Raw genomic sequence first — 222,910 nt, 5'->3', positions numbered from 1 at the left:
GGCGGACGGCGCACGGCTGCGCGCGGCGGCGAAGGCGGGCCGGACCGTGGAGACCACGGCGACATCCCGCACGCCCTACGTCTACGACGTGTCGGAGGGCCACAAGGGCGCGGTGCCCCGCGACCTGACGTACGAGCCGTCGAAGCGTGAACTGGCGGTCCTCGACACGAAGTTCCACGCGGTGAAGCCGGTGGCGGGAGGCGAGTTCCGCTACTCGCTGACGGACACCTTCTCCGTCGGGATCGGCTTCCAGGAGAAGATCGACTACCCGGTGGAGCGCACGGACTACGCGTCCACGGGGGCCGGGCAGCTGTGGCACGAGTCGGTGTCGTCCGGGCCGGGCGCCCTGGAGGAGCGCAGTGGTCTGGTCAGCTACCGGGGCGGTAAGCGCGGCGAGCTGAACTGGTTCAAGCCCGTCTGGCACCCGTGGCTGGGGACGGGGCTCGGCTGGGGGCAGCAGCGGTACGGGAACACGCTGGAATTCAATGTCCCCGGGTGGGGTGATTCCGGGCCCGACCACACGGGGTTCGGCGATGTGTGGAACGAAGACTCGATGACGCAGTTCAGCGAGGTCTACGCGGACGGGAAGCTGGTCGACCGCAAGCAGAGTTCGGGCGTGTACGTGTGGGACGCGAATCCGGCGCTGACGACGTACAAGGTCGTGACGGACACGACGCTGGATCCCGAGCGGTGGCGGCTCGCCACGAAGGGCCACTCGGAGTGGACCTTCAGGTCGAAGGAGACGCCGGGTGACCGGAAGGCCTTCCTGCCCCTGCTGAACCTCGGGTTCGACGTGGACACGGACCTCGCGGGCAACGTCCGGGGCGGGCGCTCCCTGGATGTCGGGATCTTCTCCGAGTACGTCAAGGGAGCGGTGGACACGGGGTCCATCGGAGGCGGCAAGCTGGAGGTGTCGTACGACGACGGGAAGAGCTGGACCGGTGTGAAGCTGGACCGTGACGGCGGCAAGGCGGTGGCCTGGGGCGGGAAGCTGAAGGTGCCTTCCGCTGCCGAGTTCGTCTCGCTGCGGGCCTCGGCTCGCGACGACCGGGGCGGGTCGGTCACGCAGGAGATCATCCGGGCGGTGGGGGTGAGGTAGCGGAGGCCCCCGCGAGGCTCGTCGGACGGCCTCGACGCGGCGACGCCGCCTCCCGTGGGACGGGGAGGCGGCGTCGCTGCGCGTACTTCCGGGTGACGTCAGACCAGCCAGCCGAGGAAGTGGGCGAGACCGGCGACGACGTCAGTGATGAGGTTCATGGTGGTGCTTCTCCTTGTGGGACTTTCTCAGGATGTTCCAACTCCCGGACTACGTATGGGACATGGGCCGGGAACGCGGCAACTACGGTCTGCAGCCCGTCGCTTGCGCAACGTAATCATCGTCAATCACAGAGGTCACATGCAATCCCTGGCGTGACGATCACCTGTTCCAGGGAACAACTGCTCCCCTGTTCGCATTTTCGAGATGCGGGGGCCCCGGAGGGTCGCGCGGCGCCTCTGCCGGAGCGCAGGTGCTACCGCGCGCCGGACACTTACTGCGCCTGATCGACTACTTTGGGTGACTCCAGCGGGCTGCGTCGGAAGCGGCCCGCACGGTGGATGGAGTCTGAAGATGATGCGACACACGATGCGAGGACGCGTGGCTGTGGCCCTGGGGGCGCTCGCGGCCGCCGCGGCACTGACGGTCGCGGTGCCGGGATCGGCGTACGCGGCGCAAGGTGTCCTGATCGTCAACGGCAACGAACACACGGACCCGAGCGGCTGCTACGCGATCGACCGGTTCCCGTCCTCGGTCACCAACCACACCGACGCCATCGCCGAGGTCCACGCGGGCCCCGACTGCTCCGGCCAGGTCGAATGGCTGGTCTACCCGGGCGAGACGTACCGCACGGAGACGGCACAGAGCGTCTTCATCCTCTGAGCCCCACCACATCCTCCGAGCTCCAGGAGGGTCCGAGGTGCCGCCGCACGGATCGTCAACTCTTCATCGCGGTCTTACGCGGCGGCCGCTAGGAAGGCCGGATGCCGACGCACCGAATGCCGCCCGTCTCCGGCCCCGAGGGCCCGATCCGCACCGTCGCCCCCGCCCCGGTGACGCCGCCCAAGGCGGTGCTCTTCGACTTCTCCGGGACGCTGTTCCAGATCCGGCCGTACGAGGACCGCATCCGCGCCGCGCTGCCCGACCCGGTGGACGGGCCCGCGATGGACGCCATCCTCACCTCCCTGGAGGCGGGCCTCGCGGACCCCGGCGTCATCGAGGCCCAGTACGCACGCGATGTGTCGTCCCGGGCCCACCGGCACGCGTTCACCACCTGGTACGCGTCGGCCCCCGCACTCGCCCCCTTCGCCGGCGTCCTCTACGAGCAACTCCGGTCCCCGGAGCACTGGTTGCCGTACGCGGACACCGAGCGCACGCTGGCCGGGCTCGACGCGCGGGGCATCGCGCTCGGGGTGGTGAGTGACGTCGGCTGGGATCTGCGGCCCACGTTCGCCCGGCACGGCCTCGACCGCTGGTTCGGCAGCTGGGTCCACTCGTACCAACACGCCACCGAGAAGCCCGACCCGCGGCTCTTCGGCCATGCGTGCGCGGAACTGGGCGTGGCCCCCGCGGACACCCTGATGGTCGGCGACCACCCCGCCAAGGACGGCGGGGCGGCGGGCGCGGGTCTGCGGTCCTACGTGTTGCCCGGTGGAGCGGTGGCCGGGGCGGTGCGGGGGCTAGGGGCGGTGCTCCGTCTTGTCGACGGGCCTTACTGACCGCGGAGCCGTACCGCCGCCCGGCCCGGTCGGGCGGTCCCGGGCGACACCGAGCCGGACGCGCGTGACCGGTGCGACTCGTGATCATCGTGTACGAGACGGGCCTTGTCGGGGACACGTCGAGAGGTTGTTAGCCTGCGGGGCGGATCATCGAACCCTGGAGGCCTCCGTGTCACCCGACCGCCCCACGATCGCCCTGGTCACCAGCAGGCCTCAGCTGGAGACCGGTCTCGACCGTGACCTCCCCGAGCTGGCACGCTCGCTCGGCGCGGCGGGCGCTGACGTCGCCACCGTGTCCTGGGACGACCCGGACCTCGACTGGGAGCGGTTCGATCTCGTCGTCATCCGGTCCGCCTGGGACTACAGCGAGCGCGTCGCCGAGTTCGTGGCCTGGGCCGGGCGCGTCGCGCGGCTCACCGTCCTGGCCAACCCGGCGTCCGTGGTGCGGTGGAACACCGACAAGCGGTACCTGGCGGAGCTCGCGGCGGCGGGGGTGCCCGTCGTGCCGACCCGCTATGTGGCGCCCGGCGACGTGCCGGAGATCCCGGACGACGGCACGTTCGTCGTCAAGCCCACGTCCGGGGCGGGGGCGCGTCTCGCGGCGCGGTACGAGAAGGGCGAGTACGAGGCCGCCGTACGGCACATCGAGCGGATGCACGGCCAAGGCCTCACCGCGATGGTGCAGCCGTACATGCCGCGCATCGACGAGACCGGCGAGCGCGCCCTCGTCTTCGTCGGCGGGCGCTTCCTGCACGCCGTACAGAAGGGCGCGGTGCTCGCGCCGGGCACGGCGTACGACGACGAGAAGATGCCGCACCCCGATCTGCGTGAATGGCAGCCGGCCGCCGCCGAACTCGCGCTCGCCGAGCGGGCGTTGGCCGCCGTGCCGGGCTCGCCCGAGCTGCTCTACGCGCGCGTGGACCTCGTCGACGACGCGGACAGCGGTGAGCCCTGCGTCATGGAGGTCGAACTCGTCGAGCCGAACCTCTTCCTCTTCCTGCACGCGGACTCGCTGCCCGCGGTGACCGAGGAGATCCTCACCGCCGCCGGGTAACGCCGGTGATCCAAGGCAATCGAGTGGACGTGGCCTCAGCGGCGTGAATAGTCTGCGGCCATGTCCAGTCCCGAGTCCGACAGACTCTAGCCACCGGCCGGCATGTCCGGTGGCCCTCACTCACGTCACCGGATCCCTCGCCGAAGCGGTTCACCGCCGCCGTGCGGACTGACATCCCTTTTCTCTTTCCCTTCCTGGCGCGACCTGTTGGCGCGACCGCCGCGTGGCCCCCCTTCGCCGGGGCGGCATCCGTGGCCGGCCGCCGCCCTGTCGATCCATGACGTAGGTGCGGAGTTCCTTCATGCCCCTTGCCCTCTACATCCTCGGACTCGCCGTCTTCGCGCAAGGCACATCCGAGTTCATGCTCTCCGGTCTCGGCCCCGGCATCGCCGCCGACCTCGATGTGTCCCTCTCCACCGCGGGCACCCTGACCTCGGCCTTCGCCGTCGGGATGATCGTGGGTGCGCCGATGATGGCCGTACTCAGCCGTCGCTGGCCGCGCAGGACCGCGCTGCTCGCCTTCCTGACCACCTTCCTGCTCGTCCACGTGGCCGGCGCGCTGACCACCAGCTTCGCCGTGCTGCTCGCGACCCGCGTCGTCGGTGCGCTCGCCAACGCCGGATTCCTCGCGGTGGCCCTGGTCGCCGCCGTCGGCATGGTCGAGCCGGACGCCAAGGGGCGGGCCACGTCCGTGCTGCTCGGCGGCGTCACCCTCGCCTGTGTCGCGGGCGTCCCCGGCGGCGCGCTGCTCGGGCAGTTCTGGGGGTGGCGGTCCGCCTTCTGGGCGGTGGCCCTCGTCTCGGTGCCCGCCGTCCTCGCGATCCTGCGGTCCGTGCCCGCCGGTGCGCCCGATGCCGCGCTGTCCGACGTGCGCGGGGAGCTGCGGTCGCTGCGCGGGCCGCGGCTCGTGGTGACGCTGCTCCTCGGGGCGCTGGTGAACGGCGCGACCTTCTGTACGTTCACCTATCTCTCGCCGGTCATCACCGATGTCACCGGCTTCTCGCAGGGGTGGGTGCCCGCGCTGCTCGCGCTCTTCGGCGCCGGATCGTTCGCCGGGGTGACGGTCGCGGGGCGGTTCGCGGACGCGCGGCCCGTTCCGTTCCTCCTCACGGGCGCGGCGGCGCTGCTCGCCGGGTGGGTGCTCTTCGCGCTGACCGCGCAGCACCCGGTGGCGGCGGTCGTCCTCGTCCTCGTCCAGGGCGCGCTGTCCTTCGGTGTCGGCTCCGCGCTGATCACCCAGGCGCTGTACGCGGCCACCGGCGCCCCCACGCTCGCGGGCGGCTTCGCCACGGCCGCGCTGAACGTGGGGGCCGCGATCGGTCCCGTGGGCGGCGGCATCGCCCTCTCCGCGGGGCTCGGCCACCGCTCGCCGCTGTGGGGCAGCGCGCTGCTCGTGGCGCTGGCCCTGGTGACCGGAATCGCGACCGTGGGGAAGCGTCAGTCGCCGTCCGGGAACGAGAGCCGCTGGAGCAGCCCCCAGGTGAACTCCGCGACGCAGCGCCGCGGCTGACCCGCCCCGTCCGGCGCGGTGAAGGCGAGCCGCCAGCGCGTGGGCGCCGTGCCCTCCATCGGGCGGGCAGGGGCGAACGCGCGGGCGGCCTCGTCGACCGTGCACGACCAGGGCGTGAGGTCGTCGAGGGTGTGGAGCGCGGGGCCCGGGGCGCCGGGCGCGCGGATCAGCCACTCGTTCCACACCGCCCCGTTCGGGGCCCGCAGCACCTCGAAGCGCAGGTCCGGCCAGAGCGGCACCGGCCACAGCAGGGCCTCGCACTCCAGGTCGCCGATCTGCCGGACCACGGTGGCCTCGGGCGCGCCGAGCACCGAGCGGTAGCGGGAGACCGCGCCTCGCGAGCGGGCGGAGCGGCTCATCGCCTGCCAGCGGCGGTTGGCCTCGCGCATGTCCGCGAGGGAGACGCCCAGCTCGTGCCGGGCCGCCTCCACCAGGTCCGGATTGTGGTCGGCCATGCGGCGCAACAGGACCAGCTGGAAGTCGAGAGGCGTGAACGGGCCCGATGACCTGGGGCCGGAGGCGGAGCTAGCGGACATGGGCTCCATGGTCGCGCACCGCGGCGGCTCCCGGGCGGCGGTCGCCGGGCAGGAACAGCACCGAGTTGACGTACCGGGGCCTGCGCGGGGTGAGCACCCTGCGCAGCAGCCCCTGCGACACGACGTACGACGTGTCGCTCTGGTGCGCCTCCAGGTCGAAGTCGGCCAGCGGCAGCCAGGTGTGCCCGGGCAGGACCCAGCCCTGGTAGCCGTGGTGCCGGGTGAGCAGCTCGATGATCGGCCCGATCGGCTGGATGCGGGACTCCAGCTCGATGAACAGGGCGGGCCGGTCACGGGTGAGGAGGTCGTGGGCGCCGTGCAGCACCGGCAGTTCGTTGCCGTCCACGTCGATCTTGATGAAGTCGACGTCGCGCAGGCCGAGCCCGTCCAGCGTGAGGCAGGGCACCTCGACCGCCGTGGCGTGGATGTCCCTGCGGATGAGCGAGGAGACCCCGCGGTCCCCGCGGTCGCCCTGCGGCAGCCAGAGCCGGGCCGTGCCGGGGCGGTCGGTGGCGGCGGCCTGGATCACCCGGACGTTGCCGGGCGTGGAGGTCTCCAGGAGCCGGGCGAGATGCGGGACGGGCTCCACGGTCACCACGCGGCGCGCACGCGAGGCGAGGCGGCGCGACCAGGGGCCGTACCAGCCGCCGACGTCCACCGCCGTGCCGCAGCCGCTCGGGCAGAGGTCGGCGAGGCGGGCCAGCTCCGGTTCGAAGCGGGGGTAGACGAGGCGGGCCAGGGAGGCGATCAGACGGGCGGGGAGGTGCGGGGCGAGCCGGGCGGCCACCGTCTTGTGGGGGCCCGTCACGGGGAGATCCGCTTCAGGAGCTGCTCGTGCTCGTCCTCCGATATCTGCTCTCCAGAGGAAGGCAGGAGCTGCGGTATGCCGTCGACGATCGGGTAACGGCGGCGCAGCCGCGGGTTGTAGAGCACCTCCTCCGGTACGAGGGGCTCCGCGGGCTCCAGGAGATGCAGCGGCCCCTTGTCCAGCGGGCATGCGAGGATCTTCAGGAGCGGATCTTCGGGATTCATCAGCTCGTCAACTCCTTGGTGGGCGGCGTTGGTTGAGGCGGTGGCGCGTCATGCTTGGGCATGGCGAGGAGCACGGACACCGCGAGCGCCGTGCCCGCGATCCGCAGGGTGAGCCGCACCGGTTCCTGCGGCAGCGGCTCACCGAACGCCAGCGTGCCGAGTACCGCGGTGAACAGCGCGGTAACCGTCGTGCACACGGGGACGATGAGCGAGGCCCGGCAGCGCTGCAGCGCCGCCTGGGACATGACCAGGCCGAACGCGCCGGTGAACAGCAGGAGATACGGGTACGGGGAGCGCAGCAGATGGAGCAGCGCCGAGCCCAGGTCCTGCGTGGTCAGATAGCTGGACACGCCCTTGATGGCGAGCGAACTGACCCCGTAGAGAAGGCCGACGGCGACCCCGTACTCGACGCCCGTCGTCGGCAGCCGGTGCCGGTGCTTCGCGCGCCGCTCGGCCGATCCGTACAGCAGGACCCCCGCCGCGAGGGACGGCAGACAGACGGTGAGGACGAGCGGGACGGGCGCGCTGTGGCTCACGGTGTCGGCCTCCTCGCTGAGCGAGAGGACGACCATGAGCAGCGCGGCGAGAATGGCCCCGACGGCGTACCGCTCGCGCCCCGACGTCTGCTCCCCGAGCAGCACCGAGGAGAGCAGCAGCAGGAGCACGAGCCCGGACACGAAGATGCCCTGCGCGGCGGCGATCGGCAGCGTCCGGTAGACGGCGAGCTGCGCGCCGAAACCGGCGGCGAGCGCGAGCGATCCGCCGATCCACAGCGGACTGGAGACGACCTGCCGCAGCAGCCGTGCCGGATTGCGCACGCTGACGGAGGGCATCGCGGTCAGGGCCCGTTTCTCCAGGACGAACCCGGTGCTGTAGAGGAGGTTCGCCAGCAGGGCCGCGGCCACACCCCACCACACGGTTACGTCCTTCGGGCGTGCAGCAGCAGGATCGACGAGGCGCTCGGCACGGCGCAGGCGAGCCGGTCGAGGCCGCGCAGCGGACGGGGCACGCCGTGGAAGGGCGCGCCGGCGACCCGCACCACGTCGAAGCCGGACGCGGCGACGAACTCCCGCAGCGCACGGGCGGTGTAGAGCCGCAGATGCCCGACGACCTCGCTCCCCGGACGGCCGTGGATGCCGCGCAGGCTGACCTCGGAGAAGACGGGCTGCACCCCCGCGAGCAGGAGCCCGCGGTTGTACCAGGCGGCGAGGTTGGGCGTGGAGAGCATCAGATGCCCTCCCGGCCTGAGCACTCTTCTCAGCTCGTCGAGCGCGCTGTCGGGGTCGACGAGATGCTCGATGACCTCGCTGAAGAGGACCGCGTCGGCGGCGCCGTCGGCGAACGGGAGCCCGCCGTCGGTGAGTTCGCCGCGCACGACGTACGGCAGATGCGCGTGGGCCCGCTTGAGGGCGTCCTGGGACCAGTCGACGCCGACGACGCGATGTCCGGCGAGGAGCGGGGCGGCGGCCGACGCGGCGGTTCCGTCGCCGCAGCCGATGTCGAGGACGACGGCCGTGTGGGCGGTGGCGGGGCCGATGGCGTCGGCGAGCATCCGGGCCTGACGGAGGCTGCGGGCGTCGCCGGACGCGACGGGGACGGAGGGGTCCTCGTAGAAGTCCCGCAGGTCGCGGGGTGCGGTGCTGGTGCTGGTGCTCGCGGTGCTGGTGCTGCTCACGGTGTCGTCCCCTCCTCCGTGTGCTCCGTGGCGTGGAGGTAGTGCTCGAAGAGGTCGCGCAGGTGGGCCCCGTCGCCGCTGCTGAGCAGGGACTTCGACCAGCGGAAGGCGACGTGCAGGCGGCCCGCGGTGGATGCCGTGGTCACGGTCAGGCCGCGGGGCAGCCGGGCGGGCGCGGAGAACCAGACGGCGTGCGCGCGTCCGGCGTCACCGAAGTCCAGGGAGTACGGGACGCGCCCGATGTTGCTGAGCAGCGTGGTGGACGTCCAGGGCGCCGCGGCTCTGCGCAGGCCGCGCGTGACGGCGGCCCTGAGGACGACGGGCAGGACGGGCGAGGTCAGGAGGGCTGCCCCGCGGCCGAGTTGGGGCCGGGAGAGCGCCTTGAGGGCGCGGGTGCGCTCCGCGGTGCGGCGCAGGAGTGCCCCGATGTCCTCCGGGCCCCACGCCTCGGAGGTCAACTCGGCGGCGCTGAAAGGCACTTCGACGAGACGGGTGCCGTTCCCGATGGGCATCTCCATGCTGCGGGGCCGGTCGTCGACGGGCATGGTGATCCGGAACGGCTTCGGCCGTGCGCCGTGCTCCCGGTTCCAGTGCGCGATCATCAGCGCGGTCGCCACCATGAGCTGGTCGTTCACGGTGAACGGCGCGCCCTTGGGCCGCCGCGGCACCGGCAGTTCGGAGACGAGCATGCCGTTGCCGGGTGAGGGCTCGGGGGTGCCGCGCGAGACGCGGGCGGGCGGAGCCCAGCCGGAGGGCGCGTCGCCGACGTCCACCGCGCTCTCGGGCGCGCCGGACGAGGCCGTACGCAGCGGGGGCGCGGCCGGGGAGTTGTCCTGCCCGCCGTACAGCTCGGCGGCGGTGGCCAGGACACGGAGGCAGGCGGGGCCGTCGAGGGCGGTGTGATTGATGGTGAGGAAGAGGACGCTGCCGCTGTCGGGGGCGTCGGGAGTACTGGCCTCGCTGCCCGAGCCGTTGTCCCCGCCGGGGGCGACCGCCTTGGCGGCGGGCTCCGAAGCGATCACCTCCAGGCGGATCGGCGGCGATACCGACAGCGGCGGGGCTTCGGAGAGGGAGCGGGTGCGGGCCTTCTTCAGGGCGTCGCGCTCCGGGGCCGGGAACGTCACCACCTCCACGTCCGGCTCCGCCGTCAGCTCCCACTCGTAGCGGCGGCGGTACCAGGGCCCCCGCGCCTCCCGCATCAGGATGCGCGGGTGGCGGCGCAGGGCCTCGGTGAACGCGGCCTTCAGGCGGGCCGGGTCCGGTGTGCCGGGCAGATGGACCTCGATGTGTACCGTCTCCGGCTCCTCCTCCTGGAGGCAGTGCCGGGAGACCTCGTCGACGACGGGGAACGGCACGCGCTCCGGAGGCCGTTCGGGTCCGTCGGCGTGACGTGCCGGGTGATCGAGTGCGGTCATCGTTCTGTGTCCTCCCCGGGGGCGGACGGAGCCGCGGCTCCCGCGAGCCCGTCCGTCGCCCTTGCCCTGCGCCGCCTGAAGCGCGTGGTCCGTGCCGTCCGCGTGCCCGGCGGTGCCGGTTCCGGCTGGGCCGACGCCGGGCCCCTCGCCGAGATGGTCGAGCTGGTGGCCTGCGCTGCGCCACCGGCGTCCAGGCCGCCGCCCGCCCCGGAGCCCGTATCCGAACCCTGTCCGCTCTCCCCGCGCTTGCGGCGCGGCAGCGGAGTCGTGCCCAGGTCCCGGTCGGGACCCGGCGGTGGCGTGGGGCCGCTCGCCGGGGGTGGCATCACCGGAGGTGCCGCGGGCGGAGGCTGGTGCGGAGGCGGCTCCCACGGAGCGAACTCTCCGCCGTTGCCACCACCGCCGGGTCCTCCGGCCGCCGTGCGAGTACCCGCGGCGTCACCCCGCACACTCACCAGCGCCGCGAACAGAGCGATGAGAGCCATGAGTTGGGCGGCATGACCGAACGCTCCCTCACCCGCCGTGGTCGGCTCACCGGCACCCATCGCCGCCGCGATCCCCGCCCCGGCCATCGCCACGAAGGCGAGCGGGACGAGCAGCGCGTGACGGCGGAAGGCGAGCAGGGCGAGCACGGGCACGAGCAGGGCGAACCAGCCCGCGATCACCGCGGCCACCAGCGTCAGCGCGACCGTGCCCAGGATCAGACCCGGCGCGGGCGGCGCCAGGTCCGGGCCGTCCGGGTTCGGCTCGCGGCGCCGGATCAGGGCGAGCGCGATCAGGGCCAGGACAGCGACACCGCCGCCGATCAGGCCGATCTCGTAGATCCGCGAGGGCTCGTAGGAGAGCTTGACCGTGCCGCCCTCGCCCTTCGGCACCAGGAATCCCTGCTGCCAGCCGTCGAGGCGTACGGACGACAGCTCCTTGCCGTTGAGCGTCGCCTTCCAGCCGTCGTTGATGTTCTCGTAGGTCGTGAGGTACGAGGCCGTGCCCGCGCCCACCGACACCTCGCGCCGGTCGCCCAGCCAGTCCTTGATGTTCATGGAACGGGACTGGCGGTCGATCGCGCCCGGCGTCCCCTGCGTCATCGAGACATCCATCAGGGCGAGCGGACCCGCGTCCCCGGCCTCGACGGTGTGCTTGCCCGCGGCGAGCGACAGGGTCGTGTTCTCCGAGCCGCGCGAGCAGAGCGTCACCTCGATGGGCCGCCGCTCGGTCAGGTCCCGTACCGAACCCTTCGCGCTCGTCGCGTGCAGCTTGCCGTCGACGGCGAGCATCGGGCCTTCCCCGCAGGCGAGTTCGAAGGTCTTGGACGCCGAAGGCTGCTTCGTGCGGTACTTGTCCAGGGCCGGGACGTAGGCCTCGGTGAGGCCCACCGGCAGCTGCATGTCCTCGTCCGCCACCGGGTTGTGGACCGTCAGCGGCGCGGTCTCGGTGACCGTGATGGTCAGCTCGTCCGTGGTGATCGGCGGGAACCGCGTGTTGCCGTTCTCGTCGACGCCGGCGATCGCCGCGCCGTCCGGCGAGCTGATCTCCACCTTCTCGGGGCGGGTCGAGAGCCCGCCCGCCGCGGGCAGGACGATCTCGCCGACCGGCTGCTTGCCCTTCCACTTCAGATGGATCACCGGGCTGTCACCGGCGATCCAGGCCGTCGTCAGATCGCCGTCCGTGAGGTTGCGCGGCGACAGGCCGCCGCCGAGCTTCGACGTGGAGTCGGCGCTCGCGACGATCTGCTCCTGCTGCTCCGGCGCCACCTTGTAGAGCAGCTCGTCCAGCTCGGACCCCGCCACGGGGAGCGCGCTGGCCTTGACCTCGTACTCGCCCTCGGCCGGGGTCGTGAAGCGCCGGTGCAGCCCCGACTCGGTGTTCACCGGCGACAGGGCGCTCGGGTCCGACGCACGGTGCATCGAGTACGTCGTCGCCTCGGCGCCCGCGGGCGCCTCCCGGTCCGAGCTGGTGGACCCGGTGTCCGTGGGCAGCCGCAGCAGCTTCGTCACGCGCACACCCGGCACGGTGATCTCCGAGAATCCGGCGCCCGTCAGGCCTTCGTGGCCGATCTCCGCGTCCAGAATGGTGATCTTCAGCCAGCTGGAGTCACCCGCCGGAGCCTTGATGCTCTGGCGCATGCCGTTGGGCTGCAGCGCACTGGTGCGGCTGCCCCGCTCCGTCTCCACCCGCACCCGGGTGGGCGCGGCCCGCACGCCCTCCTGCGGCAGCGGCGTGACCCGGATCGAGGACGGGATCGCCTCCTTGGCCCTGAACTCCGCCTTGAGCCATTCGCCCTTCGGCTTCCCGGGGCTGCCCTCGGCCCATGCCGTGGCCGGATTGCCGTCGAAGGCGTTCACGGGGTCGTACTGCGGCAGATGGAAGAGCCAGTTGCCGTAGCTCGACGCGGTCACGGACTTAGCACCACGCAGCTGGGCCGTCGTCTGGTGCTCGATCCCCGTGGTGGGCAGGATCTGGTGCGGCTTCTCGCCCGGTTCCTGGAGGGCGCCGCTCGCGTTGTACTCGCCCGGTGTGTAGGTGTACGAGGTATTGGAGCTGACCAGGCCGAAGCGCGTGTCCGCACGGCGCAGACCGTCACCGACCGCCTGCAGGCCGGGAGTTCCCACGCCGGGGTGGTTGTCGCCCGTCAGGACGGAAGGGCGGTCCCGCATCGAGGGGTCGGCGGAGAGCGGGAGCAGCGACTCGGGGCCGCCGCTCACCACGGCCGTGTTAGAGACCGGCTTGATCCCGGCCTGGCCGGGCCGCTTGGCGCCCGCCCCCGGTGCGTAGATCTCCACCGCACGCTCGCGCGGGTAGAGGCCCTCGACCTGGAGGGGCGTGTCGTTGGGGATGATCCCGCCGGTCTCCGTCGGACCGAAGCCGGTGACCCGCTCGAAGCCGGACTCCTCCAGGGTCCGCTTCACCGTCGAGGTCGGCACGTTCCCGACCTGGTCGGGGTCGAGGTCGTTGCGCACGACGACGTAGTAGAGGCCCGCGCGCGTCAAGTAGTCCTGCAGACCGGGGACTTTGCCGCCGGTCGTGAGTGCCTGCTCCACCGCGTCCATCGCGCGCCGGTTGCCGGGCGTGCCGAACGGGACGTAGTCCCGCTGCGCCCAGCGCGAATCGGCGAGCACGTCGAGGGGCTGGTCGATGGGCGAGCCCCAGGTGTAGATGCCGTGCGCGGTGGCGGGCACCACGAGCGCACGGGAGTCGGGGGAGTACTTCTTCAGCCAGTCGCCCGTCGCCTCCCAGTAGTTGGGAAGCTTCTGGAAGGAGCCCGGCTGGAGGATCGAGCCGTTCAGGTAGGGGAGGGCGAGCCCCGGCAGCACGAGCACGGCGGCGATCAGCGGGGCGAACTTGCGCCCGCGCACCGGCCGCGCCCCACGCGCCTGCGCGGCTACGCCCACGAGGTGCATCAGCCCGAATACCAGCGCGAGCGCCAGGCCCGTCTGGAACTTGTAGATGTTCCGGAAGGGGACGAGCCCGCCGTTCAGCCAGGACTGCACCGTCTCGTGGAAGGGCGCGCCGAACGCGCCGCCGTACCCGGCGAGCGTGACCAGCGCGACCGACAGCACGGTCAGGACGAGCCAGCGCCGCTCGGGCAGGTCGCGCCGCGCGAGCCCGGCCAGGCCGAGGGCGGCGGCGAGCGCCGAGCAGACCACGACGAGCACGGACGTCGCGACCGACCACCCGGCGGGCAGCCACGCCTCACCGAAGTGCAGGTACGCGACCCAGTTGCCCGCGCCGCGCAGCGTCTCCGTGGCCGACATCGTGCCGGTCGTGGTGGCCGAACTCTCCACGTACGGAAGGAAGTTCTCGCCGTAGATGCCGAGCATCAGGAGGGGTACGACCCACCAGGCGGTGGCGAGGATGACCCCGGGCACCCACCAGGTGATCAGCTTCCGCTTGCGGGGTCCGTTCGGCCGCGACAGGAGGTACAGGCCCACCGGCAGCAGGGACGCCAGCGTCGCCGCCGCGTTCACGCCGCCCATGAAGGGGATGAAGAGCGCGGACCGCAGGGCCGCCGAGCGCGCGCTGATGCGGTCGTTCGTCAGCGGGAGCAGCACCCACGGCAGCAGGGCGCCGGGCAGCGCCGCCGCCGACGTCGATCCGACCACGATGGTGAACGTCGGCCACAGGGCGTAGGCCGCCGCGCCGAGCAGCCGGCTCGCGCCGCTGCCCACCCGCAGCCTCTCGGCGAGCCGCAGCACACCCCAGAACGCGGTGGCCACGATCAGCGACATCCAGAGGCGTTCCGCGAACCACACCGGGAGCTGGACGAGCTTCGCCAGACCGTAGAACGGCAGCATCGGCCACGTGTAGCCGACGTACTGGTCCTGGATTCCGCCGAAACCGCCCCGGTCGTGCCAGAGCTGGCCCAGGTCGGAGAGGAACTGCCAGGGGTCGACGGCGACCCCCAGCTTGGTGTCGAACGTCATCCGTCCCGGCTTCACGGCCAGGAAGAGGACGAACACCACGGCCCAGAACCCGAACAGCCAGCGCCGCGAGCGCGGGCCTCTGCCGGGTTCGGGGGCGTCAGCCGTGGGCCGGACTGCCGCCGGGGGTGGGGCCTGGACCGTGGTCATGGACACCGCCTGAGGATGAGAAGGAGATTCCAGGTGGCGAACTCGCGTACACCCGGCACTTTGGTGATGCCACCGGCCAGGAACGGCCAGTAGCGGGACCGTGCGGACACGACGGACACGTCGTTCCTCGCCCGCACCTGGCGCAGGGTCGGACCGACGTGGTGAGCGAAGAGGTTCTCGCCGAGCGTGTGTTTGGCTGCTTTTCCGGTACGCCGTTCATAGCGGGCGCGCCCACGGGCGCCGCCCAGGTAGTGCCAGGGCGCCCACTCGTGGCCGCCCCACGGCGAGTACCAGTTGGTGAAGGAGACGTAGATCAGGCCGCCGGGCCTGGTCACCCGCACCATCTCGCTGAGGAACGTCTGCGGATCGTCCACGTGCTCGAGGACGTTGGAGGAGAAGGTGACGTCGGCGACGCCGTCCCCGAGCGGGAGGAGGTACCCGTCGGCGACGACGGAGCCCTCCGGCGGTTTGGCGCCCAGTTCGGCCGGATCCGGCTCGAAGAGGAAACTCTGTGCGCCGCGCCGCCGGAACTCCTCGGTGAAGTACCCGCCGCCGCCGCCGACATCGACGACGACACGGCCCTTGACCGGTCCATAGGCCTCGACCTGGTCGGCGGCGTCACGGGCGAGCAGGGTGTAACACCGCTCGGGCTCTTTCTGCTCGCGCAGAAAAGCCCGGAAGAGGGTGAGGGATCGGCGCAGGGACGGGTCCTTCACGCGGACCCCTGTGCTGCCTGGTGCGTGACGATCGCCTCGGAGGCCACCGCCTGGAACTCGCGCACGGAATTGGCCCACCGGTAGCTGGTGGCCCGTTCGCCGGCCGCCTTGCCGAAGGTCTCCCGGCGTTCGGTGCTCAGCGCCAGGGTGCACCAGGCGGCCGCGAAGGAACTCTCGCCCCGGGCGAGCAGCCCCGTCACGCCGTCCTCGATGGAGTCACGCACGCCCGGTACGTCGAAGCCGATCGCCGGCGTCGAGCGGGTCGCCGCCTCGGTGATGACCAGGCCCCAGCCCTCGACGGCGGAGGGATGGAGGAGCATCCACGCCTCGCAGAGCAGCCGGTGCTTCTCGGCCTCGGTGACATGGCCCCTGAACTCCACGCCGGGCCCGGCGAGTTGTTCGAGGCGGGCCCGCTCGGGCCCGTCGCCCACGATCACCAGACGTCCGCCGGTGACGGGCCTGACGCGCTCCCAGAGGCGAAGGAGCAGATCGATGCGCTTGTACTCGACGAGCCGTCCCATCGCCAGGAACATCGGCTCGTCCGAACGGGGGTGGAGCGGGCCCGGCTCCTCGACCCCGTTGTGGACTATGCGTATGCGCTCACGCTCGACGCCTATCGCGCGCAGCGCGGTGGCCGTCGACGGTGAGACGGCCACCAGGAGATTGCCGCGCTGGGCACCGGAGAGCGACCAGTGTTCGAGTCTTCGGCCGAGCCGGGCCGCGGGGGCGAGCGCACCCTGGAAGCGCATCCCCCACAGATCGGTGTGGACGTGGTTGACCAGGCACAGCGTGGGCCCGCGGTGCCACAGCGGCGCCAGGTACGGCATGCCGTTGCAGACCTCGACCAGCAGGTCGCAGTCGCCGACCTGCCGGGTGAAGGCGGAACGCGAGCGCAGATAGTGCCCGAGGTCACCGCCCGCCGACACGACGCGGTAGTCGCGGAAAGCGGCGGGGCCTCCGCACAGGAGGGTGACCTGATGGCCGAGTTTGCTCAGCCCGTCGGCCAGCCGGTCGACGAGCAGTTCGGATCCGCCCGCGGCCGGATTCGCCAGGTCGCGCCGGGCGAGAAAAACGATCCGGCGCGGCTGCGGGGGAGGTGCCGGTAGCCGCTGCGCGACCCGGGGGGTGGCGGCGCGCAGCGGAGAAGGCACGTGCTGGGGCATGCGTGCTCCAACTCGTCAGGGTGCGGAACCGTGAGGTCGCTATGGGGGGTTGCACCGTTCGGGGGTCGCTTGCAAAGGCGCTGTGCTCTGACTGTGCGAGGGTGGTGCGGGGGCGGTGCGGGGACTGTGTTCGGGTGGGGATGGTTAGTTTTCGCCGCTGTGTTCGGCTCGGCTACTCACCGAAGTGACAACTTTCGGGCTTTCAACAGCTGACGTCTCATCACATCGTGCTGGATTGCAGGGCGGTTGGGGACGTATCGCCATTCGGACCGCCCGGCTCCGCCGCTGAACCCGGCCCGTTCGTCCCTTGTGCCCCACTGTCGGAACGTCGTCCGCGCAGGACCAGGACGCCTCCGGCGATCGCGAGCAGCGCACCCAGCACACCCGCCCCCAGCGGCAGTGTCTCGCCGACCAGCTTCAGCCGGCTGCTGTCGTCGTCGGCGAGCTCGACCTGGGCCTTCTGCGTCTTGGGCGTGAACGCGATGCGCTCGCTGTCGAGGAGCACCGTCGCGTCCTTGTCCGAGCCGGGCGCGCGCAGCGTCTTGCGGGGGCCGATCGCCGCGTAGATGATCCGGCCCGTGCGCTTGTCGGCGACGAGTTCGACGCCGTGGTTGGCGTACCACTCCTCGGCGAGGACGTTGCTGCGCTTGGGCTGTCCCACCAGGCGGCCCGGCACCAGGCGGGTGCCGGTCTTGGCGGGCTTCACCTTGGCGGTGAAGCGGTAGCCCTCGTACCCCTGGATCTTCTTCGTGCCCCGGAAGGTCAGCGGGACGGTCGCGCCGAGGGTGTTGTCCCACCAGGTGTAGGAGCGTTTCTGCACGTCGAAGGGGAACTTGAGGTAGGCCTCGCCCTCGAAGTACGGCTTCTCGTCGCAGCAGTGCACCGGCTTGTTCGTCTCGCGGTCGGTGACCCAGCGCTCCGTCGTGAACTGCAGCGAATCGTGCGGATCGGAGGCCGGCAGGGACTTGTCCGGATCGACCGACGTGACCACGTCCCAGACCGCGTGGTCGCTGTTGCTGTCCTCCACGTCACCACGGACCTGACGGGTGATGGTGAGGTTCTTGCCGTTCACCGTCTTGATCTTCTCGGTGTCGAAATAGCTGCCTTTGCCCTTGAAAACAGTGGTGGTGTCGATGTCGACGGGTGTGCGTTTCGCGCGTGGCTCGACGTACCAGGCGAGCATCGGGGCCAGGACGAGCAGAAAGACGCCGAGTCCGAGGAGGATCAGCGAGAGGGGCGAGGCTGTGCGGCGCATCCGGCACTCCTGGGGCGGGTGAGAAGTGTTACCGAGCCGTATGGGGCCGTGACGCTAGGCGGACCCTTGACGAAGTGTCAATGCGTTGATGAGACTGTGCACTTGCCGGGCGGGGCCGGTGAAGGACTGTGCGTACGACATCCGCGTGACCCGGGTGGGTTCGACCTCCAGCAGAGAGGCTGACCCTGACATGCACCGATTGCTCGCCGCCGGTCTGACCGTCGTGGCCGCAGCGGCACTCGCCGTGGCCGCCGCGTTCGGCGTCGTCGCGCTCCTGAACGCGACACCCGACCAGCCCAACACGCCCCTCGTGCACTACGAGACTGCCCCTCGGGGACAGTGAGTGGCCGTACCCGTGACCGAGAGCCAGGGTTCGCTGTCCGTCCGCTCGGCCTGGCGCGACGTACCGCCCGTGCAGGTAAGGCAGTTCGCCGCGCTCGCGCTGGACGAAGTGCCCGCCCTCGCCCAGGACATCCTGCGGGAGATCCGCGCCGAATACCCCGGTCTGCCGGTCGTCCTGGACGACTCGGGCGAACCCATGGCGCTCATCGGCATACGGCGCGCCCTGGAGGGATTCGTCCAGCAGATCGCCGCCGCCGAGGGCGGCCGGCCCTGCTATCCCCTGGAGGTCTTCCAGGAGTTCGGCAGGGGCGAGGGCCTGCACGGCCGCAGCCTCGACTCGCTCCAGGCGATCTACCGCCTGGGCGTACGGCTCGCCTGGCGCCGCCTGGCCGAGATCGGCCAGCAGATCGAGATCCCGCCACCGGCCATGTACGAACTCGCCGAGTCGGGCTTCGAGTACCTGGACGGCCTGGTCGACCAGTCCGTCCGTGGCTATGCCGAGGCCGCGGCCCGGCAGGCCGGTGAACGGCTGCGCCTGCAACGGAAGTTGATGGAACTGCTGCTCTCGGAGCGGCGCGGGGAGGCGGGAGCCGGGACGCCGGCGGATTCCGGCCACGGCTCCGGTCCGCACAGCGCCTCCCGGCAGCCCGGCGCCCGCGGTGCCCGCAGCGCCCTTGACGAACGGGCCGCCCGCGTCGGCTGGCAACTGCCCGAGCGGGTCGCCGTCGGCGTACTGCTCCGCCCGGCGAGGGAAGCCGTGGCGCCCGCCGTCGGACAGGGCGTCCTGCTCGACATGGAGACCGAACAGCCCCGCATGGTCATCCCCGACCCCGACGCCGCGGGCCGCCCCGAACTCCTCCGGCGTGCCATGGCCGGCTGGTCCGGTGCGATCGGCCCGCCCGTACCGCTCGCCGACGCGGCGAAGTCGCTGCGCTGGGCCGAGGCCGCGGTCCGCCTGATGGAACGCGGACTGCTGCCCTCCGGCGAGGTCCTGCACTGCACGGAGCACACCGAGGCCCTGGTCCTGCTCCAGCCCGAGGAGCTCATCGAGGACCTGGCCCGCCGCTGCCTGGCGCCGCTCGCGCACTGCGGGCCCGCGCACGGCCGCCGTCTGGCCGAGACGCTGCTGGCCTGGCTGGAGACGCGGGGCGGCGCCCCGGAGGTCGCGGCCCGGCTCGGGGTGCATCCGCAGACGGTGCGCTACCGCCTGCGGCAGATCAGGGAACTGTGGGGCGACGAGGTCGACGACCCGGACCGCCGCTTCGAGCTGGAACTGGTGCTCAGGGCGCGGCGGTTGCGCGGGGAACTGGGAAGGGTGGGCTGAGCGGGGGCGTGCGGGTAGCCTGCCGCAATGGACATAGCGGTACGCGCGCAGGCAGCACTCGGCGAGGGCCCCACCTGGGATCATGCCGCCCAGCGACTGATCTGGGTCGACATCCTGAGCTCACGCGTCCACACGTACGACCCGTCGAACGGGCACCGCTCGATCCTGGCCACCGAGCAGCACGTCGGCGCCGCGAAACCGCGCGCGGGCGGCGGCCTGGTGGTCAACCTCCGGGACGGCATCGGCCTCTACGACGCCATGGCCGACGGGGGCGCCTTCCGCTGGCTGCACCGCGAGGTCGTGCCCGGCCGCCGGGGCAACGACGCGGCGGTCGCCCCCGACGGAGCGCTCTGGGCGGGCACGATGCGCTACGACGAGGGGACGGGCGGCGGCAATCTGATCCGCGTGACCGGCGACGGCACCGTGACCGAGGTCTTCGACGACGTGTCCGTCAGCAACGGCATGGGGTGGAGCCCGGACGGCCGCTCCCTGTACTACGTGGACACCGCGACCCGGCGCATCGACGTACTGGACCTGAGCGCAGGCGAACTCCGGGCGGCCAGGCGGCCGTTCGCCACCATCGAACCGGAGGCCGGATACCCCGACGGCCTCACCGTCGACGCGGACGGATGCGTCTGGGTCGCCCTGTGGGACGGCGCCGCCCTGCGCCGCTACACCCCGTCCGGCGCCCTGGACCGGGTGATCGAGCTGCCGGTGCTGCGCCCGACCGCGTGCGCGTTCGGCGGCGCGGGACTGCGCGACCTGTACATCACCTCGGCCCGTACGGGACTTGAGGCGCCGCACCCCCTGTCCGGCTCCGTGTTCGTGCTGCCGGACGCCGGGCAAGGCGTGGAACAGGCGGTGTTCGCGGGATAGGCGGTGCGTGTGCCGGAGCGGAACAGGTGGTTTGCCCCATAGGGGAAGCCGACACGGCTGGAAGATTCGATTCCGCACACAACCTTCACGGCAGCGGCTTCCTCTGTTACCCGCGGCTCACTTAGCCTCCATGCCTCATGGACTACTGCCACCCGTGCCACAGGCACCTCAACGGCGCCCTGGCCTGCCCGGGGTGCGGAACCCCGGCCGAAGCCTGCCGTGAGTACGCGGAGGCGGTCGCCGCGCAGGACGAGCCGGTGGACCCCGGGCGCGCGCAGGACGACGAGGCGCCGCGTGGCAGGAGCCGCCGCCGGGAGCGCGGGCGCCGGGCGCACCGCCGCAGGCGCCGCAAGGTCCTGTTGATCACCGCCGGGCTCGCGCTCGCGGCCGGCGGTCTGAGCCTGGCCGAGCTCGGCATCGAGGGCCCCTTCGACGAACCGACGGCGGCGTCGTCGCCGGACGGCGGAGCGGGCGGTTCCGCGTCCCGGACGCCGAAGGGCCCGGAGGGCGGCGCGACGGCGGGTGCGGTGGCCGACGCGGCCTCGTCGGCGGATCCCTCCGCATCGGAGTCGGCGTCGGCGTCCGCGAAGGACAAGGCGTCCAAGGAGGCGAAGAAGGCCAAGGACGCCAAGGACGCCAAGGACGCCAAGGACGCCAAGGACGCCGGCAAGGCGGACGAGGGCGGCGGCGATCCCGATTCGGCCACTCCCGTCACGACCTCGGCCCCCGGCAGCCCGGACGCGCCGGGCACCCCCGGGACCACGCGTCCCACGCCCCCGCCGACCACGCGGCAGCCGGATCCGACGCCCGAGCCGGAGCCGTCCCAGACGTGCGACCGCTTCCTGTGGTGGTGCAGGTAGCGCATTCCTGTGGCGGTGCGGGCAGCGAACGCGGCGGCCGTCCTCAGCCCGCGTCCTCGCCGACCATCCTCCGGAGCAGCCCGCGCAGCGAGAGCCGCTCCTCGCGGGAGAGCTCGGCCAGCGGTTCCCGCGCGAAGTCGAGGGACTCGCGCAGGCTGCGGGCGACGGTGAGGCCCTCCTCCGTCGGCGCCGCCAGCTTCACGCGGCGGTCGGCCGGGTCGGGCCGCCGCTCGACGAGACCGCGCGCCTCCAGGCGGTCGACGATCCCCGTGATGTTCGACGGCTCACACTTCAGCTTCTGCGCTATGCGGCGCATGGGCAGCGGATCGAGGGACAACAGACCCAGTACACGTGCCTGTGCGCCGGTGAGGGCGTGCTTGCCCGCCGCGGCGTCGTACTCCTCGTAGTAGCGCGCGACGACCGTGCCGATGAGCTCGACGACTTCGAGCGTCAGGGGGTCGGTGCGCGGGGTGCGGGAGCTGGTGGTGGCCATGCGCTCCAGGTTACCCCGTTACTTGACATCATGAAATATGTAGGAGCATGGTTGTTTCATAACCTGAAGCATTTCCGAGACACCAGCCTGCCGGAAGCGGCAGCCTGAGCAGGAGGAGGACGCCCCGCATGTCCGTCACCCCCGAAGCCCCCGGGTCCGAGCAGCTCCCCACCGTCAGCCGCGAATGGCACCTCGTGCGCCGCCCGCACGGCTGGCCGGTCCCTGAGGACTTCGTGCTGCGCGAGACCCCGGTGGCCGCCCCGGCGGACGGCCAGGTCCTGGTCCGCAACCTGCACTTCTCCGTGGACCCGTACATGCGGGGCCGGATGAACGACGTGAAGTCGTACACCCCGCCGTTCCAGCTCGACCAGCCCATGCAGGGCGGTGCCGTTGGCGAGGTCATCGCGTCGAACGCCGAGGGCCTGGCCGTGGGCGACCACGTCCTGCACTTCGCGGGCTGGCGCGACTACGCGACCGTCCCGGCCAAGCACGCCGTCAAGGTGGACGCGCAGGCCGCGCCGCTGTCGGCGTACCTCGGTGTGCTCGGTATGCCGGGCCTGACGGCCTACGCGGGTCTCTTCGAGGTCGCCTCCTTCAAGGAGGGCGACGCGGTGTTCGTCTCCGGCGCCGCGGGTGCCGTCGGCTCCCAGGTCGGCCAGATGGCCAAGCTCAAGGGCGCCTCGCGCGTCATCGGCTCGGCGGGCTCGGACGAGAAGGTGAAGCACCTCGTCGAGGAGCTCGGCTTCGACGCCGCGTTCAACTACAAGGACCCGCGCCCGGTCGTGGAGCAGCTGAAGGAGGCGGCCCCCGACGGTATCGACGTCTACTTCGACAACGTCGGCGGCGAGCACCTCGAAGCGGCCATCAGCCGTATGAACGTGCACGGCCGCGCCACCATCTGCGGCATGATCGCGGGCTACAACGACACCGAGCCGACGCCGGGCCCGCGCAACATGGCCATGATCATCGGTAAGCGCCTGCGCCTGCAGGGCATCCTCGTCGGGGACCACGAGGCGCTGCAGCCGCAGTTCGTCTCCGAGGTCGGCGCGTGGATCCGCTCTGGTGAGCTCAAGTACAACGAGACGTTCGTCGAGGGCGTGGAGAACGGCGTCGAGGCCTTCCTCGGCATGCTGCGCGGCGAGAACACCGGAAAGATGGTCGTTTCCCTCGCCTGAGAGTGGTGAGCGGTGACATGAGGACGGCGGGCGGCGGCCGGTGCACAGGTGGCCGCCGACCGCTGTTTTCCGTCATCCGATAAAGTGATTCCACATTCTCGCGACTGTGGGCGCGCATCGCGGAACATCTCAGGAGGAACCGGCACTTATGTCCATCCAGAAGATCGACGTCAAGTACACCGCCGTCGCCACCGCCGAGAACGGCCGTGACGGCCGCGTCGCCACCGATGACGGCAAGCTCGACGTCGTCGTCAACCCGCCGAAGGAGATGGGCGGCAGCGGCGCCGGCACCAACCCCGAGCAGCTCTTCGCGGCCGGCTACAGCGCCTGCTTCCAGGGCGCCCTCGGCGTGGTCGCCCGCAAGGAGAACGCCGACATCTCCGGCTCGACCGTGACCGCCAAGGTCGGCATAGGCCAGACCGAGGCCGGCGGCTTCGGCCTGGAGGTCGCCATCAGCGCCTCCATCCCGAACGTGGACGCGGCCACCGCGCAGTCCCTCATCGAGAAGGCGCACCAGGTGTGCCCGTACTCGAGCGCCACGCGCGACAACATCAAGGTGGAGCTCTCGGTCGCCTGATCAGGGCGACGCGTACGTGACGGAGGGCCGCACCCCTGAGCGGGGGTGCGGCCCTCCGTCATACCGTCCGGGCCCCCGCTCAGCCGGTGACGGCGGCCGTGTGGATCGCCCGCACGAGCCGGTCGTCCTCCGGGACCGACCCTGAGGGGAAGGCGAACCGGCGCCGCGTGTAGCCGTAGGCGAGCCCGCTGCGCGGATCGGCGAAGGCCTGCGAGCCGCCCACGCCCTTGTGCCCGATGGACCCCGCGCCGAGGTACGGGTACCAGGCGTCGGCGACGCTCTGGAAGCCCACCCCGAACGCCTTGTGGGCCCGCGCCACCAGGTCGTACCCGTGGGAATGGATCTGCCCGAACTCCGCCACGGTGTCCGCCTTGAGGAGCGGCTCCCGCCCGTCGAGCCCGGTGACCGCCGCCGCGTACATCCGGGCGAGGCCGCGCGCGGACGCGACACCGCCGACGGAGGCGGGCCCCTTGGCGCGCACCGTCCGGGAATTGGGGAGGGACTCCAGATCAGTGGGCTGCGCGCCGTTGCGGTTGAAGGCGATGGAGTTCAGGCTGCCCGGCTGCGGCGGCTCCGCGTCCAGGATCGCGCGCTCCGTGGGGGAGGGCATCATCGGCAGGACGGAGCGGAAGCGGGGCTCGAGGGCCTCGGGCAGCCCCAGGTAGAAGTCAAGGCCGTACGGGGCGCGGACGAGCTCCTCGTACGTCTCCTGCAGCGTCCGCCCGGTGGCCCGCAGGACGACCTCGCCGGCCATCGCGCCGATGGTCAGGGCGTGGTAGCCGAAGGCGGTGCCGGGGCGCCAGTACGGGCGCTGGGCCGCGGCCCGGGCGGCGACGGCACGGTCGTCGGCGACCTCCTCGGGAGTGAAGCCGCCGTCGGCCCCGACGACGCCCGCGCGGTGCGAGAGGAGCTCGCGCAGGGTGATGTCCGCCTTGCCCTCGGCGGCGAACTCCGGCCAGTAGTGCGCCACTTCGCGGTCCAGCTCCAGGGTGCCGTCCTGGACGAGCAGGGCCACGGTGAGATAGGCCGCGCCCTTCGTGGACGAGTAGACGCCGAAGAGTGTGTCGCCGTCGGTGTCGGGCCCCACCCACAGGTCGACGACCTGCTTCCCCCTTACGTGGGCGGAGAGCTGCGAGGCATGATCGGGCCTCTCCCCGGCGAGCAGGGCGCCGAACTCCTCCCGCACGGCTTCGTATCCGGCTGCGACGGTGCCTTGCACCTTGATCTCACGGGTCATGAGGTCAGTCTCCATCCGGACGGGCCGAACATGTCAGCCCGTCCGGCGTGTGAGGGCGGACTCGGCGGAGCCGGTGGTCGCCCGAACGTCAGCCCACGCTCAGCAACGCCCGCCCCACCTGCGGAAACACTCCCTTGGGGTGATCCCGGAACAGCGGCTCGGTGCCGAAGAGGACCACACGGGACCCCGCGGCGGACCCACTGACGACAGAAGGCCGGCCCGCGGCGTCCGAGGGGCCGCCCGCACCGTCCACCGCCCGCCAGTGCCCGGACAGCAGCGGATTCCCGGCCCCATAGGACTGATCCACCCGCACCCCGCTGCCAAGCCCCTTGAACCACATGGGCGCGTACACGAAGGAGTGCTCGATCGCGCCGCCGGTGACGGGCCCGCCCGCGTTCACGACCCGCACCACACCATTGGCGTCCCCGTTCCCGGAGACCGCCTCCACGGCCAGCAGCTTCGCGTCGGAGTTCAACGCGGCCCCCTCCGCACCACGCCCGACGAGCCCGCCCCCACCGGCGAGGAACGTGTCGAGTCCGGCCTTGGCCCCGGCGTTCAGATCGCCGTACGCGAGCCCGGCCGACACGAACAGCGCGTCCGCACCCGACTTCTTCCAGTCGAACCCGGCGTTGAGGACATCCGTCGACACCGGCACCACGTCGAAGTTCATCTCCCGCAGCGCGAACAGCTCGCCGGGAGTGACGGCCGCGGCCACCCGCGTGCGGTGGACGACGGCTCCGCCCTTCACCTTCGTCGCGTCGAAGGCGACGTCGTACTTCTTCGCCGCGGCGGCAGCCGCACCCCGCGCCGCCGACGGCACGATCACGCTGCCGTCATCGGCCCGGCGTACGGAAACGCCCTTGCCCGTAAGCCAGTTGAGGGCAGCCACCTCACGCGCGTCGTCCAGCCGCAGGCGGAGATTCCCGCGCGGCGCGACATACCCGACCCGGGAGGCCTCGTCCACGACCCGCGTCCGCACGCCGGTCAGCGAGCCGCCCTTCGCCGAGTCCACCGTCGCGCCCCACAACCGCCCGAGGCTCCACCCGGAGATGTCGTACATCGTCGACACCTTGTCGCTGATGTCGCGCCCGTCGGCGAGCATCACATTGGCGATCCCGCGCTTGGGCTGACGCATGTCGATGACATACGAACCCGCGGCGTACGACTTCCCGCCGATCCTGAAGTCCCGCGTGGCCCTGCGGACTTGGACGTCATTGGCGAGCAGATGCTCCACGAGCCGCGAGGCGGCAGCGGCCGACCGCTGCCCGCGCTCGCCCTTCACCTTCGCCTCACCCCGCGGAATCACGTACGCACGCGGGAAGTCGGTCGTGTAGACGTCCTCCGGGCCGATGCCCGGCACCCCGGGCACGGTCTCCGGCGACACCGGCACCTGCTTCGCGCCCGTGGCGCCCCGCCGGAACGTCTCGATCTGATCGGCGATCACCGAAGTGCGGTGCGCCTGCGTGTACTTGAGCGTCGCCGACATCGCGGCGCCCGCGATGTCCACGTTGATCGCGGACCGCCGCCGCAGTTCCGGCACCGGCAGCTCGTCGTACTCCTCGTTGTTGACGGTCATCGGGAACTCGATGGTGTGCGCGGCGACCGCGCCGTGGAACGGCATGTACTGCGGGGTGAAGATCGGTGGCCAGTCGTCCCAGCCCTCCTCCTGGTCACGGAAGGGGATGATCGCCGGCTCGACGCCGTCCTTCTCGGGCGTGTAGCCGAGGCCGTTGACCGCGGCCTCCATGCCCAGGGCGTTGGCGTAGGAATTCTTGAGGAAGAGGTCGTACTCGTAGTTCTCGCCGTGCGGGGGAGTCGTCGGCTCGATCAGCGTGCCGTTGACGTACCCGTGCAGGTCGATCATGACCGCGGGCTGCTTGTCGATCGCGATCTGCCGCATCGCGCGGACCTCGGGCTGCGAGGCGGTGATGAAATCGCGGTTGAGGTCGAAGCCGTTGGCGTTCTCGCGGGTGCCCGCGATGCGGCCGTCGGGGTTGGCCGTGACGTTGAAGTACAGCCGGTTGTGCGCGAGGAGATCTTTTGTCCCGCCGTCCTTGGCCTTCGCGAGCTTCTCGATGAGCCTGAGGGCGGCGTCCGTGCCCTCCCACTCGTTGCCGTGGATGTTGTTGTTGATGAAGACCGGCGTCTTGTACGAGGACTTGACCGCCGGATCCTTCGCGGCGGCGCCCGGCGCGTTCTCGATGAGCTCGCGCATTCGCTCCTGGCGGGCGGTCTCCTTCGCGGACTCGGGGGCGGTGACCGTCACCATGTACAGCTGGTGCCCGCCCGCCGAACGGCCCGCGATCTCCACGCTGACGCGGTCGCCGATGCCCTGGATGTCATTCAGCTTCGGGGCCAGGGAGTGATACGGCGCCAGACCCAGCTTTATCGACTTGTCGTCCGGATTGGCGGGAGGTGCGGTGAGCTTCTGCTCGCGCGGATAGCCACGGCTCTTGCCGGTGCCGAGGCCGGGGGAGACGGCTGCCCCCAGGGCCCGGTCGGCGGCGCTCTCCGGGCTCTTCGCGGCCCGCTCGGTGGAGCTGAGGGGCGCGCCCTCGCGGAGGATGTCGCGGCCGTGCGGGCCGGGGTCCGCGGTCGCGCTGCCCGGGGCGAGCGTGGTGAGGACAAGGGCACTCGCCGAGGCGAGGGTGGTGAGTAGAACGGGTCTGGATGGCCGGGATATCCCCATACATACCTCCTGGAAGAAGCCTGAAGAGACCTGACGAAGCCTGTAGAAGCCTGGAGAGAGAGTCAGTACGCGTGGTCTACCGTGCCAACCCCCGCGCAACAAGAGGGCCTTCGGCCCCACACGTCCCGTGGGCCGCAGCGCCCCCACCGGCGGATAGGGTGTTCCGCATGCGTGATCTGGGACGGGGCTTCGGCTACTTGATGAAGGGCCAGCGCTGGGTCGCCCAGCACGGCAAGCAGTACGGAGTCGGCCTGCTGCCCGGCCTGATCACCCTGCTTCTCTACGCGGCGGCGCTCGTCGCGCTCGCCCTCTGGGGCGCGGACTTCGTCGGCTGGGCGACGCCTTTCGCGGACGACTGGTCCGCGCCGTGGCTCGGCCTGTTCCGCGGCTTCCTCACGGCCCTCCTCTTCGCCCTCGCGCTCCTCCTCTCCGTGATCACCTTCACGGCGGTGACGCTCCTGGTGGGCCAGCCCTTCTACGAGTCGCTGTCGGAGAAGGTCGACATCTCCGTCTCCGGGTACGCCCCCGAGTCGGGGCTGCCGCTCTGGCGCGAACTGTGGATCTCCGCCCGCGACAGCCTCCGTATCGTCGTACGGGCCGTGATCTGGGGCGTCCTGCTCTTCGCCCTCGGCTTCATCCCCGTCGTCGGCCAGACCGTCGTCCCGGTGATCGGCTTCTGCGTGACGGGCTTCTTCCTGGTCGAGGAGCTGACGGCGGTGGCGCTCCAGCGCCGGGGCGTCGAACTCCGTGACCGGCTGGCGCTCCTGCGTGGCCGCAAGCAGCTGGCCTGGGGCTTCGGCACTCCGCTCGCCGTGGCCTTCCTGGTTCCGTTCGTCGCGGTGTTCCTGATGCCGGGGGCGGTCGCGGGCGCGACGCTCATGGCGCGGGAGCTGGTCGGCGAGGACAGCGGGCAGGCCGCGGACGACGACGATCCGCGGGGCGCGGCCGGTCCGGCCGGCCCCGGCGGACAGCCGTCCGCTACCGGCGGGCGTTCATAGCCGTCGTCAGGATCTGCCGTACCTGCGCGATGATGTCGAGGCGGTTGCGCACGAACTCGGGATCGGTGATCTTCCCCGTGGCCGGGTCCGTGTTGCCCGTCCCGAACTGCAGGATCGGCGTGTGCACATGGCCGCCGGGCAGGCGGTCGTGCAGCCCGAGGCGGTCGCGCAGCAGCGTCGCCCGGTAGGCGATCTCGTTCGACAGGTAGTTGCCGCCGCCGCCCTCACGGGCCGTCGACCCGTCGGTGGGCCCGTCGGGACGGACCACGGGGGTGGTCCGGCCCGCCGGGATCTCGGTCACCGAGGTGTTGTCGTACACCGGGAAGCGGCCCGTCGCGGCGCTCACGATCTCCTTGTACGGGAGGGTCGTGGACGTCCACTGCGGCTGCGTGGCCGGATGGGTGACCGGCACGGTCTGCGTGCGCGAGAGGTTCTCGTTGTCGGGGAAGCCGCCCCGCCAGGCCCCGTTGGTCCGCTCGATGTCGAAGCGTCCCGCGCGGCCCTGGCTGATGGTGGTGAAGAGGTCCACGCGGGGGAGATGGGCGCGCAGGGTGCGCTCGACCGTCCCCTCCGCGAAGTCGTCCCAGCGGACGGGGAAGACGACGGTCTCCACGCGGGCCGGGCCGTCGGCGGTCTCGATGACGGCGCCGTCGAGCGCCAGGGCGGTGGCGCCGGAGGGGTTGCTGATGCGGACGTCCCGGTCGAGCGTGAACGGGTCGAAGCCGGTGACGAGGATGCGCTTGAGACGGTGGCCGGCGCGGTCCTTCTTGGGGTAACTGACGGAGTCGTGCCCGCGCGAGGCGTCCTCAAGGGCCCGCATGAGCCGTCCCTGCCGGGCCTCGCCCAGCCCGAATCCGGCCGGTTTCCACTGCCGGAGCTCCCGCGTCATGCCGAGCCTGGCCCAGTACAACGGCCGGTCGTCGTCCCGGCTCAGCGCCTCGGCCCCGCCCGCCGCGGGCCCCCGCCCCTGTGCCCGGTCGACGGCACGCCGCCACAGCGCCTCGCCCTGCCGCTCGACTATGCGCTTGGCCTCGCCGTACGAATGGGCGCGGTCCAGGGCGCGCGCGAACTCCGGTGCCACGGCGTCGAATCCGCTGCGGCGCAGGATCTCCTGCGGGGCCGCCCGGTCCAGGCGCTGCTCCTCGGTGGTGGCGGCCGGTGCGGGGGCCGCCGACGCGGGCATCGCGGCGAGGGAGAGCAGGAGGGTGGCACCGAGCGCGGCGAGCCGCGGGGAGACGGTGGGCGTGAGTGACACGGGAGTCCTTCCGTGGCCGGTGGGGTGGTCGCAGTATCCCGGCAGGAAGGCGGCGCGGAAAGGGTCTAGTGATCCACGGTGGCGTGATCCGCGAGCACTTCGCCGATCACGTGGCTGGCGGTCCTGGTGATGGTGGCGTTCCTGGTCCGGTAGTACGGCAGCTCGATGAGCGCGATCGACAGGGCCCAGCCCCGCCCTCGCGCCCACGTCGCGTCGTCGACGCCCAGGGCGGTGCGGAACTCCTTCCGTGCCTCCGCGGTCAGCAGGCTCCACGCGGTGATCAGGTCGACGGCGGGTTCGCCGTGCCCCATGCACCCGAAGTCGATGACGGCGCCGAGCCGTCCGCCGGAGGTGAGCAGATTCCCCGGCTGCAGGTCGGCGTGGACCCAGACCGGCGGCCCGTCCCAGCGGGGCGCGCTCAGGGCGGCGTCCCAGGCGGCGGTGGCGGCATCGGTGTCGATGACGCCGTGCAGCTGCGCGATGGCCTCGCGGGTGTCGGCGTCACGGGACGCGAGAGGCCCGCTGCGGTACGCGGCAGGCGCGTCGGCGGGATCGACGCGCTGCAGGGCGAGGACGAACTCCGCCAGGTCGGCGGCGAAGAGTTCGGGTTCGGTCAGAGCGCCGATCACCGGGTTCTCGCCCTCGACCCAGCGGTACACGTACCAGGGCCAGGGGAAGCCCTCCCCGGGCTCGCCCTCGCCCAGCGGCGCGGGAATCGCGAGGGGCAGCGAGGGGGCCAGCCCAGGCAGGTACCGCATCTCGCGCCGTACGTCCTCGACGCCGCCCTCGATGCGCGGAAGCCGGACAGCCATGTCGTCGCCGAGGCGGTAGATGGCGTTGACGGTGCCGTTCGAGTCGACCGGCTCGACACTCAGGCCCGCCCAGCCGGGAAACTGCGCGGCGAGCAGCCGCCGTACGAGGTGCGTGTCGATGTCGGCTTCGTGGGCGTGCATCTTGGCGGGGGACATGCGGGCCTTCCGGGGCGGCGGGCGAGCGAGAACCGACGCCGATCGAAGCTGGCCGGGGCGTGGCGGGTCAACTGAATTGGCGCCCGGACAGCCGCTTGTCGTGGCACGCGCCCGGCCCTAGCGTCGACGCCATGGAGAAGATCGCGTTTCTTGGACTGGGGCACATGGGCGAGCCGATGGCGCGCCAACTCCTCGCGGCCGGATATCCGTTGACCGTGTGGAACCGGACCGCCGAGAAGGCGGAGCCGCTCGTGAAGGAGGGGGCCCGGCTCGCCGCCGACCCCGCGGAGGCCGTGCGGGACGCCGATGTCGTCATCACCATGCTGGCGGGCCCCGACGCGGTGCGTGCCGTCGCCGACGCCATCGTGCCGGTGCTGCGGGCAGGCACCCACTGGGTGGAGATGTCCACCGTCGGGCCCGATGTCGTACGGGAGTTGGGGGCGAGGGTGCCGGACGGTGTGACCCTCGTCGACGCGCCCGTCATGGGAAGCACGGACAAGGCCGCGTCGGGACAGCTCGGCATTCTCGCGGGGGGTGACGCGGATGGGGTCGAGCGGATCCTTGCCCGCTTCGGCCCGGTGACCCGCACGGGCCCGCTCGGTTCGGGGGCCGCGCTCAAGATCGTCGTCAACACCGCCGTCATCGGGGGCGTGGCTCTCGTGGCCGAGGCGATGAAACTGGCGGACGCGCTGGGCCTCGACGAGGAGACGGCCAAGGGGGCGCTCGCCGGAGGTCCGCTCGGGGGCGCGGTGGGCCGGGCCTTCGCCACCGATGTGCACTTCGGCAGCGACCTCGCGGTGAAGGACGTCGCGCTCGCGACAGAGGTCACCCGACTCCCGGCGATGGAAGCGGTCCTCGACCACTACAAGGCCGCCGCCGCCGACCCGGACGTCGTCCACGAGGACATCGCGCGGGCGGTCAGCCACATCCGCTCGGCCTGATCACCCACCGCTGCCGCTCACCAGGCCGTTCACTCGCCGCCGCCGTCGAGCAGGGCCAGGAAATCCCTGAACGCCCCCGCCATGTCCACCGATTCGGGGTCCAGGAGCCACTGGTACTGGAGACCGTCCATCACGGCGACGAGGAGCGGGGCCGCCGCCTCCGGGGTGAGACCTCCGGGGAGCCGCTCCCCGTACTCGACGCGCAGGACCGCCGCGAACTTCTCCCGCACCGATCCGTACCGCTCGGTGAAGTACTCCCGGGCCGGATGCCCGTCCGTGACGCTCTCGCCGAGCAGTGCGGAGAAGGTCTGGATGATGCCGGGGCGCATCGCGTTGTACTCGACGAGCGAGCCGAGCAGGTCTAGGCGGATCTCGTTCGCAGGCACCGCGTCCCACTGGTCGCGGGCCTCCAGGACGGCGACCAGCAGGGCGTCCTTCGTGGGGAAGTAGTGCAGCAGGCCCTGCTGGGTCAGCCCGACCCGCTCGGCCACCGCGCCCAGGCTCGCGCCGCGGTAGCCGCGTTCGGCGATCACCTCCAGGGCGGCCCGGAGGATCTCGGCCCGCCGCTCCTCGCTCCTGGCCCTGGTCGTGGCCTTGGGTGCCATCGTGTCCGCCCCTCGCGTTCTCGGCCGTGCTCCGGCTCGCGGAACGACCGTACGTCATGGTCGCCTCTAATATAACTTCCACATAACGAAACCTACTGGTCTACAGGTAGCCGAGGCAGGATGGAGGGGACGTACGAAACGGACTTCACCCGGACTTCAACGAGGAGGTACCGCCATGGCGGGAACCCAGGGCACGGGAGCCACGCAGGCCGACCGGGCGCGCGAGGCGGTCGTGGAGGCCGCGCTCGCCGCGCTGGACCTGGACGCGAAGACCCGGCTGCTCGGCGGCCGTGACATGTGGTCGCTGCACCCGCTGCCCGGGATCGGCCTGGCGTCCCTCGTGATGTCGGACGGCCCGATCGGCGTGCGCGGCACCCGCTGGACCGCCGACGACCCGTCCATCGCCCTGCCGTCCCCGACCGCGCTCGCCGCCACCTGGGACCAGGACCTCGCCCGCCGCGCGGGCGCACTCCTCGCCCAGGAGGCCCGCCGCAAGGGCGTCCACGTCCTCCTCGCGCCCACCGTCAACCTGCACCGCTCGCCGCTGGGCGGCCGGCACTTCGAGGCGTACAGCGAGGACCCGTATCTGACCGGCGTCATCGGCACCGGCTACGTCCAGGGCGTGCAGTCCGGCGGCGTCGGCACGACCGTCAAGCACTTCGTCGCGAACGACGCCGAGACCGACCGCTTCACCGTCGACAACGTGGTCGGCGCCCGCGCCCTGCGCGAGCTGTACCTCGCGCCCTTCGAGGCGATCGTCACCAACGCCCACCCCTGGGGCATCATGACGGCGTACAACCAGGTCAACGGCACGACGATGACCGAGCACCGCTATCTGGTCAACGAGGTCCTGCGCGGCGAATGGGGCTTCGACGGCTACAACGTCTCCGACTGGATGGCCGCCCGCTCGACCACCGGCGCCATCGAGGGCGGCCTCGACGCCGCCATGCCAGGCCCGCGGACGGTGTACGGCGATGCGCTCGCCGAGGCCGTGCGCGGCGGCCGGGTCAAGGAGTCGGCGGTCGACGACGCCGTGCGCAACGTCCTGCGGCTCGCCGCCCGCGTCGGCATCCTCGAAGGCGCAGAACCCGTGGTCACCGAGCTGCCCGCCGAGATCGACGGCGAGGCCCTCGCCCGCGAGATCGCCCGCCGCGCCTTCGTCCTCGTACGCAACGAGAACGACGCGTTGCCGCTGCGGCCCGCCGCGTCGGTGGCCCTCATCGGCGCCGCCGCGCGCGACGCCCGCGTCCTGGGCGGCGGCTCCGCCACCGTCTTCCCCGCACATGTGGTCTCCCCGCTCGACGGCCTTAACGCGGCGCTCGGCGAGGACACCCTGACGTACGCCGTCGGCGCCGACCCGAGCGACGAACTCGCCCCCGCCGACAAGGAGTTCGAGCTGCGCGCCGTCTGCCGTGACGCGGACGGCGCCGTCATCGGCGAGGGCAGCCTCCCCTCCGGCCAGGTCCAGTGGATCGGCGACGACCTGCCCGACGGCGTCACCCACGAGACGCTGGCCTCCATCGAGGTCGTCGGCTCGTTCACCCCGCGCGAGAGCGGCGAGCACTCCTTCGGCACGCGCGGCGTGGGCGCCTTCACGCTCTCCGTCGACGGCGAGATCGTCTTCGACGGGTCCGAGGTGATGGCCGCCGGGTCCGACCCCTTCGAGGCGTTCTTCGGCTCACCGGTGGAGCGGGCCAAGGTGAGCCTGACGGCGGGCGAGTCGGTCGAGGTCTCCCTGTTCCACCCGCTCGACAAGGAGTTGAAGGCTCCGCTCCCCGGTGTGGTGTTCTCCTTCGTGCACCTGGGACCGCGGCGCGACCCCGACGCGCTGATCGCCGAGGCCGTCGATGCGGCGCGCGCCGCGGACACCGCGGTCGTGGTCGTCGCCACCACCGAGCGCGTCGAGTCCGAGGGCTTCGACCGGAAGGACCTGCGGCTCCCGGGTCGCCAGGACGATCTGGTGCGCGCGGTGGCCGCGGCCAACCCCCGCACGGTCGTCGTCGTCAACTCCGGCTCCCCGGTGGAGCTTCCGTGGCGCGAGGACGTCGCGGCGGTGCTGCTCGGATGGTTCCCGGGCCAGGGGGGCGGCGCCGCACTCGCCGACGTACTGCTCGGCGCGCAGGAGCCGGGAGGGCGGCTGCCCACCACATGGGGCGGCCTCGCGGACGCGCCGGTCACCCAGGTCACCCCGACCGACGGTGAACTCGACTACACCGAGGGCTTGTTCATCGGCTACCGCGCCTGGGAGAAGGCGGGTGCCACCCCCGCGTACGCCTTCGGCCACGGCCTCGGCTACACCGACTGGACCTACGAGTCCCTGACCGTGGAGGGCACGACGGCCACGGTCCGCGTGCGCAACTCCGGCCCGCGCACCGGCCGCGAGGTCGTCCAGGTCTATCTCGCCCCCGCCCCCGCCCCCGCCGCCGACGACGGCACCCGCCCGGCCCGCTGGCTCGCCGGCTTCGCGGGCGCCGAGGCCGCGCCCGGCGAGAGCGTGGAGGTGCGCATCGAACTCCCGCGCCGCGCCTTCGAGATCTGGGACGAGTCCGCCAACTCCTGGGCGCACCAGAGTGGTTCGTACGAGATCCAGGTGGGCCGCTCCATCGCCGACCGGCGGCTGAGCGAGACGGTCGTCGTCTGACGGATCGATGCGCGGCGGGACGGGCGAGACCCTCGTCCCGCCGCGCTCGCGCCGCTGCACCGAGAACTCGCGCTAACGCACCGAGAAGCCGTACACCGTCTCCGACGCGTACATCTCACCCGGCCGCAGCACCGTGCCCGGGAAATCCGGCCGGTTGGGGGAGTCGGGGAAGTGCTGTGTCTCCAGGGCGACCCCGTCCCCGGGGCCGAACGGCAGCGTCTCCTCGAAGTGGTCCCCGGTGTACAGCTGGAGGCCCGGCTCCGTCGTCGCCACGGTCAGCACCCGCCCCGACGCCGGATCGCTCAGCTCCGCCACCTCGACGGGCCGCACGGTGACCCCCTTGTCCAGCACGTAGTTGTGGTCGATCCCGGCCCCGACCTTCCGCGCCTCCCGGAAGTCGAAGCGCGTCCCGTCGACGTCCTCGTACACCCCCGTGGGAATCTGCACGCCGTCCGTCGGAGTGAGCCGCTCCGCCGCGATCCGCAGCTCGTGCCCGCCCGCGCTGCCGCTCCCGGCCCCCGCGAGATTCCAGTACGTGTGGTTGGTGAGGTTCACGACCGTCGGGGCGTCCGTCGTCGCCTCGTACGCGATCCGCAGCGCGCCCGCCTCGTCCAGCGAGTACGTCACCGCCACCGCGAGCCGCCCGGGATAACCCTCCTCGCCGTCCGGGCTCACCCTGGAGAGGCGCACCCCGTGCTCGGTCGCCGCCGCCTCCCACACCCGCTTGTCGAAGCCCGCCGTGCCGCCGTGCAGCGCGTTGGGATCGTTGTTCCGCGCCAGGCGGTACGTCCGGCCGTCGAGCTCGAACTCGCCGCCCGCGATGCGGTTCGCGTACCGGCCCACCAGCGCCCCGAAATACGGCCCGGGATGATCGAGGTAGCCCTGGAGGTCCTCGAAGCCGAGGGCCACCAGCTCACGCCGCCCCGACCGGTCAGGAACTTCCGCCGACTGGATGATCCCGCCGTACGTCAGGACGCGTACCCGCACCCCGCCCCTTTCCAGGGTCCAGCGATGGACGGGCGTGCCGTCGGGGAGTGCCCCGAAGAGTTCACTGCGCATGATCGCGACCCTACGCCGGGCCGCCGCACCGCCGGGCTCAGGTCCCGGGATCCCGGGGATTCTTGGCCTTCACCTGGCGGTAGGCCAGCTCGGCGAGCCGCGACTGGCCGTCCTTGCTGGGGTGGAACCAGTCCCAGTGGCTCAACTGGTCGCCGTCGAAGCGGTAGTCGAAGACCGCACCGCCGTCGTACCGGCAGCGCAGATCCTTGGCGCACACATCCTTGAGCACGTCGTTGTACGCGACCACGCGGTTCTGCACGCCGGCCCGCCGCTGGGTCGCCGCCGCGTCCCGCGCATCCGGGTCCGCCAGCATCGAGGAGCAGATGCCCAGCTTCCAGATCTGCTTGCCCAGCGGATTGGTGCGCCCCTGGGACCAGAGCCGCTTCAGGTCCGGTACGGAGGTGACGTACACCTGGGTCTTGGGGAGCTCGCGCCGCAGCGTGCGCATCGCCTTCTCGAAGTCCGCGCGGAACTCGCCGACCGGCGTCATGGAAGCGGCCGAGGGACGGCACGCGTCGTTCGCCCCCGCCATCACCGTGATCAGCTCGGGCCGCTCGGCCGCGGCCTGCTCGACCTGCCCCGGGAGATCCGCCATGCGGGCGCCGGTCTTCGCGTAGTTCCAGCTGTGCTCGGCGGCCCGCTCCTTGCCCAGGAGCCGGGTGGCGAGGCTGCGCACCTCGGAGTCGGTGCCGGTCGCCCAGGACGCCTCGGGGCAGTCGGCAAGGACCGAGCAGGCGTCGAAGCCACGGGTGATGGAGTCGCCGACGGCCGCCAGGGAGTCCGGGGACGTGTCCCAGACCGGGGTGGGCTTGGGGGACGGCTTGTCCGCCGACGGTCCCTGGGGTGCGGGGGAGTCGCCGCCGGAGGCGTCGCATGCCGTGAGTGCGGTGGCGCCGAGAAGAACCGCCGTCGCGGCGGCGACGGCGGCACGCGAGCGGTGCCTTCGGTTCCGCATCCCCAGTCCCCTCTGTTGCCGTGGGCCGATCCACCGCCGTCTAGGCCGACCGCGCCGTTTCGGCGCCCCTGCGGGTGAATGGTGGGCGATTCCTGGCCCTGGGACCGACGGTACGTCACACTCCTTGTTCCGCCGCACGGTAGCCTCGCCACCCAGTGGCACCCTGCTCTTCCGGTTCCGCTAAATTACATCACGTCACATCTGTCCCGTTTTTGGGAGTTTCCGAATTCGGGGCGACAACGCTCGGCACGGGCGCGAGGCCGCTGGGGAAGGCGAACCTCGACCCACACTGGAGGTCCCGGTGACGACACGTGGAGTTCTTTACGTGCACTCCGCACCGCGCGCGCTGTGTCCGCACGTCGAATGGGCAGTCGCGGGCGTACTCGGCGCGCGCGTCAACCTCGACTGGATCAGGCAGCCCGCGGCGCCCGGCAGCTGGAGATCGGAGTTCTCCTGGCGCGGGTCGGTGGGCACCGCGTCCAAACTCGCGTCCGCCCTGCGCGGCTGGCAGCTGCTGCGCTTCGAGGTCACGTCCGAGCCGTGCCCCACGGCCGAGGGCGAGCGGTACAGCGCCACACCCGAACTCGGGATCTTCCACGCCGTCACCGGCATCCACGGCGACATCCTGATCCCCGAGGACCGCCTGCGCGCCGCCCTGGCCCGCTCCCAGCGCGGCGAGAGCGACCTGGAGGCCGAGCTCGCCAAACTGCTCGGCAAGCCCTGGGACGACGAACTGGAGCCTTTCCGCTACGCGGGCGAGGGCGCTCCCGTGCGGTGGCTGCACCAGGTCGTCTGACGTATGTCCGGCTGTATGTGACGAAGGGCCCCCACCGCTCGGTGGGGGCCCTTCGTCACATACGGGTGACTGCTCAGACGGTCCGGAACGCGAGCACCACGTTGTGGCCGCCGAAGCCGAACGAGTCGTTCAGCGCCGCGATCCTGCCCTCGGGCAGCGCGCGGGCCTCGTCGCGGATGACATCCGCGTCGACCTCGGGGTCGAGGTTCTCGATGTTGATGGTCGGCGGGGCGATGCGGTTCTTCAGCGCGAGGACCGTGGCCACGGTCTCCACGCCGCCCGCGCCACCGAGCAGGTGACCCGTCATCGACTTCGTGCTGGAGATCGCCATGTGGTCGACGTCGTCGCCGAACGCCTTGCGCAGCGCCTTGATCTCGGCGACGTCACCCTGCGGCGTCGAGGTCGCGTGCGCGTTCACGTACACGATCTCGGCGGGCTTCAGGTCCGTGCCGTCGATGAGGTTCTGCAGTGCCGCCGCGATGCCGTTGCCGGACGGCTCGGGCTGCGTGATGTGGTGGGCGTCGGCCGAGATGCCCTGGCCGACGGCCTCCGCGTAGACCTTCGCGCCGCGGGCCTTGGCGTGCTCCTCGGACTCGAGGACGATCACGCCGGCGCCCTCGCCGAGCACGAAGCCGTTGCGGTCGACGTCGTAGGGACGCGAGGCGCCCGCCGGGTCGTCGTTGTTCTTGGACATCGCCATCATGTTGCCGAACGCGACGATCGGCAGCGGGTGGATCGCCGCTTCCGTGCCACCCGCGACGACGACGTCGGCGCGGCCGGTGCGGATCATCTCGATCGCGTAGCCGATGGCCTCGGCGCCCGAGGCGCACGCCGAGACGGGGGTGTGCACACCCGCGTGGGCGCCCAGCTCGATGCCGACGTTGGCCGACGGGGAGTTGGGCATCAGCATCGGCACGGTGTGCGGGGAGACGCGGCGTACGCCCTTCTCCTTGAGCACGTCGTACTGGTCGAGCAGGGTGGTCACGCCGCCGATGCCGGAGGCGATGACCGCGCCGAGGCGGTGCGGGTCCACGGACGTGTCCTCGCCGGCCTTCGCGGTGTAGCCCGCGTCGGCCCAGGCCTCCTTGGCGGCGATCAGCGCGAACTGAGCCGAACGGTCCAGCTTGCGGGCCTGCGGACGCGGGATGACCTCGCCCGGCTCGACCGCGATCTGGCCCGCGATGCGGACCGGAAGCTCGGCCGCCCAGTCCTGTTCGAGAAGACTGACGCCGGAACGGCCCGCGAGCAGACCTTCCCAGGTCGAGGCTGCGTCGCCACCCAGCGGTGTGGTTGCGCCGATACCGGTGACGACCACGGTGCGATTGGTCGAGTTCACAGGAAATTTCTCCACGGTGTTGAGGGGATCAGCGGCGCCACCGCCGGGTGGCGACAGCAGAGCAGCCTGGTCAGGCGGCCTGGTGCTTGAGGATGTAGCTGGTCGCGTCGCCGACCGTCTTGAGGTTCTTGACGTCGTCGTCCGGGATCTTGACGTCGAAGCGCTCTTCGGCGGCGACGACGACCTCGACCATGGACAGCGAGTCGACGTCCAGGTCGTCGGTGAAGGACTTGTCCAGCTGGACGTCCTCGACCGGGATGCCGGCGATCTCGTTCACGATCTCGGCGAGACCGGCGACGATCTCTTCCTGAGTGGCGGCCATGTTGGCGCTCCTTCTATGTATCCAGAGGGTGTGGCGCCCGCCGCGGCAGCGGCAGGTTGGTTTACAGCCGTACGGATCGAATGATCCGGACGTGATGCCTAGGGGAGGGTAACGACCGTGGCGGCGTACACGAGACCCGCCCCGAAGCCGATGACGAGCGCGGTGTCGCCGCTCTTCGCCTCGCCGGTTGCCAGAAGCCGCTCCATCGCGAGCGGAATCGAGGCTGCCGACGTGTTCCCGGTGGTGCGCACATCACGGGCGACCGTGACGTGTTCCGGCAGTTTCAGAGTCTTCACCATCGAGTCGATGATCCGCTCGTTGGCCTGATGCGGGATGAAGACATCCAGGTCGTCCGCGGTGATTCCGGCCGCGTCCAGCGCCTGCTGGGCGACCTTCGCCATCTCGAACACGGCCCAGCGGAAGACCGCCTGGCCCTCCTGCGTGATCGCAGGGAACTTGATGTTGCCCTCGCTGTCGAGAGGCAGCTTCGAGACATCGCCGACGTGGAGGTCGTTCCACGCCACGGTCTGCTTGATGGTCTCGGACTTGTCGCCCTCGCTGCCCCAGACGGTGGGGCCGATCTCCGGCTCCTGGGACGGGCCGACGATCACGGCACCCGCGCCGTCACCGAACAGGAAGGCCGTCGCGCGGTCCTCCAGGTCGGTCAGGTCGCTCAGCCGCTCGACGCCGATGACCAGGACGTACTCGGCGGAACCCTCGACGATCATGCCCTTGGCGAGCGTCAGGCCGTAGCCGAATCCGGCGCAGCCCGCGGAGATGTCGAAGGCGGCGGGCTTGCCCGCGCCGATCTTGTCCGCGATCTCGGTCGCGATGGCCGGGGTCTGCTTGAAGTGCGAGACGGTCGAGACGACGACCGCGCCGATCTGCTCCGGGGTGATGCCCGCGTCGGCGATCGCCTTGCCGGAGGCCTCGATGGACATCGCGGCCACGGTCTCCTCGTCGGAGGCCCAGTGGCGGGTCGCGATGCCGGAGCGGGAGCGGATCCACTCGTCGGACGAGTCGATCGTCTCGAGGATCACCTCGTTGGGCACGACACGGGTCGGCCGGTAGCCACCGACACCCATGATGCGCGCGTACGGGGCGCCCTTACTGGGCTTGATCTTCGACATGCTCTCCTGGCTCCTTCTCAGGCACCCGCCGCGTCGGCGGCGGATGCGGTGTCGGCGATGAGCTCACGAGCGGCGTCGAGGTCGTCGGGTGTCTTGAGGGCCACCGTCCGCACCCCGGGCAGGGCACGCTTGGCGAGACCGGTCAGCGTGCCACCGGGGCACAGCTCGATCATCGCCGTGGCGCCGAGGTCCTTGAACGTCTCCATGCACAGGTCCCAGCGCACGGGGTTGGCCACCTGGCCGACCAGGCGGGACAGCACGTCCGAGCCTGTCGCCACGGCCAGGCCGTCACGGTTCGAGATGTACGTCAGCGTCGGGTCGGCCGGGTCGAGGGCCTTGGCGGCCTCCTCGAGCGCGGCGACCGCGGGAGCCATGTGGTGCGTGTGGAACGCGCCCGCCACCTTCAACGGTACGATCCGGCGGACGCCCTCGGGCTTGTCCTCGGCGAGCGCGGCGATCTGCTCCGCGGTGCCCGCGGCGACGACCTGGCCCGCGCCGTTCACGTTCGCCGGCGTCAGGCCGAGCTTCTCCAGATGCGGGATGGTGACCTCGGGGTCGCCGCCGAGCAGCGCCGCCATGCCGGTCTCCGTGACCGCCGCGGCATCGGCCATGGCCAGACCCCGCTTGCGGACGAGACCGAGCGCGGCGTCGTCCCCGAGCACACCCGCGAGGGCGGCCGCGGTGATCTCGCCGACGCTGTGTCCCGCGACCGCGCCGGGCTTGTTCACGGCGAGGACGTCACTGAGTGCCTCGGCGGACAGCAGACCGGCGGCCACCAGCAGCGGCTGGGCCACGGCGGTGTCACGGATCGCGTCGGCGTCGGCCTGGGTGCCGTAGTGGGCAAGGTCCAGCCCGATGGCGTCCGACCACGCACCGATGCGGTCGGCCGCACCGGGGAGATCGAGCCAGGGAGTCAGGAAGCCGGGCGTCTGAGCGCCTTGGCCGGGAGCGACGAGTACGAGCACTCTCACACTCTCTCTTGTGGACGGTGGTAGCCGCCCGTGGGGACAGGGACGAAGAACCGCTGGGGGAATTGTAGGGGCCCGACAAAACCGCGGGGTCAGAGATCTCCGTCGGCCAGTCGTCCCAGGATCAGCGCGATCCGCAGCGTGAATGCCGAGCGTACGTCCGATGGCGACCAGCCGGTGACGTCTGTCACACGTCGCAGCCGGTAGCGCACGGTGTTGGGGTGCACGAAGAGCATCCGGGCGGCCCCTTCGAGACTGCTGGCCTGTTCCAGATAGACGCTGAGCGTCTCCAGGAGCGCGGAGCCGGCTTCCTCCAGCGGTCTGTAGATCTCCTCCACCAACTGGTCGCGCGCGGCGGGATCGCTCGCGATCGCGCGCTCCGGCAGGAGATCGTCCGCCAGGACCGGGCGCGGGGCGTCCTGCCAGGCGGCGCAGGCCTTGAGCCCGGCGGCCGCGGCCTGCGCGGACCGGGTCGCGGCGAGCAGGTCGGGGACGATGGGTCCGGCCACGACGGGCCCGGCCGCGTACGGGCCGATCAGACCCTTGGCGACCTGCAGCGGATTGTCGTTGCCGCCCGCGATGACGACGAGACGGTCGCCGAGCACACCGGTGAGGACCTGCAGCTTGGCGTGGCGCGCGGCGCGGCGGATGGCTTCGACGGTGAGCTCGCTGTCGCCGTCGGGCGCGGTGCCGAGGACGACACAGACGTGGTCGGGGGAGTTCCAGCCGAGCGCGGCGGCGCGGGAGACGGCCCCCTCGTCGGCCTCTCCGGAGAGCACGGCGTTCACGACGAGGGATTCGAGCCGGGCGTCCCAGGCACCGCGTGCCTCGGCGGCCTGCGCGTAGACCTGGGCGGTGGCGAAGGCGATCTCGCGGGCGTACACGAGGAGCGCCTCGCGGAGGATGGATTCATCCCCCGGGGCCGCGATCTCGTCGACCGCGGACTCCATCACCTCGATCGTCGTCCGCACCATCTCCACGGTCTGGCGCAGGGTGATCGCCCTGGTCAGCTCGCGCGGGGCGGTGCCGAAGACGTCGGTGGAGATGGCCTGGGGCGCGTCGGGGTGGCGGAACCACTCGGTGAAGGCGGCGATGCCGGCCTGCGCCACCAGGCCGATCCAGGAGCGGTTCTCCGGCGGCATCGCCCGGTACCAGGACAGCGTCTCGTCCATGCGCGCGATGGCCTGCGCCGCGAGGCTGCCGGATGACTGTTCCAGGCGCTTCAGCGTGGCTGAGTGGGCGTGGGCCTTCCGGTGCGCGTCCTGCCGGGCGGCTTCCTCGTGGCGCGCGGCTTCGTCGTGGGCTGCCTGATGGGCGTCCTGGCGGGCTTCGTTCGCAGAGGGTTCGGGCACGGGGACAAGACTGCCTTATCGGGGCGGGGGCGTGCGGTGCCGGGTCTAACGTGGGGTGTGTGATTGATGTACGGCGCTCCATCGATCGGTACCGCGGCGGGGAGCCCGGCACCGGTGTCGAAACCTTCCACGCCTTCTCCTTCGGGCCGCACTACGACCCGGACAACCTCCGCTTCGGCGCGGTCCTCGCCTGCAACGAAGAGCGTCTCGCGCCCGGCGCGGGCTTCGACGAACACCCGCACAGCCACACCGAGATCGTGACCTGGGTGGTGGAGGGCGAGCTGACCCACCGCGACACGACCGGCCACGAGTCGGTCGTACGCCCCGGGGACGTCCAGCACCTGAGCGCGGCCGGCGGCGTCCGCCATGTGGAACGCAATGACGCCGGGGCCCCGTTGGTCTTCATCCAGATGTGGCTGTCACCCCTGGCCCCTGGCGGCGACCCGTCCTACGAGGTCGTCCGCGGCATCGCGGACTCCACTCCGTACGCCGTCCCCGCCGCGGGCGCGCTCCTGCACGTCCGCAGGCTCGCCCCGGGCGAGCGCACCGCGATCCCGGACGCCCCTTGCGCGTACGTCCACGTGGTGCGCGGCGAGGTCCACGTGGACGGCGAAACCCTGACCCCGGGCGACGCGGCCCGCATCATGACCGCGGAGGGCCTGGAAGCGGTGGCGGGCGGCGAGGGGGAGGCGGAGCTGCTGGTGTGGGAGATGACAGGCTGAAACGAGGGCATCCCGCACCTGCCGGCCTGCGGAAACGCTCGTTGCGGTGACCTCAGAGCTCCGCGAGCACCGCGTCGGTGAACGGAGGCCACGCCTCGACGGCCCACGGCCCGAACGCCCGGTCCGCCAGAGCGACACACGCCGCCCCCGCGTCGGGATCGACCCAGAGGAACGTCCCTGCCTGCCCGAAGTGCCCGAACGTCCGCGGCGAAGACGAACTCCCCGTCCAGTGCGGCGACTTGGAGTCCCGGATCTCGAACCCGAGCCCCCAGTCATTGGGACTCTGGTGCCCGTACCCGGGAAGCACACCCTTCAGCCCGGGATACGTCACCGACATCGCCTCGGCCACCGTCCGCGGATCAAGCAGCCGCGGGGCCTGCACCTCGGCGGCGAACTTCACCAGGTCGTCGACGGTGGACACCCCGTCCTTGGCGGGCGACGCGTCCCCCTCCAGCGTGGTGGACCCCATCCCCAGCGGCTCGAGCACCGCCTGCCGCAGATACTCCGCGAAGGGAATGTCCGTCGCCTTGGCGATGTGATCCCCGAGCACCTCGAACCCGGCGTTCGAGTACAGCCGCCGCGTCCCGGCAGGCGCCGTCACCCGGTGCTCGTCGAACGCAAGGCCACTGGTGTGCGCCAGCAGATGCCGCACGGTCGACCCCTCGGGCCCGGCGGGCTCATCGAGCTCGACGGCCCCCTCTTCGTACGCCACCAGCGCCGCATACGCCGCCAGCGGCTTGGTGACCGAAGCGAGCGCGAAACGGTGCCCGGTGGGTCCGTGCGCCCCGACGACCGTGCCGTCCGCACGAACGACGGCGGCGGCAGCGGTGGGGACCGGCCAGTTCTCGATCAACGCCAGGCTCTGCATGGACACGAGCCTAAGCGCCCTACAGGCTCAGCCGCATCGAGGGGTCGGGCTTGCGCACGAAGCCGAGCGAGGCATACAACGGCTCCGCCTCCGCCGACGCATTGAGATCGACGCTCCCCGCACCCCGCTCCCGGAACCAGTCGAGCAGCACCTCCATGCAGGCCCGCGCATACCCACGCCGCCGCTGATCCGGATCAGTGGCCACGCTGAACACCTGACCGACGACGCCCCGCGGATTACCCGCCCGCCCGATGCGGTAGTCCAACGTCCCCACCACCAGCGCCGCAAGCTTCCGGGGCTGTTCCGGCGGGCCTGGCGGGCCTGGCTGACCTGGTCGGCCTGGTCGGTCTGGTCGGTCGATGACGAAGGCGGCGAAGTTGCCCTCCCGCTCGGCGAGTCTGGCCCGGACGACGACAAGCGACTCGGCATGCCAACTGGTGTCCGACTCGATGGCGGCAGCCGAACCGTTCGCGAACATCGAGTCGATCATCACCTGCCGCAGCCTGAGCAGTTCCTCGGCATCCTCTGGCGTGGCGCGACGTACAATACTCATGATCGGCACCGTAGTCACCGCACGAAGCGACGTCCCCCGCTTTTCCGAGGGTTTGTTTCCGTCACACATTTCCTCCCGGTTCTGCTTGCCTAGAGCGCACTCCAAGGTTCTAGCGTGGAGGTCATGACGGTGATGGAGACCGAGACGACCCGCACGAAGGGCCCCGCGCAGGGCACGACCGAACCGACGCCCGGCAGCCCCGGCGCCACCGCGAGCCCCGATGCCACCGCGAGCACCGACGGCTCCGCCAGGTTCGACGATTCCGTCAGCTCCGACGGCGGCGACACCGGAGCTGACGCCTGCGCCTCGGCACCCACCACGCACCCCCGCCCGAACGGGCAGGACCACTACACGATCAGCGAGGTCGTCGCCTTCATCGGCCTGACCGCGCACACCCTGCGCTGGTACGAGCGAATCGGCCTGATGCCCCACATCGACCGCTCCCACACGGGCCAGCGCCGCTACCGCAACCGCGACCTGGACTGGCTGACCTTCGTCGGCAAGCTCCGCCTGACCGGCATGCCGGTGGCGGACATGGTCCGCTACGCCGAGCTGGTGCGCGAGGGCGACCACACCTTCACCGAGCGCCACGAGCTCCTGGAACAGACCCGCCGCGACGTCCGCACCCGCATAGCGGAGCTCCAGGACACGCTCGCCGTGCTCGACTACAAGATCCACTTTTACGCTGACGCCCGCCCGGCGTCGGAGAGGCTCTGACACTGATGACCGCAGAAACCCCCAAGACTCCCGCGACTCCCCAGTCTCCCGACCGGATCGCGAAGGTGCAGCTCGGGACAGACGGCCCCGACGTCGGAGTCCAGGGACTCGGCTGCATGGGCATGAGCTTCGCCTACGGCCCCACCGACGCCGACGAGGCCCGGGCGACCCTGGAGCGCGCCCTCGAACTGGGCGTCACCCTCTACGACACCGCCGACGCCTACGCCGCCGGTGAGAACGAGAAGTTCCTTTCCCCCTTCCTCAAGGCACACCGCGACGAGGTCGTCCTCGCCACCAAGTTCGCCCTGGCCGTCGACCCGGACGACCCGACCAAGCGGATCATCAACAACGACCCCGCCTACATCCGCGCCTGCGTCGACGCCAGCCTCCAGCGCCTCGGCGTGGACGTCATCGACCTCTACTACATGCACCGCCGCAACCCCCAGGTGCCGATCGAGGAAACCGTCGGCGTGATGGCCGAACTGGTCGCCGCGGGCAAGGTCAAGCACCTCGGCCTCAGCGAGGTCACCGGTGCGGAACTCCGCGCCGCCCACGCCGTCCATCCCATCGCCGCCCTCCAGTCGGAGTGGTCGCTCTTCAGCCGTGACATCGAGCAGGGCGTGGTCCCCGCCGCCGCCGAACTCGGCGTCGCCCTCGTCCCCTACTCCCCGCTAGGCCGCGGGTTCCTCACCGGCTCGTTCGTCAGCGCCGACAAGGAACTCGGCGAGGACGACTTCCGCCGCCAGCAGCCCCGCTTCACGGGCGACAACGCCGCTGCCAACGCGGCCCTCCTCGAACCCATCCGCACCGTCGCCGAAGCCCATGGCGCGAGCCTCGGCCAGGTCGCCCTCGCCTGGGTCCAACAGCAGGCCCAGGCCCACGGACTGGCCGTCGTCCCCATCCCCGGAACCCGCAAGCGCTCCCGCGTCGAGGAGAACACCGCGGCCACCCGCCTGGACCTCACCCCCTCCGAACTCGCCCTGCTCAACCCCATCGCCACCCAGGTCGCAGGCGACCGCTACGCCGACATGACCTTCACCTCAGCAGGCCGCGAGTAACAACGAACCCACCATCCCCCACCGCAATGCCGCCACGGCAACACCCCACCCGGCAGGGCACCTTGCACAGCAAGGGCCCACCGGGAGGAAGCTCATCGGCCGCATCGGCCGCATCGGCCGCAACGGCCGACCGGGAGGGGGCCTTTGGGCTGAGATGACCCACCAGGAGGGGGCTTCTCGTCTTCATCGGCCTGCCCGGAGGGAGCTTTCAGCTGCAAGGGCCCACGGGGGTGGGGCCCTTGAGCTGCAACGGCCCACGGGGGTGGGGTCCTTGAGCTGCAACGGCCCACCAGGGGAGGCTTCGTGCGCTGCAACAGCACGCCGGGGGCAGGGCTGCTTGCGCCGGGACGGCCCTCCGGGGTAGGGCTTCGTGCGCTGCAACGGCCCACCGGCGGCTTGCTGCGACGGACGGCAGCCCGGGCCGTGTGGGCCCCCTCCGGGCACGGCCTCGCAGTGTGATCCCCCTCCACGTATCCCTCGGGGCATGGCCCCGCAGCGTGACCCCCTCCACGTAGCCCTCCCAGCTCCCGGTCGGCCGGCCGCTATGCCAGCCCCAGGGCGAAGATCGCGAACCCGGTCGCCAGGACTCCGGCGAGTGCCCTTCGGACATGTGTGGCCCGCTTCCATGGGGCCTCGAAGCCGCGGGTGAAGCGGCCTATCAGCAGGAGGAGCATCCCGAAGACCGGAAGCCAGGCGACCCGGGCGGCTATCCAGCCCCAGGTGTCCGGACCCTCCGTCAGCCCTGGCACCGTGCCGCCGAGCAACGAACCGGGCACGGCGGTGGCGAGTAGCGCCGTCTGGTGCCAGCACAGGATCGTCATGGCCGCCAGGTTGATCACGACCACGGGTGCCCACAGAGCGGGCCTGCGCAACAACTTGCCGATGCGTTCCCGCAGCAGGATCGCCCCACCGCTCTGCGCGGCGGCCAGCGCCAGGACCAACAGCGACGGGGGATGGGAGTTCGTCCGGGCCTCACCCGGGACGCCGACCATCGACGCCGGATAGTGGAAGACCAGAAGCAGGGCCGCGAAGAGGGCTGTCCCACCGGCGAGCAGCAGCCACGCCCCGCGCCTGCCCAGCTTCTTCTCGCCCCAGCTGACGCCGAGTTGATAGGCAAACAGCCAGCCGGGCAGCAGATTCAGCAGGCTCAGCCAGGACGGCATGGCGTCCCCGAACGGGCCGTAGCGCAAGAAGTCGACGACGGCGACCGATCCGAGCAGTGGCGCCGCGGCCCAGGCACCGAGCCGCTCGGCCGCCTTGATGCACCAGGGGGTGAGCGCGGTGATCACCGCATAGATCCCGACGAACCACAGTGGCTGTATCACCAGCGTGGACCCCGTGCGCAGAGTCGTGGCCGGCACTCCCATCGCGTACAGGACCGGGATCAGCGCGGCCCAGACGGCCGTCACGCCGAGAACCGGACGGCCGAGACGCGCCACTCGCCCGCGAAGCCAGCGCTTCGTCGACTTACCACGCGCCGCCGCCCGGCGATACGACAGGGCGGAGGCATAGCCGCCCACCAGGAAGAAGATGCCGAGCATCTGCAGCACCCAGCTGAGCGGCGCGAAGAATCCGAATGACGCCAGAGGGCTGGCATTGTGCAGCGCGCCGCCCGCGTCGAGCCTGAATCCGCCGAGCAGCCAGTGCCCGGTTGGTACGGCGAGCAGGGCGAGCGCACGGAGGCCGTCTACGGCCCGGTCGCGATGTGCGGGCGTCTTGGCGTCGATCGCCGACGCGGTTTTGCGCAGGGTGGTCAGTGGAGTGAGGAGGCTCATGGACGCTCTCCGATGGGACGGGTGTCGGCGGCAGCCGCGCTTCCGGGGGTGCCGTCGTCCGGGGTGCCGGGGGCAGTGGCCTGCGCGATGGCGGCGAAGGCCTGGAGGGAGTCCGTCCCCGGGGCGAAGTAGCCGGTGTGGCCCTCGGCTCGTTCCGCGGGAACACGTCGGGCGCCGAAGCCTGGATCGGCCGGGTCCTCGCCATGGCCGAGGCCGAACAGCTCGACGTTCGGCACGTCACCGATCCAGTCGCTGTCGTCCTTGGCCGCCCACACACGGGCGGAGGTGTGCAGATCGGCCACGTTGTCCGCACGCATGCCGGGAGAGCCGAGCACCACCAGGTCGGAGGCCGGAAGGCGTGGGGCCGCCAGACCGCACACCACCGAGCCGTAGCTGTGGCAGAACACGGCGGGGCGTGGGGCACCGGACGCCGTCAGGCCCTGCACGAACCGTGCGAGCCGTGGTGCCCCGGCCTCCGCGAGCCGTCCCGTCGCGGCATCAGGGCCGAGACCGACCGGAGTCGTGTAGCCGACCCAGGCCACCACGGCCGTATCATCGCCCGCCCTGGCGCGCAGGGAGCGTGCCATTCCGGCCGGTGTGCCGTACTCGTCCGTCGAGCGGTCGAAGGTGCTCAGGTCTATGTCGGAGCCAGGAACGACAACGGATACATGTTGCGCACTCGCCAAGTTTCCGTACACCTCGGCCACTTGGCCTCTGCCACGCGGATCGAACGCGAGTATCTGCCGGCCGGGGCCCAGGAGCTCTTCGTAACGCGCGACGAGGGACCGGGCTCGCTCGTGGTCCTGCAGGGTGAGATCCGGATCGCTCTCCCGAGCCTGTTCGCGAGCGCGCTCAGCCTTGAGGGAAAGGGAGTTGGCCTCGAAACGCAGGGCAGCCGGGACGCCGTCCAGGTTGCCGACGACCGAGGGATGCCGTGCGGTCAGCCTGTGCTGCCGCGCCTCGCTCAACGAGTCGAAGAACGCGGCGACTCGGGCGGGGGCCGTGGTTGCCGGATCCGGCAGCCGAACCCCCCACGTATGGTCCGCGCGCCACGCCTGCGTACCCGGCGGTGGCCCTGTGATCGGCTGCTGCTCATTGCCGACCGCCCAGCCGGCCGTGCCGGCCACGATCGTCGTCGTGAGCGCCGCGGCGATCAGCGTCCGCTTGCTGCGTGTCCTCCAGCTCCCGCGTGTTCCGCGGGCCTTCCAAGAACGAAGGCGCATGGCCCGTCTCCCTCCCCATCTCGTGGCACGCTCTGGCGTGACGAGGGAAAAATAGGGAGACGGTGCCCCGCGGCACCTCACACTGGGGAGCCAACTCGCAGGCCATACCGGGGTATGGCGAGCTCATACCGCAGTATGAGGCGGAGGGCTCTACTGCTCTCCGGGTGTGATCAGTCCTGACTCATAGGCGAAGATCACGGCCTGTGCGCGGTCCCGCAGGTCCAACTTCGACAGCACCTTGCCGATATGGGTCTTCACGGTCTGCTCGGCGAGGACCAGGCGCTCGGCGATCTCCTGATTGGACAGGCCGCGCGCGATCAGGGCCAGTACCTCGGTCTCACGTGGCGTCAGACCGTTCAGCCGCAGCGCCTGGTCATTGCGTGGCCGTTGCTTGGCGAAGTCCGTGATCAGACGGCGGGTCACGGACGGAGCGAGCAGTGCGTCGCCGGCTGCCACTACGCGTACCGCCGAGATCAGATCGGCGGTCGGGGCGTCCTTGAGGAGGAAGCCCGAGGCTCCGGCGCGCAGCGCCTCGTACACATAGTCGTCCGCGTCGAAGGTGGTGAGCATCAGCACCTTCGGCACGTGAACCACTCCGGGTGGCGGGTCCAACAGGGCGCGGGTCGCGGTGAGTCCGTCCATCTCGGGCATCCGGACATCCATCAGGACGACATCGGGATGGGTGGTGCGGCTGACTTCGATGGCTACCTTGCCGTTCGGTGCCTCGCCCACGACGTCGATGTCGCTCTGGGCCGCGAGGAGTGCGGCGAAGCCGGACCGCACCATGTTCTGGTCATCGACGATGATCACGCGGATGGTCATGCGGTGCCGGAGTCCTTTTTGAGAAGAGGGAGTTGGGCGGCCACACGGAAACCGCCGTCGGGCAGCGGCCCGGCGTCGACCGTACCGCCGACCAACCGTACGCGTTCGCGCATGCCGACAAGGCCGTGCCCTGTGCCGCTGTGCTCCAAAGAGTCGGGTGTTCGGGTGGGCGGTCCGTTGACCACGAGGAGCAGCAGATGCTCCTCGTCCAGGGTCACGGTGATGGTGGTGCGCGCTCCCGGCGCGTGCCGCATCACGTTCGACAAGGCTTCCTGGACGATGCGATAGGCGGACAGGTCAACGGCCGGTGTGACGTCGGCCAGCTGTGTGAGCACGGCCAGTTCGGGACGTGACAGATCGATCGGTATGCCGGCGCGCACCGTCGCCTCCACCAGATGCGGCAGTCTGCTGAGCCCCGGCTGCGGGGTCCGCTCGCCCGGTGTGCCCTCGCTGCGCAGCACAGCGAGCAGTCGCCGCATCTCGGTGAGGGATTCACGGGCGCTGGCCGCGATGCTTCCGAACTCCTCGCGTGCCGCGTCCGGAAGGCCGTTGAGGCGGTAGGGCGCGGAGTCGGCCTGCACGGTGATCACCGACATGTGGTGAGCGACGACATCGTGCAACTCCCGGGCGATGCGTGCCCGTTCCTCGAGGAGGGTGCGCTGTGAGCGCTCGGCCTCGCTGATGGTCTCCTGCTCGATGAGTCTGCGCTGTGCGTCGCCCCGCTCGCGCAGCAGTGCGCCGAGCAGCAGCGTGACGCCGCTCAGCACGATCAGCAGCACGCTGCTGTCCTGGCGGCCGTCGTCGCGGAACGCACTGAGGACGAGGCTCGCGACGACGGTGACCAGCCAGATCCTGAGAAGGGTGCGACGGCTCTCGCGCAGGGACAGGAAGAGGCACACGATCACGTAACCCACGATGATCATGGCTGTCCAGGGAGCGGGGCGGTGGTCGCCCATGGACAGCGTCACGATCGCCCCGATGACATCCGCGACGATGATGATGCACCAGGCGGCCAACGGGCGGGTGATCGCCAGCAGCAGCGGTGCGGCCTGCGCGACGCCCAAGGCGCCCGCCAACCCGCCGCTCACCCCATAGTCGTTGGCCAGCACCTGGGTCGTGACAGGGATGAGTACCACCACGAAGCCAAGCGCGGTGATCAGGGGAAGCATGCGCACCCAGCGCTTGGTCGCCCGTGCCAGGGGTGGCTCCGCCCGCCCGGCGGGTGTCGAGAGGAAAGCCCACGCCTTGCCGAGTCCTTCGCGGACACCCGCGGTCACACGCTGAAGGGTGACCCGGCGTCCGTCCGGCTCGGAGGCCGGTGGGCGGGGATCCTGGTCCGGTGGTGTCGCTGCGCTGCTCATGGCCTGATCAGCGTAGGCGTGAAGCATGCCCGGCGGCGTCGTACCGCGGAGCTGACCTGCACCTCATACCCGGGTATGAAATGGGCTTTCCCTGATACTCAGGTATGACCCGTGAGCCCATGGCTCCGCCGGGTCACACCTGTCACAGCTCCGCGAGCAGCTCGGCCTTCTTCGTGGTGAATTCCTCGTCCGTGAGCAGACCGGACTGGTGCAGCTCGCCGAGGTGCCGGATGCGCTCCGCGATGTCCGCCGGGTCGCGGCGGGCCACCGGGGCGTCGGTGGGGACCGTGCCGGGCGTCAGGGCCGGTCCCGATGACCGGACCGCGGCGAGCACAGAAGCGGCGAACGGCAGCGACTCGTGCACCGGCCCGTACCCGAGGCCGAAGACGACGGCCGCGGGATCCTGGTCCGCCTGCGCGGGCTGGGCGAGCGGGGTCTCACGCCGCAGCAGCCGCAGGTGGCCCTCGAAGACCTCGGGGGAGCGCCACTCGACCCCGCTCAGGTCCGTGACCAGGAAGCTCTGGTCGCCGGCCTTCCACTTCGCGGACGAAGCGCCGGTCCAGAACCACCGGAAGGCCACCGACTTACCGTCGAAGGACGCCTTCCCGTCGTACGCCTTGAACTGCAGCGGAGTCTCCGGCGCGGCCACCAGGTAGCGGTCCGGGGGACCGCTGTCGCCGTCTGTGAGCTGGGCCCGCAGCTCGTCCGCGTAGTACTCGGCGAGCGTCTCCCGCTCGGCAGGCAGCACGAGTCGATACGGGTCGCAGCCATCCTTGAGCTGCCCCGCGGCCGCCTCCATCAGCGGATCGGCGCCCGGTCTCGGCACGGCGTGCAGGACGACCGTGCCTCGCTTGCCAGGAGTAAGTGTCACCGCCGCGATCGCCTCGTGGGGGATGCGGCGTTCGCCGAGCGCCTGAAGCAGCTTCGGCGTCCGGATCCCCCGTTCGAAGCGGATGAGCACGGAGTCGGACTCGAACTCCCAGGCGGCATGAAATCCGGCCAGTACATCACCCATGCGGCTCATCGTAGGCGGCACGCGCGCCTCCGTCCCTCCTGCGGCGTGCCGCTGTTTTGTCGATTTCTACGCGCGTCAGGCCACTGCGGCGCCGGAAAATTCCTTCCGGCACCCGTCATCCCCACTCGCACACCGCACGGAGCGGTACGAACCGGTGCCGATGTCGGCGAAGTTCCTGAGGCTCTCCGTACCCGGCTCGAAATAGCCGGTGTGGCCGATCGCGCCCCGTGCGGACAGCACGCGGGCGCCGAAGTCCCGAGAGACGGGATCGGCACCGTGACCGAGCCCGCCGACCTCCATGTTTGGCACATCCTGGATCCAGTCGTCGCCGTCCCTTGTGGCCCAGATCCGGGCACCCGTGCCCAGCTGTGCCGCCGTGTCCGCGCGCATACCGGGGCTGCCCGCGACCGCGATGTCGGAGACACGGGAGGGCAGCTGTCGCGCGGCGACCCCACACACCACCGAGCCGTAACTGTGGCAGTACAGCGCGACAGGTGCGTGCCCCGGCAGACCGCGAACCAGGGAGTTGAGCCGGATCGCCCCCTCATCCGCACGCATCGACGTGGCCGCGTCCACGCCGAGGCCGGCAGGCGCGGTGTAGTCGGCCCAGGCGATCACGGCGGTACGCGCGCGTGGGCTCGCCGTGTGCTCCGCGCCGTACAGAGCCTTGGCCATGCCGACAGGCGCCGAGTACTTGCGGTTCGTCCGCTCGAACGTCAGTACGTTTGTGTCCACTCCGGGCACCACGACCGACACCCGGGAAGCCCGGTCCAGGTCTCCGAAGACCTCGGCTATGCGACCCGTCCCCATGGGATCGAACGACAGGACCTGCCGACCCGGGTGCATCATCACGCCGAAGCGCTTCATTCTGCGCTCCGCCTCCTGCTGCCCGAGAGGGGAGAGCCGGTTGTCGTGCATGCGCCGTCGCTCGGTCTTGCGTGCCTGCTCCAGGGCGATGTGGTTCGCGCGATATCGCAGCTCTACGGGGGCACCGTTCATGTTGCCGACCGCAAGGGGATAGCGGGTGGCGAGCCGGGTGCGCTGTTGCGCGTTGAGCGACGCGAAGAAGTGGGCGAGCCTGCCGGCCGGGGCACCGGCGTCGGGCAGCGCCCGTCCGTTGATGTGCCCGTGCTCCCAGGCGGAGAGCGAGGCCGCGAGCGGCGATGCGGCGTCCTTGTGGTGGCGCACCGCGGTCCAGCCTGTGGTCGCCAGCATGACGAACACGACGGCGAGCGCGAGCAGTGCGCGCCAGGCGCTGAGTTGAGGGGAGGAGTCGAAGGAAGTCACTACGGAACACCCTAGGAGAATCGTGATGCCTACCGTGCACTGGGTGAGGCAGATCACGTTTCCTGTGGGGTAATTGAGGCATAGCGGGCGCACTCTGAGCGTATTCGTCACACTCTGTATGCGTTACGTGCGCGTAGTGCGCCGAGGTGTGCCGCTACTGACGGTGCATCAATGGTTCACTCAACGTGTTGATTTGTTCGATGGGTCGATCTTCAGCGCGACCCGACGCGGAGTGCACGCACCGTCACTCCGCGCGCCAGTCCTCGGCCAACGCGGGCCCCAGGTGGTCGAGATATGCCTCGGTGATCGCGCGGATCGACTCCACGCTCGAGTCCTCACCCGCGCCCCACAGTCGCCCGGTCACGCGCATCACTCCGCTGAAGGCGGCCACCACCACGCGCGGTCGGGGGTCCATTTCCAGGTCGAGCCCCTCACGCTCGGCGATCACCTTCGCGATCTCTTCCTCCATCTCGATGGAGCGGCGCAGGTGAGCGGCGAGCAAAGAAGGGGTGGACTCGATCATCTGGTAGGTCCGCATGTGGAGTTCGACCGGGACGACCTCCTCGATCGACCGGCCCATGGCGTCCCAGGCTCCGATGACGGCCCCGCGCAGGGCCGTGAACGGTGCTTCGTGGGCAGGGCGTTCGCGCAGCGTCTCCACGAACCGCTGCTCCACCATCTCCTGTACGGCGAAGGCGGTCTCCTGCTTGTTGGCGAAGTACCGGAAGAATGTGCGCTGGGAGACGTCGACGGCTTCGGCGATCTCGTCGACCGTCGTCTCCTCGAACCCCTTGGTCGTGAAGAGCTCGAGCGCCGCTCGCAGGAGCGCGTCACGGGTGCGCTGCTTCTTGCGCTCGCGCAGTCCGGGCCTCGAGGGTTCGACGGGGATCTCTCCCGAGGCCTCGGCCTGCGGTTTCGCGGGGTCCGCCGCTCGCTGCTCGGTCCTCACGCCATGGCCCTCTTTCCACCCGTTCTGACCGGCTCACCTTACCTGTGAGCTACGTGACAGTTACCGACTAGTGAAATGGTTTGTCAACTGTCAGTAGCTGACACTAGCCTCGAACGCATGACTAGTCAGATCACCGTCGACAAGGCGGACAAGGCGCCGGAGCCGTCGTCCGCTCCGGTCCCGGCCAAGGGGCTCCGCGGCCACCCTTGGCTGACGCTCTTCTCCGTCGCGATCGGCGTGATGATGGTCGCCCTGGACGGCACCATCGTGGCGATCGCCAACCCGGCCATCGCCAAGGACCTCGGCACCACGATGTCCGGCGTCCAGTGGATCACCAACGGCTACCTCCTGGCGCTCGCCGTCGCGCTGATCACCGCCGGAAAGCTCGGTGACCGCTTCGGCCACCGGCAGACGTTCCTGATAGGCGTGGCGGGCTTCGCCGTGGCCTCGGGCGCCATCGGGTTCTCCAGCAGCGTCGGCCTGGTCGTCGCCTTCCGGGTGCTCCAGGGCCTCTTCGGCGCCCTCCTGATGCCGGCCGCGCTCGGCCTGCTGCGCGCCACCTTCCCCGCCGAGAAGCTGAACATGGCGATCGGCATCTGGGGCATGGTCATCGGCGCCTCGACCGCGGGCGGCCCCATCGTCGGCGGCCTGCTCGTCGAGCACGTCAGCTGGCAGTCGGTGTTCTTCATCAACGTGCCGGTCGGCGTCATCGCCCTCGTTCTCGGCCTGGTGATCCTCAAGGACCACCGCGCGGAGAACGCGCCGAAGTCCTTCGACGTCCCCGGCATCGTTCTGCTGTCGGGCGGCATGTTCGCGCTGATCCTGGCCCTCATCAAGGGCTCGGAGTGGGGCTGGGGCGGACCCAGGACGCTGCTCTTCCTCGTGGGCGCGGTGGTTCTCTTCGCGCTCTTCGCCTTCTGGGAGACGAAGGTCAAGGAACCGCTCATCCCGCTGGGCATGTTCCGGTCCGTCCCGCTGTCCGCCGGCGTGGTCCTGATGGTGCTGATGGCCTTCGCCTTCATGGGCGGCCTGTTCTTCGTCACGTTCTACCTGCAGAACGTCCACGGCATGAGCCCGGTCGACAGCGGTCTGCACCTCCTGCCGCTGACCGCCATGATGATCGTGTCCTCGCCGATCGCCGGTGCGCTCATCACGAAGTTCGGCCCGCGCGTTCCGCTCGTCGGCGGCATGGTGGCCACCGCTGTCGCGATGTTCGGCATGTCCACGATGACGACGGACACCGCGACCCTGCCGATGTCGCTCTGGCTCGGCCTCCTCGGCCTCGGTCTCGCGCCCGTGATGGTGGGAGCCACCGAGGTCATCGTCGGCAACGCCCCGCTGGAGCTGTCCGGCGTGGCAGGCGGTCTCCAGCAGGCCGGCATGCAGGTAGGCGGCGCTCTCGGTACGGCGGTGCTCGGCGCGGTGATGGCCTCCCGGGTCGACAAGGACCTTCCCTCGAACTGGGCGGACGCCAAGCTTCCGCCCATGACGTCGGCCCAGCTCGACCAGGCCTCCGGCGCCATCGAGATGGGTGGAGCCCCGGTGCCGCCGAAGGCGCCGGAGCCGATCGCCGACGCGATCACCTCGGTCGCGCACGAGACGTTCGTGTCCGGCATGGGCCTGGCCTTCACCGTCGCCGGTGCCGTCGCGGTCGTCGCGGCCCTGGTCGCCACGTTGACCAAGCGAGGCGCCAACGCCGAAGCGGGAGCCGGAGTCGGACACATCTAGCCGGAGACGTTCCGGTCCCCGTCCGGAGACATTTCAGGACATCGGGTCGGCGCACGCCGAGCAAGCATCTGCCTGGCGCTCACGCATCAGGGAAAGCCCCTCAGGGTTCAACTGGGGGGCTTTCGCCTATCTGGGTGACGCACATCCGTACCCCTTCCGACGGAGCTAGCGAGTGGGTCACAGTTCTGGCAAGTGATCCAAACGACACGGGAGTTGAAGCAGATGCGTACGACCACGCCCACGACCTTCGCCGTCGCCGCACTCGCCACGGTGATCCTTGCCCCCGCACAGGCCGGTGCCGCGGCACCCGCCACACACGCCGATCTCGCGACACCCGCGAAATACGCCGGAGCCGCCGCGCCACCCACGCTCGCCGCCTGCGGGCCGGGGGAGCTCTGCCTATGGGGAAAGGTGAAGTTCAAAGGCGCCCGACGGACGTATGAGCTGTCCGAGATCGACATCGAGAGCTGTGTAGCGCTGCCGGAGGGGGGCAGCGCTCAAGCCCTCGCCAACCGCACGGGCCGGCCGGTCACCACGTATCAATCCGTGGAGTGCGCCGAGACCGGTGAGTTCGACACCTATCCAGGGGGTGGCACCTGGGTACCCGAATCGCCCTATCGCGTACGGGCGTTCAAGGTCTGGGAGAGCTGACCGGAGGCGCCTGAGGAGCATCCGCGTCCGGCGCCGGACGCGGAACCTCCCCCGATGCCGGGTGCGCAACGTCCACCGGCGCCGGCCGCTGAACGTCCACCGACGCCGACTGAGGCACCCCGGTCGACAGCGCCCTCACCTGTTCCCGCAGCGCTCGCACCTCCGTCGTCAGCGCCTCGATCGCCGCTGTCTGGCGCCGCTCCTCGACATCGTCCCGGTCGAAGCGCGCGATGAACCAGGCCGCGATATTGGCGGTGACCACACCCAGGAGCGCGATGCCCGACAGCATCAGGCCGACCGCGAGTACGCGGCCGAGCCCGGTCGTCGGCGCGTGATCGCCGTAGCCGACGGTGGTCATCGTGGTGAAGGACCACCACACCGCGTCGCCAAGAGTCTTGATATTGCCGTTCGGTGACTCCCGCTCCACCGAAAGGACGGCCAGCGAACCGAACATGAGGAGGCCCACGACAGCCCCGGCGACATACGTCGTCAGCTGAATCTGAGACGCCATCCGCGCCCGGCGCCCGACCAGCATCAGAGTCGAGACCAGCCGCAGCAACCGCAGCGGCTGCAACATCGGGAGGAGGACAGCACAGAGGTCCAGCCAGTGCGAGCGGACGAACTGCTTGCGGTGGTCGGTGAGGTAGAGACGTACGAGATAGTCGGCGGCGAACGAAGCCCAGACGATCCACTCCACCACCGTGCAACTGGTTCCGACGCCCTCGCTCGCGTCGGGCGCCACGATGGGCACGGCATAGGCGACGGCGAAGGCCACCGCGAGCACGAGGAGCGGGCCTTGGGTGCGTCGCTCCCAACGGAGCTGTGCCGGTGGGTGCTTTACGGGCGCTTCCATGCGCGCATCGTAGGAAACGCCGGAGGGCGGCGGGAGCCACCGCCCCACCGCCCTCCGGACGACCTACGTGCTATTGGCGCCGCGCATACCGCACGGCGACCGGCTGCCGCGCGGCGACCAGCGCCGCACGGCGGTTGCCACAAGGCCCAGGGACCAGGCCCAGGGACCAGGCCCTGGGCATCAGGGCCTAGGCGTCGCCCCCAGCGGCGCCCGGGTCGGCCGCCGTGACGTCCAGCAGCTGGTAGCGGTCGATGGCCTGCTTCAGTACGGAGCGGTCGAGCTTGCCCTCGCGGGCCAGCTCGGTGAGCACGCCGACCACGATCGACTGCGCGTCGATGTGGAAGAAGCGGCGAGCCGCACCGCGGGTATCCGCGAAGCCGAAGCCGTCGGCGCCTAGGGACTGGTACGTGCCGGGGACCCAGCGGGAGATCTGGTCGGGGACGCTCCGCATCCAGTCGGAGACGGCCACGAACGGGCCCTCGGCGCCGGACAGCTTCTGCGTCACGTACGGGGTGCGCTGCTCTTCCTCGGGGTGCAGGAAGTTGTGGCGCTCCACGTCGACCGCCTCGCGGCGCAGTTCGTTCCAGGAGGTCGCCGACCAGACGTCCGCCTTGACGTTCCACTCCGAAGCGAGGATCTGCTGGGCCTCGACCGCCCACGGCACCGCGACGCCGGAGGCGAGGATCTGCGCCGGGATGGCGCCCTGCTCGCCCGCCTTGTAGCGGTAGATGCCCTTGAGGATGCCCTCGACGTCCACATCGGCGGGCTCGGCCGGGTGCTGGACCGGCTCGTTGTAGACGGTGAGGTAGTAGAAGACGTCCTCGCTGTCGGGGCCGTACATCCGGCGCAGGCCGTCCTTGACGATGTGCGCGATCTCGTAACCGAAGGCGGGGTCGTAGGCGACGCAGCCCGGGTTGGTCGAGGCGAGCAGCTGCGAGTGGCCGTCCGCGTGCTGGAGGCCCTCGCCGGTCAGTGTCGTGCGGCCGGCGGTGGCGCCCAGGACGAAGCCACGGGCCAGCTGGTCGGCCATCTGCCAGAACTGGTCGCCGGTGCGCTGGAAACCGAACATCGAGTAGAAGACGTACACGGGGATCAGCGGTTCGCCGTGGGTGGCGTAGGCCGAGCCCGCGGCGATCAGCGAGGCCGTGCAGCCGGCTTCCGAGATGCCGTCGTGCAGCATCTGACCGGTCGGGGACTCCTTGTAGGCGAGGAGCAGCTCGCGGTCGACGGCCTCGTACTGCTGGCCGAGCGGGTTGTAGATCTTCGCGCTCGGGAAGAAGGCGTCCATGCCGAAGGTGCGGTACTCGTCAGGGGCGATCAGCACGAAGCGCTTGCCGATCTCCTTGTCCCGCATGAGGTCCTTCAGGATGCGGACGAACGCCATGGTGGTGGCGATCGACTGCTGACCCGAGCCCTTCTTCGCGGTCGCGTACGTCTTGTCCTCGGGGAGCTGGAGGGGCTTCGAGCGGACGACGCGGGTCGGGACGTAACCGCCGAGGCCCTGGCGGCGGTCGTGCATGTACTGGATCTCTTCCGAGTCGCGGCCCGGGTGGTAGTACGGCGGGGCGCCGCCCTCCAGCTCCTTGTCCGTGATCGGGATGTGCAGGCGGTCGCGGAAGCCCTTGAGGTCGTCGGCCGTCAGCTTCTTCATCTGGTGCGTGGCGTTGCGGCCCTCGAAGTTCGGGCCGAGCGTCCAGCCCTTGACCGTCTGCGCCAGGATGACGGTCGGCTGGCCCTTGTGGGCCTTGGCCGCCGCGTAGGCCGCGTAGACCTTCTTGTGGTCGTGACCGCCGCGGCCCAGGTGCAGGATCTGCTCGTCGGTCATGTTCTCGACCATGGCGCGCAGGCGGTGGTCGTCACCGAAGAAGTGTTCACGGATGTACGAGCCGGTCTCGGTCGCGTACGTCTGGAACTGGCCGTCGGGGGTGGTGTTGAGCCGGTTGACCAGGACGCCGTCGCGGTCCTGGGCGAGCAGCGGGTCCCAACTGCGGTCCCAGACCAGCTTGATGACGTTCCAGCCGGCGCCGCGGAACTGCGACTCGAGCTCCTGGATGATCTTGCCGTTGCCGCGCACCGGGCCGTCGAGGCGCTGGAGGTTGCAGTTGACGACGAAGGTCAGGTTGTCCAGGCCCTCGCGGGCGGCGATGGAGAGCTGGCCGAGCGACTCGGGCTCGTCCATCTCGCCGTCGCCGAGGTAGGCCCAGACGTGCGACTTGGAGGTGTCGGCGATGCCGCGCGCCTCCATGTAGCGGTTCATCCGCGCCTGGAAGATCGCACCGAGCGGGCCGAGGCCCATCGAGACGGTCGGGAACTCCCAGAAGTCCGGCATCAGACGCGGGTGCGGGTAGGACGAAAGCCCGTTCGGGGCCTTCGACTTCTCCTGGCGGAACGCGTCGAGCTGCTGCTCGGAGAGTCGGTCGAGGAGGAACGCGCGGGCGTAGATGCCGGGGGACGCGTGCCCCTGGAAGAAGATCTGGTCGCCGCCGTCGCCCTCGTCCTTGCCGCGGAAGAAGTGGTTGAAGCCCACGTCGTAGAGCGAGGCCGACGAGGCGAAGGTGGCGATGTGGCCGCCGACCCCGATGCCGGGGCGCTGGGCACGCGACACCATCACCGCGGCGTTCCAGCGGGTCGCGTTCAGGACCTTGCGTTCGATCTCCTCGTTGCCGGGGAAGAACGGCTCGTCCTTGGTGGCGATCGTGTTGACGTAGTCCGTGCTGCGCATCTCGGGCACGGCGACGCGCTTTTCGCGCGCGCGTTCGATGAGCCGGAGCATCAGGTAGCGGGCCCGCTCGCGGCCGCGTTCGTCGACCGCGGCATCGAGGGAGTCGAGCCACTCCTGGGTCTCTTCGGGATCGAAGTCCGGGACCTGACTCGGCAGGCCGCCAATGATGATCGGGTTGCGATCGGATCCGGAAGCCACGCTGTTCCTTCGCTGTTGGGGCTTTCGCCTGGGTTCTGCCTGGCTGTGAGACGTTCCCCATCGTGTACCGCGTAGGCGGAATCGTCATCTCTACTGAGAGGTAACCGAGGGGTCCGCCCGGCGGCCCTGGGGTAGGCTCGACCAAATCGCAACGATACGCCCATCCTGCCTAGCCGGTTCGTAAGGCCGTTCGGACCTCAGTTCCGAGCGGTGTCGTACGAGCGACGTGCGAGCGGAGAAGGATCTGGCAGGTGGGCCTTGAGTTGCGTCGACACGGCCGGGAACGTCACCGTTTCAGCGGTCTTGACGGCCGGGTACTTGCGCGATCCGGTCCGCCCGTGTGGACTACCGCCAATGTCCCGCGCACGCGCGTGGATGAAGGCATTCCCGAAAACATGATCAGGAGGCAAGCCGTGAGCGCGACCGCGGACCACGCGGAGGAGCGGACCAACCCTGCCGCGAGGCTGGGATTCCAGCCCGAGCAGGTGGTCCAGGAGATCGGCTACGACGACGATGTCGATCAGGAGCTCCGCGAGGCCATTGAAGGGGTGATCGGCAGCGAGCTCGTCGACGAGGACTACGACGACACTGCTGACGCCGTAGTGCTGTGGTTCCGCGAGGACGACGGCGACCTGACGGATGCGCTGGTGGACGCCACCCAGCTGATCGAAGAGGGTGGCGACCTCTGGCTGATGACGCCCAAGACAGGCCGTGACGGCTATGTCGAGCCGAGCGACATCAACGAAGCAGCCACGACGGCCGGCCTCGCTCAGACCAAGAGCATCAACGCGGGCAAGGACTGGACGGGCAGCCGTCTGGTCACGCCGAAGGCGGCAGCCAAGAAGCGGTGAAGCTGCCGCTCAGGCAGCAGGAAGTCGACTGAGCCAATCGCTGTGAGCCCCCACCGGTGCATGCCGGTGGGGGCTCACGCGTGTGCGCGGGCCGCAAGGAGCGGCAGGGGAGCGGCGAGGAAAGTGTCCGCCCTGCGGGGTGATCGGGCGAAACGCCCGTTGCGTAGGGTGGGCATCACCCGAACAGCCCCATCGAAGGGATGCGAACTCATGGCGCTCGCTGGAATCGCGACCGGCACCAAGGCCCCGGACTTCGAGCTGAAGGACAACCACGGCCGGACCGTGAAGCTGTCGGACTTCCGCGGCGAGAAGAACGTGGTGCTGCTCTTCTATCCGTTCGCGTTCACCGGTGTGTGCACGGGCGAGCTCTGTGCGCTGCGCGACGAACTGCCGAAGTTCGTGAACGACGACACCCAGCTGCTCGCGGTCTCGAACGACTCCATGCACACCCTGCGCGTCTTCGCCGAACAGGAGGGCCTGGAGTACCCGCTGCTCTCCGATTTCTGGCCGCACGGCGAGGCGTCGCGCGCGTATGGGGTCTTCGATGAGGACAAGGGCTGCGCGGTGCGTGGCACCTTCATCATCGACAAGGAGGGCGTGGTGCGCTGGACTGTCGTCAACGGCCTGCCGGACGCCCGCGACCTCAACGAGTACGTCAAGGCGCTCGGCACCCTGTGATTCCTCAGGGGTGACACCCTGTGATTCTTCAGGTGCAGAGCCTGTGGCGGCCGGGAACCGGTCACTAGGATCCACTCGTTGATCCGATGGCAAAGCACGACTGGGGCTCCCCGCCCCTGGACATCAATTGGGAGGACCTGTGGGAGTCAGCCTCAGCAAGGGCGGCAACGTATCGCTGAGCAAGGAGGCGCCCGGCCTGACCGCGGTTCTGGTCGGCCTGGGCTGGGATGTCCGTACCACCACCGGTACGGACTTCGACCTCGACGCGAGCGCCATTCTGACCAACGCCGAGGGCAAGGTCAGCAGCGACGGAAACTTCGTGTTCTTCAACAACCTGAAGAGCCCGGACGGCTCCGTCGAGCACACCGGTGACAACACCACCGGTGAGGGCGAGGGCGACGACGAGGCGATCAAGGTCGACCTGGCAGCCGTTCCGGCCGACGTGGACAAGATCGTTTTCCCGGTCTCGATCTACGACGCCGAGACCCGCCAGCAGTCGTTCGGCCAGGTCCGCAACGCGTTCATCCGCGTCGTGAACCAGGCGGGCGGCGCGGAGATCGCACGGTACGACCTCTCCGAGGACGCCTCGACGGAGACGGCGATGGTCTTCGGTGAGCTGTACCGCAACGGGGCGGAGTGGAAGTTCCGCGCCGTCGGCCAGGGCTATGCCTCGGGCCTGCGCGGCATCGCGCAGGACTTCGGCGTCAACGTCTGAGCCGAGTAACGCCCTCCGCCTTGTCGTCCGGCGCCGCACACCACGAGTGCGGCGCCGGACGTGCTCAAAACTCTTGCTCCCGGGCAGTGCTCCCGAACCATGGGGGACCGGGGAACTCTTGCTCTCGAACCACGGGGAGGACCACATCATGGGCGTCACGCTCGCCAAGGGAGGCAATGTCTCCCTCTCCAAGGCCGCACCGAACCTCACACAGGTCCTGGTCGGCCTCGGCTGGGACGCGCGCTCCACCACCGGAGCCCCCTTCGACCTCGATGCCAGTGCGCTGATGTGCAACTCGGGCCGGGTCATCGGCGATGAGTGGTTCGTCTTCTACAACAACCTCAAGAGCCCGGACGGCTCCGTCGAACACACCGGCGACAACCTCACGGGTGAGGGCGAGGGGGACGACGAGTCGCTCCTGATCGACCTCTCCAAGGTTCCCGCCAACTGCGACAAGATCGTCTTCCCTGTCTCGATCCATGACGCGGACAACCGCGGCCAGACATTCGGCCAGGTCAGCAACGCTTTCATCCGGGTGGTCAACCAAGCGGACCAGCAGGAGCTCGCTCGGTACGACCTCTCCGAGGACGCCTCCACGGAGACCGCGATGATCTTCGGTGAGGTGTACCGCTATGGCGGTGAGTGGAAGTTCCGTGCCGTTGGGCAGGGGTACGCGTCAGGACTGCGGGGCATCGCTCTAGACTTCGGGGTCAATGTTTCGTAAAGCCGGGGACCGGCGCGGGGGAGACCGCTAAACGGGAGCCCGTACACACACGATTGGGTAGCCAGTGCTTCTGAAAACCTTCGGCTGGTCGTTCGCGGTTACCGCGGTCGGCCTGGCCGCGGCGGTGTTCTACGGGGGGTGGACAGGTTTCGGGATCGTGGCGATCCTGTCGATCCTCGAGATCTCGCTGTCCTTCGACAACGCGGTGGTCAACGCCGGGATCTTGAAGAAGATGAGTGCCTTCTGGCAGAAGATCTTCCTCACCGTCGGTGTGCTGATCGCCGTCTTCGGCATGCGGCTCGTGTTCCCCGTCGCGATCGTGGCCATCAGCGCCAAGATCGGCCCGATCGAGGCTGTGCGTCTGGCGCTCGACGACAAGGACAAGTACCAGCAGCTGGTGACCGACGCTCACCCGTCGATCGCCGCGTTCGGTGGCATGTTCCTGTTGATGATCTTCCTTGACTTCATTTTCGAGGACCGTGACATCAAGTGGCTCGGCTGGCTTGAGCGCCCGCTGGCCAAGCTCGGCAAGGTCGACATGCTGTCGGTCTGCATCGCACTCGTCGTGCTCATGATCACCGCGATGACCTTCGCCACCCACGCCCACCAGCACGGTGGCGCGCATGTGGACAAGGCGCAGACCGTGCTCATCTCCGGGATCGCCGGACTCATCACGTATCTCGTGGTGGGCGGTCTCTCGGGCTTCTTCGAGAACAAACTCGAGGAAGAGGAGGAGCGCGAGCACGAGCAGGAGGAAGAGGCCAAGAAGAGCGGCAAGAAGGTTCCTGCCGTCGTCCTGGCCGGCAAGGCCGCCTTCTTCATGTTCCTGTACCTCGAGGTCCTGGACGCGTCGTTCTCCTTCGACGGCGTCATCGGTGCCTTCGCCGTCACGAACGACATCGTCCTGATGGCGCTCGGTCTGGGCATCGGCGCGATGTACGTCCGTTCGCTCACGGTCTACCTGGTCCGCCAGGGCACCCTCGACGACTACGTCTACCTCGAGCACGGCGCGCACTACGCGATCGGCGCCCTCGCCGTGATCCTGCTCGTCACGATCCAGTACGAGATCCACGAGGTGATCACCGGCTCCGCCGGCGTCATCCTGATCGCCTGGTCCTTCTTCTCCTCGGTCCGCCGCAACAAGAAACTGGCGGCAGCCGAGGGAAAGGGCTCGGGTTCGGACGAGAAGACTGAGGTCCCTTCCGGCGTCTGACCGTCTGACGTCCGCCCCAGGGGCTGACGTGATGTCCGGCCCAGGGGCTGACGTGACGTCCGGCCCAGGGTCGGACGCGTCCCCGGAGTGTGACGCGGGGAAGAGTGAGGAACGCTTCTGAACGGGGCGGCCATCGAGGACGAGTCCTCCTGGCCGCCCCGTGGCATTCGTAAGGGGCCCAAGGGGCTCCGGTACTTTTTTGGGGGCGGCGATGTCCTTCTGGGACGGTTTGTGGCGTGGGCGCTCGATGGACTACGAGTCGGGTAGCGCGGCGACCAACTCCATCGAACTCACGAAGCGGCACCCGACGGTCTCGCTCAACAAACAGGGCGCGTCCACAGGCAACCTCCGGGTCAACCTCTCCTGGCAGATGCGCACGTCCGACATCATCGGCAAGCCCAAGGGCGGCGGCCTGCTGCGGCACCCCTTCAGGATGTTCCAGCCCGACGTCGTGCAGGCGCACACCCAGGGCGTGGTCAACGTGGACCTCGACCTCGGCTGTATGTACGAGACGGTGGAAGGCGCCAAGGGTGTCGTGCAGCCGCTGGGCAGCTTCTTCGGCAGCCTGAACGCCCCGCCGTACGTGAAGCTGAGCGGCGACGACCGGTTCGGTTCGCCGTCGGGCGAGACGATCTACGTGAACCTCGACCACCGGGAGTCGATCAAGCGGCTGCTGTTCTTCGCCTACATCTACGACCAGACGCCGGCCTTCGACCGCACGCACGCCAAGGTCACGCTCTACCCCAGCAACGGCCCGCGGATCGAGATCGACCTGGACGAGCGCCAGCCGCAGGCCCGCTCCTGCGCGATATTCATGCTGGAGAACGTCAAGGGCGAGCTGATCGTGCGCCGTGAGGTGAAGTTCGTGTACGGCTTCCAGGCCGAACTCGACCGGCTGTACGGCTGGGGGCTGCAGTGGGGCCGCGGCTACAAGTCGAAGGTGGGCGGCACCTGAACCGCCCGGACGGCTCCGGGCGCCCTCCTCCTGGCCCCGACAGCCGCCTCACGCACCTCAGCCGCCCTGCACGCCACGCGCGACTCGTCCACCCCGCATGCCTCCCGCACGCCGCGAGCCCCGCGCACGCCGCGAGCCCCGCGCACCCCGCCCGACCCGCAGGCCCCGCGGACTCAGCGTGCGAGGAACTGCGGTCCCTGGGGCGGCAGCCGGAAGTTCGGGTCGGGCATCGGGGCCACGGGCTGCGGATAGCCGTACGAGGGCTGCGGCACCGGCGGCGCCTGCGCGGGCGCGTGCTGCGGGTAGCCGTAGGACGGCTGCGGGGCGGGCTGGTGGCGCGGCGGCGCGGGAGGGTAGCCGTACGAGGGCTGCGGGGCCGGGGCGGGGAAGGGCTGCGGAGCCGGAATCTGCGGAGCCGGAGCCGGAGCCGGAGCCTGAGCCTGCGTGGCCGGTGTGGGCATCGGCTGCGGCTGCGCCTGCCGCTGGGGGTACGGCTGCGGGAGCGATGCCTCGGTCGTCGGCTCGGGCACCGCCTCGGACTCGTCCACGGAGATCCCGAAGTCGCCGGCGAGACCCTCCAGGCCGTTCAGATATCCCTCTCCCAGGGCGCGGAACTTCCAGACGTCGCCGCGGCGGTAGAGCTCGCCGCAGATCAGGGCCGTCTCGGAGCCCGTCTGCGGGGTGATGTCGAAGTAGGCGAGCGGTTCGGCCTCGCCCGCTCCGGCGTCGTACAGCAGGATGCGCAGAGCGGTTACGTGCTTGAAGGCGACGTTGTCCGCGGAGGCGACGAGGAGGACTCGGCTGACCGCGGGGTCCAGGCCTGCCATGTCCGTCTGGATCGTGTCGGTCGAGCCCTCGGAGAGGCCCTGGGCGACGCGCTTCTTGCCCAGCCGCCAGACCTTGCCCGACGGATGGCGCGGCTGGTTGTAGAAGACGAAGTCCTCGTCGGAGCGCACGCGGCCGTCGGCGCCGAGCAGCAGGGCCGACGCGTCGACGTCCGGGACGCCCTGCCCGGGGGTCCAGCGCAGTACGGCGCGGACGGCCGTGGCTTCGAGCGGGACGTTCGACCCCTTCAACATCGCGTGCGTCATGCGGTCATCCTGCCTTCCCGGGTTTGGACGGGACAACGCGGGGGTGACGGTGTGTGGCCTGTGTGTCAGTCATGGCCGAGTTACTTGAATTTCATGCCCATGGGGAACCCTTGACACCCGTCCCTACGTACTATTACCGGCCACATCACGTCGGGTCGCGCCGACGAGTACAGGGGAAATAATGCGTCATTTCGGGCACATCGCCCCAGAGGTGCGACAGCGCCTCTTCCATCGGGAGCCGTGCGTCTTCACCGCGGACTCCTCCCCGCGTCTGCTCGCCGCCGCCCTGGGGGCCACGCTCTACAGCCCTGCCACGCGCCCCCGCCTCGCCGACGACATCCTGAAGCAGGCTGGGCGTGGCGTGATCTCGATGGTGCTCTGCCTGGAGGACTCGATCGACGACGCGGAGGTCGTCGAAGCCGAGGAGAACCTGGTCAGGCAGTTCGCCGACCTGGCGGAGCGGGACGCGACGCAGCGGGACGGAGCGGGCGGCGGCGACGGAGCGGGCCGGGACGGCGTGGAACCGCCGCTGCTGTTCATACGGGTCCGCACCCCCGAGCAGATACCCGACCTGGTGGACCGCCTCGGCCCATCCATCCGGCTGCTGTCCGGATTCGTGCTGCCGAAGTTCACCGAGGAGCGCGGCGTCGCCTTCCTGGAGTCGCTCGCCGCGGCGGAAGCCGTCAGCGGCCGTCGGCTCTTCGCGATGCCGGTCCTCGAATCGCCCGAGCTGCTGCACCTGGAGAGCCGCTCGGACACCCTCGCCGGGATCGCCCGCACCGTCGACAAGTACCGCGAGCGGGTGCTGGCGCTGCGGCTCGGCGTCACCGACTTCTGCTCGGCGTACGGACTGCGCAGACCCCCGCACATGACGGCGTACGACGTCCACATCGTGGCCTCGGTCATCGCCGACGTGGTCAATCACCTCGGCAGGGCCGACGGCACGGGTTTCACCGTGACCGGACCCGTGTGGGAGTACTTCCGTGTCCAGGAGAGGATGTTCAAGCCGCAGCTGCGCCGGAGCCCCTTCCTGGAGGGCCGGGCCGAGGAGCTGCGGCAGGCGCTCATCGAGCACGACATCGACGGGCTGCTGCGCGAGATCGAGCTCGACCGGGCCAACGGCCTGCTCGGCAAGACCTGCATCCACCCCTCGCACGTGCTGCCCGTGCACGCGCTCTCGGTCGTCAGCCACGAGGAGTTCAGCGACGCCGAGGACATCCTGCGCCCGGAGCGGGACGGCGGAGGGGTCATGCGCTCGACGTACACGAACAAGATGAACGAAGTGAAGCCGCACCGCGCCTGGGCCGAGCGGACCCTCCAGCGCGCCGAGGTCTTCGGCGTCGCGCGCGAGGACATCGGCTTCGTGGAGCTGCTCACCGCCGGGCTCTCCGGCTGACCACCACCGCTGGGCCGGACTCCGGCCGCCCAAAGCGACGCCTGGGCCGGACCCGGGCCGCCCAAAGCAACGCAAGCAACGCAAGCAACGCAAGGACTGTGCGAGGACTGTGAACGACGACGTGGACGTGGTGTGGTCAGGGACGTGGGTCGCCGAGCGGCTCGGTGTGGAGCTGGCCGGGGACGCGGGGCTGAGCGGCATGCTCGGCCTCGCCCTGCGCCGTAACCCGAAGCGGGCGCACCTCCTGGTGTCGAACGTCCTCGGCAAGCATGTGCCACAGCTCCCTTCCGTCGTGTACGCGGCCGGGCGCGACCTCGGTGAACGGGCGCGTACGCTCCTGGGCGACGCGGAGGCCCGGCGCGCGGTCGTGCTCGGGTACGCGGAGACGGCGACCGGCCTCGGCCACTGCGTCGCGGACGGCATCGGCCTCGCGCCCTACCTCCACTCCACGCGCCGCCCGGTCGACGGAGTGCGCAGCGCGGGCGGCTTCGAGGAGTCCCACTCGCACGCCACCTCGCACCTGTTGCTCCCCGAGGACCCCCGGCTGCTCACCAGGGACGGCCCACTGGTCCTCGTGGACGACGAGTTCTCCACCGGCAACACGGTCCTCAACACCATCCGCGCCCTGCACGAGCTGCACCCGCGCGAGCGGTACGTCATCGTGGCGCTCGTCGACATGCGCTCCCCGCAGGACCAGGGCCGCCTGGCCGACTTCGCCCGCGAGATCGGCGCGCGGGTCGACCTGATCACGACGGCGTCCGGCAGGGTGAGCCTGCCGGACGGCGTGCTGGAGAAGGGGCAGGCGCTGGTCGAGGAGTACGAGGCTTCGGCGCTCCCCACTGCGCGCCGGGAGGGCGGCTCCGTCACCCGGGTCGACCTCGGCTGGCCCGCCGGAGTGCCGGACGGCGGGCGCCACGGCTTCGTCCCCGGGCACCGGGCGGCACTTGAGGCGGCGCTGCCGGGGATGGCGGAGAGGGTCGCGGAGGCGCTGGTTGCGGAGCCCGCGACCGGGGTCACGCCCCCGCGCCGCATCCTGGTCCTCGGCTTCGAGGAGCTGATGTACGCGCCGCTGGCCCTCGGGGTGGCGCTGGAGGAGCGGCTGCGCACGGACGCTGCGGAGGCCACGGAGGTGCGGTACTCCACCACCACCCGCTCGCCCGTACTCGCCGTCGACGACCCCGGCTACGCCATCCGCAGCCGCCTCGTCTTCCCCGCGCACGACGCGCCCGCCGACGGATCCGGCGAGAGGTACGCGTACAACGTCGCGGGCGGCGGCTTCGACGCGATCGTCCTCGTGGTCGACTCCGTGGCGGACCGCCCTGAACTCCACGCTCCTGACGGCCTGTTGGCGCAGCTCGCCGCGCACGCACCGCGGGTGCTGCTCGCCGTCGTGCCCTCGTACGTCCCCGAGCGGGCGACCGGGCGAATATCCCGGCAAGTGTCCGAGCAGGCATCCGAGCAAGCCTCCCGGCGCATCCCTGAGCGCACCTCTGAGTACGTCCCCGAAAGGCCCCCCATGCTGCCCGAGCCCCTCCGCGGCCCCGACTTCTCCTCGTATGCGGCCGAAGACGTCGGCTGGCTGCTCCAGGACCTCTCGGACGTGAGCCTGGAGGCGCCCACCGAGGAGCGCGAGGAGGCGATACAGAGCGGCGGCGCGCACTACGCCGAGTCGCTGCCGGTCGAGTACCAGCCGAGCCCGCAGTACCAGGAGCTGTTCCGCGCCGCGCTCGGCACCTCCGCCGCCCGCATCGCGCAGGCCGTCGGCACCGTCACCGAGACCGTGCTCGCCGAACGGTCGCCCCGCCCCGTCCTCGTCTCGCTGGCCCGCGCGGGCACGCCCGTCGGCGTACTGATGCGGCGCTGGGCGCAGCACCGGCACGGTCTCGACCTGCCGCACTACGCCGTGTCCATCGTGCGTGGCCGAGGCATCGACGCCAACGCGCTGCGGTGGCTCGCCGCCCACCACGACACGGCCGACGTCGTCTTCGTCGACGGCTGGACGGGCAAGGGTGCGATCACGCGCGAACTCGGCGACGCGGTAAGGGAGTTCGAGGAGTCGGGCGGTCCGGTCGGCTTCAACCCGGAGATCGCCGTCCTCGCCGACCCCGGCTCCTGCGTCCGCACCTACGGCACCCGCGAGGACTTCCTCATCCCCTCGGCCTGCCTCAACTCGACGGTGTCCGGCCTGATATCGCGCACGGTCCTGCGCGCGGATCTCGTCGGACCCGACGACTTCCACGGCGCGAAGTTCTACCGCGAGCTCGCCGACGGCGACGTCTCCCTCGACTTCCTGGACGCCGTCGCGGCCCGCTTCGACGAGGTGGCCGACGCCGTCGACGCCCAGGTCAAGGAGCTGCTCTCCGCCGACAGGGCGCCGACCTGGGAGGGCTGGGCCGCCGTGGAGCGGATCAGCGAGGAGTACGGGATCCACGACGTGAACCTGGTCAAGCCGGGCGTCGGCGAGACCACGCGTGTCCTGCTGCGGCGCGTGCCCTGGAAGATCCTTGCGCGCGCGGGGGCGGGAGCCGACCTCGACCACGTACGACTCCTCGCGGAGCAGCGGGGCGTACCGGTGGAGGAAGTGGACGAACTCCCTTACACCTGCGTCGGATTGATCCACCCTCAGTTCACGCGCGGCGCCACCGGCACGGACGGCAAGGCGGTGGCCGCCAAGTGAGCACGCCCCGCCGGGTCCTCGTCGCCAGCGACCTCGACCGCACCCTCATCTACTCCGCCGCCGCCCTCGGCCTGACCATGCCCGATGCCGAAGCGCCGCGCCTGCTCTGCGTCGAGGTGTACGAGAGCAAGCCGCTGTCGTACGTCACCGAGACCGCCGCCGGGCTGCTCGACGAGGTGGGCCGCGGCACGGTCTTCGTGCCGACGACCACCCGTACGCGCGAACAGTACGGCCGCATCCATCTCCCGGGCCCCGCACCGAAGTTCGCGATCTGCGCCAATGGCGGGCACCTGCTCGTCGACGGGGTGTCCGACCCCGAGTGGCGTGCGGGCGTCGGCCGCCGTCTGGCCGCCGAGTGCGCCTCGCTCGACGAGGTCCGCGCGCACATGGTGCGTACTGCCGACCCCGCCTGGCTCCTGAAGGAGCGGGTGGCCGAGGACCTCTTCGCCTATCTCGTCGTCGAGCGCTCCCTGCTGCCGGACGGCTGGGTCAAGGAGCTCGCCGTGTGGGCGGAGGGGCGCGGCTGGACCGTTTCGCTGCAGGGGCGCAAGATCTACGCCGTGCCGAAGCCGCTGACGAAGAGTGCGGCGGTGCGTGAGGTGGCCCGCCGTATCGACGCGGAGGAGATCCTCGCCGCCGGTGACTCGCTCCTCGACGCCGACCTGTTGCTCGCCGCCGACCGCTCCTGGCGACCGGGGCACGGCGAGCTTGCGGACACGGGCTGGACGGCGCCGGGGCTCACGGTGCTTCCGGAGCGCGGGGTCGCGGCGGGGGAGGAGATCCTGCGGGGGTTCCTCACGGCGGCGGGGTCGCCTGGGACTGCCCACGGGTGATCCGCTGCCGTTAGCCTTGGCCCATGCCCCGATACGAGTACCGCTGCCGTTCCTGTGGCGACACCTTCGAGCTGAGCCGCCCGATGGCCGAGTCCGCCGCCCCCGCGTCCTGCCCCGCCGGGCACGAGGACACGGTAAAGCTGCTGTCGACGGTGGCCGTCGGAGGCTCGTCCTCGGCGTCCGCCCCTGCCCCGCAGGGCGGTGGCGGTGGCGGCTGCTGTGGCGGAGGCTGCTGCGGCTAGCGAGCCTGCCGACTCGGCGGGGGTGTGGCGCTAGCGGATCACGAGCCCTGACTCGGCGCGGGGTGGGGCGCTAGCTGATCGCGGGCCCTGGCTCCACGCGAGGTGCGGCGCTAGCGGATCGCGGGCCCTGGCTCCACGCGGGGTGGGGCGCTAGCTGACCGCGGGCCCTGGGTCCACGCGGGGTGGGGCGCCAGCGGACGATGGGCCTTGGCTCTGCGCGGGGGCGGGATCAGCGGGTCACCGGCCCTGACTCGGCGGGGGTGCGGCGCTAGCTGACCGCGGGCCCCGGGACCACGCGGGGTGCGGCCTAGCGGCAAGTCGGGCCCTGGGTCCATGGAGGGTGCGGGGCTAGCGGATCACGGTCCCCGGCCCCGCTCCCAGCAGTCCGAGTTCCGGCCGTGTGGGGGCCCCTTCCCAGTCCCCGTGCGATGCCACGGCGAAGGCGCCCGTGGTCACGGCCCGGTCGAGGCGGCCCGTGACGTTCTCGCCGTCCAGCAGCGCGGACAGGTACCCGGCGACGAACGCGTCCCCGGCGCCCACGGCGTCCACCGCACGCACCGGACGCGCCGGTACGTGCAGTTCGCCCTCGACGGTGTGCGCGGTCGCCCCGTCGGCGCCGAGCTTCACCACGACCTCGCCGACGCCCCCCGCGAGCAGCGCGCGGGCCTCGCCGGGGGTGGCTTCCTCCGGCGCGCACAGGGGCAGTTCGTCGTCCGAGGCGATGAGGACATCGACGTACGGAATCCACGAACGCATGACCGCCGCGGACTCCTCGGCGCTCCACAGCCGTGAGCGGAAGTTGACGTCGAGGCAGACCGTCGTGCCGCACTCCCGGGCCAGTTCGAGGGCGCGGCGGCATGCGTCGCGGGCGGACGGGCCGAGAGCCGGGGTGATGCCGGTGAGGTGCAGGACGCCGGGCGCGCCAGGAGTGGCGAAAGCGCCCTCGACCGCCGCCGCCGTGAGGCGTGAACCGGCGGATCCCGCACGGTAGTAGTGCACGCGGGTCACTTCGGGCAGCCGCGGCTCGAAGAGGATCAGCCCCGTGGGCGCGCCCGGATCGCGGGTGGCGCCGCTGACGTCGACACCCTCGGCGCGCAGCGTGCGCAGCACCAGCTCGCCCGCCTCGTCGTCGCCGACCGCGCCGGCCCACCGCGTCGCGTGGCCGAGACGCGCGAGACCGATGGCCACGTTCGACTCGGCGCCCGCGATGGACACGTCCATCGAACCGCCCAGCTTGAGCGGACCGCTGCCGCGCAGGGCGACCATGGTCTCGCCCAGGGTCAGGACGTCGGAAGGGCGAGCTTGGGTCAGGGCGCTCACCGGCCGGCCCCCGCGACCGCCACGAACTCCGCCGCGCGCTTGCGCAGCGCGTCCAGGTCGCCGCCGTCCGCCGCGTCCCCGATGAGCGGGGAGCCGACGCCGACCGCGACCGCGCCGAGCGCCAGATACTCCTCGGCGGCGGCCGCGTCCACACCGCCCACCGGTACGAAGGGCACGTCGGGGAAGGGGGCTCGCAACGCCTTGAGGTAGGCGGGGCCGCCCATCGCCGAAGCGGGGAAGACCTTCAGCGCGGCGGCACCGGCAGCGCTCGCCGCGATCACGTCGGTGGGCGTCAACACCCCGGCGGCGACGGGCAGTTCACGCCGCAGGGCCTCGTCCACCCCGGCCCCGAGCCCCGGCGTCACGATGAGGTTCGCCCCCGCGTCCGCGGCGCGTCGCGCGTCGTCCGCGGTGAGGACCGTGCCCGCTCCCAGCCAGGCCTCGCCGCCCAGCTCCGCGCGGGCCCGGCGCAGCACGCCCAGAGCGTCGGCACCGCTGAGGGAGACCTCGACGAGCGGCACACCGGACGCGACGAGGGCCATGACCGTCCGGAAGGAGGCCTCCGCGTCGGTGCCGCGCACGATGGCGATCAGGCGCCGGGTCCGCAGGGCTGAACTGAAGGCAGCGGTGAGGCCAGTAGTGAGGTCAGTGGTGAGGTCCGACATGCCTCAAGGCTCGCACAGGGGGCTCAGCGTGCCTGCTCAGGGTGGTCGGGCCGGTAGCGCGCTAGTCGGCCCGGTCGGGCTCGGGCTGGTCGCTCCGGTCCGGGCGGAGAGCCTGCCCGGAGTGGTGAGCTCCGTGCATGCGCCCGTGCTCGGCGTGCCGCACCTGTTCCGGGTGGCGTGCCTGCCAGTACGGGTTGTCGTGCGGCAGGGCGGACCCGACCCGCCCGTACATCCCGAAGATCATGAGCAGGACGCCGACCACAAAGCTGAACAGGACGTTCTGGATGCGGAAGGCGAGGAAGTTGAGGCCGGTGTCGAGAAGGGCGAGATTGACGAAGCCGCTGAGGATGAACGCGCAGCCCAGGACCATGTTGAGCGTCGAAGCGAAGTTGCCGCCGATCACCATGCCGACGAAGAGCAGCAGTCCGACGCAGATCGACAGGACGCTGAGCGCGCCGTTGGTGTTCAGACCGGCGACGGTGTCGCCCCCGGTGTCGAAGAAGCCGACCTTGTCGATCAGGCCGAGGATGCCGAACGCGAGCAGGACGAGCCCCATGAGACCGGCACCGAAGCGGTAGATCGTGCTGAGGCGGTGGTCGACGGGGAGATGCTCGTTGAGCGTGACGCGTCGCCTGGGCTGCTTCGCCCCTGAGTGAAGTACATGCGTGGCCATGTCCGCCTCCTTGGAGCGCGCGAAGGACACTTCTGTACGTTGCTCTGAACTCTGTACGTTGCTCCGAACTCGGAGCGGCGTACTCCGAACTCGGAACCGCGTACTCCGAACCGCAGTACTCACCGACGTACTCGGAATCCGGCGTACGTACCTCAAGGATCCGCCCGCGAGCCCCCGACCGCCAGCAGACGGGACCGAAACCAGTCGCCCCTAGGAGCCTGGCCCCCCAGGCCCCTAGGCCCCCTGCCCCCGCTCCTCCCGGATCTGGGAGACCACGCGGGCCACCGACTGCCGCACGGCCTCGGTCTCGGTCAGGAAGTGCCAGTAGTCCGGGTGGCGCCCCTCCAGGGAGGCCACCGCGCGGTCCAGGCGGGCGACGGACTCGTCCAGCGGACGGGCGTGCCGCTGCTCCGGGGTCTGGCGCCCCGCCATGGCCAGGCGCTGGGCGTCGCGGATCGCGAAGCGGGTGCGCTCGATCTCCTGCTGGGGGTCCTTCGCCACCGCGTTGAGCCGCTGCAGCCGGTCGCCGGCGGCCGACACCGCCTCGTCCGTCGAGTTCAGCAGGGCGCGGACCGTGGAGAGCAGGGCGGTGGCGTCCGGCCAGCGCTGCTCTTCGCGCGCCTGCCGGGCCTCCTTGAGCTTGGCCTCGGCCTGCCGTACGTTCTCCGCGGCTTCGTCCGGCACGCGCTGCAGGTCCTGCCAGCAGGCGGCCGTGAACCGCCGCCGCAGCTCACTGAGGACCGGGTCGACCTGGCCGCTGCGGGTGGTGAGCGCCTGCGCGCGCGTACGCAGCGTGACGAGCCGGCGGTCTATCTCGGCGGCCCGCTCCGGCAGCTGCTCGGCCTCGGCCCGCACGGCTTCGGCGTCCCGCAGGACGCGGTCGGCGCGCTGCAGGGTCTCCGGCACGCCGTGCTGACCGGCGCCTTGATTGAGCTTGGTCAGCTCGGGCCCGAGGGCGGCGAGGCGGGCAGCCAGATCATCGGCCTTGAGCCCGGCCCCTCGTACGGCATCGAGGGCGTTGCTGGCGGCGAGGAGGGTCTGCCGGGCGCGCTCGACGGCCGGGGCGAGCCGGGCCAGCTGCGTCTCCGCCTTGTCGAGCAGCGGGCCGAGCCCCTGCTGGAAGCGGTCCAGGTCCTGCTTGGCCTTGTCCAGCTCGCCTTTGGCCTCGGTGAGCTCGGTCCGCGCACGGGCGGCGACGGAGGCCTCCAGGTCATCACGGTCGAGGTCGTGCGCGTCCACCGCGCTGATGTACTTCTGGCTGGCCTCGTCGATCCGCCGCCCGATGGCGTCGAAGTCGGAGACGGCACGCTGCGCGGCGGGCGTCGAGTCGACGGCGACGATGGTCTCGATGGAGATCCGCAGGTCCCGCTGGGCGGTGTCCAGCTCGTAGAAGGCGGCGGCTGCCGCGTCCTTGGCGGCCTGGGCATCGGCCCGCATGCTCTCCCCGCGCCCGCCGAACCACCGCCGGGTGCCGCCGCCCGCGAAGGCGGCGGGGAGGGTGAGGGCGAGGAGGGGGAGGGGCAGGAGGGCGAGCGTGACGGCATCACGGAGAGGGCTTCGGCGGATGCGAATGCGGGGGCGGGACGGGACGGCAGCGGGCACGGCGGGGGCCACGCCAGGGCGGGACCGCGGCCGCAAGCTCCCGCGACGAACCACATCCTCGTCCGTCGGCGTCGGCGTCGGCGTCGGCGTCGGCATCGGCAGCCTCGGCAGCTCGCGAAGTTCCGGCGGCGTCCACAGCTCCCGCCGTTCCGGCAGCTCCCGCAGCTCTGCCACGTCCGACAGACTCGGCAGCTCCGGCAGCTTCGGCGGTTTCGGCAGCGCTGATCTACTGGACGTATCTGGTGTGTACGGCTGCGAAGGTGTCGCCGTCACTATCCCTCTCCCGTGCTGTCATCCGCCTTGCCCGGTGTCACATTCTCCCACCGGTTAATGACGAACACACGGGCCGGTTAGTTCGCGCTGCGCACCGTGACTTTGCCGTCTTCGCTGCGGGCGGACACGAGGTGCGGACTACCACTGTCGCGGGGAACGGAAACATCCACGCCCCCGTCGGCCGTCTTGGTCGTCACGTCGTACGCGACGTCACGGCCGTCCTTCTTCTCCGGCACCTCGATGGTGACGGCGCCGTCCGCGCTGCGGGCCTCGACGCGGTCGGGCACGGAGGCCAGCTTCAGCCGTACGGCACCGTCCTTGGAGGTGGCACGGACGCGCGTCGACCGGATGCCGGTGGCGTCGACCGCGCCGTCGCCGCTGGCCAGGGTGAGCGGCCCGGCGAAGTCCTTGACGCTGACGGAGCCGTCGTGGGTCCGGATGGAGAGCGGCTCCCGCAGCCCGCTGGCGCTCACACGCCCGTCACCGTTCTCCACCTTCAGGGCCACCCCGCGGGGCACCTCGATACGGTGCTTGGCCGAGCAGTCACTGAAGACGCCGGAGCACTTCATGCGCAGCGTCAGCCGGTCCCCGTCCATGGCCCAGGTCACCTTGGGAGTGTCACCGAGCGCGGTGGACCCGTCGAACCACCGGGTCACCTTGACCTTGCCGTCGTCGGAGTCGCCGGTGACGAACTCCAGCGAGGAGTCGTCGGAGTCGACGGTCAAGGTCTTCCCCTCCAGCGCGAAGGTCCGCCGCTCCGGGGTGGAGTCGTCGTCGGCACTGGCGCCACAGGCACCGGCGAGCAGGGCGGCGGCGACGACGCCACCGGCGGCGGCGAGAACGCGGGCACGCCGGGAATGGCTGCGGCGGTGCGCGTGCGCGTGCACGGAATGAACGGTCATGAAGATCTCCCCCAGAGTGGCCATGGCAGTCGCCATGGCGGGCGGTCCGCGCCAAGACTGCGGCTTCCCCAGCCGCCCTCAGACCGTACGAAGGAACCCCGCCCGACGGGATCCGGCCCACTCCCGGATCAAAGGTGGGGTTAACCCCCTCCCGAGACCACCCCATACGGGTTTGCGGCCCGGGGCCACCGGCAAGGTAGGCTGTCGAAATATCCCGGGCGCGTAGCTCAGCGGTAGAGCGCTGCCCTTACAAGGCAGATGTCGGCGGTTCGAAACCGTCCGCGCCCACCGGTACGAAGACCCCCAGCCGATCTTGGCCGGGGGTCTTCTCGTTACGTTTCGACCTGGGGGCCGGGGGTCCAGCGGGGGGCCGAGTGGCTGTCGTTCGAGGGCTTGAGGGTTCCGGCCCTTACCTGGGAGCGGAGATCCGCTATCTCCTGTTGCAGGGACTTCAACTGCTCGTAGGTGTCGAAGAGATAGCGGACCTTGGTGCGCAGGGTCAGGGGGTCTATGGGCTTGTGGGCTACGTCCGCCACTCCGAGCAGGAAGGCCGCCGCGGCGATCTCGCGGCTCACGTCGAAGCCGGTCAGCAGGATGATGGGTATGGAACGTGTCTGGTCGAGGCGCCGTACGTAGCGCACGACGTCGAGACCGCTCACGCCCGGCATGCGCACATCGAGCAGGATGAGCCCGACCTCCCCGCGCAGGATCACCCTCAGGGCGTGGTCGCCGTTGGTCACGCTCACCAGCGGGTAGCCGAGGGGGGCCAACGCGCTCTCCAGCGCGAACAGGGTGTCCTTGTGGTCATCGACGACGAGGATCACGGATTCGGACGACATGGACATGAGCCCCCTCTCTCCGTAACCACGTTATGCCGAAGTCGAGTTGGAGAGTCCCTTCGTCACCTCAGGGTGATGTCCGGGTTCAAGGAAGAAGTAACAGGAGTCACGGGGGTAACAGCAGCACCATTGGTTACAGGGGTGGTTGCAGCGGAAGCGCCCCCTCCCGCTGGGAAGCGAGTGGGGGCGTCTGCCGTGCGAGGCGCAGATGTATGCGCGGGGGTTACGGTGCCTTCGCGTACTCCTGCGCCATGCCTCCCGCGAAGTCGTACACGACGACTTGTTCGTCACCGACGACCCAGGCGTCGTGTCCCGGCGAGCACACGAAGACATCGCCCGGTCCCACTTCGCCCTCGGCTCCGTCGTCCATGCGGACGCGCATCCGGCCCTTGACGACATAGGCGTTGTGGTGGATCTGGCAGCTCTCGGTACCCGCCAGTGGGGCCACGGACTCGGACCAGCGCCAGCCGGGCTCGAAGGTGCCCACGGCGAAGTCCAGCCCTGTGAGGTGGACGGCTTCCAGGTGACCGCGTGGGAAATCTCGCCGCTCGTCCGGCTTCTCTACCGCTTTGACCTCCATCATGACGACTTCCTCCGTCCGGGCCATGCCCACACTCTCGGAGTCAGTTGTCGCCGCCGCAGGTCCACGGCCGACGCCGTCACCAGCCGACCCCTTTCACTCCATCGTCTGCCTGTCCACCGGTGGGCGCCACCGGGGGTACGGGCGAGCACACCAGCGGGGCTTCCCGCCTCGTTCGCTGATCTTGTCGAATCGATCGGGTGGTCGTTCAGAACCTTGGGGATCTTGGGTGAGTTGGGCACTTCGGCAAGGGCTCTGGGAGTGTCCGGTCCGGATGCTTTCGGTGGGCGACCGTCGTACTGCCGTCGGGCCCTGCCGGAAGGGATTCACCTCGTGAAGATTGCCAAGGCCGCTGCTGGTGCTGTCGGTGTCGGGCTCGCTCTGGGGGCCGTTTCTCCCGCGTTCGCCGCGCCGCAGCCGCCTGTCGGCGGGGAGACGCAGATGCTCGACTCCGCCGCCAAGGCCACGCAGGAGCTGAAGGACCCGCTGACCGAGGTCGCCGTCGCCCCGGCCGCCGGTGAGGTACGCGCGGACGACCCCGCTGCCGTCACGACCAAGGTCGGCGACGCGGCGCGGGGGCCGGCCTCGATGATCGGGGGGCTGCCCGCCGGGGTGCCGCTCGGCTGACCGAGGGGGCGGTGCACCCCGTTGGCCGATACGGCCGATACAGGGGTGCACCGTAGTGGGGCGGCGGCTAGCAGTCCATCTTCCACGTGTGGGAGTCGCCGCTGTCGTTGGCCCAGCCGCTGGGGGTGGCGATCTCCTGGCCGGGGCCCAGGCACACCGTGCCGAAGCCGACGAGGCCCGGGTTCTCGTAGACCTGTACGTGGTCCTTGATGCCGGGGCCCGAGATGCCGTGGTTGGCCCAGGAGGAGTCGTTGTCCTGGATGGGGTCCTCCCAGTCGTGGTCGTCCCCCGACCAATTCGTGCGCTGGCCGCCGAAGTTGCTGTCCGTCCACGCGCAGAACTGGCCGCTCGGACACGAGGCCGCCTGGGCGGCGGCCGATGTGGTCACCGCGGTGCCGACCGCCAGGAGCGTGGCGGCGATCAGGGCCGCGGGCCTGTGCGTGTGCTTGTTGATCATATGGTGCTTCCCTCTTGCCTGGTCAGGGGTTAAGTGGTCAGTGATGGGTGGTCAGTTGGGCCTTGGCCCGCTGCAGCGCGCGTGCGCGCAGCCTTCGCCAGTCGGCCAGATCCTCGCGGTGCTGGGCGCGGACCGACGCGAGGCTGCGGTGGCTGTGGGCCGCTTCCGGCTTGAGGTTGTTGCTGATCGTCGAGACCTGGAACCAGCGCTTCTGGTCGCCGTAGAGCGTGCGTTGTGCCGCGGCGAGGCAGCCGTCGGTGTGGGCGCGCACGAGGTACCCGGTGGGGAGCTCGATGGAGAGTTCCGCGCGGCCCGTACCGAACAGGGCATCAGCCGTACGTTGTTGGGCGGGGCCCGATGACCTCTCGGGACCGGCGTGCGGGCGTGGCGGCTTCAGGCCCTGCCTCTTCAAGCAGGCGTCCGTCAGCTGCTGTTGGGCCGTTCTGATGACGTCGTCCGGTGGCATCGCGGGGGCCCGTGCGGGCGACTGCGCGCATGCGCTCAGGAACAGGGCGGGGGAGAGGAACAGTGCGGCCAGGAGGCGGCGGGGGCGGTGCGGCATCTGCGTACGTCAGCCCTGTTCGCACCCCATGGTCTCGTGGCTCACGCCGTCCAGCTTCGTGGCCCAGGCCGTCCAGTCCTCGTCGTAGTCGTCCTTGCGGATCTCTCGGTAGACGCAACTGGATCCGGAGCCGTAACTGATGGCGTAGACACTGCCGTTGGCGCGCGACTCGAAGGAGTGGGCGCTGCGCTGCGTGCCGTTCTCGGCCTCCGCGTAACCGGGCGGGCCGTAGCACCAGGCCTGGCCCATCATGCCGGGCTTGGTCCAGAAGCAGACCTGGCCGGGGGGTGTCGCCACCCGCGTCCGGGCGGCGTGCGGCTCGGCGGTGGCCGAAGGCGCGGCCGCGGTCAGGAGGGCCGCGACGGCGGCGGTGAAGGCGACGGTCGTAAAGCGCATGCGCGTGGGCTCCCGGGGCTGGTCGATGCGTTGTGCATGACCTCAATCCCCAGCGTTTGCGCAGGTAAGCGCCTTGTCACCCGGAATGATGACTAGTCATACCGGTGGTGTCAGTGGGTGCGGTCGCCCGGCGGCGGCCGCACCGTTCAGCGGCCCGAACCCCGATGGGTCCGGCGGTACCTGCGGTCCCAGCGCTCCTGGCGTTCCTTGCGGATGCGGTAGTCGCGGTACGTCTTGGGGTAGCCGCCTCCACCGCCGCCTCCGGCTCCACCGCCACCACCGGCACCAGGGGCCGCGCCCGCACCGCTTCCGCTGCTGCTCTTGCCCGAGCCCCCGCGGTCGTACTGCTGGACCATGAAGAAGACGAGTGCCGCAGCGGCCAGCCACAGAAGCGGCTGGCTGAAACCCAGGCCGATCAGGGCGATGAGCAGGACGACCAGTAGAACATTCATGGCAGCACCTCCCTGGCGTAGAGGGAGTCAACGCCCGCTGTCACCCCGTGTCAATGGATTTCCCGTGGGCGTGTTTGAGCCGTGCGCGAGCCGCCACCGCCTCGGGTCCCGCCACCTGTTCCCAGAAGCGGTGACAAGTGACGAACACCGCCAACTCCCGCTCCCGCGCACGGAGTTTCTCGACCTCCGCCTGTTCGTCAGGGGTCCAGCCGGGGGATGCGGGACGCTCCACCTTCCGCCAGCCGTGGTCGTCGCTGAAGCCGTCCAGCGGCGTGACCGACCAGGGGAGCCGCTTCAGGAGGGCCAGGAGCTCGGCCCGGACCTGGTGCAGTTCCTCCTGGCCCGCGAGGAGGTCGTCAGGGAAGTCGTATGCAGGGGTTGCAGGCACCCGCTAATGGTACTCCTGTTCGAATTTCGAGTGCGAGGGATGCCACGCGTGAGGTGGGGTGAACTTCTGGGACTTCCCGCCCGCGTCCCACTCGCGGCAAGCTGTAAGCATGTGCCGCAGCATCAAGACGCTCCGTCCGCCCGCCATCCCCGAAGACGCCACCGAGGAGGAGATCCGGGCCGCCGCGCTTCAGTACGTGCGCAAGGTCTCCGGGTTCCGCGCCCCGGCCGCGCACAACCGCGAGGTCTTCGACCGTGCCGTGGACGCGGTCACCGAAGCCACCGCCGAGCTGCTCGCCGGGATCGAGGTGCGCGGGGCCAAGCCGCGGGCGGCCGAGCAGCCGTCCGACGAAGCCCCGGCTGCCTGAGCCTGGGTCCGGCCGCCTGGGCCCAGCTGGCTGAGCCCCGCTGCCTAGCCAGTAGCCGTACGCGGCCGGCGGACCAGGAATGCCGCTCCCGCGCCCGCCGCGAACAGCGCGAGCAGCGAGACGCCCGTGGCCAGCCATGACGCGCCGAGCCACTGCCCGCCGAAGTAGCCGAGCGCGACGCTGTACCCGGCCCAGGCCACGCCCGCCAGGGCCGACCAGGGCAGGAACTCGCGGACCTTGCGGTGTGCCGCGCCCGCCGCGAGCGAGACGATCGAGCGGCCCGCCGGGGCGAAGCGCGCGATGACGACCAGGATGCCGCCGCCCCGCGAGAGTGCCGTGCCGAGTCGTTCCTGCGCGGTGGTGAGGCGGCGCGAGCGGGCGATGGCGCGGTCCAGGCGCTCGCCGCCGCGCCAGGCGAGGCGGTAGACGGCCAGGTCGCCGAGTACCGAGGCGGTGGCCGCGCAGAACAGCAGGATCAGGATGTCGGGAACCGCGTGCGGGACGTTCCCCGCGCCCGCCGTACCCGCCGCCGTACCGGCCGTGCCCGCCGCTGCCGCCGCGGTGGCGGCCGTGATGACGAGAACGCCGCTGGGCAGCACGGGCAGGACGATGTCGAAGAGCACGGAGAGTGCCACCGCCGCGTAGATCCATGGGCTGCTGGTCAGTGCGCCCAGACTTTCAAGCACCGAAATTCCCCGTAACTCCCCGGTCGACGACGTGACTGCCGCGACGTCGCGGGGGAGCGGCAGGGGCGGCTTGGTGACAGCTGTACAGCGTACGCCGCGCTCTCCGACGGAGATCCACGGGGGGCTCGTATGTTCGCTACATCACGTTCACCCGGCTGCCGCCTTCGATGCGGCATGCGGCGCCGAAGTCCCGTACGAACAGAAGTCACCGGCGCGGAGGCCAGCAGGGCCGAAGGACGGTTCGGAAGGAGCGGGGCGATGGTGGCAGGAATGCTCGCCGGGACCGTGGCGGCGGCGGTGCTCGCGGCAGGCGGTGGCACGGTCGACGCGGACGGGCCTTGTTACGAGATCCGGGTCGGAGCGCGGTTCGCGCCGCCCACGGCCTTCGTCGCCTCGTCGGCGATCACGTACGACAGGAAGCTCGTCCCCGCCGGGTCGCGGATCGAGGTCGAGCAGCGGAGCGAGCCGGGCGACATGGCGGTCACAGTCCGGGTGAAGGGGATGAAGCCCGGTCACGCGTACGGCGTGCATGTGCACCAGAAGCCGTGCGGCGCCGACCCGGCCGCGGCCGGTGGGCACTACCAGCACCGCGAGGACCCGGTCCAGCCCTCCAAGGACCCGGCCTACGTCAACCCGGAGAACGAGGTCTGGCTGGACTTCACCGCGGGCAAGGACGGCTCGGGCGGGGCGACCGCCCGCCACGGCTGGGAGTTCCGGCCCGGCGGGGCCGCATCCGTCGTGCTGCACCGCGAGCAGGGCGGCGCGGGTGACCGGGTGGCGTGCTTCACGGTGCCGTTCGGCCCCGTCGGCTGAGGCCTCGGAGCGGCGAGAGGTCTGAACGTGACGGCGCCTCCTTCCCCGTACTTCGTACTCGTACGGGGAAGGAGGCGCCGTCACGCCAAGCTGCGCGTGAACGCGTGAACGCGTCAGGCGGCCACCGGCGTCCGCTCCGACGCCGACTCGTCCGCCTTCTCGCCGCGGGAGGCGAAGAGGCGGTCGAGGCCGAGCGCGCCCGAGCCGGTGAAAACGAACAGGAGCATGGCCCAGCAGAAGATCGCCGAGGCCTCTCCGCCGTTCTGCAGCGGCCACAGGGCCTCCGGCTGGTGCACCTTGAAGTAGGCGTACGCCATCGATCCGGACGAGATGAACGCCGCGGCGCGGGTGCCGAGGCCGAGGGCGACCAGGGCGCCGCCGACCAGCTGGATGACAGCCGCGTACCAGCCCGGCCAGGTGCCCGCGTCGATCGTGCCGCCGCCCATCGCGCCACCGAGCACGCCGAAGAGCGAGGCGGCGCCGTGACAGGCGAAGAGCAGGCCGATGACGATGCGGAACAGCCCGAGGGCGTAGGGCTGGGCGCTGTTGAGACGTCCAGTCATGTGGGGGACTCCTTCGGTTTTTGGGGACGGTAACCGAGCGGAGGCCCAAGGTTAGGGGAACCTAATCAATGCTTGCAAGTTCAACATCTGGCCATTCGGGAGATTCCGCTCTTCTCGCGGACGGGACCCTTCCCCTCGCAGATGGGGCCTCCGCCGCGCCCGCCGCCGTCCGCAGCACGGCCCGTGCCACCGCGTCCGCGTCCGACAGGGTCACCGAGTCGACACCCGGCCTGGCCCCGGCGGCCGTCACCCAGTGCACGCCCTCGGTGGGCACTCCGAACGCGAACCTCCTTGCGTGGAAATGACCTTGACGGTCGATCAGGTGATAGGGGCGGGGTGTGACGTCGAGGCCTCCGGTTTCGTAGCCGTCGACCACGTGGGCGCGGCACTGGCCCGTCCTCAGGAGCTGCCCGAGCAGCTCGTCCGCGGTGCGCCGCACGTCCGGTTCGGGGAGCCGGGCCTCGATCACTGTGGTGACCGACACATCCGACCCCGGTACGTCGGGGGAGTGCGCGCGATACGTCCCGTCCGCGGCGGGCCGCACGTCGAGCCGCGGGCCGAGCACCTCGACGACGCCCGCCTCGATCAGCGCCGTCATCTCCTCGATGCGGCGCCGGGGCGGGCCGATCGAGAGGAAGGCGTTGAGCGGTGTGTACCAGCGGTCCAGGTGTTCGCGGCGCGAAGCCCCGGACAGGCCGCCGTGGTCGAGGATCAGGCGGAGCTCGTTGCGCAGGTCGCGCAGCACGTCCAGGGCGGACTTCAGCGGGCTCTCGACGTTGCCGAGCGCGGCCTGTGCGGTGTCCTCGCGCAGATACGCGAGCAGCCAGGCGCGGAAGTCGTCCGGGGAGCGGAAGGTGCGGCCGGAGTGCGGCTGGGCGAGCCGGTCCCAGGACCAGCGTGCGGCCTCGGGGATGCCGAACTCGTCCAGTACGAGGGCTTCTTGAGGGCTGTGGTGCGGTGCGGCGAGGAAGGAGTCCCGGAAGTCCGTTGCGCGCCCGGCGGGTTGGACGAGGGCGGTGTAGTAGACCGTCTCCACCTCCTTCGCCACCAGCGGCCATATCTCGTCCAGGAAGTCCGGGGCGTCACCGCTGTCCGCGCGCTTGCGGAAGCGGGCTATGACGTCGGAGGTGAGGGCGAGCGGCTCGTGCCGTCCGTAGGGGCCCTTCGCGTTGTCGCCGCGCGCTTGGTAGGGGATGCCGCGCCGGGAACCCGCGTACAGCTTCGGCTCGTGCCCCGATGGCTGATACCGCAGGCCGCCGCCTCGCGTGCCGTCCACCGCGTTGCCCGGCGCCGGGGTGAAGCGTCCGCCGCGGCCCACCGTCAGGAGCGCCATGTGGTCGAAGAAGTTCAGGCCGAGCCCGCGCAGCAGGACACGTTCACCGGGGGCCACGGCCGACAGGTCCACGTCGGCGGGGTTGGCGGGCGGTATGTGGCGCAGGCCGTGCCGCGCCGCGTGCGCGGCGAGGTGCTCCTGCCCTTCGTCGCTGTGCGTGGGGAGGTGGCCCTGCGCGAGGACGACGGCGCTGAGCCCGGGGAGTTCGCGGCCGCTGTCGAGTACGAGGGTCTGGGCGCCGTCACCCGGGCCGTCGAGCCGTACGGCCCGTGCCGCGTGCACCTCGACCCGGACCGTTCCGGGGGCCCGGCGCAGGGTCTCGGCGAAGACCCACTCCAGATAGCGGCCGTAGCAGGCGCGGGTCGGGTAGTCGTCCGGGCCGAGCCCCGGAGCGTGGCCGGCGGCGGCCCACGCGTACAGGCTCGGCCCCTGCCGGACCGGCCCCGCGCAGTCGACGCTGTCGTCGGTGAAGAGGGTCACCTGTGAGGCCACCGTGTTCATGAGTAGCTCGGCCGGCTGGGCGGTGCGCCAGACGCGTCCCGGCCCCGGGGGAGAGGGGTCGACGACGTGGACCGTCAGCCGTGCTCCCGGCGGCAGGAGTTCGACCGCGGATGCGCAGAGGCGCTCCAGGACACTCGTGCCGCGGGGCCCCGCGCCGACGACGGCGACTGCTACGTCATGCTCCGGTGCGGCCTCTGCGGATGGTGCGGACAAAGGTGTGACTCCCGGGCATAGGAGGGGGTGTGGGGGGCGGTGGCGCGAGGTGGGGTGGGCGGCGATGGAAGCGGACGGTCCGCCTCATCATGCCGCCGGAAGCCCCGAAGTCGAACCCATGGCGAAGGATCGCCAGACGGGTGTGGGCTGCGTCACACGATGCCCATGGGGCGCCCGTCGCCTTTGCGGGGCTATGGGGAATAAGGGGGGTGCGCGAGGTCTCGGGGAGGTCTGGGGGGAGAGGTCCGTGACGAGAAGCCCAGGGGATTTATCCGGGGTTGAGGGAGCTGCGGGGCTGCGCTCCCTCAGCCCCGCGAGGCCCCCCGGCGTCGCCCGCTCACGAGAGTTTTGACTCCTGGGTCGTCTCCAGGTGTACGCCGACGCCCTTTACCGCCCGGGCCTGATCCAGGCGTACGTCCGCCGAGCGGCCTCGTAGCGTCAGTGTCATGAGTTGGTTGCCGAACCAAGGGCCGCCCGTTCTGCGCCAGTTGATCGCGGCCCGTTTCGTTCGTCCGTGGCGCACGAAGCGGCGGCCGAGGGCGCGGCCCACCCTGCTCCAGCCGAAGTGGAAGCCCAGCTTTATCGACGCGGGGATGGAGTTGTGGATGGGGGAGCACGTCAGTTGCAGGACGCGGGCGTCGGGACCGCCGCCACCCGGCCACGTGGGTTCCGCGATGTACGCGTGGTGGACGTCGCCGGAGAGCACACACACCGTCGCCGGTGCGCCCGCGCCCGTGCCCGCCTCCGCGATCAGGGAGGTCAGCGCGTCGAAGGACGAGGGGAACGCCGCCCAGTGCTCCAGGTCCGAGCGCCTGCGCAGGTCCTCGCCGAAGCGGGCCCAGCGCGCGCCGCGCTCGCCACGGCACAGCGCGGCGTTCCAGCCCTCGGCGTCATGGATGAGGTGCGGCAGCAGCCACGGCAGTGATGTCCCGATCAGCAGGTGGTCGACGCTGCCTGCGTCGCCCGCACCGGCTGCCTCGCCCACGCCGTCCAGGGCCTGCTCCCGCAGCCAGCGGGCCTCATCCGGGTCGATCATCGCGCGGTTCTGCTCGTCGAGTACGCGCGCCGCCCGTGTGTCGATCATCAGCAGGCGTACGCGCCCGAAGTCCCGGCGGTAGCTCCACCGCGTCGCCGTGGGATCGGCGTCCGAGGCCGCCGCGAAGGCACGCAGCGCGTCCGTGCCGTCCGGCGTCGAACGCAGCGAGGCGTACAGCTCGTCGCGCTCCAGTTCGGCGGGCGGCAGATTGCCGATGTGCTGGTAGACCCAGTACGACATCAGGCCGCTCAGCACGCGCTCGCGCCACCACGGCGTCGCCCGCATCTCGGCGAGCCAGGCCGCGCTGGTGTTCCAGTCGTCTATGACGTCGTGGTCGTCGAAGATCATGCAGCTCGGCACGGTGGAGAGCAGCCACCGGACCTCGGGGTCGAGCCACGACTCGTAGTAGAGGTGGGTGTACTCCTCGTAGTCCGCGACCTGGTCGCGGATGGGGTCTCCCCTGTTCGAGCGAAGTCGAGAACTTGGGGAAGGGTCGTTCAGGTTCCGCCGTGCCGCGAGCCAGCGGCGCGTCGCATCGGACGTGTTGTCCGCGTACACCTGGTCGCCCAGGAGGAGCAGGACGTCCGGGCGGTCGGCCGCCGTGCCCGTGGCCATCCGGGCGGCGAGGGTGTCCAGGGCGTCGGGCCCGACGGGGTCGTGTTCGTCGCTCGGCGGTGCCGCCCAGCGGCAGGAGCCGAAGGTGACGCGGAGCGCCTCGTCGCCCTCGCCCGGCGTGCGGATGGTGCTCGGCGGGAAGGGCGACTCCGGCAGCGGCCACACGGGGACGCCGCTGTCACCGAGCCGCACCTCGTACGCGGTCTCCGTGCCCGGACGCAGCCCGGTGACCGGGATGAGCGCGTAGTGATGGCCCGCGATCTGGAACGTGTCCGCCGCGCCCTTGGCGCCGTCGGCGCACCGCACCTCGGCGGTGCACGGGCGGTCGGCCTCGACCCAGACCGTCGCCGTCGAACCGTCGACATACCTCAGCAGTGGACCCAGGCGCAGCCGTGCCACGATGATCACTCTCCTCCGTCGCCCCGTACGGTACGGAACGACGGAGGCCCGTGGCGAGGTTCCGCGGATTCCCGCTGGTTACAGGCCGGTTACCTCGCTGCTCGCAGGCAGGTGAGCTCAGCAGCCGTTGAGGATCGAGGACAGCTTGGTCTTCTCCTCCGCGTTCACGGTGAGCTTGTAGTAGTGCTTCACGTCCACCCACATCCGGGCGTAGTAGCAGTGGTACGACGCGGTGGGCGGCATCCACTCCGCCGGGTCCTGGTCGCCCTTGCTCTGGTTGACGTTGTCGGTGACGGCGATCAGCTGGGGGCGGGTGAGGTCGTTGGCGAAACCTTCCCGCTGGGCGGTGGTCCAGCCGCTCGCGCCGGACTTCCAGGCCTCGGAGAGCGGGACGACGTGGTCGATGTCGACGTCGGCCGCGGCGGTCCAGGTGCCGCCGTCGTAGGGGGACTTCCAGGTGCCCGAGGTGGCCGCGCAGCTGGAGTCCTGCTGGACGTTCGTGCCGTCGCGCTTGAGGACGACCTCTCGGGTGTTGCAGGCCCCGGACTGCGTGCTCCAGTGCGGGAACTTCTCGCGGCTGTAGCCGTCGGACGAGCCCTCGGCCTTCACGGTGAGCTGCCCCAGGTAGGTGCGGGCGGTGGCGGCGGAGACCGGGGCCGGGGGAGCGGCCTGGGCGGGGGCGCCGGTGAGGAGGGCCGCCCCGGAGGCGAGCGCGGTGAGGGCGGTGAGAGTGGCGAGGCGTCGACGCGCGTAGACAGCGGACATACGAACTCCCTTGATGTGGGGGGATGTTGGCCGTTGGGGCGGCCATGCTGACGCGGTGGGGTTTCCTGCGGATGTGCGTCAGGTGACAGGGTCGCGTCAATCAGGTGGTTAGTTCAAGAGTTCTGGCGCAGTGTCATGGCCGGTCATCTGTGCGGGAGTTGGCGGAAGGGTGCCGGATGGCCCTCGGGGAGCTCGCCGATGGTGACCTGGGTCACCTTCCGGAGAGGGCGAAAGGCCCCGGTCCGGGGTGCGCGGACGTCCCGTACGATGGATGGCGCAGAAGGGGAGTAGCTCTTCGCCGGACCGTCGACATACTGCTCAGCTCGTCTGAGCCGGCGCCCGGAGGCAGACCCCGTCATCGACGTGGTCGGCCAGCGAGACCTTCGGCAAGCAGTACCCGACGTACACGACCGTGTACGTCCGTGTGTGCTGCCGTGCCGAGGTGTCGTACGTGATGTACAGATTGCTCTCGGTGGGGCAGCCCCGACCGATTGAGGAACCTTGATCAGCATCAGCGTGATGGCGCTCGTCTTCGGCGTCGTCTTCCTTGCCGAACTCCCGGACAAGACAGCGCTGGCCGGGCTCGTCCTCGGGACGCGCTACCGCGCCTCGTACGTCTTCGTCGGGGTCGCCGCCGCCTTCGTCGTCCATGTAGTGCTCGCCGTCGCGGCGGGCAGCGTGCTGACGCTCCTGCCCCAGCAACTCCTGCACGCGCTCACCGGCGTCCTCTTCCTCGGCGGGGCGGCGATGCTGCTCCTGAAGGGCGGCGGCGACGACGAAGAGGTCCGCGAGCCCAAGGACCAGAGCTTCTGGAAGGTCTCCGGCGCGGGCTTCATGCTGATCCTGGTCGCCGAGTTCGGTGACCTGACGCAGATCATGACCGCGAACCTGGCCGCACGGTACGACGACCCGCTCTCCGTGGGTCTTGGCGCGGTGCTCGCGCTGTGGGCGGTCGCCGGGCTCGGCATCGTCGGCGGAAAGGCGCTGATGAAGCGCGTGCCGCTGTCGCTCATCACCAAGATCGCGGCGCTGTTGATGACGGCGCTGGGTGTGTGGAGCCTGTACGAGGCGATTGCCTGAATTGCCTGAGGTGAGCCGGTCGGCCCTGGTCTCGGACCGCCTTGTAAGGGGTGTGACCTGCGGTGCTGGCGTCTGGTGGCCCCTTTTTGTATCGTGGAGGAACAAAGTGGCTCCGCCCGTGTTCCCTGACCGGCGGGCGGGGCTGCCTTGATTCTTTTCTCCGCAGAATCTCCCACTCCCCTTCCCGCTCCCCCTGTGCTCTGGAGTACGTCGATGACGGCTGAGACTGCCCCTGTACTGACCGCCCGGGCCCTCCTCCTGGACATGGACGGGACCCTCGTCAACTCCGACGCCGTGGTCGAGCGCTGCTGGCGGCGCTGGTCCGAGCGGCACGGGCTCGACTTCGACGAGGTCATCAAGGTCGTCCACGGGCGCCAGGGGTACGCGTCGATGGCGGTACTGCTGCCGGAGCGGGCCATGGAGGAGAACTACGCGGAGAACCGCGAGATGCTGGCCGCCGAGACCGCGGACATGGAGGGTGTCGTCCCCGTGCCGGGGGCCGCTGCCTTCCTGGCCTCGCTCGAGGGGCTGCCGCACGCGCTCGTGACGTCCGCGGACGTTCCCCTGTCCACCGGGCGGATGGCTGCGGCCGGGCTTTCGCTGCCCGCCGTGCGCGTCACCGCCGAGAGCGTGGGCGCGAGCAAGCCCGATCCCGAGGGGTTCCTCAAGGGGGCCGCGGAGCTGGGCTTCGACCCCGCTGACTGCGTGGTCTTCGAGGACTCCGGGGCGGGCATCGCCGCAGGGCTCGCGGCGGGCATGCGGGTCGTGGGGATCGGCCCCCGGGCCGCGGAGTTCGGGCCCACCGTGCATGTCGCCGATCTGACGGAGGTACGGGTGGAGCCGGTCGCCGGTGGCGGGCTTCAGCTCAGCTTCGGCTGATCTTGGCCGGTCTTCGGGCTCTGGGGCGTTGGCCCTTGGCCTCCGGCCTCTGACCTCTGCGAAGTTTTCGGCGCCCTGCACCCTTGCGGTGCGGGGCGCCTTCGCGTTCCCGGCGTCCCCCGCGTTCCTGGGGCTCCCTACGGCTCCCTCGTCTCCGCCTCCAATGCCGCCCGCGTCTTCTTCCCGTAGACCCCCTCGCCGTCGCCCTGCGTCGCGCGGGCGTACTGGAAGCGGGACACCGCGTCCGCCACCTCGGAGCCGTACGTGCCGTCGGCGTCGTCCATGTACAAGTACAGCTGCTGCAGGCGCTTTTGGAGTTCCACGACCTCAGGGCCCTCGTCGCCGCGGCGCAGCACGCCCCCGGCCTTCGGTGCCGACGGCTCCACGGAACCCGTTGCCCGTGCCGTCGAGCGGCTCGGCGGCGTGGTGGACCGTGGCTTGGCCGAGGCGGTGCGCGACGGGGACGGGGAGGTGCTCTCCTTGTGCGACGGCGACGAGGAAGCCGACGCGGACGGGGGCGCGGAGGGCGACGTGGAAGCCGCAGGCGTCGACTTCGGCGGCTCCGTGGCGGAGTCGGACGCGGCGGTCACCGCTCGGGTCGGCACGTCCGGCAGCGACTGGTCCCGCTGCGGCTTGTCGGGCGCGAGCAGCACCGCCGCCAGCACTGCGACGGCCACCACGGCCGCCACGGCGCCCGCCCCCGCGTACAGGCGGACACGGCGGCTGCGCCGCGGCTCCGGCCCGTCGTCGTACGGCGGAGTGGGCGAGGGCTGGTCTCCTTCCGGCCCGGAAGATTCCGGAGACCCCGAGGGGCCCGGGAGCCCCGAGGGTCCCGAGGCGAGCCCCGAGGACCCCGGGGCCGCTCCTGTCGGCGTCCCCGGCGCGAACAGCCCCACGTCCGCCGACCGAGGCGGGACCGGAGCCTCGGTCTCCGGCGGGAGAACGGGCGAGGGAACCGACCTCGCTCCCGGCCCCGGATCAGGCGCCTCCGCCTCCCCGGAACCCGGCTCCGGCAGCGTCACATAGGGACGTATTCGCAGCGGATCGAAGTCCTCCGCGGCGGCCGCGTCCGCGGACCTCGCGTCCCGCGCCGCGTCGGCGGCCCGCTCCGTACAGCCGCAGGCAGGAGCGCTGCCCGATGCCCGCGACGTACCGCATTCGGGGCAGAGCTGGCCGTCCCGGCCGCCCAGGCCGGGCACGCCGTCCCCACCGGTGTCCCCGCCCCTGTCCCCGCTGCCGTCGGCGCCGCTCGGGCGTCTCTCCCTGCTGCTCACTCTTCGTACCCCACCCCTAGAGAACTCCAGCGATTATGCAGACCCCCGCTTCAACAGGCCATAACGGGTCACACGCACCAGGATGGAGAGGGAGGGGCCCCGCGCGCGATGCCGCAGGACTCGCGGGAGCCCTCAGGAGGTGTCCATGACGCAGGAAGTCAGCGCCCGCCCCGCGGGGCCGGAGCCGGATCCCGTCCCCGGGCCACCGGACGAGCACGCGCACGGCGGCGTACTGGTCTCCATCGGTGCGCTGCTGCTCGGCATGCTGCTCGCCGCCCTCGACCAGACCATCGTCTCGACCGCGCTGCCCACCATCGTCAGCGACCTCGGCGGCATGGAGCACCTCTCCTGGGTCGTCACCGCGTATCTGCTCGCCGCGACGGCCGCGACGCCGCTCTGGGGCAAGCTCGGCGACCAGTACGGCCGCAAGAAGCTGTTCCAACTCGCCATCGTGATCTTCCTGGTCAGCTCGGCGCTCTGCGGCATGGCGCAGAACATGCCGCAGCTCATCGGCTTCCGCGCGCTCCAGGGAATCGGCGGCGGCGGACTGATGGTCCTGTCGATGGCGATCGTCGGCGACATCGTCTCGCCGCGCGAACGAGGCAAGTACCAGGGCCTGTTCGGTGCGGTCTTCGGAGCGACGAGCGTCCTCGGTCCGCTGCTCGGCGGCCTCTTCACCGAGCACCTCAGCTGGCGCTGGGTCTTCTACATCAACCTCCCGATCGGCGTGGTCGCGCTCGTCGTCATCGCCGCGGCCCTGCACATCCCGGTGCGCTCGACGAAGCACGTCATCGACTATCTCGGCACCTTCCTGATCGCGGCCGTCGCCACCTGCCTCGTCCTCGTCGCCTCGCTCGGCGGCACCACCTGGGAGTGGGGATCGCCGCAGATCATCGGCCTCGCGGTGCTCGGCGTCGTGCTCGCCGTGGGCTTCGTGACCATCGAGCGCAGGGCGGCCGAACCAGTCATCCCGATGAAGCTGTTCCGGGTCAGGACGTTCACGCTCTCCGCGATCATCAGCTTCGTGGTCGGCTTCGCGATGTTCGGCGCGATGACCTATCTGCCGACGTTCCTCCAGGTCGTCCAGGGGGTCTCGCCGACGATGTCGGGCGTGCACATGCTGCCGATGGTGATCGGCATGCTCATCTCGTCGACCGCGTCCGGCCAGATCGTCAGCCGTACGGGCCGCTGGAAGGTGTTCCCCGTCGCGGGCACCGGCGTCACGGCGCTCGGCCTGCTCCTGCTCCACCAGCTCGACGAGAACAGCTCCACGGGCGAGATGAGCGCCTACTTCTTCGTCTTCGGCTTCGGGCTCGGCCTGGTCATGCAGGTCCTGGTGCTGATCGTGCAGAACGCGGTCCCGTACGGGGATCTGGGCGTCGCCACGTCCGGCGCGACGTTCTTCCGCTCCATCGGGGCCTCGTTCGGTGTCGCGATCTTCGGCACGATCTTCGCCAACCGCCTCGTCACCGAACTCTCCGACGCCGTCGCGGGCCAGAACCTGCCGCCCGGCGTCAGCGCGGACTCCCTCACGGCCGATCCACGGGGCATCGCCGCCCTGCCGCCGACGCTGCGGTCCGATGTCGTGCACGCGTACGCCTCGTCCATCACGGACGTCTTCCTGTACGCGGCGCCGGTGGCCCTGGTCGCCTTCGTCCTCGCCTGGTTCCTGCGCGAGGACAAGCTGCGCGGCTCGGTCACGGCACCGGATCCGACGCAGACGCTCGCCAGCAATCCCGTCGAGCGTTCGTCGTACGACGAGGTGGCGCGGGCGCTCTCGGTCCTCGGCACGCGGGAGGGCCGCCGCGAGATCTACGTACGCATCACCGAGCGCGCGGGCTACGACCTGCTGCCGGCTGCCAGCTGGCTCCTGCTGCGGATCAGCCGCCACGGACACGTGGAGCCGGCGGCGCTGGCCGAGCGCAGCACCGTACCGCTGAGTGTGATCACGGAGGCCTCGCGGCAGGTCGAGGAGCGCCGTCTCGCCCGGCGCGAGGGCATGGGGCTGACCTTGACCGACGAGGGGCGGGCCGCCGTCGTCGGTCTCTCCAGGGCTCGCGAGGAGTCCCTGTCCGAGCTGCTGGGCGACTGGTGGGGCCCGGACCGGCCCACCGACCTGGTCAAGCTCGTCGAGGAACTCGGCGCCGAGATGTGCGGCTCGGACTCCGAACGGCCGCACGACGGCAGGCCGCCACAGCGCGGGGTGGCGGCCTGAGCGGCGCCGCCACCCCGCTCCGGCCGGGGCGTACAGGAGGGCCCGGTCGGCTCAACTGGTTGCGGGGGAGAGCTTCTTGGCGTACCAGCACTCGGCGTACATCCGCTCGGTGAGCGGCTCGCTCTCCTCGTAGCCGTGCCGTGCGTAGAGCGCCCTGGCCTCGACCAGATCGAGGCGGGTGTCGAGGATGATGCGCTCCGCGCCGAGCGCGCGGGCGGCGTCCTCGGCGGCGGCGAGGAGGAGCCCGGCGCCGCCCTTGCCACGCATGTCCTCACGGAGGAAGACACGCTTCAGCTCGGCGGTGCTCGCGCCCTTCAGCTCGCCCAGGAGCCGCACCCCGGCCGTCCCGGCGGGCTCGCCCCCGTAACGGGCGACGAAGAGCACGCCGGTGGGCGGACGCAGTTCGTCGCCGGTCTCGGCCGCGACCTCGCGCTCCAGCTCCTCGGGTGCGGTCCTGTGCCCCTCGTGGAGGAGGTAGTACCGGTCGCTCACCTCCGTGTAGTACGCGCGCCAGAGCGCCGCCGCGGCGGGGGAGTCGACGGCTTCGGGGGCGACGGTCCAGGAGGGGGCGGCTTCGGAGGCCGTGGTACCGGTCTTGATGTGGGTGCTCATGGGGGCCATTCTCGGGACGCGACTGCGCTGCCCCGCAAGCGAATTACCGGCCCCTGGGCCTTGGGCCGCGGGTCACTGGGCCGTGGCCCTGCTCATGGGCCTGCTCGTGGCCCTGCTGAGGTCAGTCCTTGCGCCCGGTGGCGGCGACACCTACGCCGAGCCCGATCATGGTGAGCCCGCCGACGCCGCCGATCATCGAGAGCCGCCGCGGCGAGCTCGCGAACCAGCCGCGCGCGGTGGCCGCGACCAGGCCCCACACGCTGTCGGATGCCACGGCGATGGCATTGAAGACGAGGCCGAGCACCAGCATCTGCAGCGCGACGTGCCCCTGCTCGCGGTCCACGAACTGCGGCAGCACGGCGGCGAAGAAGACGATGGTCTTGGGGTTGGCCACACCGACGGCGAACCCCTCCCACAACGTACGCAGGCCACCGCGGGCGGGGCCTTCACCGCTGAACGCGGCGTGCAGGGAGCCGCGTTGGCGCACCGCCTTGACCCCCAGGTACACCAGGTAGGCGGCGCCGAGCAGCTTCAGCGCCGTGAAGACGACGACCGAGCGCTCGACGACGGACCCGACCCCGAGGGCGACGGCCACGACGAGCACGTACGCGCCGATCGTGTTCCCCACCACCGAGGTCAGCGCGGCACGGCGCCCCTGCGCCAGCGCCCGCCCGATCACGAACAGGACGCTGGGCCCGGGGACCACAATGAGCAGGAACGACATGGCCGCGAAGGCGAGTAGCCGATCGATGGACAGCATGGCCTCATGGCACCACGGGGCGGGCGCGCATCGGTACCGCTTTTCCGCCCCGCCCGCCCTGTCCGGGATGGCGGCTAGCTCTTGGGCGAGGCCTGCTGCACGACCTCGAAGGACCACACCGCGGCGCTGCTCGAAGCAGGCTTGGGCCGCTCCCCGCCGGCTGCGCCACCGCCCTGGTGCGCGGCCTTCATCGGGCCCTCCATCCACGCCTTGAAGGACTCCTCGTCACGCCACCGCGTGTAGACGAGGTAGTCGTCGGTCCCTTCGATGGGACGGAGAAGCTCGAACCACTCGAAGCCGTCGGAGTTCTCCACGGCCCCGGCACGGGACGCGAAACGCTTTTCGAGGATTTCCCGCTGTTCGGCCGGGACGGTCAACACGTTGATCTTGACGATGCTCATGGGGCCCATCCTGCCGCAGGGGCGCCCGGAGCCGGAGCCGCGGGGCGGGGTGCGTGGGGGTCAGGACCAGATGGCCAGCTCGCCTCCGGTGATGCGGGTGAGTTCTTCCGGCATGGGCCCCCTATGGCTCCATTCCGTATGGCCCTACTCCGCCTCCGACGTCGGTTTGCCGGGTGGGGTTGGGCGGTTGGTGAAGAGGGTGAGGTGCCAGGTGCCGTTCTTTTTCAGGACGCTGAAGGTGTCGTGTGTGTTCCTGCCGGATTTTTCCTGTGCCGTCAGCTTTGCCGAGCCTGTGTCGGGGCCTATGTCCAGGTCGACCTGGATCTTCTTGACCGACAGTTCTCGGCCGCCCTTGTCGGCGAGGATTCTGCGGGCCTCGTTGCGGGCGCGGGCGTCGTTCGGGACGCCGCCCACTTCGATCAGCCGGTTCGCGTCGCGGCTGTTCAGTGCCGTGACGTAGGACTCGACTGCCTTGCGGGCGCCCTGCTTTGAGGCGGAGGCGGAGGTGGTCGTGGAGTCTCCGGAGCCGCACGCCGCCAAGAAGGGTGAAAGGAGCGCGGCGGTCAGGGCCGCGGATGCTGCTGAGTGGCGTCGGGGCATGGTGGCCTAGCTCCTGTCCGCGTGGCGATCGCGCCAGGTTCGGGCCACCTCGTCCACGTCGAAGGGTTTCAGGCCCAGCGGCGGGCCCGGGGGCGGCATGCGCAGGGCCTCGCGGATCTTGGCGTTGAGGTCCGTCACCAGTCGGCGGGCGGCCTGCTCGGACGGGGCTTCGGGAGCCGCGGCCAGGACGTCCTCGGCCTCCTTGCGCAGGGCCAGCGTCGGCGGGAGGTGGGACAGGCCCTCCCGGACCATCTTCTGCTTCACCCACCACTGCTCGTCGTGCGAGGCGGTGTCGAGGCCCTCAGGGAGCGGCTTGCCGCGCCCTGGCAGCGTGGCGAAGTCGCCGCGCTCCTCCGCCTCACGGATCTGCTTGTCGATCCAGGACTCGAAGTCGACCCCAGGTGGCTTCCGTTCGGTCATGGGTTCATTGTTCCAAGTGCCCGTGCTTTCGCGCGAGGGGCGCCTTAGGATGCGGCGGCGCGGTGTGGAGCGGTGGGGCGTGGCGCGAAGCGGCTCCATGGAGCGCGTCCGGTCGTAGAGAGTGGGGGAGCTTACGTGCTGGAGCTGACCATGGCCTTCTTGTCCGGGGCGGACGAAGGGGCGACGGCGGGCATGCTCATGGCCGACGCGCCGAGCGCGCCGGGTTCCGTGCTGCGGGTGGGGCGCGATCGCGGCGTGTGCCGTCTTGTGCCGCCCGACGACTGGCTGTTCGTCTCGCGCACGCATCTGGAGTTCCGCTGCGGGCCCGACGGGACCTGGACCGTCACCTGGCTGCGCGGGTCGCATCCCGAGCCCGCGTCGGAGGTGCGGCTCACCGTGGGCGGGGCGCCGTCGCCTCTCGCGTACGGGGGGACGGCGCCGCTGCCACGGGGCGGATCCGGTGATGTCGTCATTCAGGACCGGGCCGGGCCGCGCAGCGTGAACGTCGGCTTTTATCAGGAGGGTTGAGCGCAGGAGGGTTGCGGCCGGGCGAGTCGGTGCGGTGCTTTTCGGGCCTGGCGTGGTGCCTAGTCCAGTACTCGGGCCACCGCCAGGCCGTCGTAGCCCTTCGTGCCCACCGTCTGCAGCGCCGTTCCGGTCAACTTCGGGTGGCTCGCGATGAGTTCCAGCGCCTTGCGCGTTCCCTGCACGCTGGGGTCCGTGCTGTCGGCGTCGGCCACCGCACCGCTTCGTACGACGTTGTCGACGATGATGAGGCTGCCGGGGCGGGTCAGTTTGAGTGACCACTCCACGTAGTGCGGGTTGTTGGCCTTGTCCGCGTCGATGAAGACCAGGTCGAAGGGGGCCGCCTCCTCGGCCACGAGCGCGGCGAGCGAGTCGAGGGCCGGGCCCACCCGGACCTCGGTGAGCTTGTCGAGGCCGGCGCGGGCAAGGTTGCCGCGGGCCACGTCGGCGTGGACCGGGGAGTACTCCAGGGTGATCAGGCGGCCGTCCGCGGGCAGCGCGCGGGCCAGCCAGATGGTGCTGTAACCGCCGAGCGTGCCGATCTCGAGGATGCGGTGCGCGCCCTGGATCTGGGCGATGAGCTGGAGCAGCTTGCCCTGGTTCGGCGCGACGCTGATCTGCGGCAGACCGGCTGCGTCGCTGTCGTGCAGGGCCGCGGTCAGCGCCTCGTCGGCGGGGGTGAGCAGGTCGGTGAAGTACGTGTCCACCGCGGTCCATTGCTGCTGGGTCATGGGGGCCTTTCCGAACGTTCGTTAGGTTCTCTAACGATGTTAGTGGGGTGGGGGTCGATTGTCAGCGGGGACTCGCATACTGGGGTCGTCGGGCTGTGACGGCGGGACGAGGGCTGTGGCTGCGGGGGTTGAGATGACGTACGGGACTGGGGCGGGGCCAGGGGTCGGGACCGGAGCGGAGTTGCCCGCGGCGGCGATCCGGGGGCTTGCCGACCGGTGGCTGCCGCTGATGGCTTCGCCGGGCTCGGCGGACGGGCATGCCCGGAGTGGCGGGGCGGGCGCGGGAGACTTCGTGTGCTCGCCCGCGGGGCTGTGGCTCGCGCTGGCCGCCGTCGCGGTGGGCGCGCGGGAGGAAACGGCTGGGGAGCTGGGGGAGTTGCTCGGCGTCGCAGGCGAGGAGGCCGCCGGTGTGGTCACGGCGGCCGCGCGGGCGCTGGCCTCCACGGACGCGGTGGCCGTCGCCACCCGGGTGTGGAGCCGGGTTCCGGTGTACCGAGCCCATCGGGAAGGGCTGCCGGACGTCGGATTCGGGCCGATGGACCCGGAGGGCATCGACGCGTGGGTGCGGGAGGCGACGAACGGGCTGATCGAGCGGCTGCCGGTGGTCATTACTCCGGATGTGCTGCTGGTGCTGGTGAATGCCCTTGCTCTGAAAGCGCGTTGGGAGATCCCCTTCGAGGGCGCCGGCACGCGTGACCAGGACTTCACGGATGCGCTCGGCGTGCGGCACCGGGTGCCCACGATGCACCGGCCCGTCCCGCTGAACTGCGCCTGGACGGTGGGCGGCGCGAGCGTCGTCGAGCTGAAGTGCCGGGCGGAGGGCGGGCGGGCGCCTGCCCGGGTGCGGTTCGTGCTGGGTGAGCCGGGGGCCGGGGCGGCCGAGGTGCTGCCGCTTGCGTGGGCGCCGGAAGGCCGGTGGACGGGCATCGACGCCGAGCAGATCAACATGACGTTGCCGCGGATGTCCTTGCGGACGCGGGTGGACGCGACGGAGCAGTTGGCCGCCCTCGGGGTGCGGTGGGCGATGAGCGAGGGGGCCGACTTCTCCGGGATGTCTCCGGAGAAGCTCGCGATATCGCAGGTGGTGCAGGAGGCCGTGGTGAAGATCGCGGAGGAGGGGGTGGAGGCGGCGGCGGTGACGGCTGTGCCGATGGCTCCCGGCGGTGCGTATGTCCCTCGACGGATCGAGTGGATCGCCTTCAACCGGCCGTTCGGGGTGGTGGTGCTTGACGGGGGTGGGGAGGTGCCCCTCTTTACCGCCTGGCAGGCGGGGGTGCCGGGGTAAGTGGCAGGGGGCGGGGCTGAGGTTCGGGCGGGCCCTGCGGGGCTTTCCCCAATCCCGCCCCTTCCCGCTGTACCTGATGTGCGGCTCCGCCGCGCGGCAAGGGGCTCCGCCCCCTGGCCCCCGAAAAGATGGCCTCAAACGCCGGCCGGGCTGAGTCGGGAAGCGACCCAAGCGCCGGCTGGGCTGAGGGGGAAGCGCTTCAGACGCCGACCGGGCTGAGGGGGGAAGCGCCCCAAGCGCCGGCTGGGCTGAGGGGAAGCGCCTCAAACGCCCGCCAGGCTGGGAGGGAAGCGCCGCAAGCGCCCGCCACGCTGGGGGGAAAGTGCCTCAAGTGTCGGCCGGGCTGAAGGGCGCAGGCCCAGGGCTACTTCTCCACCGCCGGACGCGACCCCGGCAGTGGGCGGCCCGCGCTCTCGCTCAGGAACCACACCGCGATGCCGCCCACCACGGCCGCGGCCATCATGTAGTACGCGGGCATCATCATGTTTCCCGTCGCTCCGATCAGTGCCGTCACCACCAGCGGTGTCGTGCCTCCGAAGACCGACACGGAGATGTTGAAGCCGATGGAGAGCGAGCCGTAGCGCACCTTGGTCGGGAAGAGGGCCGGGAGCGTCGAGGGCATCGAGGCCGTGAAGCAGACCAGGAGCAGGCCGAGTGCCGCCATGCCGAGGGCGATCGCCCAGAGCGAGCCCTGGCGGATCAGGAGCAGGGCGGGGACGGAGAGGAGCAGGAAGCCCGCGCAGCCCGCGGCGATCACCGGGCGGCGGCCCACCCGGTCGGTCAGCGCGCCCGCGAACGGCTGGACGCACATCATCAGCGCCATCACGGCGAGCACGACCAGGAGCCCGTGCGTCTCGTCGTACTTCAGCTCGCTCGTCAGATAGCTCGGCATGTACGAAAGCAGCATGTAGTCCGTGACGTTGAAGACCAGGACCAGGCCCATGCACAGGAGCAGCGCCTTCCACTGGCCCGTGACCATGTCGCGCAGGCGCACCTTCGGGCGGGACTGCTCGTCCTTGTGCGCCTTGGTGAGCTCCGCGGCGAACGCCGGGGTCTCCTCCAGCTTCATCCGCAGATACAGGCCGATCAGACCCATGGGGCCCGCGATCAGGAAGGGGATGCGCCAGCCCCAGGAGACGAGGTCCTCGGTGGAGAGGAGGGCCGTCATCAGGGTCACCAGGCCCGCGCCGCCGATGTAACCGGCGAGGGTGCCGAACTCCAGCCAGCTGCCGAGGAAGCCCCGCTTCTTGTCGGGTGCGTACTCGGCGATGAAGGTGGACGCGCCCGCGTACTCGCCGCCCGTCGAGAAGCCCTGCACCAGGCGGGCGATCAGGAGGAGGATCGGGGCTCCTACGCCGATGGACGCGTAGGAGGGGATCAGGCCGATCGCGAAGGTGCCCGCCGCCATCATGATCATGGTGAGGGCGAGGATCTTCTGGCGGCCGATGCGGTCGCCGAGCGGGCCGAAGACCATGCCGCCGAGCGGGCGGATCAGGAAGGCCGCCGCGAACGCGCCGAATGTGGAGAGCAGTTGGGCCGTGGGGTTGCCCGAGGGGAAGAAGACCTTGCCCAGCGTCACGGCGATGTAGCTGTAGACGCCGAAGTCGAACCACTCCATCGCGTTGCCGAGAGCAGCCGCCTTCACCGCCCGCTTGACCAGCGCCGGGTCGACGAGGGTGACGTCCGCCGAGGCGTCCGCGGACGGAGGGGCCTGGGTCTGCGGGGCCTGGGTCTGCGGCGCTACGGGTGCGACGGGTGCGGCTGCCGGCAAGGGTTCGCTCGCCTGCCTCTCGGTTGACTGCAAGGACAGGGCCGCCCGGCGAGGGGCGGCCCGCAGGCGACCATAGGTGTAGGCAGCATCATTACGGTCGGTGTCCGGTCGGCCGCGCACCGCTCCGAAACCGCCGCTATCCAGGGCAAATGGTTCCGCTTCCGACAGTGGCCGGAAGGCGTTCTTGTGATCTATGTCGCGGTTCGCCCGGGGAACCGCCCCACGGGGTGCGGGCCGTCGTTCCATGGACGAGCGTGGACAGAAGGTGTACGGCCCGTGCAGATCGCGTTGCCATGCGGACAAAAGGGCTGGTTAGGAAGTCTGCGCAAAAGCCGGTAGAAAGCGGTGTGGCCGCCAGGTGAAATGGAGGTGGTGCGCGTCTTACCCGAGGGCGTGAGTTCCGGGTCCGTACGGCGCACACCGGAGGCGGCGGCGAACTCTCGGAGCCGACCGGACGTTGGGACCGAGCAGAACCGAACAGAGACGACGAGCGGGGCGGGAGGGCCGACGGCACGTGGCGAACGTTGAGCACGGAGGACCGGGAAATGCCTTTGGGACGGGGGTGCCCGGCACACCGAGGACGCGGATCGGGGCGGCCCGCGTAGCCCTCTGGCTGATCGCCGCCGTACTCGCGGTACGCCAGGCGGCCGTCGTCCTGCGTACGCCGAAAGGCGAGCGGCTCACCGACCTGGAGACCTGGATCGGCCCGGACGGCGTCCTGCATGTGAACGGCTCGTTCTACGACGCGGACAAGTTCACCGGTACGCCCTTCGCCGGGCTCGTGCTCAAGCCGTTCTCCCGCGCGGCCGAGCAGGCACTCGGCTGGGGCTGGACGTTCGGCACGCTGCTCCTGGTCGTGGTCCTGGGCCTTGTCGTGGCCCGCGCCCTGCCGCAGCCCGTGGCCCGGCGCACCTCGCTGCTCGCCGCGCCCGTCGCGATCTGCCTCCTGATGCTGTCGCTCCCGGTGCGCAACACCCTGTATCTCGGCCAGACCAGCATCTTTCCCGTGCTCCTCGTCCTGCTCGGGTGCTTCGCCGTCCGGGGAGAACGCGCCAGCGGCATCCTGATCGGCATCGGGGCCGCGCTCCAGCCCACCCTGCTGCTGTTCGCCGCCCTCTTCTGGTTCACCGGCCGCAGGCGCGCCACGGCGTCCGCGGGCGCCACGTTCCTCGCCGTCACCGCGCTCGCCTGGGCCGCGATGCCGCACGACTCGTGGACGTACTGGATACACCACCTGGCGGGCGCGGGTCTCGGCGCGAGCCCGGCCGGGCTCGCCAACCAGTCGCTGCACGGCGCCCTGCTCCGGTTCGGCCTCGAAGGGCCGCTGGAGATCGGGTTCTACGTCACCCTGAGCGCGGTCGTCGGCTGGCTCGGCCTGCGCCGCGCCGTCCGGTACGCCAAGGACGGCCAGCTGCTGCTCGCCGTCGCCATCACCGGCTGCGTCGCCGTCGCCGTGTCCCCGACGACCTGGCAGCACCAGCTCCTGTGGGTGCTGCTCGCGGTGGTCGGCCGGGTCGGCAAGAAGCAGTCCGACCGGTACATGTGGCCGGTGGCCGTCGTCCTGGTGTCGACGCTGCCCGCGAAGATGATGCTGCCGAACATGCCGGTCGTGGAGCCCATCCGCGACAACGTCGTCCTGATCGCCGCGCTCGCCGCCGCCACGGTCGTACCGTTCCTGTCGCGTACGGCGGCGGAGTACCAGGCGCCCATCCCCACCGACTACGCCGCGCCTGTGCCCGCGCGCTGGAGCTGGGTGCCGCTGCTCCCGTTCTGGCGCCGGGTCACCACCCGCCCGAACCTCCTCCTCGAACTCCTCCTGATCCGCGTCGGCTACTCCGCTTACCAGCAGGCACGCCTCGCCGCGACGGGCGGCACCAACTCGGGCGGCCGGGCCACCGCCGAGCAGCACGGCGAACAGGTCTACGCGATCGAGCAGTTCCTGCACATCGACATCGAGCACTGGGTCAACCACGCGGTGGTGAAGGTCGACTGGCTCAAGGAGTTCTTCAACTTCTACTACACGTCGTTCCACTTCGTGGTCCCGCTGAGCGTCCTCGCCGTCCTCTACGTCCGGCGCCCCGCCGACTACCGCTGGGCGCGCTCGGCCCTCGGCTTCGCGACCGTCCTCGCGCTCGTCGGGTTCTGGCTCTACCCGCTGGCCCCGCCGCGTCTCATGCCGGACCTCGGCTTCATCGACACGGTCCACGGCGTACAGGACTTCAGCAAGCCGGAGTACGGCACGCTGACCGCGCTCACCAACCAGTACGCGGCGATGCCGTCACTGCACTTCGGCTGGTCGCTGTGGTGCGGTGTGGTGATCGTGGCCCTCGCGCCCAAGTGGTGGATGAAGGCGCTCGGCCTGCTGCATCCGCTGTGCACGGTCTCCGCGATCGTCGCCACCGGGAACCACTGGGTCCTGGACGCGGTCGGCGGCGCGACCGTCGTCGGCGCGGGCTTCGCCATCGGCCACCTCCTGGCCGGGCCCCGGGTGGGCCGCACTCTGAAGGTGGCCACGGGCGCGGAGCCGGTCATCGACATGTCGAAGGACTCGGCGAAGGACCGTACCCCGAGCTGATCCGGTACGTGCCGGGCGTGGGCACCGTGAGACGGGTGAACTCGCCGTGCCGCTTCAGGCAGGCTCCCTCCGCCCGCAGCCACGGCGAGTACACCAGGCGCAGCGTCACCGGCCCGCGCGTGGGCACACGGACCGTCAGGTCCGAGCCCGTCGCCCGCACGACGGTCGCCGGCCTCGACACCATCGGCACCGCGTTCTTCACCCGGAACACCCGCCAGTTCGCGTCCCGCCACACCGGCTCCAGCCACTCGGGGCCGCCGGTGACCAGGGCCGCCTCGTCCTCGGCGAACCCGTCCGGCTTGCCCGAGGGCAGCACCACATAGCCGACCGCCCACTTGTCCAGCCACGCCCGGTAGGTCGCGGCCGAGAAGGTCCCGTCGTAGAAGAGACGGCCGCGCTCGATGTCGAGCTGGCGGTTCCAGCCGCGCGCCATGTTCACGTACGGCGCCAGGGCCGTGGCCTCGCGGTGATTGCGGGCCGGGACCACCTCCACGCGCCCCCGGTCGGCGCCGAGCCGCTCCAGCTCCTGCACCACGCCCTGGGTGTCGGCGGCCCACTCGGGCACGGTCGTCGACACCGTCAGGTCGTCCACCGTCTTCTGCGTCACCCAGGCGGTGGACAGCACGAGGGCGACGATGAGCACGATGCGGCGTGCGCGGGTCAGCGCGGGCACCAGCAGGGCGCCGAGCAGCGCGGTGGGCGCGAGCAGCTCCGCGAGGCGCTCCACGTTCGTGCCGATCGGGGACGGGATGAGATACGTCAGGACCGTCCCGGCCGCGTACACGGCGGCCCCCCACCGCGGCACCCGCCACTCGCGCGGAGCCGCCACGATGAGCGCGAGGCTGAGGAGGACCGGCGGGAAGATCCGGTCGAACGGCATCAACTGCTCGCCGTTGAAGGGGAAAAGCACGGTGGTCGCCCCCACGACCACCACCGGCGGCACGATCAGCGCCGCGGCCCGCCCCCAGTCGCGCACGCAGAAGTAGGCCGCGCCCGCCACCACAAGGAAGAGCCCTGCCACCGGGCTGGACATGGTGGCGAGCGCCGCGCACACCACGGCGGCCCCCACACGGCGCTCCCGCACGAGCATCAGGCACGCGGCGAACCCGAAGGCGATGCCGAGTGCGAACGTCGTGCGCCCCGAGGCGACGTTGCACCACACCGCGAGCGAGGCGAGCACCGCGGGCCACAGCGGGCGCCGAAGCCCGGTGCGTTCGACGAGCGCGGCGACCAGCCAGGCACCGGCGACGCCCGACACCACCGTCACCGTCTTCACGCCCACGGCGGCCATCAAGTAGGGAGAGATCAGGCTGTAGTTGGCGGTGTGCATGCCGCCGTACCAGAAGAGGCCGTACGCGGACGCCCCGTGCTCGGAGGCGAAGCGCGCCCACGCCTCCTGGGCCGCCAGGTCGCCGCCGCCGGTGGCGAGGAACGCCGCCCACACCGCGTACAGCGGCAGGGTGGGCAGGGTGGCGAGGAGCGGGATCCGGTTGCGCCGGCAGAACTCCCGGAGGCTTCCCTTCCGCCCCGTGGGTGTGCTGCTGTCCGACGGGGCGAGAGGAAGACCGGCGGAGACCACGGCAACCGTTTCCGTTCGAAGTCTTGGAGAGGCAAGGTTTGCTTCTCAAGACGCGTTAGGCAACGGGAACGTTGGCTCAGGCCACCTGATGGCCGGATATTCAGCCTGATGGCGCAGAGGTGACCTGCAGGTGGCCCACAGGTGGCGCACGGGGCTGTGGGCGGCCCGGGGAGGCCCGGGGGAGGCAGGGGCAGGGCGTAGGAGGGAGTTGTCCCTGCCTCCCTGGCCAACAGGTCAGCCGGTGCTGACCTGCAGTTCCTTGACGCCGTTCAGCCAGGCCGAGCGGAGACGGCGGGGGTCGGAGACGAGCCGCAGATCGGGCAGCGCGTCCGCGATGGCGTTGAAGATGAGGTTGATCTCCAGGACCGCGAGCGACTTTCCGAGGCAGAAGTGCGGGCCTCCGCCGCCGAATCCGAGGTGGGGGTTCGGGTCGCGGGAGATGTCGAACTTCTCCGGCTCTTCGAACACGTCGGGGTCGTTGTTGGCCGAGGAGTAGAAGATGCCGACGCGGTCGCCCTTCTTGATCTTCGCCTCGCCGATCTCGGTGTCCTGGGTGGCGGTGCGCTGGAAGGAGACGACGGGGGTCGCCCAGCGCACGATCTCCTCGGCGGTGGTGTCCGGGCGCTCGCGCTTGAAGAGTTCCCACTGCTCGGGGTGGGTGAGGAAGGCGTGCATGCCGTGGGTGATGGCGTTGCGGGTCGTCTCGTTGCCGGCCACCGCGAGCAGGATGACGAAGAAGCCGAACTCGTCGGAGGAGAGGTTGCCTTCGTCCTCGGCGGCCACCAGCTGGCTGACGATGTCCTTGGCCGGGCACTCCTTGCGGGCGGCGGCGAGATTCATCGCGTACGAGACGATCTCCATGGCCGCCTCGGCGCCGACCTCCTCGGTGATCGCGTACTCCGGGTCGTCGTAGGCCGCCATCTTGTTGGACCAGTCGAAGATCTTCGTCCGGTCGTCCTGGGGGACGCCGATGAGCTCGGCGATGGCCTGGAGGGGAAGTTCCACGGCCACGTTCGTGACGAAGTCGAAGGATCCGTCGGCCGCGGCGTTCGCCCGGGCCGTCTCGACGATGGAGCCCGCGCGGTTGCGCAGGGCGTCCTCCAGGGAGCGGATGGCGCGGGGGGTGAAGCCGCGCTGCACGATCTGGCGGACCCGGGTGTGCTCGGGCGGGTCCATGTTCAGCATGATCAGCTTCTGGACCTCGATCTGGTCGCGGCTGATCGTCTCGTTGAAGCGGATGACCGCGGTGTTGAGGTTGGAGGAGAACAACTCCGGGTGCGTGGAGACGTACTTGACGTCCGCGTGCCGCGTGACGGCCCAGTAGCCCGAGTCGTCGAAGCCGGAGATGCGCGGCGGCTGGGTGATCCAGCGCACCGGTTCCGTCTGCCGCAGCTGGGCGAACTCCGGGTGGGGCACGCGCTCTTGGAGCAGGTCGGGGTCGGTGAAGTCGAACCCGTCGGGCAGCGCTGGACAGGGCATCGGCAACTCCAGGAGTTCAGTTCTGGGTTCTGAGTCTCGGTTCGGGGTCCGGGCTCCTGATTCTGACGGTCCATCAGGAGATGCCCCGCAAGGTAGTAACGGGTTCTACAAGAGGCAAGGCCCTCGACGGCACGGCTTTCGTGCAGGTAGTGCGCAAGGTGCGTGCAAGCCCCTTGCGGTGCCGGGGTCGCGCTCAGCAGACTGCATGCAGAACTAGAACGCGTACTAGTTCTCCGCGTGGGTGCCGGGACACTCCCGCGGGATGTGGATGGAGAGGACGCCCATGGCCGCGGAACCTGTCATCGTCGAAGCCGTACGCACCCCCATAGGTAAGCGCGGCGGCGCGCTCGCCAATCTCCACCCCGCCTATCTGCTCGGCGAGACCTACCGCGAGCTCCTCGGGCGCACGGGCATCCACGCCGACTGCGTCGAGCAGATCGTGGGCGGCACGGTCACGCACGCCGGGGAACAGTCCATGAACCCGGCACGCACGGCCTGGCTCACGATGGGTCTTCCGTACGAGACCGCGGCGACGACCGTGGACTGTCAGTGCGGCTCGTCGCAGCAGGCGAGCCACATGGTCGCCAACATGGTCGCGGCCGGTGTCATCGACGTCGGCATCAGCTGCGGCGTCGAGGCGATGTCGCGGGTGCCGCTGGGCTCGGGCTCCAAGCACGGTCCCGGCAAGCCGTTCCCCGAGGAGTGGAACGTCGACCTTCCCAACCAGTTCGAGGCGGCCGAGCGGATCGCCCGCAACCGCGGCCTCACCAGGGAGAACGTCGACTCGCTCGGCCTCATCTCGCAGGAGCGCGCCGCCACCGCCTGGGCCGAGGAGCGCTTCAAACGCGAGACCTTCGCCGTCCAGGTCCCCACGACGGAGGAGGAGCAGTCCGGCGGGCAGGGCATGTGGCGGCTCGTCGACCGGGACGAGGGGCTGCGGGACACCACGATGGAGGGCCTTGAGCGGCTCAAGCCGGTGATGCCGACCGCCGTGCACACCGCGGGGAACTCCTCGCAGATCTCGGACGGCGCGGCGGCGATCATGTGGGCGTCGAAGCGGATGGCGCGGGCCCTGAAGCTGAAGCCGCGCGCGCGGATCGTAGCGCAGGCCTTAGTGGGCGCCGATCCGCACTTCCATCTGGACGGCCCGATCGACGCGACGCGGGCGGTCCTGGGCAAGGCGGGGATGTCCCTGAAGGACATCGACCTCGTGGAGATCAACGAGGCCTTCGCGTCGGTGGTGCTGAGCTGGGCGCAGGTCTTCGAGCAGGACCTGGAGAAGGTGAACGTGAACGGGGGCGCGATCGCCATCGGGCACCCCGTCGGGGCGACCGGGGCGCGGCTCATCGCCACCGCCCTGCACGAGCTGGAGCGCCGCGACAAGGAGTTCGCGCTGATCACGATGTGCGCGGGCGGCGCGGTGGCCACGGGGACGATCATTCAGCGGCTGTGAGCAGTCTGCTTCCTGCTGCTTCCTCGCGTACGCCGAAGCGGCTCGCGTATGACGAAGGCGGCTCGCGTACGACGAAGGCGGCCACCCCTGGAGAGGGGTGGCCGCCTTCGGGTGACTCGGGGAGTCCTGTCGGCTCAGTGCTCAGTGCTCAGTACGAGCCGTTGGCCTGCCAGTGGTTCCAGGCGCCGACCGGGCTGCCGTAGCGGTCGTTCATGTAGTCGAGGCCCCACTTGATCTGGGTCTCGGGGTTGGTCTTCCAGTCCGCGCCGGCCGAAGCCATCTTCGAGGCGGGGAGAGCCTGGACCAGGCCGTAGGCGCCGGAGGAGGAGTTCGTCGCCTTCGGGTTCCAGCCGCTCTCGTGCTCGACGATCTTGCTGAACGCCTTGTACTGCGCGGGGTCCGGGATCATCTTCTTCGCGATCGCCTGCGCCGAGGAAGGAGCCGCAGCGGGGGCGGCGGCCGGAGCGGCGGCCTTCGCAGCGGTGGGGGCCGCGGCCTGGGCCGGACCCGCCATGAACACCATGCCGGTCGTGGCGGCGGCCAGAGCGGCACCGGTGAGGGCCTTCTTCGGGGTGGCGATACGGCGGAGGAGCGTGGCGGACAAAGCGTGGCCTTCCGTGGGGGACATGGTGTCGCGGGCATGCCGTGGGCCACGGGGGTGTGGCTGAGGGAATGCGTCGGGCCGGTGGCCTTGAGGCCGGAAGCGCCGTGCGACTCGATCCAGAGAAGCAGGGCCGCAACGCCTCCGCAATGACCCCTTTTACTAGTGGATGTCGCATGTGTGCGGAAGGTCCTTCGTGTGACGTGGCTCTCAATCGCCAGGTCGGAAGGTGTTTTGACGCGTCCGCGTCATAAGGGATGATCTACGGCCCTGCTTCGTAGAGGACCTTGGTCCTGTGGGCCGCCTCACCTCGCTGGGACCTCCATGTAACGGAGAGCCCACGGCCGCCTACGCCTTCGGGCCCTCGAATGTGACCTGGGCCTCGAAGGCGGCACGGCGCGTGGCCCGGCGCAGCGCCTTCAGGACGGCGGGGCCGAGGGCAAGGCTCAGCAGGACGGTGACGACGGCCCGGGGGAGGTCCCAGCCGAGGGAGGTCGCCAGGCAGTACGCGATGAAGCGGCCGAGGTTCTCGCCGACGGGGTCACCGGGCACGAAGGAGACGCCGGTGGCGAGGCCGCCGAGGTAGGGCCAGCCCTGCAGATTCATGACGGTGCCGTAGAGGACGGACGAGACGGCCCCATAGGCGGCGAGCAGCCACAGCTCGCGCTTCCCGCGCAGGGAGTCCGCCCCCGGCAGCAGCCCCGCGCCCATGCAGACCCACCCCATGGACAGCATCTGGAACGGCATCCACGGCCCGACGCCACCGGTGAGCAGCGCGGAGGCGAACATCGACACGGCACCGAGCACGAAGCCGAACCCGGGTCCGAGCACCCGCCCGCTGAGCACCATCAGGAAGAACATCGGCTCGATCCCGGCCGTCCCCGCGCCCAGCGGCCGCAGTGCGGCACCGGCGGCGGCGAGCACCCCGAGCATCGCGATGGCCTTGGCGTCGAGACCGACGTCCGCGATGGTCGCCACGACCACGGCGAGCAGCAGCGGCAGCAGGGCCGCGAACAGCCACGGCGCGTCCTGGGCGTGCGCGCTCAGCTCCGATTCGCCGCCCGCGATGAGCGGCCACCCGAAGGCCACGACACCGACCGCGCTGACGAGCGCGAGGGCGCCGACGGAGCGCGGGCCCAGGCGGATGGGGCGGGCCTGGCGGGCCACGGGGGAGCTGCTCACGCGGCCCCACCCCCGGCGTCCAGCGCGTCCCGTACCTCCGTGACCGTCAGCCACTTCTGCGGGGCCAGGATCTTGGTGGTCTGCGGGGCGAAGGACGGGGAGGAGACCACGATGTCCGGGGTCGGGCCGTCGGCGACGATCTCCCCGTCGGCGAGGATCGCCACCCGGTGGGCAAGTTCCGCCGCCAGTTCCACGTCGTGCGTGGCCAGGACGATGGCGTGCCCGTCGGCGGCGAGGCCGCGCAGGAGCGTGACAAGACGGGCCTTGGCCGCGTAGTCGAGGCCACGGGTCGGCTCGTCCAGGAGGAGCAGGGGCGGTCGGGCCGTCAGGACGATCGCCAGGGCCAGGGTGAGGCGCTGGCCCTCGGAGAGGTCGCGCGGGTGCGTGTCGTCCGCGATGCCGGGGAGCAGCTCGGTGACCAGGGCGCGGCAGGTGCCGGGGTCCGCCGCCGCGTCGTGGTCGGCCGCCGCGCACTCGGCGGCCACCGTGTCCGCGTAGAGGAGGTCGCGGGGCTCCTGGGGGACCAGGCCGACGTGCCGGATCAGCTCGCGCGGGCCGGTGCGGTGCGGGATCGCGCCGCCGACGCGGACCGAGCCCGCCGCCGGTTCGAGCAGCCCCACCAGGGTCGAGAGGAGCGTGGACTTCCCGGCGCCGTTGCGTCCCATCAGGGCCACGGTCTCGCCCGCGCGGACGGTGAGGTCCACGCGGCGCAGGGCTTCCACACGGCCCCGGCGCACGGCCAGACCGGAGACGCTCGCGGCTGCTTCGGGCGCGTCCGCCTGCGTACGTCCACGGAACCGGGCCCAGCGCGTCGCCGGGCGCGCGTCGGGGCGCGGGACGGCGGCCACCTCCCGGGGCGCGGCCGTGGCCAGGCGTTCGCGCAGCGCGCCCGCCCTGCGCCGGGCGTCCCGCACCGTCAGCGGCAGCGGGGACCAGCCCGCCAGGCGGCCGAGGCCCACCACCGGCGGATAGACCGGAGAGCGGGCCATCAGCGATGCGGGGTCCCCGAGCACGGGCGGCTCGCCCGGCGCCGCGAGCAGCAGCACCTGGTCCGCGTACTGCACGACCCGTTCCAGGCGGTGCTCGGCCATCAGGACCGTCGTGCCCAGGTCGTGCACGAGGCGCTGCAGTACGGCCAGGACCTCCTCGGCGGCGGCCGGGTCGAGGGCGGAGGTCGGTTCGTCCAGGACGAGGACCTCGGGGTGCGGGGTGAGCACCGAGCCGATGGCGACGCGCTGTTGCTGGCCGCCGGAGAGCGTGGCGATGGGGCGCTCGCGCAGATCGGCGAGGCCCAGCAGATCCAGGGTCTCCTCCACCCGGCGGCGCATCACGTCGGGGGCGAGCCCGAGCGACTCCATCCCGTACGCCAGCTCGTCCTCGACCGTGTCCGTCACGAAGTGCGAGAGCGGATCCTGGCCCACCGTGCCGACGACATCGGCGAGTTCACGCGGCTTGTGCGTACGGGTGTCGCGCCCTGCCACCGTCACCCGGCCCCGCAGCGTGCCCCCGGTGAAGTGCGGGACGAGCCCGCTCACCGTGCCGAGCAGCGTCGACTTGCCGACCCCGGAAGGGCCGACGAGGAGGACCAGCTCGCCCTCGGGCACGGCGAGATCGACCCCGCGCACGGTGGGCCCGTCGACCCCTTCGTACGTCACGGAGACATCCTCGAAGCGGATCATGAGGGCTCCTTGGAGCGAGCGGGGGCGCGGACAGGGGCGGCGGAATCGGCGGGCACCGGTGCCACGAAGGCGGGCAGCAGTCCGACCAGGACGGCCGCCGCGGGCCACAGCGGCAGCGTCGGCGCCGTCAGGGGGACGACTCCGGGGTGCAGGGCGGACGCGTCGTACGAGGCGGCCCAGATCGTCAGGCCCGCCACCGCGATCCCCGAACCGGCGACGAGCCAGGCGCGCACGCCCCAGGGGTCGGGGCGGTAGCGGGTGCGCACGGAGCGGCGGCCGCCGAGGCGCAGTCCGGCGAGCGCGGCGAGCAGACCGGCGGCCAGGACGGGCAGGCCGTAGCCCGTGCCGTCCGCGGAGAGCAGCCCGTACGTGCCCGTGCAGACGCCCATCAGGCCGCCGAGCGTCAGGACAGCGGTTGCTCTGCGCACCCCGGCGGGCACCGGCGCGCTGCGGCCGAAGCCCCGCGCGTCCATCGCGGCGGCCAGGGCGACCGACCGCTCCAGGGCGCCCTCCAGGACCGGGAGTCCGACCTGGAGCAGCCCCCGGATGCCCCGGTCCGCGCGCCCGCGAAGGCGCCGCGCGGCCCGAAGCCGCTGCACATCCATGATCAGGTTCGGTGCGAACGTCATCGCCACGACGATGGCGACGCCCACCTCGTACAGCGCGCCCGGCAGCGACTTGAGCAGCCGCGCCGGACTGGCGAGGGCGTTCGCGGCGCCCACGCAGATCAGCAGACCCGCCAGGCGCACCCCGTCGTAGAGCGCGAAGAGCAGCCCCTCGGCCGTCACCCGGCCCCCGATCCGCACGCCCTTCGCCCAGTCGGGCAGCGGCACTTCGGGGAGCGTCACGATGACGTGCGTACCGGGGATGGGGGAGCCGAGGACGACGGCGAAGACGAGCCGGATCGCGATCACCACGAGACCCAGCTTCACGAAGGCGCCGTACGACCGCGCCCACGGCGCCGACGTCCTGCGCGCCGCCACCACATAGCCCGCGACGCCGATCAGCATCCCGAGCAGCAGCGGGTTGGTGGTGCGGGACGCCGCGACGCCGAGCCCGAGCGCCCACACCCACCAGGCGCCCGGGTGCAGCGCGTTGCTCCGGTGCGCCTCGGGGGCGAGGCGCCGCCGCAGCGCACCGGGAGCGGTGCTCGGGTGATCGGTCATCGTGCGGTCAGCCGCGTCGGCGGCGTGCCTGCCAGACGGCGGCGCCGCCGAGCAGGGCGATGGCGGCCACGCCCGCGATCAGACCGACGGAGGGGCCACCGGAGTCGCCGTCCTCGTCGCCGGCCGTGCTCCGGGCCGGCTTCTTCCCGGAATCCCCGTTGCCCGAGACCTGCTCGCCGCAGCCCGACTTCGGGAAGTCCGCGATGGCGCACAGCAGGGCGTTGCTGTCGTAGCGCAGGGGCTTGGCGACCGCGGCCAGCGCGTCGGCGCTGGTCGCGTCGTCCGCGATCCGCGCGCATGCGGTACGCGGCTTCGGCGGGGTCTCGCCCTCGGGGGCGTCACCCGGTGTGCCGAAGTCGATGACCAGGGCGATCCGCTTGCGGTCGTCCTGGGCGGGGGTCTTGGCGCAGATGGTGTCGAAGTCCGCGGCGCCGCGCGGCTTCGCGGAGTCCTTCGAGTCGGCGGACACGGAGAACCGGAAGCCCTGCACGGCCCCGTCGTCGGGGCGTGCGGTGCTCGGCCCCTGGGTCGCGTACGCCCAAGTGGAGCCGTCCCGGTCCCAGAAGGACCAGTAGCGGTAGCCGGCGGCCTGGGCGGGGGCGGCGGCGAGGACGCCGGACAGGGCGGCGACGAGCGCCCCGGTCACCAGGCGCCCGCACCGCACGCGACCCCGCGTCACGGCTGCTTCTTCTTCTTGTTGCCGCTGTACAGGAAGCCGATGCCGGCACCGGCGACCAGACCGACGCCGATGATCCACCAGACGCTGACGCCGCTGCCGTCGTCGCTGTCCTTCTTCTCGTCGGCGGCCTCGGTCGCCTGCGGGGCGGGGCCGGTCGCGTTCAACTGCTTGACCAGGTCCGCGCCACCGAAGTCACGCGCGTCCAGGCCCGAGGCGTGGGCGGCGAAGATCAGCTGGGCGTACGCGGCCGGACCGGACTTCTTGGCCCAGTCGGCGGAGTTCTTCGACAGCCACTCGGCGGACTTCTTGGCCTGCTCCGGCTGGCCGGCCGCGGCGAGCGCGAGCACCGAGTCCGCGGTGTTGCCCAGGTCGGGCATGTTCTTGGCGCCGGGCATCGACGACATCAGGTGGTCGTCGCCCTTGGCGAGGGTCTTCAGGAGGTAGCCGGTGCCGTTCGAGGCCGCCTGCTCGGCGGTGTCCGCCTTCTCGCACTTCGGGGCGGCGGTCTTCTTCCCGGCGGCGTCGACGACCAGGCCCTTGCCGTGGGCGCCGAGCACACCGGCCGCCGTGGCGTCCGCGTTCGGCGAGAGCTTGCCGGACTTGGCGTCCGCGAGGCCGAAGGCGCCGCCGTCCTTGTCACAGCTCATCGAGAGGGCGGGCAGCGCGTCGTAGGGGGACTTGCCGCTCTGGGCCTTCACCGACTGCGGCTTCTCGCCCGCCGCGGCGAGGGCGCCGATCACGATGCCGGTGGAGTTGGCGTCGGAGGCCATGCCGGGGCTGTAGCCCCAGCCGCCGTCCTTGTTCTGCACCGACTTCAGCCAGTCGACGCCCTTGCCGACCGACTTCTTCTGACCGCCGAGCGCGGCCAGGGCCTGCACGGCGGATGCGGTCGCGTTGCTGTCGAACGTCGTCTTGGAGTCGCACGGCTCACCCGCGTCGGCGCGGTACGCGGCGAAACCGCCGCTCGCGCACTGCTGCCCGGTGAGCCAGTCGACGGACTTCGCGGCGGGCTTCACACCGGCCGAGTCCTGGGCGAGCAGGGCGTACGACTGCCGGAACACCCCGTCGAACTTGGGGTCCGCGTCTCCGTAGAGGCCGGAGGGGAGGGCTGCGGAAGGCGACGGGGACGCGCTGTCCGCGAAAGCGGCCGGGGCGGCGGCCGAACCGATCACGGCGACGGCGGCCAGGACCGCTGCGCTGCGGCGAACGTTCATGATGCGGCGGGTGCCTCTCCCTGCGGGGGAGCGGGGCAGCACGGGCGCGTGCGGGCACGGGCACCGGGCGGCTCCGGCTCCGTATACCTCGACGGTGCCGTTCATCGGGGGCCCCGATGAAGCGAGCCGGTCATGCTCGGTACCGGGCATTCCGGCTCACCGCTGGACGCGGTACACGGCTGCGGGTCAGCGCCGGATTCGCACCGGCTTTCCCCCGTACGGGCATGATGACGACGGGGTCACTCTACCGGCCCGTAGGGGGGAGCGGTCCGGGGCGCCCGCCTCCCGGGCCGCAGGTCACACCGCCCGGTAGCGCACCGGATCGTGGCCGACCGCCTCGGCACGCCCCAGCTTCACCAGGCGCCGCACATGGGCCTCGGCCTCGGAGACCGCGATGTTCCGCGAGCCGTAGCGGATCTGGGCCCAGGGGCGGTTCCACTCCATCTGCTCGGCGAGCTGCCAGGGCGTGAGCGGCTCGGCCAGGAGGGCGAGCAGGTCCGTCAGGCGCTCCTCGTGGTGGGCCAGGATCTCCCGCACGCGGGCCGGGGCGTCGGCGAACGCGTACTGGTGGGCCGGAAGGACCTCGGCGGGGCCCAGGCGGCCGATGCGCTCCAGGGAGTCGAGGTAGTCGCCGAGGGGATCGGTGACGGTCTCGTCGTCGGGGTCCTCGTACAGGCCGATGTGCGGGGTGATCCCGGGGAGCAGATGGTCGCCGGAGAACAGCCGGCCGTGGCCCGGCAGCCGCGCCGGGTGCTCCTCCTCCAGGTGCAGGCAGACGTGGCCCGGGGTGTGGCCGGGGGTCCAGATCGCGCGGAGCCTGCGCCCCGGCAGTTCGAGGAGCTCGCCGGGGGTGATGCCGCGGTCGGGGAGCGCGGCGGCGAGGCCGGGCAGCCGGGGTGCGCGGCCCGCGTCACGGGCCGCCACCAGGGGGGCCAGGTGGTCGGCGGGGGCACCGGCGGCCGTCAGCTTCTCCACCATGTAGTCGAACCAGCGCTCGGGCGGCCCGGTCCGTGTGCGGCGGACGACCGACGCGTCCGCCTCGTGCATCGCGATCCAGGCGCCGGAAGCCTCGCGGACCTTGGCGGACAGGCCGTGGTGGTCGGGGTGGTGGTGGGTGATGACGACGCCGTGCACCGCGTCGGCGGACGTGCCGCAGGCGGTGAGGCCCTCGGCGAGGGCGTCCCAGGACGTGGGGTCGTCCCAGCCCGTGTCGATGAGGACGGGACCGGCGTCCGTGTCCAGGAGGTGGACCAGGGTGAAGCCCAGGGGGTTGTCCGGGATGGGGACCTTGATGCTCCACACGCCGCCGCCGTGGTCGGTCGCCTTCGGATCGGTCACCTGCGTCATCGGGCACCCTCGTCTCTCGTCGGCTGCACGGCCACGACCACGGCCGCCGTCACCATAACTAGAACTAGTTCCAATGATCGCCCAAGTCGACTGTTTCGACAGGCTACTTGCATCTTGCTCTCCGTGGACTACTGGAACTAGAACTGGTATCAGTTCTGAAACAGTGTCAGAAAGCGTGCCGCGCAGGCGGAATCCCGCAGGAGGCAGTCAGCCATGACCGAGCTCGTGGAACACGGACAGCTTTTTATCGGCGGGGAGCTGGTGGACCCCCTCGGCACGGACGTCATCGAGGTGGTCTCGCCGCACACCGGCCAGGTCTTCGCGCGCGTGCCGCACGCGGCGCCCGCCGATGTCGACCGGGCCGTCGCCACCGCGCGCAAGGCGTTCGAGGAGGGCCCCTGGCCCCGGATGACGCTCGACGAGCGGATCGAGGTCGTCACGAGGATCAAGGACGCGTTCGCCGTACGGCACGAGGAGATCGCCCGCGTCATCAGCTCCGAGAACGGCACCCCCTACACGGCGAGCGTGATGGTGCAGGCCCTCGCCTCGATGATGGTCTGGGACTCGGCGCTCACGGTCGCGAAGAACTTCACGTATGAAGAGGCGCGCGACGGAGCCCTCGGCAAGATCCTCGTGCGGCGCGAGCCGGTCGGCGTCGTGGCGGCCGTGGTGCCGTGGAACGTCCCGCAGTTCACCGCCGCGGCCAAGCTCGCGCCCGCGCTGCTCGCCGGCTGTCCGGTGATCCTCAAGACCTCGCCCGAGACGCCGCTCGACGCCTACATACTCGCCGACATCGCCCATGAGGCGGGGCTGCCGAAGGGCGTGCTCTCGATCCTCTCGGCGGACCGCGAGGTCAGCGAGTACCTCGTCGGGCACCCCGGCGTCGACAAGGTGTCCTTCACCGGTTCCGTCGGTGCGGGCAAGCGCGTCATGGAGGTCGCCGCGCGCAATCTCACGCGCGTGACCCTGGAGTTGGGAGGCAAGTCGGCCGCCGTGATCCTGCCGGACGCGGACGCGTCGGCGGCGGTCGCCGGCATCGTCCCCTTCGCCTGGATGATCAACGGCCAGGCGTGCGTGGCCCAGACCCGCATCCTCGTGCCTCGCTCGCGCTACGACGAGTTCGCCGAGGCCTTCGCCGCCGCGGCGTCCGCGCTCAAGGTCGGCGACCCGCTCGACCCGGAGACCGAACTGGGCCCGCTCGTCGCCAAGCGCCAGCAGCAGCGCTCGCTCGACTACATCCGCATCGGCCAGGAGGAGGGCGCCAAGATCCTGACGGGCGGCGGCCGTCCGGCCGGGCTCGACCAGGGCTGGTACGTCGAGCCGACGCTCTTCGGCGGCGTGGACAACTCGATGCGCATCGCCCGCGAGGAGATCTTCGGCCCGGTCATCTGCCTCATCCCGTACGGCGACGAGAGCGAGGCCGTGAAGATCGCCAACGACTCCGACTACGGGCTCAGCGGCAGTGTGTGGACGGCGGACGTGGAGCGCGGCATCGACGTCGCGCGGCGGGTGCGCACCGGGACGTACTCGGTGAACACCTTCAGCCTCGACATGCTCGGCCCGTTCGGCGGCTACAAGAACTCCGGTCTCGGGCGGGAGTTCGGGCCCGAGGGGTACGGCGAGTACTTCGAGCACAAGATGATCCACCTGCCCGCGGGCTACGAGGGGACGGGTGCCTGATGGGTGACCGCTGGCACGTCGAGGTGGACCGGTCGGTCTGCATCGGCTCCGGGATGTGCGTGATCACGGCGCCGGGCGGCTTCGCGCTCGACTCCGCCCGTCAGTCGCACCCCGCGGATCCCGAGACCGACGCCAACGAAAAGGTGCTCGAAGCGGCCGAGGGGTGTCCGGTCGAGGCGATCACGATCACGTTGTCCGGAAGTGGTGAGGTCGTCTTCCCGCCGGAGGACTGACGGGATGCGCCCCGCGGGCCGAACGGGTTCGCTCTGGCAACGGGATTTACTTCCGTGATGCGATCCGCGCCGGTTTGTGCGGTTCCTATGTGCTTTATGTGCGCTCGAACGGGTGCGAACAGGACTTTACCCATGCGTTCCGCATGCCTGATCGATGACATCCGTGACTGTCCGTCCCCTTTGCGGCCTGGAACTGTTCAAGGCCAGACCACATCGGGGAGGGGGCGCAGTGGACAAGCGGTACGAGGTCTACTGTCTGGCGGACAGGTTCTTCTACGACACTCCGGACCGCATGTCCGTCGGCGTGACCGGCACCGCCCCCGAGTTCGGGACGGCGGGCCGCACGGTCCCGGCGGGATGGCGCTCGGCGCGGGTGGGCGACTGGCTGACACTCGCCCCCGTCGACGAGGACGGGCACTCGCGGCCCGCGCCCGCACAGGGCTGGAAGGTCCATGTCTCCGCCACTCTGGAGAACGCGGACCGGATCGCCGCGATCGTGTGGGACTACTGCGTGCCGCGCGTCGTCCCCTTCAAGTTCATCGCGGGAGAGCGCCTCCTCCACCTGCGCAACAGCAAGTACGCGGGCCGGGACGGCAGTGGGAAGTTCGCCACGCTCTATCCGGCCGACGAAGAGCAACTGCACTCCGTGTTACGTGAGTTGGGCGACCTCCTCGAGGGATGCGAAGGCCCGTACATCCTCACCGACCTCCGCTGGCGGGAAGGCCCGCTGTACGTCAGGTACGGCGCCTTCACCCGACGTGTGTGCGCCGACGAGCGCGGCAGCCTCGTCCCCGCGATCGAGGACGACCAGGGACGCCTCGTCCCCGACTCGCGCGACCCGGCCTTCAAGGTCCCCGAGTGGGTGACCCTGCCGGCGTTCCTCGAGCCACAGCTCGCGGCGCGCAACAACCAGACGGTCACCGACCTGCCGTACCGCATGGAGAAGGCGCTGCACTTCTCCAACGGCGGCGGGGTCTACGCGGGTACCGACACCCGTGACGGCCGCAAGGTCGTCCTGAAAGAGGGACGGCCGTACGCGGGCCTGGCGTCGGACGGGGCCGACGCCGTGGCCCGTCTGGAGCGCGAGCGGGACGCGCTCCAGAAGCTTTCGGGGCTCGGCATCGCCCCCGAGGTGCGCGACTGGTTCGAGCTCGGCGGCCACCGCTTCCTCGTCATGGATTTCCTGGAGGGCCGCACCCTCAACTCCTTCTTCGCCGACCGCCATCCGCTGTGCGTCAACGAGCCGGCGCCCGAGGCGATCGCCGCGTACACGGAGTGGGCGCTGCGGATCCACCGTGCCGTCGAGGAAGCCGTCGCGGCCGTGCACGGAAGGGGTGTCGTCTTCAACGACCTCCACCTCTTCAACATCATGGTCGCGCCCGACGAACAGTCCGTCGCGCTCCTCGACTTCGAGGCGGCGACCACGGTGGGCGAGGACGGACGCCAGATCGTCGCCCACCCCGGATTCGTCGCGCCCGCTGACCGCAGGGGCACGGACGTCGACCGGTACGCACTGGCCTGCCTGCGGCTCGCGCTGTTCCTGCCCATCACCACGCTGCTGTCCATCGACCGGGGCAAGGCCGCGCACCTCGCGAAGGTGATCACGGCCGAATTCCCTGATGTACCCAAGGAGTTCCTCGACGAAGCGGTCGTGGAGATCGAGCGGGCCACGCGGGGCCAAGGCCACGCGACCGGCGCCGCCAGGCCCGCGGCGGCAACGTCCGCACCGCTCGTCGACCCCGCCGACTGGCCGTACAGCAGGGATTCGATGGTCAAGGCCATCCTCGCCTCGGCCACCCCGGAGCGCGACGACCGGCTCTTTCCCGGCGATGTCGCGCAGTTCACCGACGGTGGCGGGCTCGGCCTCGCGCACGGCGCGGCCGGAGTGCTGCTCGCCCTCGCCGAGAGCGGCGCCGAACGCTACGAGGAGGGCGAGCGCTGGCTCCTGAAGCACACCGAGCCCGCGCCCCCCGGCACGCCCCTGGGCCTCAACGACGGCCTCGCGGGCATCGCCCACGTACTCGAACGCCTCGGCCACCGCACCCGCGCCCTCGACCTGATGGAGACCGTCCTCCAGGAGAACTGGCAGCGGCTCCCCTCCGACCTGAACGGCGGCCTCGCCGGACTCGGCCTCGCGCTCGACGCCCTCGCGCACAGCACCGGCGAGGAAGCCCTCGCTCAACACGCCCTGCGTGCAGCGGAGTTGCTCGGTGAACGGCTCACCGCACAGAGCCCGCCGAACGGGCGGCCCCGCGCCGGTCTGCTGCACGGCGCCACCGGCCCCGCGCTCCTCTTCCTGCGGCTCTACGAGCGGAACGGCGACCCCGCGCTCCTCGACCTGGCGGGGCGGGCCCTGCGCGCGGACCTCGCCCAGTGCGTGGCCCAGCGGGACGGCAGCCTTGCCGTGAACGAGGGCTGGCGCACCATGCCCTACCTCGGTGACGGCAGTGTCGGTATCGGCATGGTCCTGGACGACTACCTCGCGCACCGGGACGACGCCGAGTTCGAGGCGGCGCGGCCGGGCGTCCTGTCCGCCGCGCGCTCACGCTTCTGCGCGCAGCCGGGCCTGTTCCAAGGGCGGGCCGGACTGCTGCTGCACCTCAACCGCAGCACCGCGCCGGGCATCACGCCCGAGGACATCACCGCGCAGATCGAGGAACTCGGCTGGTTCTCCATGTCGTACGCGGGCCAACTCGCTTTCCCGGGCCATCAGATGATGCGCCTCTCCATGGACCTTCACACCGGGACGGCGGGCTGCCTTCTCGCCCTCTCCGCGGCGCTCGGCGACAGCGGAGCGCACGTCCCCTTCCTGCCGCCGCCACGGCGGCCCCAGAGCCGGTCCCGCGACGTCGTCGCGGGGTCGTGACACAACCCCCTGGGGAGAGCGACGTCCCCACGGGAATCGTCCCCAACAGAGAGGTAAAACCATGGCACTTCTCGACCTTCAGAGCATGGAATCCGACGAGATGACCGGTGGCGGCGGCGGCGGTGGCGGAAGCCAGCTGAGCCTCCTCCTGTGCTGGAGCACGGCCAGCGTGGCCCTCTGTCTGTGACGGTTGTCCGCTTCTGACCGCACGGCAGTGAAGACCCGGGTGGCTCCTTGCGAGGGGCCGCCCGGGCCCGCCGTGGGCACGAGGACGACGAGGTCTACGAGGACGACGAGGACCCGACCGCATGGCGACGACGACCCCCCGTCCACAACAACCCGCCTCCGACGCAGGTCTGTTGCGCGAGGCGACCCGCCACAGCGCCGCCCGCTGCGTGGCCCTGGCGCTGTGCACCGTCGCGGGCGCGGGCGCGAGCCTCCTCCTGCCGTTCGCGATCGGCCGCGGCCTTGACGCCGTCCTCACCTCTCACGCGGCCGGCCACGTCGGCGCCGACGCCACCCGCTGGATCCTCGTGTGCGCCGCCCTCATCGGCGCGAGCGCACTCCTCGACGCTTGCGACGGCGTCCTCACCGGCACCACCAACGCCCGTACGACGGCCTGGTTGCGCGGCCGTGTCGGACGCCATGTGCTGGCCGTCGGGCCACGCGCCACCGCACGCTTCGCCCCCGGCGACCTGGTGGCCCGCCTCATCGACAACGCGGCACACGCGGGCATCGCGCCCGCCACGCTCGCCACGCTTCTGGCCGCCCTGGTCGCGCCCGTCGGCGCCGTGGTGGCCCTCGCCCTGATCGACGGCTGGCTCGCCGTGGTCTTCATCGGCGGGGCGCCGGTCCTCGTCCTGCTCCTGCGGTGGTTCGTGCGCGTCTCCTCCGACTGCGTGGCGCGCTACCAGCAGATCCAGGGGGACATCGCGGGCCGCCTCGGCGAGGCGATCGGCGGGGCCAGGACCATCACGGCCGCGCACACCGAGGACAAAGAAGCCAGGCGCGTCCTGGACGCCCTGCCCGAACTCTCCCGGCAGGGACACCGGATGTGGCGGGTCCAGGGCCGCTCCCAGGCGCAGGCCGTCGCGGTCGCGCCCCTGCTGCAGATCGCGGTCGTCGCGGTCGCCGGCCACCTGGTCGTCCAACACCGGATCAGCGTGGGCGAGTTGCTCGCCGCCTCCCGGTACGCGGTGCTCGCCACCGGGATCGGGATGCTCGTCGGACAACTGGGAGCGCTGGTGCGGGCGAGGTCCGCGGCGCGCCGCCTGGGAGAGGTGCTCGCGGAGCCCGTGACCTCGTACGGAAACGGCGAACTACCGCCCGGAGAGGGAAGGCTGGAGCTGCGCGGAGTCACCGTGGTCCGCGGTGGGCGCACCGTACTCAAAGGCGTCGACCTGACGGTCCCCGCCGGCGGCACGCTCGCCGTGGTCGGGCGCTCCGGAGCGGGCAAGTCGCTCCTGGCGTCCGTCGCAGGCCGGCTCGCCGACCCCGACGAGGGAGACGTACACCTCGACGGTGTCGCGCTGAGTTCGCTCGGTCGCGAGGAACTGCGCCGCGAGGTCGGATATGCCTTCGAGCGGCCCGCGCTGCTCGGCGCCACCTTGGAGGACACGATCGGCTTCGGCGCCCCGCGGCCGGCGCCGCCCCGCATCCGCGAAGCGGCCCGCGCGGCTCACGCCGACCCCTTCATCACCCGCCTCCCCGACGGTTACACCACCCCCTGCGCGGACGCGCCCCTGTCCGGGGGCGAGGCTCAACGCCTCGGCCTGGCAAGGGCGTTCGCGCGGGGCGGGCGCCTCCTGATCCTGGACGACGCGATGTCGAGCCTGGACACGGTGACCGAACACCACATCGCCGAAGCCCTGCTCCACCACACACCGCACCGCAGCCGCCTGATCATCGCCCACCGGGCGGCGACGGCGGCCCGCGCGGACACGGTGGCGTGGCTGCACGACGGCCGGATACGGGCGGTGGGGACCCATGCGGAGCTGTGGGAGCGAGCGGAGTACCGGGAGGTGTTCGGCGCGTGAGCCGCGTCAAGCGCGTGCACCCGTCCTCGCCCCCGCAGGGCCCCTACCGCCGAGGCCTCCGCTTCCTGTGGCGCAGGTGGCCGGTGGTGCTGCGGCTCGCGCTCTGGTCCGTCCTGGAGACCGGTCAGACCTTCCTCACCGGGTACGCCCTCGCACGTGCCCTGGACGACGGGTTCCTCGCGGGGCGTGAGGCGGTGGGCCTCGCGTGGCTCGGCGGGGCGGGGCTCGGCGTGGTCGTGGCCGCGTACGGCACGGGGCGGGTGTATCGCGCGGTCGCCGATCTGGTGGAGCCGCTGAGGGACACCCTGGTACGGCAAGTCGTCGGCCGGGGGCTGCGCGACGCGGACGGCGCCTCCGTGTCCCGGCTCACTCAGCAGGTGGAGATCGCCAGGGACACGTTCGCGGGGCTGATCCTCGTGTCCCGCTCCTTCGTCTTCACGGCGGCGGGCGCGCTGATCGGCCTGTTCTCGCTGGCCCCACTGCTCCTGCTGGTCGTCGCGCCACCGCTGCTGGCCGGTGTCGGCCTGTTCGTGGCGAGCCTGCGTCCGCTGGCACGGCGCCAGGAGAGGTTCCTCGTCGCGGACGAGGGCATCGCGGGCCAACTGGGCTCGATTGCACCGGGGTTGCGGGACGTCACGGCCGCGGGCGCGGAGCAGGACGTGGCCGAGGACCTGGACCGGGGCATCGCCACGGAGTACGCGGAGGCCCGCGCCCTCGCCCACTGGGGCGTTCTGCGGACGGCGGCCCTCGCGACCGGCGGGCAGCTCCCGCTCGTCCTGCTCCTCGTCACGGCCCCCTGGCTCCTGAACAACGGCGTGACGCCGGGCGCCCTGGTGGGGGCGATCGCCTACGTCACCCAGGCCCTGCTCCCGGCCCTGCACAACCTGATCCACGGCCTGGGCGCAAGCGGCTCCCGCCTGGCCATCGTCCTGCGCCGCCTGACGTGGGCCCCTCCGACGCCCGAAGCCTCCCCGGTCACGGTTACCGATGGGGTCGTGGGTGACGCGAGTGACGCGAGTGGAGACGCGTGGCGTGCGGGCTCCCGGCGGCGGGACCACCCGCGGCCTGGACGCGTCGGCTCGGCCACCGATGCCGGCGATCCTGGCCTCGTCGAGGCCGTGGAGGGTGCTGGGCCTGCGGGTGGTGAGGGAGCCGGGCATGACGGCGGGCCCGTGAGTGGCGCCGAGGCCGGGCGCGACGGCGGCCCCGCGCATGACCAGCGGCCTGTTACCCCGGCCCCGCCCGCACCCGTCGGGTGCTCTGTCCCTGGCCCCGGCGGGCACTCCGTCCCCGCCCTCCAGCTCTCCCTCGTCACGTTCGCCTACGGCCCCCTCGCCGAACCCGTCCTGCGCGACCTGTCGCTCACCGTCCCGCGAGGCGGCCATCTGGCGGTCGTCGGGCCCAGCGGAATCGGGAAGTCCACCCTCGCCGGTCTCGTGGCCGGGCTGCTCAAGCCCGGCGGCGGTTTCGTCCGGGTGGACGGGCGGACCGTGCGCGGACAAGAGGCCGTCGGGCGGCGGGTGCTGATCCCGCAGGAGGCGTACGTCTTCAGCGGCACGGTGCGTCAGAACCTGGAGTATCTGCGGGCGGACGCCGTCAGCGACGCGGAGCTGCTGGCCGCCGCGCGGGCCGTCGGGCTCAGCGGGGTGATCGAGCGGCTCGGGGGGCTCGCCGCCCCGGTCGATCCCGCCGCGCTCTCCGCGGGCGAGCGGCAGCTCATCGCGCTGACCCGCGCCTATGTCTCGTACGCGCCCCTCGCCCTGCTCGACGAGGCCACCTGCCACCTCGACCCGGTGGCGGAGGCCCGCGCCGAGCGGGCCTTCGCGGCCCGTCCTGGCGGCACACTGGTGGTGATCGCGCACCGCATCAGCTCGGCCCGCCGCGCCGACCGGATTCTGGTGATGGACGGGACGCACGCCCTGTGCGGGCGCCACGAGGACCTGCTCGAACGGTCCTCGCTCTACCGTGAACTGTCCGGCAACTGGGGCCCCTCGAACGGCTGCACGTCACACCCAGCCCTCCCCGCGCGAGATCCGTATGGCGTCGATCCTGTTGCGGGCCCCGGTCTTGCGGGTGATCGCGGCCATGTAGTTGCGCACCGTCCCGTTGGTCAGGTGCAGGCGGTGCGCGATCTCGGCGACGGGCGCGCCCCCGGCGGCGAGTGAGAGCACCAGTAACTCCCGGTGGGTGAGCGGCATCTGAGCCGCCTTCAGGAAACCGAAGCCCAGCGACTCGTCCACGAACCGCTCGCCGGACGCCACCTTCCTGATCCCGGTGAGCAGCCGGTCCGGCGGGCTCGCCTTGTCCACGAAGCCGAGGGCGCCCGCCTCCATGCAGCGGCGCAGCAGCCCCGGCCGGTTGCCGGAGACCAGGACGAGGAGCGGGCAGCCGAGGCCGCCGCTCACGGGATGGGACTGCTCCCCGAACTCAGCGGACGCGTACGCCGTGTCGCCGTCGGGGTCGACGACGCAGACGTCGGGAAGCACCGCGCTCGTACGGTCGCGGGCGTTGTGCCACGGTGCATGGAACACCTCCAGGTCCGGCTCACGGGCGAGACGTTCCGCCAGGGCCGATCGCAAAAGACAGGCGTCGTGCACGAGAAGTACCCGGGTCACGCTTGGCTCCTCCAGGTTCCCGCTCCGGTCCCGATGGCTTCGTACAGCACGCAGACCATTAATAGCCGCGCCGACCGCCGTGTGTACGCGGAGAACTGGCCAAGCGGGACCAGGAGAGGCTCAGGGGCGCAATTGCCAGGTGGTTGTGCGCCCCCCATGCACCGATTAAGGGGTTGCGGGAAGCTTTGGCCAGAGGGACGTGTGACGGATCCTGAGACCCCAGGGACGGGCTGTGCGGTCTCGGGGGAGGGGTCCGGAACGGGCTGCGCGCTCTCCGGGGACGGGCTACGCGCTCTCGGGGGACGTGAGGTCGATCAGGCGGCACACCATCTCGATGTCGATCTTGACCTGTGCGATCGAGGCCCGCCCCGAGAGCCAGGTGATCAGCGCCGAGTGCCAGGTGTGCTCGATGACCCGGACCGCCGAGAGCTGCTCGGGGGTCGGCGCGTCGGCCAGGCCCATCGCGTCCAGGATGATCGCCGTGGTCAGCCGCGAGACCGTGTCCACCTCGGGGCTCACGGAGCGGTCGGCGAAGGTCAGCGCCCTGACCATCGCGTCCGCCAGGTGCGGCTCGCGCTGCAGGGCGCGGAAGGCCCGCATCAGCGTCTCCGCGCACCGCTCGGCGGGCGTCTCGCCGGCGGGCGGGCGCTTCCGGATCGTGGTGTGCATGTGCTGCAGCTGGTCCTGCATGGTGGCGACCAGGAGATGGACCTTGGAGGGGAAGTAGCGGTACAGCGTGCCCAGGGCGACGCTGGACGACTCGGCGACCTCGCGCATCTGCACCGCGTCGAACCCGCCCCTGCTCGCGAGTTGGGCGCTGGCGTGCAGGATGCGGCGGCGGCGCGCCTCCTGCCGTTCGGTCAGGGGCGGCGACGCCGGATCAGCTGCTGCGACTTCCGCTGCCTTGGCTTCCGCTGTCATATGTCCCGTTGTTCCGTCGTCCCGTTACGGTCACGTGGTCGGCCAGCATGGCAGGGCGCCCGCCGTGGCGCGAATCACCTGATCCGGGCCTTACAGCGCGGCTACCTGCCGGTAGATTCAAAGCTCGTTCAGCGATCATTCAACGATCAAGTCTGAAACTTGTTCTAGATTACCGTCCCGGCGTAACCTCGCGGACAACCGCAGGGAGAAGGGGGCCGAGAGTGACCGCTGAGGCCATGGAGGCGGGTCCCCGTACGGGTCCGGCCGATGGTGACCGTCCGTTGCGCATCGCTCTCCTCACGTACAAAGGCAACCCGTTCTGCGGGGGACAGGGCGTCTACGTACGTCACCTCTCGCGCGAGCTGGCCCGGCTCGGCCACAGCGTCGAGGTGATCGGCGCGCAGCCCTACCCCGTCCTGGACGAGGGTCTGGAGGGCCTCAGGCTCACCGAGCTGCCCAGCCTCGACCTCTACCGCTCGCCCGACCCCTTCCGCACGCCGAAGCGCGGCGAGTACCGCGACTGGGTCGACGCGCTCGAAGTGGCGACGATGTGGACCGGCGGTTTCCCCGAGCCCGCGACGTTCAGCCTGCGGGCCCGCCGTCACTTGCGGGCGCGGCGCGGCGAGTTCGACGTCGTGCACGACAACCAGACCCTCGGCTACGGCCTGTTGGGCGACCTGGGCGCGCCGCTCGTCTCGACGATCCATCACCCCATCACGGTGGACCGCCAGCTTGAGCTGGACGCGGCGGCAGGCTGGCGGCGCCGCATGTCCGTGCGCCGCTGGTACGCGTTCACCCGCATGCAGAAGCGTGTCGCCCGCCGCCTGCCCTCCGTGCTCACCGTCTCCGGCACCTCGCGCCAGGAGATCATCGACCACCTCGGCGTACGCGACGACCGCATCGACGTCGTGCATATCGGCGCCGACACCGACCTCTTCTCGCCCGACCCGTCGGTCCCCGAGGTCCCGGGCCGGATCGTCACGACCTCCAGCGCCGACGTCCCGCTCAAGGGCCTCATCCACCTCGTCGAGGCGCTGGCCAAGGTCCGCGCCGAGAACCCCGCCGCCCACCTCGTCGTCGTCGGCAAGCGCGCCGAGGACGGCCCGGTGGCGCAGGCGATCGAGAGGTACGGCCTCGAAGGCGCCATCGAGTTCGTCAAGGGCATCACCGACGCCGAGCTGGTGGACCTCGTCCGCTCGGCCGAGGTCGCCTGTGTCCCTTCGCTGTACGAGGGTTTCTCGCTCCCCGCGGCCGAGGCCATGGCGACCGGCACTCCGCTGCTCGCGACGACCGGCGGTGCGATCCCGGAGGTCGCGGGCCCGGACGGCGAGACCTGCCTCGCGGTGCCGCCCGCCGACCCCGGCGCGCTCGCCGCCGGACTGAACCGGCTGCTCGGCGACCCGGAGCTGCGGGCCCGCCTCGGCGCGGCCGGGCGTGAGCGGGTTCTCGCCAAATTCACCTGGGCCCGCGCCGCCCAGGGCACCGCAGAGCTGTACCGCGCGGCGATCGCCCGCGATGCCCGCCCGCAATCCGGCCGCCCCGCGGCCACCCCGACGTACTCCGGGAGCCCCAGCTGATGCTGACCGTCGACTTCACCCGCTTCCCGCTCGCCGCGGGCGACCGCGTCCTGGACCTGGGCTGCGGCGCGGGCCGGCACGCCTTCGAGTGTTACCGGCGGGGGGCCCAGGTGGTGGCCCTCGACCAGAACGGCGAGGAGATCCGTGAGGTCGCCAAGTGGTTCGCCGCGATGAAGGAGGCGGGCGAGGCACCGGCGGGCGCGACGGCCACCGCGATGGAGGGTGACGCGCTCAACCTGCCGTTCCCCGACGCCTCGTTCGACGTCGTGATCATCTCCGAGGTGATGGAGCACATCCCCGACGACAAGGGCGTGCTCGCCGAGATGGTCCGCGTCCTGAAGCCGGGCGGCCGCATCGCGGTGACGGTCCCGCGCTACGGCCCGGAGAAGATCTGCTGGGCCCTGTCGGACGCGTACCACGAGGTCGAGGGCGGTCACATCCGCATCTACAAGGCGGACGAACTGCTCGGCAGGATGCGGGAGGCGGGCCTGAAGCCGTACGGCACGCACCACGCGCACGCCTTGCACGCGCCGTACTGGTGGCTGAAGTGCGCGTTCGGGGTGGACAACGACAAGGCGCTGCCCGTGCGGGCGTACCACAAGCTCCTGGTCTGGGACATCATGAAGAAGCCGCTGGCCACGAAGGTGGCGGAACAGTTGCTCAACCCGGTCGTGGGCAAGAGTTTCGTGGCGTACGCGACGAAGCCGCACCTGCCGAAGACCGACGCGAAGACCGACGCGTGACGAGCCCGGAGCGGACGGAACACCTGGTCCTGCCGGGCGTCCTGACGGCGGATCAGGCCACGCGGACCGTGCGCGGGATCCTTGCCGTCCAGCGCGAGGACGGCGCGATCCCGTGGTTCCGCGGCCACCACCTCGACCCCTGGGACCACACCGAGGCCGCGATGGCCTTGGACGCGGCGGGCGAGCACGAGGCCGCGGGGCGCGCCTACGACTGGCTCGCGCGGCACCAGAATCCGGACGGTTCCTGGTACGCGGCGTACGCCGACGGGGATCCGCACGACGTGACCGACCGGGGCCGCGAGACGAACTTCTGCGCGTACATCGCCGTGGGCGTCTGGCACCACTACCTCTCGACCGGCGACGACACGTTCCTCGACCGCCTGTGGCCGACGGTGGTGGCGGCGGTGGAGTTCGTCCTCACCCTGCAACAGCCGGGCGGCCAGATCGGCTGGAAGCGGGAGCAGGACGGCACGCCGGTCAACGACGCGCTCCTGACCGGCAGTTCGTCGATCCACCAAGCGCTGCGCTGCGCCCTGGCGATCGCCGAGCAGCGGGAGGAGCCGCAGCCGGACTGGGAGCTGGCGACGGGCTCGCTGGCCCACGCCATCCGCAGCCATCCCGAGCGCTTCCTGGACAAGGACCGCTACTCGATGGACTGGTACTACCCGGTCCTCGGCGGCGCGCTCACGGGCACGGCGGCCAAGTCCCGGATGGAGGAGGGCTGGGACCGCTTCGTGGTGCCGGACCTCGGCGTGCGCTGCGTCATCCCCAACAACTGGGTGACGGGCGGCGAGAGCGCCGAACTCGCCCTGTCCCTCTGGGTGTTGGGCGAATCGGACCGCGCCCTGGAGATCCTCCAGTCGATCCAGCACCTGCGCGACCCCGAGTCCGGCCTCTACTGGACGGGCTACGTCTTCGACGACAAGGCGATCTGGCCCGAGGAACTCACCACATGGACGGCGGGCTCCCTGCTGCTCGCGGTGGCGGCCCTGGGCGGCGACGAGGCCACCTGCGCGGTGTTCTCGGGAGAACGCCTGCCCCAGGGCCTCGCACCGGAGTGCTGCGACGCCGCTACCGGGGGGCAGTAGCGACGCCGCAGCGGCGCCGCTGCCGGGGGGTGACAGCGGCGCGCCGACGCCTGGTCCCACCGCTCAGTAGCGGCGGAGCCGTCCTGCGACGGCGTGGCCGATGAAGACGTACACGAGAGCTGCGAGGCCGTAGCCGCAGACGACGCGGGCCCAGGCCTCATCGAATGTGAACAGGTCATGTGACCAGCCTGCGAGCCAGCGGGCCACGTCGTGGATGAACTGGACGAGGTCGTTGGCGCGGTTCGCGTCCAACAGATACATGAGGATCCACAGGCCGAGGATGATGGCCATCACGTCTGCGACGATGACGATGACCCTCGCTGCGGTGCTGCCACGTGCTTGTCGGGTGGACATAAGACCCGTGTACCGGGATCGGCCCGGTTGAAACCCGTACGGGCTCGCCCGAGTGGCGGGCCGCGCCGGGCGGGGTGAGGCTGCCGGGAGAGCTGTCCTCTAGCTGTCCACTCCCGGAGGTCCCCCGTGTTGCTGTCCGCCGCGACCGTACGCCGGTCCCTCGTCGCCCCTGTGTTGTGCGGCGCCCTGCTCGCGGGGCTGACCGGGTGCGGCGGTGACGAGGCGGACGCTGCCTCGGCACCGTCCAGCTCGAGCTCCGCCGAGAAGCAGAAGTTCGCGAAGACACGGTTCGTGGCGAACGCGGGGATCGCCGCCGGTGCGACGTACCAGTGGATCGTGAAGCCCTTCCGGGCGGGGAAGTTCAAGAAGGGTGCCGATGGGCGCAAGTTCGCCCTGATCAAGGCAGGCCTCGCCGGAACCCTCGCCTACAACCGCCTGAAGGCGGCGACGAAGAACGCCCAGGGCGACCCGACGCTGTCCAAGGCGGTGGCCCCGCTGACGGCGGGCATCGACGCGCTGAAGGATCTCCCCAAGAAGCTCCGCAAGGGCGATTCGACGGACTCGGTGGTGAACTCCTTCGACGACGTCATCAACAAGGTGAAGGACGCGGGCAAGGGCGCGGGCGCGGAGGTCAAGGACCGCGTGCCATCAGCAGGGGAACTGGCAAAGGGCTAGGTAGGCCCCTGGCCTCGGGCGGTCCGGGGCAGGGTCCGGGGCAGGGCCCGGACCCTGGACCGAGCCGCCGCCTGGCTGCGCCCCCGCCCGACCACCGGCTCCTGGGGGCCCGCCCTCAAGTGCCGGGCGGGCTGGAGCGATGGATGCCGACGGCCGGAGACCTGCGCCAGACGGTCCGGGACATCGGCCGAGTAGACCCGCCGGCCCGTTCCGCGCCAGCCGTGCGAGTCCGCGCCAGCCGCGCGAGTTGTGCCTGCCCGCGCCAGTCCGTGCCAGCCGCACCAGTCGTGTCAGCCGCTCCGGTCCGCGCTAGCCGCTCCGGTCCGTGGAAGCCGCGCTGGCCGCGCCAGGCGCTTCGTTCCGCGCCGGCCGCGCCGTCCAGGCAAGTCGTGCCAGTTTGCGCCAGCCGCATTGGCCGTGCCCGCCGTGCGAGTCCGCGCCAGCCGTTTCAGCCGCGTCGTTCCGCGCTAGCCGCAGCGGACCGCGTCAGCCGATCGCGCTCGCCGCAGCCGTCCGCGCAAGCCCGCGCGCAAGCCGTTCGCGTCAGCCGTTCAGTTCGGCCAGCACTCGTAGCGTGTGGTGGTCCGGGGACAGGACGAGGAGGTCCGTTACGGGGCCCTTGCGCCATAGGTCCAGGCGTTCCGCTATGCGTTCTCGGGGGCCGATCAGGGAGATCTCGTCGGCGAAGGCGTCCGGAACGGCCAGTACCGCCTCCTCCCGGCGGCCTGCCAGGAACAGGTCCTGGATGTGTCGGGCCTCCTCCTCGAAGCCCATCCGGGCCATCAGATCCGCATGAAAGTTTCGCGCGGAGTGCCCCATCCCGCCGATATAGAACCCCAGCATCGCCTTGACCGGAAGCAGGCCCTCCGCAACGTCGTCGCAGACCTTCGCCCGTGCCATGGGCGCGACCATGAAACCGTCCCGCGCCTCCGTCAGCGACGCCTCGTACACATCGGCCCGCATCGGCGACCAGTAGAGGGGCAGCCAGCCGTCGGCGATCCGTGCCGTCTGCGCGATGTTCTTGGGCCCCTCCGCGCCGAGCAGCACCGGCAGGTCCGCTCGGAGCGGGTGTGTGATCGGCTTCAGGGGTTTGCCGAGGCCGCTGCCGTCCTCGCCCTGGTACGGGTGCGAGTGGAATTGGCCTTCGAGGGTCACCGGGCCCTCCCGCCGCAGCACTTGGCGGATCACATCGACGTACTCGCGCGTCGCCGTCAGCGGTGACTTCGGGAACGGGCGGCCGTACCAGCCCTCCACCACCTGCGGCCCGGAGAGGCCGAGTCCGAGCATCATCCGGCCGCCGGAGAGATGGTCGAGGGTCAGCGCGTGCATGGCTGTCGTCACCGGTGAGCGCGCCGCCATCTGCACGACCGCCGTACCCAGCTTGATCTGTGAGGTCTGCGCCGCGATCCAGGTGAGGGGAGTGAAGGCGTCGGAGCCCCACGCCTCCGCCGTCCACACGGAGTCGTATCCGAGCCGCTCGGCCTCCTGGGCGAGTGCCACGTGCCCGGGATCGGGGCCGCGCCCCCAGTAACCGAGTGCGAGTCCCAGTCGCATACGCGATCCCCATTTCTCCTGACGGCCCGTCAGTTCCCTGCGAGGTGGCGACTGTACGACAACGGCCCCCCGCCCGGAAGGGCGAGGGGCCGCGAGGTGTCGCGAGGTGCGGGAGAGATCAGCCGCGCTGAATCCCCGTGGTGTCCTGCAGCACGCCACGGCGGCCGTCCTGCGTCTGGGCCACCAGGCCGGGACCGCGCTGCTCGACGGCCAAGTACCAGGTGCCGGGCGCCAGTTCGGCGATCGGCGTCGGCGAACCGTCCTCCGCGTACAGCGGACGCGGCACCGGCACGGCGAACCAGAACGGCGAGAAGTCACCGGCGGGCTGCGCCTGACCGGGAGGCGGCGTCTGCTGCCCCGGCTGCGGCTGCCCCGGCTGCGCACCGAAGGGCTGACCCTGCTGCGGCTGGCCGGGCTGACCGGGCTGGGCGCCGTACGGCTGCCCCGGCTGCGGCTGACCCTGGGCGCCCGGGTACCCGTACCCGCCCTGCGGCTGACCGCCGTAGGGCTGGGGGGCGGGACGCGGGGAGCCGACGAGGGGGGCCTTGAGGGCGGGCACGGTCAGGGCGAGGATCGCCCCGGCGGCCATGACCAGCGTGGCGATCAGGGAAAGGATGAGGCCGACACCGGCGTCGACACCGGCGTCACCGGCTCCCGTGCCCACGTTGTCGTACCCGCTGGACGGGTCGAAGATCTGACCGATGGCGCTCCAGGCGGCGGCAACGGTGAAGGCGACACCGAAGTGGCCGAGGTCGAGACCGAAGACCTTCGGAGGGGTCGGCAGCGCGCGGGAGACGACGATGCAGACAGCACCGATGATTCCGGCCAGGGTGACGCCCAGCAGAACCGGCCCGCTGCTCCAGGCATTCGGCATGTCTAGGGAGTCCGAGGCGCCTTCGACATCGAAGATGTCCAGGAACGAGGCGATGAACAGCAACACCGCTGCCCCGATCACCACGCCGTCGCCTCGAGTGAGAGAGCGGATATTCACTTCAGGTCCTTCGTAAGTCGTCTCGTCGGTGGAGGCGTCGCTCGCCCCAAGGTCGTGGTGCAAAGCGCGGGGATGGCCCCCCATCGTACGGAGGACATTATCGTTCACTCGCGTGGGGTGTCTGCTCGGGATAAAGACCTGTCAACCCGCTACCAACCCGTTATCCGCGCAAGAAGCTCACGATTCCGTCGGAGATCCCCTGCGCCGCCTTCTGCCGCCACGCGTCGCTCGTGAGCAACGCCTCGTCCTTCGCGTCCCTCATGTTGCCGCACTCGATGAAGACCTTGGGGACGGTGGACAGGTTGAGGCCCCCCAGGTCCTTGCGTACGTCGAGTCCGGTGTCGTCACCGACGTAGTTGGAGGGGGCGCTGCCCGTCGCGAGCACGAACTTGCCCGCGATGCGCTCGCCCAGGGCGCGTGACGGGACGACGATCTTGGTGGTGTCCGCGGCGCCGGACTTCACCGATGCGGGCAGGATCACATGGAAGCCGCGGTTGCCCGCCGCGGATCCGTCGGCGTGCACGGAGACGACGGCGTCCGCGTGGGCGTTGTTGCCGATGCGGGCGCGCTCGTCGACGCAGGGGCCCCAGGGGCGGTCGCCGTCCTGGGTGAACTTCACAGTGGCGCCCTGCTTCTCCAGCAGCGTGCGCAGCCGGCGCGAGACGTCGAGGGTGAACTGGGCCTCGCTGTAACCGTTGTTGGTGGAGGTGCCCGTGGTGTCGCACGCCTTGCGGTTCGTCCCGATGTTCACCAGGCGGTTGATCTCGGCCGTGTGCCTGCCGTTGCCGGTGTTGTGACCCGGGTCGACGACGACGACCTTGCCCTTGAGGGGCCCGGAGGCGGCGGGCCGGGTCGAGGACTTCGGGGGCTTCGTCGTGCTCGGCTTGTCGCTCGCCTTGCCCTCGCCCTTGTCGTCGTCCTTCTCGGAGGCCGGCGGGGACGGCGCGGCAGAGGGTGAACCCTGCGCGGACCGACTGGTGGAGGGGAGCGTTCTGGGCGGTTCGTTCCCGCCGGGACCGCTCGTCGCCTCGTAAATGAGCCACCCCGCAAGGCACGTCGGCACCAGCGCGGCGAGCGTCACGGTGAGGGGGCCGCCGCTGAAACGGCGGGGCGGGCGTGGGGGCTGGCTGTCCGGACCTACGTACGACACGAGAGCCACCATACGGGCCGTTCACGTGCTCCGCAGGGACCCACGGTTCTCCACTCTTTCCGGTTACGCCCCGGACGCGGGGGTCCTTCCGGGGGCGGCGAGCTACGCCCGGTACGCGCGGTGTCGCAGGTCATTTCGCCGATGTCGGGTTCTTGCGCTGGTTGGCGTGGAAGCGCGCCTTCTTCTGGCGGTTTCCGCACGTGTTCATGTCGCACCACTTGCGGGTGCGGCTCTGGCTGGTGTCGAAGAAGGCGGCCCGGCAGGTCGGTGAGGCGCACAAGGCCAGTTTTCCGTCTCGTTCGCCCGCGATGATGGCGACCGCGTCGGCCGCGATCACGCTGAGGGCGTCTTCCACGCGGGAAGCCGAGCCGAGCCGCCATCGCCGCTCGCCGCCGGGCGTCAGGACGGCCGCGGCCCGCCCCTGGGCGCTGCGGTCATTGATGACGTGGACGGCGGATGAGGGGAGAGCTTCCTGGAGCGCGGCCGCTGTCGCGGCGGCGTGGATCGACTCCCTCAGCTCCCGGGCGAGGTCGAGCTGGGGCGCGGTGCAGGAGTCCACGGCGAGGCCGCTCACCGCCAGCCAGTCGATGAGGCGCTGCGGCGTGGGGATGCGCTCGACGGAGTCGCCATGACGCTCCGACAGCGTCCCCGTGAAGCTGGTCGCCAGCACGCTGCCGAGGCGGAAGTCAGGGAAGCCAGCACGCATGGAACCACCTTAGCCGGTTGCACGTCGGCATGGAGGCGCGGTAGAACCGTCTTAGCCGGTTCCTAGCAGTTCGCGGCCGGTTCCACGATGGCCAGGAGGACTCATGACCCGTCCAACCAGCGACGTGCAAGCAGGCGTACAAGCAGACGTGCAGGCAGACGAGCAAGCAGACGTGCAGGCATTTGAAGCCCACGCATCCGACGCCGACCTCGACGATCTGCGCGCCCGCCTTGCCGCAGCGCGACTGCCGGAGGCCGAGACGGTCCAGGGCGCCGCGCCAGGCCCCCGCCGCTGGGCACAGGGCGTACCGCTCGCCGACCTCGTCGATGTCGTGAACTACTGGCGCACCGGATACGACTGGCGGTCGTTCGAGGCCCGCCTCGACCGGATCGGCCAGTTCCGCACGACCATCGATGGTCTGGGAATCCACTTCCTGCACCGCCGGTCCGCGCGCGCGGACGCCACTCCTCTGGTCCTGACCCACGGGTGGCCGGGCAGCATCGCCGAGTTCATCGACGTGGTGGACGCGCTGGCGGACCCGGACGATGCGGACGCACCGGCGTTCCACGTCGTGGTCCCGTCGCTGCCGGGCTTCGGATACAGCGACAAGCCGGCCACCACCGGGTGGGGGACCGAGAAGATCGCGGCCGCCTGGGTGGAACTGATGGGAAGGCTCGGCTACGACAAGTTCGTGGCCCACGGCGGCGACTGGGGAGGCAACATCACCACGGTCCTCGGCGGCAGGTTCCCGGCGCACGTGCTCGGCATCCACACCACGTTCGCGGAGGCGCCGCCCGGGTTGACGACGGACGGGCTGACGGCGGTCGAGCGACAGTGGACCGAGGACACCCGCCACTTCTATCGCCACCGCGCGGCGTACGCGAAGCAGCAGGCGACCCGGCCGCAGACCATCGGTTACGCGCTCGTCGACTCACCGGTCGGGCTTCTCGCCTGGATCCTCGACAAGTTCGCCGAGTGGTCGGACATCGAGGACAGCCCGTTCGAGACGATTTCCATCGACAGGGTCCTGGACGACGTCACCCTGTACTGGCTGACCCGGACCGGCGCATCGGCGGCCCGCATCTACTACGAGAGCCACAACTCGCTGGACCCCGAACTCCGGGTCGACGTCCCGTCGGCCATCACCATGTACCCCAGCGACATCGAGAAGTCCCCACGCCCCTGGGCACAGGAGCGCTACCGCCGGATCGTCCGCTGGAGGTCGCCCGGGAGCGGGGGACATTTCCCGTCGCTGGAGGTCCCCGAGTATTTCGTCAAGGATCTACGAGAGGGCCTCGCGGCGGTGCTGGCCGCTCAGCGCTCCTCCCGTGCGGCGCAGGACGCGCAGTGAGTCCGTTGCCGAGACCTCGGTGAACGCGCCGGACTCCAGTGCCCTGAGGTAGACGCGGTACGGGGCCTGGCCCGTCATGATGTCCACCGGGTCCGGGAAGACGTCGTGGATCAGGAGGAGGCCGCCCTCCGCGATGTGCGGGGCCCAGCCCTCGTAGTCGGCCGTCGCGTGCTCGTCCGTGTGGCCGCCGTCGATGAACACCAGGCCGAGGGGCCCGCCCCACGCCTTCGCCACCTGCGGCGAGCGGCCGACGATCGCGATCACGTGCTCCTCCAGGCCCGCCCGGTGGAGCGTGCGGCGGAACGTGGGGAGCGTGTCCATGCGGCCGACCCGCGGGTCGACCGTCTCCGGGTCGTGGTACTCCCAGCCCGGCTGCTGCTCCTCGCTGCCGCGGTGGTGGTCCACGGTGATCGCCGTGACGCCCGCCTCGCGCGCCGCGTCCGCGAGCAGGATCGTGGAGCGGCCGCAGTACGTGCCGACCTCCAGGAGGGGGAGGCCGAGCGTCGCCGCTTCCGTCGCCGCCGCGTACAGGGCCAGGCCCTCGCCGGTCGGCATGAAGCCCTTGGCCGCTTCGAAGGCGGCGAGGATCTCCGGCTTGGGCTGGGGGGCCATGGGTTCTCCTGAGCCTCGGGAAAGCGGTGGGTGTCCGGTGTGGGCCGCCCTATGCTGCCGCATGGTTCAGCTGACCATCGAGGCGGGGCCGCATCCGTTCCCGGACCGGGGGCCTCGCGTGCCGCGATCACCGGCTCCGCCGAGTTCGTCCTCAAACGCCGGACGGGCTGGATGTCCAGCCCGTCCGGCGTTTGAGGACATGTGGTGGCCCGCCCCTACGCCAGCACGTCACTCCCGCCCGGCAGCAGCAGGTCCATCTCCACCGCCGAGTCGTCGCCCCGGTGCGCCGCCGCCGAGGCCAGCGGTGCGTGTCCGGCGGCCGTGGCCGCCAGGACGTAGGAGCCGTCCCCGGGGACGGGGAGCGCGTAGCGGCCGACCTCGTCCGTGAGGGCGGAGCCCGCCTGCCGCCCCCTGCGGTCGATCAGCGTGACCTTGGCGCGGGCGACCGGCGTCCCGGAGGGGCTCAGTACCCGGCCGTGGAAGCCGGCCAGTGCCTCCGTCGCGGCGCGCAGGTTCGCGTCCTCCTCGCTGCTCGCCCGGAGCTGGGTCCTGACCGAGCGGCGGGCGGAGGGGAGGAACAGGGCGAAGACCAGGCCGAGCGCGACCGCGCCCGTGGCGATCAGGAACGACGTGCGGAAGCCCGTCATCGTGGGGATCGCGACGCCGCCCACGTGGTCCGCCGTGTTGGCGAGGACCATGCCGATGACGGCGCTGGAGACCGACGTACCGATGGAGCGCATCAGCGTGTTGAGGCCGTTCGCCGCGCCCGTCTCGGAGGGGTCGACCGCGCCGATGATCAGCGCGGGGAGCGAGGAGTAGGCGAGGCCGATGCCCGCGCCCACCACGACCGCGATGATGATCGTCTGCCAGGCGGCGCTCATCAGGCCGAGGCCCGCGCCGTAGCCGATCGCGATGATCAGCATGCCGAGGATGAGGGTCACCTTCGGGCCGTACTTCGCCGAGAGGCGCGCGTAGACCGGGGCCGTGAACATCATCGTGAGGCCGAGCGGCGCCACGCAGAGGCCCGCGACGACCATGGACTGGCCGAGGCCGTAGCCGGTGGCGGCCGGCAGCTGGAGCAGCTGCGGGAGCACCAGGGAGATCGCGTAGAACGCGACGCCGACCATGATCGAGGCGAGGTTGGTGAAGAGGACCGCGGGGCGGGCCGTGGTGCGCAGGTCGACCAGCGGCGCCTTGAGACGCAGCTCCATCACGCCCCACAGGACCAGGACGACCGCGGCGGCGGCGAACAGGCCGAGCGTCAGGCCCGAGGTCCAGCCCCAGTCGCTGCCCTTGGTGATGGGGAGGAGGAAGAGGACGAGCCCGGCGGAGAGCCCGAGGGCGCCGGCCACGTCGAACGTGCCCTGCGCCTTCACCGTGCTCTCGGGCACGAAGAGGACGGTCAGAAGCATCGATATGACGCCGAGTCCCGCGGCGCCGAAGAACAGGGTGTGCCAGTCGGCGTGCTGCGCGGTCAGTGCCGCGAGCGGTAGCGCGAGGCCGCCGCCGACGCCGATGGACGAGCTCATCAGGGCCATCGCGGAGCCGAGCTTCTCGCGGGGCAGCATGTCGCGCATCAGGCCGATGCCGAGCGGGATGGCGCCCATCGCGAAGCCCTGCAGGGCGCGGCCGACGATCATCACGACGAGATCGTCGGTGAAGCCGCAGATCAGGGAGCCCACGACCATCACGGCGAGGCTCGTCAGGAGCATGCGGCGCTTGCCGTAGAGGTCGCCGAGGCGGCCCATGATCGGGGTCGATACGGCGCCGGCGAGCAGGGTCGCCGTCATGACCCAGGTGGCGTTCGACGGCTTGGTGCTCAGCAGCGTCGGCAGGTCCTTGATGACCGGCACCAGGAGCGTCTGCATCACCGCGACGACGATGCCGGCGAAGGCGAGTACGGGGACGACTCCGCGGGTGCCGCGTTGGTGGGTCGTCGACTGCGTCATTACGTGGGGCCTCCGGGGGTGGTGCAAAAGCTGGCAGGGGTACGTGCAGAACGAACCTGTTTCCCGGGGCGACTATTCCGACGGATGTCGTACGAGGGGAATTCTTGACCTGTTGTTAACCGGGGTATGGATCTGACCGCCCGTCAGGCTTCCTAAGAATTGGAACGTGTTCTAGTCTGTCGCTGTCCCGGAAGCTGCTACCGGCGAGGACGCGCATGGGCATCGGAATCACGCAGGAACAGCGGGAGTTGGCGGCGGCGGTGCGGGGCTGGATCACCCGCGCGGTGCCGCCCGAGGAGATACGCAAGCTGCTGGACGCTTCCCCGAGCTCTCAGCTCCGTTCGAGCAGGGGAGACCCCGCTCCCGGCACGGGCGCCAGGCCCGCCCACTGGGACGGGCTCGCCGAGCAGGGGCTGCTCGCGGTGCACCTGCCCGAGGAGTGCGGTGGCGGGGGCGGCGATCTCGTGGACCTCGCGGTCGTCCTGGAGGAGGCCGGGCGGGCCGCGCTCCCGGGGCCGTACCTGGCGAGCTCCCTCGCCTCGGTCGTGCTGCACCGGGCGGGCGCCACCGGGCTCGCCGCCGAGCTGGCCTCCGGGGCGCGGATCGGCGCCGTCGCTCTCGGCGCGGGCACGCTGACCGCGGTGTCCGTGGCGGACGGCTACCTCCTCGACGGCACCGCGCCGCCCCTGCTCTGCGGGGCCGACGCCGACCTGCTGATGCTGGCCGCCGAGTCCGCGCGCGGAACCGAGTGGCTGGCCGTCGACGCGGCCGACCTGACCATACGTACGCAGGAGAGCGCCGACCCGACGCGGCCCACCGCCGAGGTGACGGCGGTCGGGGTGGAGGTTCCGGCCGACCGGATGCTCGACGTCGACGCGGCGCTCGTACGGGACCTGGCGTGCGCCCTGTACGCGGCGGAGGCGTGCGGGGTGGCGGTCTGGGCGCTGGAGACGGCCGCCGGTCACGCGAAGGTGCGGGAGCAGTTCGGACGGCCGATCGGACAGTTCCAGGCGGTCAAGCACCTGTGCGCGGACATGCTGGTGCGCGTCGAGCAGGCGCGGGCGCTCGCCTGGGACGCGGCACGAGCGGCGGACGACCCCGCGCGGGACGCCCGGAGCCTTGTCTCCGCGCTCGCCGCCGGGGTCGCGCTCGATGCCGCGTACTCCTGCGCCAAGGACGCCATCCAGATCCTCGGCGGCATCGGGTTCACCTGGGAGCACGACGCGCATCTGTATCTGCGCAGGTCGCTGGTCGCCCGGCAGCTGCTCGGCACCGGCGACGCGCACCGGCTGCGGGCGGTGCGGCTCGCGGAGGGCGGGGCGCGCCGGGAGCTGCGGATGGAGCTGCCCCCGGAGGCGGCGGCGTACCGGGAGCAGGCCCGCGAGGCCATCGCCCCGGCCCGCGGCCTCGCCCCGGCAGCCGCCCGCAAGGTCCTCGCGCCCACCGGCTACGCCGCGCCCCATCTCCCCGAGCCGTACGGCCTGGGCGCGGGGCCCGTCCAGCAGCTCGCCGTCCAGCAGGAGTTGGCGGCGGCCGGGGTGCGCGTCAGCGATCTCGGGATCGCCACCTGGGTGGTGCCCTCCCTCATCGCGTACGGGACGCAAGGGCAGCAGGAGCGCTTCCTGGCGCCCACGCTCAGGGGCGAGGTGCTGTGGTGCCAGCTGTTCAGCGAGCCCGGGGCCGGTTCGGACCTGGCCGCGCTGCGGACACGGGCCGAGCGGGTCGAGGGCGGCTGGCGGATCAACGGCCAGAAGGTGTGGACGAGCGCGGCGCAATGGGCCGACCACGGGATCCTGCTGGCCCGCACCGACCCCGACGCCCCCAAGCACAAGGGCCTGACGTACTTCCTCATCGACATGAAGCGCGCCTCGGGCATCGACATCCGTCCGCTGAAGGAGATCACCGGGGACTCCCTCTTCAACGAGGTCTACTTCGACGACGTCCTGCTGCCCGAGGACGCCGTCGTCGGCGAGGTGAACGACGGCTGGCGGGTCGCTCGCCACACGCTCGGCAACGAACGCGTCCACATGGCCGACCAGCTCACCTTCGACACCGGCCTGGAGGCGCTCATCGCACGCGCCGCGGAGGTAGACGGCGCCTGCCGCGCCCGGATCGGCGCGCTCGCCGCCGAGGCGCACGCGCTCGCCTGCATCGGCCTGCGCACGACCATGCGGCAGGTGGCCGGGGCGGAACCGGGGGCCGGGGCCTCCGTCCGCAAGCTCGTGCAGACCCCGCACCAGCAGAAGGTCGCCGAGCTGGCCATCGAGCTGCTCGGCCCGGCGGGCGTGGTGCGCGAGGGCGCCGGGGAGCGGGCGCTGCACGGCTTCCTGATGTCGCGCTGTCTGACCATCGCGGGCGGGACCACACAGGTGCAGCTCAACGTCGTCGCGGAACGGCTCCTCGGCCTGCCGAGGGACCCCGAGCCCCGTCCCACCACCTAAGAGGAGCTGGACAGTGAAGGCGTACATAGCCGGCGTCGGCATGACGAAGTTCGAGAAGCCCGAGACACGGGACTGGCAGTACTGGGACATGGCGAAGGAGGCGGGCACCAAGGCGCTCGACGACGCCGGGATCTCCTACGAGGACGTGGAGCAGGTCCCGGTCGGGTACTGCTTCCAGGCCTCGACGGCGGGCCAGCGTGCCGTGTACGAACTGGGCCTGACCGGTGTCCCCGTCTACAACGTGAACAACAACTGCGCGACGGCGTCGACCGCGCTGATGATGGCGCGGCAGTTCGTCGAGGGCGGCATCAACGACTGCGTGCTCGCGCTCGGCTTCGAGAAGATGGCGCGCGGCGCGCTCGGCGGCCGCTCCGACGGAGGGGACTTCAAGACGTCCCCCGTCGCCCGGCACTACGGCGTGATGGCGGCCGGACACGGCTTCGAGATGACCCCGCCCACCGCCCAGATCTTCGGCAACGCGGCGCGCGAGCACATGGAGAAGTACGGCACCACCGAGGCGCAGCTCGCCGCGGTGGGCGCGAAGAACCACCGGCACTCGGTGCACAACCCGTACGCCCAGTTCCAGGACGAGTACAGCGTCGACGAGATCCTCGCCGCCAAGACCATCCACCGCCCGCTCACCAAGCTCCAGTGCTCGCCGACGTCGGACGGCTCCGCCGCCGCGGTCGTGGTGTCCGAGCGGTTCGTCGAGCGGCACGGTCTGGAGGAGCGCGCCGTGGAGATCGCCGCGCAGGCGATGACCACGGACACGGGGGAGTCCTTCGGCTCGGGCTCGTGCATCGACGTGGTGGGACAGCCGATGTCGCGGGCCGCCGCGCGGCAGGTGTTCGAGAGGTCGGGCCTCGGCATCGAGGACGTCGACGTCGTCGAACTGCACGACTGCTTCTCCATCAACGAGCTCCTCACCTACGAGGCCCTCGGCATGTGCGGGCCGGGGGAGTCCGGAAAGCTCGTCGAGAGCGGCGCGACGACGTACGGCGGGCGGTGGGTGGTGAACCCGTCGGGCGGCCTGATCTCCAAGGGGCACCCCCTCGGCGCGACGGGAATCGCCCAAGTGGCGGAACTCACATGGCAGTTGCGGGGCGCGGCGGACGCACGGCAGGTGGCGGGGGCGCGGGTGGGCCTCGCGCACAACATCGGCCTGGGTGGGGCGGCTGTGGTGACGCTGCTGCGGAAGAACTGACCAGAGGATCAGCAGCGGCGGAAGCGAGGTCCTGGAGTCCTAGGACGCACGACCGAGGCCCCCTGCGCCAAAACCCCGATGCAGGGGGCATCCGGTGCCTGAGAGCATGGCCGTCATGGTCCAAACGCCCCCTGACACTTACATAGCCGCGCCGCCGCGGAAGTCCGCACCCGTGTGGGCGGTGCTCCTCGCCGCCTGCGCCGGACAGTTCCTGGTCGTCCTCGACGTGTCGGTGGTGAACACCGCGCTGCCGTCCATGCGGGCCGACCTCGGCATGAGCGCGGTCGGACTGCAGTGGGTGGTCAACGCCTACTCGATCACCTTCGCGGGCTTCATGCTGCTCGGCGGGCGGGCCGGGGACCTCTTCGGGCGCAAGCGGATGTTCCTCGTGGGGCTCGGGCTCTTCACGGTGGCCTCGCTCGCGGGCGGCCTCGCACAGGCCGACTGGCAGCTGCTCGTGGCGCGGGCCGTGCAGGGACTCGGCGCGGCGGTGCTCGCGCCGTCCACGCTGACGATCCTCACCTCGGCGGTGCCCGAGGGGCCCGCGCGGGTCCGCGCGATCGGCACCTGGTCGGCGGTGGGCGCGGGCGGCGGCGCCGCGGGCGGCCTGGTCGGCGGGGTCCTCACCGACCTGCTCTCCTGGCGCTGGGTGCTCCTGATCAACGTGCCGATCGGCGCCCTCGTCATCGTCGCGGGCGTCGCCTGGCTCAGCGAGAGCCGGGCTGGCGAGGCACGCCGCCTGGACGTCCCGGGCGCGGTCCTCGTGACGGCGGGGCTCGCCACGCTCGCGTACGGGATCGTGCAGACCGAGGAGAAGGGCTGGACGGCCGCGGCGACCCTGGTGCCGCTGGCGGCGGGCCTCGCGCTCCTCGCCCTCTTCATCCTCGTCGAGGCGCGTACGAGGGTTCCGCTGATGCCGCTCAAGCTGTTCCGGGTGCGGTCCGTCTCGGCGGCCAACGCGGCGATGTTCGTGTGCGGCGGCGGAATGTTCGCCATGTGGTTCTTCATGACGCTGTACGCGCAGAACGTCCTCGGCTACTCCGCGCTGAAGGCGGGCCTCGCCCTGATCCCCTCGTCGCTGACGATCGTCCTCGGCTCGAAGCTCGCGCCGCGCCTGATGCCGGTGCTCGGGGCCAGGAACGTGTCGCTGCTCGGCATCATCGTGGCGGCGGCGGGCTTCGGCTGGCAGTCGACGATGACCGCCGACGGCGGCTACCTCACCTCGATCATGCTGCCCGGCATCGTGATGATGTTCGGCGCGGGCCTCGCGTCGACCCCGCTGGCCTCCCTCGGCACGTCCGGGGCGGACCCGGGCGACGCGGGCCTCGTCTCCGGGCTCATCAACACCTCCCGCACGATGGGCGGCGCGCTGGGCCTGGCGGTGCTCTCCACCGTCTCGGCGTCGCGGATGGGCGGCTCGACCACGCCGGAGGCGCTCACCTCGGGGTACGCGATGGCGTTCCGGACCAGTGGGTTCATCCTGCTGGCGGGCGTGTTGGTGCTGCTGGTGTGGATGCCGCGGGAGGGGAATTCCAGCCCGTCCGGCGTTTGAGGACGAACTCGGCGGAGCCGGTGACCGACGGTGCGCGAGGCCCAGGGGCCGGTCAGAGCCAGCCCCGCTGCCTCGCCTCACGGACCGCCTCCATGCGGTTGCGCGTCCCCGTCTTCCCGATGGCCGCCGAGAGGTAGTTGCGCACGGTCGACTCCGAGAGATGCAGCTGCCCCGCGATGTCGGAGACCGTCGCCCCGTCCACCGAAGCCTTCAGGACGTCCGCCTCCCGGCCGGTCAGCGGACTCGGCCCCGCGCTCAGGGCAGCCGCCGCGAGCGCGGGGTCGATCACCGTCTCGCCCCGCAGGACCTGCCGGATCGCCTCCGCGAGGTCCTCCACCGGGCCGTCCTTGACCAGGAATCCCACCGCGCCCGCCTCCATGGCCCGGCGCAGATAGCCGGGCCTGCCGAAGGTCGTGAGGATGAGGACGCGGCACTCGGGGCACTCCTCCCGCAGGTCCGCCGCCGCCTCTAGGCCGCTGCGGCCCGGCAGTTCGATGTCGAGGAGCGCCACGTCGGGCCGTGCGCTCAGCGCCGCGTCCACGATCTCGTCGCCCCTGCCGACCTGCGCGACGACCTCGATGTCCTCCTCCATGCCGAGCAGCAGCGCGAGCGCGCCCCGCATCATGCCCTGGTCCTCGGCGAGCAGGACTCTGATCATGGGGTGTGCTCCTCCAGGACGGGGCCGGAACCGGGAACGGGGCCGGGACTTGGTTCGGTGACCGGCAGCTCCGCCGTGACCCGGAAGCCGCCGCGCGGTGCGGGGCCCGACTCCAGGGAGCCGCCCGCCGCCGCGAGGCGTTCGGCCAGGCCTTTCAGCCCGCTGCCGGGCGGTGTCGAGCCTACGCCGCGGCCGTCGTCGGTGATCAGCAGCCGGGACCGTTCGGCGGTGCCCGTCACCTCGATCTCGCAGCGGGTCGCCCTTGAGTGGCGTACGACGTTCGTGGCGGACTCCCGCACGACCCAGCCGAGCAGTGCCGCGGTCTGCGGGGCGAGCGGCGGTCCCGACTGGCGTACGACGGCCTCGATGCCCGCCGCGTCCAGGAGGTCGCGGGCCCGGTCGAGCTCCGTGGCCAGGCTGCCCTCGCGGTAGCCGGTGACCGCCTCGCGGATCTCGGTCAGGGCCTGGCGGCCCACGGACTCGATGTCGGCGACCTGGCCGAGCGCCGCGTCCAGGTCGCGCGGGGCGAGCCGCCGGGTCGCCTCCGCCTTCACGACGATCACCGAGAGCGTGTGGCCGAGGAGGTCGTGCAGGTCCCGGGAGAAGCGCAGCCGTTCCTTCTCGACCGCGCTGCGGGCCAACTCCTCGCGGGTGGAGCGGAGTTCCTTCACCGTCTCGGAGAGGGCGAGGATCGCCGCCGTCACCATCACGGAGATGAACGTGCCGTACGCGATGCCCGCCGCGTCCCAGCCCTCCCGCAGCCCGCCGACCACCGCGGCGGAGATGCTCAGGGCGAACCCCGCGGGAGCGAGCTGCTTGCCCCGCAGGACCGAGCCGGTGGCCAGGCCGAGCAGCGGGAAGAACATCAGCCAGCTGTCGCCGTAGCCGATGGCCAGGGCGAAGGTGACCGCGGTCAGTGCGAGCAGTGCCTGCTTGGTGGCGCGCGCTTCCCGCGCCTTCTTGTCGAAGGCGCGGAACACCACGTTGATGTAAAGGGAGTTGAAGACCAGCAGGCCGATCCCCGCGATCCAGGGATTGCCCGTCTTGCCCTGGAGGAGGTTGGAGAAGGCGCCCATGCCCATCAGGAGCCAGGGCAGCATCGCGAAGCCGTTGGGCGGCCCCAGGTCGTCGGGCCTGCTCCGGGAGGACTTCTCCTGCGCCCGCACCTCGGCGAGCTGCGCCCTGCTGCTGTGTTTCCAGCGCGCGAGACGCGTGTGCCGCCGCCAGAAGCCCTTCTCCGACATCACTTCTCCTATGGCGCCGTCGCGCCTCGTCATGCGGTCCGCGCAGACCGGCGGTACGAGGACACAGCGTACGAAGCGAACACGAGCAGCCAGGCCGTCAGTACCGCCACGGTGCCGATGCCGAGGCCGCCGCCGTCCGTCACGGACGTGCCGAGCTCCGCGAAGCGGTGCGTGGGGGTGTAGTCGGACACGGTGCGCAGCCAGCCGGGGAACAGCTCCACGGGGAACCACAGGCCGCCGAGCACCGCGAGCCCCAGGTTGCAGGCCGTGTTCACCACGCCCGTGGTCTGTGCGGTCAGGCGGTAACCGTTGCCGAGCCCCAGCATCGTGAAGGGCAGCGAGCCGAGCCACAGCAGGAGTGCCGCCGCCGCCCACTGCCAGGCCGCCAGGCGTACGCCGTTGACCAGGCCGCCCGCGGCGAACACCGCCACGATCGCCGGGAGCACCGTCACCGCGCCGGTCAGGGCACGGCCCGTCACGACCTCGCGCGGCGTCATCGGCGTGACCCGCAACTGCCGCAGCCAGCCGGTCGTCTTGTCCTCGGCGACGCCGGTGCCGGTGTTCAGGGCGGCGATCACGGCTCCGTACGCGGCCATGCCGATCATCGACGTCGTCTTCCACTCGTCGTAGCCGGCACCGCCGCCGATGTTGGTGAACAGCAGATACATCAGCACCGGGAGCCCGATGCCGCCGATCACGAAGCCGGTGTCGCGCAGCGTCCTGCGTACTTCGAGCCTGAGGTAGGCGAACATCACACGGTCTCCTGGGTGAGGGAAGTGAGGGAAGTGAGGGAAGTGAGGGAGGTGACGGGGGCGGTCAGGGCGAGGAACGCCTCGTCGAGCGAGGCCGCGGCGACCTCAAGGCCGCGGATCGCGCCGAGCTCCGCGAGCGCGATCACGGTCGCGTCCGAGTCCCGCGTACGCAGCCGGGCCCGGTCGCCGCGCACCTCGACGGAGGCCACGCCGGGCAGCAGGGTCAGGCCTTCCGTGCCGCGCCCCGCGAGGTCGAAGGAGACGGTGCTGCCGCCCGCGGACCGCTTGACCTGCTCGCCGCTGCCGTCGGCGACGATCCGGCCGTGGTCCATGACGACGATCCGGTCGGCGTGCCGGTCCGCCTCCTCCAGATAGTGGGTGGAGAACAGGACGGTGTGGCCGCACCGCGCGTAGGCCCGCATCGACGTCCAGAACGCCTGCCGCGCCTCCACGTCGAGCGCGGCGGTCGGCTCGTCGAGGACGATCAGCGCGGGGTCACCGGCCAGCGCGACCGCGAACCGCACCCGCTGCGTCTGGCCCCCGGACAGCTTGTCGACGCGCCGCCCCGCCAGCTCCTCGATCCCGGCCAGCGCGAGGGCCTCGTCGACGGGCAGTGGCGCGGGATAGCGCCCGGCCACGAAGGAGACCAGCTCGCGCACGGTGACCCGCGGGACCAGACGGGCCTCCTGGAGCATCGCGCCCACCTTCCCGGCGCGTACGGCGTTCTCGGGCGGGCCGCCGAAGAGCTCGACGCGGCCCGTGTCGGGGGCGTCGAGGCCGAGCAGGAGGGAGATCGTCGTGGACTTGCCTGCGCCGTTGCGGCCGAGCAGGGCGACGGTCTCGCCGCGGCGGATCTCCAGGTCGACGCCGTCGACGGCGCGGAGCGGGCCGAAGGCCTTGCCCACTGAGGTGAATGCCACGGCCCGCTCGGCGGGAGCTGTCTTCGTCATGTCTCCGACCCTACGAACGCGGGCCGTGGCGGCGGCAGATGTGGTTGTACGGACTCGGCCGGTACAAATGTCACACGCCTGATCAGCAGTGGATCTGACGTGACGTCAGGAGTCTTCACAACTACCGGACGCTCGGCTATACATGGGTTCGCCGGACTGGAACGCGTTCTAGAACGGGCTCCTTCCGGCCCTGTTGCGACCTCGGTGCGACCGACGGTGCGGACGGCCGCACCGAGGTCTTCAGACCGGCCAAGGAGCTGCCACCACATGCCCATCGACGCCGCGAAAGCACTGGCCGCGGAGCCCAGGTCGGCCGAGATCGCCTGGGATCACAAGGACATCCAGCTCTACCACCTGGGCCTGGGCGCGGGCGTCCCCGCCACCGACCCCGACGAGCTGCGCTACACCCTGGAGTCCGGGCTGCACGTCCTGCCCAGCTTCGCCACCGTCGCGGGCGCCGGCATGGGCGTCGTCGGCGGCCTCTCGTCCCCCGGCATCGAGGTGAACCTGGCCGCGGTCCTGCACGGCGGCCAGAGCATCACGCTGCACCGCCCGATCCCGGTCAAGGGTGAGGCCGTCACCACCTCCAAGGTCGCCGCCGTGTACGACAAGGGCAAGGCCGCGATCCTCGTCCTGCGCACCGAAGTGGCCGACACGGACGGGCCGTTGTGGACCAGCGACGCCCAGATCTTCGTACGCGGCGAAGGCGGATTCGGCGGCGAACGCGGCCCCTCCACCCGCCTCCCGGCCCCCGAAGGAGAGCCCGACAGGATCGTCGAGCGCCCCGTCCGCGAGGAGCAGGCGCTGCTCTACCGCCTCTCCGGGGACTGGAACCCGCTGCACGCCGACCCCGAGTTCGCCAAGCTCGCGGGCTTCGACCGCCCCATCCTGCACGGCCTGTGCACGTACGGGATGACGCTCAAGGCGGTCGTCGACACGGTGCTCGGCGGCGACGTGTCGCGGGTGCGGAGCTACAGCACGCGCTTCACCGGGATCGTCTTCCCCGGCGAGACCCTGCGGATCCGGATGTGGCGCTCCGATGGCCGGGTCCAGGTGGCGGTGACGGCGGTCGAACGGGACGACGCGCCGGTGCTCGCCGACACGATCGTCGAACACGCCTGAATCTTCGTACGAGGGAGCCGCACCATGCGCGCAGCCGTACTGCACGAGATAGGCCAGGACAAGCTAGAGGTGCTCGACGACGTCGAGACGGTGGGCTTCGGCCCCGGCAAGGTGAAGATCCGGGTGCGGGCCACCGGCCTGTGCCACTCCGACGTCTCCGCCATGAACGGCGTACTGCCGCAGCCGGCGCCGTTCATCCCCGGCCACGAGGGCGCGGGCGAGATCGTCGACGTCGGCGACGGCGTGACCGGGATCAGCCAGGGCGACCGGGTCCTGGTCTGCTGGCTGCCCGCCTGCGGCCAGTGCCCTGCGTGCAAGCGCGGCCAGAGCCAGCTCTGCCTCGCCGGGTTCATGAACGCGGGCACACCCAACTTCAAGCGCCCCGGCGGGGATGTCTTCGGCTTCGCGGGCACGGGGACGTTCACCGAGGAGGTCGTGGTCGACGCGGGCTGCGCGGTGCCGATCCCGGACGACGTGCCCTTCGACATCGCCGCCCTGATCGGCTGCGGGGTGACGACGGGACTCGGCGCGGCCGTCAACACCGCGAAGGTGGAGGCCGGTTCGTCGGTCGCCGTCATCGGTTGCGGCGGGGTCGGCATCTCCGCGATCCAGGGCGCGCGGCTCAAGGGCGCGGCGCAGATCATCGCCGTCGACCCGGTGGCGTCGCGGCGCGAGGCGGCCCTGCGGTTCGGCGCGACGGAGGCGGTCTCCCCGGACGAACTGGCCGACGCCAAGCAGCGGATCACCGCGGGCGAGGGCTTCGACTACGTCTTCGAGGTCGTCGGCAAGTCCGCCACCGCACGCACCGCCTACGAGACGACGAGGCGCGGCGGCACGCTCGTCATCGTCGGCGCGGGCGCCATGGACGACAACCTCCAGCTCAACATGTTCGAGCTGTTCTTCGACGAGAAGAAGATCCTGCCGTCCATGTACGGCGGCGGCGACGTCCTGCAGTCCTACGAGCGGGCCATCGCGCTCTGGCGCGCGGGCCGGATCGACCTGGAGAGCCTGATCACCCACCGGGTGCCGCTCTCCGAGATCAACGAAGCGCTTGACCAGATGCGTACGGGCGTCGCGCTGCGTACGTGCATCGAGATCTGAGAGGACTTCGATCCCTGATGGCACAGCCATTGCCACGGCCACTGGACGGTTTGGCCGCGATCGTGACAGGAGCGGGCCGGGGCCTCGGGCGAGCGGAAGCCCTCGAACTCGGCAGGCTCGGCGCGAGCGTCGTCGTCAACGACTTCGGCAAGACGGGCCGTGACGGCTCGGGAGAGGCATCGGCGGCGCCGGCCGAGGAGGTCGCCGCCGAGATCCGGGCGGCGGGCGGGCAGGCGGTCGCGCACCTGGGCGATGTCGCGGACCACGAACAGGCGCGCGGGCTCGTCCAGTTGGCGGTCGACACGTACGGCAAGCTCGACATCCTGGTGAACAACGCGGGGATCCTGCGGGACAGGATGATCTTCTCGATGAGCGAGAGCGAGTGGGACTCGGTCATCCACGTCCACCTCAAGGGCCACTTCAACACCACGCACTTCGCGTCCGTGCACTGGCGTGAGCGGTCCAAGGCGGCGGACGGCCCCGTCTACGGCCGGATCGTCAACACCTCGTCCGAGGCGTTCCTCGCGGGGTCGGCGGGCCAGCCGAACTACGCGGCGGCCAAGGGCGGCATCGTCGGCCTGACGACGTCGAGCGCGCTGGCGCTGCGCAAGTACGGGGTGACGGCCAACGTCATCTGCCCCCGGGCGCGGACCCGGATGACGGAGGACGTCTTCGCCGGGTACCAGGAGCCGGGCGCGGGCGAGCTGGACGCCCTCGCCCCCGAGCATGTGGCGCCGCTGGTCGGCTACTTGGCGTCACCCGCGGCCTCCGGGGTCAACGGACAACTGCTCGTGGTGCACGGCGGCATGGTCGCGGTGGTCGAACGGCCCAAGGTGGCGGCGAAGTTCGACACGGCGAAGGACGTCTTCACGTACGAGGAACTGGACGAGGCCCTGTCGCCCTATTACGCGGGGCGGCCGGACGGGGAGACGTTCGCGGCGTCGGAGGTGCTGGGCCTGAAGCGGGGGTGAACCCCGCCGGAAACGGCAGACGCCGGGCGGGCCGGAAGTTCCGGCCCGCCCGGCGTCCTGCGGAGAACCCGGTGGAGCCGGGTCCTACTTCTCGCCCTGGCGGCGGTGCCGCCCCCGCGGCGCCGCGCCCCCGTCGTGTTCGGCCACAGGCCCCCGGTGCTTGCCCGCACCGGTAGCGCCCGCCGCCTCCCGCGGCTCGGGATTCCGCTCGGATTCCGTACTGATCTCGGTCGTCATCAACACACTCACCCCGTAAACCGGTAAAGAAGATCGTTCGTACAGCCGGGCGAGTCTAACCAACGTCCTTGCGCCCGGTGAGAGGCGCCTGCTGCAACGGAACGGGCCGCGCGGCGACCGGCGCGGGCGCCGCCGCCGGAGCGGCAGGTTCCACCTCCGCGACCCCGCACGGAACCGCCCCCGTCACATACGGAAGACGCAGCGCCCCCTCCCGCGTCCACCACCCCGAACCGGCCAACCACCCCTCCGGAGCGGCAAGTTGATGCAGGCGGCGCTCGGCGGGCCGCCACAGGCCCAGCCAGCTCCCCGCCGCCCCGTCGAGCCGCAGCGCCACCGCGCAGCTCTCCGGCATCAGCGTCTGACCCGGCTGGATGGCGAACGGCGTCACCGCGAGATCGGGCAGGCGCAGGCACTCCGGGAAACGCACCGGGCGCGTGCCGCCGAGGACCCCCCAGCCGAGCCGGTCGTGACCCGGAGCGTCCGAACGGATCAGGAGCAGCCCGCTGTCGGGGTCCGCGAGCAGCAGCCGGTCGTTGCTCTCGTCGGCGATCTGGAGGAGGGGGGACACCTCACCGGCCCGCTCCAGGTCCACCGCCACCGCCTTCACCCGGCCGCCCAGCTCCCGGTCCAGGGCCAGCATCCGGCCCTCACCGTCCAGCCACACCCCGCCCGAGCAGCGCCCGGGGATCTCCGCGACGTGCTCGGGACCGAAGGCGCCGCCCGCCACCAGCCACAGGGCGGTCGACCCCGCGCCCACCGCGAGGGCGTACGCGCGACTGCCGACCGGCGACGGCGGCAGCAGCGTCAGCCGGGACTCGCCGCACTCCACGGCGCCCAGCGGCACCTCGCCGGTCTGCGGGCCCGTCGGGTAGAGGAGCGTGAACGTGTGCCGGCCGTCGACGACACGGTGGATCAGGACGCGCCCGTCGGCCATCGGGAGCACCTCGGTGCCGGGCTCCTCGGGCTGGCTGCCGGGCAGGGGCACCGCGTACGGCTCGGGGGAGTCGAGGGTCCAGCGCTCGGGGAACCAGGAATCGCCGTCGAGGGCGAGGCGGGCGGCGTACGCGCCGTTGGCGGTTATCACGGGGGGTGTCGCGGGCGCCGGGGGAGACGGCGGCGCGGTCGTGGGCTCGGGCTCAAGCGTGGGCGCTGTCATGGGGGAACCTCCGGGCCATGAAGCTAGTTTTCGCACGCACTGCCGTGGCATCCGTGGCCGCCCGCTTCACACAGAAGGGTGGCGATGTATCGATTCGCCTGAGGGGGCGGGGGTGGTTGTGCTGGGCGGGAGGGCCGCGCTTAAGGTAAGGCGAACCTAAGTGGTTGCGGGCCTGCGGTAGCGGCAGCCGCGGCACACCCCCTGGAGCCTGGAGCACCGATGTCACCGCTTGCACTGCTTTCAGCGTCCTCACGGTCCGTACGACCCCGCCGCCACCGGGCCGCGACCGCGGTCGCCGTCGCCGTGGCCGGCGCGCTCTCCCTCGCGGCCTGCGGATCCGGTGACGACTCCGGCAAGTCCGACAACGGCAGCGGCAGCAAGGCCGTCGCCCAGGGCGGCGACGACTTCGCCAAGGCCGCCGAGCAGACCGCGAAGATGGGCACCACGGCGAAGCCGGGCGAGTTCCCGCGCACCATCACGCACGCCCGCGGCAAGACCGAGCTCAAGGCGCGGCCCGAGCGGGTCGTGGTCCTGGACGTCGGCGAGCTCGACAACGTCGTCTCGCTCGGCATCAAGCCCGTCGGCTACGCCCCCACCGAGGGCGACGACGGCATCCCCGGCTACCTGAAGAAGGACGCCGGGAACCCCAAGAACGTCGGCACGATCAACGCCCTCAACCTGGAAGCGATCGCGAACCTCAAGCCCGACCTGATCATCGGCAGCGAACTGCGCGCCGCCAAGCTCTACCCGCAGCTCGACAAGATCGCCCCGACGGTCTTCTCCATCCGCCCCGGCTTCACGTGGAAGGAGAACTACCTCCTGAACGCCGCCGCGCTCGACAGGACCGCCGAGGCCAAGGCGAAGCTCGGCGCGTACGAGAAGAAGGCGAAGGCGCTCGGCGAGGAGATCGGCGACGGCGGCAAGAAGCCGACGATCACGATGCTCCGCTACATGCCGGACCGCGTACGCCTCTACGCGAAGGCGTCCTTCATCGGCACGATCCTCGACGACACCGGCCTGCCCCGCCCCAAGAACCAGCAGGTCAACGACCTCGCGACGGAGATCAGCACCGAGAAGATCGACGAGGCCGACGCCGACTGGATCTTCACCGGCGTCTACGGCGACGCCAAGAAGACGGGCCGCGGCGAGGCCGAGAAGAACCCGCTGTGGAAGAAGCTCGGCGCGGTCAAGGACGGCCAGGCCAAGGACGTCCCGGACGAGACCTGGTACCTGGGTCTCGGCGTGACGGCGGCGAACGAGGTCCTGGGCGACCTCAAGGGCTTCCTCGTCAAGTAGGGCGGTCAAGCAGGACGCGGCTCGTGGGCGTCCGGTAGCAGTACGTAAGCCATGGCCGGCGGGGCACGGAGGGCAGGTAGCCTTTCCTCTGTGCCCCGTCTGTCTGAAGTCATCGCCGCCCTCGACGCCCTGTGGCCCGCCGAACTGGCCGAGAGCTGGGATGCGGTCGGCACGGTCTGCGGCGACCCCGGCGCGGAGGTCTCCCGGGTCCTCTTCGCCGTCGACCCCGTACAGGACATCGTCGACGAAGCGGTGAAGCTGGGCGCCCAGCTCCTGGTCACCCACCACCCGCTCTATCTGCGCGGCACGACCACGGTCGCGGCGTCCACCTTCAAGGGCCGCGTCGTCCACGACCTCATCAAGAACGACGTCGCGCTGCACGTCGCCCACACGAACGCGGACCGCGCCGACCCCGGCGTCTCGGACGCCCTCGCGGGCGCGCTCGACGTCCGGATCGTCCGTCCCCTCGTACCGGACCCGGCCGACGCGCACGGCCGCCGCGGACTCGGCCGGATCTGCGAGCTCGAACACCCCCTGACGCTCCGCGAACTCGCCGCCCGCGCGGCCGAGCGGCTGCCCGCCACCGCGCAGGGCATCCGCGTCGCGGGCGACCCCGAGCAGCTCATCCGCACCCTCGCGGTCAGCGGCGGCTCCGGCGACAGCCTCTTCGACGACGTACGTGCGTCGGGCGTGGACGCCTTCCTCACCGCGGACCTTCGCCACCACCCGGTGTCGGAGGCCCGCGCCCAGACCCCGCTCGCGCTGCTCGACGCCGCGCACTGGGCCACCGAGTGGCCGTGGTGCGAGCTGGCCGCCGCACAGCTCGATCAGATCTCCGACCGTCACGGATGGGGACTGCGCGTCCACGTCTCCAAGACGGTCACCGACCCCTGGACCGCCCACGCGGCCTCGAATACCCACACCACAGGAGCCCCTCATTAACGCCGCGCCCGCCGACCAGATCCGACTCCTCGACGTCCAGGCACTCGACGCACGCCTCCAGCAGCTGGCGCACCGCAAGAAGTCCCTGCCCGAGCACGCCGAGATCGAGTCGCTGACCAAGGACATCGCGCAGCTGCGCGATCTGCACGTCGCCTCGACGACCGAGGAGAGCGACTGCGCCCGCGAGCAGACCAAGGCGGAGCAGGACGTCGACCAGGTGCGCCAGCGCGCCAACCGCGACCAGCAGCGCCTCGACTCGGGCGCCGTGACGTCCCCCAAGGACCTGGAGAACCTCCAGCGCGAGATCGTCTCGCTCGCCAAGCGCCAGGGTGACCTGGAGGACGTCGTCCTCGAGGTCATGGAGCGCCGCGAGGCCGCCCAGGAGCGGGTCGCGGAGCTGGCGGAACGTGTCTCCTCGGTCCAGGCGAAGATCGACGACGCGACGGCCCGCCGTGACGCGGCCTTCGAGGAGATCGACGCCGAGGGCGCCACGACCACCAAGGAGCGCGAGGTCGTGGCGGGTTCGGTCCCGGCCGACCTGCTCAAGCTCTACGACAAGCTCCGCGTCCAGCAGGGCGGCGTCGGCGCGGCCAAGCTCTACCAGCGCCGCTGCGAGGGCTGCCGCCTCGAGCTGAACATCACCGAGGTGAACGAAGTGAAGGCGGCGTCCCCGGACACCGTCCTGCGGTGCGAGAACTGCCGCCGCATCCTGGTCCGTACGTCCGAGTCGGGTCTGTAAGAGGCCGTGGCGGTGCGGGAGTTCATCGTCGAGGCCGACGGCGGGTCGCGGGGCAACCCGGGGCCCGCGGGCTACGGCGCGGTCGTCATCGACGCGACCACGGGGGAGACGCTGCGGGAGGCCGCCGAGTACATCGGCGTCGCGACGAACAACGTCGCCGAGTACAAGGGGCTTGTGGCCGGCCTGAAGGCGGCCCACGACCTCGACCCGGCCGCCTCCGTCCATGTCCGCATGGACTCCAAGCTCGTCGTCGAGCAGATGTCGGGCCGCTGGAAGATCAAGCACCCGGACATGAAGCCGCTCGCCGCCGAGGCCGCGCGGGTCTTCCCGTCGTCCCAGGTGACGTACGAGTGGATCCCGCGCGAGAAGAACAAGCACGCGGACCGGCTCGCCAACGAGGCGATGGACGCGGGCAAGCGGGGCGAGCGGTGGGAGCCGTCGGACTCGACGGCGGAGCTGGACGCGAGGGCGGCACGGTCGGCTTCCGTTCCTTCCGTTCCTTCCGTTTCTGCCGAGCCCTCGGGCCCGCCGGGTGACGCGATCGCCGGTGCGGCGAAGGCGCGGGCTGCGCTGGCCGGGGCGGGGGCCGTGACTGCCGACGCGCGTGCCGCGGGAAACGTGGCGGCTCAGACGTCCGCCCCGCCCGTCGGCTGGGCGGCGCCCGCGGACCTCGGTGCTCCCGCGACCTTCGTGCTGTTGCGGCACGGCGAGACCGCGCTGACGCCCCAGAAGCGGTTCTCCGGGAGCGGTGGGTCCGACCCGTCCCTCTCCGAGGTGGGCCGGGAGCAGGCCGAGCGCGCTGCGGCGGCGTTCGCCGCGCGGGGCACGATCCAGGCGATCGTCTCCTCGCCGCTGAAGCGCTGCCAGGAGACGGCGCAGGCCGTCGCCGGGCGCCTGGGCCTCGACGTGCGCATCGACGAGGGGCTGCGCGAGACGGACTTCGGTGCCTGGGAAGGGCTCACCTTCGGCGAGGTGCGTGCGAGCCGTCCCGAGGAGCTGAACGCGTGGCTCGCCTCGCCGGACGTGGCACCCCCCGGTGGGGAGTCCTTCGCCGAAGTGGCCCTCAGGGTGTCAGCGGCGCGGGACCGCCTCGCCGCCGAGTACGCGGGCCGCACGGTCCTCCTGGTCACCCACGTCACGCCGATCAAGACACTGGTCCGCCTGGCCCTTGGCGCCCCGCCGGAGGCCCTGTTCCGCATGGAACTCTCGGCGGCGTCGGTGTCGGCGGTGGCGTACTACGGGGACGGCAACGCGTCGCTGCGCTTGCTGAACGACACTTCGCACCTGCGGTAGGGCCTGGGCCTGGCGGGGGAGCGGCGGGGATCTCTGCGGGTACGTCGTGGCTGAGCGCGCGGTTCCCCGCGCCCCTGACGGGGCGCTTCACCGTCGCGGGGGCAGGCCCCGCCAGGGGCGCGAGGAACGGCGCGGCCAGCCACGACGTACCCGCACTCGGCGGGCAGGCCCCTGAGGGGCGCGGGGAACGGCGCGATCAGCCCCCACGCACCCGCAGAGGCAACTCGGCGGGCAGGCCCGTCAGGGGCGCGAGGAACTGCGCGATCAGCCCCCACGGACCCGCACAACCCCCGCCCACCCGCAGAGGCGTACTCCGCATCAGGCCCAGGGGCCCGGGTCAGCGAAGGGACGCCGCCTCGCGGGCCAGAGCCTCGATGCGGGGCCAGTCCTTCGCCGCGACCGCGTCAGCGGGAAGCATCCAGCTGCCGCCCACGCAGCCGACGTTCGGCAGCGCGAGGTACGACGGCGCGGAGGCGAGGCCGATGCCGCCCGTCGGGCAGAAGCGGGCCTGCGGGAGCGGGCCGCCGAGCGACTTCAGGTAGGCCGTACCGCCGGCGGCCTCCGCCGGGAAGAACTTCATCTCGTGCACCCCGCGCTCCAGGAGCGCCACGACCTCGGACGTCGTGGAGACCCCCGGCAGGAACGGCACCCCGGACGCCTTCATCGCGGCGAGCAGCGTGTCGGTCCACCCCGGGCTGACCAGGAAACGGGCCCCGGCGTCGACGGAGTCCGCGACGCCCCGGGGCGAGATGACCGTGCCCGCGCCGACCACGGCATCCGGCACCTCCGCCGCGATGGCCCGGATCGCGTCGAGCGCGGCGGGCGTCCGCAGCGTCACCTCGATCGCGGGCAACCCGCCCGCCACCAGCGCGCGCGCCAGCGGCACGGCGTCGGCGACGTCCTCCACGACGACTACGGGGACGACGGGGGCGAGATCGAGCACTGAGGCGGCGGCCGCGGCGGAGGAGGGGGAAGTCATGGGTGCATCCTGCCCCGGCCCACGCAGCATGCGCAAAGGACGTTGCGCATGCTGCAACCGCAGGTGGGGCGGGGCCAGCGGACCTCGCGCACCCCCACTCAGTGGATCTCGCGCACCACCACGTCGAGCGCCCACGCCTTGCCCGCCTTCGCGGGAGCCTGCGCCTCCACCACGTGTCCGAGATCCCGCAGCACCTCGACGAGCTCGGCCGGACCCTTCGGCTGAGCGCCGGTCTCCAGCAGGGAGCGCACGATCCGCCCCTTGGTCGCCTTGTTGAAGTGCGAGACGACGGAGCGCTTCTCGACCCCGTCGACCATCTGCGCGTGCAGCACCCGCACGGTCGCCGTCCGGTCCGCGACCTCGCCCTTCGGCTTCCACGCGGCCGTGTACGCCGATGACCGCAGGTCGAGCACCAGACCGTCGCCCGCGGCTTCGGGCATCGCGGAGGCCATCGGCGTACGCCAGTAGGCGCCCAGCGCGCCGAGGCCGGGCAGCTTCACGCCCATCGAGCAGCGGTAGGAGGGGATGCGGTCGGTGACGCCGACGGCGCCCCACAGCCCGGAGAAGACAAGGAGCGAGCGGGCAGCGCGGCGCTTGGCGGCGGCGTCGAGGGAGGCGAGGTCCAGGGCGTCGTACAGCACCCCCGTGTAGATCTCCCCGGCGGGCCGCGCGCCCGCCGTCCTCAGCTCGGTGTTCTTCGCGACCTCGCCGCGCAGGCCCTCGCTCAGTCCGAGGACGTCACGGGCCTTCTCCTCATCCGCCACACAGAGGTCGACCAGCTCGTCGAGCACCGCCTGCCGCGCGTCCGCGAGCGCCGGCAGGGAGAGCGACTCCGGCTTCAGGGGGGCGCCACGGCCGGAGGGCGCCTTGCCTTCGGAGGGCGGCAGCAGGACGAGCATGGGTCTCCTTCGGAGGTGACGAAAGGGGGATGCGGCCCCGCGCCAGGGTAATCGCCCCCGACCACGAACTTCACGCACGCCGCCCCCCCCGCCCCACCCGCTCACCCCACAGGCCAAGCCACCCCACCGGAAACCCCTGCACCCCACCTGCCCGGTCGCGGGCGCTCCGCCGCCAGTAGTCCGCCCGACCCGCGATCGCGCCGCGCGGCGCGGCAGCTATTCAACCGCCGCCCGCACACCCCGCACCCGCGCCCGCGCCCCCCACCGCCCCTCCGGCGCCCGCACCCCGCACCCCGCCCCGCCCCCTCCGCCGCCCCGCCCCCTCCGCCGTGCCGCCCCGCTCCTCCCGGCCTACGCTCGGTCCATGCCTCGTCGTCATCTTCGTGTGACCGGTGCAGCCGAAGCTCCCTTGCGGGGCGTGCTGCGTGAGCTGCGTGCGAAGTTGGAGGTTCCCGAGGGGTTCCCCGGGGGCGTCCTCGCCGATGCCGAGCGGGCCGTCGCCGCCCCGCGTCTCCCCGCGGTCGACGCGACCGACATCCCCCTCTTCACCATCGACCCGCCCACCTCCGTCGACCTCGACCAGGCGATGCACCTGTCCCGGCGGCAGGGCGGCGGGTTCCGGGTGCGGTACGCCATCGCCGACGTCGCCGCGTATGTGACGCCGGGCGCGCCGCTCGACGCGGAGGCCCATCGACGCGTCACCACCCTCTACTTCCCCGACGAGAAGGTGCCGCTGCACCCCACCTCGCTGAGCGAGGGCGCCGCCAGTCTGCTTCCGGGGCAGGACTGCCCCGCGGTGCTCTGGACGATCGATCTGGACGGGGAGGGGCGGGCACTCTCCACGGACGTGCGCCGTGCCCTCGTACGCAGCCGCGCGAAGCTCGACTACGACGGCGTACAGCGGGCCATCGACGGCGGAACCGCCGAGGAGGCCCTCGCGCTGCTCGCCGACATCGGGCGGCTGCGCGAGCAGCTGGAGGTCGAGCGCGGCGGCATCTCCCTCAACGTGCCCGAGCAGGAGATCGTGGAGCGGAACGGCGCGTACGAACTCGACTTCCGCGCCCCGCTGCCCGCCGACGGGTGGAACGCCCAGATCTCCCTGCTCACCGGCATGGCCGCCGCCGAGCTGATGATCCGGACGGGGGCGGGGATCCTGCGCACCCTGCCCACCGCCCCGGACGGCGCCGTCGGCCGGCTGCGCCGCACCGCCAAGGCCCTGCGGGTCGACTGGCCGCACCACGTCCCGTATGCAGAGCTCGTCCGCTCCCTCGACCCGCACCAGCCGCACCACGCCGCGTTCCTCCAGGAGTGCACGACGCTCCTGCGGGGCGCGGGCTATACGGCGTTCAGCGGCGGCGACGTCCCGGAGCTCACCACGCACGCCGCCGTCGCCGCCCCCTACGCCCACTGCACCGCCCCGCTCCGCCGCCTCGTCGACCGATACGCCTCCGAGCTGTGCGTGGCCGCGGTCGCCGGGGACGAGCCTCCGGAGTGGGTGCTCGCCGCGCTGCCGGACCTGCCCAAGGAGATGGCGGACGGCACGCGGCGCGCCAACACCGTGGAGCGCGAGTGCGTGGACCTCGTCGAGGCCGCACTGCTCAAGGACCGGGTGGGCGAGGTGTTCGACGGGGTGGTGGTGGACGTCCAGGAGCGTGAACCCGCCGTCGGGACGGTCCAGTTGACCGACCCCGCGATCGTCGCCCGCGTCGAGGGAGGCACCGGCGATCTGCCGCTGGGGGAGCGGCTGCGGGTACGGCTCACGCAGGCGGACCCTGGGACGGCGAAGGTGCGGTTCGCGCCTGCGTGAGGCCCTGGGTCAGGGGCTGGGACAGGGACAGGGACTGGGGCAGGGCCTCGGGGAGCGCTCTTCTGACGGCGGCCAGCAGCTTCGCCGGCCCGTCCGCGTGCAGTCGTACGGTCGTCACCGGCCGGCCCCCGCCGAGGGAGCCGACCGCCGTGACGGGCTCCGTCAGCTCCAGGGTGAGGGACGTCCGCGAGGCGACCGGAATGTCGATCACCCCGTCGGCGGCCTCGTGCGTGAAACGCCACTCGCCGCTCGCGGACGCGATCAGGTGGAGGGGTATCCGCAGGTCACGGTGGGCGCCGTGGCGTACGCGGAGTGCGTCGGCGGACAGCACGTGCGGCCGGGTCACGGACGCGGCATGGATGCCGAGCATCAGGACGACGCCGTAGACGTCGATGACGAGAGTGATCGCGTGGAGCGCGGGAAAGTCCCGCAGCAGCACGGCGAGCCCGACCGTCTCCACGACGCGGACGAACACGAAGCCGTAGAACATCGCGGCCTGATCGCGGGCGTGCCCGAAGGCGAGATCCCCAGGCCCGCACGCCGTGCCGCCGCCGCGCCACCCACAGCACCAGGCTGCGCAGCGCCCGCGCCTCATGGCCGACGATCCGCCGCACCGGCTCGGACATGAACTCCCTGACCGCCGCGCGCCCGTGCCTGCGACCACGACGTCCGACCTGGCCCGCGCCGCCTGGGCCTTCGCGCACGGCATGGTCATCCTGGAGGTCCACGGAGTCATCCTGGAGGTCCACGGACGGTTTCCCGGTGACGCGGAGCTGGCGACGGCATGGAAGAGGGGCGCGCGGGCGTTGCACCCCTAAGGGCGCCTGAAGACGCCTGCGGGCGACGCCCGGGAGCGTCGACCGAGCGTGGTGACGAGGGGGAGCGGTATGAACGGTGGGACACCGCAGGGCGGTCGCGAGCATGCGGTCTGGGCGCGGGCCCGCCTCGAACCGTGCGCGCCGCCCCTCGACCTCCTCACCGCCCGCTTCGACCGGCACCGCTACGCCCCGCACTACCACGCGGAGTTCACCGTCGGCGTCTGCGTCGGCGGCTCCGAGGTCATCGACTACCGGGGCGGACGCCTCGACGTGGGGCCGGGAAGCATCGTCGTGCTCGCCCCGGGCGAGGTGCACACCGGCGGCCCGGGACGCCAGGGCGGGTACGCGTACCGGGCGATGTACCCGGCGCCGCACCTCCTGGCAGAGGGCACCCTGACCACCCCGCACTTCGGCGACCCGGTCCTGCACGACCCCGAGCTGGCCGCGGCCCTGCGCACCGCCCACACCGAACTCAGCGGCAGCCACGACCGGTTGGAGGCCGAGTCACGGCTGCCCTGGCTGCTCACCGCCCTCGCCCGCAGACACGGCTCAGCCCGGCCCCTGTGCGACACGGTGCCCGGCGGCGACCGCATCGCCCGCGCCGTGCGCGACCGCCTCGCCGACGAACTCCTCGCCCCGCCCTCCCTCGCCGAACTGGCGGCGCCCCTGGGCCTCTCCCGCTACCAACTCCTGCGCGCCTTCCGTACGTCGACGGGAATGCCGCCGTACGCCTGGCTCGCCCAGCACCGCGTGACCCGGGCCCGCGCGCTCCTGGACGCGGGGCTGCGGCCCGCGGAGGCGGCGTCCCTGGTCGGCTTCGCCGATCAGGCGCACCTGACCCGGTGGTTCCGCCGGGTCCTCGGGGTGACCCCGGCGGCGTACCGCAACAGCGTTCAGGGCCACCACCGCACTCAGGACCGCAACAGCGTTCAAGACGGCGGGCGCTGAACGGCCGGAAACTGCCCGCATGACTGCACGCGGCTGGTTCCTCTTCTCCCTCATGGGCGTCCTCTGGGGCATCCCGTACCTGATGATCAAGGTGGCGGTCGAAGACCTCTCACCCTCCATGGTGGTCTTCACCCGCTGCGCGCTCGGCGCCGCGCTGCTCCTGCCGTTCGCCCTGCGGCAAGGGGGCCTCACCCGCGTCCTGGGCACCCACTGGAAGCCGATGCTGGCCTTCGCCTGCATCGAGATCCTGGGCCCCTGGTGGACCCTGACGGACGCCGAGCGCCACCTCTCCAGCTCCACCGCGGGCCTCCTGATCGCCGCCGTACCGATCATCGGCGCCGTTCTGGCCCGCCTCTTCGGTGACACGGAGCGCCTTGGCGCGCGCCGCCTGACGGGGCTCGGGCTCGGTCTCGGCGGAGTGGCGGTCCTGACCGTCCCGCACCTCACCGGCGGCGACGCCTGGTCGCTCACGGAGGTCCTGCTCACGGCGCTCGGCTACGCGGCGGCGCCCCTGATCGTGGCCCGCCACCTCAAGGCGGTCCCCACGCTCCAACTGATCGCCCCCTGCCTGACGCTGGCTGCCGTGGTCTACGCCGTACCGGCCGCGCTGACCTGGCCGTCCGCCGTCCCGGACGCCCCGACGCTGGCCTCCCTCGCGGGCCTCGGCGTCATCTGCACGGCCCTGGCCTTCGTCGTCTTCCTCGAACTCATCCGTGAGGCGGGTCCGACCAGGGCGGTCGTCTTCACCTACGTGAACCCGGCGGTGGCGGTGGCGGCAGGCGTCGCGTTCCTCTCCGAGGACTTCACGGCGGGCATCGCGGCGGCGTTCGTGCTCATCCTGGCGGGCTCGTTCCTGGCGACGGGGGCGTTCGCGGGGCAGAGCCGCGGCACGCGCCGGGTAGCATGGTCGACACGGCAGACGAGCCGGGCGGACGGCCGCGTGAAGCTCCCCTCACCAGGGGCTCTTCCCGAGGAACGTCCGGGCTCCACAGGGCAAGGTGGTGGCTAACGGCCACCCGGGGTGACCCGCGGGACAGTGCCACAGAAAACAGACCGCCGGAGACTTCGGTCTCCGGTAAGGGTGAAACGGTGGTGTAAGAGACCACCAGCGCCTGAGGTGACTCAGGCGGCTAGGTAAACCCCACCTGGAGCAAGGTCAAAAGGGGCCCTGGAAACAGGGCCCTGCGCGGACGACCGAGGGCTGCCCGCCCGAGTCCGCGGGTAGACCGCACGAGGCCCGCAGCAATGCGGGCCCTAGATGGATGGCCGTCTCCCCGGCCGCCGCGAGGCGCCCGGGCGACAGAACCCGGCGTACAGCCCGACTCGTCTGCCCGTCCGAGTCCCTGCTGGTCAGGGGCTCGGGCTTCCATCTCTGTACCTCTTCGGGTCGAATCCGGGTCGATCGGTACGCCCCCTCGGGTTCCATCCCTCGGGGTCGTCCTCGCGCTTCGGTAAGCGATCACCTAGGTCGTGTGCGCAGCTACTCTCTCAGCCCGGCGACCTGATCTCGAGTTCCTCGACAAGAGCGGCAGGCTCCTCGACTCCGAGACCGCGCACACCTGGGATCTCAAGCCCGGCAAGAGCGACCTGGACCGGGTGGGCAACACGCTGCCCGAGGACGTCAGGGACCGCACCGCGTCGGTGCGCGTCCTCGACGTTCGCGGGGTGATGCCCAGGGTCAGGCTCGGCAGGTCGAGGTCGGCCAGCAGGCGTTCCATCTGCTCACGCATCACCGCAGGGCCGCCGACGTTGGTATAGAGGGCCTGTTCGCCGAGGATGACGTTGTAGTGGTGCTTGCCGTCGCGCAGGACCTGTTGGCGTTCCATGCGCTTGGCCACGCCCGCCGGTACGTCGTCGGGGGTGTCGTGGAAGCTGACGACCCATTGGAGGATGACTGTCGCGTAGGCCTCGGTCTGGAGGGTCCCCCAGATCATCTGCGGGATGTAGGCCTTGCCGTCGGTCGTGTTCTGATACCAGTCGATGACTTCGGCCTGGATGTCTTCGGTTCCGCTGGCCAGGCGTTGTTGCCATGGGGTCACGTGCGTCATCAGAACCTCCTGTTGCTGGGCGGTGAATGCGGCACCGGGAGCCGGGCCGTTTCCCTCCCTGTGAGCCCGGTGTAGTCGGTCGGCGATGGTCGCGCCTAGTCGAACGCCCGTCAGCTTTCGCGGGTGGTGACGGGCAGGTGGTTGATCTCTTCGGCTTTGCGGGCCAGGAGGTAGGCGGGGTGGCCTCCTCGTTCGGTTTCGTGGCTGAGGTCGAAGCCTTGGTGGTCGCGGTAGTAGCGCACGAGTCCTTGGTGTCCGCAGCCGCGCCGTACCCAGAGTTTCCCGTTGCGGGCTGCGTGTCCCAGGGCCCACCAGGCGATCAGGGTGCCGGGCTTGGCGGCCCGGTGCTCGGGGTGGGTGAACGTGGTCGCCAGGAACAGCGCGGGCTCGGCGCGCTCGGCATCGGTCCAGCCCCACTCGGGTGTCTGCTCGTAGAGGCTGGTGCAGCCGATGAGTTCGCCCTCGCCGGTGGTCAGCGCCCAGACGGGGGTGTGGTCGTTACCGGCCTGCGCGGCGATCTGTTCGGCCCGGCCATCGTCGAGGAGGTCTTCGCCCCCGACCTTGCCGGTGCTCATCATCCAGGCGGCGCGGGCGCGGATCAGGTCGGTGTAGGCGGGCCGGTCGTGGGCGGTGGCGGGGCGCATCACGTACATGTCTTTCAGGCTCTCAGTTGTGGGCGGCACGGTAGGCGAGATCGGCGGCGACGACGTCGGCGAGCCGGTCGTCCGTGGCGCGTATCTGCCCGTGCTCGATGCGGGCGAGGGCCTGGGCGAGGGTGTCGGGGTCGATGAGCTTGGCGTCGATGAGTGCCGAGCCGTCGGCGAGCAGGCGTCGCACCTGGGCGGGCAGGGTGGTGCGGATCGCCGTGTTCATGACGTCGGTGAAGTTCTCCGGCAGCGGCGGCTCCACCACCAGCTCGGACAGGCCCAGCGCGGTCAGGCGGCGGCGGTGCAGGTTTTTGCGGGAGCGCCAGGAGCGGGGCAGCCACTCGCCGAAGCGGATCATGTCCGGATCAGCGAAGGGGTGCACCGGCCAGATCCCGGCATCGAGCATCAGCGGCGCGGCCGAAGCCATCGCGAGCAGGGTCATTTCGTTGACGACGGCGGGCGGGCAGGTGTCCCTGTCCACGTCTAGGAGGGCCTCACGAGCCACGGGGCCCAGCCACTCGGTCATCGCGTGTCCGGGGCCGACGGGCTGATGGGGTGCTTCCTCGGGGGTGAGGGCGACCATCTCGTCTCCGCCGATCCCACTCACCACGGTACGGATGCCGTGGGCGGCCAGCTGGTCGGCGAGGTGGGCGGTGGCCTCGTGGTAGGGCTCTTCGTAGGGGTAGACGTATCCGCCCAACGCCCGTCGTCCGCCGGGGTGCAGTGGGGGAAGGGCGGGCGTGGTGATGTCGGTGCGGAAGCGGCCGGCGTCGATCATCTCGGCGCGCCGGATGCGTTGTTGCTCGCCCATCTCGCCGGGCAGCAGCATCGCGGAAGCGGTGATCCGGTCGGGGTGGCGTAAGGCCAGGTGGGTGCCGGTGATGGCCGAGCCGAAGCCGCCCGAGACGTGTGCGCTGGTGGTGTCCGGGTCGTAGAGGTGCCGGTCGAAGACGGCGTCGAGGATGCTGCCGTACGCGCCCAGCACGTCGGCGTCGTCGGCGAGCGTGCGGGCCTTGGAGTGCAGCGCCGAGTCCGGCTGCTCGAAACGGATGGGCTCGTGCCCGTCGTAGTGGGCGGTGGCGCGTTCGGTCAGCCGGTACAGGCCGGTGAAGCAGGTGTGGTGGCTGTAGCGGAACCATAGGCTGAGCAGCCGGGCCGTCTCGGCGGGATGGAATTCCACGCGGGGCAGGCGCTTGACGAGATCCGCGGTGGTCCACGACCCGTGCAGCACACCGTCGTGGGCGGTCAGGTACAGCGGTGCGGTGCCCCGTTCACCGGCGCTGATGCTGAGCGGGCCGTCGAGGGCAAGGTCGATGGCCACGAAATCCTGTGGCCACGCCAGGAGTTCCGCCCGCCGCGCCCGGAAGGCGGCGGTGGACAGCTCCACGACGGCGCGTCGCCCCTCTCCTGCGCGGCGGGCGTCGCGCTCGCGGACATGAATCAGAGATTGGCCGGTGTCGCGGTCGGTGAGGACGACCGCGTCAACGGCCGGGTGATCGAGCGGCGCGACCCAGGACGAGCCGCATTCAAGGCGGGAGTTCTGCCACGCCCAGCCGCCGGCCTCGCGGCTCGCCGGGATGGGGTCGATGCGCAGCTTGAGCACGAGTCCTCCACGAGATGGGGCGCGGGGCCCGGCCAGGGCGGATGCGGGGCTGGCCGGGCCTTGCGTACGGGGGCTGGGGCGGGGTCAGACCTTGAGGGTGTCGTACTCGTGATTGGTGTCCGAGGAGCCTGCTTCCTTCTTGTAGGCGAAGCGGGTTGCCAGGTCGGGCACCTCGAACTGAGCGCGGTCGGTGAACAGCGGACCCAGCTCGATGCCGCCGAGCGTGGTGGCTTGCAGGCTGGTGGACTGGTCCAGGCGTTGCTTCACAGCGGGTTCCTTTCGTCGGTGGTGCTCTGGAGGGGGCGGGGGATGCCCGCATGGCCCGTGCCGGGCCGCCCAGCTGGGGGGGGGAGCCCACGGGTGGATGGTCAGGCCCGGCACGGGAGTCGTTAGGTGTTGTTCACCACGGCGATCAGGGCCGCGCCGAAAGCGACGACGACCAGCGACACCAGCGCGGTCGTGATGACCGTCTCCGCGAGCCGGGAGCGGTTCGGGCGCCGGGCGCGGTAGCGGTCCCAGCGGTTCACCACGGCGGGACCATGGCGTTCTTCAGCAACCGGCATGCTCCGGCCAACAAGTAGAGGCTGGCGGTGGGGTTGGTGAAGGCGCCGGTGAGCTGGTCGTGGTGGACGGCTCTGGCGTGCTGGATGCTGTCGGACAAGACAGCGCGGGCGCGCTGAGCTGCGGGGCTGCCGCCGCCCGTGACCGTCAGCCGTCTCTCGGCCGGGGTGATCAGCAGCGCGAGGTACGCGGTGAGTTCGTCGGCGACCTCATGGGCGAGGCGGCTGGTGGGGTCGGCGACGGCCAGGCCTTCGGCGCGGTGGATGGCGTTGTCGACGAGGGCGAGATCGAGGGGGTCGCCGACCTCGGGGTGGGGGGTCGTCATGGTCACCGCTGGTCCTCGCCCTCGGATGGAAGTCCGCTGAATCGCGTAACACCCACCCAATCGCAGCGAGTTGGGCCAGACCACGGCGTTCATGGGACACCCTTGGGACACCTTGGGGCGTTGTGGGTACAGCACAGCCAGTGGACGTGTCAGATGACGGGGGGCCGGGCCGATGACCTTGGGTGAACGGCGCAAAAGCCTGGGCTACAGTCAGGAACGGGCTGCCGAGATCCTCGCGGTGGACCGGCGGACGCTGGGCCGGTGGGAGTGCGGCAAGGCATCACCCCAGCCCTGCCAGCGCCCCGCACTTGCGCGGCTGCTCCAGGTCGGGCTGGACGAGCTGGACGTCCTGATCGGCCAGACACGCACCGGCACCGCTCAGGAGCCAGTCATGGTCACGCCGGGGGGCGTCTTCACTGCGGGGGTATCCGACGACATGATCCGACGTGAGTTTCTGCGCCTGGTCGCGGTGACCGGCGCCATGGCCAGCACGGGGGGCGAGGCTTGCGCCGACGACGGCGAAGCGGCCGATGTCCAGGCGGGGACTTTCGCCGCGATGAACGACCATCTCTGGCAGGTGTTCCTCCTGGCTCGCTCCAAGCAGGCGGTCTATCCGCTGGTGCATGACCAGACAGCCGCGCTCACCGACTCCCTCGCCGACGGCCGCAACAGTCGTTTGCTGATCGCGGCGGCCGGTGATCTGTTCCAGCTCGCCGGGGAGCTGGCCTTCGATCAGAACCGCTACACCGATGCCGCCGCCGCGTACGGCCTGGCCGCGTCCGCCGCCAAGGACTCCCAGGCCTACGACCTGTGGGCGTGCGGGCTCACGCGCCTTGCCTACGTCGACCTGTATGAGAACCGCTATGCGCAGGCCGTCTCGACACTCGGCGCCGCTGCACGCATCGCGCGTCGCGGCGACCCGCAGCTCTCCACCCGGCACTGGGTGGCTTCCGTCCAGGCTGAGGCGCACGCGGGACTCGGCGATCTCACCTCGTGCGAACGCGCCCTGGAACAGGCGCAGGAGGTCACCGCGGGCGGCGTGAGCGGCAATGGCGGCTGGCTGCGGTTCGACGGCTCACGCCTCGCGGAGGAACGTGGCGCCCGCTACGTCCGCCTGGGCCGCCTCGACCTCGCCGAACGCGCTCTCCAAGAGGCGCTGCGTCTGGACGGTCTCGCACCCGGCCTGTCGCTTCGACGCCGGGGCGCGGTCCTCACCGACTTGGCGGCGATCGGTGCGAAACGGCGGGACGTCGAGCAGCTCACCTCCTACGCCGGGCAGGCCCTTGGCATCGCCCATGAGTCTTCCTCCGGATACGTGGCTCGTAGACTCACCGGACTGCGCACCAGCTATGCGGCGCTGTCCGGTGACCCCCGAGTCGCTGAACTCGACGCCCAGATCGGTGTGCTGGCCGTGTGACCGACGAAGGGTGGACGTGGTGAGCGACAGCATCAAGGGCGCGAAGGTCTTCCGTGAGGCGTGGATCGCGGGGGTGCTCAAGCACTTCCCCGGTGAGCCCAAGCCCTCCTACATCACCCCGTGGGAAGACACCCCCGACTGGGAGCGTGCTGCGGCCGGCGCCGTCTTCGATCAGGTCGCCCAGTTCCTCACCCTGTCCGAAGGCCACGCCAAGCGGCTGACGCGTGAGCAGAAGAGCCGGTTCGTCGCCACCGCGTGGACCGCGCAGATGTATCGGCACTTCGGCGACCCCAAGCCCGCCTACGTGGCCGACTGGCCCGAGCTGCCTGCCTGGCAGCAGGAGACCGACGCCGACATCTTCGAAGCTGTCGAGACCGCCACCGACTCGGCGCCCGCGTCGTAGATCAGCGCATGGGAAGGGCCCGCCCCCTCGCGTGACGGGGGCGGGCCCTTTCCATGTGGTGCTGCTCAGGCTCTGGTGGTCAGGACGGTGCGGTACCAGACCGGATCGTGGGATTGCTCGGGCAGGACGCCGACCGGCTTGCCGGTGGAGCGCTCGGCTTGCTTGCGGGCTATCTCGCCGACGATGTGGGCGGCGGGCTGGATCTCCTCACGCGGGGTGAGGCGGTGCGACGGGGTTTGGTGGACATCTGCTGTGTCGGCGAACGATGCCGCCGTCGGCATCCCGACGGCGGCGAGCGCTGCGAAGACGATCGCGAGGGCTCGTAGGCGCACGCGCAGAGGCCTCGTCGACCTGCGGGTTCTCCTCGGTTATCTCCTGGACCCAGCCCCACGCGTACGGCACGGGCATCCACCGGTCGTGCCTGTGGATGAGGTTGATGGCGGCCTCCTTGCCGCTGTCGCCGCGCGCAGTCTCGTACAGGGAGACAGACGTGCAGGGCGTCGAGTTCATCACGCGTGGTTATCGGGCGGCCTTTCCATGGGCGGTGGTGAGTTGTGCGGGGACGCCGTGGCGGTAGCCCTCGCGTAGACGCTGGATGGTCTGTGCGTCGTGGTTGACGAAGTCCATGAGGCGTCGGTGGACGACGGCGGCGGGCACGCTGAAAAGATCGGCCTCGGCTTCGATCCACCCCGCGCACTCGTCACGTTCGGCGTCGCTGACCTTCGCGGCAGAGTCTTCGTCGTCGGGCTCGATGATCTCCGCGTCGTGGATCTGACCGTCGTCGTCAGTGACGCCAATTGGCTTCATTGACGTGTGGACGATCGGGCCGACGGTGACATCACTGACGCCAATTGGCGTCATGGGACGGGCCATCACGTGGGCGACGGCTCGGGGCCGTGACGCCATTTTGGCGGCCTGCTCGGCGACCTTGCGGGCGAGGTCGCGTAGCGCGGGAGGCTCGGGGCAGTCGGCGTCACGCGGGATGGCCTTGACGGCGCTGCGCAGTACGGCGGCGGTGGCCTTGCCGCCCGTGGCGTCGACGACGCCTTGGGCGAGCGCGGCGACGGCTTCGTCTCCCCAGTCGCGCTGGACCGCGACGAGTTCACGGGCCGGGCCTTCACCGATGACGCCAATTGGCGTATTGAACCCGGCGTACAGCCCGACTCGTCTGCCGCTTCTCCCCTCCGGGCCCGGCGCCCGCCGACGGCGTCCCGCACAGCACGCCGCGCGAGTCGATCCAGGCGCCCGGAACCTCAGGTCGTCGAGAGCCTCAGAACACCGAGAGGCCCGTCAGGGTCGTGAAACGGTCGAGCGCCGCCACTCCCGACACGGAGTTGCCGCGCTCGTCCAGACCCGGGCTCCAGACGCAGAGCGTGCAGTGGCCCGGGATGACGGCGATGATGCCGCCGCCGACGCCGCTCTTGCCGGGAAGGCCCACGCGGTAGGCGAAGTCGCCCGCCGCGTCGTACGTCCCGCAGGTGAGCATGATCGCGTTGACCTGCTTGGCCTGGCTGGAGCTGAGCAGGCGCGTGCCGTCGGCGCGGATGCCGTGGCGGGCGAGGAAGCCGGTGGCCAGGGCGAGGTCGGCGCAGGACGCCTCGACGGAGCACTGGCGGAAGTACTGGTCCAGCAGGACAGGCACCGGGTTGTCGATGTTTCCGTACGCCGCCATGAAATGGCCGAGCGCGGCGTTGCGGTCCCCGTGCGCGGACTCCGAGGCGGCGACGCTCTCGTCGATGGTGAGCCGGTCGTTGCCGCTCTCCGCGCGCAGAAGGTCCAGGAGTGTGCCCGCCGCGTCCCCGGTCTGGGTCTGGAGGCGGTCGGTGACGACGAGCGCGCCCGCGTTGATGAAGGGATTGCGCGGGATGCCGCTCTCGTACTCCAGCTGCACGAGCGAGTTGAAGGGGTTGCCGGAGGGCTCGCGGCCCACGTGGTCCCACAGCGCGTCGCCCTCGCGCGCCAGGTCGAGCGCGAGGGTGAACACCTTGGTGATGGACTGCGCGGAGAACGGCTGCCGCCAGTCGCCCACCCCGTACACGGTGCCGTCCGGCTCCGCGACGGCCATGCCGAAGCGGCGCGGGTCGCACGCGGCGAGCGCCGGGATGTAGTCGGCGGGCGTGCCGCGCCCCGGCGTCTTCTCGATCTCGGCCGCGATGCGGTCCAGGACCGGCTGATAGGTCTGGGGCGAGGTCATGATCGCCATTTTGCACTGGTTGCGGAGGTGCGGCCGAAATTGGCCGTAGCATGTCAAGAATCATGGGAGCGGCCCTTGTGGCCGCAAGGGGCCCATGCCTCAATGGGCGACGGCCGGGGTGCTGACGTGGCGTCAGTTCCCGTGCTTCCTTCCCCCCCCCGCATTCCCCCCACTTGAAGGCAGGACCCCATGAGGCATGGCATGCGCGTAATAGGCAGGAAAGGCAGACTCGGTGCCGTCAGGCCCGGCGGACTCGGCAGGCTCGGTGCCGGGTCGGCGCTCGGCGTCGGTCTTGTCGCCGTCGGCGCGATGGTGATGGCGCCCGCCGCCACCGCGGTCACCCCGGACACGGCCACTATCTCGTTCGACTGCGGGTCGTGGGGATCGGGTTCGGCGACGCTGAAGGCCACCCAGGACGGGACCGCCGCGACCATCAGCGTCTCCACCTCGGCGATCAGCGCCCCCATCGACATCGCCGCCAACTCGGTCGACTCGACACTCACGCTCACCAAGAACGGATCGGACACCGCGACCTTCACCGGCAGCTCCAACCCGGCCATTCCCGCCGGCGGCGAGGTGTCCACCGGACCGCTCGACGGGACCGTCGCCACCGGCGACAGCCTGGAGGGCAAGTCGCTGCAGGTCGTGGTCCTTGGGATCAGCGTGACCTGCAACGCCACATCGGCGCAGGCGCCGGGGCCGTTCGTCTTCTGACCCTTGTGCGGGTGGGGGCGGTGGCGCTCAGGTCCGAGCGCCACCGCCCCTTCCGCCGGGTCCCCCTGCCAGCGGGCGCCAGTACTGGTCCTTGGCCTCGTCCCGTACGACGTATCCCAGACCCTGCATCGTCTCCGCGAGGTCCCGGACGTCCTCCTTGGCCTCGCCCTTCAGTGCCGCCTTCCGCGCCGCGAGGACCGCGTGCGCCTCGGCGGGCAGGCCGGGAGCGCCGGGGATCCAGCGGTGGAACATGGGCGCGTGCGGGTCGGTGTCCTGCCAGGGGTAGCCGTGCGAGCGGAACGCCTCGGCCAGCGCCGGGGCCGCCGTCTTGTGCACGCCGCGCGTGAACTGGCGCGACGTCTCGTCCAGGACCACCAGCTCCTTGCCGTCCAGGAACACCGCGGAGACGCGGGTACGTTCGATGGTCCTCGTCACCTCGTGCTGCTCGGTCACCAGCTCCTGGTCGGTCAGCCTCAGCTTCAGGGTCTCGGCGAGCTCCGTGACGGCGAGGAGAACTCCGCCTGCCAGACCGACGCCCGTCACGATCGCCGTCTGCCACGGCTTGTCCAGCGAGCCGACGAACGTGATGCCGTCCCGCCAGGGCAGCACCGGCAGGTCACTCAGCCACCGGGCCAGGGGCGGCAGGGCGAGCCCCAGCAGCAGCCCCAGGATCGGCGTGCCGATGAGTATCGTCAGCAGGTCACCGCGCGGGTAACCGAGGACCGTCGTACGGTCCTTGCGGAGCGGGACGGGGGCGAGACGCTCTTCGCTGGTCATGTCCTCGACGCTAGGCGGGCGGGTGCCCGCGGGGGAGCGGCCGAAAGTCGATGAGCGGCAGACTTCGGTCGGTATCGCGGAGGCGCGGGCGGCTGCCCACCGCCCTCGGCCCGCTGCCCTCAGCTCACCGTCCTCAGTCCACCGGCATCAAGGTCAGATAGGCGAGGCCGAGCGCCTGCCGGTAGCCGCGCAGCCAGCTGGAGCGCTGGCGGTCGACCTTCTCGCGGGTCTCGGCGGCAAGGGGGTGGCCGGAGTGCGTGGCCAGCCATTCCTCCACGTCCGCGCGGTAGCCGGACTCGAACGCCTCCCACTCCTCCGCGCTCGCCGTCTCCACCCACACCGGCCGGAAGCCCGCGGCGATCGCCACGTCCACGAGGTCACCCAGGTGGAGGTGTTCGCCGGCGTGGGCGCCCGGCCACATCGCGGAGAGCTCGTCGGAGGTGGGCGTGCGCTGCCAGAAGCCTTCGCCGAGCACGACACTGCCACCGGGGTTGACCAGGCCGCGCAGCGCGCGCAGAGCCGCCTCGGTGTGGCCGGGCGGCTCGGTGGCACTGAGCGCGTGGCTCGCTCCCAGGCACAGGACGAGATCGGCGGGGCCGCGGGTGGTGTCCGTCGCCGATTCCTCGACGAAGGAGACCCGTTCCGCCAGGCCGCGCTCCTTGGCGGCGGCGCGGCCCCTGGCCAGGTCCTCGCCCGACAGATCGACGCCCACGCCGGTGGCGCCCGGGGCGGCTTCGAGGGCACGCAGCAGCAACTCGCCCCAGCCGCAGCCGAGATCGAGGACCGAGCCGGTGCCCGGCGCGACGCGCTCGACGAGGCGCGCGGCCCGCGCCTCGGAGAGCGGGCCGTGGAAGGTGAGGCGCGTAAGACGGGGCGGCAGGTCCGATGCGGCGGTCCCGCCGGACGGGGAGGAGAGGGCGGTATCGGTCATGGGCGCGGACGCTATCCGGTCAACTCGTACCGGGGCGAGCGACTTTCGCCGCGGGGCGCCGGGGCGCCGGGGCGCCGGGCCGTCGGCCGACCGCCGTGGGGCGCCGGACGGCCTCACCCACCGAAGCTTCCGTCGATCGACACCATCATGGCGGCCGGACGGCCACGTACGTCGTCGAGCGCCCAAGAAGCGCTCGTCACACCGGTGCTGCGGCGGGCAGAGGGCTGTGGTGCGGGTGGCCATCGTGGCGGCCGGGCGTCCAGGTACGTCGTCGAGCGTCCATCAAGCGGCCGTCAGGCACCGGTGGTGCCGGGCGGCCATCGTCGCGGGCCGGCGTACCTTGTCGAGCGCCCATCAAGCGCCGGGCCGTCGGCCGTGGGGCAGCCGTGGGGGTAGTCGTCAGGTCTCGTCCGGGCCTGACTCGTTTTCCTGTTCCCGTACGTTCTTGGTTCGTGAGCCCACCGTTACGAGCACGCCGAGCGCCGTGCCCGCCAGGGCGGCCGGCACCATCCAGTTGCGGTTGAACGTGTGGCCGAGCGCGGAGTCGGCGGAGTAGGCGCCGGGGCCCGTGACGGCGAGGGCCGCGGCGACCATGCCGAGGAACGCCGGGTACTCGTAGCCGCCGCCCTGGCTGAAGAAGCCGTTGGGGGCGTGCACCGCCGTCGCCCCGGCCATGGCGCCCGCCGCGGCGGAACCGGCGGCGGGGGTGGCCAGGCCCAGCGCGAGCAGCGTGCCGCCGCCCGCCTCGGCGAGCCCCGCGATGACGGCGTTCGCCTTGCCGGGCCTGTAGCCGATGGACTCCATGAAGGCGCCGGTGCCTTCGATGCCGTGCCCGCCGAACCAGCCGAACAGCTTCTGGGCGCCGTGTGCGGCGAGGACGCCGCCGGTCCCGACACGGAGCAGCAGAAGGCCCAGGTCGCGTCGGTCGAAGCAGGAACTGGTCATGGCTCTGTCTCCTGGGGTGGGGGCCCGGGTGGCGGTGCTCGTCACGCGGTGCTTGTCACCCCACCGTCCGTCAGAGCCCTGCCGCACACCCCGCTCAAGCGGCCGTACGAGTGACCCCGTCCGGTGGCGCGGCGGGGCGGCCGGTGTGAGCGTGGGTGCATGAGCATTCAGGTAAACCGGCTCTCCGACCCGACGGTCAGGGCCTTCGTCACCGCCGTGAACGCCCACGACCAGGCCGCCTTCCAGGCCCTGCTCGCCCCCGGCGCGACCATGTCCGACGACGGTTCCGACCGGGACATCGCCGACTGGACGGACCGCGAGATCTTCTCCCCGCACGGCCACATGGACGTGGAGAACGAGTCGGACGCCGGGCGCGTGCTGCTCGTCACGTTCCGCAACGACACGTGGGGTGAGATGCGGACCAAGTGGCAGTTCACCGTCGACGACGACGGGAAGGTCTCCCGGTTCGAGACGGGGCAGGCCTGACGAGGCGCACTGCCTCGCGCCGGGCTTCCCGGGTGACCCCTGGGCCCACCCGGCCGAACGGGCCTACTCCCCGATCGGCACCGCCGCCCCGCTCACCCGTACCCTCGCGTCACCTTCCCGCAGGCTGACCGTGAGCACCCCGGGGCGTCCCATGTCCGCGCCCTGGTGCAGGGTGAGCTCCGACTCGGCGGGGACCAGGCCCAGTTCGCGCGCGTACGCACCGAACGCGGCCGCCGCCGCGCCCGTGGCGGGGTCCTCCACCACGCCGCCCACCGGGAACGGGTCGCGTACGTGGAACGTCAACTCCGATTCCCGCCAGACCAGTTGGACCGTGGTCAGCTCCAGGCGGCGCATCAGGGCCGCGAGGCGATCGAAGTCGTACGACAGGTCGGCGAGGCGCTCGCGCGTCGCGGCGGCCAGGATCAGATGGCGGGCGCCCGCGTAGGCGAGACGGGGCGGCAGCGCCGGGTCGAGGTCGTCCGCCGGCCAGTCGAGCGCGGCCAGGGCCTCGGCCAGGTCGGCCGCCGTGACCTCGTCGACGCGCGGTTCGACGCTGGTGAGCGTGGCCCGCAGGGTGCCGTCCGCGTCGGTCACGGTCACCGGCACCGTGCCCGCCTGCGTGGAGAAGACGAAGTCGCCCGCGCCGCCGCCCCGTTCGGCCAGGGCGACCGCCGCCGCCACCGTCGCGTGCCCGCAAAAGGAGACCTCGGCCTTCGGGCTGAAGTAGCGCACGTCGTAGGAGCGCGTGCCGGCGGAGCGGCCGTCCCCGGCAGCGGAAGCGGACGCGGGGAACAGGAAGGCCGATTCGCTGTACCCCACCTCCGCGGCGATCCCCAGCATCGCCGCATCATCGAGACCGGCGGCGTCGAGCACGATCCCGGCGGGGTTGCCGCCCGCCGGGTCGGTCGCGAACGCGGTGTAGCGCAGCACGTCAGGAGAGAGGGCGCCGGGGGAGGAGATGTCTGCTGAATTCGTCGTCATGTCGCAGGGCAACCGTTCCGCGACCCCGATCATTCCCGCTGCTCCCCAGCGCGGGTCCCCACCGGCCGTCACGGAGCGGCTGCCCTGCCCCCTCCCCTTCACAGTGGCTGATGAGCCGTCAGTGGCAGCTCTTGTAACCGGGGTTGCTGTTCGTCCAGGAGCAGGAGTCCTTGAGCGAACCGCTCGGCTTGATGAGGCGGGCCTTGTCGCTGGTGTTGTTCCAGACGTACGAGCCGCGGCCCCAGTAGCGGACGCCGGACGCGTTGGTGCCCTTGCCGGTGCGGACCTTGACCGTCTTGCCGGCGCCGATCTTGTAGCTGCCGAAGGTGTACGTGTAGCCGGTGTTGTCCTTCAGCTTGTAGCCCTTGAGCTGGACCGCCGAGCCGGAGTTGTTGTGGATGTTCACCCACTCCGCATTCAGCGAGGAGTTGGAACGGGAGTCGCGGCCCGGGCTGTCGAACTGGATGTACCCGAGGTGCAGTCCGCCCTGGTGCGCGGCCGCGGTCGCGGGGGACGCGGCGAGCAGAGGGGCCGCGAGTGCGGCCGCGGCGAGGATGGCCGGGGCAGCGGAACGTATGCGCAAGGTGTGCTCCGAGTGTGCTGTGAGAGTGCTCTGAATGTGGAGTTCTCGTGGAGGGCTCGCTGAGCATACGGGGTGTGATGCGCGTAATTGACGCGGGACTTCCCATTCCGTTTGTGTAGATGTGGGCCGACCGTGATTGCGGGGTCACGGTCGGCCACGTCACGGCCGGCCAGGGGCGCCGGTGGCTAACCCCGCCCGATGAAGGGCATGTTGGTCGCCAGCACCGTCGCGAACTGCACGTTCGCCTCAAGGGGCAGCTCCGCCATGTGGCGCACCGTCCGCGCCACGTCCGACACGTCCATCACCGGCTCGGGAGCCAGCTCCCCGTTGGCCTGGAGGATCCCGGTCCGCATCTGCTCGGTCATGTCCGTCGCCGCGTTGCCGATGTCGATCTGGCCGCAGGCGATCCGGTAGGGGCGGCCGTCCAGGGAGAGGGACTTCGTCAGGCCGGTCAGCGCGTGCTTCGTCGCCGTGTACGCGATGGAGCGCGGGCGCGGGACGTGCGCGGAGATCGAGCCGTTGTTGATGATGCGGCCGCCCTGCGGGTCCTGCTCCTTCATCTGACGGAAGGCGGCCTGCGCGCACAGGAACGCGCCGTTGAGGTTCGTGTCGACGACGTGCCGCCACGCGTCGTACTCCAGTTCGTCGACGGGCACGCCGCCCGGGCCGAACGTCCCGGCGTTGTTGAAGAGGAGGTCGAGACGGCCGAAGCGGTCGCGCACGGTCGCGAAGAGCGCGGCCACATCATCGGGCCGCGAGACGTCGGTGCGCACGCACAGGGCGTCGGTCTCGGCCGGGGCATTCGGCTCGGCGGATTTCTCGGCGTGCGGGACGGGCCGCACGGCCGCGCCCTCCGATACTCCGGCCGCGATCGCCGCCGTCTCCTCCAGCGTCTCCTTGTGGCGCCCCGCGAGCGCCACGGACCATCCGGCCCGCAGCAGTTCGACCGCCACGGACCGGCCGATCCCGGAGCCCGCGCCGGTCACCACAGCGGTCTTCGTCTGTCCAGTTGGCTCAGCGTTCATGGCCCCGCAGCGTACGTGAGGCTCGTCCACGCGGACATCATCGTCCCGCCATCCGGGTGTTGTGTACGCGACAGGCGCGCGTCGTCCCCCACCACTTGCATGCCCGTGACACCAATCGTCAGGGGAGGGCCATATGACACCCGCAGGCCAGCAGGACACAGCCGAAATCCAAGCCGCCGCGAGCCGCTTGGGCCGCCGTCGTTTCCTCACCGTCACCGGAGCCGCCGCCTCGCTCGCCTTCGCCACCAACCTGCCGACGGCGGGCGCAGCGAGCGCCGCCGAGCTGGACGCGCGGAAGATCGCCGACAACCCGTTCACGCTCGGCGTGGCATCCGGCGACCCGCTGTCCGGCTCGGTCCTGCTCTGGACCCGCCTCGCCCCGTCCCCGTACGAACCGGGCAACGGTCTGCCCGCCGAGCGTGTCATCGTCCAGTGGGAGCTCGCCCACGACGCCCGCTTCCGCCGCATCGCCAGACGCGGTTCCGTGAACGCCCACCCCGAGTTCAACCACACCGTGCACGTCGAGGTGAACAACCTCGACGCCGGGCGGACCTACTACTTCCGCTTCAAGACGGGGAAGTGGATCAGCGAGACCGGCCGGACCCGCACCGCCCCCGCGGCCGGCAGCAGGGTCAGCTCCCTGACGCTCGCCGCCGTGTCCTGCCAGGCGTACCACGACGGCTACTTCACCGCGTACAAACACCTGGCGCAGGACGACGTCGACGTCGTCTTCCACCTCGGCGACTACCTCTACGAGTACGCGGTGAGCGCGGTCGGCGGCGCCCGCAACTACACCGACCGCACGCTCCCCGCGCTCTACAACCGCGAGACGCAGACGCTTGAGGACTACCGCCTGCGGTACGCCCTCTACAAGTCCGACCCGGATCTGCGCGCCGCGCACGCCGCGCACCCCTTCGTCGTCACCTGGGACGACCACGAGGCCGAGAACAACTACGCGGGCGACCTCGACGAGAACGGCAACCCGCCCGCCGAGTTCCTCGTCCGCCGCGCCGCCGCCTACCGCGCGTACTGGGAGAACCAGCCGCTGCGCAGCCCCCAGCAGCCGCAGGGCCCGGACCTGCAGCTCTACCGCCGTGTGCAGTGGGGCAGGCTGGCCCAGTTCGACGTCCTGGACACCCGGCAGTACCGCTCCGACCAGGTGTACGGCGACGGTACGCATGTCCCGGGGCCCGAGTCGACGGACCCGAAGCGCACGCTCACCGGGGCCACCCAGGAGCGCTGGCTCATCGACGGCTGGCGCCGCTCGCGGGCGCTGTGGAACGTCGTGCCGCAGCAGGTCAACTTCTCCCAGCGCAAGCTCGACCTCAACGCGGTGGCGAAGGTCAGCATGGACGCCTGGGACGGCTACACCGCATCCCGCGACCGCGTCCTGGCGGGCGCGGCGTCGGCCGGGATCGAGAACCTGATGGTGCTCACGGGCGACGTGCACGTCGCGTACGCCTACGACATCAAGGCCGACTTCGACGACCAGGCGTCCAGGACGGTCGGCACGGAGATCGTCGCCACGTCCATCGCCAGCGGCAAGGACGGCGCCGACAAGCCCGCGAACTGGGACACCTACACCAAGGCCAACCCGCACATGAAGTTCTACAACGGGCGGCGCGGCTATGTGACCGTCGCTCTCGGACAGAAGTCCGCGCGCGCCGACTTCAAGACCGTGTCGGCGGTGACCACGCCGGGGGCGCCCCTCACCACGGCCGCGTCCTTCGTGACGGAGGCGGGGAACCCGGGGCTGAAGCCGGCCTGACCCTCCTTGCCCAGCGGTCCGCGGGGCCGCGCTCACTCGCCCGGGTAGCGCACCCCGATCCGCTCCCGTACCGCGTCCAGGGTCCGCATCACGGCGAGGGTGCCGTCCAGTGGGACCAGGGGTGACTCGGTGTCGCCCGCGCGCAGGCGGTGCATGACCTCGGCGGCCTCGTGCTTGAGGCTGTCGCGGGGGCCGTGCTCGGGGACGGCCGTGAACTCCTCGGGGTCACGGCCGTCGCGGTGCAGCACGAAGCGGTCCGGGAAGAAGAAGCCGTTCGGTACGTCGATGCGGCCCCGCGAACCGGTGACGGAGGCGGTGACGGGGGTGCCCGCGTTGATGGAGCAGTGCAACAAAGCGTGAGCACCGCTCTCCCACGAGAGCAGCATTCCCGTCTGGAGATCAACGCCCTCGTCCGAGAGCGCCGCTCTCGCGCTCACCCCCGAAGGCTCCCCGAGCAGCAGCTGCGCGAACGACACCGGGTACACCCCGAGATCGAGCAGCGAGCCACCGCCCTGCGCCGGGTCACGGAGGCGGTGCGCCGGCGGGAAGGGCCCGGCGAGCCCGAAGTCGGCCTGCACGGTCCGCACCTCGCCGATCGCCCCGTCGTCGACCAGCGCCTTCAGCCGCCTGATCAGCGGATGGCAGTACATCCACATGGCCTCCATCAGGAAGAGGCCGCGCCGCCGGGCGAGCGTCACCATCTCCAGAGCCTCGCGCGCGTTCAGCGCGAACGCCTTCTCGCAGAGCACCGCGCGGCCGGACTCCAGGCAGAGCCCCGCCGCCGCCCGGTGCGAGGCGTGCGGCGTCGCCACGTACACGACGTCGACGTCCTTGTCCTCGGCGAGCGCACCCCACTCCCCGTACGCGCGCGGTATCCCGAACCGCTCGGCGAACGCCTTCGCCGACGCGTCGGTCCGGGACGCCACCGCGACCACCTCCGCGTCCGGCATGTCGAGGAGGTTCGCCGTGAACGACGCGGCGATCCCGCCCGTCGCGAGGATGCCCCAGCGCACGGGCTCACGGTCGTCTTCCACCACAGGGGCCCCTGTTCCTACCGCGGAGTACCGCGGGAAATGGTCTCAACCAGCACAGCTGAGCTGAGAGCATAGGTAATCGCACGCCTAATCGGGAGGGAATCCGTATGCCGGAGCACGGCAGCCGCACCACGAGTGGGTCAGAAGGCCCCCTCATACGGCAGTCCCGGACGGTGGAGAGCGACGTGGCCCCGGCCGCTCCCGCCCGCACCGCCCAGCGCCGCACCGGCATCCTGGTCACCCTCGTGCTCGGCGGTCTCACGGCGGTGCCGCCGCTCTCCATGGACATGTACCTCCCGGCGCTCCCGGAGGTCACCCGCTCGCTGCACACCTCCGCCGCGACCGCGCAGCTCACCCTCACCGCCTGCCTCACCGGCATGGCGCTCGGGCAGCTCGTCGTCGGGCCGATGAGCGACAAGTGGGGGCGCCGCAGGCCGCTGCTCATCGGGCTCCTGGTCTACATCCTCGCCACCGCGATCTGCGCCTTCGCGCCCACCGCTGAACTCCTCATCGCCTTCCGCCTGTTGCAGGGCCTGGCGGGCGCCGCGGGCATCGTCATCGCCCGCGCCGTCGTCCGTGACCTCTACGACGGTGTGGAGATGGCCCGCTTCTTCTCCACCCTCATGCTGATCTCCGGGGTCGCCCCGGTCATCGCGCCCCTCATCGGCGGCCAGGTCCTGCGCTTCACCGACTGGCACGGCATCTTCGCCGTCCTCACCGTGGTCGGCATCGCCCTGACGGTGCTGGTCTGGCGGTCCCTGCCCGAGACGCTCGCCCCCGAGAACCGGCACAGCGGCGGCACCGTCGAGGCGCTGCGCACCATGAAGTCGCTCCTCGCCGACCGCGTCTTCACCGGGTACATGATCGCGGGCGGCTTCGCGTTCGCCGCGCTGTTCGCGTACATCTCCGCGTCGCCGTTCGTCATCCAGGAGATCTACGGCGCCTCCCCGCAGACCTTCAGCCTGCTCTTCGGCGTGAACTCCATCGGCCTGATCGCCGTCGGGCAGATCAACGGCAAGTTCCTCGTCGGCCGGGTCAGCCTCGACAAGGCGCTCGCCTTCGGCCTGACGGTCATCGTCCTCGCCGCCACCGCGCTGCTCGTCATGACCTCGGGGGTCTTCGGGCACGTCGGCCTGATCCCCGTCGCCGCCGGGCTCTTCGTCCTGATGTCGGCGATGGGCCTCGCGATGCCCAACACGAACGCCCTCGCCCTGATGCGCACCCCGCACGCCGCCGGATCCGCGTCGGCGCTGATCGGCACGTCCTCGTTCCTCGTCGGCGCGATCGCCTCCCCGCTGGTCGGCATCGCGGGCGAGGCCACGGCCGTCCCGATGGCCGTGGTGCAGCTCGTCTGCGGCCTTGCGGCCATCGGCTGCTTTCTGGGACTGTGCCGCCCCTGGCAGCACTCGGCCAGGCCGAACCGGGAGGGGACGGACCACTGACCGCGCCACGCCTGCTGCGCGCCGGGACGCCGGACCGCGCGGGCCTCGACACGGACGAGATGGCCCACCTCGTACGCGAGGTGCGCGCACTGACGCGCGGTGAACGCCCCTGGTGCGCGGGCGCCGTCGTGCTCGCCGGACGCGGCCCGGTGATCGCCGTAGAGGAGGCGGTGGGCCGTGCGGTGCGCTACGCCGCGTACGACCCGGAGAAGGACGCCGGGGTCGAACTGCCGCCCGCCGAGCAGGTGTTGACCCGCACCGGCACCCCCTTCGACCTGGCCTCGCTCACCAAGCTGTTCACCACGGTCGCCACGATGCAGCAGCTGGAGCGCGGCACACTCGGCATCGACGCGCTGGTCTCCGCGTACGTCCCCGAGTTCACGGCGGCCGCCGAGCACGGCATCACGGTGCGCCAGCTGCTCACGCACACCTCGGGCCTGCGCCCCGAACTCCCGCTGTACGACTGCCCGGACGACGCCGCGCGCCTCGCCGCCCTGCGTGCGGAGGCGCCGACGGGTCCGCCGGGCGACCACCGCTACTCCGACCTGAACATGCTGCTCCTCCAGCACGTCCTGGAGCGCCTCACGCGCCGCCCGCTCGACGAGCTCATCCGTGAGGGCATCACCCGGCCGCTCGGCATGACGGCCACCGCCTTCGGGCCGCGCCCCGACGCCGCGGCCACCGAGGACCAGCGCAGGCCCTGGGCCAAGGCCGACCGGGGGATGCTGCGGGGCGAGGTGCACGACGAGAACGCCTGGGCGCTGGGCGGCGTCGCGGGCCACGCCGGGCTCTTCTCCACCGCGCGCGACCTCGCGGTCTTCTGCCGCGCGCTGCTGTGCGGCGGCTCGTACGGCACGGCGCGCATCCTCGGCCCGGACTTCGTGGAGCTGATGCTGACGCCGCCGGGTCTTGGCTTCGGCCTCGACCAGGCGTGGTTCATGGGGAGCCTCGCGGGGCGCGGTGCGGCGGGGCACACGGGGTTCACCGGGACGTCACTGGTGATCGACCCCGCCACGGACACGTTCCTGATCCTCCTGGCGAACACGGTTCATCCACGCAGGGGGCGCGCCGACAGCGGGCCTCGGGCCCAGGCCGCCACCCGGCTGGCCCGTGCGGCCCGCTGAGCGCGGGGCTCTGCTGGGGGGGCAGTGGTTCACCTGCGGGCCGGTGGGGGCCGGTCGCGCAGTTCCCCGCGCCCCTTACGGGGCCCGGTCGCACCATGTGTCACAGCGCCGCGCCCCTTACGGGGCGCCCCGCGCCTGCCGGACGGCCCCGTAGAATCACGGGGTGAACGCCCCGATTTCCCCGGCATCCCCCGCCGAGACCCTGCGCACCGCCCTCGCCGGGCTCCTCGACGGGCTTCCGCCCAAGCAGGCCGCGCAAGCCGTCGACCGGCTGATCGCCAACTACCGGGGCCTCACCCCGACCGACGCCCCGATCCTGCGTGATCGCGCCGACGTCGCCGCGTACGCCGCGTACCGCATGCCCGCGACCTTCGAGGCGGTGTGTTCCGCGCTCGGCGCCCTGGCGGACGCGGCGCCCGAGGGGTGGGCGCCCGGCAGCCAGGTGGACGTCGGCGGCGGGACCGGCGCGGCGACCTGGGCGGTGAGCGCGACCTGGGCCGGCGAGCGGCCCGTCACGGTCCTCGACTGGGCCGAACCCGCCCTCGCCCTGGGCCATGAACTGGCCGCGGCGAACCCATGGTTGAAGGCCGTGCAGTGGCAGCGCTCTCGTATCGGATCGGCGCTCACCATCGAGAGCACCGATCTCGTCACGGTGTCGTACGTCCTCAAGGAGCTGACCGAGTCCGACCGCCGGTCCCTCGTGGACGCGGCGGCGGCAGCCGCGCGGCAGGCCGTCGTCATCATCGAGCCGGGCACCCCCGACGGCTACACGCGGATCATCGAGGCCAGGGACCGGCTCATCGAGGCCGGTTTCCGCATCGCCGCCCCCTGCCCGCACAGCTCCGCCTGCCCGATCGTGCCCGGCGAGGACTGGTGCCACTTCTCCGCCCGCGTCAGCCGCTCCTCCCTGCACCGGAAGGTCAAGGGCGGGTCCCTGGCGTACGAGGACGAGAAGTTCAGCTATGTGGCGGCGGTCCGCTTCGACGCGGATCCGGCGCCGAAGCGAGTGGTGCGCAGGCCGCAGATCCGCAAGGGCCAGGTCCTGCTCGACCTGTGCGCGGCGGACGAGACCCTGCACCGCGAGACGGTGACCAAGCGCCACGGGCCGCTGTACCGCGCGGCCCGTGACGCGGAGTGGGGCGACACCTGGCCGCCCCACCAGGAGGGCTAGCGGGAGCAAGCCGGCGGGAGCCGGCCAGGGCTAGCCGCGCAGCTCCTGCGTGCAGCACTTCACGCTGCCGCCGCCCTTGAGCAGCTCGCTCAGGTCCATGACGACGGGTTCGTAGCCACGCTCCCGCAGCGGCCCGAAGAGACCGACCGCGGCCTGCGGGAGCAGCACGTGCAGGCCGTCCGAGACCGCGTTGAGCCCGAGCGCCACCGCGTCCGGCTCCTCGGCGATCAGCGCGTCGGGGAAGAGGCGCCGCAGGACCGCCTGACTGCCCGGCGAGAACGCGGGCGGGTAGTACATGACGTCGTCCGTCGCGTCGTCGAGCACGGCGAGCGCCGTGTCCAGGTGGTAGTAGCGGGGGTCGACGAGATCGAGCCCGAGCACCGGGCGGCCGAAGAACTCCTGCGCCTCCCCGTGCGACAGGGGGCTGGCCCGGAAGCCGCGCCCGGCCAGGACGTACGAGGACGTGACGGCGAAGTCGCCCTCGCCCTCGTTGATGTGGGTGGGTTCGTGGAGGTCCGTGAAGCCGTGCTCCCTGAACCAGTCCAGGTGGGCGACGGCCTCGGGGCCGCGCTCCGGATGGGCGAACCGCGCGCCCAGCACCCGGCCCCCGATGACGGTCGCGCCGTTCGCGGCGAAGACCATGTCCGGCAGGCCCGGACGCGGGGTGAGCTCCTCGACGGTGTGGCCGAGCGAGCGGTAGCGGTCGCGCAGATCCTCCCACTGGGCGATGGCCAGCGGGACGTCGACCGGTTTCGAGGGATCCATCCAGGGGTTGATGGAGTACGTGACCTTGAAGTGTGCCGGTGAGCACATCAGATAGCGCCGGGGTGTGGCGCGACGAGGAAATCGGGTCAACGAGGGCTCCTCACGTACCGCGGGGGTCAGAGGCTGCCCGGAGTGGGGCAGTTGCTGCCCATGGTGCGGTCTGGGGAGCCCCCGCGCTGTGATCTGAACGGGTGGTTCATCGAGTGGCCCACCCGCGTTTACGAGACGGTACGTCTCGGCTCGCTCGCTGCTACATTCGACGACATGGCCACGAAATCCGCCCCTGACTCCAAGCGCCGCAGCGAACGCTCGCGCCGCGCGATCTATGACGCCGCCCTCGACCTGGTCGCCGAGGTCGGCTACGGCAAGCTCACGATCGAGGCGATCGCCGCCCGCGCGGGCGTGGGCAAGCAGACGATCTACCGCTGGTGGCCGTCCAAGGGCGCTGTCCTGCTCGACGCCTTCGTGGACCTCGGCGAGCAGGCGCACCAGGAGGCGAGCGACAGCACCGGCCACGAGCTGACCCCGACCGCGATCCCGGACTCCGGAGACCTGGAGGCGGACCTCAAGCTCGTCATGCGGGCCACCATCGACGAGTTCAAGAACCCCAAGTACGACGCACCCTGGCGGGCACTCGCCGCCGAGGGCATGCTCAACACGGAGCTCGGCGCCGAGTACGTGGAGAAGCTCCTGGAGCCCGGACTCCAGATGTACGTGCGGCGCATCGAGATCGCCCAGGAGGCCGGCCAGGTCGCGCCCGAGGTGGACCCCCGCATCGCCCTGGAGCTGTGGACGGGCCCGCTCGCCCAGCGCTGGATGCAGCGCACCGGCCCGCTCACGCACGAGTACGCCGACAAGCTCGTCGAATACGCCCTCTACGGAATCGCGCCGCGCTGATCACACACCCTTCGACGGCGTCCGCGCCAGCAGCCCCGGCGCATCCGTGATCACGCCGTTGCAGCCGAGCCGCAGAGCCCGGTCGCGCTGGCGCGGTGTGGTCACCGTGTGCGCCCACACCCGGGGGACCCCGGAGTAGACCGCGCGCAGGAGATCCACGTCCCGCGCCTTGTGATCCACGTCCAGGACGTCCACGAACCCCGCCCATAGCGCGGGCCGGTCCGTGCGCATCTGCGCCTTGGAACGCCACAGCTGCGCGAGCAGGCCCATGCCGTGGGCGCGCGCGGCGACGCGGGGCTCGTTCGAGTTCACGAACACCGAGCGCGTCAGGCCGCGTGCGCGGATCAGCGAGCCGAGCGTCCGCAGGCTGCGCGGATCCTTCGCCTCCAGCATCAGCACGATCCGGCCGCCGAAGCGGTCGAGGATCTCGGCGACCGTCGGCGGACGCTCGGCGCGCCAGCTCCCGGGCAGGCCGGCCCGCGGGCGCAGCCGCACCTTCCGCCACTGGCCCAGGGTGAGCGAACGCACCGGCCCCTTGGACGTCGTCGTACGGTCCAGGGTCTCGTCGTGCATCGCCACGAGGGTGCCGTCGCGCAGTATCCGGGTGTCGACGTCGATGACCTGGGCCGTACCGCGTTGGTAGGCCGCCACCAGGCCGGACATGCTGTTCTCCGGCACCTCCAGGGCGCCGCCGCGGTGTGCGGTGTAGGTGACGCGGGGGAGGGCCTCCACCGTCAGGGGGCCGCCGCCGCCCCATTCGAGCGGGGTGAGCGGTCCGGCGGGCGCCGCGAGAGCCAGTGTGGCGAGGCTCATGAATCCCGACAGTCCCGTGAGCACAGTCCTGGTGACCATGGCGAACACGGTAGGGGGCTAAATCCCTGATTAGTACGGAATGACGCGCGGTGTCACCCTGCGCCTTGCATCACCTCAGCTACCCCGGATGTGGGCTCTGGCCCCCCGAGGAGCAGGATGGTGCGACCATGGGAGATGCTTCTCGGCACACATGCGAGGTGAGGGGATTGATGGGCGCGGAGTTCGGCCGCCGGTCCGGCGGGCAGAGCAGGATTTCCCAGTGGCTTCGCCGACGTCCCCGACCGGACGACACGGCAGGTGACGAAGCGGGCCGCGAGGCCCTGCTGGTCGCCGCGGCGGCAGCGGGTCTGCCGCTCTCACCGGCCGCGCACCCCTCCGCGTACCGATGTTCCTGTGACCGCATCGGCTGTCCCACCCCCGCCAGGCATCCCCTCTCCTTCGCCTGGCAGACGCAGTCCACCACCGACCGCGGGCAGATCGAGCGCTGGGCCAGGCATCAGCCGCAGGCCAACTTCATCACCGCGACCGGCATGGTGCACGACGTCCTCGACGTGCCGCTGGCCGCCGGGCGCGAGGCGCTCGCCAGGCTGCTCGCCGACGGCATCGACGTGGGCCCCGTCGCCGAGTCCGAGGGCACCATGGACGAGGGGCGGATGCTCTTCTTCACGCTCACCCGCGGTACCCCCGAGGACGAGGACGAGTGGTGGCCCTGCGAGCTGGACTGCCACCCCGAGACCACGAACGAACATCCCGGCTTCCGCTGGCACTGCCGCGGTTCGTACGTCCTCGTGCCGCCCGCGCGACTCCCCGGTGACCTGGCGGTCCACTGGATCCGCGGCCCCGAGCACGCGCTCCCGGACCCACTGACGCTCCTGGAGACGCTCACCGACGAATGCGCCCGCGTCGCGGGCGAGCCCCAGCACGAGGTCGCCGCCTGGCCGTTGAGGGGCTGACGCCCGTGCGCGGGGTCGCCTCCAGAACCGGCGGCTAGTCGCCCTGCGCGCCCGTCAGGCCCTGGATGCGGCTCAGGAACGTCACCTTGCCCGAGCCCGCCGGGTCGACGACGAGCTGGTTGGAGACGCGCTCCAGCGTCATCGACTGCTTGACCTCACCCTTCAGGAGCGGCTTAACGTCGGGCGCGACGGGGATGTTCACGCCCTTCGCCGCGGTCCGCTTCTCGTAGTGGTGCGTCGAGAAGAAGACCATCGCCCCGCCGTCCTGGGTGCGCAGGCCCACCGGCGCGAACGTCCCGTCGTTCCGCGGCTCGTCGATGTACTGGACGGCTATGCCGCGGCGCTTGGTGTTCTTGTCGCGGAACGCCTTCCACGTCGACGTGTGGTCGCCCGGCGCGAACGTGTCGCCGCCCGACTTCAGATACGTCGTGTACTCCTCGCCGAGGTCCTTCGGCGCCACCGCGAGACCCGGGGAGTTCACCTCGACCGGCTCGGCCCAGCCGTCCTTGTCCTTCTTCAGGGCGGGCACCTTGCCGGGCGACACCAGATTCAGGTACGACGCCTCCCACAGCTGGTCCTTGCTGCCCTTCGTGAAGACGAGCAGCCAGCGCATGTCAGCGCGGCGGTTGGCACGCGTGTCGGCGACGAACCACCGGGGCCAGCCGGCCTTCTTGGGGATCGAGAACTTCGCATCCGTCAGCTCGAGCGGCACCTGGCCGGGATTGCCGTTCGGGTGCTGGGCGCCGTTCGACTTCAGGCCCGCCTGGTTGATGGCGCTCAGCGGACCGGTGACCCGGGCGGCGTCCAGCGCCGGGTCGTACGCCTTGTCCGCCTTGTTGTACGCGGTGAGGAAGTCCTGCAGTGCGCGGTCGGCCTCAGCCTTCGTCGCCGCCGGGACGACTTCCCGCTCCCCGTGCACCGTCACGCACCCGCTCGCCGTCACCGTCAGTACGGTCACCGTCGACGCCACCATCGCGTACCGGACCGGACGTCGCGACCGGACCTGCCGCATCGGAGTGCGCTGCCTTGGAAGCCTGCTCATGCGTTGCGTTCACCTTCCCCTTCCCGGGCCCGAACCCTACCGGGGCGAAGAAGAACGCGAGCGTCGGGATCAGGTACAGCAGCCACACCGTGACCTGGACGACCGTCGGGTCCGGCTGGAAGTTGAGGACGCCCTTCAGGAGGGTGCCGTACCAGCTGTCCGGTGGGATCGTCGCGCTGATGTCGAACGCCTTGTTCTGCAGGCCGCCGAGGAACTCCGCCTCCTGCAGGTCATGGACGCCGTACGCGAGGACCCCCGCCGCCACGACCACCAGCATGGCGCCGGTCCAGGTGAAGAACTTCGCCAGGTTGATGCGGACCGTGCCCTTGTAGAACAGCCAGCCCAGCGCGATCGCCGTGACGAGGCCCAGGAGCACGCCGATCAGCGGACCGTGCGTACCGTCGTTGGACGCCCGCACCGACGCCCACACGAACAGCGCGGTCTCCAGGCCCTCCCGGCCCACGGCCAGGAACGCGGTGGCGACCAGCGCGCCCGTGCCCATCTGCAGCGCGGCGTCCAGCTTGCCGTGCAGCTCCGCCTTGAGATGACGGGCCGTACGCCGCATCCAGAAGACCATCCACGTCACCAGCGCGACGGCGAGGATCGACAGCGAACCGCCCAGCGCCTCCTGCGCCTTGAACGTCAGCTCCTGCGAACCGAACGTGAGCGCGCAGCCGAAGCCGAACGCGATCCCGCACGCGACGCCGATGCCCAGCCAGATGGGCTTGAGGGCGTCGCGGCGGTCCGTCTTCACCAGATAGGCGATGAGGATGCAGACGACCAGGCTGGCCTCGAGACCCTCGCGCAGGCCGATCAGGTAGTTACCGAACATGTCTGTCAGATCCCCTCAGCCGAACAGTGCCCGGCCCCACCAGTCGTCCTTGTCGCGGACGCCCGGCGGGATCGCGAAGACCGCGGAGCCCACGTGCTGGATGTACTCGTTGAGTGCGTCGGAACGCGACAGGCTGCGCTGCACCGGGATGAAGCCCGTGCGGACGTCCCGCTGGTACGCGAGGAAGAAGAGCCCCGCGTCCAGGCGGCCCAGACCGTCGGTGCCGTCCGTGAAGGAGTAGCCGCGGCGCAGGATCGTCGCACCGTCGTTGCTGTCCGGGTGCGCGAGCCGGACGTGCGAGGTGGGCTTCATCGCCTTCAGGAACGGCTTGTCGTGCTCCTTGGCCTTGCCGACCGGTGCGCCTTCGCCCTTGTCGCGCCCGAAGATGTCCTCCTGCTCACCGAGCGAGGTCCGGTCCCAGGTCTCGACGTTCATGCGGATGCGGCGCGCGACGAGGTACGAGCCGCCGGTCATCCAGCCGGGCCCGTCCTTCTCGCCGACCCACACGTGCTCGGCGAGCGCGGAGTTGTCGTCGCCCGAGACGTTGCGGGTGCCGTCCTTGAACCCGAAGAGGTTGCGCGGCGTCTGCGCGCCCGGCGTCGTCGACGAGGTCTTGCCGAAGCCGAGCTGCGACCAGCGCACCGCGACCTTGCCGAAGCCGATGCGGGCGAGGTTGCGGATGGCGTGCACGGCGACCTGCGGGTCGTCCGCGCAGGCCTGCACGCAGAGGTCGCCGCCGCCGCGGGACTTGTCGAGGTTGTCGCCGGGGAACTTGGGGAGGTCCACGAGGGCTTCGGGGCGCCGGTCCGCGAGACCGAACTTCTCGAAGAGGCCGGGACCGAAGCCGATGGTGAGCGTCAGCCGTGACGGCTTGAGGCCCAGCGCCTCGCCCGTGTCGTCCGGCGGCGCCTCGGTGAGACCGCCGTAGGCGCCCTCACCGACCTCGTGCCCCGCGGTCATCCGCGCGGCGGCCTTCGTCCAGTCCTTCAGGAGCTGCACGAACTCCTCGCGGTCGTCCGTCTTCACGTCGAACGCGGCGAAGTGCAGCCGGTCCTGGACGGGCGTCGCGATGCCTGCCTGGTGCTTGCCGAGGAAGGCGACCGCGCCGCCCGCCGACGCGGCGGGCACGGCCTCGTCCCCGGAGCGGGCCACGGCGACCGCGCCCCCGGTGACGGCGGCGCCGAGCGCGAGCCCCGCACCGCCCCAGCCGAGCAGCGAACGCCGGGAAGGGGAGGAGGGAGAAGGGGAGGAGGGAGAGGAAGCGGAAGCAGCGCCGGCGTCGTGGCCCGCCTCGTCCGGCACGGCCGCGCTGCCGCTGTCGCTGCCGCTGCCGGTGTCGGTGTCGTTCGTGGTGTCGGTCATCGTTCCGGTGCCCCCTAACCGCTACTTGCTCTTCGCGACGGCGGCGGCCAGCTTCGACAGCGGCTCCGCGAGCGCGTTGACGCCGTCCGACAGCTCCTTGGTGTCCGCCTTGTCGAGCTTGTCGTACGACGTGAAGGTGTACGAGTCCTTGCCGCCGCCCGTGCGGTACTCGGCGAGCAGCTTGTCCAGGGCCGCGAACTGCTTGTCGAGTTCCTTGGTGAGCGCCGGGTCGTTCTCCGAGGCGACGGCCTTGAGCAGGCCGTACGCCTTCTCCGCGCCCTCGACGTTCGCCTTGAAGTCGACGAGGTCGGTGTGCGAGTAGCGCTCCTCCTCGCCGGTGACCTTGCCGGTGGCGACCTCGTCGAGGAGCTCCTTGGCGCCGTTGGCCATGGAGGTCGGGGTGATCTCGGCCTTGCCGACGCGGTTCTGCCAGTCCTTGAGGTCCTTGTCGAGCTGCGTGGCGAGCTCCTTCTCGCGCCCGCCGATCTTCTTGTCCTTCCACAGGGCCCGCTCCAGACGGTGCCAGCCCGTCCAGTCCTTCGTCAGGTCCTGGCCCTCTTCCAGGCCGTCCTCGCGGACGTCGACCTTCGGGTCGATGTCACCGAAGGACTCGGCGACCGGCTCGGTGCGCTCCCAGCCGATGCGGGAGTTGGCGTACGCCTTCTTGGCGGCCTCGATGTCGCCCTTGCGGACGGCGTCGGTGAAGACCTTCACCTTGGGCAGCGTCGCGTCGGCCTGCTCCTGCGCGTAGGCGCGGTAGGCGGCGACGGACTTGTCCAGGCGCGGGTCGCGCTTGACGGTCTTGCCGCCGCTGACGGTGACCTTCTGGCGGATGCCGTCGCCCTTCATGCCGGGCTTGCAGGCGATCTCGTACGAGCCGGACTTCACCTCGGCGGTGAGCTTCTGCTTCGTGCCGGGGCCGATGTTCTCGCGCTCGCTGACGATGCGGTCGTCGGGGAAGAGGAGGTAGACCTCGGTGACCTTGGAGCCCTTGTTCTCGATGGCGAGCTCGACGTGCCCGGCGCTGAGCTTGGTCTCGGAGACGTCGCACTTGTCGTCGGTGGCGGTCACCTCGACGGTGTTGCCGCCGCCCTTGGTCTCGCTCTTCTCGGTGCAGCCCGTGACGGCGGTGAGTGCTGCCACTGCGGCGACGGCGGTGGCGGCAGAGAGACGGACGGGGCGCATACGGGCTCCAAGACGGGTCAAGGATGGATCGGACGTGCGGATGGGGCGCGTCGCGGTGGTGAGGCGGACCTAACTTAACTGAGCCTTACCTGGTCGATACCCAGCCATCCAGTGATTCACCTCTCACTGGGGAAGGGGTGCTTACGGAGGTGTCACGGTGGGGTGATGGGAGGTTCATGGCCGGGTCAAGCAAGGGTCAAGAGGGATCTTCCGGGTCATCTTCCGGGTCGCACCCGGGGCCCTGAGTGTGCGGATCACCGGCTCCGCCGAGTCCGTCCTCAAGCGCCGGACACGCTGCTGCCGACGGCCCAGGCACGCACCGGGGCGACCATCGGCACCCCCGTCCGCGGATGCGGGAACACCTCGACCCGCTGCCGGTACACCTCGCTCAGGAGCTCGCCCGTGAAGACCTCGCCCGGCGCGCCCTCCGCCGCCACCACTCCGGCCCGCAGCAACGCCACCCGGTCCGCGTAGGCAGCCGCGAGCCCCAGGTCGTGCAGGACCACCACCACCGCGTCACCGGTGGCGGCCCGCTCCCGGCAGATCCGCAGGACCAGCTCTTGGTGGCGCAGATCGAGCGCGGCGGTCGGCTCGTCCAGGAGGAGGAGCGGGGTCCGCTGGGCGAGCACCCGGGCCAGCGCGACCCGCGCCCGCTCGCCGCCGCTCAGCGCGGAGAAGGGACGCGCGGCGAACTCGGTCACCTCGGTCGCGGCAAGCGCCTCCCGCACCACGCGGTCGTCCTCGTCCTCCAGCGCCGTCCCCGCCCAGGGCGCACGCCCCATCCGTACGACGTCCTCGACCGGGAAGGGAAAGGAGAGCGCGGCGGACTGCGGCAACACCGCGCGCCGCAGCGCCAGTTCACGCGCGGGCCACTCGCTGGTGGGCCGCCCGCAGACGCGTACGTCCCCTTCGGCGGCCGGGAGATCGGCCGCGAGCGCGGCCAGCAGCGTCGACTTCCCCGCCCCGTTGGGCCCCACGAGGGCAAGCACCTCGCCCGCACGGGCGGTGAGCGAGACCCCGGCAAGGACCTCGCGGCCCCCGAGCCGCACCACGAGCCCCGACGCCTCGGCGAGCACGTCGCCCGGAGCGAAGGCCCCCGGCAGGGCGGCCCGCCCGCCACCGGTCGCGAACAACCGCCGCGCGATCCGCGTGATCATGCCCAACCCCCTTGCTTGCGACGGGTCCTGCGCAGCAGCCAGAAGAAGAACGGGCTGCCGAAGAGCGCGGTGAGCACCCCGAGGGGCAGCTCAGCGGGAGCCGCCACCGTCCGCGCCGCGAGATCCGCGCCGACCAGCACGACCGCCCCGCCAAGGGCGCTGCCCGGCACGAGGAAGCGGTGACCCGGCCCCGCGGCCATGCGCAGGAGATGCGGGACGAGCAGACCGACGAACGTGATGATCCCGGCGACGGCCACGGCGGCGGCGGTCAGCAGCGCCACCACCAGGACCAGCACGAGCCGCAGCCGCTCGACGTCGACCCCCAGATGCCGCGCGGGCCGCTCGCCGAGCGCGAGGAGGTCCAGCTTGCGTGCGTACAGCGGCGCCACGGCCAGACCCGCCACCGCGCACGGCAGCACGGCGAGCACCTTGGGCCAGGTCGCCTGGGCGAGCGAGCCGAGCTGCCAGAAGGTGATCTGGGTGACCTGCGCGTTGTCCGCGAAGAAGATGCAGAGCCCGATCAGCGCCCCCGCGAACGCGTTCACGGCGATGCCGGTGAGGATGAGCGTGACGACCTCCGTGCGCCCTCCGTCGCGCGAAAGGACGTACACGAGAAGGACGGTGGCGAGTCCGGCGACGAACGCGCAGACCGTCACGGTCCAGTTCCCGAAGAAGCTGAGACCGAGCGCGATGGACGCCACCGCGCCGACGGCCGCGCCCGCCGAGATGCCGATCACGCCGGGCTCGGCGAGGGGGTTGCCGAACACGCCCTGCATGAGCGCCCCCGCGCATCCCAGGGATGCCCCGACGAGCAGCGCGAGCGTCACGCGCGGCAGCCGCACGTTCCACAGGACGCTCTCGCCGACCCGGTCCAGCGCGTCCCCGCCGAGACCGGTCCGGTGCTGGACGGAGCCCAGGACGTCCCCGAGGGGGATGTCGTACGCGCCGACGCCCGCGGAGAGGAGACAGAGCAGGACGAGGGCAGCCGTGAGCCCGGCGGTCAGCGTGACGGCCGTGCCGCGCCGCCGGGCCCGGGGCGCCGTCGACTCCCGCGTGGCGGGACCGGTGTCGGCCGCCTTGGGCAAGACGGTCACTTCTTGCTCCCGTACAACTGCTCCACCAGGGACTTCAGGACCTGGTCCGTGCGCGGCCCGTAGTTCAGGAGCACCCCGTCGTCGACCGAGACGATGCGGCGGTCCAGTCCGGCCGGGGTCTCGGCGACACCCGGGACCTTGAGCAGCCCGTCCACGCCGTCGACCGATGCGAGCCCCTTGGACATGACGAGGATCGCGTCCGGTGCTGCCTTGGCCAGTGCCTCGCTGGTGATCGCCGTGAAGTCCTTCTTCAGGCCCGATTCCTTGCCCGCGTCGACCGCGCCCGCCGCCTCCAGGAGTGAACTCGCGCCGGACTCGCGGCCACCGAGCAGATAGACGGACGCGGAGCCGCGCAGATAGAGGAAGGCGACGCGGGGCTTCTCGGTGCGGGCGGCTGCCGGGATGGACTTCCTGACCTTCGCGATGCGCTTCTGCGTACGGGACTTGAGCGCGTCGCCCGACTTCTCGACCCCCAGCGTCCTGGCCACCGCGTCGATCCGGGGGCCCACGTCGTCGAGGCCCTTCGCCGGGTCGAACACGACCAGCGGGATGCCCGCGTCGCGTATCTGGCCGATGGCCTCGGCGGGCCCCGTCGTGGTGTCCGCGAGGACGACCGTCGGCTTCAGGGAGAGGACGCTCTCCGCCGACACGTCGTGCGCACGCGTCACCACCGGCAGCTTCTTTGCCTGCTCGAAGGTGGCGGTGATGTCGCGGGCCACGACGTTCTTGCCGAGGCCGAGCGTGAAGACGATCTCGTTCAGGCTGCCGGTGAGCGGCACGATCCGGCTTGTGTCCTTGACGGTGACCTTCTTGCCGTCGGCGGACGTGACGGTGGCGGGGAGCAGGGGCTCGGGGCGGGACTTCAGCGGCTCGACACGGTCGGGGCGGCCGGTCGCGGACGCCGCCGCCTTCGCCTTCGGGGACGTCCCGCTACCGCCGTCCGAGGCGGACCCGCAGCCCGTGAGGGCCAGGGCGAGAACGGCGGTCCACGCGCCGGCGATACGGAATGAGCGCGGCATACGCACCGAAGTCCACCGTCCTGTCGTGCTGTTGAGGGTCTGTTCCGAGGCGCCCGGGGCCCGGGGGACCGGGAGGGGGTTCCAGCCGAAGTGATCGTAGTTTAGGTTAGCCTTACCTTATTGACCACACCCGGAGGGGTCCCATGTCGTCGTCAGGACAGGCGCGAGCCAGTGCCCGCGCCGGAGCCGTGGCGGTGCTCACCGCACTCGTCGGAGCGCTGCTCCCCACGGCCGCCGCGCACGCCGAGGACCGCACGGTCCAGGGCGGACGGCTCGACTGGGGCATCAAATCCTCGTTCCAGAGCTACGTCACCGGGCCGATAGCCCAGGGGAGTTCGACCCTCCAGGGCGGCGCGGCCACGGTCGGCGGCAGCCAGTTCCGCTTCCACTCGGCGAAGGGGTCGTACGACCCGGACAGCGGGGCCTTCAGCGCCGGGTTCTCCGGCGGAGTGCACTTCCTCGGGCACAAGAAGGGCGGCTCGTACGAGCTGGACCTCACCGTCAGCCGCCCCACCGTCAAGATCTCCGGCGGCTCCGGCACGCTCTACGCCGACATGGTCAGCAAGGAGAAGGGCACGGGCAAGGTCACGTCCACCGCCCAGGTGCCGCTCGCCACCCTCGGCGTGTCCGGCATCAACATGAAGGGCGGCTCAGGACCCATCGCCCTCAACAACCTTCCCGCGACGCTCACTTCCCAGGGCGCGAAGGCCTTCGCCGGGTACTACGCGGCGGGCACCGAGCTGGACCGGGTGAGCCTGTCGACGGATCTGGTCGCGGGGCCGGCCGGCTCCGGCTCCGGCGAGAAGAAGCCGTCAGGGAAGCCCTCGAAGAAGCCCTCCGAGAAGAAGAAGGAGGAGAAGGCGAAGGCGGGGCGCATCGAGGACGCCGCCGTCGACTGGGGCGTGCGCCGCACCTTCCGGGAGTACGTCACCGGCTCCATCGCCAAGGGCGAGTGGAAACTGTCCGCCGGGGCCCAGGACGGCGGCGCGCTCTTCCGCTTCCCCCGGGGCGAGGGGACGTACGACGAGAAGAAGCGGACCCTCGACGCGGACTTCGCGGGCACGGTGCGCTTCACCGGTGAGCACGGCCTCGACCTCGCGCTGAGCAAGGTCGCCGTAAAGGTCGAGGACGGCAAGGGCACGCTCTTCGCGGACGTCGACAGCAAGGGTGACAACAAGGGTGGTAAGGGGGTTGCCCTGAAGAGGGCGCCACTGATCACCTTCGCGGCGACATCCGGTCAGCTGAAGCCCGATGACGGGCTCGTCTCCCTCACCGAAGTGCCCTCGAAGCTCACCGCCGACGGCGCCAAGGCGTTCGGCGGCATGTACAAGGCGGGCTCCACGATGGACCCGCTCTCGCTGGCCGTCGCCCTCGACGCCGACGCCAAGCTGCCCGCGCTGCCGGACCTCGGATCGTCCGCGAGCCCGTCGCCGCAGGCCGAGAAGGCCGCGGGACCGAAGACGCAGAACGCCGCCGACGCCTCCGACTCCTCCTCGCCCGCCGTGCCGATCGGCATCGGCGCGGGTGTGGCGGTGCTGCTCGCCGCGGCGGTCACGTTCGGGGTCGTGCGCAAGAAGCGTGCGGCGGCGGACGCCACCGGCCAGGACTCCTGACCGCTCCATCACCCCACCCCCTCCTCGCTGTTACCGCTCTCTCCAAGGAGAAGACTGATCATGGCCGCCACCCGTCGTCCCCTCATCCTCGCGGCAGCCGTCGCGACCGCCGTCACGCTCGGCGCGACCGCCCTGACCCTCCCGGCGCTCGCCGCCGACAGCGCAAGCGCCGCCGCCGCGCCGAAGCTGGAGCTGACGGACGGCACCCTGGACTGGGGCCTCAAGGAGTCCTTCCGCACGTACGTCACCGGTCCCGCCGTGGGCAAGATCGAGGCCACGGACGGCGCCAGGCAGGCCGCCGACAACGGGGTGTTCACCTTCACCGACGGCAAGGGGACGTACGACACCGGGACGCACGCCACCGACACCGCCTTCAAGGGCAGCGTCCGCTTCTCCTCCCCGGCCCACCGTTTCGACATCACGGTCGCCGACGTCAAGGTCCGCACCGAGGGCACGAGCGGCGCCATCCGGGCCGACGTCAGCCTCAACGGCGCCGTCCAGAACGACATCGACCTCGCCAAGCTCGACCTGACCGGGATCAGGCCCGGCCAGGGCGAGGGCGGCGCGATGACCTTCAAGGACATCCCGGCGACGCTGACCGCGGACGGTGCCAAGGCGTTCAACGGCATGTACAAGGAGGGCGACAAGCTCGACCCGGCGACGCTGTCGGTGAAGGCGGGCGGCGCCGTGACCGAGACGCCGAAGCCCACCGGGACGCCCAAGCCGACCGAGACGCCCAAGCCGACGGGGACCCCCAAGCCCACGGAGACCGCCGAGCCGACCGGCAGCCCCACCACGACCCCGAAGCCGACCGGCACGTCCGGCGCCGGGAAGCCCGCGGGCGAGGTGCACGACGGCTCGCTCACCTGGGGCGTGAAGGAGAGCTTCCGCCGCTACATCGAGTCCGGCGGCGGCGCGACGCTCTCGGGCGGCGCCAAGAAGAACGGCAACGGCTACGCCTTCCCGTACGCCAAGGGCGAGGTGGACTCCGACGCCAAGAAGCTGACCGCGTCCTTCGGCGGCGCCGTCCGCTTCCAGTACAAGGCGCACGGCATCGACATCAGGCTGAGCGACATCAAGGTGGCGGCGAACGGCACCAAGGGCACGCTGACCGTGGACGTCACCTCGCCCAAGGGCAAGAACAACGACGTGAAGTTCGCGACGCTCGACCTCGCCAAGGCGTCGTACACGGCGAAGAACGACGTCGTCGTGCTCGACAAGGTGCCCGCGGCCTTCACGGCGGCGGGCGCGAAGCAGTTCGCCAGCGATGACGCGCCCTCCAGCTACAAGAAGGGCGACGCGATGGACCCCGTGACGGTGGCGCTCTCCGTCGCCGAAGGGGCGAAGCTGCCCAGTGGCTCGACGGGTGGCTCGGCCGACTCCGGTTCCACCGGCGGCGGTTCGGCCGCGCTCGGTGGCGGCGGCTCGGTCGGCGGCGGTACGGGGGGCTCGCTGGCGTCCACCGGTGCGTCGGTGCCGACGGGTGCGCTGCTCGGGGCCGCGGGGGCGATCGCCGCGGCGGGTGCCGGTGCGGTCTTCGTGGCCCGCCGCCGGGCTTCCTGACGCGCGGGGATCCCGCGGATGCTTGAATGCCCGGATGACGCGACTGCCTTCGCAACTGCCTTCAGAACTGCCTGACGGTCTCGACGTGCTCCGGGTGTTCTGCGGGCCCGACGGCCGGCACGGCAATGAGCTGGGTGTCGTGCGCGAGGGGGCCCGCGTCGCGGGGCGGGACGAGCGGCAGGCGATCGCCGCGAAGCTCGGCTTCAGCGAGACGGTGTTCGTCGATGACCCCGAACGCGGGGTCATCGACATCTACACCCCCACCCTGCGGCTGCCCTTCGCCGGGCACCCCTGCGTCGGTACGTCCTGGCTGCTCGACGTGCCGGAACTGGTCACGCCCGCAGGGGTGGTGGAGGCCCGCCAGGACGGGGAGTTCAACTGGATCGCGGCGCGGCCCCGGTGGGCACCGGAGCGGACACTGCGCGCCTACGCGACCGCGGCCGAGGTGGACGCCCTCAAGGTGCCCCCGCCGGGGGAGTGGATCTACGCCTGGGCGTGGGAGGACGAGGCGGCGGGGCGGGTCCGGGCGCGGGCGTTCCCCGGCCGGGACGACGGAATCCGGGAGGACGAGGCCACGGGGGCGGCGGCGCTGCTCCTCACCGAGCGGCTCGGCCGTGCGCTCAACATCACGCAGGGCCGAGGCTCCCAGATCCTCACGGCCCCCGCACCGGACGGGCTGATCGAGGTGGGGGGCCGGGTACGGCTCAGCGGGGGCTGAGGGGTGCCCCTGCGGGGCTCTCCCTCCCTGCCCCTACGCCGACAGCGGGAACTCTTCGCCCAGTTCGCGGAACACTCCGGTGTTCAGGGCGAAAGCCCGCTTGCACTCGTCCACGATCCGCTGGCGCTCCAGCTCGTCCGGGACGACCTCGCCCAGGCCGTCGAGCAGCTCCCGATAGCCCCGCTTGAACGCCGCCGGGTTCGAGATGCCCTCGAAGACGTAGAACCGGACGCCGTCGCCCTTGCGGGCGAACCCCCACGTCTGCTCCGCCTTGCCGCGGATGATCTGGCCGCCGGAGAGATCGCCGAGGTAACGGGTGTAGTGGTGGGCCACGTAACCGCCCGGCCACTCCCGCGCGCACTCCGCGACCCGTGCCGCGTACGCCGCGGTCGCCGGCAGGGGAGTCGCCTCCGTCCGCCAGCCCGCACCCCGCAGATGCGAAAGGTCCCGCTCCAGTTCCGCGACGCGCAGCAGTTCGGGCTGGATGAAGGGGCCGGCGACCGGATCGTCCTTCAGCGCCGCGGCGCCCTCCTCCAGGGCGCGGTACACGAACCACAGCTGTTCCGTGTAGCGCGCGTACGCGTCGACGCCGAGCCTGCCGCCGAGGAGGTCGCTCATGAACGTCGAGGTCTCCGCCTCCGTGTGCTGCTCGTGCGAGGCGGTGCGGATGACCGTGGAGAACGGATCCATGAGGGACCTCCGAAGCCGAAGAGAGCGGGGGAGCGAAGAGCGCGAAAGAAAGCCGCAGAAAGGCGGGAGCCAGTACGACCGCTACCGATCATCCAAGTTAGGCTTACCTAAGTCAACTGGTTCCCGACGTCCTGTCGGTAAAACGCTACCCGCTCAGAGCTCAGGGAAGCGTAAGGATCTCCGCCCCGCTGTCCGTCACCACGAGCGTCTCCTCGAACTGCGCGGTCCGCTTGCGGTCCTTCGTCACCACGGTCCAGCCGTCCTCCCACATGTCGTACTCGTGCGTGCCGAGGGTCAGCATCGGCTCGATCGTGAACGTCATGCCGGGCTTGATCGTCGTCGTCGCGTGCGGGCTGTCGTAGTGCGGCACGATCAGGCCGGAGTGGAAGGACGTGTTGATGCCGTGGCCGGTGAAGTCACGCACGACGCCGTAGCCGAAGCGCTTGGCGTACGACTCGATGACGCGGCCGATGATGTTGATCTGGCGGCCGGGCTTGACCGCCTTGATGGCGCGGTCCAGGGACTCCCGGGTCCGCTCCACGAGGAGCCTGGACTCCTCGTCGACGTCCCCGACCAGGTACGTGGCGTTGTTGTCGCCGTGCACACCGCCGATGTACGCGGTCACGTCGAGGTTGATGATGTCGCCGTCGTTCAGGACGGTGGAGTCCGGGATGCCGTGGCAGATGACCTCGTTGACGGAGGTGCACAGCGACTTCTTGAAGCCGCGGTAGCCGAGCGTGGAGGGGTAGGCGCCGTGGTCGCACATGTACTCGTGGGCGACCCGGTCGAGCTCGTCGGTGGTCACCCCCGGCGCGATGTGCTTGGCGGCCTCGGCCATCGCGCGCGCGGCGATCCGGCCCGCGACGCGCATCAGCTCGATGGTCTCGGGGGTCTGCACCTCGGGCCCGGTGTACGGGGTGGGCGCGGGTTTCCCCACGTACTCCGGGCGCCTGATGTTTCCCGGAACGGGGCGGATGGGAGAGAGCTCCCCTGGTACGAGCAGCGACTGGCCAGACATGCCAGCGAGTCTAACCAGCGGTGGTGGGGCAGCATGGCGGGAGAGAGAGGAGCAGACCATGGCACTGTTCAAGAAGCGGACCGTCGGTAAACCGGGCGAGTGGTTCTACTGCCTGGAGCACAAGAAGGTCGAGGAGGGCCCCGACTGTCCGGGCAAGGACCGCTTCGGGCCCTACGGGTCACGCGAGGAGGCCCAGCGGGCGATGGAGACCGCCGCCGAGCGGAACCTCGAGTGGGAGACCGACCCCAAGTGGCACGACAAGGACACCGGCAGCGCCTGACCCGGCGCCGGACGGCGTCCTCGTCCGTGCTCGCGTCGTACGGCAGCAGCTTGGAGCGCCAGGGGGGAGGTCGGGCCATATCGAGGAAAGGGACACGAACAGCCATGCCCAGCGCTGGTCATGGGCGGGAGCAGCCGAATCCTCGGGGCCGCGTCACCACCGCGCCGGAGGCGGGGACGTGAGCTGATCCGCCAGGCGTGACAGCCGGTCGCGCAGACGGCGCCGCCCCCGTGCCGCCGGGAGGTGGTTCTCGCCCGTGGCCGCGCTCACCAGGTGCTGGACCATGTCCAGGTCCAGGTCGGGCGACTCCGGTACGGGCAGTGCCTCGTGGGCCATGGCCCGCAGATCGCTGTCGGCCGAGCCGAGGGCGAGTACGGTGGCGCCCGCCGCGCGGGCATCGTGAACCCGGTCGAGGAGGGCCGCCCCCGGCGCGGCCGCGGGCGTGTCCGGCGCCACCACCAGCAGCGTCTCCCCGCGCCTTGCCGCCTCGATGCGGCCGAGCCCGGTCGACAGATGCGCGGGATCGCCCTCCCGCACCCGGTGGCGTACGAGTGTCGGCGTCAGTTCCGGTGTCCCGGACCACGCCGCCTCGTCCACGAGATGCGCGGCCAGATGCCACGGCTCGTACTCCTCGGTGCCCACGAGCAGCAGCCCGCCGCCGTGCGGCACCACGGAGGACCGCAGCGTCCCCGCGAAGCGGCGCGTCGCGCCCACCCACTCGGTTCCCGCGAGCACTTCGCGCAGCAGCGCGACCCGTACGGCGTCCATGGGGTCGCATCCTGCCCCAACGTGTGACTCGTCAGGCGGAGTTCACCGGGAATTCGCCCGGGGTGGGGACTGACCGGGGATGGCTGATGAGACAACTGTTCCCTTCCGCGCCGGGCGCGAGGGCTATGCGAGCTTCCGGATCCCCGCCGTCGTCCGCACCCGCTCCGGCACCCTGCTGGCCTTCTGCGAGGGGAGAGTCGGCTCGCAGGCGGACTCCGGCAACATCGACGTCGTACTGAAGCGGTCCAGCGACGGTGGCCGCACCTGGGGGCCGCTCCAGGTGGTCGCCCAGAACGGCACCAACCTCGCCGGCAACCCCGCCCCCGTCGTCCTGGACACCGGCCGGATCCTCCTGGTCCATGTCCGCAACGCCGCCGCCGCGACCGAGGACGCCATCCGGCGCGGCAAGGTCTCCGCGGCGAACGGGCGGCGGATCTGGGTCCAGCACAGTGATGACGACGCACTGACCTGGTCCGCCGCCAGGGAGATCACCGGACAGGTGAAGAAGACGAACTGGCGGTGGTACGCGACCACGCCCGGCCACGCGATCCAGCTGACCGGCACCGCCGCGACCGGCCGGGTCGTCGTGCCCGCCAACCACTCCCTGCCGCCCACCGGTACGGACGACGGCACCGAGGGCAAGTACAACGGCGGCCACTGCCTGCTCAGCGACGACCACGGACAGACCTGGCGCATCGGCTACGTCGACGACAACACCGACGGCTACGTGAACGTGAACGAGACCACCGCCGCCGAACTCGCCGACGGGCGCCTCTACTTCAACACCCGCAACGACTCGCCGTCCCCCGGCACCCGCGCCGACGCCCACTCCCGCGACGGCGGCCGGAGCCTGCTCAAGCCCTTCCGGCCGCAGGCAGGGCTCGTCGGCCCGGTCGTCGAATGCAGCGTGCTCCAGCTGCGCACGCCGGACGTGCTGCTGTTCTCCGGGCCCGCGGACCCCGGCTTCCGGGCCCTGATGACGGTGCGCCGCAGCCGCGACGGCGGCACCACGTGGCAGGACGCGTACACGGTGGACGGGCTGCCCGCCGCGTACTCCGATCTCGTGCGCGTCGACGACGGGACCGTCGGACTGCTCTACGAGACCGGCGACTTCAGCGCCTACGAGACGATCACGTTCCGGCGGATACCGGTGGCCGCCCTGGCCTGACTCGGGCGGTGACCGGGCGGTGAGTAAGGTCGGCCGCATGACCTCTAACGACAGTGTGCAGAAGCCTCCGGCCAAGGATCCCTGGGAGCTGCCCGACGTCTCCGGGCTCGTCGTCGGCGTGCTCGGCGGCACCGGCGACCAGGGCCGCGGCCTCGCCTACCGCCTGGCCCGGGCGGGCCAGAAGGTGATCATCGGCTCCCGCGCGGCCGAGCGCGCGCGGACCGCCGCCGACGAGCTGGGCCTCGGCGTCGAGGGCGCCGAGAACGCGGAGTGCGCGCGGCGCAGCGACATCGTGATCGTCGCCGTGCCGTGGGACGGGCACGGCAAGACCCTCGAAGCCCTGCGCGAGGAGCTGAGCGGCAAGCTCGTCATCGACTGCGTGAACCCGCTGGGCTTCGACAAGAAGGGCGCCTACGCCCTGAAGCCCGAGGAGGGCAGCGCCGCCGAGCAGGCCGCCGCCCTGCTGCCGGACTCCCGGGTGACGGCCGCCTTCCACCACCTGTCGGCGGTGCTGCTCCAGGACGCGGCCGTCGAGGAGATCGACACAGATGTGATGGTCCTGGGCGAGGTCCGCGCCGACACGGACATCGTCCAGGCGCTCGCCGCGCGCATCCCCGGCATGCGGGGCGTCTTCGCGGGGCGGCTGCGCAACGCGCACCAGGTCGAGTCCCTGGTGGCCAACCTGATCTCCGTGAACCGGCGCTACAAGGCCCACGCGGGGCTGCGCGTGACCGACGTCTAGGACGTGGCGGGCATGGGGGACACTGGTTGCGGACGCCGCATCGCGCGGTGGTCCGCCACCCCACGGACCGACCCCCGACAGGAGCCGACCCCCATGCCCCGCCTCGCTCTCTACGCCCTCGCGGTCTGCGCCCTCGCCGTCGCGGCGGCCGTGGTCTCCTTCGTCCAGGGCTACTGGATCGGCGTCATCTGGGTGCTGCTCGCCGGACTCTCGTCGAACATGGCGTGGTACTACCTGCGCCGCGCGAAGGCCGAGCGCAACGCCCGCGCCGCTACCGGTTGAGCGTGCAGGACTGGCTCGGGTCGCCGTCCCAGAAGCGGTAGAAGTCCTGGCCGCAGTAGGTCTCCAGGTCGCCCACGCCGAGCCCTCGCAGGATCGCGTCGATCGCGTCGAAGAAGGCGCCGTTCACCTCGGGGATCCACAGGATGCCGAAGACAGCGATCAGACCGAACGGCGCGAACGGCTCCACCTGGCGGCGGATCTTGTACGAGAGCCAGGGCTCGATGACGCCGTAGCCGTCCAGGCCCGGGATGGGCAGCGAGTTCAGGATCGCGGCCGTCACCTGGAGCAGCGCGAGGAAGGCGAGCGCGAAGCGGAAGGTGTCCGGCACGCCGGAGAGCGAGTCGAGCCAGAAGGGCGCCGTGCAGACGACCGCGAAGAGCACGTTCGTCAGCGGGCCCGCCGCCGAGATCAGACTGTGCTTCCACTTGCCCCGGATGCGGCCCCGCTCGATGAAGACGGCACCGCCGGGCAGGCCGATGCCACCCATGATCACGAAGAGCACAGGAAGCACGATGCTGAGCAGCGCGTGCGTGTACTTCAGCGGGTTGAGGGTCAGATAGCCCTTCGCGCCGACGGAGATGTCACCGCTGTGCAGGGCGGTGCGGGCGTGCGCGTACTCGTGCAGACAGAGCGAGACGATCCAGGCCGCCGTCACGAAGAGGAAGACCGCGAGCCCGGGGTTGTCCGCGAATCCGGTCCATGCGGCCCAGCCGGAGACCGCGGTGACGGCGGCGATCCCGAGGAAGACGGGGCTGATCCGCCGGTCGCTGCTTCGGGTGGGAGCGATGGTCATGGTGCGGGGCTCCTGGAGGTGGCGGGCCGGTTGTCGTACGGGAACGTACCCCGGCGTACGGCTAAAACGTCTCGCACTCGGCGGGGAGTTCCGGGGAGGGTGGGGGCATGACGCTGTGGGACGTGATGTACGACGACTGGCAGATGGAGTGCTGCGGGACGCCGTTCTCCGTGGGGGACGAGGTGGCGTGGCAGTTGGAGGGCGGTCCTGACCTCTACTCCGTGGAGCGGCACGGCGAGGAGGCACCGGACACGGTGGGCCGGGTCCGGTCGATCCGGATGGTGACCCGGGGCTTCGCCCGCGCGGCCGGCACGAACACGTTCGAACCCGTACCGGGCGAGGAGTGGCTCCGCCCCGTGGAGGCGTGCCCGAAGTGGTTCACGGACCCGGTGGAGGGGAGCTGGGAGCAGGGATACTTCCGGCGGGAGGTAGGGGTACTGGTCGTCCTCGACGTACGGGAAGAGGCCGGGTGACCAGTGGCGTGGGGGCCCGCCTCGATCGCTCCGGACAGCAGGGCAGCGCCCGCGCCGAGCGCGTCCCCGGCCCGCGGGCGACCCCCGGCATCACGTAGCAGTCGGCCCGTGACGGGCCCACGTGCGGTGCGGCGCCCCGCATCGCTCCTCATCCTGACCGGAGACAATGGACCCCGTGCGCTACCGCATTCTCGGCACCACCCAGGCATTCCACGCCGACGGCACCTCTGTCGCCGTCGGCGGTTCAAGGCTGCGCGCTCTGCTGACGGTCCTCGCCCTGCGCGTTCCGCGGGCCGTTCCTGCGGCCGTGCTCGTCGACGAGGTGTGGGGCGGGGAGCCGCCCGCCGACGCGACCGGTGCGCTACAGGCCCTGGTGGGCCGGCTGCGGCGGGCGGTCGGCGCCGGGGCGATCGCTTCCGGCGACGGCGGCTACCAGCTGTGCGCCGAGCCGGACGACGTCGACCTGCACCGCTTCGACCGCCTCGCGGCCGAGGGGACGGATGCCCTCGCCGACGGTGACGCGGCCAAGGCGGCGGCGATCCTGGACGACGCCCTGGCCCTCTGGCAGGGCCCTCCGCTCGCCGACCTCCCGGACCGCACGGCGGACGCGGCCCGCTGGGAGTCCCGCCGCCTGGAGGTCCGCCGCGCCAGGCTGGCCGCCGCGCTCGCCCTGGGCCGGGCCGAGCAGGTGCTTCCCGAGCTCGCCGCCCTGTGCGACGGGCACCCCCTCGACGAGCCGCTCCAGGCCCTGCGGCTGCGGGCGCTGCGCGACGCGGGCCGCCCGGCGCAGGCACTCGCCGCGTACGACGGAGTGCGCCGCCTCATCGCGGACCGCATCGGCGCCGACCCGGGCCCCGAACTCCGCGCCCTGCACGAGGAGTTGCTGCGCGCGGACGAGTCGCAGCCGCCCCCTGCCCGGACCCGGCCGCCCCGGAGACCGCAGGGCAACCTGCGGGCCAGGCTCACCTCGTTCGTCGGCCGGGAGGGCGACATCGAGGCCATCCGGGGCGACCTGGCGCGGGCCCGCCTCGTCACGCTGCTCGGCCCAGGCGGCTCCGGCAAGACCCGGCTCTCGCAGGAGGCCGCCGAGGCCCACGCCGACGGTGTGCCCGACGGCGTATGGCTGGCCGAACTCGCCCCGGTCGACGACCCGGACGCGGTGCCGGAGGCGGTCCTCACCGCGCTCGGCGCCCGCGAGACGGTCCTGCGCGGCGCGGGCGCCGAAGAGCTGCGTGCCGTCTCGGAGTGGCACGACGACGACCCCGTCGTCCGCCTCACCGAGCACTGCGCGCCCCGCCGCATGCTCCTGATCCTCGACAACTGCGAGCACGTCATCGACGCCGCGGCCCGCCTCGCCGACCGGCTGCTCGCGCACTGCCCCGGCCTGACGGTCCTCGCCACCAGCCGTGAACCCCTCGGCGTGCCGGGGGAGTTGCTGCACCCCGTGGAGCCCCTGCCGGAGCCGATCGCGCTGCGCCTGCTCGCGGACCGCGGCGCCGCGGCCCGGCCCGGCTTCCGCATCGAGGACGACCGGCCGGCGGCGGCCGAGATCTGCCGGCGCCTCGACGGCCTGCCGCTGGCCATCGAACTGGCCGCGGCCCGCCTGCGCATGCTCACCCCCCGGCAGATCGCCGACCGCCTCGACGACCGCTTCCGCCTCCTGACGAACGGCGCCCGCACGGTCCTGCCCCGCCAGCAGACCCTGCGCGCGGTGGTCGACTGGTCCTGGGACCTCCTGGACGCCCCCGAACGCACCGTGCTCCGCCGCCTCTCCGTCTTCGCGGGCGGCTGCGACCTGGCCGCCGCGGAAACGGTGTGCGGGGCCGCGGCCGGGCTCCGGCCGCGGGACGTCGCCGACGTGCTCGGCTCCCTCGTCGACAAGTCCCTCGCCGTCGCCGCCCCTTCCCCACAAGGCGTCATGCGCTACCGGCTGCTCGAAACCGTCGGCGAGTACGCGGGGGAGCGGCTCGACGAGGACGGGGACCGCGACGCCGCCGAACGGGCCCACCTGGTGTACTTCCGTGAGCTGGCCCGGCTGACCGAACCGCGTCTGCGGGGCGGCGGCCAGCGGGAGGCCGTCGAACGCTTCGAGGTCGAGTACGAGAATCTGCGCACCGCCCTGCGGCACGCCGTCGCCGCCAGGGAGGAGCAGGAAGCGCTCTGCCTGGTCCTCTCGCTGTCCTGGTACTGGACGATCCGTGACCTGCGCATCGAGATCCGCAACTGGTCCCGCGAGGTCATCGCCCTCGGCCCGGACCCCTTCGTACGTCCCGTCACCCCGGTGGAACCGCTCTACGAACGCTGCACGGACAACCCGCTGCCCATGCGCCCCGAGGTGCTCCAGGAAGCACGGCGAGGTGTCCACCTCATCCAGCTCTCCTGTATGGACATGAACCTGGACTCCTGGCAGACACCGGAGGCCCTGGAGAAACTCGCGGGCATCCGTGAGGCCTACCGGCCGGGGCTTCCGCAGACCTGCTGGGCGCCGGGCAGCCTGTGGTTCTTCGCGGTCCTGCTCGACGGTGACATCGACCGGATGCACCACATCATCGACGCGACCATCGGCACCTGCCGCGAGCGGGGCTACGACTGGGAGCTCGCCGCGTCCTTGCAGCAGCGCGCCAACGTCCTCGCCAACCGGGCCGACCGGGCGGGCGACGCCCGCCGTGACGCCGACGAGTCCCTGGAGATCTTCGACCGGCTCGGCGACGTGTGGGGCATGGCCGAGGCGCTGTCCTCGCGCGGCGAGGCCCATGAGCGGCGCGGCCGGTTCGCCCAGGCCGCCGAGGACTTCGAGGCCGCCATCGGGCACGCGGAGCGGCTCGGTGCCCCCGCGCAGGTGAGCGTGCTCACGGCCCGGCTCGGGGCGGTGCTCACCGAGGCGGGCGAAATGGAGCGGGGCGAGGAACTGCTCTGGTCGGTCCTCGACCATGACGGCAAGGCCGCCGCGAACTCCAGCGAGTCCCTGCCCGCGGCCCGCTTCTTCCTCGTCGACCTGCTCACCCGCACCGGCCGCACCGCCCAGGCGCGGGAGCAACTCCAGCTGCTCCGTGAGGAGTTCAAGGCCGCCGAGTTCGTCATCTTCGAGGGGTTCATGCTGGGCGCCGAGGCCTGGATCCACACCGTGGACGGCCGGCATGCCGAGGGCCTCGTCGCGGCGCGCGCCGCGCTCGACAAGTCCCGCGACCCGCTCAGCAAGATGATGGCTCCGCAGATGACCTCCGTCCATCTCGCCACCGCCGCCCGCGCCCTGGCCGCCCTCGACGGCGGCCGGCACGCCCGCGACGCGGTGCGGCTGCTCGCGGTCGCGGCCCATGAGCTGCCGCCCGGTCACTTCGCGCCCGCCGCGGAGCGCGAAATCGTCACGGCCGCCGTGGAGTCGGCCCGCGGGGCACTGGGTGACACCGCGTACGAGGCCGCGTACGCGGAAGGCGGCAGCCTCTCCGTGGAGGAGGCCGCCGCCCTCTGCGACAGGTACATCACCGGCTAGCGCGTACGCACTCAGCTCTTCGTGCGGAACTTGTGGATCGCGATCGGCGCCATCACCAGCGTGAGCGCCACCGACCAGCCGACCGTCACCCAGACGTCGTGGGCGACCGGGCCGCCCACCATCAGGCCGCGCGCGGAGTCCGCGAGCGAGGACAGCGGGTTGTAGTCGGTGAAGCCCTGCAGCCAGCCCGGCATCGACTGGGTCGGCGCGAAGATCGACGAGCCGAACTGCAGCGGCATCAGGACCAGGAAGCCCATCGCCTGCACGGACTGGGCGCTCTTCATCGTGACGCCGAGGACCAGGAAGATCCACATGATCGACGTGCCGAAGAGCGCGGAGAGGCCCACGGCGGCGAACAGTCCGGCCCAGTTCGTGATGTCGAAGCCCACCAGGACACCGACGATCATCATGATCGTCGTCGCGATGAGCAGCCGCATCAGCTCCACCACGATCTTGGCGAAGAGGACCGAGCCCTGGCCGATCGGCAGGGTGCGGAAACGGTCCATGATGCCGTTCTGGAAGTCCTGGTTGAAGCCGGTGCCGACGGCCATGGCGATGTTCATGCTCATCATCGCCATCATGCCGGGCACCACGTACTGCACGTACTGGTCCTGACCGCCGCCGAGCGCCTGGCCGATGGAGCCGCCGAAGACGTACACGAACAGGAGCGTGAAGACGATCGGCATCAGGACCGCGTCGAACATCGACTCGGGGTCCTGGCGGATCCAGAGCAGATTGCGGCGGACCAGGGCGCTGGTGTGGCGCACGTGGTCGCGCAGCCCGATACGGGCGTCGGCCTCTCCCTGGTGGAGGGGCGGCGTGAGAGTGGCGGTGCTCATACGGCAACCTCCTCGAGTTCGGGGCGGACGTCCTGCGGGGCGCTGGCCTTGTGGCCGGTGATGGAGAGGAAGACCTCGTCCAGGCTGGGCAGTTCGGTGGCGATCGAGCCGATCGTGATGCCGCGCGCGGTGACCGCGCCGACCACGGCGGTGAGCTGCTCGTCGCTGAGGATCGGCACCAGGACCGTGCCGGACTCGGCGTCCACGGTGGAGGTGGCGAGGCCGGTGAGGCCCATGTCGTCGAGCGCGCCGGCCAGCGGGCGCAGCTCCAGCGGGTCGGCCGGGCGGATGCGCAGGGTGCGGCCGCCGACCTTCGCCTTCAGCTCGTCGATGCCGCCATTGGCGATGACCTTGCCGCGGTCGATGACGGTCAGCTCGGAGGCGAGCTGCTCGGCCTCCTCCATGTACTGGGTGGTGAGCAGCACGGTGACGCCGTCACCGACCATGCGCTTGACCTCGGCCCACACCTCGTTGCGGGTGCGGGGGTCGAGGCCGGTGGTCGGCTCGTCCAGATAGAGGACGGACGGGCTGCCGATCATCGACGCCGCGAGGTCGAGGCGTCGGCGCATGCCGCCGGAGTACGTCTTGGAGGGGCGGCTCGCCGCCTCGGTGAGCGAGAAACGCTCCAGGAGGGCGTCGGCCTTCGCCCGCGACTCCTTGCGGGAGAGGTCGAGGAGCCGCCCGATCATGTACAGGTTCTCGCGGCCCGAGAGCTTCTCGTCCACCGCCGCGTACTGACCGGTGAGGCCTATCACCCGGCGGAGCTGGCGGGGCTGCTTCACGACGTCGTACCCGGCCACGAAGGCCGAGCCCGAGTCCGGGACGACGAGGGTGGAGAGGCAGCGGACGAGGGTCGTCTTGCCCGCGCCGTTCGGACCGAGCACGCCGAGGACGGTGCCTTCGCGTACGTCGAGGTCCACGCCGTCCAGTGCCTTGGTCTCGCCGTAGTGCTTGACCAGTCCCCTCACGGTGACGGCGCTTCCTGCGCCGCCGGGGGTGTTGTTGATTCGCGTCATGCCGCAAGAGTGGCAGCAGCCACCGACAAACCACCGACAGGCCGCCTACACCCGGTCGGTGGCAGGCGGACAGCCCGTCGACGGGGGAAGTTCGACGGGCTGCCGGTGGTGCCGCTATGGCTCATGTACCGGGCGCGCGGCGCGCACCCGGCGGTACGGGTGGTACTGGCGGTACGGGTGGACCTGATGGACCTAGTGGACCGAGTGCTCCGCGGCGGGAAACGCCCCGCCCACCACGTCCTCCGCGAACGCCTTGGCCGCGCCGCTCATCACGCCGCGCAGATCCGCGTACTGCTTCACGAAGCGCGGCATCTTTCCGCCGGTGAGGCCCAGCATGTCCGTCCAGACCAGGACCTGCGCGTCGCACGCCGCCCCCGCGCCGATCCCGACCGTCGGGATGTGCAGGGAGCGGGTGACCTCGGCGGCCAGCTCCGCGGGGACCAGTTCGAGGACCACCGCGAACGCGCCCGCGTCCTGCGCGGCCTTCGCGTCGCTCAGCAGACGGTGCGCCGCCTCGTCGCCGCGGCCCTGGACGCGGTAGCCCATGGTGTTCACGGACTGCGGCGTGAGGCCGAGGTGGGACATGACGGGGATGCCGGAGGAGACGAGGAGCTCGGTCTGGGGGAGCGAGCGTTCGCCGCCCTCCAGCTTCACCGCGCCGACCCCGGCCTCCTTCACCAGGCGCGTCGCCGAGCGAAGGGCCTGGACCGGGCCTTCCTGGTACGAGCCGAAGGGCAGGTCACCGACGATCAGGGCGCGCGACGTGCCCCGTACGACGGCCGCGGACAGCATGGTCATCTCGTCGAGGGTGACGGGCACGGTCGTCTCGTACCCGAGGTGGCAGTTGCCCGCCGAGTCGCCGACCAGCATCACGGGGATGCCCGCCTCGTCGAAGACGGACGCGGTCATCGCGTCGTACGCGGTGAGCATGGGCCACTTCTCGCCCCGCTCCTTGGCGGCGGTGATGTCCCGCACGGTGATGCGGCGGGAGCTCTTGCCTCCGTACAGCGCCTTGCTGCTGTCGGTGGACTGGCTCGCGGCGGGACCAGTGGGCTGGTTCTGGGCAGCCGGAAGTTGCGTCATCGCAACGGCTCCTTCTGTTATCTCGAGGCGCCCTGACGGCGTCCCCGGATCACCTCCATGGTGGCATCGCGTGCCGCCCGGCGGCTAGTGGACCCTTCGGTAAAGTCTTTACAATACGAGACGGTCTCGTATCGAAATGGGCCTAGGGTGGGGGCCATGACTACTCCAGCCGTCACCACCCCACGCATACCGGAAGCCGTTCACCGGCGCCGGTGGGCGATCCTCGGCGTCCTGATGCTGAGCCTGCTGATCGTGGTGCTCGACAACTCGATCCTGAACGTCGCCATCAAGACGATCTCGACCCCGGAGCCCACGGGTCTCGGCGCCACCCAGAGTGACCTGGAGTGGGCCATCAACTCCTACACCCTGGTCTTCGCCGGGCTCCTCTTCACGGCAGGACTGCTCGGCGACCGGCTCGGCCGCAAGCGGGTGCTGCTCGCGGGCCTCGCCGTCTTCGGCATCGGCTCCGCGCTCGCCGCCGAATCCGGCTCCCCGGTCCAACTCATCCTGTTCCGCGCGGTGATGGGCCTCGGCGCGGCCTTCGTGATGCCCGCCACCCTCGCCGTCCTGATGAACGTCTTCGAGCGCGACGAGCAGCCCAAGGCCATCGGCATCTGGGCCGGCGGCGTCGGCCTCGCCATCGCGATCGGGCCCATCACCGGCGGCGTGCTCCTCGACCACTTCTGGTGGGGCTCGGTCTTCCTGGTGAACGTGCCGATCGTGATCATCGCGATCGGGCTGATGATCTGGCTCGTGCCCGAGTCGCGCGACCCGAAGCCGGGCCGGATCGACCTGATGGGCGTGGGCCTGTCCATCGTCGGCCTCGTCCTGCTCGTCTACGGCATCATCAAGGGCGGCCAGCTCGCCGACTTCACCGACCCGGCCGTTCTCGCGACCATCGTCGCGGGCCTCGCCGTACTCGTCGGCTTCGTGCTGTACGAGAAGCGCAGCGACCACCCGTCCATCGACATCTCGTACTTCAAGAACCGCGTCTTCTCGGCGGCGATCAGCTCCCTCGCGCTCGTCTTCTTCGCGCTGATGGGCGTGACGTTCTTCGCGGTCTTCTACACCCAGAGCGTGCGCGGCTACTCGCCGCTGCAGACCGGCCTGCTGATGCTGCCGCTCGCCGCGGCCCAGCTCATCTTCGCGCCGCGCGCCCGCCTCGTCGTCGACCGCTTCGGCGTCCGCGCCGTGTGCACGAGCGGGCTGCTGCTCCTGGCCGCGATGCTCGCCGCCTTCACGATCCTGGAGGCCGACACCCCGATCTGGATCCTGGAGGTCATCTTCTTCCTGATGGGCACCGGCATGGCGCACATCATGACCCCCGCCAGTGTCGTCATCATGCAGGCGCTGCCCCGCGAGAAGGCGGGCTCCGCCTCCGCCCTGAGCAACACCTTCAGGCAGGTCGGCGGCGCCCTGGGCATCGCGGTGCTCGGCTCCGTGCTCTCCGCGGCCTACCGCAGCGGCGTCGAGGACAAGCTCACCCTGCTGCCCGCCGACATCCGGCACACCGCGGGCGAGTCCATCGAGGCCACCCTCGGCGTCGCCGCCAAGCTCGGCCCGCGCGGCGAGCCCCTGGTCACAGCGGCCCACGACTCCTTCCTGCACGCCATGCACATCACGGCGCTCTGCGGTGCCGGCGTCGCCCTGATCGGCGTCGTGGTCGTCGCCCTGTTCCTGCCGGGCCGCACGCCCCAGGAGCCCGAGGCCCAGAAGCCGGAGGCCGACCCGGTGGGCGCGGGGCGCTGACCGGGACGGGGGAGAATCGGCCCGGCAGAGCGACGGACGAGGAGAGACGGAGTTGACGTGGTCCACATCGCCAAAGGCGTCCGGGGGCGCCCCCGCAGCGAGGCCGTGGAGCGGTCGATCGTCGAGGGCGTCCTGAAGCTGATCGAGGACGGTGTGCCCCTCGCCGACCTCTCCATCGAACGGATCGCCCGTACGGCGGGTGTCGGCAAGGCCACCATCTACCGCCGCTGGAGCGGCAAGGAGGAACTCTTCGTCGACATCCTGCGCGGCATCGACGACCCGCAGCCCGAGCTGGCCGGGGACTCGATGCGCGGCGACATCATCGTCTGCCTGGAGCATCTGCGTAGGCGCGGCGTGAACATGCGTTCCTCCGCGCTCCTGCACAACGTGTTCGCGCAGATGAAGAGCCTGCCGAAGCTGTGGGAGGCGTACCACGCGACCGTCATCGAACCCCAGCGCCGCGTCATGCGCGAGGTGCTGCGCCGCGGCATGGAGAACGGCGAACTCCGCGACGACATCGACATCGTGCTCGCCAACGACCTCTTCGTCGGCCCCATGCTCGTACGCACCGTGCTGCGCTCCGACGACCCGCTCGACGAGGACCTCCCCGAGCGGATCGTGGACTCCGTGCTCGCGGGACTGCGGCCCACGGGGTGAATGTGCGCGTTTCGTCACAGCGGCCCCGTTGTGCGGCGAGATGCGGAACCTGCCGCCCCGCGCCGCTCGTCCTCGTCCCGTACGGCCGTCACGGACGGCGGGGAGGACACCCGATCATCGCCTAGGGTTTCAGGGGCGAGGACGGTTGCACGGCAGCAGTGAGGCGACGAGCGTATGGCGCAGGCGTATGTGACGGAGACGGGCAGCGGCGGCTCGGAACCCGGCCGCCAGGGGGCTCGGTTCCGGCGCCTGGTCGACGGGTGGCGGAACGACCGGGGCATCTGGCGGCGTGGGCTCGTCACCGCCGGGTTCGCGGTGCTGCTCGCCCTGGTGATGCTCTTCCACGCCCAGATCCCGAACGGCATCGGCAACCTCGGCAGCCTCATCGAGACGTTCCTGCCCTGGCTCGGCTTCCTCGTCCCGGTGCTGCTCGTCATCGGCTTCGTCCGCAAGTCCGCCACCGCGCTGATCGCCGTGCTGCTGCCGGGGATCATCTGGGTGAGCTCCTTCGGCGGCCTGATCACCGACAAGTCCGGTGCGGGCGGCGACCTGACGGTCGCCACGCACAACGTGAACGCGGAGAACGCCGACCCGTCCGGCACCGCCCGTGACGTCGCCGCTTCCGGCGCCGACGTCGTGGCCCTGGAGGAGCTCACGGCGGACGCCGTCCCGACGTACGAGAAGGCGCTGGCCGGCACGTACAAGCACCACTCGGTGCAGGGCACGGTCGGTCTGTGGAGCAAGTACCCGCTGACCGGCACCAAGCCCGTCGACATCAAGCTGGGCTGGACGCGTGCGATGCGGACGACGGTCGCAAGCCCCAAGGGCGAGGTCGCCGTCTATGTCGCCCACCTGCCGTCGGTGCGGGTCAAGCTGGACGCGGGCTTCACCGCCAACCAGCGTGACGCGAGCGCGGACGCGCTGGGCGAGGCCATCGCCGACGAGCCGATCTCCAAGGTCGTGCTGCTCGGCGACCTGAACGGCACGATGAACGACCGGGCCCTGAACGCGGTCACCTCGCAGATGCGGTCCACGCAGGGCGCGGCGGGCGACGGCTTCGGCTTCAGCTGGCCCGCGTCGTTCCCGATGGCGCGCATCGACCAGATCATGGTCAAGGGCGTCGAGCCGCTGTCGTCGTGGACGCTGCCGGAGACGGGCAGCGACCACCTGCCGATCGCGGCACGCCTGGAGCTCTAGGGCCCTAGCCCCGGGTCCCTCCTGCCACGTGCCGCACACGCGTTCTTAACCTCGCGGAATACTGGGCCCGAGAGGGTTTGTTCCGTACGTAAACTTACGGAACACCAGTCCCTCATGCGCTCCCCCGGAAGGTTCTTCATGCCCCTGGCCCTGCTCGCCCTAGCCGTGGGCGCCTTCGGCATCGGCACGACCGAGTTCGTGATGATGGGCCTGCTGCCCAACGTCGCGGACGACCTGGACATATCCATCCCCACCGCCGGGCACTTGGTCTCGGCGTACGCCCTGGGTGTCGTCATAGGCGCCCCGCTGCTCGCCGCGGTCACCGCGCGCATGCCGCGCCGCCGGGTCCTCATCGGCCTCATGGTGCTCTTCGTCGCGGGCAACGCGCTCTCGGCGGCAGCCCCCGACTACCACTGGCTGATGGCCGCCCGCTTCCTGAGCGGCCTTCCGCACGGCGCGTTCTTCGGCGTCGGCGCGGTCGTCGCCACCGGCCTGGTGGCCCCCGAGCGCAAGGCGCGCTCGGTCTCGCTCATGTTCCTCGGCCTGACCGTCGCCAACATCGTGGGCGTGCCCGTGGCCACGGCGATGGGACAGCAGCTCGGCTGGCGCGCGACGTTCCTCGCGGTCAGCGCGATCGGCCTCGCGGCGATCGCCTCGCTGGCGCTCCTCGTCCCCGCCGACCACGGCCACGGCGAGAGCGGCGGCCTGCGCGGGGAACTCCGGGCGCTCGGCAGCGTCCCGGTCTGGCTCGCGCTCGGCACGACCGTCGCGGGCTTCGGCGCGCTGTTCTCCGCCTACAGCTATGTGACGCCGATGCTGACCGACGCCGCGGGCTACGCGGAGTCCAGCGTCACGCTGCTCCTGGCGCTGTTCGGCGTCGGCGCCACGGCGGGCAACCTGCTCGGCGGCCGTCTCGCCGACCACTCCCTGCGGGGCACGCTCTTCGGCGGGCTCACGGCGCTGGTCGTGGTCCTCGCCCTGTTCCCGGTCCTGATGGGTACGGCGTGGAGCGCGGCGATCGCGGTGACACTGCTCGGCATGGCGGCGTTCACGACGGGCTCGCCCCTGCAGCTCATGGTGATGGAGAAGGCGTCGGCGGCCCCGTCCCTGGCCTCCTCCGCCAACCAGGCCGCGTTCAACCTCGCCAACGCGGGCGGCGCCTGGATCGGCGGCCTCGCGCTCGCCGCGGGCCTCGGGGTCACTTCCCCGGCGCTGACGGGCGCGGCGCTCGCCGTGCTGGGCCTCGGGGTGGCCGGGGTGGCGTACCTGGTGGACCTGCGGTCGCCCTCGGTGGGCAGTGAGCGGCTCGTGGCTTCGGGGGAGCCTGTGCGGGAGTCGTCCCACGCCGGGTAATCCGGGGGTGGTTCCGGTGGGTGGGCCGGGACCAGTGCGGTCCCGGCCCACCCCGGGTCAGACGGACTCGCGCCAGCGGTTGGTGATCGGCAGCCGCCGGTCCTTGCCGAAGCCCTTCGCGGAGATCTTCGTGCCCGGCGGGTACTGCCGCCGCTTGTACTCGGCGGTGTCGACCATCCGCAGCGTCTTCACGACCAGCTCCCGGTCGTACCCGGCGGCGACGATCGTGTCCGCGCCCTGGTCCCGGTCGACGTACATCTCCAGGATCGCGTCGAGCACCGGATAGTCCGGCAGCGAGTCCGTGTCCACCTGGCCCGGACGCAGCTCCGCGCTCGGCGGCTTGCTGATGGAGTTCTCCGGGATCGGCGGCGTCTGGCCGCGGTCGAGCGCCGCGCGGTTGCGCCACTCGGCGAGCCGGAAGATCAAGGACTTGTAGACGTCCTTGATCGGCCCGTACGCCCCGACCGAGTCGCCGTAGAGCGTCGAATAGCCCACCGCGAGCTCGGACTTGTTGCCCGGCGCGAGGACGATGTGGCCCTCCTGGTTGGAGAGGGCCATCAGCATCGTGCCGCGCAGCCGCGACTGGAGGTTCTCCTCCGCGAGCCCGGTCAGACCGAGCGACCCCATGTACGCGTCGAACATCGGGGCGATCGGCACCGTACGGAAGTTCAGACCCGTACGCCGGGCCAGCTCCTCCGCGTCACCGATGGAGTGGTCCGAGGAGTAGCGGGACGGCATGGCGACGCCGTACACGTTCTTCGCGCCGAGCGCGTCGCAGGCGATCGCGGCGGTCAGGGCTGAGTCGATGCCTCCGGAGAGGCCGATCAGGACGCTGCTGAATCCGTTCTTCGCGGCGTACGCACGCAGGCCGACCACCAGCGCCGAGTACACCTCCTCGTCGTCGTCGAGCCGCTCGGCGTACCCGCCGGTGAGTTCCGGCTCGTACGCGGCGAGGGGCTCATCGGAGACGGTGACGTGCTCGATGCGCAGTCCGTCGTCCACGATGCCCGACGGCGGCTGCGGCGCGGCGGCCGGGAGGTCCAGGTCCAGGACCACACAGCCCTCGGAGAACTGCGGGGCGCGCGCGATGACTTCGCCGTCCCGGTCCACGACGACCGAGTCACCGTCGAAGACGATCTCGTCCTGGCCGCCGATCATGGCGAGGTAGGCGGTGGTGCAGCCGGCTTCCTGCGCGCGCTTGCGCACCAGCTCCAGGCGCTGGTCGTCCTTGTTCCGCTCGTACGGGGACGCGTTGACGGAGAGCAGCAGGCCCGCCCCCGCGGTGCGTGTCGCGGGGACACGGCCGCCGTCCTGCCAGAGGTCCTCGCAGATGGCGAGCGCGACGTCGACGCCGTGCACGCGCACGATCGGCAGGGTCTCGCCCGGCACGAAGTAGCGGAACTCGTCGAAGACGCCGTAGTTCGGCAGGTGGTGCTTGGAGTACGTCAGGATGGCCTCGCCGCGGTGCAGCACGGCGGCGGCGTCCCGCGGGGCGCCCGCGGGCTGGCCGTACTTCGGCTTGGCCTCCTCGGTGCGGTCGAGATAGCCGACGATGACCGGCAGCTCTCCGTACCCCTCGTCGTTCAGCCGCGTGGCGAGCGCGCGCAGCGCCGCCCGCGAGGCATCGACGAAGGACGACCGCAGCGCGAGGTCCTCGACGGGATAGCCGGTCAGCGCCATCTCGGGAAACGCGACGAGGTGCGCTCCCTGCTCGGCGGAGTGCCGGGTCCAATGGACGATCGCCTCGACGTTCCCGGCGAGATCGCCGACGGTCGAGTCGATCTGATTCAGGGCGAGGCGTAGTTGAGGCACGAGGACCAGTGTAATCGTCAGAGCGACGCGATGCCCTGCGGGGCGGGTGTGGGACGCCCCACTGAGGACGCCCCGGGGGACGCCCCGCGGGGGGCGTCCCGCCTGGGGGTGCCGGTCAGCCGCGGTAGCCGAGGACCGTCATCATTCCTGCCTCCGAGTGATAGATGTTGTGGCAGTGGATCATCCACAGCCCCGGGTTGTCGGCGTCGAAGTCCACCGTCAGGGTGCCGTTCGGCAGGATGACCGCGGTGTCCTTGCGGGGGCCGCCCGCCACGTTCGCCAGGCTGAACGTGTGGCCGTGCAGGTGGAGCGGGTGCCACATCGTCGTCGAGTTGGCGAAGACCAGGCGGACCCGCTCGCCCGCGCGGACCGGGTGGCGGCGGTCGGGGGAGTAGGGCTTCTTGTCGAACGCCCAGTCGTACTTCGCCATCCCGCCGGTCAGTTGGATCCTGATCGTGCGGTCCGGCTTGCGGGACGGGAGCGCCACCGACGGGGCGGCGCGCAGCTTGTCCGCCGTCAGGAGGCGGCCCTTCAGCTCCTTGGGGCGGGTCGAGGGAGCGGGGGCCGCGCCGCCGCCCGTGCGGAGGACCGCGAGCGCCGCCGCCTTCTTGCCCTCGGCCGCCGCCGTCAGCGGGAACGCGCCGTCCTTGGCGGTGACCAGGACGTCATAGCGCTCGCCCATGCCGAGGAGCAGCGCGTCCGTCTTCGCGTGCTCCACCGGGAAGCCGTCCGTGTGGGTCACCGTCATCTCGTGACCGCCGAGCGTCACCCGGAAGGCCGTGTCGCCGCCTGCGTTGATGAGGCGCAGGCGGATGCGGTCGCCGGGGCGGGCCTTGAAGGAGGAAGGGGCGTCCGGCATGCGGCCGTTGATCAAGTAGTGCGGGTAGGCCACGTCGCCCGCGTCGCCGCCCAGCAGGTCACTCTTGGCGCCCATCATCATGCGGGAGGGGCCTGACGGCTTGGTGCTGGTGCTGGTGCTGGTGCTGGTGCTGGGTTCTGGGGACGCGTCCGTGCGGAGGGACATGTGCGACATGTCGTGGCCGCCGCCGTGATCCATGCCGCCGCCTGAGTCACTCCCGTCGCTCATGTCGTCGCCGCCCATGTCGTGGCCGCTCATGCCCTTGCTGAGTTCTGCCAGGACGGCGTCCGGGGTCGAGCCGTCCACGCCGTCGACCCAGTCGTCCAGGACGACGACCCACTCCTTGTCGTACTTCAAGGGCTCCTTGGGGTCGTCGACGATCAGTGGTGCGTACAGACCGCGGTCCTGCTGGGTGCCCGAGTGGGGATGGAACCAGTACGTCCCCGGGTGCGGCACCGCGAAGCGGTAGGTGAAGTCGGCGCCCGGCTTGATGCTCTGCTGGGTGAGGCCGGGGACGCCGTCCATGTCGTTGCGCAGGGCCAGGCCGTGCCAGTGCAGGGACGTGGCCTGGGGGAGGTGGTTGGCGAGCGTGAGGGCGAGGGTGTCGCCCGCGGTGACGCGGACCTCCTTGCCGGGGAGCCGGTCGCCGTACGCCCAGGTCCTGACCGTGCGGCCGCCGAGGTCGAGCTTGGCCTGCGTGGCCATGAGCTTCACCTCACGGACGGTGCCGCCGTCCTTGGTCCGCTTCTTCTCCGCGGCGGCGACCTCCTTGCCGGAGGGGTCGACATAGCCCTCGGGCTCGGAGCCGCCGCCGTGTCCGGCGTGGCCGGAGCCGCCACCGGAGCCGGACCCGGAGCAGGCCGTCAGGATTCCCGAACCGGCGAGGGCGGTCGCGGCGCCGAGCAGGGCGCGCCGCGAAGGGGTGCGGCGGGAAGGGGTGCGGCGGGAAGGGGTGCGCAGGGGTTGATCGCGCATGGCTGAGTACACCTCGTCGTAGTGGTGCGTGCAGATGGGCGCATCTGCTGCTTCTGATACACCGCTCGACGCCCGGAGGTTCCCATCAGGGATCCGCCAGGTCGCGGGCAGTGCGAAGCAGCCGGTGCGCCGGCCTAAATGCGCAGCACCGAGAGGCGGGAGAGGAGTATGCGGGGCGGCGGCGGATTGGGCCGCAGCCCGTCGAGCAGCCGGGCGAGCGGACGCACGGGGACGGCGAAGCCGCCGGGCCGCAGCAGGCCCGCCTTCAGGAGCAGGACGAGGGTGAGGGCGGCGAGGACGGCCAGACAGACGGACAGGGGGTCCATCCCGTCCATCCCGGGCATAGCCGGGTCGCTCGCGGTCGCGCCCGAGGCGCTCACGGTCGTCGCGCCCGTCGCGCCCGTCTCGCTCATCTGGTGTCGGCCGACGTCTTGTTCGGGGCCGCGGTCGTGGCTCGCGGAGAGATCCGCTGCGGCGCTCGACGAGTGAGTCGCCACGGATGCCGTGGAGCTCGGCGAGTGGCCTGTCGGATGGCCCAGCGTATGCATCGTCACGATGCCGAAGAGCAGCGCGGTGAGCAGCAGGAGCTGCTTGCCGTTCGCTGATCTCTTCAGGGCCGCCATGGGCGGAACCTTACCCCCGGCGGGTATTCCGCGACATGCGGGCCCCCGGTGCTCGACTGATCATGAGCCCATGACAAGTACGGACAAAGTGGCACAAGTCGCTCCGGTCGGGTCTGTCGCGTGTCGCGAGGAGCCCGGACCCGATGTCGCCTCCTTCTCCGCTTCCGTCGCCGTGTCGGCCTTCCTCATGCTCGGCGCGGTCGCCTACAGCGCATGGATCCTCGAAGCCTTCCTCGGCACGGGACTCTCGCCGCTGACGTCGTACGTGAGTGAACTCGCGGCCCGGGACCAGCCGTTCAGCACGCTGTTCCGCACGACCGACCTGACCGCCGGACTGTTGATCCTCGCGGGCGCGGCGGGCGCGCTGCTGTGGCTGCCGCGCCGGTGGAGCACGGTCGTGGGGTGGGCGGGACTCGCGCTGTTCGGGGCGGCCACCGCGGTCGACTCCCGGCTGTCCATGAGCTGCGCGCCTACCGCCGACGCGGACTGCATGGCCAGGGAGCGGGCGGGGCTCCTGCCCGCGACGCACGCGGCGCACGTGGTGAGCAGCAGTGTCGCGGTGACGGGGGCGCTGGTGGGGATGGTGGCGCTGACGCTCGCCGCGCGGAGGCACGGGCTCCTGCCCTCCCTCGCGGACTCCACCGGCCTCCTTC

At 71.2% G+C, this 222,910-nt stretch carries 209 protein-coding genes, 1 tRNA gene, 1 other RNA gene, 2 pseudogenes and 1 riboswitch (2 of these 214 running past the window's edge); of the genes and pseudogenes, 91 read left to right on the top strand and 122 right to left on the bottom strand.

Annotated elements, in window-relative coordinates:
* The 5 genes from AB0E78_RS03880 to AB0E78_RS03860 all read left to right on the top strand — a co-directional run.
* Positions 1-1,099, top strand: the end of a protein-coding gene (locus tag AB0E78_RS03880; protein WP_361827813.1) for a S8 family serine peptidase. 2,627 nt of this gene lie to the left of the window's left edge; only the last 1,099 of its 3,726 coding nucleotides appear in the window; its start codon lies off the left edge, out of view; its stop codon occupies positions 1,097-1,099.
* Between the two features lie 510 nt (positions 1,100-1,609).
* Positions 1,610-1,918, top strand: a complete 309-nt coding sequence (locus tag AB0E78_RS03875) for a hypothetical protein (protein ID WP_361827811.1) — start codon at positions 1,610-1,612, stop codon at positions 1,916-1,918.
* A 101-nt stretch (positions 1,919-2,019) separates the two neighbouring features.
* Positions 2,020-2,754 (top strand): HAD-IA family hydrolase, encoded by a 735-nt coding sequence (locus AB0E78_RS03870; protein ID WP_361827808.1) that lies wholly within the window; start codon positions 2,020-2,022, stop codon positions 2,752-2,754.
* Between the two features lie 169 nt (positions 2,755-2,923).
* Positions 2,924-3,808: a hypothetical protein gene (locus tag AB0E78_RS03865; protein ID WP_361827805.1), complete on the top strand. Its 885-nt coding sequence runs from the start codon at positions 2,924-2,926 to the stop codon at positions 3,806-3,808.
* 301 nt (positions 3,809-4,109) lie between these two features.
* Positions 4,110-5,318 carry a Cmx/CmrA family chloramphenicol efflux MFS transporter gene (locus tag AB0E78_RS03860; protein ID WP_361827802.1) on the top strand — a complete coding sequence of 403 codons (1,209 nt, stop codon included), beginning with the start codon at positions 4,110-4,112 and terminating at the stop codon, positions 5,316-5,318.
* Here AB0E78_RS03860 and AB0E78_RS03855 read toward each other — a convergent pair.
* The 10 genes from AB0E78_RS03855 to AB0E78_RS03810 all read right to left on the bottom strand — a co-directional run bounded on the left by AB0E78_RS03855 (position 5,246) and on the right by AB0E78_RS03810 (position 17,678).
* Positions 5,246-5,863: a hypothetical protein gene (locus AB0E78_RS03855; RefSeq protein WP_361827800.1), complete on the bottom strand. Its 618-nt coding sequence runs from the start codon at positions 5,861-5,863 to the stop codon at positions 5,246-5,248. The genes AB0E78_RS03860 and AB0E78_RS03855 overlap by 73 nt on opposite strands.
* Positions 5,844-6,662 carry an FkbM family methyltransferase gene (locus AB0E78_RS03850; protein ID WP_361827797.1) on the bottom strand — a complete coding sequence of 273 codons (819 nt, stop codon included), beginning with the start codon at positions 6,660-6,662 and terminating at the stop codon, positions 5,844-5,846. Before AB0E78_RS03850 ends, AB0E78_RS03855 begins: the two co-directional genes overlap by 20 nt.
* Positions 6,659-6,886 carry a Trm112 family protein gene (locus AB0E78_RS03845; RefSeq protein WP_361827795.1) on the bottom strand — a complete coding sequence of 76 codons (228 nt, stop codon included), beginning with the start codon at positions 6,884-6,886 and terminating at the stop codon, positions 6,659-6,661. The genes AB0E78_RS03850 and AB0E78_RS03845 overlap by 4 nt, the downstream gene beginning before the upstream one ends.
* The gene (locus tag AB0E78_RS03840) at positions 6,886-7,791 is read right to left on the bottom strand and encodes a hypothetical protein (RefSeq protein ID WP_361828532.1); all 906 of its coding nucleotides are present in this window, start codon (positions 7,789-7,791) and stop codon (positions 6,886-6,888) included. Before AB0E78_RS03840 ends, AB0E78_RS03845 begins: the two co-directional genes overlap by 1 nt.
* A 14-nt stretch (positions 7,792-7,805) precedes the next feature.
* Positions 7,806-8,561 (bottom strand): methyltransferase domain-containing protein, encoded by a 756-nt coding sequence (locus AB0E78_RS03835; RefSeq protein WP_361827793.1) that lies wholly within the window; start codon positions 8,559-8,561, stop codon positions 7,806-7,808.
* Entirely contained in the window at positions 8,558-9,976 is a 1,419-nt protein-coding gene (locus AB0E78_RS03830; protein ID WP_361827790.1) for a condensation protein, read from the bottom strand. The genes AB0E78_RS03835 and AB0E78_RS03830 overlap by 4 nt, the downstream gene beginning before the upstream one ends.
* Positions 9,973-14,544, bottom strand: coding sequence for a DUF3367 domain-containing protein (locus tag AB0E78_RS03825; protein ID WP_361827788.1), 4,572 nt, complete (start codon positions 14,542-14,544; stop codon positions 9,973-9,975). Before AB0E78_RS03825 ends, AB0E78_RS03830 begins: the two co-directional genes overlap by 4 nt.
* On the bottom strand, positions 14,541-15,260 hold the full coding sequence (locus AB0E78_RS03820) for a class I SAM-dependent methyltransferase (RefSeq protein WP_361827785.1): 720 nt from the start codon (positions 15,258-15,260) through the stop codon (positions 14,541-14,543). The genes AB0E78_RS03825 and AB0E78_RS03820 overlap by 4 nt, the downstream gene beginning before the upstream one ends.
* Positions 15,257-16,423, bottom strand: a complete 1,167-nt coding sequence (locus AB0E78_RS03815) for a glycosyltransferase family 4 protein (RefSeq protein ID WP_361827783.1) — start codon at positions 16,421-16,423, stop codon at positions 15,257-15,259. The genes AB0E78_RS03820 and AB0E78_RS03815 overlap by 4 nt, the downstream gene beginning before the upstream one ends.
* A 220-nt stretch (positions 16,424-16,643) precedes the next feature.
* Complete coding sequence (locus AB0E78_RS03810) at positions 16,644-17,678, bottom strand: DUF3068 domain-containing protein (RefSeq protein ID WP_361827781.1); 1,035 nt, start codon at positions 17,676-17,678, stop codon at positions 16,644-16,646.
* Between the two features lie 190 nt (positions 17,679-17,868).
* Here AB0E78_RS03810 and AB0E78_RS03805 point away from each other — a divergent pair, with 190 nt between their 5' ends.
* The 4 genes from AB0E78_RS03805 (at position 17,869) to AB0E78_RS03790 (ending at position 21,080) form a co-directional block, all read left to right on the top strand.
* A complete protein-coding gene (locus AB0E78_RS03805) occupies positions 17,869-18,021 on the top strand; it encodes a hypothetical protein (protein ID WP_344521185.1) in 153 nt (50 codons plus the stop codon).
* A gap of 12 nt (positions 18,022-18,033) precedes the next feature.
* Positions 18,034-19,344 (top strand): helix-turn-helix domain-containing protein, encoded by a 1,311-nt coding sequence (locus AB0E78_RS03800; protein WP_361827779.1) that lies wholly within the window; start codon positions 18,034-18,036, stop codon positions 19,342-19,344.
* 27 nt (positions 19,345-19,371) lie between these two features.
* Positions 19,372-20,220 carry an SMP-30/gluconolactonase/LRE family protein gene (locus AB0E78_RS03795; protein WP_361827776.1) on the top strand — a complete coding sequence of 283 codons (849 nt, stop codon included), beginning with the start codon at positions 19,372-19,374 and terminating at the stop codon, positions 20,218-20,220.
* Between the two features lie 137 nt (positions 20,221-20,357).
* Positions 20,358-21,080, top strand: coding sequence for a hypothetical protein (locus AB0E78_RS03790; protein ID WP_361827773.1), 723 nt, complete (start codon positions 20,358-20,360; stop codon positions 21,078-21,080).
* A gap of 43 nt (positions 21,081-21,123) precedes the next feature.
* On the opposite strand, the gene AB0E78_RS03785 is transcribed toward AB0E78_RS03790, so the two are convergent.
* Positions 21,124-21,573: a MarR family transcriptional regulator gene (locus tag AB0E78_RS03785; RefSeq protein WP_361827770.1), complete on the bottom strand. Its 450-nt coding sequence runs from the start codon at positions 21,571-21,573 to the stop codon at positions 21,124-21,126.
* Positions 21,574-21,701: 128 nt separating this feature from the next.
* On the opposite strand from AB0E78_RS03785, the gene AB0E78_RS03780 reads away from it, so the two are divergent.
* Both AB0E78_RS03780 and AB0E78_RS03775 read left to right on the top strand, forming a co-directional pair.
* Positions 21,702-22,748: an NADP-dependent oxidoreductase gene (locus AB0E78_RS03780; protein ID WP_361827768.1), complete on the top strand. Its 1,047-nt coding sequence runs from the start codon at positions 21,702-21,704 to the stop codon at positions 22,746-22,748.
* A gap of 148 nt (positions 22,749-22,896) precedes the next feature.
* Positions 22,897-23,325: an organic hydroperoxide resistance protein gene (locus AB0E78_RS03775; protein ID WP_361827766.1), complete on the top strand. Its 429-nt coding sequence runs from the start codon at positions 22,897-22,899 to the stop codon at positions 23,323-23,325.
* Between the two features lie 79 nt (positions 23,326-23,404).
* Here the strand turns inward: AB0E78_RS03775 and AB0E78_RS03770 are convergent, their stop codons facing one another.
* The gene (locus tag AB0E78_RS03770; protein WP_361827763.1) at positions 23,405-24,562 is read right to left on the bottom strand and encodes a serine hydrolase domain-containing protein; all 1,158 of its coding nucleotides are present in this window, start codon (positions 24,560-24,562) and stop codon (positions 23,405-23,407) included.
* An 88-nt stretch (positions 24,563-24,650) separates the two neighbouring features.
* Complete coding sequence (locus AB0E78_RS03765; protein ID WP_361827761.1) at positions 24,651-27,251, bottom strand: M14 family zinc carboxypeptidase; 2,601 nt, start codon at positions 27,249-27,251, stop codon at positions 24,651-24,653.
* A 167-nt stretch (positions 27,252-27,418) separates the two neighbouring features.
* Here AB0E78_RS03765 and AB0E78_RS03760 point away from each other — a divergent pair, with 167 nt between their 5' ends.
* Entirely contained in the window at positions 27,419-28,249 is an 831-nt protein-coding gene (locus AB0E78_RS03760; protein WP_361827758.1) for an EI24 domain-containing protein, read from the top strand.
* On the opposite strand, the gene AB0E78_RS03755 is transcribed toward AB0E78_RS03760, so the two are convergent.
* On the bottom strand, positions 28,230-29,432 hold the full coding sequence (locus AB0E78_RS03755) for a pyroglutamyl peptidase (RefSeq protein WP_361828530.1): 1,203 nt from the start codon (positions 29,430-29,432) through the stop codon (positions 28,230-28,232). The two genes, AB0E78_RS03760 and AB0E78_RS03755, sit on opposite strands and share 20 nt — an antisense overlap.
* 137 nt (positions 29,433-29,569) lie before the next feature.
* Positions 29,570-30,472: an aminoglycoside phosphotransferase family protein gene (locus AB0E78_RS03750; RefSeq protein WP_361827755.1), complete on the bottom strand. Its 903-nt coding sequence runs from the start codon at positions 30,470-30,472 to the stop codon at positions 29,570-29,572.
* 131 nt (positions 30,473-30,603) lie between these two features.
* Here AB0E78_RS03750 and AB0E78_RS03745 point away from each other — a divergent pair, with 131 nt between their 5' ends.
* Positions 30,604-31,413: an NAD(P)-dependent oxidoreductase gene (locus tag AB0E78_RS03745; RefSeq protein WP_361827753.1), complete on the top strand. Its 810-nt coding sequence runs from the start codon at positions 30,604-30,606 to the stop codon at positions 31,411-31,413.
* 29 nt (positions 31,414-31,442) lie between these two features.
* Here the strand turns inward: AB0E78_RS03745 and AB0E78_RS03740 are convergent, their stop codons facing one another.
* Complete coding sequence (locus AB0E78_RS03740; RefSeq protein WP_361827750.1) at positions 31,443-32,018, bottom strand: TetR/AcrR family transcriptional regulator; 576 nt, start codon at positions 32,016-32,018, stop codon at positions 31,443-31,445.
* Between the two features lie 175 nt (positions 32,019-32,193).
* Here AB0E78_RS03740 and AB0E78_RS03735 point away from each other — a divergent pair, with 175 nt between their 5' ends.
* On the top strand, positions 32,194-34,659 hold the full coding sequence (locus tag AB0E78_RS03735; protein ID WP_361827747.1) for a glycoside hydrolase family 3 C-terminal domain-containing protein: 2,466 nt from the start codon (positions 32,194-32,196) through the stop codon (positions 34,657-34,659).
* Between the two features lie 72 nt (positions 34,660-34,731).
* On the opposite strand, the gene AB0E78_RS03730 is transcribed toward AB0E78_RS03735, so the two are convergent.
* Both AB0E78_RS03730 and AB0E78_RS03725 read right to left on the bottom strand, forming a co-directional pair.
* Positions 34,732-35,718: an aldose epimerase family protein gene (locus AB0E78_RS03730; RefSeq protein ID WP_361827744.1), complete on the bottom strand. Its 987-nt coding sequence runs from the start codon at positions 35,716-35,718 to the stop codon at positions 34,732-34,734.
* Between the two features lie 37 nt (positions 35,719-35,755).
* Positions 35,756-36,673 (bottom strand): SGNH/GDSL hydrolase family protein, encoded by a 918-nt coding sequence (locus tag AB0E78_RS03725; RefSeq protein ID WP_361827742.1) that lies wholly within the window; start codon positions 36,671-36,673, stop codon positions 35,756-35,758.
* 301 nt (positions 36,674-36,974) lie between these two features.
* Here AB0E78_RS03725 and AB0E78_RS03720 point away from each other — a divergent pair, with 301 nt between their 5' ends.
* Positions 36,975-37,469 carry a DUF3145 domain-containing protein gene (locus tag AB0E78_RS03720; protein WP_361827740.1) on the top strand — a complete coding sequence of 165 codons (495 nt, stop codon included), beginning with the start codon at positions 36,975-36,977 and terminating at the stop codon, positions 37,467-37,469.
* A gap of 73 nt (positions 37,470-37,542) precedes the next feature.
* On the opposite strand, the gene fabF is transcribed toward AB0E78_RS03720, so the two are convergent.
* From fabF to fasR, 5 genes are all read right to left on the bottom strand, one after another.
* Positions 37,543-38,805, bottom strand: coding sequence for a beta-ketoacyl-ACP synthase II (gene fabF / locus AB0E78_RS03715; RefSeq protein WP_361827739.1), 1,263 nt, complete (start codon positions 38,803-38,805; stop codon positions 37,543-37,545).
* Positions 38,806-38,875: 70 nt separating this feature from the next.
* The gene (locus AB0E78_RS03710) at positions 38,876-39,127 is read right to left on the bottom strand and encodes an acyl carrier protein (RefSeq protein ID WP_249590117.1); all 252 of its coding nucleotides are present in this window, start codon (positions 39,125-39,127) and stop codon (positions 38,876-38,878) included.
* A gap of 98 nt (positions 39,128-39,225) precedes the next feature.
* A complete protein-coding gene (locus AB0E78_RS03705; protein WP_361827735.1) occupies positions 39,226-40,257 on the bottom strand; it encodes a ketoacyl-ACP synthase III in 1,032 nt (343 codons plus the stop codon).
* A 17-nt stretch (positions 40,258-40,274) separates the two neighbouring features.
* Positions 40,275-41,222, bottom strand: coding sequence for an ACP S-malonyltransferase (locus AB0E78_RS03700; protein WP_361827732.1), 948 nt, complete (start codon positions 41,220-41,222; stop codon positions 40,275-40,277).
* Between the two features lie 95 nt (positions 41,223-41,317).
* Positions 41,318-42,451: a fatty acid biosynthesis transcriptional regulator FasR gene (fasR, locus tag AB0E78_RS03695; RefSeq protein ID WP_361828527.1), complete on the bottom strand. Its 1,134-nt coding sequence runs from the start codon at positions 42,449-42,451 to the stop codon at positions 41,318-41,320.
* A gap of 176 nt (positions 42,452-42,627) precedes the next feature.
* Between fasR and AB0E78_RS03690 the strand changes: the two genes are divergently transcribed.
* Positions 42,628-43,299, top strand: a complete 672-nt coding sequence (locus AB0E78_RS03690) for a pirin family protein (RefSeq protein ID WP_361827729.1) — start codon at positions 42,628-42,630, stop codon at positions 43,297-43,299.
* Between the two features lie 52 nt (positions 43,300-43,351).
* Here AB0E78_RS03690 and AB0E78_RS03685 read toward each other — a convergent pair whose 3' ends face one another.
* Positions 43,352-44,173: a serine hydrolase domain-containing protein gene (locus AB0E78_RS03685; protein WP_361827727.1), complete on the bottom strand. Its 822-nt coding sequence runs from the start codon at positions 44,171-44,173 to the stop codon at positions 43,352-43,354.
* A gap of 13 nt (positions 44,174-44,186) precedes the next feature.
* Entirely contained in the window at positions 44,187-44,720 is a 534-nt protein-coding gene (locus tag AB0E78_RS03680) for a GNAT family N-acetyltransferase (RefSeq protein WP_361827724.1), read from the bottom strand.
* 123 nt (positions 44,721-44,843) lie between these two features.
* Between AB0E78_RS03680 and AB0E78_RS03675 the strand changes: the two genes are divergently transcribed.
* Both AB0E78_RS03675 and AB0E78_RS03670 read left to right on the top strand, forming a co-directional pair.
* Positions 44,844-45,437: a MerR family transcriptional regulator gene (locus AB0E78_RS03675; protein ID WP_361827721.1), complete on the top strand. Its 594-nt coding sequence runs from the start codon at positions 44,844-44,846 to the stop codon at positions 45,435-45,437.
* A 116-nt stretch (positions 45,438-45,553) separates the two neighbouring features.
* Positions 45,554-46,495, top strand: a complete 942-nt coding sequence (locus AB0E78_RS03670; protein ID WP_361828524.1) for an aldo/keto reductase — start codon at positions 45,554-45,556, stop codon at positions 46,493-46,495.
* Positions 46,496-47,037: 542 nt separating this feature from the next.
* On the opposite strand, the gene AB0E78_RS03665 is transcribed toward AB0E78_RS03670, so the two are convergent.
* The 7 genes from AB0E78_RS03665 to AB0E78_RS03635 form a co-directional block, all read right to left on the bottom strand.
* Positions 47,038-48,270, bottom strand: coding sequence for an acyltransferase (locus AB0E78_RS03665; RefSeq protein ID WP_361827718.1), 1,233 nt, complete (start codon positions 48,268-48,270; stop codon positions 47,038-47,040).
* Entirely contained in the window at positions 48,267-49,493 is a 1,227-nt protein-coding gene (locus AB0E78_RS03660) for an alpha/beta hydrolase (RefSeq protein ID WP_361827715.1), read from the bottom strand. The genes AB0E78_RS03665 and AB0E78_RS03660 overlap by 4 nt, the downstream gene beginning before the upstream one ends.
* Positions 49,494-49,643: 150 nt before the next feature.
* On the bottom strand, positions 49,644-50,315 hold the full coding sequence (locus AB0E78_RS03655; protein ID WP_361827713.1) for a response regulator transcription factor: 672 nt from the start codon (positions 50,313-50,315) through the stop codon (positions 49,644-49,646).
* The gene (locus AB0E78_RS03650; protein WP_361827710.1) at positions 50,312-51,676 is read right to left on the bottom strand and encodes a sensor histidine kinase; all 1,365 of its coding nucleotides are present in this window, start codon (positions 51,674-51,676) and stop codon (positions 50,312-50,314) included. The genes AB0E78_RS03655 and AB0E78_RS03650 overlap by 4 nt, the downstream gene beginning before the upstream one ends.
* Before the next feature lie 142 nt (positions 51,677-51,818).
* Complete coding sequence (locus AB0E78_RS03645) at positions 51,819-52,691, bottom strand: DUF4429 domain-containing protein (protein WP_361827708.1); 873 nt, start codon at positions 52,689-52,691, stop codon at positions 51,819-51,821.
* A 75-nt stretch (positions 52,692-52,766) separates the two neighbouring features.
* A complete protein-coding gene (locus tag AB0E78_RS03640) occupies positions 52,767-53,978 on the bottom strand; it encodes an alpha/beta hydrolase (protein WP_361827706.1) in 1,212 nt (403 codons plus the stop codon).
* 244 nt (positions 53,979-54,222) lie between these two features.
* Positions 54,223-54,867 carry a TetR family transcriptional regulator gene (locus AB0E78_RS03635; RefSeq protein ID WP_361828521.1) on the bottom strand — a complete coding sequence of 215 codons (645 nt, stop codon included), beginning with the start codon at positions 54,865-54,867 and terminating at the stop codon, positions 54,223-54,225.
* Between the two features lie 177 nt (positions 54,868-55,044).
* Here AB0E78_RS03635 and AB0E78_RS03630 point away from each other — a divergent pair, with 177 nt between their 5' ends.
* Together AB0E78_RS03630 and AB0E78_RS03625 are read left to right on the top strand one after the other, a co-directional pair.
* Positions 55,045-56,655: an MFS transporter gene (locus AB0E78_RS03630; RefSeq protein WP_361827703.1), complete on the top strand. Its 1,611-nt coding sequence runs from the start codon at positions 55,045-55,047 to the stop codon at positions 56,653-56,655.
* A 222-nt stretch (positions 56,656-56,877) separates the two neighbouring features.
* Positions 56,878-57,306: a peptidase inhibitor family I36 protein gene (locus tag AB0E78_RS03625; protein WP_361828518.1), complete on the top strand. Its 429-nt coding sequence runs from the start codon at positions 56,878-56,880 to the stop codon at positions 57,304-57,306.
* Here AB0E78_RS03625 and AB0E78_RS03620 read toward each other — a convergent pair.
* The gene (locus AB0E78_RS03620) at positions 57,287-58,159 is read right to left on the bottom strand and encodes a potassium channel family protein (RefSeq protein WP_361827700.1); all 873 of its coding nucleotides are present in this window, start codon (positions 58,157-58,159) and stop codon (positions 57,287-57,289) included. The genes AB0E78_RS03625 and AB0E78_RS03620 overlap by 20 nt on opposite strands.
* 187 nt (positions 58,160-58,346) lie before the next feature.
* The gene (gene aceE / locus AB0E78_RS03615; RefSeq protein ID WP_361827697.1) at positions 58,347-61,079 is read right to left on the bottom strand and encodes a pyruvate dehydrogenase (acetyl-transferring), homodimeric type; all 2,733 of its coding nucleotides are present in this window, start codon (positions 61,077-61,079) and stop codon (positions 58,347-58,349) included.
* Between the two features lie 413 nt (positions 61,080-61,492).
* On the opposite strand from aceE, the gene AB0E78_RS03610 reads away from it, so the two are divergent.
* The 6 genes from AB0E78_RS03610 (at position 61,493) to AB0E78_RS03585 (ending at position 66,215) form a co-directional block, all read left to right on the top strand.
* A complete protein-coding gene (locus AB0E78_RS03610; RefSeq protein WP_361827694.1) occupies positions 61,493-61,930 on the top strand; it encodes a DUF3052 domain-containing protein in 438 nt (145 codons plus the stop codon).
* Between the two features lie 210 nt (positions 61,931-62,140).
* Positions 62,141-62,608, top strand: coding sequence for a peroxiredoxin (locus tag AB0E78_RS03605; RefSeq protein ID WP_361827691.1), 468 nt, complete (start codon positions 62,141-62,143; stop codon positions 62,606-62,608).
* Positions 62,609-62,747: 139 nt separating this feature from the next.
* Entirely contained in the window at positions 62,748-63,323 is a 576-nt protein-coding gene (locus tag AB0E78_RS03600) for a TerD family protein (RefSeq protein ID WP_361827689.1), read from the top strand.
* Positions 63,324-63,471: 148 nt separating this feature from the next.
* Positions 63,472-64,047: a TerD family protein gene (locus tag AB0E78_RS03595; protein ID WP_361827686.1), complete on the top strand. Its 576-nt coding sequence runs from the start codon at positions 63,472-63,474 to the stop codon at positions 64,045-64,047.
* A gap of 64 nt (positions 64,048-64,111) precedes the next feature.
* On the top strand, positions 64,112-65,260 hold the full coding sequence (locus AB0E78_RS03590; protein ID WP_361827683.1) for a DUF475 domain-containing protein: 1,149 nt from the start codon (positions 64,112-64,114) through the stop codon (positions 65,258-65,260).
* A gap of 211 nt (positions 65,261-65,471) precedes the next feature.
* Positions 65,472-66,215, top strand: a complete 744-nt coding sequence (locus tag AB0E78_RS03585; protein WP_361827680.1) for a Tellurium resistance — start codon at positions 65,472-65,474, stop codon at positions 66,213-66,215.
* Positions 66,216-66,388: 173 nt separating this feature from the next.
* Here the strand turns inward: AB0E78_RS03585 and AB0E78_RS03580 are convergent, their stop codons facing one another.
* Positions 66,389-67,306: a TerD family protein gene (locus tag AB0E78_RS03580; RefSeq protein ID WP_361827677.1), complete on the bottom strand. Its 918-nt coding sequence runs from the start codon at positions 67,304-67,306 to the stop codon at positions 66,389-66,391.
* Between the two features lie 181 nt (positions 67,307-67,487).
* On the opposite strand from AB0E78_RS03580, the gene AB0E78_RS03575 reads away from it, so the two are divergent.
* The 4 genes from AB0E78_RS03575 to AB0E78_RS03560 all read left to right on the top strand — a co-directional run bounded on the left by AB0E78_RS03575 (position 67,488) and on the right by AB0E78_RS03560 (position 72,454).
* Entirely contained in the window at positions 67,488-68,702 is a 1,215-nt protein-coding gene (locus tag AB0E78_RS03575; RefSeq protein ID WP_361827674.1) for an HpcH/HpaI aldolase/citrate lyase family protein, read from the top strand.
* 121 nt (positions 68,703-68,823) lie between these two features.
* A complete protein-coding gene (locus AB0E78_RS03570) occupies positions 68,824-71,379 on the top strand; it encodes a phosphoribosyltransferase (protein ID WP_361828515.1) in 2,556 nt (851 codons plus the stop codon).
* A 77-nt stretch (positions 71,380-71,456) separates the two neighbouring features.
* On the top strand, positions 71,457-72,212 hold the full coding sequence (locus tag AB0E78_RS03565; protein ID WP_361828512.1) for an HAD family hydrolase: 756 nt from the start codon (positions 71,457-71,459) through the stop codon (positions 72,210-72,212).
* Between the two features lie 23 nt (positions 72,213-72,235).
* Positions 72,236-72,454, top strand: coding sequence for a zinc ribbon domain-containing protein (locus AB0E78_RS03560; protein ID WP_361827671.1), 219 nt, complete (start codon positions 72,236-72,238; stop codon positions 72,452-72,454).
* 348 nt (positions 72,455-72,802) lie between these two features.
* On the opposite strand, the gene AB0E78_RS03555 is transcribed toward AB0E78_RS03560, so the two are convergent.
* The 5 genes from AB0E78_RS03555 to AB0E78_RS03535 form a co-directional block, all read right to left on the bottom strand.
* Positions 72,803-73,774, bottom strand: a complete 972-nt coding sequence (locus AB0E78_RS03555) for a sugar kinase (RefSeq protein WP_361827668.1) — start codon at positions 73,772-73,774, stop codon at positions 72,803-72,805.
* Positions 73,771-74,439 carry a bifunctional 4-hydroxy-2-oxoglutarate aldolase/2-dehydro-3-deoxy-phosphogluconate aldolase gene (locus tag AB0E78_RS03550; protein ID WP_361827665.1) on the bottom strand — a complete coding sequence of 223 codons (669 nt, stop codon included), beginning with the start codon at positions 74,437-74,439 and terminating at the stop codon, positions 73,771-73,773. The genes AB0E78_RS03555 and AB0E78_RS03550 overlap by 4 nt, the downstream gene beginning before the upstream one ends.
* Positions 74,440-74,500: 61 nt before the next feature.
* On the bottom strand, positions 74,501-75,112 hold the full coding sequence (locus AB0E78_RS03545) for a DUF4383 domain-containing protein (RefSeq protein ID WP_361827663.1): 612 nt from the start codon (positions 75,110-75,112) through the stop codon (positions 74,501-74,503).
* A 234-nt stretch (positions 75,113-75,346) separates the two neighbouring features.
* Entirely contained in the window at positions 75,347-76,810 is a 1,464-nt protein-coding gene (locus tag AB0E78_RS03540) for a hypothetical protein (protein WP_361828509.1), read from the bottom strand.
* Positions 76,811-77,064: 254 nt separating this feature from the next.
* Complete coding sequence (locus AB0E78_RS03535; protein ID WP_361827661.1) at positions 77,065-77,889, bottom strand: DUF4097 family beta strand repeat-containing protein; 825 nt, start codon at positions 77,887-77,889, stop codon at positions 77,065-77,067.
* 216 nt (positions 77,890-78,105) lie between these two features.
* On the opposite strand from AB0E78_RS03535, the gene AB0E78_RS03530 reads away from it, so the two are divergent.
* Positions 78,106-78,177, top strand: a tRNA-Val gene (locus AB0E78_RS03530).
* Between the two features lie 44 nt (positions 78,178-78,221).
* Here AB0E78_RS03530 and AB0E78_RS03525 read toward each other — a convergent pair.
* A complete protein-coding gene (locus AB0E78_RS03525; RefSeq protein ID WP_361827658.1) occupies positions 78,222-78,728 on the bottom strand; it encodes a response regulator in 507 nt (168 codons plus the stop codon).
* Between the two features lie 223 nt (positions 78,729-78,951).
* A complete protein-coding gene (locus tag AB0E78_RS03520) occupies positions 78,952-79,311 on the bottom strand; it encodes a cupin domain-containing protein (RefSeq protein ID WP_361828507.1) in 360 nt (119 codons plus the stop codon).
* A 330-nt stretch (positions 79,312-79,641) separates the two neighbouring features.
* Here AB0E78_RS03520 and AB0E78_RS03515 point away from each other — a divergent pair, with 330 nt between their 5' ends.
* Positions 79,642-79,935: a hypothetical protein gene (locus AB0E78_RS03515; RefSeq protein ID WP_361827655.1), complete on the top strand. Its 294-nt coding sequence runs from the start codon at positions 79,642-79,644 to the stop codon at positions 79,933-79,935.
* A 67-nt stretch (positions 79,936-80,002) separates the two neighbouring features.
* Here AB0E78_RS03515 and AB0E78_RS03510 read toward each other — a convergent pair whose 3' ends face one another.
* The 5 genes from AB0E78_RS03510 to AB0E78_RS03490 form a co-directional block, all read right to left on the bottom strand.
* On the bottom strand, positions 80,003-80,392 hold the full coding sequence (locus tag AB0E78_RS03510) for a peptidase inhibitor family I36 protein (RefSeq protein ID WP_361827653.1): 390 nt from the start codon (positions 80,390-80,392) through the stop codon (positions 80,003-80,005).
* Positions 80,393-80,429: 37 nt separating this feature from the next.
* Positions 80,430-80,954: a hypothetical protein gene (locus AB0E78_RS03505; protein WP_361827650.1), complete on the bottom strand. Its 525-nt coding sequence runs from the start codon at positions 80,952-80,954 to the stop codon at positions 80,430-80,432.
* Positions 80,955-80,963: 9 nt separating this feature from the next.
* Positions 80,964-81,350, bottom strand: a complete 387-nt coding sequence (locus tag AB0E78_RS03500) for a hypothetical protein (RefSeq protein ID WP_361827649.1) — start codon at positions 81,348-81,350, stop codon at positions 80,964-80,966.
* A gap of 146 nt (positions 81,351-81,496) precedes the next feature.
* Entirely contained in the window at positions 81,497-81,802 is a 306-nt protein-coding gene (locus tag AB0E78_RS03495; protein ID WP_361827646.1) for a hypothetical protein, read from the bottom strand.
* A gap of 40 nt (positions 81,803-81,842) precedes the next feature.
* A complete protein-coding gene (locus AB0E78_RS03490) occupies positions 81,843-82,190 on the bottom strand; it encodes a hypothetical protein (protein ID WP_361827644.1) in 348 nt (115 codons plus the stop codon).
* 109 nt (positions 82,191-82,299) lie between these two features.
* On the opposite strand from AB0E78_RS03490, the gene AB0E78_RS03485 reads away from it, so the two are divergent.
* Positions 82,300-82,557: a DUF2277 domain-containing protein gene (locus AB0E78_RS03485; protein ID WP_361827642.1), complete on the top strand. Its 258-nt coding sequence runs from the start codon at positions 82,300-82,302 to the stop codon at positions 82,555-82,557.
* Between the two features lie 44 nt (positions 82,558-82,601).
* Here the strand turns inward: AB0E78_RS03485 and AB0E78_RS03480 are convergent, their stop codons facing one another.
* Positions 82,602-83,243, bottom strand: a complete 642-nt coding sequence (locus AB0E78_RS03480) for a VTT domain-containing protein (protein WP_361827639.1) — start codon at positions 83,241-83,243, stop codon at positions 82,602-82,604.
* A 258-nt stretch (positions 83,244-83,501) separates the two neighbouring features.
* On the opposite strand from AB0E78_RS03480, the gene AB0E78_RS03475 reads away from it, so the two are divergent.
* Positions 83,502-84,056 carry a superoxide dismutase family protein gene (locus AB0E78_RS03475; RefSeq protein ID WP_361827636.1) on the top strand — a complete coding sequence of 185 codons (555 nt, stop codon included), beginning with the start codon at positions 83,502-83,504 and terminating at the stop codon, positions 84,054-84,056.
* Positions 84,057-84,169: 113 nt separating this feature from the next.
* On the opposite strand, the gene AB0E78_RS03470 is transcribed toward AB0E78_RS03475, so the two are convergent.
* From AB0E78_RS03470 to AB0E78_RS03455, 4 genes are all read right to left on the bottom strand, one after another.
* Positions 84,170-84,619, bottom strand: coding sequence for a DoxX family protein (locus AB0E78_RS03470; protein ID WP_361827633.1), 450 nt, complete (start codon positions 84,617-84,619; stop codon positions 84,170-84,172).
* A 61-nt stretch (positions 84,620-84,680) separates the two neighbouring features.
* Positions 84,681-86,666, bottom strand: coding sequence for an FAD/NAD(P)-binding protein (locus AB0E78_RS03465; RefSeq protein ID WP_361827632.1), 1,986 nt, complete (start codon positions 86,664-86,666; stop codon positions 84,681-84,683).
* Between the two features lie 337 nt (positions 86,667-87,003).
* On the bottom strand, positions 87,004-88,716 hold the full coding sequence (locus AB0E78_RS03460; RefSeq protein WP_361827629.1) for an alkaline phosphatase D family protein: 1,713 nt from the start codon (positions 88,714-88,716) through the stop codon (positions 87,004-87,006).
* A gap of 117 nt (positions 88,717-88,833) precedes the next feature.
* Positions 88,834-89,481 (bottom strand): HNH endonuclease family protein, encoded by a 648-nt coding sequence (locus tag AB0E78_RS03455; RefSeq protein WP_361827626.1) that lies wholly within the window; start codon positions 89,479-89,481, stop codon positions 88,834-88,836.
* 501 nt (positions 89,482-89,982) lie between these two features.
* On the opposite strand from AB0E78_RS03455, the gene AB0E78_RS03450 reads away from it, so the two are divergent.
* Both AB0E78_RS03450 and AB0E78_RS03445 read left to right on the top strand, forming a co-directional pair.
* Positions 89,983-90,561, top strand: coding sequence for a TMEM165/GDT1 family protein (locus AB0E78_RS03450; protein WP_361827624.1), 579 nt, complete (start codon positions 89,983-89,985; stop codon positions 90,559-90,561).
* Positions 90,562-90,774: 213 nt separating this feature from the next.
* Positions 90,775-91,440, top strand: coding sequence for an HAD-IA family hydrolase (locus AB0E78_RS03445; protein WP_361827621.1), 666 nt, complete (start codon positions 90,775-90,777; stop codon positions 91,438-91,440).
* A 137-nt stretch (positions 91,441-91,577) separates the two neighbouring features.
* Here AB0E78_RS03445 and AB0E78_RS03440 read toward each other — a convergent pair whose 3' ends face one another.
* The gene (locus tag AB0E78_RS03440) at positions 91,578-92,714 is read right to left on the bottom strand and encodes a peptidoglycan-binding protein (protein ID WP_361827618.1); all 1,137 of its coding nucleotides are present in this window, start codon (positions 92,712-92,714) and stop codon (positions 91,578-91,580) included.
* A gap of 145 nt (positions 92,715-92,859) precedes the next feature.
* Between AB0E78_RS03440 and AB0E78_RS03435 the strand changes: the two genes are divergently transcribed.
* A complete protein-coding gene (locus AB0E78_RS03435) occupies positions 92,860-94,929 on the top strand; it encodes an MDR family MFS transporter (RefSeq protein WP_361827616.1) in 2,070 nt (689 codons plus the stop codon).
* 51 nt (positions 94,930-94,980) lie between these two features.
* Here AB0E78_RS03435 and AB0E78_RS03430 read toward each other — a convergent pair whose 3' ends face one another.
* The 5 genes from AB0E78_RS03430 to AB0E78_RS03410 form a co-directional block, all read right to left on the bottom strand.
* Positions 94,981-95,541 carry a GNAT family N-acetyltransferase gene (locus AB0E78_RS03430; RefSeq protein ID WP_361827613.1) on the bottom strand — a complete coding sequence of 187 codons (561 nt, stop codon included), beginning with the start codon at positions 95,539-95,541 and terminating at the stop codon, positions 94,981-94,983.
* A 121-nt stretch (positions 95,542-95,662) separates the two neighbouring features.
* Positions 95,663-96,301: a LysE family translocator gene (locus AB0E78_RS03425; RefSeq protein WP_361827610.1), complete on the bottom strand. Its 639-nt coding sequence runs from the start codon at positions 96,299-96,301 to the stop codon at positions 95,663-95,665.
* A gap of 74 nt (positions 96,302-96,375) precedes the next feature.
* The gene (locus tag AB0E78_RS03420; RefSeq protein ID WP_361827607.1) at positions 96,376-96,702 is read right to left on the bottom strand and encodes an antibiotic biosynthesis monooxygenase; all 327 of its coding nucleotides are present in this window, start codon (positions 96,700-96,702) and stop codon (positions 96,376-96,378) included.
* A gap of 144 nt (positions 96,703-96,846) precedes the next feature.
* Positions 96,847-97,302, bottom strand: a complete 456-nt coding sequence (locus AB0E78_RS03415; protein WP_361827605.1) for a hypothetical protein — start codon at positions 97,300-97,302, stop codon at positions 96,847-96,849.
* 6 nt (positions 97,303-97,308) lie between these two features.
* Positions 97,309-97,722, bottom strand: coding sequence for a DUF1992 domain-containing protein (locus AB0E78_RS03410; RefSeq protein WP_361827603.1), 414 nt, complete (start codon positions 97,720-97,722; stop codon positions 97,309-97,311).
* A gap of 135 nt (positions 97,723-97,857) precedes the next feature.
* Between AB0E78_RS03410 and AB0E78_RS03405 the strand changes: the two genes are divergently transcribed.
* Positions 97,858-98,250: a hypothetical protein gene (locus tag AB0E78_RS03405; RefSeq protein ID WP_361827600.1), complete on the top strand. Its 393-nt coding sequence runs from the start codon at positions 97,858-97,860 to the stop codon at positions 98,248-98,250.
* Between the two features lie 59 nt (positions 98,251-98,309).
* Here the strand turns inward: AB0E78_RS03405 and AB0E78_RS03400 are convergent, their stop codons facing one another.
* Positions 98,310-98,978: an O-methyltransferase gene (locus tag AB0E78_RS03400; RefSeq protein ID WP_361827597.1), complete on the bottom strand. Its 669-nt coding sequence runs from the start codon at positions 98,976-98,978 to the stop codon at positions 98,310-98,312.
* A 229-nt stretch (positions 98,979-99,207) separates the two neighbouring features.
* Here AB0E78_RS03400 and AB0E78_RS03395 point away from each other — a divergent pair, with 229 nt between their 5' ends.
* Positions 99,208-100,263, top strand: a complete 1,056-nt coding sequence (locus AB0E78_RS03395) for a serpin family protein (protein WP_361828504.1) — start codon at positions 99,208-99,210, stop codon at positions 100,261-100,263.
* A gap of 364 nt (positions 100,264-100,627) precedes the next feature.
* Here AB0E78_RS03395 and proP read toward each other — a convergent pair whose 3' ends face one another.
* Positions 100,628-102,034 carry a glycine betaine/L-proline transporter ProP gene (gene proP, locus AB0E78_RS03390; RefSeq protein WP_361827594.1) on the bottom strand — a complete coding sequence of 469 codons (1,407 nt, stop codon included), beginning with the start codon at positions 102,032-102,034 and terminating at the stop codon, positions 100,628-100,630.
* A 562-nt stretch (positions 102,035-102,596) separates the two neighbouring features.
* Here proP and AB0E78_RS03385 point away from each other — a divergent pair.
* Positions 102,597-104,609 carry a bifunctional glycosyltransferase 87/phosphatase PAP2 family protein gene (locus tag AB0E78_RS03385; RefSeq protein WP_361827591.1) on the top strand — a complete coding sequence of 671 codons (2,013 nt, stop codon included), beginning with the start codon at positions 102,597-102,599 and terminating at the stop codon, positions 104,607-104,609.
* Here the strand turns inward: AB0E78_RS03385 and AB0E78_RS03380 are convergent.
* Together AB0E78_RS03380 and AB0E78_RS03375 are read right to left on the bottom strand one after the other, a co-directional pair.
* Entirely contained in the window at positions 104,563-106,095 is a 1,533-nt protein-coding gene (locus AB0E78_RS03380) for a hypothetical protein (RefSeq protein WP_361828502.1), read from the bottom strand. The genes AB0E78_RS03385 and AB0E78_RS03380 overlap by 47 nt on opposite strands.
* Before the next feature lie 327 nt (positions 106,096-106,422).
* A complete protein-coding gene (locus tag AB0E78_RS03375; protein WP_361827588.1) occupies positions 106,423-107,667 on the bottom strand; it encodes a cytochrome P450 in 1,245 nt (414 codons plus the stop codon).
* Between the two features lie 283 nt (positions 107,668-107,950).
* On the opposite strand from AB0E78_RS03375, the gene AB0E78_RS03370 reads away from it, so the two are divergent.
* Positions 107,951-109,120, top strand: coding sequence for a steroid 3-ketoacyl-CoA thiolase (locus tag AB0E78_RS03370; protein WP_361827586.1), 1,170 nt, complete (start codon positions 107,951-107,953; stop codon positions 109,118-109,120).
* Between the two features lie 148 nt (positions 109,121-109,268).
* Here AB0E78_RS03370 and AB0E78_RS03365 read toward each other — a convergent pair whose 3' ends face one another.
* From AB0E78_RS03365 to AB0E78_RS03335, 7 genes are all read right to left on the bottom strand, one after another.
* A complete protein-coding gene (locus AB0E78_RS03365; protein WP_361827583.1) occupies positions 109,269-109,724 on the bottom strand; it encodes a transglycosylase SLT domain-containing protein in 456 nt (151 codons plus the stop codon).
* Between the two features lie 345 nt (positions 109,725-110,069).
* Positions 110,070-110,903: an ECF transporter S component gene (locus AB0E78_RS03360; RefSeq protein WP_361827580.1), complete on the bottom strand. Its 834-nt coding sequence runs from the start codon at positions 110,901-110,903 to the stop codon at positions 110,070-110,072.
* Entirely contained in the window at positions 110,900-112,582 is a 1,683-nt protein-coding gene (locus tag AB0E78_RS03355) for an ATP-binding cassette domain-containing protein (protein ID WP_361827577.1), read from the bottom strand. Before AB0E78_RS03355 ends, AB0E78_RS03360 begins: the two co-directional genes overlap by 4 nt.
* Complete coding sequence (locus AB0E78_RS03350) at positions 112,579-113,748, bottom strand: energy-coupling factor transporter transmembrane component T (protein ID WP_361827575.1); 1,170 nt, start codon at positions 113,746-113,748, stop codon at positions 112,579-112,581. Before AB0E78_RS03350 ends, AB0E78_RS03355 begins: the two co-directional genes overlap by 4 nt.
* Before the next feature lie 7 nt (positions 113,749-113,755).
* Positions 113,756-114,427 carry an SCO2322 family protein gene (locus AB0E78_RS03345; protein ID WP_361827573.1) on the bottom strand — a complete coding sequence of 224 codons (672 nt, stop codon included), beginning with the start codon at positions 114,425-114,427 and terminating at the stop codon, positions 113,756-113,758.
* Positions 114,424-115,641, bottom strand: coding sequence for a prenyltransferase/squalene oxidase repeat-containing protein (locus AB0E78_RS03340; RefSeq protein ID WP_361827571.1), 1,218 nt, complete (start codon positions 115,639-115,641; stop codon positions 114,424-114,426). Before AB0E78_RS03340 ends, AB0E78_RS03345 begins: the two co-directional genes overlap by 4 nt.
* Before the next feature lie 123 nt (positions 115,642-115,764).
* A riboswitch (cobalamin riboswitch) is annotated at positions 115,765-115,899 on the bottom strand.
* A gap of 39 nt (positions 115,900-115,938) precedes the next feature.
* On the bottom strand, positions 115,939-116,988 hold the full coding sequence (locus tag AB0E78_RS03335) for an MBL fold metallo-hydrolase (protein ID WP_361827569.1): 1,050 nt from the start codon (positions 116,986-116,988) through the stop codon (positions 115,939-115,941).
* A 213-nt stretch (positions 116,989-117,201) separates the two neighbouring features.
* On the opposite strand from AB0E78_RS03335, the gene AB0E78_RS03330 reads away from it, so the two are divergent.
* The 6 genes from AB0E78_RS03330 (at position 117,202) to AB0E78_RS03305 (ending at position 125,968) form a co-directional block, all read left to right on the top strand.
* Positions 117,202-118,668 carry an aldehyde dehydrogenase gene (locus AB0E78_RS03330; protein ID WP_361827566.1) on the top strand — a complete coding sequence of 489 codons (1,467 nt, stop codon included), beginning with the start codon at positions 117,202-117,204 and terminating at the stop codon, positions 118,666-118,668.
* Entirely contained in the window at positions 118,668-118,901 is a 234-nt protein-coding gene (locus tag AB0E78_RS03325; protein WP_344521034.1) for a ferredoxin, read from the top strand. Before AB0E78_RS03330 ends, AB0E78_RS03325 begins: the two co-directional genes overlap by 1 nt.
* Before the next feature lie 229 nt (positions 118,902-119,130).
* Positions 119,131-121,767: a class III lanthionine synthetase LanKC gene (lanKC, locus tag AB0E78_RS03320; RefSeq protein WP_361827563.1), complete on the top strand. Its 2,637-nt coding sequence runs from the start codon at positions 119,131-119,133 to the stop codon at positions 121,765-121,767.
* 61 nt (positions 121,768-121,828) lie between these two features.
* Complete coding sequence (locus tag AB0E78_RS03315; RefSeq protein ID WP_361827560.1) at positions 121,829-121,954, top strand: SapB/AmfS family lanthipeptide; 126 nt, start codon at positions 121,829-121,831, stop codon at positions 121,952-121,954.
* Between the two features lie 121 nt (positions 121,955-122,075).
* Positions 122,076-123,803, top strand: coding sequence for an ABC transporter ATP-binding protein (locus AB0E78_RS03310; RefSeq protein WP_361827557.1), 1,728 nt, complete (start codon positions 122,076-122,078; stop codon positions 123,801-123,803).
* Entirely contained in the window at positions 123,800-125,968 is a 2,169-nt protein-coding gene (locus AB0E78_RS03305) for an ABC transporter ATP-binding protein (RefSeq protein ID WP_361827555.1), read from the top strand. Before AB0E78_RS03310 ends, AB0E78_RS03305 begins: the two co-directional genes overlap by 4 nt.
* Here AB0E78_RS03305 and AB0E78_RS03300 read toward each other — a convergent pair.
* Together AB0E78_RS03300 and AB0E78_RS03295 are read right to left on the bottom strand one after the other, a co-directional pair.
* A pseudogene (locus AB0E78_RS03300) lies at positions 125,894-126,136 on the bottom strand (LuxR C-terminal-related transcriptional regulator); the annotation flags it as partial. The gene AB0E78_RS03305 and the pseudogene AB0E78_RS03300 sit on opposite strands and share 75 nt — an antisense overlap.
* Positions 126,137-126,703: 567 nt before the next feature.
* Complete coding sequence (locus tag AB0E78_RS03295) at positions 126,704-127,339, bottom strand: TetR family transcriptional regulator (protein ID WP_361827552.1); 636 nt, start codon at positions 127,337-127,339, stop codon at positions 126,704-126,706.
* A 221-nt stretch (positions 127,340-127,560) separates the two neighbouring features.
* Here AB0E78_RS03295 and AB0E78_RS03290 point away from each other — a divergent pair, with 221 nt between their 5' ends.
* The 3 genes from AB0E78_RS03290 to AB0E78_RS03280 are packed head-to-tail and all read left to right on the top strand — an operon-like array spanning position 127,561 to position 130,747.
* Positions 127,561-128,916, top strand: a complete 1,356-nt coding sequence (locus AB0E78_RS03290; protein WP_361827550.1) for a glycosyltransferase family 4 protein — start codon at positions 127,561-127,563, stop codon at positions 128,914-128,916.
* The gene (locus AB0E78_RS03285; protein ID WP_361827547.1) at positions 128,916-129,659 is read left to right on the top strand and encodes a class I SAM-dependent methyltransferase; all 744 of its coding nucleotides are present in this window, start codon (positions 128,916-128,918) and stop codon (positions 129,657-129,659) included. The genes AB0E78_RS03290 and AB0E78_RS03285 overlap by 1 nt, the downstream gene beginning before the upstream one ends.
* Positions 129,656-130,747 (top strand): prenyltransferase, encoded by a 1,092-nt coding sequence (locus tag AB0E78_RS03280; protein ID WP_361827544.1) that lies wholly within the window; start codon positions 129,656-129,658, stop codon positions 130,745-130,747. Before AB0E78_RS03285 ends, AB0E78_RS03280 begins: the two co-directional genes overlap by 4 nt.
* Positions 130,748-130,810: 63 nt before the next feature.
* On the opposite strand, the gene AB0E78_RS03275 is transcribed toward AB0E78_RS03280, so the two are convergent.
* Positions 130,811-131,101 (bottom strand): hypothetical protein, encoded by a 291-nt coding sequence (locus AB0E78_RS03275; protein ID WP_361827541.1) that lies wholly within the window; start codon positions 131,099-131,101, stop codon positions 130,811-130,813.
* A 129-nt stretch (positions 131,102-131,230) separates the two neighbouring features.
* Here AB0E78_RS03275 and AB0E78_RS03270 point away from each other — a divergent pair, with 129 nt between their 5' ends.
* A complete protein-coding gene (locus AB0E78_RS03270) occupies positions 131,231-131,776 on the top strand; it encodes a hypothetical protein (protein WP_361828500.1) in 546 nt (181 codons plus the stop codon).
* Positions 131,777-132,319: 543 nt separating this feature from the next.
* On the opposite strand, the gene AB0E78_RS03265 is transcribed toward AB0E78_RS03270, so the two are convergent.
* From AB0E78_RS03265 to AB0E78_RS03250, 4 genes are all read right to left on the bottom strand, one after another.
* On the bottom strand, positions 132,320-133,330 hold the full coding sequence (locus AB0E78_RS03265; RefSeq protein ID WP_361827539.1) for an LLM class F420-dependent oxidoreductase: 1,011 nt from the start codon (positions 133,328-133,330) through the stop codon (positions 132,320-132,322).
* Between the two features lie 118 nt (positions 133,331-133,448).
* Positions 133,449-134,321, bottom strand: a complete 873-nt coding sequence (locus tag AB0E78_RS03260) for a hypothetical protein (RefSeq protein WP_361827536.1) — start codon at positions 134,319-134,321, stop codon at positions 133,449-133,451.
* 160 nt (positions 134,322-134,481) lie between these two features.
* Positions 134,482-135,471 carry an N-acetylmuramoyl-L-alanine amidase gene (locus tag AB0E78_RS03255; RefSeq protein WP_361827533.1) on the bottom strand — a complete coding sequence of 330 codons (990 nt, stop codon included), beginning with the start codon at positions 135,469-135,471 and terminating at the stop codon, positions 134,482-134,484.
* A gap of 130 nt (positions 135,472-135,601) precedes the next feature.
* Positions 135,602-136,177: a CGNR zinc finger domain-containing protein gene (locus tag AB0E78_RS03250; protein WP_361827530.1), complete on the bottom strand. Its 576-nt coding sequence runs from the start codon at positions 136,175-136,177 to the stop codon at positions 135,602-135,604.
* Positions 136,178-136,280: 103 nt separating this feature from the next.
* Here AB0E78_RS03250 and AB0E78_RS03245 point away from each other — a divergent pair, with 103 nt between their 5' ends.
* Entirely contained in the window at positions 136,281-137,528 is a 1,248-nt protein-coding gene (locus tag AB0E78_RS03245) for an epoxide hydrolase family protein (protein WP_361827528.1), read from the top strand.
* Here the strand turns inward: AB0E78_RS03245 and AB0E78_RS03240 are convergent.
* Together AB0E78_RS03240 and AB0E78_RS03235 are read right to left on the bottom strand one after the other, a co-directional pair.
* Positions 137,460-138,140: a class I SAM-dependent methyltransferase gene (locus AB0E78_RS03240; protein ID WP_361827526.1), complete on the bottom strand. Its 681-nt coding sequence runs from the start codon at positions 138,138-138,140 to the stop codon at positions 137,460-137,462. The genes AB0E78_RS03245 and AB0E78_RS03240 overlap by 69 nt on opposite strands.
* Before the next feature lie 215 nt (positions 138,141-138,355).
* Positions 138,356-140,089: an MFS transporter gene (locus tag AB0E78_RS03235; RefSeq protein WP_361827524.1), complete on the bottom strand. Its 1,734-nt coding sequence runs from the start codon at positions 140,087-140,089 to the stop codon at positions 138,356-138,358.
* 215 nt (positions 140,090-140,304) lie between these two features.
* On the opposite strand from AB0E78_RS03235, the gene AB0E78_RS03230 reads away from it, so the two are divergent.
* From AB0E78_RS03230 to AB0E78_RS03220, 3 genes are all read left to right on the top strand, one after another.
* The gene (locus tag AB0E78_RS03230) at positions 140,305-142,530 is read left to right on the top strand and encodes an acyl-CoA dehydrogenase (RefSeq protein ID WP_361827521.1); all 2,226 of its coding nucleotides are present in this window, start codon (positions 140,305-140,307) and stop codon (positions 142,528-142,530) included.
* 13 nt (positions 142,531-142,543) lie between these two features.
* Positions 142,544-143,734: a lipid-transfer protein gene (locus tag AB0E78_RS03225; RefSeq protein WP_361827519.1), complete on the top strand. Its 1,191-nt coding sequence runs from the start codon at positions 142,544-142,546 to the stop codon at positions 143,732-143,734.
* Positions 143,735-143,849: 115 nt separating this feature from the next.
* Positions 143,850-145,286, top strand: coding sequence for an MFS transporter (locus AB0E78_RS03220; protein WP_361827516.1), 1,437 nt, complete (start codon positions 143,850-143,852; stop codon positions 145,284-145,286).
* Positions 145,287-145,338: 52 nt separating this feature from the next.
* Here the strand turns inward: AB0E78_RS03220 and AB0E78_RS03215 are convergent, their stop codons facing one another.
* Genes AB0E78_RS03215 through AB0E78_RS03200 form a run of 4 tightly spaced genes read right to left on the bottom strand, consistent with a single transcriptional unit; the run spans position 145,339 to position 148,890 of the window.
* Positions 145,339-145,944, bottom strand: coding sequence for a response regulator transcription factor (locus AB0E78_RS03215; protein ID WP_361827513.1), 606 nt, complete (start codon positions 145,942-145,944; stop codon positions 145,339-145,341).
* Entirely contained in the window at positions 145,941-147,188 is a 1,248-nt protein-coding gene (locus AB0E78_RS03210; protein ID WP_361827511.1) for a sensor histidine kinase, read from the bottom strand. The genes AB0E78_RS03215 and AB0E78_RS03210 overlap by 4 nt, the downstream gene beginning before the upstream one ends.
* A gap of 29 nt (positions 147,189-147,217) precedes the next feature.
* Positions 147,218-147,940, bottom strand: coding sequence for an ABC transporter permease (locus tag AB0E78_RS03205; protein ID WP_361827508.1), 723 nt, complete (start codon positions 147,938-147,940; stop codon positions 147,218-147,220).
* Complete coding sequence (locus AB0E78_RS03200) at positions 147,940-148,890, bottom strand: ABC transporter ATP-binding protein (RefSeq protein WP_361827505.1); 951 nt, start codon at positions 148,888-148,890, stop codon at positions 147,940-147,942. Before AB0E78_RS03200 ends, AB0E78_RS03205 begins: the two co-directional genes overlap by 1 nt.
* 267 nt (positions 148,891-149,157) lie before the next feature.
* Between AB0E78_RS03200 and AB0E78_RS03195 the strand changes: the two genes are divergently transcribed.
* Genes AB0E78_RS03195 through AB0E78_RS03185 form a run of 3 tightly spaced genes read left to right on the top strand, consistent with a single transcriptional unit; the run spans position 149,158 to position 152,084 of the window.
* Positions 149,158-150,012, top strand: a complete 855-nt coding sequence (locus AB0E78_RS03195; RefSeq protein WP_361827502.1) for a MaoC/PaaZ C-terminal domain-containing protein — start codon at positions 149,158-149,160, stop codon at positions 150,010-150,012.
* A gap of 24 nt (positions 150,013-150,036) precedes the next feature.
* Positions 150,037-151,113, top strand: a complete 1,077-nt coding sequence (locus AB0E78_RS03190; RefSeq protein ID WP_361827499.1) for a Zn-dependent alcohol dehydrogenase — start codon at positions 150,037-150,039, stop codon at positions 151,111-151,113.
* 17 nt (positions 151,114-151,130) lie between these two features.
* Positions 151,131-152,084, top strand: a complete 954-nt coding sequence (locus AB0E78_RS03185) for a 3-oxoacyl-ACP reductase (protein WP_361827496.1) — start codon at positions 151,131-151,133, stop codon at positions 152,082-152,084.
* A gap of 84 nt (positions 152,085-152,168) precedes the next feature.
* Here the strand turns inward: AB0E78_RS03185 and AB0E78_RS03180 are convergent, their stop codons facing one another.
* Entirely contained in the window at positions 152,169-152,321 is a 153-nt protein-coding gene (locus AB0E78_RS03180; RefSeq protein ID WP_361827493.1) for a hypothetical protein, read from the bottom strand.
* A gap of 55 nt (positions 152,322-152,376) precedes the next feature.
* Entirely contained in the window at positions 152,377-153,477 is a 1,101-nt protein-coding gene (locus tag AB0E78_RS03175; RefSeq protein WP_361827490.1) for a hypothetical protein, read from the bottom strand.
* Positions 153,478-153,696: 219 nt separating this feature from the next.
* Here AB0E78_RS03175 and AB0E78_RS03170 point away from each other — a divergent pair, with 219 nt between their 5' ends.
* From AB0E78_RS03170 to AB0E78_RS03155, 4 genes are all read left to right on the top strand, one after another.
* Entirely contained in the window at positions 153,697-154,773 is a 1,077-nt protein-coding gene (locus AB0E78_RS03170; protein ID WP_361827487.1) for an iron-siderophore ABC transporter substrate-binding protein, read from the top strand.
* A 90-nt stretch (positions 154,774-154,863) separates the two neighbouring features.
* Positions 154,864-155,715, top strand: a complete 852-nt coding sequence (locus AB0E78_RS03165; RefSeq protein ID WP_361827484.1) for a Nif3-like dinuclear metal center hexameric protein — start codon at positions 154,864-154,866, stop codon at positions 155,713-155,715.
* A complete protein-coding gene (locus AB0E78_RS03160) occupies positions 155,711-156,454 on the top strand; it encodes a C4-type zinc ribbon domain-containing protein (RefSeq protein ID WP_361828499.1) in 744 nt (247 codons plus the stop codon). The genes AB0E78_RS03165 and AB0E78_RS03160 overlap by 5 nt, the downstream gene beginning before the upstream one ends.
* A gap of 12 nt (positions 156,455-156,466) precedes the next feature.
* Entirely contained in the window at positions 156,467-157,747 is a 1,281-nt protein-coding gene (locus AB0E78_RS03155; protein WP_361827482.1) for a bifunctional RNase H/acid phosphatase, read from the top strand.
* 337 nt (positions 157,748-158,084) lie between these two features.
* Here the strand turns inward: AB0E78_RS03155 and eda are convergent, their stop codons facing one another.
* Together eda and yaaA are read right to left on the bottom strand one after the other, a co-directional pair.
* Entirely contained in the window at positions 158,085-158,726 is a 642-nt protein-coding gene (eda, locus tag AB0E78_RS03150) for a bifunctional 4-hydroxy-2-oxoglutarate aldolase/2-dehydro-3-deoxy-phosphogluconate aldolase (protein WP_361827480.1), read from the bottom strand.
* 98 nt (positions 158,727-158,824) lie between these two features.
* Complete coding sequence (gene yaaA / locus AB0E78_RS03145) at positions 158,825-159,625, bottom strand: peroxide stress protein YaaA (protein ID WP_361827478.1); 801 nt, start codon at positions 159,623-159,625, stop codon at positions 158,825-158,827.
* A 364-nt stretch (positions 159,626-159,989) separates the two neighbouring features.
* Here yaaA and AB0E78_RS03140 point away from each other — a divergent pair, with 364 nt between their 5' ends.
* The gene (locus tag AB0E78_RS03140; RefSeq protein WP_361827475.1) at positions 159,990-161,432 is read left to right on the top strand and encodes an RNB domain-containing ribonuclease; all 1,443 of its coding nucleotides are present in this window, start codon (positions 159,990-159,992) and stop codon (positions 161,430-161,432) included.
* Here AB0E78_RS03140 and AB0E78_RS03135 read toward each other — a convergent pair.
* A complete protein-coding gene (locus AB0E78_RS03135) occupies positions 161,383-162,027 on the bottom strand; it encodes a hypothetical protein (RefSeq protein WP_361827473.1) in 645 nt (214 codons plus the stop codon). The genes AB0E78_RS03140 and AB0E78_RS03135 overlap by 50 nt on opposite strands.
* Between AB0E78_RS03135 and AB0E78_RS03130 the strand changes: the two genes are divergently transcribed.
* The 4 genes and pseudogenes from AB0E78_RS03130 to rnpB all read left to right on the top strand — a co-directional run bounded on the left by AB0E78_RS03130 (position 162,026) and on the right by rnpB (position 164,528).
* Positions 162,026-162,250 (top strand): hypothetical protein, encoded by a 225-nt coding sequence (locus AB0E78_RS03130; protein ID WP_361827471.1) that lies wholly within the window; start codon positions 162,026-162,028, stop codon positions 162,248-162,250. The two genes, AB0E78_RS03135 and AB0E78_RS03130, sit on opposite strands and share 2 nt — an antisense overlap.
* 69 nt (positions 162,251-162,319) lie before the next feature.
* Positions 162,320-163,198 carry an AraC family transcriptional regulator gene (locus AB0E78_RS03125; RefSeq protein ID WP_361827469.1) on the top strand — a complete coding sequence of 293 codons (879 nt, stop codon included), beginning with the start codon at positions 162,320-162,322 and terminating at the stop codon, positions 163,196-163,198.
* 19 nt (positions 163,199-163,217) lie between these two features.
* A pseudogene (locus AB0E78_RS03120) lies at positions 163,218-163,997 on the top strand (DMT family transporter); the annotation flags it as partial.
* Positions 163,998-164,118: 121 nt separating this feature from the next.
* Positions 164,119-164,528: RNase P RNA component class A (gene rnpB, locus AB0E78_RS03115), an RNA gene on the top strand.
* A gap of 133 nt (positions 164,529-164,661) precedes the next feature.
* Here rnpB and AB0E78_RS03110 read toward each other — a convergent pair.
* From AB0E78_RS03110 to AB0E78_RS03085, 6 genes are all read right to left on the bottom strand, one after another.
* Positions 164,662-165,246: a Scr1 family TA system antitoxin-like transcriptional regulator gene (locus tag AB0E78_RS03110; RefSeq protein WP_361827466.1), complete on the bottom strand. Its 585-nt coding sequence runs from the start codon at positions 165,244-165,246 to the stop codon at positions 164,662-164,664.
* 110 nt (positions 165,247-165,356) lie between these two features.
* On the bottom strand, positions 165,357-165,899 hold the full coding sequence (locus AB0E78_RS03105; RefSeq protein WP_361827464.1) for a GNAT family N-acetyltransferase: 543 nt from the start codon (positions 165,897-165,899) through the stop codon (positions 165,357-165,359).
* Positions 165,900-165,912: 13 nt separating this feature from the next.
* Positions 165,913-167,496, bottom strand: a complete 1,584-nt coding sequence (locus AB0E78_RS03100; RefSeq protein WP_361827461.1) for an asparagine synthase — start codon at positions 167,494-167,496, stop codon at positions 165,913-165,915.
* A gap of 84 nt (positions 167,497-167,580) precedes the next feature.
* Positions 167,581-167,763, bottom strand: coding sequence for a hypothetical protein (locus tag AB0E78_RS03095; protein ID WP_361827458.1), 183 nt, complete (start codon positions 167,761-167,763; stop codon positions 167,581-167,583).
* Positions 167,764-167,885: 122 nt separating this feature from the next.
* Positions 167,886-168,026, bottom strand: coding sequence for a hypothetical protein (locus AB0E78_RS03090; RefSeq protein ID WP_361827455.1), 141 nt, complete (start codon positions 168,024-168,026; stop codon positions 167,886-167,888).
* The gene (locus AB0E78_RS03085) at positions 168,020-168,382 is read right to left on the bottom strand and encodes a hypothetical protein (protein ID WP_361827453.1); all 363 of its coding nucleotides are present in this window, start codon (positions 168,380-168,382) and stop codon (positions 168,020-168,022) included. The genes AB0E78_RS03090 and AB0E78_RS03085 overlap by 7 nt, the downstream gene beginning before the upstream one ends.
* A 172-nt stretch (positions 168,383-168,554) precedes the next feature.
* On the opposite strand from AB0E78_RS03085, the gene AB0E78_RS03080 reads away from it, so the two are divergent.
* Both AB0E78_RS03080 and AB0E78_RS03075 read left to right on the top strand, forming a co-directional pair.
* Positions 168,555-169,799: a helix-turn-helix transcriptional regulator gene (locus AB0E78_RS03080; protein WP_361827450.1), complete on the top strand. Its 1,245-nt coding sequence runs from the start codon at positions 168,555-168,557 to the stop codon at positions 169,797-169,799.
* A 19-nt stretch (positions 169,800-169,818) separates the two neighbouring features.
* Complete coding sequence (locus tag AB0E78_RS03075) at positions 169,819-170,202, top strand: hypothetical protein (RefSeq protein WP_361827448.1); 384 nt, start codon at positions 169,819-169,821, stop codon at positions 170,200-170,202.
* A 65-nt stretch (positions 170,203-170,267) separates the two neighbouring features.
* Here AB0E78_RS03075 and AB0E78_RS03070 read toward each other — a convergent pair whose 3' ends face one another.
* The 3 genes from AB0E78_RS03070 to AB0E78_RS03060 all read right to left on the bottom strand — a co-directional run bounded on the left by AB0E78_RS03070 (position 170,268) and on the right by AB0E78_RS03060 (position 172,405).
* Positions 170,268-170,534: a hypothetical protein gene (locus AB0E78_RS03070; RefSeq protein ID WP_361827446.1), complete on the bottom strand. Its 267-nt coding sequence runs from the start codon at positions 170,532-170,534 to the stop codon at positions 170,268-170,270.
* Between the two features lie 187 nt (positions 170,535-170,721).
* A complete protein-coding gene (locus AB0E78_RS03065) occupies positions 170,722-171,063 on the bottom strand; it encodes a hypothetical protein (RefSeq protein WP_361827443.1) in 342 nt (113 codons plus the stop codon).
* Positions 171,064-171,472: 409 nt separating this feature from the next.
* Complete coding sequence (locus AB0E78_RS03060) at positions 171,473-172,405, bottom strand: glutaminase (RefSeq protein ID WP_361827441.1); 933 nt, start codon at positions 172,403-172,405, stop codon at positions 171,473-171,475.
* 192 nt (positions 172,406-172,597) lie between these two features.
* On the opposite strand from AB0E78_RS03060, the gene AB0E78_RS03055 reads away from it, so the two are divergent.
* Positions 172,598-173,110 (top strand): hypothetical protein, encoded by a 513-nt coding sequence (locus tag AB0E78_RS03055; protein WP_361827438.1) that lies wholly within the window; start codon positions 172,598-172,600, stop codon positions 173,108-173,110.
* 27 nt (positions 173,111-173,137) lie between these two features.
* Here the strand turns inward: AB0E78_RS03055 and AB0E78_RS03050 are convergent, their stop codons facing one another.
* From AB0E78_RS03050 to AB0E78_RS03040, 3 genes are all read right to left on the bottom strand, one after another.
* A complete protein-coding gene (locus AB0E78_RS03050) occupies positions 173,138-173,887 on the bottom strand; it encodes a hypothetical protein (RefSeq protein ID WP_361827435.1) in 750 nt (249 codons plus the stop codon).
* A gap of 133 nt (positions 173,888-174,020) precedes the next feature.
* Entirely contained in the window at positions 174,021-174,818 is a 798-nt protein-coding gene (locus AB0E78_RS03045) for a class I SAM-dependent methyltransferase (protein ID WP_361827432.1), read from the bottom strand.
* A gap of 399 nt (positions 174,819-175,217) precedes the next feature.
* On the bottom strand, positions 175,218-175,763 hold the full coding sequence (locus tag AB0E78_RS03040) for a DoxX family protein (RefSeq protein WP_361827431.1): 546 nt from the start codon (positions 175,761-175,763) through the stop codon (positions 175,218-175,220).
* 159 nt (positions 175,764-175,922) lie between these two features.
* Here AB0E78_RS03040 and AB0E78_RS03035 point away from each other — a divergent pair, with 159 nt between their 5' ends.
* The gene (locus AB0E78_RS03035) at positions 175,923-176,249 is read left to right on the top strand and encodes a nuclear transport factor 2 family protein (protein ID WP_361827428.1); all 327 of its coding nucleotides are present in this window, start codon (positions 175,923-175,925) and stop codon (positions 176,247-176,249) included.
* 63 nt (positions 176,250-176,312) lie between these two features.
* On the opposite strand, the gene AB0E78_RS03030 is transcribed toward AB0E78_RS03035, so the two are convergent.
* The 3 genes from AB0E78_RS03030 to AB0E78_RS03020 all read right to left on the bottom strand — a co-directional run bounded on the left by AB0E78_RS03030 (position 176,313) and on the right by AB0E78_RS03020 (position 178,838).
* A complete protein-coding gene (locus tag AB0E78_RS03030) occupies positions 176,313-177,230 on the bottom strand; it encodes a PhzF family phenazine biosynthesis isomerase (protein ID WP_361827426.1) in 918 nt (305 codons plus the stop codon).
* A gap of 118 nt (positions 177,231-177,348) precedes the next feature.
* A complete protein-coding gene (locus AB0E78_RS03025) occupies positions 177,349-177,813 on the bottom strand; it encodes a lamin tail domain-containing protein (RefSeq protein WP_361827424.1) in 465 nt (154 codons plus the stop codon).
* 185 nt (positions 177,814-177,998) lie between these two features.
* The gene (locus AB0E78_RS03020; protein ID WP_361827422.1) at positions 177,999-178,838 is read right to left on the bottom strand and encodes an SDR family oxidoreductase; all 840 of its coding nucleotides are present in this window, start codon (positions 178,836-178,838) and stop codon (positions 177,999-178,001) included.
* Positions 178,839-178,971: 133 nt separating this feature from the next.
* Between AB0E78_RS03020 and AB0E78_RS03015 the strand changes: the two genes are divergently transcribed.
* Positions 178,972-180,606 carry an alkaline phosphatase D family protein gene (locus tag AB0E78_RS03015; RefSeq protein WP_361827419.1) on the top strand — a complete coding sequence of 545 codons (1,635 nt, stop codon included), beginning with the start codon at positions 178,972-178,974 and terminating at the stop codon, positions 180,604-180,606.
* Between the two features lie 32 nt (positions 180,607-180,638).
* Here the strand turns inward: AB0E78_RS03015 and AB0E78_RS03010 are convergent, their stop codons facing one another.
* Positions 180,639-181,640, bottom strand: a complete 1,002-nt coding sequence (locus tag AB0E78_RS03010; protein ID WP_361827417.1) for a Gfo/Idh/MocA family oxidoreductase — start codon at positions 181,638-181,640, stop codon at positions 180,639-180,641.
* Between the two features lie 185 nt (positions 181,641-181,825).
* Between AB0E78_RS03010 and AB0E78_RS03005 the strand changes: the two genes are divergently transcribed.
* The 3 genes from AB0E78_RS03005 to AB0E78_RS02995 all read left to right on the top strand — a co-directional run bounded on the left by AB0E78_RS03005 (position 181,826) and on the right by AB0E78_RS02995 (position 185,377).
* Complete coding sequence (locus AB0E78_RS03005) at positions 181,826-183,082, top strand: Bcr/CflA family multidrug efflux MFS transporter (protein ID WP_361827416.1); 1,257 nt, start codon at positions 181,826-181,828, stop codon at positions 183,080-183,082.
* Positions 183,037-184,206: a serine hydrolase domain-containing protein gene (locus tag AB0E78_RS03000; protein ID WP_361828496.1), complete on the top strand. Its 1,170-nt coding sequence runs from the start codon at positions 183,037-183,039 to the stop codon at positions 184,204-184,206. Before AB0E78_RS03005 ends, AB0E78_RS03000 begins: the two co-directional genes overlap by 46 nt.
* A gap of 163 nt (positions 184,207-184,369) precedes the next feature.
* Complete coding sequence (locus AB0E78_RS02995; RefSeq protein ID WP_361827413.1) at positions 184,370-185,377, top strand: small ribosomal subunit Rsm22 family protein; 1,008 nt, start codon at positions 184,370-184,372, stop codon at positions 185,375-185,377.
* Positions 185,378-185,407: 30 nt separating this feature from the next.
* Here AB0E78_RS02995 and ddaH read toward each other — a convergent pair whose 3' ends face one another.
* Positions 185,408-186,232, bottom strand: coding sequence for a dimethylargininase (gene ddaH, locus AB0E78_RS02990; protein WP_361827410.1), 825 nt, complete (start codon positions 186,230-186,232; stop codon positions 185,408-185,410).
* A 174-nt stretch (positions 186,233-186,406) separates the two neighbouring features.
* On the opposite strand from ddaH, the gene AB0E78_RS02985 reads away from it, so the two are divergent.
* A complete protein-coding gene (locus AB0E78_RS02985; RefSeq protein ID WP_361827408.1) occupies positions 186,407-187,039 on the top strand; it encodes a TetR/AcrR family transcriptional regulator in 633 nt (210 codons plus the stop codon).
* On the opposite strand, the gene AB0E78_RS02980 is transcribed toward AB0E78_RS02985, so the two are convergent.
* Positions 187,040-187,891, bottom strand: coding sequence for a glycerophosphodiester phosphodiesterase (locus AB0E78_RS02980; RefSeq protein WP_361827405.1), 852 nt, complete (start codon positions 187,889-187,891; stop codon positions 187,040-187,042).
* A 170-nt stretch (positions 187,892-188,061) separates the two neighbouring features.
* On the opposite strand from AB0E78_RS02980, the gene AB0E78_RS02975 reads away from it, so the two are divergent.
* Positions 188,062-188,805, top strand: coding sequence for a bifunctional DNA primase/polymerase (locus AB0E78_RS02975; RefSeq protein ID WP_361827402.1), 744 nt, complete (start codon positions 188,062-188,064; stop codon positions 188,803-188,805).
* A 34-nt stretch (positions 188,806-188,839) separates the two neighbouring features.
* Here the strand turns inward: AB0E78_RS02975 and AB0E78_RS02970 are convergent, their stop codons facing one another.
* The 7 genes from AB0E78_RS02970 to AB0E78_RS02940 all read right to left on the bottom strand — a co-directional run bounded on the left by AB0E78_RS02970 (position 188,840) and on the right by AB0E78_RS02940 (position 196,496).
* Complete coding sequence (locus AB0E78_RS02970; RefSeq protein ID WP_361828494.1) at positions 188,840-189,778, bottom strand: hypothetical protein; 939 nt, start codon at positions 189,776-189,778, stop codon at positions 188,840-188,842.
* Complete coding sequence (gene efeU / locus AB0E78_RS02965; RefSeq protein WP_361827400.1) at positions 189,681-190,679, bottom strand: iron uptake transporter permease EfeU; 999 nt, start codon at positions 190,677-190,679, stop codon at positions 189,681-189,683. Before efeU ends, AB0E78_RS02970 begins: the two co-directional genes overlap by 98 nt.
* A gap of 15 nt (positions 190,680-190,694) precedes the next feature.
* Positions 190,695-192,041: an iron uptake transporter deferrochelatase/peroxidase subunit gene (gene efeB / locus AB0E78_RS02960; protein WP_361827398.1), complete on the bottom strand. Its 1,347-nt coding sequence runs from the start codon at positions 192,039-192,041 to the stop codon at positions 190,695-190,697.
* A 21-nt stretch (positions 192,042-192,062) separates the two neighbouring features.
* Complete coding sequence (efeO, locus tag AB0E78_RS02955; protein WP_361827395.1) at positions 192,063-193,226, bottom strand: iron uptake system protein EfeO; 1,164 nt, start codon at positions 193,224-193,226, stop codon at positions 192,063-192,065.
* A gap of 278 nt (positions 193,227-193,504) precedes the next feature.
* Complete coding sequence (locus AB0E78_RS02950) at positions 193,505-194,383, bottom strand: heme ABC transporter ATP-binding protein (protein WP_361827392.1); 879 nt, start codon at positions 194,381-194,383, stop codon at positions 193,505-193,507.
* On the bottom strand, positions 194,380-195,468 hold the full coding sequence (locus AB0E78_RS02945) for an iron ABC transporter permease (protein ID WP_361828491.1): 1,089 nt from the start codon (positions 195,466-195,468) through the stop codon (positions 194,380-194,382). Before AB0E78_RS02945 ends, AB0E78_RS02950 begins: the two co-directional genes overlap by 4 nt.
* A 5-nt stretch (positions 195,469-195,473) precedes the next feature.
* Positions 195,474-196,496 carry an ABC transporter substrate-binding protein gene (locus tag AB0E78_RS02940; protein WP_361827390.1) on the bottom strand — a complete coding sequence of 341 codons (1,023 nt, stop codon included), beginning with the start codon at positions 196,494-196,496 and terminating at the stop codon, positions 195,474-195,476.
* Between the two features lie 143 nt (positions 196,497-196,639).
* On the opposite strand from AB0E78_RS02940, the gene AB0E78_RS02935 reads away from it, so the two are divergent.
* From AB0E78_RS02935 to AB0E78_RS02925, 3 genes are read left to right on the top strand one after another with little or no spacing between them, the layout of a single operon-like run.
* Positions 196,640-198,109 carry an HtaA domain-containing protein gene (locus AB0E78_RS02935; RefSeq protein ID WP_361827388.1) on the top strand — a complete coding sequence of 490 codons (1,470 nt, stop codon included), beginning with the start codon at positions 196,640-196,642 and terminating at the stop codon, positions 198,107-198,109.
* Positions 198,110-198,169: 60 nt separating this feature from the next.
* Positions 198,170-199,672 carry an HtaA domain-containing protein gene (locus AB0E78_RS02930; protein ID WP_361827386.1) on the top strand — a complete coding sequence of 501 codons (1,503 nt, stop codon included), beginning with the start codon at positions 198,170-198,172 and terminating at the stop codon, positions 199,670-199,672.
* 34 nt (positions 199,673-199,706) lie between these two features.
* Positions 199,707-200,390: a PhzF family phenazine biosynthesis protein gene (locus AB0E78_RS02925; protein ID WP_361827385.1), complete on the top strand. Its 684-nt coding sequence runs from the start codon at positions 199,707-199,709 to the stop codon at positions 200,388-200,390.
* Between the two features lie 33 nt (positions 200,391-200,423).
* Here AB0E78_RS02925 and AB0E78_RS02920 read toward each other — a convergent pair whose 3' ends face one another.
* A complete protein-coding gene (locus AB0E78_RS02920; protein ID WP_361827382.1) occupies positions 200,424-201,080 on the bottom strand; it encodes a biliverdin-producing heme oxygenase in 657 nt (218 codons plus the stop codon).
* A 160-nt stretch (positions 201,081-201,240) separates the two neighbouring features.
* Complete coding sequence (map, locus tag AB0E78_RS02915; protein ID WP_361827379.1) at positions 201,241-202,098, bottom strand: type I methionyl aminopeptidase; 858 nt, start codon at positions 202,096-202,098, stop codon at positions 201,241-201,243.
* Between the two features lie 58 nt (positions 202,099-202,156).
* Here map and AB0E78_RS02910 point away from each other — a divergent pair, with 58 nt between their 5' ends.
* Positions 202,157-202,378 carry a hypothetical protein gene (locus AB0E78_RS02910; RefSeq protein ID WP_361827377.1) on the top strand — a complete coding sequence of 74 codons (222 nt, stop codon included), beginning with the start codon at positions 202,157-202,159 and terminating at the stop codon, positions 202,376-202,378.
* Positions 202,379-202,531: 153 nt separating this feature from the next.
* Here the strand turns inward: AB0E78_RS02910 and AB0E78_RS02905 are convergent, their stop codons facing one another.
* Complete coding sequence (locus AB0E78_RS02905; RefSeq protein WP_361827375.1) at positions 202,532-203,146, bottom strand: hypothetical protein; 615 nt, start codon at positions 203,144-203,146, stop codon at positions 202,532-202,534.
* 79 nt (positions 203,147-203,225) lie between these two features.
* Between AB0E78_RS02905 and AB0E78_RS02900 the strand changes: the two genes are divergently transcribed.
* The 3 genes from AB0E78_RS02900 (at position 203,226) to AB0E78_RS02890 (ending at position 205,338) form a co-directional block, all read left to right on the top strand.
* Positions 203,226-204,314, top strand: a complete 1,089-nt coding sequence (locus AB0E78_RS02900; RefSeq protein ID WP_361827372.1) for a sialidase family protein — start codon at positions 203,226-203,228, stop codon at positions 204,312-204,314.
* A gap of 37 nt (positions 204,315-204,351) precedes the next feature.
* Positions 204,352-205,056 (top strand): NADPH-dependent F420 reductase, encoded by a 705-nt coding sequence (gene npdG / locus AB0E78_RS02895; protein WP_361827371.1) that lies wholly within the window; start codon positions 204,352-204,354, stop codon positions 205,054-205,056.
* Between the two features lie 93 nt (positions 205,057-205,149).
* Positions 205,150-205,338, top strand: coding sequence for a hypothetical protein (locus tag AB0E78_RS02890; protein ID WP_361827369.1), 189 nt, complete (start codon positions 205,150-205,152; stop codon positions 205,336-205,338).
* On the opposite strand, the gene AB0E78_RS02885 is transcribed toward AB0E78_RS02890, so the two are convergent.
* Entirely contained in the window at positions 205,328-206,131 is an 804-nt protein-coding gene (locus AB0E78_RS02885) for a site-2 protease family protein (RefSeq protein ID WP_361827366.1), read from the bottom strand. The two genes, AB0E78_RS02890 and AB0E78_RS02885, sit on opposite strands and share 11 nt — an antisense overlap.
* Before the next feature lie 107 nt (positions 206,132-206,238).
* Between AB0E78_RS02885 and AB0E78_RS02880 the strand changes: the two genes are divergently transcribed.
* Both AB0E78_RS02880 and AB0E78_RS02875 read left to right on the top strand, forming a co-directional pair.
* Positions 206,239-206,604: a DUF6578 domain-containing protein gene (locus tag AB0E78_RS02880; protein WP_361827363.1), complete on the top strand. Its 366-nt coding sequence runs from the start codon at positions 206,239-206,241 to the stop codon at positions 206,602-206,604.
* 166 nt (positions 206,605-206,770) lie between these two features.
* The gene (locus AB0E78_RS02875) at positions 206,771-210,094 is read left to right on the top strand and encodes a BTAD domain-containing putative transcriptional regulator (RefSeq protein WP_361827361.1); all 3,324 of its coding nucleotides are present in this window, start codon (positions 206,771-206,773) and stop codon (positions 210,092-210,094) included.
* A gap of 11 nt (positions 210,095-210,105) precedes the next feature.
* On the opposite strand, the gene AB0E78_RS02870 is transcribed toward AB0E78_RS02875, so the two are convergent.
* From AB0E78_RS02870 to panB, 3 genes are all read right to left on the bottom strand, one after another.
* Positions 210,106-210,933 (bottom strand): ABC transporter permease, encoded by an 828-nt coding sequence (locus AB0E78_RS02870; protein ID WP_361827360.1) that lies wholly within the window; start codon positions 210,931-210,933, stop codon positions 210,106-210,108.
* A complete protein-coding gene (locus AB0E78_RS02865) occupies positions 210,930-211,949 on the bottom strand; it encodes an ATP-binding cassette domain-containing protein (RefSeq protein WP_361827358.1) in 1,020 nt (339 codons plus the stop codon). The genes AB0E78_RS02870 and AB0E78_RS02865 overlap by 4 nt, the downstream gene beginning before the upstream one ends.
* 192 nt (positions 211,950-212,141) lie before the next feature.
* A complete protein-coding gene (gene panB, locus AB0E78_RS02860) occupies positions 212,142-213,032 on the bottom strand; it encodes a 3-methyl-2-oxobutanoate hydroxymethyltransferase (protein ID WP_361827355.1) in 891 nt (296 codons plus the stop codon).
* 156 nt (positions 213,033-213,188) lie between these two features.
* Here panB and AB0E78_RS02855 point away from each other — a divergent pair, with 156 nt between their 5' ends.
* From AB0E78_RS02855 to AB0E78_RS02840, 4 genes are all read left to right on the top strand, one after another.
* A complete protein-coding gene (locus AB0E78_RS02855) occupies positions 213,189-214,781 on the top strand; it encodes an MFS transporter (RefSeq protein ID WP_361827352.1) in 1,593 nt (530 codons plus the stop codon).
* A gap of 57 nt (positions 214,782-214,838) precedes the next feature.
* Positions 214,839-215,438, top strand: a complete 600-nt coding sequence (locus AB0E78_RS02850; protein WP_361827349.1) for a TetR/AcrR family transcriptional regulator — start codon at positions 214,839-214,841, stop codon at positions 215,436-215,438.
* 174 nt (positions 215,439-215,612) lie between these two features.
* The gene (locus AB0E78_RS02845; protein WP_361827346.1) at positions 215,613-216,635 is read left to right on the top strand and encodes an endonuclease/exonuclease/phosphatase family protein; all 1,023 of its coding nucleotides are present in this window, start codon (positions 215,613-215,615) and stop codon (positions 216,633-216,635) included.
* Between the two features lie 138 nt (positions 216,636-216,773).
* Positions 216,774-217,988: an MFS transporter gene (locus AB0E78_RS02840; protein WP_361827344.1), complete on the top strand. Its 1,215-nt coding sequence runs from the start codon at positions 216,774-216,776 to the stop codon at positions 217,986-217,988.
* Between the two features lie 57 nt (positions 217,989-218,045).
* On the opposite strand, the gene AB0E78_RS02835 is transcribed toward AB0E78_RS02840, so the two are convergent.
* The 3 genes from AB0E78_RS02835 to AB0E78_RS02825 all read right to left on the bottom strand — a co-directional run bounded on the left by AB0E78_RS02835 (position 218,046) and on the right by AB0E78_RS02825 (position 222,257).
* Complete coding sequence (locus tag AB0E78_RS02835; RefSeq protein WP_361827341.1) at positions 218,046-219,800, bottom strand: NAD+ synthase; 1,755 nt, start codon at positions 219,798-219,800, stop codon at positions 218,046-218,048.
* Between the two features lie 115 nt (positions 219,801-219,915).
* Positions 219,916-221,634, bottom strand: coding sequence for a multicopper oxidase family protein (locus AB0E78_RS02830; protein ID WP_361827338.1), 1,719 nt, complete (start codon positions 221,632-221,634; stop codon positions 219,916-219,918).
* Positions 221,635-221,768: 134 nt separating this feature from the next.
* Complete coding sequence (locus tag AB0E78_RS02825) at positions 221,769-222,257, bottom strand: hypothetical protein (protein ID WP_361827335.1); 489 nt, start codon at positions 222,255-222,257, stop codon at positions 221,769-221,771.
* Positions 222,258-222,444: 187 nt separating this feature from the next.
* On the opposite strand from AB0E78_RS02825, the gene AB0E78_RS02820 reads away from it, so the two are divergent.
* A protein-coding gene (locus AB0E78_RS02820; RefSeq protein WP_361828488.1) for a DUF998 domain-containing protein crosses the window boundary here: on the top strand, positions 222,445-222,910 show its 5' portion. The gene runs 164 nt beyond the window's last position; 466 of the gene's 630 nt are visible here — the first part of the coding sequence; the start codon lies at positions 222,445-222,447; the stop codon falls past the right edge of the window.

The organism is Streptomyces sp. NPDC032198 (assembly GCF_040636975.1).
Lineage (GTDB): Bacteria > Actinomycetota > Actinomycetes > Streptomycetales > Streptomycetaceae > Streptomyces.
This window is presented reverse-complemented; position numbering and strand designations above follow the sequence as displayed.

What these genes read in the sequence shown, in the direction of transcription:
- AB0E78_RS03520 (WP_361828507.1), bottom strand. Translation starts at nt 79,311, where the DNA reads ATGATGGAGGTCAAAGCGGTAGAGAAGCCGGACGAGCGGCGAGATTTC.
- AB0E78_RS03565 (WP_361828512.1), top strand. Translation starts at nt 71,457, where the DNA reads ATGCCCGATGCCGAAGCGCCGCGCCTGCTCTGCGTCGAGGTGTACGAG.
- AB0E78_RS03175 (WP_361827490.1), bottom strand. Translation starts at nt 153,477, where the DNA reads ATGACAGCGCCCACGCTTGAGCCCGAGCCCACGACCGCGCCGCCGTCT.
- AB0E78_RS03790 (WP_361827773.1), top strand. Translation starts at nt 20,358, where the DNA reads ATGGACTACTGCCACCCGTGCCACAGGCACCTCAACGGCGCCCTGGCC.
- AB0E78_RS03485 (WP_361827642.1), top strand. Translation starts at nt 82,300, where the DNA reads ATGTGCCGCAGCATCAAGACGCTCCGTCCGCCCGCCATCCCCGAAGAC.
- AB0E78_RS03435 (WP_361827616.1), top strand. Translation starts at nt 92,860, where the DNA reads ATGACGCAGGAAGTCAGCGCCCGCCCCGCGGGGCCGGAGCCGGATCCC.
- AB0E78_RS03650 (WP_361827710.1), bottom strand. Translation starts at nt 51,676, where the DNA reads ATGAGCAGCGCAGCGACACCACCGGACCAGGATCCCCGCCCACCGGCC.
- AB0E78_RS03545 (WP_361827663.1), bottom strand. Translation starts at nt 75,112, where the DNA reads ATGGCCACGCATGTACTTCACTCAGGGGCGAAGCAGCCCAGGCGACGC.
- AB0E78_RS03660 (WP_361827715.1), bottom strand. Translation starts at nt 49,493, where the DNA reads ATGCGCCTTCGTTCTTGGAAGGCCCGCGGAACACGCGGGAGCTGGAGG.
- AB0E78_RS02970 (WP_361828494.1), bottom strand. Translation starts at nt 189,778, where the DNA reads ATGGTGGCGTCGACGGTGACCGTACTGACGGTGACGGCGAGCGGGTGC.
- AB0E78_RS03420 (WP_361827607.1), bottom strand. Translation starts at nt 96,702, where the DNA reads ATGAGCATCGTCAAGATCAACGTGTTGACCGTCCCGGCCGAACAGCGG.
- AB0E78_RS03220 (WP_361827516.1), top strand. Translation starts at nt 143,850, where the DNA reads ATGGTCCAAACGCCCCCTGACACTTACATAGCCGCGCCGCCGCGGAAG.
- AB0E78_RS03670 (WP_361828524.1), top strand. Translation starts at nt 45,554, where the DNA reads ATGGGCATGAGCTTCGCCTACGGCCCCACCGACGCCGACGAGGCCCGG.
- AB0E78_RS03845 (WP_361827795.1), bottom strand. Translation starts at nt 6,886, where the DNA reads ATGAATCCCGAAGATCCGCTCCTGAAGATCCTCGCATGCCCGCTGGAC.
- AB0E78_RS03505 (WP_361827650.1), bottom strand. Translation starts at nt 80,954, where the DNA reads ATGCCGCACCGCCCCCGCCGCCTCCTGGCCGCACTGTTCCTCTCCCCC.
- AB0E78_RS03430 (WP_361827613.1), bottom strand. Translation starts at nt 95,541, where the DNA reads ATGAGCACCCACATCAAGACCGGTACCACGGCCTCCGAAGCCGCCCCC.
- AB0E78_RS03445 (WP_361827621.1), top strand. Translation starts at nt 90,775, where the DNA reads ATGACGGCTGAGACTGCCCCTGTACTGACCGCCCGGGCCCTCCTCCTG.
- AB0E78_RS02935 (WP_361827388.1), top strand. Translation starts at nt 196,640, where the DNA reads ATGTCGTCGTCAGGACAGGCGCGAGCCAGTGCCCGCGCCGGAGCCGTG.
- AB0E78_RS03785 (WP_361827770.1), bottom strand. Translation starts at nt 21,573, where the DNA reads ATGGCCACCACCAGCTCCCGCACCCCGCGCACCGACCCCCTGACGCTC.
- AB0E78_RS03355 (WP_361827577.1), bottom strand. Translation starts at nt 112,582, where the DNA reads ATGATCCGCTTCGAGGATGTCTCCGTGACGTACGAAGGGGTCGACGGG.
- AB0E78_RS03395 (WP_361828504.1), top strand. Translation starts at nt 99,208, where the DNA reads ATGGCTTCGCCGGGCTCGGCGGACGGGCATGCCCGGAGTGGCGGGGCG.
- AB0E78_RS03775 (WP_361827766.1), top strand. Translation starts at nt 22,897, where the DNA reads ATGTCCATCCAGAAGATCGACGTCAAGTACACCGCCGTCGCCACCGCC.
- AB0E78_RS02870 (WP_361827360.1), bottom strand. Translation starts at nt 210,933, where the DNA reads ATGAGCACCGCCACTCTCACGCCGCCCCTCCACCAGGGAGAGGCCGAC.
- AB0E78_RS03475 (WP_361827636.1), top strand. Translation starts at nt 83,502, where the DNA reads ATGGTGGCAGGAATGCTCGCCGGGACCGTGGCGGCGGCGGTGCTCGCG.
- AB0E78_RS03780 (WP_361827768.1), top strand. Translation starts at nt 21,702, where the DNA reads ATGTCCGTCACCCCCGAAGCCCCCGGGTCCGAGCAGCTCCCCACCGTC.
- AB0E78_RS02920 (WP_361827382.1), bottom strand. Translation starts at nt 201,080, where the DNA reads ATGGATCCGTTCTCCACGGTCATCCGCACCGCCTCGCACGAGCAGCAC.
- AB0E78_RS02950 (WP_361827392.1), bottom strand. Translation starts at nt 194,383, where the DNA reads ATGATCACGCGGATCGCGCGGCGGTTGTTCGCGACCGGTGGCGGGCGG.
- AB0E78_RS03725 (WP_361827742.1), bottom strand. Translation starts at nt 36,673, where the DNA reads ATGCGGAACCGAAGGCACCGCTCGCGTGCCGCCGTCGCCGCCGCGACG.
- AB0E78_RS02985 (WP_361827408.1), top strand. Translation starts at nt 186,407, where the DNA reads ATGGCCACGAAATCCGCCCCTGACTCCAAGCGCCGCAGCGAACGCTCG.
- AB0E78_RS03350 (WP_361827575.1), bottom strand. Translation starts at nt 113,748, where the DNA reads ATGACCGATCACCCGAGCACCGCTCCCGGTGCGCTGCGGCGGCGCCTC.
- AB0E78_RS03765 (WP_361827761.1), bottom strand. Translation starts at nt 27,251, where the DNA reads ATGGGGATATCCCGGCCATCCAGACCCGTTCTACTCACCACCCTCGCC.
- AB0E78_RS03265 (WP_361827539.1), bottom strand. Translation starts at nt 133,330, where the DNA reads ATGCGACTGGGACTCGCACTCGGTTACTGGGGGCGCGGCCCCGATCCC.
- AB0E78_RS03370 (WP_361827586.1), top strand. Translation starts at nt 107,951, where the DNA reads ATGGCCGCGGAACCTGTCATCGTCGAAGCCGTACGCACCCCCATAGGT.
- AB0E78_RS03295 (WP_361827552.1), bottom strand. Translation starts at nt 127,339, where the DNA reads ATGACAGCGGAAGCCAAGGCAGCGGAAGTCGCAGCAGCTGATCCGGCG.
- AB0E78_RS02825 (WP_361827335.1), bottom strand. Translation starts at nt 222,257, where the DNA reads ATGGCGGCCCTGAAGAGATCAGCGAACGGCAAGCAGCTCCTGCTGCTC.
- AB0E78_RS03875 (WP_361827811.1), top strand. Translation starts at nt 1,610, where the DNA reads ATGATGCGACACACGATGCGAGGACGCGTGGCTGTGGCCCTGGGGGCG.
- AB0E78_RS03250 (WP_361827530.1), bottom strand. Translation starts at nt 136,177, where the DNA reads ATGCGTGCTGGCTTCCCTGACTTCCGCCTCGGCAGCGTGCTGGCGACC.
- AB0E78_RS03455 (WP_361827626.1), bottom strand. Translation starts at nt 89,481, where the DNA reads ATGTCCGCTGTCTACGCGCGTCGACGCCTCGCCACTCTCACCGCCCTC.
- AB0E78_RS03500 (WP_361827649.1), bottom strand. Translation starts at nt 81,350, where the DNA reads ATGCGCTTTACGACCGTCGCCTTCACCGCCGCCGTCGCGGCCCTCCTG.
- AB0E78_RS03200 (WP_361827505.1), bottom strand. Translation starts at nt 148,890, where the DNA reads ATGACGAAGACAGCTCCCGCCGAGCGGGCCGTGGCATTCACCTCAGTG.
- AB0E78_RS03020 (WP_361827422.1), bottom strand. Translation starts at nt 178,838, where the DNA reads ATGAACGCTGAGCCAACTGGACAGACGAAGACCGCTGTGGTGACCGGC.
- AB0E78_RS03810 (WP_361827781.1), bottom strand. Translation starts at nt 17,678, where the DNA reads ATGCGCCGCACAGCCTCGCCCCTCTCGCTGATCCTCCTCGGACTCGGC.
- AB0E78_RS03055 (WP_361827438.1), top strand. Translation starts at nt 172,598, where the DNA reads ATGCGCGTAATAGGCAGGAAAGGCAGACTCGGTGCCGTCAGGCCCGGC.
- AB0E78_RS03185 (WP_361827496.1), top strand. Translation starts at nt 151,131, where the DNA reads ATGGCACAGCCATTGCCACGGCCACTGGACGGTTTGGCCGCGATCGTG.
- AB0E78_RS02905 (WP_361827375.1), bottom strand. Translation starts at nt 203,146, where the DNA reads ATGGACGCCGTACGGGTCGCGCTGCTGCGCGAAGTGCTCGCGGGAACC.
- AB0E78_RS02885 (WP_361827366.1), bottom strand. Translation starts at nt 206,131, where the DNA reads ATGACCATCGCTCCCACCCGAAGCAGCGACCGGCGGATCAGCCCCGTC.
- AB0E78_RS03805 (WP_344521185.1), top strand. Translation starts at nt 17,869, where the DNA reads ATGCACCGATTGCTCGCCGCCGGTCTGACCGTCGTGGCCGCAGCGGCA.
- AB0E78_RS02840 (WP_361827344.1), top strand. Translation starts at nt 216,774, where the DNA reads ATGCCCCTGGCCCTGCTCGCCCTAGCCGTGGGCGCCTTCGGCATCGGC.
- AB0E78_RS03170 (WP_361827487.1), top strand. Translation starts at nt 153,697, where the DNA reads ATGTCACCGCTTGCACTGCTTTCAGCGTCCTCACGGTCCGTACGACCC.
- AB0E78_RS03135 (WP_361827473.1), bottom strand. Translation starts at nt 162,027, where the DNA reads ATGAGGCGCGGGCGCTGCGCAGCCTGGTGCTGTGGGTGGCGCGGCGGC.
- AB0E78_RS03035 (WP_361827428.1), top strand. Translation starts at nt 175,923, where the DNA reads ATGAGCATTCAGGTAAACCGGCTCTCCGACCCGACGGTCAGGGCCTTC.
- AB0E78_RS03190 (WP_361827499.1), top strand. Translation starts at nt 150,037, where the DNA reads ATGCGCGCAGCCGTACTGCACGAGATAGGCCAGGACAAGCTAGAGGTG.
- AB0E78_RS03595 (WP_361827686.1), top strand. Translation starts at nt 63,472, where the DNA reads ATGGGCGTCACGCTCGCCAAGGGAGGCAATGTCTCCCTCTCCAAGGCC.
- AB0E78_RS03680 (WP_361827724.1), bottom strand. Translation starts at nt 44,720, where the DNA reads ATGAGTATTGTACGTCGCGCCACGCCAGAGGATGCCGAGGAACTGCTC.
- AB0E78_RS03560 (WP_361827671.1), top strand. Translation starts at nt 72,236, where the DNA reads ATGCCCCGATACGAGTACCGCTGCCGTTCCTGTGGCGACACCTTCGAG.
- AB0E78_RS03580 (WP_361827677.1), bottom strand. Translation starts at nt 67,306, where the DNA reads ATGACGCACGCGATGTTGAAGGGGTCGAACGTCCCGCTCGAAGCCACG.
- AB0E78_RS03655 (WP_361827713.1), bottom strand. Translation starts at nt 50,315, where the DNA reads ATGACCATCCGCGTGATCATCGTCGATGACCAGAACATGGTGCGGTCC.
- AB0E78_RS03140 (WP_361827475.1), top strand. Translation starts at nt 159,990, where the DNA reads ATGCCTCGTCGTCATCTTCGTGTGACCGGTGCAGCCGAAGCTCCCTTG.
- AB0E78_RS03550 (WP_361827665.1), bottom strand. Translation starts at nt 74,439, where the DNA reads ATGTCGGACCTCACCACTGACCTCACTACTGGCCTCACCGCTGCCTTC.
- AB0E78_RS02890 (WP_361827369.1), top strand. Translation starts at nt 205,150, where the DNA reads ATGCCCCGCCTCGCTCTCTACGCCCTCGCGGTCTGCGCCCTCGCCGTC.
- AB0E78_RS03735 (WP_361827747.1), top strand. Translation starts at nt 32,194, where the DNA reads ATGGCGGGAACCCAGGGCACGGGAGCCACGCAGGCCGACCGGGCGCGC.
- AB0E78_RS03540 (WP_361828509.1), bottom strand. Translation starts at nt 76,810, where the DNA reads ATGCCGACGCCGACGCCGACGCCGACGCCGACGGACGAGGATGTGGTT.
- AB0E78_RS03605 (WP_361827691.1), top strand. Translation starts at nt 62,141, where the DNA reads ATGGCGCTCGCTGGAATCGCGACCGGCACCAAGGCCCCGGACTTCGAG.
- AB0E78_RS03080 (WP_361827450.1), top strand. Translation starts at nt 168,555, where the DNA reads ATGACCTTGGGTGAACGGCGCAAAAGCCTGGGCTACAGTCAGGAACGG.
- AB0E78_RS02855 (WP_361827352.1), top strand. Translation starts at nt 213,189, where the DNA reads ATGACTACTCCAGCCGTCACCACCCCACGCATACCGGAAGCCGTTCAC.
- AB0E78_RS02880 (WP_361827363.1), top strand. Translation starts at nt 206,239, where the DNA reads ATGACGCTGTGGGACGTGATGTACGACGACTGGCAGATGGAGTGCTGC.
- AB0E78_RS03110 (WP_361827466.1), bottom strand. Translation starts at nt 165,246, where the DNA reads ATGACGCACGTGACCCCATGGCAACAACGCCTGGCCAGCGGAACCGAA.
- AB0E78_RS03645 (WP_361827708.1), bottom strand. Translation starts at nt 52,691, where the DNA reads ATGGGTGATGTACTGGCCGGATTTCATGCCGCCTGGGAGTTCGAGTCC.
- AB0E78_RS03125 (WP_361827469.1), top strand. Translation starts at nt 162,320, where the DNA reads ATGAACGGTGGGACACCGCAGGGCGGTCGCGAGCATGCGGTCTGGGCG.
- AB0E78_RS03180 (WP_361827493.1), bottom strand. Translation starts at nt 152,321, where the DNA reads ATGACGACCGAGATCAGTACGGAATCCGAGCGGAATCCCGAGCCGCGG.
- AB0E78_RS02975 (WP_361827402.1), top strand. Translation starts at nt 188,062, where the DNA reads ATGGGCGCGGAGTTCGGCCGCCGGTCCGGCGGGCAGAGCAGGATTTCC.
- AB0E78_RS03340 (WP_361827571.1), bottom strand. Translation starts at nt 115,641, where the DNA reads ATGAACGTTCGCCGCAGCGCAGCGGTCCTGGCCGCCGTCGCCGTGATC.
- AB0E78_RS03210 (WP_361827511.1), bottom strand. Translation starts at nt 147,188, where the DNA reads ATGTCGGAGAAGGGCTTCTGGCGGCGGCACACGCGTCTCGCGCGCTGG.
- AB0E78_RS03470 (WP_361827633.1), bottom strand. Translation starts at nt 84,619, where the DNA reads ATGACTGGACGTCTCAACAGCGCCCAGCCCTACGCCCTCGGGCTGTTC.
- AB0E78_RS03620 (WP_361827700.1), bottom strand. Translation starts at nt 58,159, where the DNA reads ATGGAAGCGCCCGTAAAGCACCCACCGGCACAGCTCCGTTGGGAGCGA.
- AB0E78_RS03665 (WP_361827718.1), bottom strand. Translation starts at nt 48,270, where the DNA reads ATGAGCCTCCTCACTCCACTGACCACCCTGCGCAAAACCGCGTCGGCG.
- AB0E78_RS03105 (WP_361827464.1), bottom strand. Translation starts at nt 165,899, where the DNA reads ATGTACGTGATGCGCCCCGCCACCGCCCACGACCGGCCCGCCTACACC.
- map (WP_361827379.1), bottom strand. Translation starts at nt 202,098, where the DNA reads ATGTCTGGCCAGTCGCTGCTCGTACCAGGGGAGCTCTCTCCCATCCGC.
- AB0E78_RS03830 (WP_361827790.1), bottom strand. Translation starts at nt 9,976, where the DNA reads ATGACCGCACTCGATCACCCGGCACGTCACGCCGACGGACCCGAACGG.
- yaaA (WP_361827478.1), bottom strand. Translation starts at nt 159,625, where the DNA reads ATGCTCGTCCTGCTGCCGCCCTCCGAAGGCAAGGCGCCCTCCGGCCGT.
- AB0E78_RS03745 (WP_361827753.1), top strand. Translation starts at nt 30,604, where the DNA reads ATGGAGAAGATCGCGTTTCTTGGACTGGGGCACATGGGCGAGCCGATG.
- AB0E78_RS03045 (WP_361827432.1), bottom strand. Translation starts at nt 174,818, where the DNA reads ATGACCGATACCGCCCTCTCCTCCCCGTCCGGCGGGACCGCCGCATCG.
- AB0E78_RS03325 (WP_344521034.1), top strand. Translation starts at nt 118,668, where the DNA reads ATGGGTGACCGCTGGCACGTCGAGGTGGACCGGTCGGTCTGCATCGGC.
- AB0E78_RS03085 (WP_361827453.1), bottom strand. Translation starts at nt 168,382, where the DNA reads ATGACGACCCCCCACCCCGAGGTCGGCGACCCCCTCGATCTCGCCCTC.
- AB0E78_RS03245 (WP_361827528.1), top strand. Translation starts at nt 136,281, where the DNA reads ATGACCCGTCCAACCAGCGACGTGCAAGCAGGCGTACAAGCAGACGTG.
- AB0E78_RS03275 (WP_361827541.1), bottom strand. Translation starts at nt 131,101, where the DNA reads ATGTCCACCCGACAAGCACGTGGCAGCACCGCAGCGAGGGTCATCGTC.
- AB0E78_RS03495 (WP_361827646.1), bottom strand. Translation starts at nt 81,802, where the DNA reads ATGAATGTTCTACTGGTCGTCCTGCTCATCGCCCTGATCGGCCTGGGT.
- AB0E78_RS03410 (WP_361827603.1), bottom strand. Translation starts at nt 97,722, where the DNA reads ATGACCGAACGGAAGCCACCTGGGGTCGACTTCGAGTCCTGGATCGAC.
- efeU (WP_361827400.1), bottom strand. Translation starts at nt 190,679, where the DNA reads ATGTTCGGTAACTACCTGATCGGCCTGCGCGAGGGTCTCGAGGCCAGC.
- AB0E78_RS03575 (WP_361827674.1), top strand. Translation starts at nt 67,488, where the DNA reads ATGCGTCATTTCGGGCACATCGCCCCAGAGGTGCGACAGCGCCTCTTC.
- AB0E78_RS03535 (WP_361827661.1), bottom strand. Translation starts at nt 77,889, where the DNA reads ATGACCGTTCATTCCGTGCACGCGCACGCGCACCGCCGCAGCCATTCC.
- AB0E78_RS03400 (WP_361827597.1), bottom strand. Translation starts at nt 98,978, where the DNA reads ATGACCCAGCAGCAATGGACCGCGGTGGACACGTACTTCACCGACCTG.
- AB0E78_RS02910 (WP_361827377.1), top strand. Translation starts at nt 202,157, where the DNA reads ATGGCACTGTTCAAGAAGCGGACCGTCGGTAAACCGGGCGAGTGGTTC.
- AB0E78_RS03525 (WP_361827658.1), bottom strand. Translation starts at nt 78,728, where the DNA reads ATGTCGTCCGAATCCGTGATCCTCGTCGTCGATGACCACAAGGACACC.
- AB0E78_RS03860 (WP_361827802.1), top strand. Translation starts at nt 4,110, where the DNA reads ATGCCCCTTGCCCTCTACATCCTCGGACTCGCCGTCTTCGCGCAAGGC.
- AB0E78_RS02830 (WP_361827338.1), bottom strand. Translation starts at nt 221,634, where the DNA reads ATGCGCGATCAACCCCTGCGCACCCCTTCCCGCCGCACCCCTTCCCGC.
- AB0E78_RS03740 (WP_361827750.1), bottom strand. Translation starts at nt 32,018, where the DNA reads ATGGCACCCAAGGCCACGACCAGGGCCAGGAGCGAGGAGCGGCGGGCC.
- AB0E78_RS03015 (WP_361827419.1), top strand. Translation starts at nt 178,972, where the DNA reads ATGACACCCGCAGGCCAGCAGGACACAGCCGAAATCCAAGCCGCCGCG.
- AB0E78_RS03630 (WP_361827703.1), top strand. Translation starts at nt 55,045, where the DNA reads ATGACTAGTCAGATCACCGTCGACAAGGCGGACAAGGCGCCGGAGCCG.
- AB0E78_RS03065 (WP_361827443.1), bottom strand. Translation starts at nt 171,063, where the DNA reads ATGACGCCAATTGGCGTCAGTGATGTCACCGTCGGCCCGATCGTCCAC.
- AB0E78_RS02845 (WP_361827346.1), top strand. Translation starts at nt 215,613, where the DNA reads ATGGCGCAGGCGTATGTGACGGAGACGGGCAGCGGCGGCTCGGAACCC.
- efeB (WP_361827398.1), bottom strand. Translation starts at nt 192,041, where the DNA reads ATGACCGACACCACGAACGACACCGACACCGGCAGCGGCAGCGACAGC.
- AB0E78_RS03415 (WP_361827605.1), bottom strand. Translation starts at nt 97,302, where the DNA reads ATGCCCCGACGCCACTCAGCAGCATCCGCGGCCCTGACCGCCGCGCTC.
- npdG (WP_361827371.1), top strand. Translation starts at nt 204,352, where the DNA reads ATGACCTCTAACGACAGTGTGCAGAAGCCTCCGGCCAAGGATCCCTGG.
- AB0E78_RS03030 (WP_361827426.1), bottom strand. Translation starts at nt 177,230, where the DNA reads ATGACGACGAATTCAGCAGACATCTCCTCCCCCGGCGCCCTCTCTCCT.
- AB0E78_RS03815 (WP_361827783.1), bottom strand. Translation starts at nt 16,423, where the DNA reads ATGCCCCAGCACGTGCCTTCTCCGCTGCGCGCCGCCACCCCCCGGGTC.
- AB0E78_RS03750 (WP_361827755.1), bottom strand. Translation starts at nt 30,472, where the DNA reads ATGTCCCCCGCCAAGATGCACGCCCACGAAGCCGACATCGACACGCAC.
- AB0E78_RS03285 (WP_361827547.1), top strand. Translation starts at nt 128,916, where the DNA reads ATGCTGACCGTCGACTTCACCCGCTTCCCGCTCGCCGCGGGCGACCGC.
- AB0E78_RS02925 (WP_361827385.1), top strand. Translation starts at nt 199,707, where the DNA reads ATGACGCGACTGCCTTCGCAACTGCCTTCAGAACTGCCTGACGGTCTC.
- AB0E78_RS03795 (WP_361827776.1), top strand. Translation starts at nt 19,372, where the DNA reads ATGGACATAGCGGTACGCGCGCAGGCAGCACTCGGCGAGGGCCCCACC.
- AB0E78_RS03425 (WP_361827610.1), bottom strand. Translation starts at nt 96,301, where the DNA reads ATGCTGTCCATCGATCGGCTACTCGCCTTCGCGGCCATGTCGTTCCTG.
- AB0E78_RS03315 (WP_361827560.1), top strand. Translation starts at nt 121,829, where the DNA reads ATGGCACTTCTCGACCTTCAGAGCATGGAATCCGACGAGATGACCGGT.
- AB0E78_RS03585 (WP_361827680.1), top strand. Translation starts at nt 65,472, where the DNA reads ATGTCCTTCTGGGACGGTTTGTGGCGTGGGCGCTCGATGGACTACGAG.
- AB0E78_RS03040 (WP_361827431.1), bottom strand. Translation starts at nt 175,763, where the DNA reads ATGACCAGTTCCTGCTTCGACCGACGCGACCTGGGCCTTCTGCTGCTC.
- AB0E78_RS03510 (WP_361827653.1), bottom strand. Translation starts at nt 80,392, where the DNA reads ATGATCAACAAGCACACGCACAGGCCCGCGGCCCTGATCGCCGCCACG.
- AB0E78_RS03755 (WP_361828530.1), bottom strand. Translation starts at nt 29,432, where the DNA reads ATGCCCGCGTCGGCGGCCCCCGCACCGGCCGCCACCACCGAGGAGCAG.
- AB0E78_RS03215 (WP_361827513.1), bottom strand. Translation starts at nt 145,944, where the DNA reads ATGATCAGAGTCCTGCTCGCCGAGGACCAGGGCATGATGCGGGGCGCG.
- AB0E78_RS03050 (WP_361827435.1), bottom strand. Translation starts at nt 173,887, where the DNA reads ATGACCAGCGAAGAGCGTCTCGCCCCCGTCCCGCTCCGCAAGGACCGT.
- efeO (WP_361827395.1), bottom strand. Translation starts at nt 193,226, where the DNA reads ATGCGCCCCGTCCGTCTCTCTGCCGCCACCGCCGTCGCCGCAGTGGCA.
- AB0E78_RS03730 (WP_361827744.1), bottom strand. Translation starts at nt 35,718, where the DNA reads ATGCGCAGTGAACTCTTCGGGGCACTCCCCGACGGCACGCCCGTCCAT.
- AB0E78_RS02980 (WP_361827405.1), bottom strand. Translation starts at nt 187,891, where the DNA reads ATGGTCACCAGGACTGTGCTCACGGGACTGTCGGGATTCATGAGCCTC.
- AB0E78_RS03235 (WP_361827524.1), bottom strand. Translation starts at nt 140,089, where the DNA reads ATGACGCAGTCGACGACCCACCAACGCGGCACCCGCGGAGTCGTCCCC.
- AB0E78_RS03130 (WP_361827471.1), top strand. Translation starts at nt 162,026, where the DNA reads ATGGCCGACGATCCGCCGCACCGGCTCGGACATGAACTCCCTGACCGC.
- AB0E78_RS03310 (WP_361827557.1), top strand. Translation starts at nt 122,076, where the DNA reads ATGGCGACGACGACCCCCCGTCCACAACAACCCGCCTCCGACGCAGGT.
- AB0E78_RS03205 (WP_361827508.1), bottom strand. Translation starts at nt 147,940, where the DNA reads ATGTTCGCCTACCTCAGGCTCGAAGTACGCAGGACGCTGCGCGACACC.
- panB (WP_361827355.1), bottom strand. Translation starts at nt 213,032, where the DNA reads ATGACGCAACTTCCGGCTGCCCAGAACCAGCCCACTGGTCCCGCCGCG.
- AB0E78_RS03855 (WP_361827800.1), bottom strand. Translation starts at nt 5,863, where the DNA reads ATGGAGCCCATGTCCGCTAGCTCCGCCTCCGGCCCCAGGTCATCGGGC.
- eda (WP_361827480.1), bottom strand. Translation starts at nt 158,726, where the DNA reads ATGACTTCCCCCTCCTCCGCCGCGGCCGCCGCCTCAGTGCTCGATCTC.
- AB0E78_RS03060 (WP_361827441.1), bottom strand. Translation starts at nt 172,405, where the DNA reads ATGGCGATCATGACCTCGCCCCAGACCTATCAGCCGGTCCTGGACCGC.
- AB0E78_RS03705 (WP_361827735.1), bottom strand. Translation starts at nt 40,257, where the DNA reads ATGTCGAAGATCAAGCCCAGTAAGGGCGCCCCGTACGCGCGCATCATG.
- AB0E78_RS03710 (WP_249590117.1), bottom strand. Translation starts at nt 39,127, where the DNA reads ATGGCCGCCACTCAGGAAGAGATCGTCGCCGGTCTCGCCGAGATCGTG.
- AB0E78_RS03870 (WP_361827808.1), top strand. Translation starts at nt 2,020, where the DNA reads ATGCCGACGCACCGAATGCCGCCCGTCTCCGGCCCCGAGGGCCCGATC.
- AB0E78_RS03330 (WP_361827566.1), top strand. Translation starts at nt 117,202, where the DNA reads ATGACCGAGCTCGTGGAACACGGACAGCTTTTTATCGGCGGGGAGCTG.
- AB0E78_RS03825 (WP_361827788.1), bottom strand. Translation starts at nt 14,544, where the DNA reads ATGACCACGGTCCAGGCCCCACCCCCGGCGGCAGTCCGGCCCACGGCT.
- AB0E78_RS03240 (WP_361827526.1), bottom strand. Translation starts at nt 138,140, where the DNA reads ATGGCCCCCCAGCCCAAGCCGGAGATCCTCGCCGCCTTCGAAGCGGCC.
- AB0E78_RS02930 (WP_361827386.1), top strand. Translation starts at nt 198,170, where the DNA reads ATGGCCGCCACCCGTCGTCCCCTCATCCTCGCGGCAGCCGTCGCGACC.
- AB0E78_RS03195 (WP_361827502.1), top strand. Translation starts at nt 149,158, where the DNA reads ATGCCCATCGACGCCGCGAAAGCACTGGCCGCGGAGCCCAGGTCGGCC.
- AB0E78_RS02875 (WP_361827361.1), top strand. Translation starts at nt 206,771, where the DNA reads ATGGACCCCGTGCGCTACCGCATTCTCGGCACCACCCAGGCATTCCAC.
- AB0E78_RS03770 (WP_361827763.1), bottom strand. Translation starts at nt 24,562, where the DNA reads ATGACCCGTGAGATCAAGGTGCAAGGCACCGTCGCAGCCGGATACGAA.
- AB0E78_RS03230 (WP_361827521.1), top strand. Translation starts at nt 140,305, where the DNA reads ATGGGCATCGGAATCACGCAGGAACAGCGGGAGTTGGCGGCGGCGGTG.
- AB0E78_RS03375 (WP_361827588.1), bottom strand. Translation starts at nt 107,667, where the DNA reads ATGCCCTGTCCAGCGCTGCCCGACGGGTTCGACTTCACCGACCCCGAC.
- AB0E78_RS02865 (WP_361827358.1), bottom strand. Translation starts at nt 211,949, where the DNA reads ATGACGCGAATCAACAACACCCCCGGCGGCGCAGGAAGCGCCGTCACC.
- AB0E78_RS03625 (WP_361828518.1), top strand. Translation starts at nt 56,878, where the DNA reads ATGCGTACGACCACGCCCACGACCTTCGCCGTCGCCGCACTCGCCACG.
- AB0E78_RS03335 (WP_361827569.1), bottom strand. Translation starts at nt 116,988, where the DNA reads ATGACGCAGGTGACCGATCCGAAGGCGACCGACCACGGCGGCGGCGTG.
- AB0E78_RS02940 (WP_361827390.1), bottom strand. Translation starts at nt 196,496, where the DNA reads ATGCCGCGCTCATTCCGTATCGCCGGCGCGTGGACCGCCGTTCTCGCC.
- AB0E78_RS02900 (WP_361827372.1), top strand. Translation starts at nt 203,226, where the DNA reads ATGGCTGATGAGACAACTGTTCCCTTCCGCGCCGGGCGCGAGGGCTAT.
- AB0E78_RS03760 (WP_361827758.1), top strand. Translation starts at nt 27,419, where the DNA reads ATGCGTGATCTGGGACGGGGCTTCGGCTACTTGATGAAGGGCCAGCGC.
- AB0E78_RS03675 (WP_361827721.1), top strand. Translation starts at nt 44,844, where the DNA reads ATGACGGTGATGGAGACCGAGACGACCCGCACGAAGGGCCCCGCGCAG.